Consider the following 224,157-nt stretch of genomic DNA (forward strand, 5'->3'; position numbering starts at 1 on the left):
TCGGCACGCGCCGAGCCGCTGCGAATCCATGGCACGACGCGCTACGCCAGTGAATACGAGCTCAGTGGCAGCGTTTCCGAGGGGGACTTGAACGGTCCATTGACCGTGAGGCACGTTGGCCTCTGTACGCGCGAGCGACCTTTTTGGAAAGGATATTTAACCACACAGGACGGCGTCGCAAGCAAGTTCCAGGTGTCATGTTGTCGACGTCCGATCCCTTCGAGCCAGCTTGCAGCCCGAAATGATGACGGTGCAAGCGAGAGCCGATTTGGGATTTGCACGCCATTGGTGAGCCAAAATGCCCCGCGCCGCTAGCCTTTACGACTGACGACGGCGGGGCAGTCTAGGAGAAAACGGCGAGATCGCCGAATGATGCGAAACATCGCTGTCGGGCATCATGTATAGCTACAATCGATCGATCTCGCCGCGTCTGCATTGATGTGGATCAAATGGGTTGGCGCCGGAACCGCGGGTTCAGGAGATCGGAAAAAAGTAGCGGGTCGGCGAGGCTACGCCGCAAAACCTCGAGGCCTCGTCGAGAACCGCGGCAGCGATTTCCACTAAAGAAGAACGCAACGATTCCGCCCGAGGTTTGATCCAGCGCAAAACCTATCTCTCGGGACCGTGGCGATGTGTCCTCCGACGCTTCTCGGGGGATTCACTATGGACGCCGCAGATCTACCCACCGTGCATCAGGGCCGGGCCCTCTGGCTTTCAACCATCGCCTTCACGATATGCTTCGCGGTCTGGACGATCTTCTCGATCATCGGCATCCGCATCAAGCAGGAACTGGGGCTGAACGACACCCAGTTCGGCCTGCTGGTCGGCACCCCTATCCTCAGCGGCTCTCTCATTCGCCTCCTGCTCGGCATCTGGACCGATCAGTATGGCGGGCGGCGGGTCTACACCGTGGTCATGCTCGCCGCGGCGCTCGCGACCTATCTCCTGACATGGGCGAGCAGCTATCCCGAATTCCTTGTGGCGGCGTTCTTCGTCGGTATCGCCGGCGGTTCCTTCGCGGTGGGTGTTGCCTACGTCTCGCGATTTTACCCGGCCGGCAAGCAAGGTACCGCGCTCGGCATCTTCGGCGCCGGCAATGTCGGTGCCGCCGTCACCAAGTTCATCGCGCCCTTTGTGCTGGTGGCCTATGGCTGGCAAACCGTCGCTCAGGTCTGGGCGCTGGCAATCGGCCTGATGGCCATCGCGTTCTGGTTCTTCTCGGAAGAGGACCCTGTCGTCCGTGCACGGCGAGAGAAGAACGAGAAACCGAAGAGCGCATGGCTGGAGCTCGAGTCGCTCAGGAATATTCAGGTCTGGCGTTTCGCTCTGTATTACTTCTTCGTGTTCGGCGCCTTCGTCGCGCTGGCGCTGTGGCTGCCGCAATATCTGATCAAGGTCTACGGCGTCGACATCAAGACCGCCGGCATGGTGGCTGCGATGTTCTCGCTGCCGGCCAGCGTATTCCGCGCCTATGGCGGCCACCTTTCTGATCGCTACGGCGCGCGACAGGTGATGTACTGGACGTTCCTGGTCGGCGTCGCCACGACCTTCGTGCTGTCCTATCCGCCGACCGATTATCTGGTGAAGACGGTCAATGGCACCGTCGGCTTCCATCTCGAAATGGGACTGGTGCCGTTCACGGTGATCGTGTTCGTGCTCGGCTTCTTCATGGCGCTCGGCAAGGCCGCCGTCTACAAGCACATCCCGGTCTATTATCCCAACAATGTCGGTGCCGTTGGCGGACTGGTGGGAATGATCGGCGGTCTCGGCGGCTTCGTGCTCCCGATCACGTTCGGTGCGCTCGTCGACCTGACCGGTCTGTGGACCAGCTGCTTCATGCTGCTATTCCTCCTGGTCACGGGCTCGCTTGCCTGGATGCACGTCGCGATCCGGCAGATGGAACGCGGTGTCGTTGGAGAGGCGCTGAAGAAGCTTCCCGAACTTCCCGAAATGGAAGAGATCCACAAGCCCGAGCATGTCGGCGCGCTGTCCGGGGCCGTTTTGACCGACTGGCGTCCGGAGGACAGGACCTTCTGGGAAACCACCGGACGCGCGATCGCACGGCGCAATCTCTGGATCTCGATCCCGGCGCTGTTGCTGTCGTTCGCGGTCTGGCAGGTCTGGTCAGTGGTGGTCGCGAAGCTGCCCTCGGTTGGCTTCCAATTCACCACCGCCGAGCTGTTCTGGCTGGCGGCACTGCCCGGCATCTCCGGCGCCGTGCTGCGAATCTTCTATTCCTTCATGGTGCCGATCTTCGGCGGAAGGCTGTGGACCACGCTGGCGACCTGGTCGCTGCTGATCCCGGCCCTCGGCATTGGTTATGCCGTGCAGAATCCGTCGACGCCTTACCCGGTGTTCCTGGCGCTGGCGCTGCTGTGCGGCTTCGGCGGCGGCAATTTCGCCTCGTCGATGGCCAACATCTCCTTTTTCTTTCCGCGGTCGGAGAAGGGCAATGCGCTCGCGCTCAATGCCGGTCTCGGTAATCTCGGTGTCTCCACCGTGCAGTTCGTGGTGCCGATCATCATCACGGCCGGCGTGTTCGGCTGGTTCGGCGGGGATCCAGCGATGGTCACCAGCGGAACGCAGACGTCACGGCTGTGGCTGCAGAACGCCGGCTTCATCTGGGTGCCGTTCATCGTCGCCAGCGCGTTCGCAGCGTGGTTCGGCATGAACGACATCGCCTCCGCCAAGGCCTCGTTCGCCGATCAGGCGGTGATCTTCCAGCGCAAGCACAATTGGATCATGTGCTGGCTCTATACGGGGACCTTCGGCTCCTTCATCGGTTACTCCGCTGGCTTCCCGCTGCTCGCCAAGACCCAATTTCCGGCGGTCGACGCGCTACCGTTCGTCTTCCTCGGGCCCTTGGTCGGCGCGCTGTCACGCTCGGCGACGGGGTGGATATCAGACAAGTGGGGCGGGGCGCGCGTTACCTTCTGGGTGTTCATCCTGATGATGTTCGGCGTGCTCGGCATCCTCTATTTCATCGGCATCAAGGACCAGCCGGGCGCATTCTGGGGCTTCTTTGCGATGTTCCTCGTCCTGTTCTTCGCAACGGGGGTGGGCAATGCATCGACGTTCCAGATGATCCCGAACATCATGCGCAAGGAAATGGACCGGCTGATGCCGACCGCTGACGCCTTGGCCCGCCAGCGCCAGGCCGAAAAGGAATCGGCCGCCATCACCGGCTTCACCTCGGCGATCGCGGCCTTCGGCGCCTTCTTCATCCCGAAGTCCTACGGGACCTCGATCGATCTCACCGGCGGCGTCCAGGGCGCGCTGTGGGGGTTCTTCATCTTCTACGTGATCTGCGTCGTGGTCACTTGGGCCGTTTATTCCCGCAAGGGCGGCCTGCTCCATGACGTCGAGCGCACGCCCCGCATTTCACCCGTCACACAACCCGCCGAATAAGGAAGCGAACGATGAGTCATTTTCTCGACCGGTTGTCGTTCTTCACGCGCGCCAAGGCTGAATTCGCCGGTGGACATGGCGTGATGACCACCGAAGACCGTTCCTGGGAGGACGGCTACCGGAAACGCTGGCAGCACGACAAGATCGTGCGTTCGACGCACGGCGTGAATTGCACAGGCTCGTGCTCGTGGAAAGTCTACGTCAAGGGCGGCATCGTCACCTGGGAGACGCAACAGACCGACTATCCGCGTACGCGGCCCGATCTGCCCAATCACGAGCCGCGTGGCTGTGCGCGAGGCGCGAGCTATAGCTGGTATCTCTACTCGGGTAATCGGGTGAAATACCCGCTGGTGCGCTCGCGATTGCTCAAACTGTGGCGCGAGGCACGGGTGCTGATGACGCCGGTGGCGGCATGGAAGTCGATTGTCGAGGATCCCAAGAAGCGTGCTGCCTACGTGCAGAAACGCGGGCTTGGCGGCTTCGTCCGTGCCAGTTGGGCCGAGGTCAACGAAATCGTGGCCGCGGCGAACGCCTATACCGCCAAGACTTACGGGCCGGACCGCGTGTTCGGGTTCTCGCCGATTCCGGCGATGTCGATGGTTAGCTACGCGGCAGGCGCCCGCTATCTGTCGCTGCTCGGTGGTGTCTGCATGTCGTTCTACGACTGGTACTGCGACCTGCCGCCGGCCTCGCCGCAGACATGGGGCGAGCAGACCGACGTTCCCGAGAGCGCCGATTGGTACAATTCCGGCTTCCTGATCCTGTGGGGATCGAACGTCCCGCAGACCCGCACGCCGGATGCGCACTTCTATACCGAGGTCCGCTACAAAGGCGCCAAGAGCGTCGTGATCAGCCCGGACTATTCGGAAGCCTCGAAATTCGCCGATCTCTGGGTCTCGCCGAAGCAGGGTACCGACGCGGCCCTGGCGATGGCGATGGGCCACGTCATCCTGAAGGAATTCCATATCGACCGTCAGGCCAAATATTTCAACGGCTACGTACGCCAGTACACGGACATGCCGATGCTGGTGCGGCTGGTGAAGCAGGGCGATCATTATGTTCCCGAGCGCTTCCTGCGCGCGTCCGACTTCGTCAAGAGAATGGGGGAGGCTAATAATCCGGAATGGAAGACGGTCGCTTATGACGAGACCTCCGGCGAGATCGTCGTGCCCAAGGGTTCGGTCGGTTTCCGCTGGGGCGAGAAGGGGAAATGGAGCCTGGAGGAGAAGGCTTCCGGCAACCAGGATACCAGGCTCCGCCTGTCGCTGAGCGACATCAAGGACGGCAGCTCGCCGGTCGGCTTCCCTTACTTCGGAAACCGCGAGCACGACCAGTTCGCAGGCACTGATCATCCTGATGTGCTCAAGCGCAACGTGCCGACCAGGACGCTGCAACTGGCCGACGGCGAAACGGTCGTGGCCTCGGTGTTCGATCTGTTCCTCGCCAATTACGGCGTCGATCGCGGATTCGGCGGCGAGAACATCGGCAAGACCTACGACGATCTCGAGCCGTATACGCCGGCCTGGGCGGAAAGGATCAGCGGCGTGCCGCGCGACCAGATCATCACGGTGGCGCGCGAATTTGCGCTCAATGCCGAGAAGACCGGCGGGCGTTCCATGATCATCCTCGGCGCCGGGCTGAACCATTGGTACCACATGGACATGAACTACCGCGGCATCATCAACATGCTGGTGATGTGCGGCTGCATCGGGCAGTCCGGCGGCGGCTGGTCGCATTATGTCGGCCAGGAGAAGCTACGGCCGCAGTCCGGCTGGACACCGCTGGCGTTCGGCCTCGACTGGGGCCGTCCGCCCCGGCAGATGAACTCGACTTCAGCGTTCTACGCGCACACCGACCAGTGGCGTTACGAGACGCTCGACGTCAGCGAGATCCTGTCGCCGATGGCGCCTGCTGGTCCCTGGGACGGCGCGTTGATCGACTACAACGTGCGCGCCGAGCGAATGGGATGGTTGCCGTCGGCGCCGCAACTGCAGACCAATCCGCTGGAAGTCTCCAAGCGAGCCGTGGCGGCGGGGCTAGAGGATAAGGACTATGTCGCCAAGTCGCTGAAGTCGGGCGATCTGCAACTGTCTTGCGAAGATCCTGATAACCCGAAGAACTGGCCGCGTAACCTTTTCGTCTGGCGCTCGAACCTGCTGGGTGCATCGGGCAAGGGCCACGAATATTTCCTCAAGCATCTGCTCGGTACCAAGCATGGTGTGATGGGCAAGGACCTTGGCGAGCACGGCCTGAAGAAACCGATGGACGTGAAGTGGCACGAAGAGGCGCCGGAAGGAAAGTTGGACCTGCTGGTCACGCTCGATTTTCGGATGTCCACCACCTGCATGTATTCGGACATCGTGCTGCCGACGGCGACCTGGTACGAAAAGAACGATCTCAACACGTCGGATATGCATCCGTTCATCCACCCGTTGTCGGCGGCGGTCGATCCGGTTTGGGAGTCGCGCAGCGACTGGGACATCTACAAGGGCATCGCGGAAGCCTTTTCGCGGGTGGCGCCAGAAGTTCTCAGCGTCGAAAAGGACGTCGTGCTGACGCCGATCATGCACGACACGGCCGGCGAGATCGCGCAGCCGTTCGACGTCAAGGACTGGAAGAAGGGCCAGATCGATCCGATCCCCGGCAAGACCATGCCGGCGGTCACGGTGGTCGAGCGCGACTATCCGAACCTCTACAAGCGCTTCACCTCGCTCGGGCCGTTGATGAACAAACTCGGCAATGGCGGCAAGGGCATGAGCTGGAATACCGACCATGAGGTCGACCTGCTCAAGAAGCTCAACGGCGTCGTGACCGAGGAGGGTGCAAGCAAGGGCCTTGCCCGTATCGACAGCGCGATCGACGCCTGCGAGGTCATCCTGAGCCTTGCGCCGGAGACCAATGGCGAGGTTGCGGTCAAGGCCTGGGCTTCGCTCGAGACCTTCACCGGGCGGGAACACACCCATCTGGCGATTCCGAAGGAGGACGAGAAGATCCGCTACCGCGACGTGGTCGCGCAGCCGCGCAAGATCATTTCCTCGCCGATCTGGTCCGGCCTTGAATCGGAGAAGGTCTGCTACAATGCCGGTTATACCAACGTCCACGAACTGATCCCGTGGCGGACGCTGACTGGCCGGCAGCAGCTCTACCAGGATCATCTGTGGATGCGCGCCTTTGGCGAAGGGTTCTGCGTCTACCGGCCGCCGATCGATACAAAGACGGTAAAGCCGGTGATCGACCGCAAGCCGAACGGCAACGCGTCGGTGGTGCTGAACTTCATCACGCCGCACCAGAAGTGGGGCATCCACTCCACCTATACCGACAATCTCCTGATGCTCACGCTGTCGCGCGGCGGGCCGATCGTCTGGATCAGCGAGGTCGACGCCAAGGGCGCCGGGATCGCCGACAACGACTGGATCGAGGCGTTCAACACCAACGGCGCGCTGGTGGCGCGCGCGGTGGTCTCGCAGCGCGTCAAGCAGGGGATGTGCATGATGTACCATGCGCAGGAGAAGATCGTGAACGTGCCCGGCTCCGAGCAGACCGGCCAGCGTGGCGGCATCCACAACTCAGTGACGCGTGTCGTTACCAAGCCGACGCACATGATCGGCGGCTACGCCCAGCAATCCTACGGCTTCAACTATTACGGCACGGTTGGCGCCAACCGTGACGAGTTCGTCATTGTCCGCAAGATGTCGAAGGTCGACTGGCTCGACACGCCGACCGCGGATCAGCCAGGTACCCCCCGTTTGGAGGCCGCAGAATGAAGATCCGCGCTCAAATCGCCATGGTGTTGAACCTCGATAAATGCATCGGGTGTCACACTTGCAGCGTTACCTGCAAGAACGTGTGGACCAGCCGCGAAGGCATGGAATACGCGTGGTTCAACAACGTCGAAACCAAACCAGGCATCGGTTACCCCAAGGACTGGGAAAACCAGGCGCGCTGGAAGGGCGGCTGGAAACGCAAGCGCAACGGCAAAATCGAGCCGCGCATCGGCGGCAAGTGGCGCGTGCTGGCGAACATCTTCGCCAATCCCGATCTGCCTGAAATCGACGACTATTACGAGCCGTTTACGTTCGACTACCAGCATTTGCAGCAGGCCAAGGAAATGCCAGCGATGCCGACCGCGCGGCCGCGCTCGCTGGTGTCGGGCGAACGGATCGAGAAGATCGAATGGGGCCCGAACTGGGAAGAAATCCTCGGCGGCGAGTTCGCCAAGCGCTCGATGGATTCGAACTTCGAAGGCGTTCAGAAGGATATCTACGGCCAGTTCGAAAACACATTCATGATGTACCTGCCGCGGCTGTGCGAGCACTGCCTTAACCCGGCCTGCGTCGCGGCTTGCCCGTCGGGCGCGATCTATAAGCGCGAGGAAGACGGCATCGTCCTGATCGACCAGGACAAGTGCCGCGGCTGGCGCATGTGCGTGTCCGGCTGCCCCTACAAGAAGATCTATTACAACTGGTCTTCGGGAAAATCCGAGAAGTGCATCTTCTGCTATCCGCGGATCGAGGCAGGCCAGCCGACGGTATGTTCGGAGACGTGCGTCGGCCGCATCCGCTATCTCGGCGTGGTGCTCTATGACGCCGACCGCATTGCGGAAGCGGCGAGCAAGCCCGACGAGCGCGATCTCTATCAGGCGCAGCTCGACGTATTCCTCGATCCCAACGATCCTAAGATCATTGCGGAAGCGGAGCGGCAGGGCATTCCGCACGCCTGGCTGGAATCCGCCAAGGCCTCGCCGATCTGGAAGATGGCGATGGAATGGAAAGTGGCGTTCCCGCTGCATCCCGAATACCGCACGCTGCCGATGGTCTGGTACGTGCCGCCGCTGTCGCCCATCACCTCGGCCGCTTCGGCCGGCAAGATCGGGCTCGACGGCGAAATGCCTGACGTCAAGTCGCTGCGCATCCCCATGAAGTATCTCGCCAACCTGCTCACTGCGGGCGACGAGAGACCGGTGACGCTGGCGCTGGAGCGCATGCTGGCGATGCGTGCCTACATGCGCACCAAGACGATCGACGGCGTGGTGGATGAAGTGGTCGCCCGGCGGGTCGGGCTCACGCCCGCGCAGATCGATGAGATGTATCAAATCATGGCGATCGCCAATTACGAGGACCGGTTCGTGATCCCGACCGCGCACCGCGAGCTTGGCGCCGACGCCTACGACCTGCGCGGTTCCTGCGGCTTCACCTTCGGCAATGGCTGCTCCACCGGCGAGAGCGAAACCAATTTGTTCGGTTCGCCGCGCAAGGCCAAGAATCCGATGGAGATGGCGTGATGAAGACGTTCAAGGTGCTGTCGGCGCTGTTGAGCTATCCAACGCAGGGATTGATCGACGCCGCGCCGGAGTTTCCGGCCATTCTTGACGCCGAGAAGGTGGTCCCGGCGGCCTTTCGCGGTGCGCTCGATTTGCTGATCGAGGAAATTGCCATCGGCGAACTGTATGACCTGCAGGAACGCTACGGCCTGCTGTTCGATCGCAGCAAGACGCTGGCGCTGCATCTGTTCGAGCACGTCCATGGCGAAAGCCGCGACCGTGGCCAGGCGATGGTCGATCTCAAGGCGATGTACGAGAAGGCCGGCATGTTCATTGCGGCGAACGAATTGCCTGACTACGTGCCGCTGTTTCTCGAATTCCTGTCGACCCAGCCGATCGCCGCGGCGCGCGAGTTGCTGGGCCAGACCGCTCACATTCTAGCTGCGCTCGCCGAGCGGCTCGAACGCAGGCAATCGAAGTACAAGGCGGTATTCGATGCGCTGGTTGCTCTCTCCGCGGCGGTTCCGTCGCGGGAGATTGTCGACGAGCTGCTGAAGGGCGCCGATCCCGATCCGATGGATCTCGCGGCGCTCGATGCCGCCTGGGAAGAGGAGGAGGTGCGATTCGGTCCCGGCAGCCAGGGGCAGGGCGCCTGCGGCCACGAGAGCCTGATTGCAAAACTTCGCCATGCCAGACGCGCGGTCGATCCCGCGCCACGCCTGCAGTGAGGAGGCAGCATCATGCAAACACTCAATTCAATCGTCTTCGGCTGGTACCCCTATCTGTGCCTAACCGTCTTTCTGTTCGGCAGCCTGTTCCGGTTCGACCGCGAACAGTATACGTGGCGGACCGGATCCAGCCAGTTGTTGCGGCGGCGGCAACTGGTGTGGGGCTCTAACCTGTTTCACGTCGGCATTCTCTTCATCTTCCTCGGCCATTTCGTCGGCCTGCTGACGCCGATCTGGGTGTTCGACATGCTCGGCGTGTCGCATGGATTCAAGCAGATGCTGGCGATCGTCGCCGGCGGGATTGCGGGCCTGATGTGCCTGGTCGGCATTGCGCTGTTGACGCATCGCCGCCTGTTCGATCCGCGCATCCGCGCCAACTCCTCGTACGGCGATACCGCGATCCTGCTGTTGCTGTTCGCGCAACTGTTGCTGGGGCTTGCGAGCATTCCGGTGTCGATGGGCCATCTCGACGGCCATGAAATGGTGAAGTTCATGAACTGGGCGCAGGGCATTCTGACGCTGCAGCCCGGCGTCGCCGCCAACATTCTGGACGTGCATCCGATCTTCAAGGCCCACCTCGTGCTCGGCATGACGCTGTTCCTCGTCTTCCCGTTCACGCGGCTGGTCCACATCTGGAGCGCGCCGGTCTGGTATCTCGGGCGGCGCGGCTATCAGGTGGTCCGCAGCCGCAATGGTTCGCTGCGGCCCATTCAACCGGCGGAGTAGGTCATGGATTGCTCGCTGACGAATACACTGCCGAAGCCCAAGACCATCAGCGTCAACGGCAAGGTCATTCCGCGCGAGGTGATTGCTCGCGAGGTGCAGAACCATCCGGCCGAAAGGCCGATCCTGGCGTGGCAGGCGGCGGCCCGGGCGCTGGTCGTGCGTGAACTGCTGCTGCAGGAATCGGCGCGGCTGGGGATCGAGGCGGAGCCGCTTCGCGATGCCGAGGGGCGTTCCGAGACCGACGAGGAAGCGGCCATGCGCTCCTTGATCGAGCGCGAGGTCGTGATTCCGGAGCCGGACGAAGCCGCTTGTCTCCGGTTCTACGAGCAGAACCGCCAACGTTTCCGGTCGGGAGACCTGTATGAGGCGGCGCATATCCTGATCGCCTCGCGTCCCGGCGACGTGGCTGCGCGGACCGAGGCCCGCCTGACAGCGGAGAACATTCTGGCGGCGGTCCGGTCCGATCCGGCGCTGTTTGCTGAATTCGCCCGCAGCGATTCGGCCTGCAAGACTTCGGCGCAGGAAGGCGGTCGGCTCGGTCAGTTGACGCGCGGACAGACGGTCGCTGAGTTCGAGGCGACACTGGAGCGAATGCGGCCGGGCGAATTCGCCATCGCCGAAACCCGCTACGGCTTCCACGTTATGCGTCTGGACCAGCATGCGCCCGGGCAGGTGCTTCCGTTTGAATTGGCACGCGACCGCATTGCCGATTACCTCACGATCAGTGTCCAGCATCGCGCCTTGGCGCAATATGTTTCGGTGCTGGCGGGCAGGGCCCAGATATCGGGTGTTAAGCTCGCCGCGGCTGCGTCGCCGCTTCTGCAGTAGGAGCGGGCCGATGCAACTCGGTGACATCATCCGCAGTTTCAGCGAGGACGCTGCCGCCAGCGAGGCACTGCTCGCGTGCAACGATATCGTGCTGTTCGCCCGCGTCGGCGAGGCGGCTACCCGCTATGAGGAGACCGTCGGAGAATATGCCTCCGGCGCCGTTCGGCGCTTCGCAAATCTCGCGGGAAGCGAGGATTGGCTCGGCCTGATGAATGTCGTCGAGCGTACCGACGATCCCGGGACCGGGTGCCTCGTCTACATGGTCAACTGGTCGCTGAAGAAGGATGAGGCACCAGAGCCGCTTGGCCATGCCGGCTGCACCTGCGGCGGTGAAGGAGGCTGCTCGTGAGCCCATATGTCATCTTTGGCATCACCGGCTCCGGATCGTGACATCAGATGATCGACGAGCTGTTCGACCGTAATGTGGCCTGGGCGACGGGAAAGACCCGCAGCGATCCCGATTACTTCCGGCGTCTCGCCGAGCAGCAGGCACCGCGCTATCTCTGGCTCGGCTGTTCGGACAGCCGCGTTCCCGCTAACGACATCGTCGGTCTCGATCCCGGCGAGGTGTTCGTGCACCGCAACGTCGGCAATGTCGTTCACACCGGCGACATGAACTTGCTGTCCGTGCTGGAATTTGCGGTCGAAACTCTGCAAGTGAAGCACGTCATCGTGTGCGGCCATTATGGCTGCGGCGGCATCCGCCGGGCGTTCGAGCCGCCGGACGGCGGCGGTCTGGTCGATCACTGGCTGGCGCCGGTGCGAGAAATGTGCCGGCGATGCGCACCCGATCTGGCGCGCCTTCCGAATCAAGCCGCCAGAATGGACCGCGCCTGCGAGTTGAATGTCGGACTGCAGTTGAGGCGGGTCGCCGCGACGCCGATTCTTCGCGGCGCATGGCAGCGCCAGCAGTCCATCACGGTTCACGGCTGGATCTACGGCCTGGGTGACGGGCTGTTGCGGGACCTCGGACTGAAACTGTCGTCGCTCGACGATGCCGAACGTCTCGACCGCGAAGGCGACTATGCAGGACTGGCCGAACCGACCACCATGGTTCGTCGCCATGCCGAGGAAGCGTTCGCAGGGCTGTCGATGCTGGAGCCGCAGGTCCTGGAGGAGGGCTGAATGCCTGACAATCTGCTGGCACGAATTGGCGTGCTGACAATATCCGACCGCGTCAGCCGTGGCGAATATGAGGATATCAGCGGCAAGGCAATCAACGATTTTCTTGACCGCGCGGTGAGTTCGAACTGGGTTGCCGTTGTCAGGATCGTTCCTGACGGCATCGAAAGTGTAGAGCAGGCGCTGACCGAGATGTCGGATTGCGAGGATTGCGACCTGATTCTGACCACCGGCGGCACCGGGTCGGCGCCGCGGGATCTGACGCCGGAAGCGACGCGGTTGGTCATTACGCGTGAACTGGAAGGTTTCGGCGAACTGATGCGCCGGGTCAGCCTTGAACAGGTACCCACCGCCATTCTTTCCCGGCAGACCGCCGGAACGCGCGGAAAATGCCTGATAGTCAACTTGCCGGGACGTCCCTCGGCAATCGATGTCTGCCTGAACGCGGTGTTTCCCGCTGTACCTTACTGCCTCGATCTGATCGGGGCGCGACGAATAGAGGTCAATCCAGATGTATGCGCTGCATTCCGTCCCGCCGCATAGCGCAAGCGCGCGGCCGCAACCGGCCTTGGTGGCAATCGTCTACGCCAATGAAGCCTACCCGCAATCGACCTTCGAACAGATCGTAGAGGATTGCCGCGCTCGCGGGGTTCGCGTCGTTGGTGTGCTGCAGCACCCGATCTGCTCCGATACGGCGGGTCACTGCGACGTGGTGCTGGAAGAGCTGACAACCGGCCTGCGCACGGATTTGTTTGAAGACCGTGGCCCCGGTGCCACGGGATGCCGCCTCGATGTCGCGGCACTGGCGGAAGTGAACGCGCAGGTGGCGCGGTCGCTCGATCATGATCCCGAGCTCCTGATCCTGAACAAGTTCGGAAAAGTGGAGGCGGAAGGTCGCGGGCTTCTCGATCTGGTCGCGATCGCGGTCGATCGTGGCATTCCCGTCGTCATCGGGGTTCCGATCCGAAACCTGGAAGCATGGCGCACGTTCGCCGGTGACGTATCGGTCGAGTTTTCGAGCGAACCGTCCGAGGTGAAGGAATGGCTCAACAGAACCTTTCCTGCTGCTGTGGCGCAAAGTCCGGAGCCGGCGGCCTGCTAGAGAGGCAGTCCAGCGCTTGAGAGATAGGCGGAGGCAAGATGGCCGCATTACTGCGAACACCAACCGACGCGTGCCTGGCCTCACCAAACGCCGGTCTCCTTTCGGTAGCTCAGGCGCTCGCCATCGGCTTGGCGAAGGCGCGCCCCGTCGCGGAGACCGAGCTGGTTGATCTCTCCGGCGTCACCGGCCGCATCCTCGCCCAGTCCATCAAGGCGGATGCGCCTTTGCCGCGTTTCGATTACAGCGCGATGGATGGATATGCCATCGATACATCGAGTCTGTCCGCTGGCGGGCCCACCCGCCTGAAAGTAATCGGTAGCATCGCAGCCAGACGCACGGTCGGTAAGCCGGTGCTGCAGGATGGCAGCGCCTTTCGCATTCTGACAGGGGCGCCGATCCCTCACTGCGCCGATGCCGTCGTCGCTCAGGAAGACACTCGGTGCGAGGGCGACCGTATCATTCTCTCCCGCGCGCCGAAGCCGGGCGACAACATCAGAAGACGGGGCGAGGACGTCAGGCTGGGCGATAGCCTGGTTGAAGCCGGCACAGTGATGGGACCGCTGCAGGCGGGTGTCGCTGCGGCGTGCGGCTATCCCGGCGTGCGCGTGTTTCGAAAGCTGCGCGTGGCAATGTTCACGACGGGGTCGGAGCTTCGGCAGCCCGGCCAAAGCATCCGGCCAGGCGAGATCTACGATGCCAACCGCTTCATCCTTCGAAGCCTGCTTGCGAAACCCTGGATCGAGATCGTCGACCTCGGAAGCTGCGTCGACAAACTCTCCAGGCTGCGGACTATCTTCCAGACGGCGGCGGCGCGCGCCGACGTGATCGTCAGCGCCGGGGGCATATCGGTCGGCGACGAGGACCACGTGGTCGATGCGTTCCAGCACTGCGGCGGCCGGCTGTCGGTTCGCAAGGTCGCCATGAAGCCTGGAAAGCCGCTCGTCCTCGGCAAGATGGCCGATGCCACCTATGTCGGGCTTCCCGGAAATCCGGGCGCGCTATTCACGACGTTCAAGGTCATCGTTGACGAGATGCTGGCAGCCCGCGCGGGAATCAGACCTGCGGGCGATAACGAGCGTGCAGCAGTCGCAAACTTCAACTGGAAGGGACGGCCGGGCCGCACGACCTATCTGCCCGGCATACTTGCTGGTGACGCGCCGGGGCTGCCGTTGATCGAACTCTTGCCGGACGGCAATTCCGGCAAGCTGCATCAGCTCAGCTTGGCCAGCGGATTCGTTGTTGTCGCGCCGGAAATGAAATCCATCGAACGCGGCTCGCAGATACGCTGGCGGCCGTTTGCGAGACTGGAGTTGTGACGACTGCTACGCCGCCTGCCATCTATAGGCGAAGCCATGCATCGAAATCGCCAGAGGACGTCATAGCCACTTGTCAATGTGAGAATAAAATCGGAACGGAGGGCCTCGACAGCTCTTGGTTGCGCCCCGAACCACGAATTCTCAAGCACGTCAATTCCGCGTGAAAGCACGTATGCGGATCAGCGTCGGCCTGCCTAGGATGCACTTGGTGCTTGATCTGCATCAAGTAGCGGGCGCACGTCGTTGAATAGCCTTTTACAAGTCTCGGAGGCTTGAGAAATGCGCGCGCATCATGTCATGACCCGCAAGGTGACCACCGTCAGGACCGATACATCCGTCCGGGACGCAGCCAACCTGATGCTGCAACAGCGCATCAGCGGACTTCCTGTGGTTGATGAGGTCGGCCGGCTCATTGGAATCGTAACGGAAGGAGACTTTATCCGCCGCAGCGAGATCGGCACGCAAAGCCCCCATATCGGATGGCTCGACTACCTCATCGGGCCGGGCAAGGCTGCCGTGGACTTCGTGCGGGAAAATGGTCGCAAAGTCGGCGAGATAATGACGAAGGATGATCTTGTCACCGCAACGGAGGATCTGCCGCTTGAGCAGCTCGTGCGATTAATGGAGCGCAATAATGTCAAGCGGTTACCAATTGTGCTTGGAGAGACGCTGATCGGAATCGTAACCCGCACGGATTTGCTTCGTGCTGTCGCAAGTCTCGCTCGAGACGTCCCGGATCCAACCGCAGACGATAACCACATCCGCGACCGCGTGATCGCATCCATCGAAAAGCACGAATGGCGACCAGTGCAGCTCAGCGTTACGGTTCGGGACGGAATTGTGCATCTCAGCGGTATGATTATGGACGAGCGTTATCGAGATGCGGCGATCGTGGCTGCCGAAAATGTCTCGGGCGTCAAGTTGGTACATGACCACCTCTGCCTGTTCGGATTGTCTTTCCGGTCGCCGGAAGATGAGGAATGGGAGAAGGTCGGTTAGTAGGCCAGTACGCCTTTCGCGATCGATCGGCATCCATACTGCGGAAATCTTGATGCTTGTCAGACGTAGGCTGTGAACAATGAAGGTCGAGCTTGCACTTCCACCGTCGAAGCGGGATTTGCGGCTAGACTTGTTTCGGGGCCTCGCGAACTGGCTGATGTTCCTTGGTCATGTCTCCACCGGCGTGCTGGCTTGGTTTTCTTTCCGAAATTACGGCTTCAGCGACGGCGCTGATCTGTTCGTGTTCATTTCCGGCTATACCTCGGCTCTCGTCTTTGGGAGAAGAATGCTCGAAGGTGGCTTTGTGTTCGGGGCAACGAGGCTGTTGCGGCGCGTGTGGCAAATCTACGTCGCCCACATTTTGCTGTTCGTGATCTATCTGGCTTCGGTCCATTTCTTGTCAAACAAGTTCAACGCTCCCGATTTCATCGACCGCTTTAATGTCGCTCCCCTGTTGAACGCGCCGGTCGAAACTGTCACGCAAGGGCTGTTACTCCGATACAAGCCGCCGAATCTCGACGTGCTGCCGCTTTACGTTGTCTTGATGGGTGCCTTTCCGCCGGTGCTCTGGCTGATGCTCAGGCACCGCAACTGGGTGATGCTGGTATCGATGCTCGTCTATTTCGCCGCCCGGCAATTTGACTGGAACCTCTTCTCCTATCCTTCGGGGGCCTGGTATTTCAACCCGTTCGCATGGCAGCTACTTTTCGTGCTGGGAGCGTGGCTGGCATTGGGTGGAGCCAATACGCTGCATTTCCTGGTTCGCTCCCGGGCAGTCCTGGTCTTCGGATTGACCTATTTGCTCTTTGCTGCCGTCATGACGTTGGCCGCGCAGATACCCGAGCTTCAGAACCTGTTTTCGCGCGCTCTGTTCGAAGCCTTTAACCCGAACGACAAGACCAATCTGGCGCCCTATCGCTTCCTGCACTTGGCGGTCCTGATCATCCTGGGTGCGCGGTTCATACCGATCGATGCGGCGGGATTGCAGGCCGCCATTTGGAAGCCGCTGGTCAGATGCGGCCAGCAGTCACTCGAAGTGTTTGCCGTCGGCATCTTTCTCTCATTCATCGGGTATTTTGTGCTGCAAGTGACTTCCAGCGGCGTTATCGCCCAATTGCTGGTTGGAACCGGCGGCATCTCGATTATGACGGCGGTCGCCTACTATCGGTCGTGGTCGAAGCGCGTTGAAAAACCTGCTCACTGCCATGCCAATCAGCCTGCTGCCCAAAACCCTCACGCGCCCACCGGCGAACTAGTCCTGCAAGGTAATAAGACAGTCGTCGGCGCTGCCTGAACCGCAAGCGGTACGGCTTCGCAGCGCCATCGCCATCGCATCTCTCCTTGAATCCTTCTGAAGTGCGATCAGGAAGAATCCAACTTACGTCCCGCACCGTAGCTTCCTTTGCTGAACCTTCTCCTGCAGACACTAGGGCGCTGGTCTTTGCGCTGGGACAAAGAAGCCGCGGCTTGCGCGGCTAAAAAGGAGTCTAAACAGCCAGAAAGCGCTCCAAGCAGGTCAACGTCATGTCCATATCGCGGTTGAGAGATTATCAAGGCCCCGCCTTGTTTTCGTACGGCTTCCGGCCGTTCTTCTTCTTCGGATCAGTCTATGCCGGTGCCATCATGCTGGTGTGGTTGCCGGCGTTTTACGGGCAACTGCAGCTCAGCACGGCGTTTGCGCCCCGGGACTGGCACGTCCACGAGATGCTGTTTGGATATACCGCCGCGGTCGTCGCGGGCTTCCTGCTGACGGCAGTGCCGAACTGGACCGGCAGGCTGCCGCTGCAGGGCAGGCCGCTCGTCGTGCTGTTCTCGACCTGGGTTGCAGGACGCATCGCCGTCAGCATTTCGGCCTGGATCGGCTGGGGCCCGGCCGCGGCCATTGAATCCCTTTTCCTCATCCTGCTTGCGGCGGCAGCCGGGCGCGAGATCATTGCGGGCAGGAAGTGGGGTAATCTCAAGATTGTCGTCATCATCAGCTTGCTCGCCGCCGGAAACCTCGCGTTTCACTTCGAGGCGCATCTCTCCGGGCTCGCGGAAAACGCCACCCGTGTTGGCGTCGCCATGGTGATTATCCTGATCGCGCTGATCGGCGGTCGCGTCATCCCGAGCTTTACCCGCAACTGGCTGGCAAGGCAGGTTCCAGGTCACATGCCATCGCCGTTCGGCCGCTTCGATGTCCTGACGATGGTCCTTACCGTGTTCGTGCTTGCGCTCTGGGCAGCGCGACCGCTGGACCGAACGACCGGCTGGCTGCTGGTGGCATGCGGCTTCATGCACATCGTTCGCCTCCTGCGCTGGGCCGGTTACCGGACGTGGGCCGACCGGCTGGTGCTAATCATGCATGTCGCCTATGCGTTCGTCCCCGCTGGCTTCATCCTCTCCGCGCTCAGTGCGCTCGACCTCATTGCACCGAGCGCCGGGATCCACGCCTGGACGGGCGGGGCGATCGGCGCCATGACGCTCGCCGTGATGAGCCGGGCCACGCTCGGTCATACCGGGCGGCGGCTGGAAGCCTCGCCGGCTACGCATATGATCTACGCATCCGTCATCGTCGCTGCCCTGGCGCGGGTCGGCGCTGTGCTGGAAGTCGATCACACGGAGGTGCTGCTGGCGGTTGCCGGCATCGCCTGGGCAACAGCATTTCTGGGATTTGCTGCCGCCTATTCGGTGGCGTTCTGGTCGCCGCGCCGGTTCTAACCACTACCGGCAGTTCAGGCTTGTTGCTGACGGATTCATGTGTCGAATTCACTCAAAGGTCAATGAGCGGCGTCGGATGAATGGATGAGCAGTGAATGGAACGGCGCTCAAGCGGCGCCAGCTCCAGGCTCATCCACGTCGCGGTAAGTTCATTACGCGACGCGACCCCGTCTGTGCTTGCACGACGGATGTATGGTCCAATGAATGTTCCAATTCATGATGGCCGCCCGTCAGTTGCATCACTTCGACGCAGTCGGCATTCAGACGCTCATTGTCGACCAACTGCTCCGCCAACACCAGCGCCTCGGATGGTCCGTCGGATTGGACGTCGATCTGGCGCTGGAGGCACTTGAAACTATGGCCGTCCGAATTGCAAAGATCCTTGTAGAAGGAAACGCGATAATTATTCATCGTGCACTCCCATCCTTCACGCTGTTGACGCTCACCCTCAGGCGTCCATGTCCGCCAGACGTCGGCGATTGCGCAGCACGATTTGGCGCGCGCTCGAAAACGCGAGGATGCCTTGGTCGCTGAGCTGGGAAAGCGCCCGCGATACGGTTTCGAGCGTCAGGCCGAGATAGTCGCCGATATCGCGGCGGCACATCGGCAGCGCCATCATTCCGGCCTGGGCAAGCCGACGGTCCATTTCCAGGAGGAAGGTGGCAACTTTTTCCATCGCAGTCTTGCGACCGAGAAGCAGCATATGATCCTCGGCGTGCCGGAGATCGCTTGCGGTCATGGTCCAAAGATTGTGAGCAACCTGGACGTTCGATCCGGCGGCCGCCTCGAGACTGCGGCGCTTCACCAAACGGACGGTGGTATCGGCAATGGCTTCGGCGGTAAGGCGATGCGCCGAACCGGCATCGAGGCCGAACACGTCGCCGGGGAGATGGAAGGCGCCGATCTGGCGCCGGCCGTCGCTGAGGAGCTTGTAGGTGCGCACCGCGCCGCGGATAACCTGATACACGTATTCGGAAGGTTCGCCTTCGCCGTAGATTTCTTCGTCCTTGCGGTATGAAAACTCGCTCGCAATCACGCCTGAACAACTGGCGATCACGCTAAACTGGTCGGTGGCGAGGGCAATCTGGCCGCGGGCGGCGGGGAAAGCCTTGGCTGCCGGAAGTGCCGTGGCGGTGATCGTTTGCGTGAGCATTTTGCCATCTCCTCGATGTGGGATGGCTCGGTGTACGTGCGTTTTTTGTTGCCGGATATTTCGGTCGATATCCTAAGGGCATTCCCGTACGGGGTTTTACGGAGGCAGCCCTGTGGCTTCAGGGCTTGCTTGCCGCGGGGCGCATACCAATTGCGTTTCGGACAGATTCGACAAGGTTACCGTCCAGGTTGGGCTTAAACAGCACCTGGCGCACCCCGGCCGAGATCGCCTTGGCCGAAATGTTCGCGTCCGGATATCCTGTAATCAGAACGATTGGCGTCGGGACGTCGAGGTCACGCAGTCGATGAACCAGCTCCAGGCCGTCGATGTCAGCCATTTTGTAGTCCACGACAAGGCAATCTGCGCGATTCCGGGTTGCAGACCCAAGCAAGGCCGTGCCGCTGCGGAAGGTCCGGACGTCGAAACCTTCCGTTTCCAGTAGAAATCGCAGCGATGTGCGGACGTCGTAATCGTCGTCGACGACGTAAACCATCGATTTCCGGCGCGAGGAACCGATCCGGGCTTTATCGCTGGAGCCGTTTTGGGTGTTGGTCATTCTAGCAAGATAGCCGGTTTCCCCGTTCCCGAATTGACTTGGCTCAATCCTCGACGATCCCGGCCCGGATCGCAAACCGCACCAGTTCGGAAAGGTTAGCGGCCTGCATCTTGGTCATGACGTTCGCCCGATAAACTTCCACGGTGCGCGGGCTGATGTCGTATTCCCTGGCGATCGCCTTGTTCGATAGTCCCTTCACGAGCCCTTGCATCACCTGGCGTTCGCGCTGGGTGAGGCTGGCGACCCGGGCAGCCATGTCGGCCGACATCGCCTCGCTTTTCGAGCTGCTTTCCCTCGTCGAAAGGGCGGTCTCGACCATGCCGATCAGCCGGTCATCCTCGAACGGCTTTTCGAGAAAATCGAGCGCGCCTAGCTTCATCGCTTCCACCGCCAGTGGAACGTCTCCATGACCGGTCATGACGATGACCGGAAGCTTTCGCGAGCCCGAATTCAATTGACGCAGCAGCTCCATGCCATCGATGCCCGGCATGCGCACGTCCGTGACCACGCAGCCGGCGTCCAGGTTCGCAAGCTCGTTCAGGAAAACTTGCGCGGAATCGAAAAGGCGTACGCTGAAGCCGGCCGAACCCAACAGGAAATCCAGCGAGTCGCGCATCGCCGGATCGTCGTCGATGACATAAACTTTAGCGCTCTGCGGCATCGGTCATATCCTTGGGGTGCGCAGCGGGCAGGGTGAATCGGAACGTCGCGCCACCCGACCTGTTCGTTTCGGCCCACATCCGGCCGCCATGGGTTTCGATGATGGTGCGGCTGATCGAAAGGCCGACGCCCATGCCGGCTTCCTTCGTGGTGAAAAATGGCTGAAACAGGTTCGCAAGGACATCGTCGGCGAATCCCGGACCGGTATCCGAAACCGCTATTTCAATCATATCATCTGCAGCCTTGGTGTTTGAGGCAATCAGCTCGCGGTGCGTCGAACCGGCCATCGCCTCAAGCGCGTTGCGGAAAAGGTTAACCAGCACCTGCTGAATCTGGACCCTGTCAGCAAGCACGAGGTCGCATGTCGGGTCGAGATTGAAGCGCAGCAGTACCCCCTGTTCGCGGGCACCGGTGAGACCGAGCGCGCCGGCCTCCTCAATCAGTTTCGAAAGACTCTCGACCCGCTTTTCGGACGCTTCGCGCGCGACGAAGTTGCGCAGTCGCCTAATGATATCGCCGGCTCGGATTGCCTGCTCGGCGGCGCGGTCGAGAGCTGCCTCGATCTTTGGCGCATTGGCGTCCGTGCTGCCGGACAGTAGACGGCGCGACCCCTTCATATAGTTGCTGATGGCCGACAGCGGCTGATTGAGCTCGTGCGCGAGCGCGGAGGCCATCTCGCCCATCGCGCTGAGGCGGGACATGTGAACGAGTTCGGATTGCAGTTCCTGGAGTCGCGTCTGCGTACGTTGCTGCTCGGTGAGGTCGCGCACGAAACCCGTAAAGTAGCGCCGCCCGCCCGATCGCATTTCGCCGACGGCGAGGTGCATCGGAAAAGTGGTGCCGTCCTTGCGCATGCCGGTCACAATGCGGCCGATGCCGATGATGCGCTGTTCGCTTGTCTTCAGGTAGCGGGCGATGTAGCCGTCATGACGGCTGCGATCCGGCTCCGGCATCAGCTCGCTGATGTTCTTTCCGATCGCCTCGGATTCGCTGTAGCCGAACTGACGCTCGGCGGCACTCGAGAAGAACTGCATGATTCCATGCTCGTCGATCACGATCATCGCATCGGGGATCGTATCCAGAATCGAGCGAAAGTGTCTTTCGCGGGTCCTGACCGCCTCCTCAAGGCGCTTCTCGCGATTGATGTCGATCATGACGCCGCTGAGCCGGGCCGGAGCGCCATCGGGACCATCGATGGTAGTGCCGAGCGCGCGCACCCAATGAGCATCATCCGAGTGCCGGATCACTCTGTACTGAATGTCGAAACTGCACCCCGTGTCGATCGAGTGTTGCACGGCCTTTGCCGTGCGATCGCGATCCTGCACATCAAGCAGGGAAAGGAAGAGATCGTAGTCTACAGGCGTGTCCGCCTCGACTCCGAAGAGCTTCCGCGTGGCGTTGGACCAGTTCAACTTCCGCGTTGATAGTTCAAGATCCCAGGCGCCGACGCCGGATCCCTCCGCACCGCTGCGCGCGTTCTGATCGAGCGGATCCTGACTTTGGAACGGTCGGTCGGCGTCAGTCATACTTCGCCTTTTAGGCCCCTTTGCCTATCAGATATCGCATTAAGTCGAGCATGTGAAATGACCCGCGACGTTAGTGGTCATCCGCCTGTATCTGATTGATTTCGAACGTAATTTCAACAAGCCCGCGAGGTCGTGCCCCGCAAATGAACGGCTTGCAATTCTCTGCGAGAGCCGAGGCGTCGCTTGATCTAGGTCAGGTTCGAACTGGGGCGGGCCTCTAGGATGCAATCGACGGCAGGAGGCCCATACGGCATTTCATCACAGGCCATGGAGCAGATTATGAACTACAAGACCGTCATGGTTGGTCTGGCGCTGGACCGCCCCAACGATGCTTGCCTTGCCGTGGCCGGAGATATCGCCGAACGATTCGGGGCGCGGGCCATCGGCGTCGCCGCCTCGGACCTCAGGCCGCCAATGTATTTCGCCGAAGGCGACTTTGCGCAAGAGCTGCTCGATCAGGAAGTCCGTGGCATCCACAAACGGCTGTCGGAGCTTGAGGCGGAGTTTCGCCAATCGGTCGAGAAGCGCGCGACGTCCGTCGAGTGGCGTTGCGGCCGGGCGTGGCCGGCGCCCTACATGCTGCAGCAGGTAAGGGCCGCCGACATTCTCGTGGTTGGCGCGCGCGCCGAGACCCTGGTCGATCCGAGCGCTGCCGTGGACCCGGGCGACCTGCTGATGCAGGCCGGCCGACCGCTCGTCGTCGTGCCACCCACCGTGCAATGGCTCGATTTGAGAAGTCTCCTGATTGCCTGGAAGGATGTGCGGGAAGCGCGCCGGGCCGTGTTCGACGCACTGCCGATCCTGGCTGTAGCAAAAGAAGTCACGATTACCGAGATCTGCGAGCAGGACGTCGCCCACGCCGATGCGATGTCGCATGTTGCCGATGTGGCAGAGTGGCTGCGCGGGCACGGCATCGTGGCGCATTCCGTTGTTCCAGAAAGGGCTGGCAACGTTACCGAACGACTCGACAAAATCGCCCTCAATGTAGGTGCCGGTGCCGTGGTTGCCGGCGCTTATGGTCACTCGCGCTTGCGCGAATGGGTACTCGGTGGTGTCACGCGCCATCTTGCAACTGAATCGCGCCGTTGCGCGGTCCTGTCCCGCTAAGGGTTTGCATATCGCGAGGAACGGCCATGCATAGATTTCTCGAAGCGACTGCAGGGCAGTACATGACGCCTAACGTGAAGACGGTGGAGCGTGAGACCACCATGCGCGAGCTGCAGAGAATGTTCGACGAGGACGATTTCAACTGCTATCCGGTCCGCGACGGCGAGGACATTGTCGGCGTCGTCAGCCAATTCGACTTTCTGAAGTGCTTCGCCTTCAACCCCGGCCGAATGGTGCCGGCCTATGACGATCTCTTGTCTCGGATGGTCAGTGATGTCATGACGCCGGAATTTATCTATGTCGATCCGGCGACCAAGTTAACAAGAGTATTGCAGCTGATCGTAGACCACCGGATGAAGAGTCTTCCCGTGCTGGATGCCGCGCAGCGGTTGGTGGGAATCATTGCGCGCAAGGATATCATGCGCGCGTTGACCCGCAGCCAGCTCTTGATGTCTTCGCGCGATTCCAGATAGATCCCCGACGTCGCATCGTATCGAACCCAGCACGAACCTTTGATGCCTTTGAAATCGGCGGCATGGATATGGCACGCGAGTACAATTATCTTGTTTTGGTCAAGCAATGCCTTGCGATCATGATCTCTTCATCCGTTGGGATAACGCGGACGTCTATTCGGCTTTCCTTGGCGCTGATCCGGCTCTTGGAAAGATTATTGGCTTCACTGTCGAGTTCGACGCCCAGCCACCGCAGCCGGGCACATATGGCGGCTCGAACCGCGCTGGCGTGTTCACCTATCCCGCCGGTGAACACAAGGCAGTCCAGCCCACCAAGACTGTTGGCCATCGCCGATACTTGCCTGGTGACGCTGAACGCGAAGAGGTCGAGCGCCTCGGCGGCGCGGGGATCGTCGCTGGCAAGCAGTGTTCTTACATCATGGGAGATGCCGGAAACCCCAAGGAGACCGGATTCCCGATAAAGTAGACGCTCCACGTCAGCTGCCGACATCTGCATCGCCTGCTGCAGATACAGCAACACGCCGGGATCGATCGCCCCGCAACGGGTTCCCATGACGACGCCATCCAGAGCGGTCAGGCCCATCGTGGTATCGACGCTCCGTCCGTTCTGCATTGCGCACAGGCTCGCGCCGTTACCAAGATGCGCGACGACCGTACGGGCTGCGGCAAGGGCAGGTGAGAGACCGGCGAGTCGGCTCGCTATGTATTCGTAGGATAGTCCATGGAAGCCATAGCGGCGGATACCGATCTCCTCAAAGCGTCGAGGAAGGGCGAAGCGGCTGACCGGAGGCTCGATTCCGTAATGGAAGGCAGTGTCAAAGCATGCGAATTGCGGCAAGTGCGGCCGCAATGAATTGATCTTGCGCATGGGGCTCAGGCATCGGGGCTGATGCAACGGTGCGAGCGGCGTCAGTCCGTCCAGTTCTTCAATGACTTCCTGCGAGACTCGGACTGCAGTCGTGAATTTCCTGCCGCCATGGACGACTCTATGGCCGATGGCGGCAAGCGCCTTGTGTCGGCTTTCCACCCAATCGATGACGTCGCTGAACAATCCACCTTCGGCCGCGTCCGATTGAGTGAGTTGTCTTTCCAGCAGGATATGCCCGCCGGCGTCCTTCACGACGAGCCGAGGATCCTCTTGATCTTCGTCGAGAAGACCCTTGCAGGACAATCGCGGATCGCCCCCCTCGGAGGTTTCGAACAGCGCAAACTTGATACTGGAGGAGCCTGCATTGAAGACGAGAATGGCATCGGACATCGGTGCCTCCTGGTTGAGCAGACCAGTCAGTCGCCGGCTTCGGCGGCGGTCTTGTAGGGCCAGCTCCACTGCTGGATCTCGGGCATGTCCTCACCATGCTCCCGGACGTAGCGCGTGTGCTCGATCAGTTTGTCGCGAAACTGCTGACGTATATGTGCGGCCGTTATACTCAGTCCCGGCACGCGATCGATGACGTTGATGGCGAGATGGAAGCGGTCCAGGCGGTTGAGTACGGCCATGTCGAATGGCGTGGTCGTTGTGCCTTCTTCCTCGAAACCGTGAACATGCATGTGATCGTGATTCGACCGTTTGTAGGTCAGTCGGTGGATCAGGTAGGGATAGCCATGGTAGGCGAAGATCACTGGCCTATCGCGGGGAAATATGACGTCATACTCCCGATCATCGAGGCCATGCGGATGTTGGTTTTTTGGCTGCAGGGTCATCAGGTCGACGACGTTGACAACGCGGATCTTCAGTTCGGGCAGGGCCGTCCGCAACAGATCGACGGCAGCCAGCGTCTCCAATGTTGGAACGTCGCCTGCGCAGGCCATGACGACGTCGGGCTCACCTTCCTCGGTCTTGTTGCCCGCCCACGTCCAAATACCGATGCCGGCCGTGCAATGCGTAGCAGCTTGCTCGATCGTCAACCATTGCGGTGCCGGCTGCTTGCCAGCCACGATGACGTTGATTCGGTTATAGGTTCGCAAGCAGTGATCGACCACCCATAGAAGCGTGTTTGCATCCGGCGCGAGATAGATTCGAACTATATCCGCCTTTTTGTTCGCGACAAGGTCGACGAAACCGGGATCTTGATGACTAAACCCGTTATGGTCCTGCCGCCAGACATGCGAGGTCAGGAGATAATTGAGCGAGGCGACCGGCCGCCGCCACGGTAGCTCACGCGCCACCTTCAGCCATTTGGCGTGCTGATTGAACATCGAATCGACGATGTGGATGAAAGCTTCGTAGCAGGAAAACAGGCCGTGGCGGCCGGTGAGCAGATATCCCTCCAGCCAGCCCTGGCAGAGATGTTCGCTCAGGACTTCCATCACGCGACCATCATGCGCGAGATGAATATCATATGGTTCGATGCGTTCCATCCAGATGCGGCCCGTTGCTTCGAAGACCGCATCGAGGCGATTCGAAGCCGTTTCGTCTGGTCCCATGATGCGGAAATTGCGGGCGTCACTGTTTAGCCGAACGACGTCTCTCAAGAACTCGCCGGCTTGTCGCGTAGCTTCCGCGCGCGAGCCGCCAGGACACGAAACCTCAACGGCATAGTCGCGGTAGTCAGGCAGCTGAAGTTCGCGCTTCAGCAGCCCGCCATTTGCGTGTGGATTGGCACCCATGCGCCGATCGCCGCTGGGTGCGAGCGCCTGCAGTTCGGGTTGCAGGCGGCCGTCGGCGTCGAAGAGCGCTTCGGGCTGGTAGCTGCGCAGCCATTGCTCGAGTAGCTCCAGGTGCTTCGGGTTACCGCGCGGGTTTGCGATCGGTACCTGATGCGATCGCCAAAAGCCCTCAATCTTCAAGCCATCGATCTCCTTGGGGCCTGTCCAACCTTTTGGGCTTCGCAGCACGATGATGGGCCATTGTGGACGCCGATCAGTCGCGCGGCCTTCACGCGCCGCCCGTTGGATGTGCCTGATGCGGTCGAACGCGGTCTCCAGCGTCTCACTCATCATCCGATGCATAGCAGCCGGTTCATCACCTTCGACGAAGAACGGCTCGTATCCGTAGCCAATGAAGAGAGATTTTACTTCCTCGTTGTTCATCCGGCCAAGTACTGTTGGACTAGCGATCTTGTAGCCATTGAGATGCAGGATCGGTAGCACCGCTCCATCATGGGAGGGATTCAAGAACTTGTTGGAGTGCCAGGCAGCCGCGAGAGGTCCAGTCTCGGCTTCGCCGTCACCAACGACGCAAGCCACTATGAGGTCTGGATTGTCCAGTGCCGCGCCGTACGCGTGCGCCAGTGCATAGCCGAGTTCGCCACCCTCGTGGATCGAGCCGGGCGTCTCTGGCGCGGCGTGGCTCGGAATGCCGCCCGGAAAGGAAAACTGCCGGAACAGTTTTACGATCCCGTCGGCATCACGGGTGATATCGGGATAGATTTCGCTATAGCTGCCTTCCAGATAAGTATTTGCCACCATGCCGGGCCCGCCGTGTCCTGGGCCGCAAACGTAGATCACATTGAGATCGTGGGCGCTGATCAAGCGATTTAGATGGACGTAGATGAAGTTCAGTCCCGGCGTGGTTCCCCAATGTCCAAGGAGGCGCGGTTTTATGTGCTTGGCCTGAAGCGGCTCGCGAAGAAGGGCATTGCCAAGGAGATAGATTTGTCCGACCGAGAGATAGTTCGCCGCCTGCCAGTATCGGTCGATAAGGTCCAGTTCTCGGCTCGTCAGCGAAAACTCAGGTAACTTTTCTCGCATGACAAACTCCCGCAGCAACAAGAAGCTCAGATATTGGATGCATGCATGCTAAGATTGATTATCGCGCCCTTTGACAACAACGTTGCGCGGAAATTGTTGCATTGGCGAACGCGAATAGCCAACCCGCGGCGTACACGCGTCGCGGGTTGATAACGTGCGATGGTTATTTCGGTCCAATATGATGAGGGTCGCTTCTTGGGCCACCACTGTAATGATGGCTGCCTCTAGGCCCAGATTTTCCGGTAGTTGTGCCGGTCTCTTTCTTGCCAATGTGAGGGGGCACCACGGCCTTAGGGCCGCCAGTGTAATGGGGACCACCGTCCGTATTGGCCTTCTTGGTCTGCGCCATCGCCGGCATGGCGACGAGCGAAAGCGCCGTGGCGGCGATCAGAAGAGTGCGGGTGACCATGTCTGCTTCTCCGGTTAGAGGACAGACGCATAGCATCATAGCTGCGGCTTAGCACTTTGCGGTAGATCAAACTCTGGCAATGTTCAGAAGTGTTGCGGTCTTTCCGTTTTCGTACAGCTTCTTCCAGCGCGGGATTGACCCGCTTAATCAGTGTGGCTGATCCCCTTGAGGGATCTTGATCTGGCTCAATCTCGGTCTCGCTCAGATAGCGATAATACTTAGTTCGAAGCGGCACCGGAATGACAGTGGGCGCGGAGCCGGGGTTCAGCTTGCATCTGGGAGAACGTCATGAACGCGATAATAGCGGAGAGGCGGGCGGCTTCGTCTGATCATCAAGATGTGGCCCGCATGGAGCGAAAGCAGAGTATCGAGCTTCGTATCGGCGGATTGACCTGCGCCCATTGTCCGCCGGCTATCGAGAAGGCTGTTGCGGCGGTGCCAGGCGTGGTGTCTTCAACAGTAAACCCAAGCACCAGAACTGCGAGGATTGAATACGATCCTGCACGAACAAAGGTTTCCGACATACTCCATGCCATCCGTACCGTCGGCTATACGGCGGGGACCGCCACGATGCGCGTTCCAATCAAGAACATGCACTGCAGCTCATGCCTCATCCGCATTGAACTCGCGTTGCAAATGGTACCCGGGGTTGTTGCGGCCCGAGCCAGTCTCGGAACCAATGCGGCCGATATCGAATATCAACCGGAAAAGGCCGACTTTGCGACGATCCGCAACGCGATCGAGTCGGCAGGCTACCGGGTCGCCGAGCCGAAGATTGATCCGGAAGCCGACCTGCTCGATCCCGCCGAAGTCGCCAATGAGCAGGAATACCGTACATTGATGCGGAAATTCTGGTTTGCCGCGGCAGTTTCGATTCCAGTTATGGCGCTAAGCTATCCCGATCTGGTTCCGGGACTTCGCGATTGGATGCCAATGGGCAGCGAAACCCGCCGGATCGTTTGGGCGCTGCTCGGAGTGCTGAGCCTTCCCGTGCTCGTCTGGGCTGGCTCGCAATTCTTCATCGGCATGTGGGACGCCTTGAAACACCGCGCCGCCAACATGCACACCTTGATTGCGATTGGCATCAGCGCAGCTTTTGCCTATTCGGTCGTTACCATTGCGTGGCCGCAAATCTTCCCGAGCATGGCGCTCGCCGAGGTTTTCTGGGACGTCACCGACGTCGTCGTTGCACTGGTCGTCCTCGGGCTTGCGCTTGAAATCAAGGCCAAGGGCCGAACCTCGCAGGCGATCAAGAAGCTGATCGGATTGCAGGCGAAGACCGCGCGCGTGATCCGCGACAACAAAGAAATCGACATCGCCATCGAAGAGGTGGTCGTCGATGATACAGTCGTCGTGAGACCGGGCGACAAGATTCCGGTCGATGGTCGCCTGACCTCCGGCTCAAGCGCCGTGGACGAATCGATGATCACGGGCGAATCCATGCCTGTCGAGAAGCAGGTAGGCGACGAGGTGATCGGCGGTACGCTCAACAAGACCGGCAGTTTCCGCTTTACCGCAACCAAGGTTGGCAAGGACACCGCGCTTGCAACGATCATCAACATGGTCAAGGACGCGCAGAGTTCGAAGGCCCCGATCCAGCGCGTCGTCGATACGGTGTCCGGCTATTTCGTGCCTTCAGTGATCATCCTGGCGACCCTGGCCGCGATCGTTTGGTACGATTTTGGGCCGGAGCCGCGACTTGTGTTTTCAATCGTGGTCTTCGTGACGACCCTGATCATTGCTTGCCCATGCGCGCTCGGTCTTGCCACGCCAACGTCGCTGACCGTTGGCATCGGCAAGGGTGCAGAGAATGGCATACTGATCCGGTCGGGTGACGCGCTTCAGGCCGCTGAAAAGCTCGATGCGGTCATTCTCGACAAGACCGGAACCATCACCAGGGGCGAGCCGGCGCTTACGGATGTAGTCGTCACTAGTGCTTACAGCGAGGAGGAAGTGCTCCGCCTGACGGCGTCACTGGAGAGGGGGTCCGAACATCCCCTCGGCGAGGCAATCGTCAAGGGAGCCACAGCGCGCGACCTGAAGCTTTCCGACGCGACTGAATTTTCCGCTATTCCCGGGCACGGCGTCAGCGGCAAGATCGATGGCCGTGGCGTCTTGTTTGGCAACGCCAAGCTGATGCGCGGTCGCGGAATCGCAATCGACATGCTGGAAAGGGATTGGGGTCGTCTGGCCAACGAAGGCAAGACGCCGATGTATGTCAGCGTCGACGGCAAGTCCGCCGGACTGGTAGCGGTTGCCGATACGGTCAAGCCGGATTCGAAAGCCGCGATCGACATTTTGAAGGCGCTCGGCATCGAAGTCGTCATGCTCACCGGCGACAATGAACGGACCGGACGCGCTATCGCGAGGCAGGTAGGCATCGAGCGGGTGCTGGCTGAGGTTCTGCCAGACGACAAAGCTCACGAAGTACAGAAGTTGCAGCTCGAAGGAAAGTCGGTCGGGATGGTCGGCGACGGCGTCAACGATGCTCCAGCGCTGGCTCAGGCAGATGTCGGTTTTGCGATAGGGACCGGCACCGACGTTGCCATTGAAGCCAGCGATGTCACCCTGATCAGAGGGAGCCTGCTAGGCGTCGTGACCGCGATCGAGATCAGCCGCGCAACCATGAGGAACGTGCGCCAGAACCTGGTTGGAGCATTCGGCTACAATGCCCTCGGCATTCCCGTAGCGATGGGCGTGCTTTATCCCTTCATTGGTCTTCTGCTCTCGCCGCTGATTGCCGCAGCCGCCATGGCATTCAGCTCGGTTACTGTCGTAACCAATGCCAACCGGCTTCGCCTGTTCAATCCCCGGAGGACCGCATCATGAGTCCTGATCGTTGGATCGCTACGGCGGCCGGCTTGGCGCTGATCGCCTTTATCGTCTGGTTTTTCTGGCTTAAGCGCTCGACGGGATTTCGCGCCAGCGAAACCACGGGCGGCTATCAGGAAGCGATGATCCTCGTAAAGGGCGGCTATACACCCGATACCATCATCGTTCGAAGCGGCCGGCCGGTTCGGCTGAACTTTCGGCGGGAAGAGACGGCGTCCTGTTCGGACAAGGTCATCTTTTCCGATTTCCAGAAGAGTGCTGACCTGCCTACCGGGCAGACTGTCGCTGTCGAGTTGCTGCCGAAATCGTCCGGCGAATTCGGCTTCGGCTGCCCAATGGGGATGTTCCGCGGGAAGCTGGTCGTCGAATAGCCCTTTCGTCCAGAACATGGCTCTTCGATCGGGCGCGGAAATCGCACTGGGAAGTGCCCTTGATCTGGGTCAAAACGGCATCGCGCCAGCCGGCTAGATTGGAGATCGGTTTAGCAGGAGTGCTGCCGATGTCAGTGCAGGATCATTCTGGCCATCAGGAGCCCGCCCGCGAGGGAATTTCCCTGAAGTCCCGTATCGGGCTGGTCCTGGCCGGGTTCCTCATCATCGCCGGCGCGTTGCTGTTCACCGAACATCAGGCCCACGTGTTGGGGTTGCTGGTCTGGCTGCCGCTGCTCGCCTGTCCCTTGATGCATCTGTTCATGCACGGTGGCCTCGGTCACGGAGACCGTCAACACGATAGCGATAGGAGACCGTCATGAACGGTGAAGCGCCCGGTTATGGTCTGTGGGGCCTCGTCATTATCAATTCCGCAGTCTTTGTCCTGTTTGCCTACAGCTTCTTCAAGCCGCAGACGCCGCGAGACTGGCGTTCATTCAGCGCCTTCAGCGCGTTCCTGGTCGCATTGTTCGCGGAAATGTATGGATTTCCGCTGACAATCTATTTCCTGTCCGGCTGGCTGCAGTCGCGCTTTCCGGGCATCGATTGGTTCTCCCATGACGCGGGTCACTTGCTGGAAATGCTCTTCGGCTGGAAGACCAATCCGCACGCTGGTCCCTTCCATATCCTGAGCTTTCTGTTCATCGGCGGCGGATTCGTCCTGATCGCCGCCGCCTGGAAAGTCCTTTACGACGCCCAGCAGAAGCGCTCGCTCGCCACCACAGGGCCTTACACCTACGTGCGGCATCCGCAATATGTCGGCTTCATCCTTGTGATGTTCGGCTTCCTGCTGCAATGGCCGACCATTCTGACGCTCGCGATGTTCCCGGTGCTGACGGTGATGTATGTCAAGCTGGCGCGAGGCGAAGAGCGTGACGCAAAGTCCGAGTTCGGCGAGGCGTATGCCAGGTATGCGGCCGAGGTGCCAGCGTTCATCCCACGAATCGGGCGGCTTTTCGGTCAGCAAGCAATTGACCCTTATCGCCGGTAGGCTCCGTAGCGGTATCTGGTCGCGGGCAATGGGCGTTGGACTTGAATAATCATCATTCGATCGACGCATTGCTGCCGCGCCCGACGTTCCATAGATCTCGGTCCGCCCCCAGCCTCCTTCCTATTCGCGAACCTTTGCTGATATAGATCAATTTCTTCGGTTAAGGCGTGGCTCAAGCTCACCCAATGACTGAAGCGATCTTCACAGCCACCGCCCTGACCAAGACCTACGTCTCCGGCGAGGTGCAGGTTCATGCGCTGAACAATGTCGATCTGGAGATCTCCGAGAAGGAAGTGGTCGTGTTGCTTGGCCCGTCCGGCAGCGGCAAGACCACGCTGCTCAACATCATGGGCGGGCTCGATCATCCGACCAGCGGTAAGCTGTTCTTCAAGGACCTCGAACTGACTGGCCGGAGCGACCGGGAGCTGACCGATTATCGGCGCCGGCACGTCGGATTCGTGTTCCAGTTCTACAACATCGTTCCCAGCTTAACCGCTTATGAGAACGTTGCACTGGTAACCGAGATTTCGGAGCGCCCAATGCGTCCCGACGAAGCGCTTGCGCTGGTCGGGCTCGAAGGGCGCATGCATCACTTTCCGGCTCAGCTTTCGGGTGGAGAGCAGCAGCGCGTTGCGATTGCCCGCGCCATCGCGAAGCGTCCCGCTGTTTTGTTGTGCGACGAGCCGACCGGCGCGCTGGACTCGAAAACCGGCATCAAGGTGATCGAGGCGCTGCTTGGCGTCAATCGCCAGCTCGGCACCACGACGCTGATCATCACCCACAATGCCAGCATCCAGCAGGTCGCGGACCGGGTCCTGTTCTTCGCCGATGGCCGGATCTCCAGGATCCAGCGAAACGAGACGCGCCGTGAAGCGGCGCAGTTGGTCTGGTGACATCATGTCGGCGCTCGACATTAAGCTATTTCGTGACGCGAGGCGCTTGTGGACACAGGTGCTGGCGATTGCGCTGGTGATCGGCGGCGGGGTGGCCACGCTGATCCTGGCGGTCGGCTCACACCGCTCGCTCGATGAAAGCCGTCTTGCCTATTATGAGCGATACGCATTCGCCGATGTCTTTGCGCTGGCCAAGCGCGCGCCGAAGGCGCTGGTGGACCAGATCGCGCAAATTCCGGGCGTGACTGCAGTCGATGCGCGGATTGCCAGGCTCGCATTGGTCGACGTGCCCGGATTTTCCGAACCCGCCAGCGCACAATTCGTTTCGCTGCCGGACGTCGGCGAACCCGTGCTCAACCGGCTCTATCTGCGGGCCGGGCGTCTGCCCGAACCCGGACGAGCGGAAGAGGTGGTGGTCAACGAAAGTTTCGCGCTGGCCCACCGCTTTGGACTCGGCGCCGGCTTTTCCGCGATCCTGAATGGCAGGAAGCGCCAGCTCATCATCGTCGGCACGGCGTTGTCGCCGGAATTCATCTATACGGTGGGGCCAGGCGACTTGATGCCGGACGACCGTCGCTATGGCATCGTCTGGATGTCGGAAAAGGCGCTTGCGAGCGTCTACGACCTGGACGGTGCATTCTCTTCTGTGTCCGTCAAACTGCAACGCGGCGCGTCGGAGTCCGAGGTCGTTGCCCGGCTCGATTCGCTGCTCGATCGTTACGGTGGACAGGCGGCCCACGGGCGGAAGGATCAAACCTCCCATGCCTGGCTCGACCACGAGCTCGACATGCTCAACAATATGAGCCGAACGCTGCCACCGATCTTCCTGTTGGTTTCGGCATTCCTCGTCAACCTGACGCTCAGCCGGCTGGTGGCGCTGGAGCGCGAGCAGATCGGGCTTCTAAAAGCCTTGGGATATCGCGACAGCAGCCTTGTATTGCACTATCTCAAATTCGTTGCCCTCGTCGTTCTGATCGGGATTGCGATCGGCAGCGTCGTCGGGACCTTGCTGGGACTGCGCATCACCGCGCTGTTCGGCGATTTCTTCCATTTTCCGTTCCTGCTGTTTGCGAGGTCCCCCGATCTCTACGCGATCGCGGGCGCACTAAGCGCAGCCGCCGCCGGCATTGGCGCAATCCGCGCGCTCCGGGAGGTGGTAAACCTGCCGCCGGCTGTCGCGATGCAGCCGCCCGCGCTGCCGAGTTTTCACCGGCTGGTGCCCACGGCCCTTTCCCTGGACAGAATTGTTTCGCAGCCGACGCTGATGATGTTGCGCAACATCTCGCGCCATCCGGTCAGAGCCGCCCTCACGGCGCTCGGGATGGCACTCGCCACCGCGATTCTCGTCGTATCGCTCTTCACCCGCGACACCATGGAGCAACTGATCGAGGTGACCTACTTTCTGGCTGATCGGCAGGATGCAACGATCGGTTTCGTCGAGAAACGGGCGGAGAATGTCGTCACCCAGGTGGCGCGGCTTCCCGGCGTGCTTGCCGCCGAACCGTTTCGAGAGGTCCCGGTTCGGATCCGAAACGGCAATGTTGAACGGCGAATCACGATCAGCGGGCGCCGTCCAGAATCCCATCTCAGGCGCATCATCGATGTCGATCTGCAGCCGGTGGTGCTTCCTGCGACGGGGCTCGCGATCTCCGGCATGCTTGGGAAAATTCTCGGCGTCGGGGTGGGAGATTCGGTCGAGGTCGACGTCCTGGAAGGCGCGCGGCGAACGGTATCCCTGCCGATTGTCGCGTTGGTGGAGGACTATTTCGGCATCAAGGGCATGATGGACATGGAGGTCTTGACGCGCCTGATGCGCGAGGGCCCTGTCGTGAACAGCGTCAACCTCAGCCTGGACGACAACCGCAGAGATCAGTTCTACGCAGCGGTCAAGGCCATGCCGACCGTGAGCGGCATGGCGCTGCAGCGGACTTCGTTGGCAAACTTTCGCAAGACGGTCGCGCTCCTCATCACGACGATGGCCAGCATCTACACTGGCCTGGCGGCCGTTATTGCGTTCGGCGTTGTCTACAATAACGCGAGGATCTCGCTTTCGGAACGGGCGCGGGAGCTAGCGAGCCTACGGGTGCTCGGCTTCACGCGTGGCGAGGTGCTGCGCATCCTGCTGCTCGAACTCGCGATCCTGACCTTGATCGCCCAGCCGGCGGGGTGGGTGATAGGCTATGGCCTTGCCTGGATCATGAAAACCAATCTGGCCGGAGAATTGATGCGCGTGCGCCTCGTCGTCGAGCATTCGACCTATGTGACCGCCAGTGCGGTCGTCCTGCTGGCGGCCATCGCCTCGGCGTTCATCGTTCGCGAGCGCATCAATCAACTAGACCTTGTGGCCGTTCTCAAAACGCGGGATTGAACCATGCCGGTAAACTGGACAAAGCGGATCATAGGTATTGTCGTCATCGGCGCGATCGCGGCGTTGCTGGTCTGGTTTGCCTGGCCGCGGCCGGTCGCCGTAGACTGGGCGACGATTGCGAAAGGCCCGCTGGAGGTAACCGCAGACGACGATGGAAAGACCAACGTACGGCATGTCTATACCGTATCGGCGCCAGTCGGTGGCAAAGTGCTGAGAATTTCTCATCCCATGGGCATGCAGGGGGCTTCGCTGCACGTCGGCGACCAAGTGACTGCTGACGAAACCGTTGTGGCGCTCATGCAACCGACGCCGCCAAGCTTTCTTGACGTACGTTCACACGATCAGCTCGAAGCCGAAGTGATCGCGGCGGATGCTTCGATCCGGCAGCAGGAGGCCGATGTGCGCCGGCTCGAAGCCACCCTCGAATTCGCTCGCACCGAATTCCAGAGGGCGCAGGCGCTGGCGCGGACGCAAACAATCTCAACGCAGGCCTTTGACAAGGCAAAATTCGAAGTAGCCAGCAATGAAGCCGCGCTGGCGAGCGCGCGAGCTCAGCTGGATTTCCGCCGCAACATGCGGGCAAGCTTGGCCGCGCGATTGATCGACCCGTCGAACGCGGCTTCGCCGAAGGATCCAGCGTGCTGCGTCCGAGTGGTGGCGCCGGCAAGCGGGCGGGTGCTGAAGATCATCCAGGACAGCGAAGCAGTGGTTTTGCCGGGAGCGCCGCTGGTCGATATCGGAGATCCCGGGGATCTCGAGGTGGTCGCCGATCTGCTGTCGACCGATGCGGTGCAGATCAAGGTTGGCGCGCCGGTCCGGATCGACGGCTGGGGTGGTCCGGCGGTTCGCGGCAAGGTGGTTCGGATTGATCCGGCAGGCTTTCTCAAGGTATCGGCCCTCGGCATCGAGGAGCAGCGGGTTCGCGTAACTATCGACTTCACCGATCCGCCGGAGCTTTGGTCGCGGCTCGGCCACGATTACCGGGTTGTCGTGCATGCCACGATCTGGAGCGCGGATGACGTTCTGATAGTGCCCGTGAGCGCGCTGTTTCGAAAGGGAGAGGACTGGGCGCTGTTTGCTGTCGAAGATGGCCGCGCGCGCCTGACGCCGGTCAAGATCGGCCATCGCAACAACCGCATGGCGGAAGTGCTGGAGGGCCTGGCCGAAGGACGCCGGGTAGTTCTCCACCCGAGCGATAGAATCGCTGATGGCGTTCGGGTGGAGCGACGATAGATGCGGTCTGTCCGCCCATGGTAGCGAGAGCGCAAAAACGGCCACCCGAGGGTTCGATTTGCCATGGTGCGGCGCCGACTGGCTCCGCGACTTGGGCGCTTGATTGGAGGAATGCTTCGAGCATGACCCGGCTATTGGGATATGCTGCACTGGAAATCCCGGCGCTTGCTGACCCGCGCCTTTCCGGCCCGATCGGCAGCGTTCCCTAAGTTTGATGTGCATCAACCTGGACGGCCCTTCCGTCAGTTACTGTTCCGGAACGCGAGGCGCGGACCGCGTTCTCGACACGGTTGGGAGAGTGCGATGTTCAGGAACATTCTGGTTCATATTCCGTCCGAGCGTCCAGTCAGGGCGGTCATTGACGTCGCCATCGGGCTGACCATCGAGCGCCGCTCGCATCTCGATGCCGTTGCCATCGGTTATGAATCGATGAGCTCCGCCGGAATGATGGTTGATGGCAGCGGTGCTGCCGTTGCCCTCGTGATGGGGGCGGAGCAGGAGCGCGCCCAGGAAAGGGCAAATGCCGCGATTTCCGTATTCGAGATCGAGGCCAAGCTCGCCAAGGTCGCCTACGGCACCAGAGCCATCACGGCGATACCCGCCGAGGCCGGACCAGCCATCGGAGCGCTTGCACGGCTTTACGACATGACGATCGTGCTGCAGCCGGACTCCGCGAATTTCAGTTTCGACAATCACATTCCTCAGGAGATCTTGTTTAATTCCGGCGGGCCGATGCTGATGGTCCCGTACATTCATAAAGGACCGCTCGATGTCCACCATATCGGAATCGCCTGGGACGGCAGCCGTCTCGCTGCGCGCGCGCTGCGCGATGCGATGCCGTTTCTGATGGGCGCGAAGGCCGTCACCGTCATTGCGGTCAACGAGGAAGCCGGCGAAGCATCCTCGGACCAGCTAGTCAGCCATTTGGCGCGTCGTGGCATTACGGCGAGGGTCCAGCGGGTGACCGTGGAACGCGGCGATGTTCAAGGAGCCATTCTGTCGATCGCGGCCGAAAGCAATATGGGCCTGTTGGTGATGGGCGGATACGGCCATTCGCGCTTGCACGAAAGTATTCTCGGCGGCGTCACGCGGGGCATGTTCGATTCGATGACCGTGCCGGTGCTGATGTCGCACTGATCCGAGGTGAGCGCGGGATGTGGCCTTTCTGGCAAGTTGCTGTTGGCCTACGGTCGAAATGCGGCCAGTTTGATGCATCTCAATGATCGGTCCGATGCCAATCGATATCGTTTCGATGGAATTCAAAAATCGGAGATAGTCATGGCAGAGCTGTCTGAACGAAGCGCTTCGAGTCCCTTCCAACCGGCCGAAAACGCGGAGGCGCAAGCCGCCAGGCTGAACCAAAGCGCACTGGAGTTCTTGCTCGGTGCGCAGAAGATTATGTTTGAGGAGCTTGTATTCCTCGGCGATGAGATGCTGGAGAGAACGCGGACCGAAATGCATCTTTTTACGGAATTCGTCGCGAAAATGGCGGGTGCGCATTCAGTCAAGGACGTAAGGACGATGTGCCGGGAATGCAGCCAGCATCAGCTCGATTTCATCCGTCGCGACTACGAGCGGCTGTTCAAGCACGGTGAGCGGATGATCGCTACCACGTCGAACCTGATCAGCAACCGTTCGCTGAACTGATCGGCCAAACAGCATGCACCAGAAAACGAACCTGCCGGGGGCGGAACTTACCGTCTTGCCGCTCCGTGCCCGTGCCGCGGACCAGGGCGACGACCGGCAGCCAACCGTGCCGATCGCGCCGCAAGCGGCACCGGCCACACAGGGGGCGGGGGTAGACACATATCAGGCCGATCGCGCCCTTCATGCGATGCTGGCGCGCCTGAGCGGCGGCATTTCGCCGGTAGCCCTGTTGCTGGCCTATACCGACTGGCTTTCGCATCTCACCTCGTCGCCGCAACGGCAGATCGAGATTTCGCAGGAAGCCTTGCTGGACGCACAACGATTTGTCGAGGCTGCACGGCAGTTCTTCTCGCCCGGGCAGGGACCGTGGTCGCTGATCAAGCCGCAGGCGCAGGACAGGCGCTTCGCTCGGCCGGAGTGGGAACAGCCGCTGTTCAACCTGATGGCTCAGGCATTTCTGCTGGGCCAGCAATGGTGGCATAAAGCTACCACCGGCGTGCGCGGCGTGGCGAAGCAAAACGAGGCGATCGTCGAGTTCTCGGTCCGGCAGATGCTGGACGTGCTGTCGCCCTCCAACTTTGCCGCGACCAATCCGGAAGTGCTCCGGAAATCGTTCGAGAGCGGCGGGGCGAATTTCGTGCGCGGCTGGCAGAATTTCTGCAGCGACTGGATACGCCTGGCCTCGGCGGAACTTGGGCCGGTCAAGACCGACGATTTCGTCCTCGGCGAAACCGTCGCGACGTCGCGCGGCAAGGTCGTGTACCGTAACGAACTGATCGAGCTGATCCAGTACTATCCGACCACGGACAAGGTACATCCCGAGCCGATCCTGATCGTGCCGGCCTGGATCATGAAGTATTACATCCTCGATCTATCGCCGCAGAATTCGCTGGTGAAGTATCTCACCGGTGAAGGCTTCACCGTCTTCATGATCTCTTGGCGTAATCCGGATGCCGCGGACCGTGAGGTGGCCTTCGACGATTATCGCAAGCTTGGTGTCAAGGCAGCGCTCGACAAGATTGGCACGATCGTGGCCGATCGCCAGGTTCATGCGCTGGGCTATTGCCTTGGCGGAACGCTGTTGTCGGTATCAGCCGCGACCATGGCGCGTGACGGCGACAACCGCCTGAAGTCGATCAGCCTGGTTGCCGCGCAAACGGATTTCACCGAGGCCGGCGAACTGACGCTGTTCATCAACGAAAGCCAGGTCGCGTTCCTCGAGGACATGATGTGGGAGCGCGGCGTTCTCGACACCACGCAAATGGCCGGCGCATTCCAGTTGCTGCGCTCCAACGATCTGATCTGGTCGCGGCTCACCCACGATTATCTGATGGGAGAGCGGGCAGTGCCCAGCGATCTGATGGCCTGGAATGCCGATGCCACCCGTTTGCCGTACCGGATGCATTCGGAATATCTGCGCAAGCTGTTCCTCAACAACGACCTTGCCGGAGGTCGTTACCTCGTCGAGGGCAAGCCGATCTCGCTGTCGGATATCCACACGCCGATGTTTGTGGTCGGCACCCTTCGCGACCACGTTGCGCCGTGGAAGTCCGTCTACAAGATTCACTACCAGGTCGACGCCGACGTGACCTTCCTTCTCGCCAGCGGCGGCCATAATGCGGGTATCGTGGCGCCTCCCGGCGAACAGGGACACACCTACCGGATCCAGACAAAGGGGGCGGACGCGACCTATACCGGCCCCGACGAATGGTTGAAGACGGTGCCATCAGTCGAAGGATCGTGGTGGCAGGAATGGACCACGTGGCTGGCCGCGCAATCCGGTGAGCTATCCCGACCGCCGCGCATGGGCATCGAGGCCGTCGAGGAGGACAATCTGCCTGATGCCCCCGGCGACTACGTCCGCCACTGATATCGGCAAAGCAGGGTAGACAAGGCGAGGCGGCATTTGTCATCCGGTCGGACTATCGTGTCGCGCCAGGAACACACGTAGGATACCTGTTCACTACGGCCACGGCCTGCCGGATACCACAGTCTGATGTCGACCTATCGCCTGAAAAGTCTGCTTGCGCCGCGTTCCGTCGCGCTGATCGGAGCCAATCCGCGCCAGGGCTCGGTCGGCCGCACCATTCTCAACAATATGGCCCGAGGACGAGCCGCTGATCCATGAGATGTTGAAGCATGTCACCATGGAGGATCTCCGGCTGCGGTTCTTCGCGCCGACGAAGGAATTTTCCCACGAGTTCATCGCCCGCCTGACCCAACTCGACTATGCTCGGGCGATGGCCTTTGTCGCGTTCGACGAGGCGACTAGCGAACTGGTCGGCGTTGTCAGGATTCACTCGGACTCGGTCTACGAGAGCGGTGAGTACGCCATTCTCTTGAGATCCGATCTGAAGGGCAGCGGGCTCGGCTGGACCCTGATGCAGATGATCATCGAATATGCGAAATCCGAAGGACTGAAGGCCATCTCCGGCGACGTGTTGGCCGACAACACCATCATGCTGGCGATGTGCCGCAGCCTCGGCTTCGAAGTGAAGTCGGATCCGGTCGAACGCGACATCTGTAACGTCAGGCTGGCGCTTTAACATAGCCCTGACGCCGCGATGTCTTCGGTACTGTCAATGCGAAAACAGGATCGGCAGCGGCGGCTTCGAAAGCAGGTCCTTGGTCGCCCCGCCGAGAATGAATTCGCGCCATCGCGCGTTCCCGTAGGCACCCATCACGAGGACGTCGACCTTGTGCGCAACCGTATAGCCTTCGAGCACCTGGCCGATCCGCCGGCCGTTGGCGTCGACCTTGTCCAGCACCACGTCGATGCCGTGGCGCGCCAGGTTCTTGGCCAGTTCTTCGGCGGAATGCCTGGTGTGCAGCTTCTTTTCGTTGATAACGGTAACAATGCGCACCTTCCTGGCCTTCTCGAGCAGCGGAAGCGCATCTGAAACCGCTCGGGCCGCCGCGCGGCTGAAGTCCCAGGCAACCGCAACCATTCCGAGCTCGAACGGACGCGGGCGGGGGCTTTCGGGTACAACGAGGGTCGGCCTGCCGGAGCCGAATATCACCGTCTCGGCATACCACTGGTCATAGCTCTCCGGCACCGGCACGATGGTGAGGTCGCGAAGCCTTGCGTAATCAACCAGCACGTCCGGCACGCGGTAAGTCGGGCACTTTTCAAGATAGGTTTCGTGGAGAATGCCGGCCTTGTTCGCCGCGTTATCGAAAGCGGCGAGCATGTCCTTGGCACTCTTCCGGCTCTTCTCGGCTTCGCCTGCGATGATGCCGGGGATGTTGGCAATCGATCCGGAAAGGAAATGCCCGGGGATCTGGACGTGCACCTCACAGGCAACGGCCGCAAGGTGGGCGCCGAGGTTTGCTGCGATCGAAACCGCCTCCTCGGTAACTGAGACGGGCGTCGGATCGGGGTAACTCGTCAGCGTCAGCAAAATGTCCTTGAATGCCATGAGGCTCTCCTTTTTCGAGATTTAATCTAGCGCTCCCCCGGCGTACCCCTTTGATCCATCGCAAGGAGCTGGATTGTCAGTTTGAAGACCGCAGTCGTGGGCGCAGCACCGACTTCAGCATTTCAAGGACCACCAGCGCGATCGCGCCTGCCCCGAGCGTGAGGGCGAGATCGTCGGCGTGCAGCGGTCCGAAGGTGAAGAGCCTGCTTGCGACCGGCCAGAGCAAGGTGAGAGTCAGGATCGCGGCAACCGCGGCCAGCACCGCGGCCAAGGTCCGATTTGGCCTCCGCAGCGCGGTCAGCAGTGATGCGCTGAACGAGCGATTGACCAGGATCAGGCTGACGATCACCACCACGAGCGAGCAGAACGCCAGCGCCCGCACTTCCGGCACTGGCATGCCGGATTGGAGCGCCATGATGTAAATGGCGGCGACGATCACAAACGCCAGCGTCCCCTGCAAGGCGCTCCAGCCAATCATCGCCCAGGAGAACAACGGTTCGTCGGGCGCGCGCGGGGGACGGCGCATGACGTCGTCTTCCTCGGTCTCGGCCTCGAATACGAGCGAGCAAACGGGGTCGATGACCATTTCGAGGAAGGCGATATGGATCGGCCCAAACAAGAGAGGCATGCCGAACAACAGTGGCAGTAGCGCCAGGCCTGCGATGGGCACGTGAACGGCAAGAATGAAGCTCATGGCCTTGCGCAAATTGTCGTAGATGCGGCGACCCAAGCGGATCGCTTTGACAATCGAGCCAAAATCGTCGTCGAGCAGCACGATCGCCGAAGCCTCGCGCGCGACATCTGTCCCGCGCCCGCCCATGGCAATGCCGATATGGGCCGCCTTTAGCGAAGGCGCGTCGTTGACGCCATCGCCGGTCATCGCCACAATCTCGCCATTGCTCTTGTAAGCGTTGACGATGCGAAGCTTCTGCTCCGGCATGATCCGCGCGAAAACACTTGTCCTCTCCACCCCTCTTGCCAATTCCGCGTCACTCATTTTATCGAGCTGCTCGCCGGTGACGACTTCGTCACGCTCAAGACCGGCGTGGTGCGCGATCGCCTTCGCGGTCGCCGGATAGTCGCCGGTGATCATCACTGCTTTGATGCCTGCCGACAGGCATTCGCGCACCGCCTCGACGACGCTGGCGCGGAGCGGATCGGCAAGGCCGACCAGCCCGAGGAATTCGAATTTCAACTCGCGCGGCGAAGCCGGCCAGTTCTGGCCGGAGTGCGCGGCGCGCGCGACGCCCAGCACGCGCAGGCCAGCCGAGGCCATCGCGTCGATCGATTGCGTCAGCGCCGCGCGGTCGGCGGCGCTCAGCTGGCAAAGGCCGGCGATCGCTTCCGGGGCGCCCTTGGCAGCGACGACATACTCCTGCCGGGAGCTATCCGGCTGCCAGAAATGGGTCACAGCGAGCAGGTCGGGGCGGAGACCAAAGGCGTGAACCAGCTTCCAGTTTGGGTGCTGATGCGACGCCCCCAACAGCCGCTCGCGTGCGAGCGTATGGAATGCCCGCTCCATCGGATCGAACGGCTCTGGCGCGCTTGCGAGCAGGCCGAACTCGCTTAGCTTACGGAACGGCGCCGGCATCTCGCTGCCGTCGTCGGGACGAAAGAGGTATCCGCCCCGCAGCCGCAACTCGACGATCGTCATCCGATTCTCGGTCAGGGTGCCGGTCTTGTCGGTGCACAGCACGGTCGCCGAACCCAGCGTCTCGATCGCCGCTGCTCGCCGCGTCAGTACGCGCGCCAGTGAAATTCGCCACGCGCCCATAGCCATGAAAACGGTCAGGACGACCGGAAATTCTTCCGGTAGCATGGACATGCCGAGCGCAATTCCGGCCAGCACGGCGTCAAGCCATCCGCCGCGCATGAATCCGTAGAGCAGGACTGCGAGCACGCTAACGGAGCCGCCGAGCACCGCAAACAGGCTGACAAGGCGCCTGGTTTGCGCCTGCAGGCGCGGCGGCTCGATATCAAGGGCCGCCAATGACTGGCCGACCTTACCGATTTCGCTTCGCGGACCGATGGCGGTCACTTCCGCGAGGCCCGAGCCGCGCACCACGAGCGAGCCGGAGAATACCTGCGGAAGGTCGTCGCCTCCGGGCCGTTGAAGTCCGGACTCGGAACGATCGTCCCACGCGACCTTGCGCACCGGCACGGATTCGCCGGTAAGGGTCGATTCATCGGCCTGCAGATCCTGACAACGCAGGAGCACGGCATCGGCAGGCACGCGGTCGCCCTCGGAAAGGACGATGAGGTCGCCCCGCACCACATCGCGGCCGGCAATGCGTTTGCGCTCGCCGTCGCGAATGACGAGCGCCCGGGGGCTGGTGAGGTCGCGCAACGCCTCCAGGACGCGCTCGGTGCGGGTCTCCTGTACCACGGTGATTACGATCGACATTGTAGCGAAGGCGACCAGGATTACCGCTTCCTTCAGATCGCCGAGCGCCAGGTAGACGATGCCGCCGACCACGAGCATCGCCAGCATCGGTTCGCGCAGCACCTCGATCGCTATTCGAAACGGCGTGCGGCGGTCGGGTTGCGGGAGTTCGTTATGCCCCTCTGCTCGGAGCCGTGCCTCGGCATCCGCTTCGCTGAGGCCGCGGAACCGTCCTTGCGATTTCAGAAAATGAAACACTATGCCTCGTGATCTGCTTGGATCGATGTGAAGATGGAGGGCGTCTCGACCTCGATGGCGTACGGCCTGAGCTCGACACTTGCTACCGAGAGACGGTTAAACAGATCGCGACGTCGCGCGAGCGGCCACCAATCGTAGAGAAAGATTTCGAGAGGTCGCCAGTTGGCGACCCAGCCAAGAATCAAGAAGCTCTCTTCAGCCAATCTCTTGATCGCGGCTTCCGCCAGATAGCCAGCAGCTAAATGAGCCAGTAAAAGACAGGCAGCAAGAATTGAAGCGCCAATTGCAAGCGAGCGGCGGCCTACTCGAAACAGTTCATTTAGATCACGCTGAACGACGACGACACGGCCAGCAAAATAGCGATTGAATGCATCGGCAAGCTCCTTCGACGTCATTACCTGTGATTGGAGCGCTGGAGTATGCACCACAATTCTGAGGGGTCGCCTAGTCGGCATCTCTTGCGCCCACCCCACGATGTAATCCTCGGCCTCATCAGCGAGATCTTTTTCCCGGAACGGAAAGGGGTCGAGCGTATGAAATAGCTGCGCGATGTCGTTTACACGAATTTCGATGAGGTCTTCCGCGATCTCCGGCGCCGGCTTGTTGTTGGTCGCCATAGACTGTTGCCTTGCTTCGAGTTCCCAAAAGGCCGAGGACATGCCTCTGGTGATCAAAGATAGGACACGGTCGCTACCCGATAGGTGTGCATCTTGCCGCCTTCGTTGATCGAAACGTATTCGCCGACGACGAAGCGCTCATCCGCAAAGTGAAAGCCGACCTCATCGGTCAGATCGGTCTCGCCGTCATAGTGGAAGGCCCAACCGCCGCCCGGCTGGTGCACGAGATGGCCATGCTTGTCCTGCGCGTCCGGGCGCTGACGCACGATCCGGCAGGCATCGCGATACTCCCGCCAGAGTTCTGCATCGATGCGGTCCTCGGAATCGAGCGGAGCGACAATGATGTAGGCTATATCAGCATCGCCCTCGGGATGACCGGGTTCGCGGGCGAGTGCGACACGAACTTGCCGGAATTGCGGCGGCAGGGAAGCGTTGAGAATCGGCTTCGGCTGGGTCTTGGCTCTGGTCTTGGACACCTCGTTTGGCTCCTTGGGTTTATGGCATAAGGGTGCTGCCTCCGCCGGGCTCAGCTTGGCTCGGCCGTGGCCGCAGGGGCGGGTGCTCTGGATTTCTTCAGGCTCTTGAGGATGATTGTGACCAGCGGCACCAGCACCAGCGGCAGCGCGCTGTTCAGGGGACGCTGCACCATGCCGGTGAATTGCGATTGCAGCGCGCGGGCCTCGCTCTGCAAGGCGTCGACCGCGGAGCCGTGAATTTCGGTCGCCAGTTCGAGTTCGCGGCCTGCGGGCGGCCTTCCTCCAACGACGAACAAGACGGCCGCGATCACGAAATTGGCGGTGCCGAGAATTGCCGCCGCAGAAATCGCGCTCCAGATCTGCACCAGTGCGAAATAGGTCGATAGCTCCAGCATCAACAACCCAAAGGCCGCAATCAGCGCGGCGAACGCCCGCAGGCCGAGCCCGACCAGCATGTGCCGCATACGGATCTCCGCGATGATGCGGTCGGTTCGCCACAGCGCGCGCAGCTGCTTGACGACGTTCTCGCTGTTCACGTCAGTGCCTCCTCAGCATGAAACCGATGGCGACGCCGAGCGCGAAGGCGGATGCCAGCGCCGCAATCGGCCGCTCCGCGATCATTTTCTCGACGTGCTGTTCTTCGTCGCTCACGGTCTCAGCGAGTTCGTCCAAGGTGTCCTTGATCTGCCCGGCCAGTGCCTCGGTGCGGCTCTTCGTGGCGTCGAACATATCGTCGGCGGACGTAGTCAACAGGCGCGACATTTCGCTTTTGAGCGCCTGCAACTCGTCACCCAGCCCGCTTGATTTGAACATCACGTTCGTTTTCGTGGTTGGCGTCTGTGGAACTCTAGGCGAGCCCGCAGCAACATCGTTTGATTTGGGTCAACTTCGGTGTTCCAGAGCGGCACTCGGCGCTTTGAGGCAGGTCAACATCGGGGCGGCGCGAGCGGCCTAGAAAAGGTGCGCGCTGTAATTGAGGGAATATCATCTTGGCGAGCGTACCCCTGTTAACGGCCACGCCATCGGGCGATGCGCTCGAACTGCGCCCAGGCGGGTCCTGGACGGCGGCGAATGCGGCCACGCTTGAACAGCTTTCCGACGGCGTTGCACCGGAATTCGATCGGGCTGGCGTCGTCAAGATCGATATGGCCGGGGTGCGCGAACTCGACACGCTCGGTGCCTGGCTACTGGAAAAAATGTCGCGGCGGGCGACCACCGCCGGTCACCGCGCCGAAGTCGTTGGCATCGCCGATAATTACACCGGCCTGATCGAGGAGGTCCGTCAGGTCAATCGGCGAACGCCGGCGCCGGTCCCGGCGCGCAACCCCGTCTTGGCGAAACTCGGGGATATCGGCCGGGGCACCATCGGCGCGAGCGAAGACGTAATGGCGTTCCTGCAGATGCTGGGTTCGCTGTGCATCGCCATCCTGGGCGTCGCGCGCCGGCCGCGATCGCTGCGGCTGACGTCGCTGACCTACCAGTTCTACCGCGTCGGCTGGCAGGCGATACCCATCATCGTGCTGATCACCTTCCTGATCGGCGCCATCATTGCGCAGCAGGGCATTTTCCATTTCCGCAAGTTCGGCGCGGACTCCTATGTCGTCGACATGGTCGGCATTCTCGTGCTGCGCGAACTCGGCGTTCTGATCGTCGCCATCATGGTCGCGGGACGTTCGGGTAGCGCCTACACCGCCGAACTCGGCTCGATGAAGATGCGCGAGGAAATCGACGCGCTGTCGACCATGGGACTGGATCCGATCGAGGTCCTGATGCTGCCGCGGATCGTCGCGCTGGTTTGCGCGCTGCCGATCCTGAGCTTCATCGGCTCGATGGCGGCGCTCTACGGCGGCGGCCTCGTCGCCTGGTTCTATGGCGGCATGGATCCGGCAATTTTCATCGCGCGGTTGCATGACGCCGTCTCCGTCACCCATTTCGAGGTCGGCATCATCAAGGCGCCGTTCATGGCGCTGGTGATCGGAATCGTCGCCTGCAGCGAGGGCCTGCGCGTGAAGGGCAGCGCGGCGTCGCTCGGCAAGCAGACCACGACGTCGGTGGTGAAGTCGATCTTCCTCGTGATCGTGCTCGATGGGTTGTTTGCGGTGTTCTTTGCGTCGATCGGAATGTAGCGATGCAGGAAACCGCAGAACCGTTTGCCATTCGCATACGCGATCTCGTGGTTGGATTTCGTCGCCATGTCGTGATCGACCACCTCGCCCTGGCTGTGCGCCGCGGCGAAATCCTCGGCCTGGTCGGCGCTTCCGGCGGCGGCAAGTCGGTGCTGATGCGGACCATCATCGGCCTAATACAGCGGCGGAGCGGCGAGATCGAGGTGATGGGTTCCCCGATCAATCATGATCGCACCACGCCGAGCGCCGCCGGGCGGTGGGGCATCTTGTTTCAGCAGGGCGCGCTGTTCTCGTCGCTCACGGTGCGGCAAAACATCCAGTTTCCGCTGCGTGAAAATCACGTGCTGTCGGACGCCTTGATGGATGAGATCGCGACCGCCAAGCTCGAAATGGTTGGTCTAACGCCGGAGGACGGCGACAAGTTTCCTGCCGAACTGTCCGGCGGCATGACCAAGCGCGTGGCGCTGGCGCGAGCGCTCGCGCTCGATCCCGCGATTGTGTTTCTCGACGAGCCGACCTCAGGGCTCGATCCGATTGCCGCCGGCGATTTCGACGCCCTGATCAAGACATTGCAAAAAACACTGGGGCTGACGGTATTCATGGTCACCCATGACCTCGCAAGCCTCAATACCGTCTGCGACCGCGTCGCGGCGCTGGCTGATGGCAAGATTGTCGCCATTGGGCCGATGCGCGAACTGCTTCAATCCGAGCATCCCTGGGTGCGGGCCTATTTTCACGGCAAGCGTTCCCAGATGCTGCAACCAAAGCGAGCTGACTAATGGAAACCCGCGCTCCCTTCGTGCTCGTAGGCGCCTTCGTGCTGGCGGCCATCCTGGCTGTGTTCGGCTTCGTCTACTGGCTGCAGAATACCGGCGGGCTCGGTCCGCGCACGAGCTACCACGTGCAGTTCGAGGGTTCGGTGCCCGGGCTGCTGGTCGGCGCTGCCGTTCTGTTCAACGGCGTACGGGTTGGCGAGGTGATCGAGCTCGGCCTTACACCCGACAGCCCGCGCGGCGTCAACGCGACGATCTCGGTAGCATCGACCACGCCGGTGCGCGCAGACACCAAGGTCGGTCTGGAGTTTCAGGGCCTGACCGGCGTGCCAGTGGTCGCGCTCGAAGGCGGCACGCAGGTCACAAAGCGCGGCGAGATGCCGACGCTTGTTGCCGAGCGCGGCGCGGGACAGGGCATGACGCAGGCAGCGCGCGATGCACTGCGCAAGGTGGATTCGGTGCTGACGGAGAATTCGGGAGCGTTGAAGGACACCATCGCCAATTTCAAGGTGTTTTCGGAAGGCTTGGCCCGCAACACCGGCAAGCTCGATGGCATTGTCGCCGGCCTCGAACGCATGACCGGCGCGACCGCTCCGCCGCCAAAAATCACTTATGATCTTCGCGCGCTGCAAAATCCAGGACCGGCAGGCAAGATCATCAATGTGCAATGGGCGATCCCGGAGCCGACCGCCGTGGCGATGCTGGAGACGCAGCGCTTCCTCTTTTCGCCGGCGCAGGAATATCCGGGCTTTGCGGAAGCCATGTGGGCCGACGCGTTGCCGAAACTGATCCAGGCGCGGCTGATCGAAAGCTTTGAGAATTACGACATTGCGCATGCGCCGCTTCGGATGGCCGATATCGGGCAGACCGAATTCCAGCTGCTTATCGATGTCAGGCGGTTCCGCATCGCCGTCGAGTCGGGACCTGTCGCCGAAATTGGATTGTCAGCCAGGATCATCGACAAGAACGGCAAGGTCGTCGCCTCGCGGCTGTTCGAGGACAGCGAGAAGCTCGGCAAGCTCGACCCTCAGGCAGCCGTTGCCGCCTTCAATGCTGCATTTGGCCGAATGGCAAGAGATATGATCGCCTGGACGGTGCAGGCTTTGTAGGGCAAGGCGTGACCAGTCCGCGTGAGCGTGGACTAACGCGCGTTTGCGCCCAGTTTGCGCATATTCTTAAGCCAGCTGGATTTCCTGGCAGCGGAAGCGCTCTCGATCATGCCGAACATCGTCACCCGGACCGGCGAGAAGCCGACGAACTCAAATATGTTTCGGCGCAGTCCGCGGATGCCATGACTGCAAAAGAAGATCCGGTAGAGCCAGGCCGGCATCCCCATGGTGACGACGAGATGCGCCGAGCGGCCAGCTAATAGCTTCTTGACTCCTTTTTTCTCGTAACTGAAGGCCACGCCGGGGCGAATGATCTGTTCCAGAAACGCCTTGACCAGCGCAGGCGCCGTGCCGAGCCACAATGGAAAGATCAACACAATATGGTCTGACGCGGCGATAGCATCGGCTGCAGGCTTCAGCGGAGGCGGTACCACGCCCGAATTGAATTCTTCCACAGTTCTAAGCCACGGAAAGTCGAGGCCCGCGATCTCGACCGAGGTGATGACGTGGCCGGCCTGCGTGGCTGCATCGGCATAGGCGTCGGCCAGCGCATGACAAAGATGACGGCGCGAGGAATCCGGATGCCCCTGAATGACGGTAATCTTGCTCGGCATGGCGTTATGTCACCGCTTGCGGTGTCAGAATTCGGTTGGCTCTGCGATCCCGTTATTCGAGCGTCTTCAGATAAGACAGCAGATCGCCGATCTGGTCAGGCTCGAGCTGGAAAGCGGGCATGGTGGGGTGACCGGTATAGATGCCTTCGGCCAGAGCCTCTCCAAGGGTCTCGATCGGGTAACGCTTGTGCAGCGTCCGGAACGGCGGTGCGACTTTGAGTGGACTCGGGGTAACCTTGTCGATCGAATGGCACTTCGCGCAGTTGTTCAGCGCAAACATCTTCCCGCGCTGCTCTTGCGGCGAAGCTGCCGCTGCCGTCGTCAATGTAATCAGTGTAGCCGCTAGCGGCATCAACATTCTTGCGATCATTGCAGCTTCAACTCCGTGGAAAGATGCGGCTTTCCAGCCTGAGTTGCACTGTGAAGGCTTAATCGGCGGCCGGTTTGATCTGGATCAATCAGGCGGCGCCGGATCCGCTAGAATGAATCATATTTCCGAGCCCTCGAGCCAAGGCTGAGCAAACTGGCTGGGAGATACGGCTGCCGCGAGAAATGGCGGTCGATCGGCGCTCGAACGGGCAGGGCAATGATACGAACCATCTCTCCGAATCCAAACCGGGCCAATTTCGGCCGCTGCTCGGCCTGCACCGTCAGGTCGCTCAGCGTCTGCGGCGCGCTCGATCAGGCCGATCTGAGCGAGTTCGAACGGATCGCCCGTCACGTTCATCTGGCTGCCAACGAGGCGCTTTTCACTGCAGGCCAGCTCGCGCATTCCGTGCATAATCTGACCGCGGGTGTCGCGCGTCTGTACAAGCTGCTGCCGGACGGACGGCGGCAGGTGATCGGTTTTGCGCTGCCCGGGGATTTTCTCGGCGTGGCGCCGTCCGATCGCTACGGTTTCTCGGCGGATGCCGTCGATTCCGTTTCGGCGTGTCGGCTCTCCAAGGAGGCGTTCAGGCATTTCATTGAGCAGAGGCCGCATTTCCTGGTCCGGATCAACGAGTTTGCCGCACGGGAACTCTCGCTGGCGCAGGAGCAAATGCTCTTGTTGGGCCGGCGCACTGCGGAAGAAAAGGTCGCGTCCTTCCTGGTCGGCTGGCGGCGGCGCCTGGCCCATATCGGGGACGAGCGCCAGATCATCGTGCTGCCCATGAGCCGACAGGATATTGCCGACTATCTCGGCCTGACCATCGAAACCGTGAGCCGTACGCTGACCCGGTTCGAGCGTGAAAAAATGCTCATCATCGTCAACGGCGGTGTTCGTCTGCTGGACGCGGCACGGGCCGCAGCCATGGCCGCGGCATGATGTATCTTGCTCTGGAGCGCACATCCGTTTGATCCAGGTCAAAGCTCGAATAAGGCCGCATAGGCATCATTCCTCCACACAGGAGATCAGCCTATGCCAATCGATTCGTTAATTGTTGCCATCTGCGTCCTCGCGATGTTCGTGGTGTTTGGTGCGGTGCTGTTCTGGGGTGACATGCAGACCCGTCCCAAACAATTGGCCCAGCAATCTGCCATCAAACGTCGGGCCTTCTGATATCGGGCAGTAGCCCGGCATGATGACCTGCAGGAAGAGGGCACCGCTGTGAACGATATCGTCCGCCGTTATGCCCGACTGCAGGTACCGCGATATACGTCCTATCCGACGGCCGCCGAGTTCGCGACGGATGTAGGCACCACCGACCAGCGGCGGTGGTTGCAGAATATCGACACGGCTGAGGCCGTTTCGATCTACCTGCACGTGCCGTACTGCCGCGAGCTCTGCCTCTATTGCGGCTGCAACACCAAGAAGGCGCTGCGTGATGACGTCATCTCGGTCTATCGGGAGGCGCTTGAGCGCGAGATCGCCCTCGTCAGCGATGCCGTATCGGCACCTCTGCGCATTGCCCGCCTGCATTGGGGTGGCGGAACGCCGAGCATCCTCGGCGCGGACGGCCTCGCCTCGGTGATGCAGGTTCTGCGTGACCGCTTCGTCTTCGAACCCGGTTTCGGGCACGCTATCGAACTGGATCCGCGATATGTGACACCATTGCTGGCGGCCAGCTTGAAGGAGCTTGGCATCAACCGCGCCAGTCTGGGCGTACAGGACGTCAATCCGCTTGTGCAGGCGGCGATCGGGCGACGGCAGCCGATGCAGGATGTCGCAGTCGCCGTGTTGCGGTTGCGGGCCAACGGCATTGGCAATCTGAATTTTGACCTGATCTACGGATTGCCGCTGCAGACCGTCGCCTCGCTTCGAAAGACCTGCGAGATCGTCGCCATGCTCTCGCCGGATCGCATTGCCTGCTACGGCTACGCCCACATGCCGCGTCTGAAGGCCAACCAGCGGCGCATCGACGAGAGAGCGCTTCCTGATGTGGAGGAGCGTATCGATCAGGCCGGAATCATTGCCCAGGAGTTTCTGCGCCAAGGCTACCAGAAGATCGGTATCGATCACTTTGCAAAGCCCGGCGACTCGCTGGCCCGAGCGGCGAGCTCGGGGCGGCTTCATCGCAACTTCCAGGGCTATACCGACGATGGCAGAGAAACCTTGGTCGGTCTTGGCGCGTCTTCGATTTCCAGATTCCCGGATGGATACGTCCAGAACATTTCCGATGTCCCGAGCTATGTTCGCGCGATCTCGTCCGGCCGCCTAGCCGCGTCGCGCGGCTGTCGCCTGGATGCGGCCGAGAGGCAGCGTGCCCGCACCATCGAAAGCCTGATGTGCCAGTTTGAGGCCGATCTCGATGTGACCGCACCGGATATGGCGTTCGACGAAGAATTTGCCTTGCTGCAGCCGCTGGTCCGCGACGGCTTGGTTCAGATCAAGGATCGTATCGTGATGGCCACCGAGGCAGGCCGTTCGGTCGTTCGCGTCATTGCGGCGGTGTTCGATCCCCACACCCGCGTCGACACTGCACGATTCAGCAAGGCCGTGTGACAAACGTTCCCTGCTTGATCCAGGTCAAGGCCGAGATGATCGGCATTCGCTCTGATGGGATGCCCAGAATCTGCGAGGTATTCCAATGATTGTTTTCAAAGATGTGGAGAGAGCACCGCGGACCAGCGCCCTGATCGGGTGGGTGAAAGCCATCACGTCCAAATTCGTCGGCACGAGCGAACTTGGTCTTGATGACAAGGAGTTCGAGCAGATCGCAAGGGATCTAAATCTTTCGGTACCCGAACTTCACGCGCTGTCGAGAAAGGACGATCGCTCGGGCGATCTCTTGAATAAACGTCTCGCGGAGTATGGCCTCTCGGCGAGCGAGTTGAGAGACCGCCATCCCGAAGTGCTTCGGGATCTGCAGCGGGTTTGCGGAAACTGCACGTCGTTAAAAAGGTGCGCCAACGAATTCAAGCAGGGCGGCTCGCGGGCAGCTCGGACCGACTACTGCCCCAATACGCAAACCCTGGAAGCGCTCAAAACCGAGAGCTTGGAGAAGAGCGCGCAAGTGCCGATTACGCCGTGTTGTTGTTGTTGACTACACCGCACGTGTGCTCCTGGACTTGATCTCGATCAAGCCGACAAACGCGAAGGTGTGGTGATCCACCGGAGTGGCACCTCCAGAGAAGAAGCCGAGCATGAGCGAATCAAGCACCTCGAAATCAATGACACACGGCGAGGCCGGTCTTACGCTGGTCTTTTCAATATCGGCACTACTGTGCCTGTTCGCCGCGGCCAAGGCGCTGGACATGGCGTTCGCCTTTCACGCGGCACTGGCGTCCGCTGCCAGCCTTTGGGCCGTGTTTGCGATCGTGAACAGGTATTTCGACCGGCCGGCATCGCTGACGCCGCAGGAAATCAACGGTCGGCCCAACTACAATTTGGGCCCGATCAAGTTCTCCGCCGCGATGTCGGTGATCTGGGGTATCGCCGGATTTGCGGTCGGGTTGTTGATCGCCGCCCAACTTGCGTGGCCCGCGCTCAATTTCGATCTGCCATGGACCAGCTTCGGCCGCCTGCGGCCGCTGCATACCTCGGCGGTGATCTTCGCCTTCGGCGGCAACGTGCTGATCGCGACCTCGTTCTACGTGGTCCAGAAGACCTGCCGCACGCGTCTGGCTGGCGATCTCGCGCCCTGGTTCGTCGTCATTGGCTACAACTTCTTCATCCTGATCGCCGGCACCGGCTACTTGCTCGGCGTGACGCAATCCAAAGAATATGCCGAGCCGGAGTGGTATGCAGATCTGTGGCTGACCATCGTCTGGGTGGTCTATCTACTGGTGTTCCTCGTGACCATCATCAAACGCAAAGAGCCGCACATCTTTGTCGCCAACTGGTTCTATCTGGCGTTCATTGTCACCATCGCGGTTCTGCACCTCGGCAACAATCCCGCGCTCCCCGTGTCGGTGTTCGGCTCCAAGTCCTACATCGCCTGGGGCGGCGTCCAGGACGCCATGTTCCAGTGGTGGTACGGACATAACGCGGTCGGCTTCTTCCTGACCGCTGGCTTCCTCGCGATCATGTACTACTTCATTCCGAAGCGCGCCGAGCGGCCGGTCTATTCCTACCGGCTGTCGATCATCCATTTCTGGGCGATCATCTTTCTCTACATCTGGGCCGGCCCGCATCATCTCCACTACACCGCGCTGCCGGATTGGGCGCAGACGCTCGGCATGACGTTCTCGATCATGCTCTGGATGCCGTCATGGGGCGGCATGATCAACGGCCTGATGACGCTGTCGGGTGCCTGGGACAAGCTCCGCACCGATCCCGTGCTGCGCATGCTCGTTGTATCGGTCGCCTTCTACGGCATGGCCACATTCGAAGGCCCGCTGATGTCGATCAAGGTGGTGAACTCGCTGAGCCACTATACCGACTGGACCATCGGCCACGTTCATGCAGGCGCCTTGGGCTGGGTCGGATTCGTTTCGTTCGGCGCGCTATATTGCTTGGTTCCCTGGCTGTGGGATCGCAAAGGGCTCTACAGCCTGAAGCTGGTCAATTGGCACTTCTGGATCGCGACCATTGGCATCGTGCTCTACATCTCCGCGATGTGGGTGTCGGGGATCCTGCAGGGCCTGATGTGGCGCGCCTACACCTCGCTGGGCTTCCTCGAATATTCCTTCATCGAAACCGTGGAAGCGATGCATCCCTTCTACATCATCCGCGCCGCGGGCGGAGCATTGTTCCTGATTGGCTCGTTGATCATGGCCTACAATCTCTGGATGACGGCGCGTGTCGGCGAAGCGGAAGTGCAGTTGCGCTTGGCTCTGCAGCCGGCGGAATGAGGAGCGCCTAAATGTCTTTCTGGACGCGGCACCAAATCTTCGAAAAGAACTCGATCGTCCTGATCGCGGGCATCCTCGTGGTCATCGCAATCGGCGGGCTCGTCGAAATTGCCCCGCTGTTCTACCTCAAGAGCACGATCGAGAAGGTCGACGGCGTCAGACCATACACGCCGCTCGAGCTTGCCGGGCGCAACGTCTATGTCCGCGAGGGATGCTATCTCTGCCATTCGCAGATGATTCGTCCGTTGCGCGACGAAGTCGAGCGTTACGGCCATTACTCGCTCGCGGCCGAGAGCATGTACGACCATCCCTTCCAGTGGGGATCCAAGCGCACCGGCCCCGATCTCGCGCGGGTCGGCGGCAAATATTCCGATGAATGGCACGTTACGCATCTGGCCAATCCGCGGGCGATCGCGCCGCAATCGGTCATGCCGGGTTACAGTTTTCTCTCGCAGACAGAAGTCGACGAGGCTGGCGTCGCGGCCCATCTGCGCGCCAACCGCGCTGTCGGCGTGCCCTATTCGGAAGATCAGGTCGCCAACGCGGTCGCCGACCTCAAGGCACAGGCCGATCCTGACAATGCCGGCGTGGACGCGTTCACCAAACGCTATCCGAAGGCGTTCGCCCGCAATTTCGACAGCAAGCCGGGCGCGCCGACGGAGATGGATGCGCTGGTCGCGTATCTGCAGATGCTCGGCACGCTGGTCGACTTCAAGCTTTACAACGAAAAAGCAAATCTTCGCTGAGAAGGCAGGACGATGAAAGCAATTCTCACTGTCCACAACATCGCGTCGGACTTCGTCACCTCGTTCTGGACGCCGGTCTTCGTCGGAATCTTCATCGCCATCGTGACCTACGCCCTTTGGCCGCGTAACCAGGCTGCTTTCGACGAAGCGGCGAAAATGCCTTTGCGCGAGGAGTAGAGCGATCATGACCGAACACAGCGATATCGATCGCGTTTCCGGAAGGGCCACCACGGGTCACGAGTGGGACGGCATCAAGGAGCTCAACACGCCGCTGCCGCGCTGGTGGGTGATCACCTTCTACACGACCATTCTCTGGTCGATCGGCTACTGGATCGTGTATCCGGCGTGGCCGCTGCTGTGGAGCCATACGACAGGGATCTGGAACTACTCCACCCGCGCGGAAGTCGCCACCGAGCTCGCCAATCTGGGAAAGGTCCGCGGTGACAAGATGGTGGCGCTCGGTGCGGCGCCCCTGGCTGAGATCGCCAAGGATCCGGCCTTGCTTGCATTGGCTCGCGCCAGCGGCAAGACGGTGTTCGGTGACAATTGCGCGCCATGCCACGGCAGCGGCGGCGCCGGCGCCAAGGGCTATCCCAATCTGAACGACGACGAATGGCTGTGGGGCGGCAGCCTCGACCAGATCATGCAGACGATCCAGTTCGGCGCCCGTTCCGGACATGCGAAGGCTCATGAGAGCGCCATGCTGGCGTTCGGCAAGGAGGGCGTTCTCAAGAAGGACCAGATCGTGACCGTCGCCAACCACGTGCGGTCGCTGTCGGGCCTGCCGACCAGTTCCGGATATGACGCGGCTGGCGGCGCGAAGATCTTTGCGGATAACTGCACCTCGTGCCACGGCGACAACGGCAAGGGTAACCAGGAACTCGGCGCGCCCGATCTCACGGACACGATCTGGCTCTACGGTTCGGACGAGGCGACGCTGGTCGAGACCATCAGCAACGGCCGCGCCGGTGTTATGCCGGCCTGGGTTGGACGTCTCGACCCCTCCACGATCAAGGCGCTTACGGTCTACGTCCACTCGCTCGGCGGAGGTAAGTAACCGCGCGGCGCCGGGGCAAGTTCTCCGTCTGGTTGAGGTGGATCAAACGCGGCTCTGGGGCTGGGGCTACAGTGAATCCCTGACACGAGATCGACCCAGCCATGAACAAGACCGTAGACCCCACCGAACTGCAGGTCGTCGACGATGGGCCGCTTTATGCGGCCCGGAAGAAGGTCTATCCGCAGAGCGTTTCCGGCACCTTCCGCCGGATCAAATGGGGCCTGATGGCGTTCTGCCTCGGGGTCTATTACCTGCTGCCGTTCGTGCGCTGGAACCGCGGCCTGGGCGCGCCTAGCCAGGCGGTGCTGGTCGATCTGCCGAATAGCCGGTTCTATTTCTTCTTCATCGAGCTGTGGCCGCAGGAAGTCTATTACTTCACAGGCCTATTGATCGTCGCCGCGCTGACGCTGTTCCTGATGAACGCGGTCGGCGGCCGCATCTGGTGCGGCTATCTGTGTCCGCAGACCGTCTGGACCGATCTGTTCTACGCCGTCGAGCGCTGGGTCGAGGGCGACCGGCGCGAGCGAATGCGCAAGGACGCCGCCAAGGAAACCATCAAGCTTCGCCGTGTCGGAGAAATCGTGCTGAAGCATTCGATCTGGCTGATGATTGCCTGGTGGACTGGCGGCGCATGGGTGCTTTACTTCACCGACGCTCCGACGCTGGTGATGCAACTCCTCATCTTCCAGGCGCCGATGATCGCCTATATCTGGATCGGGATCCTGACGGCGACCACCTATGTCTTCGCCGGCTGGATGCGCGAGCAGGTCTGCGTCTATATGTGCCCGTGGCCGCGCATCCAGGCCGCGCTCACTGACGAATGGGCGCTCAACGTTACCTACAAATACGATCGCGGCGAACAGCGCACGTCGCTGAAGAAGGCGAACGAGTTGCGCGCGCTCGGCGAACCCGTCGGCGATTGCATCGATTGCTATCAATGCGTCGCCGTGTGCCCGACCGGTATCGATATCCGCAACGGCCCGCAGCTCGACTGCATCCAGTGCGGGCTGTGCATCGACGCCTGCGATGCCGTCATGACCAAGATCGGTCGCGAAACCCGCCTGATTGGATACGACAACGACATCAATATTCACCGGCGGCAGGAAGGCAAGCCGCCGATCTACCGCATCGTGCGGCCGCGCACCATCACCTACGCGGCGATGATTGCCGCCGTCGGCGCGATCATGCTCTATGCGCTGCTGACGCGGACGCTGCTCGACATCAACGTACTGCATGACCGCAATCCGGTTGCGGTGAAGCTCGCCGACGGATCGATCCGCAATGCCTACACCGTCCGCCTCCTGAACAAGCGCGGCTTCGACCGCGTCATCGCGATCGACATGGATGGCCCGGTCAACGCCACGCTTCATGTCGTTGGCGCCGATTCCGTCACAAAGGACCGGCCGATGATCATTCTGGCGCGCGACACGACCACTGAATTGCGGCTTCTGGTGACGGCGCCCGCGGAAAACAATCCCGCGAAGTCCATTCCGGTGCACTTCCACGTCACCGATATTGGGCTGGGCGAGGTCGCTTCCGCCACCGATCATTTCGTGTCGCCATGAGATCGGGAGTATTCACATGAGCCGAACGCAACCGAAGCCCCTGACCGGAGGCAAGGTACTCCTGATGATGGTGACGTTCTTCGCCGTCGTGATCGGGGTCAATGCCGTCATGATGCGCCTCGCGATCCAGACCTTGCCCGGCACCGAGGTCGATAGCGCCTATAGCGCCAGCCTCGCCTATGAAAAGGAGATCGCCACCGCTCGCGACCAGAGCGCGCGCAACTGGAGGGTCGATGCACATGTCGAGCGCAGCGGGGAGGGCGGCGCGACCCTGCTGGTCGAGGCGCGCGACAATTTTGGCCGGCCGATGTCCGGTCTGAAGTTTCAGGGCCGCTTTGAGCGGCCGACCGACCGGCGGGCCGATCTGCCCGTGGCTCTCGCCGAAGTGGGCATAGGCATTTACCGCGGCAGCGCGCCGGCCATTGCGCCGGGCCAATGGGATCTGGTGCTTGAGGGAGTTGGGGCAGGACAGCGCCTGTTCCTGTCCAAGAACCGCGTGTTGTTGAACTAGGAAGACGCACCATGCAGGCAACGCGAGACTTTTCACATTATGTCCGGCATCTCGGCTCGGGACTGTCGCACATCGATCTGGCGGTGGAGGGCGTCAATTGCGCCGGCTGCATGTCGAAGATCGAGCGCGGCCTTTCCGCGCTTCCGGACGTGACGCTGGCGCGTGTCAACCTGACCGACCGTCGCGTGGCGCTGGAATGGAAGGAGGGCACGCTCGACCCGGCCCGCTTCATCGATAGGTTGGCCGAGCTTGGCTACAAGGCCTATCCGTTCGAGCCGGTGCACGCCGAAGCCGTCGAGACGGAGCAGGCGAGCTTTCTGCTGCGCTGCCTCGGCGTCGCCGCCTTTGCCGCGATGAACATCATGATGCTGTCGATCCCCGTGTGGTCCGGCAATGTCAGCGACATGATCCCGGAGCAGCGCGATTTCTTCCACTGGCTATCAGCGCTGATTGCCTTGCCCGCGGCGGCCTATTCCGGGCAGCCCTTCTTCAGATCCGCTTGGGCCGCTTTACGTGCGCGCCGCACCAATATGGATGTACCGATCAGCATCGGCATCGTGCTGGCGCTCGCGATGTCGGTAATGGAGACGATCCACCACGCCGAACACGCTTATTTCGACGCGGCTCTGATGCTGCTCGCCTTCCTGCTGGCCGGCCGCTACCTCGATCAGAGCATGCGTCGCAAGACGCGGGCGGTCGCCGGAAATCTGGCCGCGCTGAAGGCGGAAACAGCGACGAAATTCGTCGGGGCTGATGAAATCAGCGTGGTGCCGATTGCCGCGGTGCGGGCCGGCGACGTCGTCCTGCTGCGTCCTGGCGAGCGATCCGCCGTCGACGGCTCCGTGATCGAAGGAAGATCCAAGATCGACCAGAGCCTGATTACCGGCGAAACCTTGCCCGTGAAGGCCGAGCCCGGCACCGCCGTCTATGCGGGCACGCTCAATCTGTCCAGCGCGTTGCGGGTGCAGGTGTCAGCGGCGTCCGAAGGCACGCTGCTGGCGGAGATCAGTAGGCTGCTCGACAATGCCGTGCAGGCGCGCTCCCGCTACGTTCAGCTCGCAGATCGCGCGTCGCGGCTCTACGCCCCTGTCGTGCACACTGCGGCGCTGCTGACCATGCTCGGGTGGGTCGCGTTTGGATCGACTTGGCACGACGCCATCGTCACCGCGATTTCGGTCCTCATTATCACCTGTCCGTGTGCACTCGGGCTGGCGATACCGGCGGTGCAGACCGTCGTATCGGGCGCCATGTTCCGGACCGGCGTGCTGCTCAATTCCGGCGACGCCATCGAACGGCTGGCCGAGGTCGAGCGCGTCGTGTTCGACAAGACGGGCACGCTGACCTTGCCGGAACTCGACGTTACGAATGCCGCGGATATTCCGCAGGCGGTTTTCGAACTGGCCGGCCGGCTTGCGCTTGCCAGCCATCATCCGGTTGCCGCGGCGGTGGCCCGGGCCGCCGGAGCAAGGACGCCGTTGCCGGGAATCGAGGAACTAACGGGCCAGGGCGTGCGCGGCTTCATCAATGGCCAGGAAGTTCGACTGGGCAGGCCATCGTTTTGCGGCGCTGACGAACTAGCTAACGAGATCCTGTGCCGGGATCCGGAAGCTTCGGTCGTTGCCTTTCGCCACGGCGAAACACGCCATGTCTTTGCGGTGCGGCAGCGTCTGCGTCCCGATGCGGCGGGCGCGATCGCCACGCTGCTCAAGGCCGGTATCCACGTCGAGATCGTGTCGGGGGATCGAGAGCCCGCCGTGCGGCACGCGGCGCAATCGCTTGGCGTTCACCAGTGGCGCGCGGGCGTCACGCCGGCTGACAAGATTGCTCGCATCGATGAATTGAAGCGGCAGGGCGTCAAGGTCTTGATGGTGGGCGACGGCATGAACGATGCGCCGGCGCTGGCCGCGGCCCACGTCTCGATGTCGCCGGTTAGCGCGACGCATCTGAGCCAGGCCACTGCCGATCTGGTGTTTCTTGGCGATCGGCTCGCGCCGGTGGTCGCGGCAATCGGCTTCTCGCGAAAGGCGTTGCGATTGATGCGGGAGAATCTGTGGTTGGCCGTAGTCTACAATCTAATTGCCGTCCCGCTCGCGATTGCTGGCCTTGCAACCCCGCTGGTTGCCGCCGCGGCCATGTCGGGTTCATCGGTGCTGGTAATTTTGAATTCGTTGCGCGCGCATCGCGGTGCGAGGGAGTTCGGCTGATGGAGGTCCTTGTGTTTCTCGTTCCGCTGGCGCTGACACTGGGCCTAATGGGTCTGATCGGATTTCTCTGGTCACTCAAGAACGGTCAATACAACGACCTCGATGGGGCAGGATGGCGGGCGATTGCTGATGATGAGCCGACTTCAGGGAGTGCCAGCTTGGGCGTCCGCCTTGAAGGGCACTTATAGGCAGGAAATGCACCTATTTTCTTTACCCATCTTGGCAAGCCATTGAAGTCGCAACAAAAGCGACCGCCCTCCGAGCGCACCAGGCACATAAGCTATTGATGCGAAAAACATTTTCGCTCTGGGTTCGTCTACCTTCATCGAACTGACGGCACGGAAGCAAAACCACCATTTGCTCATGCGAATGGCGGTGGTGTAGCCGAGCGTAGAAATCGGCGAGCGCTAAGCGAAGCTCCATAGCTGGCAGAATTTTGGCTCACGCCGGCGTCGGCCCCGACTTGCGTGATCACTGCTAGCTGCGCCAGGCGCGAGCCGTGGCAGCGACGACAGCCAGAGTCGCCTTTGCGCCGTCGGCCTCGCCCTTCTCGAAATCTCCCTCCGTTTGCGCCATGGCGTTGGTCACATGGGCGAAGCAGACCACCGAATGACCACTCGTCGTACTGAAGGCATACAGGGCTGCGGCTTCCATTTCGACGGCCAGCGCGCCCAACTGGCGCGCCCGCGCGATCGCCGACGCGGTTTCGCGATAGGGAGCATCCGTCGTCCATGTCGCGCCCCGATATAGCGCGATGCCTGGCAGGGCGCGTCCCGCCTGTTCCGCGCGAGCGAGAAGCGGCGCATCGGGCGCATCGGCGAACGTGGAGCCCGGCAGATAGTGATAGCTCGTCCCTTCGTCGCGGAGCGCACGATCGATGAGCACGAAGTACGGCGTGGGTCCGATCGGAGTAATCTGGCCAGCGGACGTCACGCTGATGAGCAGCCGGCAACCGGATGCGAAGAGCTGCTCGGCGACCAGCACGGCAAAGGGCGCGCCGACCGCGCAGCCGACGATGCCAACTTCGCCGATGCCGGCGATATCGAAGGCGAGAAGTTCGGTGTGATAGCAGGCCCATCCTTCATGGATGCGGCCCGTGCCCGTCCGTTTGAGGTGGCGGACGACATCGCCATCCGGATCGAGCACGCAGATTTCGGGGACGGCGACAAGTGGCAACTGCCTCTGCCTGCGCGCCTCCCTCAAGAGGGCTTCCGGTCGGAACACTGAGGACGCCGTGTGGTCCTTCCTGTCAATGATCGGCCAAGCGCTGTCCGCGCGATCAATTTTCTTGTCCATGATGCACCAGGATCAGCTTGGCTCAGGCGAGAGATTCGACCGGTAGACCAGCGGCCTTCCACTCGGGGTAGCCATCTTCGAGCCGGCGGACGCGGTAGCCGCGGGTTCTGAGCGCTGCCACGGCTTCAAACGAAAGGACACAATAGGGTCCCCGGCAGTAGGCAATCACCTCTCGGCTTTTGCGAAGTTCACCCAAGCGTCGTTCGAGTTCGGCGAGAGGAATATTGAGGGCCCCCGGAAGATGGCCCAGCGCGAACTCGTCTTCAGGTCTCACATCGAGCACTGTGACCAGATCGTCGCGCAATCTGGTGACCAGGTCATCACGGGATACTGGTTCGAGCGCATCTCGCGCCTGAAAATAATCAGTCACGACTCGGCCGATCTCGGCAACATTTCGCTCGCCGACACGCCCTAGAGCTTTGATCAGTGCGACCACTTCGGTATCACCAGCCAAGCGATAGAGAATGTATTTGCCGCGACGCTCCGTTTCGACGAGGCGTGCCCGCCTAAGAATCTGCAGGTGGCGCGAAGTATTTGCAAACGTCAGATGCGCCCGATCGGATAGCTCCTCGACGGTCCGCATGCCTTGGCCGAGGTGTTCCAAGAGTTCAAGCCGGTGAGAGTGACCCAGCGCCTGCGCCACTTCGGCGAGGTTCTCGTAGATCGCCTGTTTAGGTCCGGTGCTTGACACGGCGGCTCCTAGATATATCATTCAGCAGATCGATTGAATGTTAATTTAGCTGCTCTCAGAGGGGAGTGCAAGCCCATGATCCTGCGTCAATTCTTGCATCGTGATCCGGTCGGCATCTCCTACCTTTTCGGCTGCGGCGGCAAGGCAACGGCGGCGGTGGTTGATCCCGTTGGCGATACCCAACCTTACCTCCAAGCTGCAGAAAATGCCGGCATGAAAATCAACTTCGTGATCGACACGCATGTTCACGCGGACCATCTCTCCGCCGGGCGGGCGCTCGCGGAGGCGGCCGGCGCGCCCTATGTGCTCTCGGCCGAGGCAGGCGTCGCGTTTCCGTTCAAGGCCGTACGCGAAGGAGAGATCCTTCCGCTTGGCAACGTGACGGCCAAGGTTCTGCACACACCCGGCCACACGCCCGAGCACATCTGCATTCTCGTGACCGACCACACCCGCGGCGAGGAACCCTGGTTCGTCCTGAGCGGCCACACGCTGATGGTCGGCGATCTCGGCCGCACCGAGCTTGCCACGAGCGCCGAAGAAGGCGCGAAGCAATTGTTCCGCAGCGCAGGTCGGCTAAAGGAGCTTCCAGATGATGTCGAGGTGCTGGCTGGTGCCTATGCCGGCTCCGTCTGCGGCCGGCGGCTCAGCGGCAAGCCATGGTCGACCATCGGCTTCGAAAAACGGCACAATCAGGCGTTCATGATCGCGGATGAAGCCGAGTTCATTCGCTTCATGGTGTCGGAGATTCCGCCGGCTCCGCCAGAGGCCGCGAAGATCAGGGCCGTCAATTCAGGCCTCGCAGCCAAAGCTGCGTGATCCGATGAGCGAAGCTGTATCCAGTCCACAAGCTTCCCCATCAGTCAGGCTCGGCCTGAAGGAGAACTGGCCGCAATTCGCTTTGCTTGTCCTGATCAACGCCTTCGTCGGCGGGATGGTTGGAATCGAGCGAACCGTCGTGCCGCTGATCGGCGCCGAGGAGTTCAGAATCGGCTCGACGACGCTTGTCGTCTCTTTCATCGTCAGCTTCGGAGTAGTGAAGGCCTGCGCCAACCTGGTTTCCGGCCAGCTTGCCGACAGCTGGGGGCGCAAGCGCGTTCTCATTCTGGGCTGGCTCGTTGGGCTACCGGTGCCGTTCATGATCATCTGGGCACCAAGCTGGGAGTGGGTGATTGCCGCTAATGCCCTGCTCGGCATCAACCAGGGCTTTGCCTGGTCGATGACGGTCATCATGAAGATCGATCTTGTCGGACCGAAGTCGCGCGGACTGGCCGTAGGCCTGAACGAGTTCGCTGGCTACCTCGCCGTTGGCGTCACCGCGTTCCTCACCGGCTATATTGCGTCGGAATACGGGCTGCGTCCGGCGCCGATTTATCTCGGCGTTGTCTATGCGATCCTGGGCGCCGCGCTCTCGATCCTTCTGGTGCGCGACACCCGTGATCACGTTCGGCTCGAGACCGCGGGCCATGCGCGGCAGGCAGCTCCCATCAGCTTCAGGGAGGTTTTCCTCCTCACCTCTTTCAAAGATCGCAACCTGTTCGCCGCTTCGCAGGCCGGGCTCGTCAACAATCTTAACGACGGCATGAGCTGGGGAATCTTCCCGCTGTTCTTTGTGTCGTTTGGACTGACGGTCGAGCGTATCGGCATCTTGAAGGCGGTCTATCCGGCAACCTGGGGCATTCTGCAGATCGCAACCGGCCCGCTGTCAGACCGCTGGGGCCGCAAGGGCCTGATCGCGGGAGGCATGTGGATTCAGGCCGCGGCCCTGTTCCTGACTGCCGCCACCAGTCATTTCGAGTGGTGGCTCGTCGCGAGCCTCCTGCTCGGTCTCGGCACGGCCATGGTCTACCCGAGCCTGATCGCCGCGGTCTCCGACGCATCGCATCCGAGCTGGCGCGCCCGCTCGCTCAGCGTTTACCGATTCTGGCGCGATCTAGGCTACGCGATCGGCGCGCTGTCGGCCGGCATCATCGCCGACCAATTCGGGCTTGCAGCGGCGATCATCTCGATCGCGGCGCTGACGTTCGTTTCTGGCGTCGTTGTTGCGGTGTTCATGCGCGAAGGCGCGATCGGAGCTGGACCTGCCGCCACCACCGCGGCGGTCACAAAATGAACTGACGGACTCTGCGCTACCGTTGCGATCCTAGATCCAGAGCAGTGCAGCGTCCCTAATTTCAAAGTGAGTCTCACTGATATGCCCCCGATCTATCTCGACTACAACGCGAGCACACCCATCGATCCAGCGGTGGCGGCAGCTATGCGGCCGTTCCTGGACGAGGCGTTTGGGAATCCATCCAGCGGACATTGGGCCAGCGCGCCGGCAAAAGCCGCCCTGGAGCAGGCCCGTGGCCACGTCGCCGCGCTGCTCGGGGCCGCGCCCGACGAAATCGTTTTCACCAGCGGCGGCAGCGAAGCAAACAATTTGGCAATCAAGGGCACCTTCTTCGCGCTGAACCGCAAAGGTGCGCACATCATCACCTCGGCCGTCGAGCATCCCGCTGTTCTTGCTCCCTGCTGGTTTCTCGAACGGTTGGGCGCTGCGGTCACTTACCTTCCGGTCGATCGCACGGGCCGGGTCGATCCGGAGGACGTGCGTCGCGCCATTACCCCGCAGACGGTCCTGATCAGCATTATCCACGCTAACAACGAGGTGGGCACAATCCAGCCGATCGAGGAAATCGGCGCGCTCGCGCGGGAGCGGAGGATACGTTTTCACACTGACGCAGCGCAGTCGGTCGGAAAGATATCGACCAAAGTCGGCAACCTCGGCGTCGATCTGCTGTCGATCGCAGGTCACAAGCTCTACGCTCCCAAGGGCATCGGCGCACTCTATGTACGGAGCGGCGTCGAACTGGAGCCGTTGATCCACGGCGCAGGCCATGAGATGGGGCGTCGTGCCGGGACCGAGAGCGCACTGCTAGCGGTCGGGCTCGGGACGGCCTGCGTGCTGGCCACGAACGTTGCAGCGATGGAGCGCATCCAGTCATTACGTGACCGCTTCTGGCAGGCACTGCAGGATCGTTTTGGCGATCGTGTCGTGCTTAATGGCCATGCGATACATCGTCTGCCCAACACCCTCAACGTATCGTTCGTGGACAGGATCGGGGCGGACATACTGAGAGAGCTGCACGGTGTCGCAGCATCCACGGGTTCGGCGTGCCATTCGGGGCACATTGAGCTCTCGCCCGTTCTCGCCGCGATGGGCGTACCCGAAAGAATTGGAATGGGAGCGGTACGTTTCAGCTTGGGAAGGGCCACCACGTCAGACGAGATCGATGATGCGGTCGCACGTCTGGCCGAAATCGAGTCGGCCTGATCGCTTGCGTGCGGCTGATTACGTGCCGTTCAAAGCCCGCGTTTCTCCGCCGACAGGAGGACAGGCTCGTTCGTGCAATCGCTCCCGGCATGGACATCCAGACCCGCTTGTTCGAGAGCTGCCGTCACTTCGGCGAGCGCCGGAAAGCGGTAGACCTCGGGCGGAAACGATGCGACGGCTGCCAGGTCGGCCTTGGTCCGGAACAACAATCCCAATCGGCCGCCTGACTTTAAGACGCGCGCGATCTCGCGCAGAGGCACGTCGAGATCCTCGCAGAAATAGAGCACGTGGACGCACAGCACCCTGTCGAAGGAGCCATCAGTAAAGGGTAGCGATTCAACCGCCGCAAGAACCACTTCGACGCGACCGGCCTCGATGAGCGGTCGGTTGCGTTGCGCTGCGATCTCGACCATCAGCTCAGATGGGTCCGCGCCGACGACATGCCCCTTCGAGGCGCGGGCGGCCAGCTCGGCCAGGCTGCGCCCGTGCCCGGATCCGAGGTCGAGGATGTGGTCGCCTTGATCGATGCCGAGCACGTCCATCACGCGCAGATTTTGGCTCTAGGTTTCGCGAGCCATGATGAAGGCAATTACCCGACCCAAGAGGCCTCGAGCATTCCGGGCGTGTTCGGCGATAAAGCGTGCGCGGCGCATAGGTAACTATGACCATGGGGCGGGGCTATTGGCTTGCCGAAAATGGAACGGGGCTAGCCGAATCTTGCAATGACTGGTGTTTTCGAAAGTGTGCGGGCGGATCGGGCCCCGTCAAAAGCTCTTTCAAACCATCAATGGGGTTCATGTCGCGCGATAGAACAGCGCGCGTCCGGTTGGAATGAGTTGGAGTAGAATGTCATAGTCGCTGACATTCGCCGTCAGGACAACCAGGCCAAGCTTTTGCGCTTGAAGGAACAGCACGCAGTCCTGCAACGCGCGCAGCTTGCCGTCCTTTTCGTAGCCTTGGAGACGGCAGAGTATCCCCGACAGCAGCGCGGCACGTCCGAGAACCTCGGTGTCCGGCGCAAAGATGCGATGTGGTGGCATCGCTCTGATCTGCTTGCCAATGACGTCAATGACGGTGGCAGTTCGCGCGTCGGATGGACTCAAGGCGCCGACCGTGTGCATCAGTTCCTGGATCGCCACAGTCGAATGATTGACCTGTCGCAGCGCGATCAGATCGTCCAGGATCTGAGGCGAACGATCTTGCATCTGATCGATGTAAACGGAGGTATCCAGCAGAAGTCCTTGTCCGCCGATCAAGCTCGGATTGACGAACGGCAGCTCTTTGTCGCTTCGTCGTGTCAGCGTTCTTTGTGGATCGAAACGCGCCCACCGCCGGGCAGCGTCGAAATCAAACTCCGCCACCTCAAAAACCGAGCTTCAGCTTTGGGTCGACCTTGCCACGAGACTCCTTGAACACCTCTGCGAAGTTGTCCTCAAGCGCGACCGTCGCCAGGGCAAACTCGATCAGGTCCGTATCTGTCTCGATGCCTGTCTGCCGTTTGGCCTGCCTCACCAATGCCGGGCTCACCCTACCGCCAATGCGGCTGCCTTTTTCGTTCAGGAGACCGGACTTTTCCGCTGCCCGCATAACCGCTTCGAACCGCGCCTTGCTCACGACGAACCGGCCGGTCGTCCGCTCGCGATGAACGGTCTTTATCTGTCCCAAGCTATCTTTGGTCGCGCCTGCCGCCTGCTTGCCCCGGCGCGTTGGGGATTTGCTCGCTGACGCCTTTGTCATGGCAATTTGCCTATGTTAGACAGATTTCAATTTTGTCTAACATAGCGTTTCGGTTCCCGAACTTCAAGGCATGTCGCCGTCTTCACCTCTGTCGAGGTGCGGACGGCAAGCCCGTCACGGCTTGGCCGCGCTCGGCCGAGGTTTGAGCGGAATTTGGAAGGTCCTATATCTCGTTATCTCAGGAAAGCTGTCCGCGGCGCGGGTAGAGACCAACCCGACCACCGCGGCCGGAACTTCTTTGCCGACCAGCCGACTGATCGCCGTGGTTTGACCTTTGCTCAGTTGGACGTCGGGCGCACCCGCTGCCGCCATCGCGGTCCTGATACGGCTGATAGACGACTCGGAATATCTATCGTCGATCGCAATTGTCTTGCCGGCCAGGTCGGAAACCGACTTGACGTCGGTACCTGCCACGAGAACGGCCACGAGAGCGTCCAGCGACGCATCCAATGTCGGGACCGACATTCGCTCCGCGACTGCAGATGCGGCCGCCACCTGCTGCTCTGTCGTTCGGGTTGGCGGAACGTCAGTCGTTGGATGCGGATCGGTGGCGCTTGCTGGAGGCGCTTGGGAAGCAACGGCATTGCCCGTCGTCTGCTGGTTCGCCTGCGGAGAAGGAACCGGTATGGGAACGGCAGCTTTCGCCGCGATCTTGATTGGCTTGGGTGTTCGACGGACCGCGTGGTCCGCGTGAGATCGGGGCGGCCTGTCGCCGCGCAAGGCGACGGCGGACACCGGTTTCGTTGCGGCAGAATCGCTCTCATACGACTCAGGTTCGATCGGCACATGAACCGCGGTCAGACAGGCTAACGGGTTCAGGCCAACGCAGGATGGCTGTGTTGGTGGTTGGCTGCTGCAACCGACCAAGGCGACAGCCAGCGCGCAAATAAGGAGCGTCCTCAATCGATCCTCCTGAAGAGGTTGAGTGCTGCCCGCAATTCTTGCGGCTTGAAGGAGTTTGCGCTGATCCTCAATCCATGATGCAAAACTGTTAAATGCGCATTAAGCGTAGGCCACGCGCAGCCTGATGCGCCGGCATGGTTAATGGGTGAGCCAGTGCCGCTTCGGATGAACAGAAGCGACCCGGCACTATCCCACGGTGCTAACATTCACACGTCTGCCTTTTCGTTGCTTTCTTCCATGCGGGATTTCGCCACGAATCGGTCGCCATGCTCATGCGCTGGGGTTTTTCATCGAGTGATGGAGAATGACCGATGGCGAGTATCGAACGACTTCACAAAACTGCGCCGCTGGATTTAGCCAAGCTTGAGGAAGATGTCGTAGGGAGCCTTCCTGCGATCAGGGCGGCTCCATCGGGGCCGATGCCGGACTACGTCGAGCATGAAGAGGGCGTCACCCGCGTCGGCGCGCTCACGGCCGAGGCCGTGGTGCGTGACTATGAAGCCGCCGCCAAGGAAATCGAAGCCATGGGAGCAGAACTGATCAGTGCGGCGAAGAGATGCGAGGCAATGACCGCCGAAGTGCATAATGCCATTGCCTTTATGCGCGATACCGCGGCCTCGTATCGTGAGGAAGCCAAGAAGATCTTCAAGCGCATCGAGGAATGCTCGATCTTCACAGAACAGGTTCGGAAGACCTGCGAGACCGTCAAACTCAAGATGGTCGAAGGCAAACCATAGCCGCATTGAGCCATCCGGAACATCGATCAGCTTTGTCGTCCCGACGGGAAGACCTGTTTTTGAATAGCGTGTGTGAATTGCGGCACACGGCTGGTGCCACGAATCAGCTTATTTTGAAGCCTCCTCCCTAAACTTGTACCCGCCGCAAATGGCGGGTCTCCTTTGCGGCATCCGGCAGCAGCGATCGCACGGCGTCGGTGCAGCGATGGCCGCACGCCTGATCAGCAGGTCTGCGCTCAGACCAAAAGTTGCAGATTTTGCCCTGCACAATCGGTTCGGGTGAGGCAGGCGCGTGTCCGCAATGACACGCCGCAGCAATTCCTGTGGGACGGGGCGCGGGTTGATACCCCTGCCGTCGCACCGTTCGCGTAAACTGAATGAGCCGGCCGGCTGCTGATTCCCGCCGGCTTCGCCGCGGTTCGGCGCTTCCAAGACGTTCGAGACTACCAAGACCACCCGGAGCATCTTCATGCTGTTTCTGAGCTACGCCTATCGATTCCTCTCCAACTTCGTGTTCCTGGCGCTGGTCTATTTTGCTCTGAATTTCCTCGAAAAGTACCAGCATCGCGTGGTCGTCGCGGTTCTCGTGCTGGTCTATGCCGGCATGCATGCGGCGTCCGCGCTGCGGTCGTTTCATTTCTTCCAGCGCATCGAACGGCTGGAACTGGAGGCCCGCCGTTTGGTGGCAGCGCTGGGCGAGGGGCCGAATTCGACGTCTACGCGCAAGCAGGTGATCGCCGAAGTCAGCGGGCTCCGCCAAGCCGGCGAGATCAAGGCCTATATCGACCTGCTGTTTCTCGCCATCGTCATCCTGCTCTGCATCGCCAAGATCGTGGCCAGTTGAGCCTTTCGCGATGGCGGACGAGCGGTGCCCGACGTCAGGAAAACGGATCTGGCCGGACCGCGGCCGATCAGCGCTTTTTCAAGCCCGCAACGCGAACCGACCGCGCATTCCGCTTGGCTTGTGCCGCCGGCTTCGGTGCGGTCCCGCTGGCGCCCTCCGGCGCCTGCGCGGTCTGTCCGGCGGTTTCCGGCGGCTGAGTGGTCGCTGCGTGGTCGTGGCGACGGGATTTCCCGGCGAGCCTTGCCGAGGAGACCTCCGTTGACCGAACTTGCGCAATCGACGTCGTCCGCCGCGCGGACAAGGCCAGCATGGCTACGCGCGTCGATTCCGGGATATTGAAAATACTCTCCGCCGGAATCGGCAGCGCGGCCAGCGTGCCGACCGGCGGCAAACTCGTCTGGCGCGGCCACGGCGTTGCCGGTGACAGGGATACACCGCGCCCGCGTCGCCGGGCGTGCGCACCAAGATCGGCCGTGTGCCAGTCGAGATTGGACAGGGCCGGGACGGGCAGCGCGGCGGGGCCGGCCGCCGCGAATTTCGAGACCTTCGGCCAGCGCGAACTCGCCACCATTTCCGACGGCGGATGCAACTGCCATTGCTGCGGCTCGGTCGGCGTCGCCGGCCGCTCCGGCGTCGCCGGCACCACATGGACGATGCGATAGCCGCGCGCCTTCAGTTCGCTCAGAATCTTCGGTAGCGCCGTCACGGTGCGCGGCTGAATGTCGTGCAGCAGCAGGATGCCCTTGCCCTTTCGCTCAAGTCGCTGCATCGCGAGCTCATAGACGCGATTGGCGGAGACGTCGCGCCAGTCATCCGCCGGGAAATCGGCGCTCCAGAGCTGAAGTCCCTTGGAAGCGGCGAATTCCTCGATCTCGTCGGTGCGGCGCAGGCCGGGAATGCGCAGGAACGGCGCGGGTGCGGTGCCGTCGCCGAGCGCCGCGGTCACTGATGCGATGCCTTGTTCGATCTCCTGTTTGGAGCGGTCGAACGGCAGGCGATCCATGCCGGCCGGATGATTCTGGGTGTGGGTGGCAACCGTGTGGCCGGCATCGCGCACCTTGCGCACGCCTTCCGGACTGGCGTTGGCCTGGCTCCCGACCAGGAAGAAGGTCGCCTTCGCGCAGTGGGCGGCGAGAATATCGAGAATCTGGTCGCTGTATTTCGGCAGCGGTCCGTCGTCGAAAGTCAGCACCACCTCACGATCTTCGAGTGGCAGCGTCTTGCGGTATTGCATGGTGCCGATGATTGGATAGGCGCGCGGATCGACCACGATGGTGCGTGACGTGCCGATGGCGTCAGGATGACCTGGGCACTCGGCGGCGGAGGCTGTTTGTACGGTGAGGCAGGCCAGCGCTCCCATGCACAAGGCGGCCCATGGCCGCGCTCGCGGGCCTTCGAATACGCTAACAATCATTGAACACCGGCTTCATTCCAACCCTTGGCCCTGACGACCAGCACCAAGGTTCAATCTTTCTTCAGGCGGGCCATGCTTACACGAGACGCGATGAATCGTGCTTTAATCGACTGAACTTCATGCCGATTTTGGCCTTAATGTGCCTTGCCGGACACGGTTTTGGCATCCGCCGGGACGACGTGGACCGCGCGGTAGTGATTGTCGCGGAGGTAACGCAGAAAGGCCGGCAGCATCGAAGCGGTCTGCGCCTTCGGATCGTGCAGCAGGATGATGCCCTTGCGGGCAATTTGCAGCCGGTCGGTGAGCAGTTTCAACTGTTGCGCCGGCGTCATATGATTCCAATCGCTGGCCCATAGATCGGCGCCGAACACGGCGATGCCGCGCTTTTGCAAGGTCTCCAGCGTGGCGGGCATCATTTCAAAATAGGGGAAGCGAAAGAACGACGTGGTTGGGGTCGTGGTGGCCGTGCCGTGCAGCGCCGTTTCGACCGCCGCGATGCCCTTGTCGATCTCGCCGATGGCAGCCTCCGGCTTCATGTATTTGAGATTGTGGTGGGTCAAGGTGTGGTGCGCGACAGTATGGCCCTGGGCGGCCATTCTTCGCACCAGTTCGGGATGTTCGGCGGCGCGCCTTCCGAGCAGGAAGAAGGTGGCGCGTACGCATTCCTGCGCCAGTGCCGCCAGTATCTTCTGGTCCGCGGCCGCCACGGTCCGTCATCGAAGGTCAGCACCACCTCGTGGTCTTCCAGCGGAAGCGTCTGTGGAAAGCTCTTGAGGCCCACGCGCGGGTAGGTAGCTGCGTCCACTGCGAGAACGCGTGAGGTGCCGAGCGCGTCCTTGCGGGGACATTCGGCAGCCGTCGCCGCCGCAACGAAGGTCATCAATGCCGCGGCCGCCATGAACGGTGCCGCGCTGAAATGTCGGGTCATTTGCGGTTGGACATATTTGGCATTGCGCTCGGTGTCGCCGATTGGGTAAGCGTGCAGCGTAACTCAGGCAAGTTCCCTTTCATCTGTCAAACCGGCGAGGCGCGGCATGGCCGAGAAAATCGACGTTGCCCAAGCCGAAGCGCGGTCAGCGCAACGCTCCGTGCTCGACCATCTCCTGATGCGGGACGAGGAGGGGCAGCTCCGACGCGAGTTTGTCGAGGAGATTACGCGCGCGATCCATGCTGCCGACCGGCCGTTGTTGTGCGAGGTGGTGGCGGAACTACACGAGGCCGATCTCGGCGATTTGATCGCGGCCCTCGAGCCCGAGGACCGCGTCACCCTCGTCGAGATCACGGGCACCGATTTCGACTTCTCGGCGCTCAACGAGGTTGACGACGCCGTCCGCGAGGAGATCCTCGAGGAGCTCGAGCCGGAAACGGTTGCCGAGGGCGTTCGCGAACTGGAGTCCGACGACGCCGTCCAGTTGCTCCAGGGCCTCGATGAGGAGGACCAGGAAGAGATCCTCGAAAGGCTGCCGCCGCCCGAACGCGTCGCGATCGAGCGCGTGCTGCTCTATCCGGAAAATTCCGCCGGCCGCCGGATGCAGACCGCGTTTATCTCGGTGCCGCCGGATTGGACGGTCGGGCAGGCGATCGACTACATGCGCGACACGCCTGATCTGCCTGACCGCTTCTACGAGATCTACGCGGTCGATTCCGAACAGCACTGGCAGGGCGCGGTTTCGCTCGACACGCTGTTGCGGGCACGCCGCCCGGTGCCGCTTGTCGATCTGATTGAGGAAGACCGCCGCCGCGTCTCCGTGCTCGACGACCAGGAAGAGGTCGCGCGGATGTTCGGCAAGTACAATCTGGTTGCGGCCCCCGTCGTCGACACCACCAACCGGCTGGTCGGCGTCATCACCATCGACGACGTCGTCGACGTCATCGAGGAAGAGGCTGATGAAGACCTGAAGGCGCTCGGCGGCGTCACCAGCGACGAAGAATTGTCCGACAATGTCTGGACCATCGCGCGCGGCCGATTCAATTGGCTCCTGGTCAATCTGGCGACCGCGTTTCTGGCGTCCTCCGTGCTCGGCCTGTTCGAGGGCCAACTCGAGAAGATGGTGGCGCTCGCCGTGCTCGCGCCGATCGTGGCGAGCCAGGGCGGCAATGCCGCGACCCAGACTATGACCGTGGCGGTGCGGGCGCTGGCGACCCGCGAACTCGGTTCCTACAACGCCTTCCGTGTCGTCATGCGCGAGGCGATGGTCGGGCTCGTCAATGGTCTCGCTTTTGCCGTCATCACGGGCGTCGCTGCGGTGGCATGGTTCAAGATCCCCGGCCTGGGCGTCGTGATCGGCCTCGCCATCATCTGCAACCTGGTGGCCGGCGCGCTCGGTGGCATCCTGATCCCGATGGTGCTGGATCGGGTGCGCGCCGATCCGGCAGTGGCGTCGGGAACTTTCGTCACGACGATCACCGACGTGGTCGGCTTCTTCTCGTTTCTCGGCATCGCCACGCTGTGGTTCGGACTGAGGTAGCAAAACGAGGTCTCATTTATCGTTAATCGGACCTTAAGGCGCTTCGCCGATGATGTTGGCCCACGAGGTCAACATGCAGCGGTTGCGGCTGAAAGCGGACGGACGGATCGTCGAACTGCGTGACGGGCAGGAGTTCCCGCTCGTGCCGACGATGCCCGCCCTCGCGCCGGAGCAGCCTTCAACCGCAACCGTCATGCGTGACGCGACGCCGGGCGAAACCGCCGCGCTGCCCGCCGTGCGCGACCTTCGTCGTCGCGCCTGCCTGACCCAGATCGAATTCGCGGCACGGCTCGGCGTGCCCGTCGAAACCATCCGGAACTGGGAGCAGGGCAAGCGCGTGCCGCGCGGACCGGCGCGGGCGCTGCTCGCGGTGATCGCCCATTCACCGGAAACCGTTTTCGCCGCGCTGGCCACGGAACCGGAGCCCGCCTAGCGCTTATTTGGCGCGTTTCTCACGCGCACCGGAATTCGCTCCGCTCGAAGCGCTATCTGTTGGCACGGCTGTTTCCGCAGCCCATAATGGGAACGGTCCGCGGATACAACCCAATGCTGTTTGTCGAAGCCAATGGCGCAAAAATCCCGGCGATCGGGCTGGGTACCTGGGAATTACGCGGACGCACCTGCGCGCGGATCGTCGAGCAGGCATTGCGGCTCGGCTATCGCCACATCGACACCGCACAGATGTACGACAATGAACGCGAGGTCGGCGAGGGGCTGCGGGCTGCGGGCGTGAAGCGCGATCAGGTATTTCTCACCACCAAGGTCTGGCCCTCGCATTTCGCGCCCCACGATCTGGAACGCTCCGCCAAGGAAAGCCTGGTGCGGCTGCGCCTGACCGAGGTCGATCTGTTGCTGTTGCACTGGCCGAACCCGCAGGTGCCGCTGGTGGAGACGCTGGGCGCGCTGGCACGGGTCAGGCAGCAGGGCCTCGCCCGCCACATCGGCATATCCAATTTCACCGTGGCCTTGATCGAGGAGGCGGTGGCGGCAAGCCCGGAACCGCTGGCCTGCGACCAGGTCGAGTACCATCCCTATCTCGACCAGACCAAGGCGAGGGAGGCTTGCGCACGTCACGGCATGGCGCTGGTGGCCTATAGCCCGGTCGCCAAGGGGCGCATCAAAAGCGATCGCGCGATGCAGCGGATTGGAGACCGCTATCGCAAGACGGCGGCGCAAATCTGCCTGCGCTGGCTGGTGCAGCAGGGCGTGGCGGCGATTCCACGCACCTCGAAACTCGAACGGCTCTCGGAGAACATCGAGATCTTCGATTTCGAGCTGTCGGACGAGGACATGCAGGAGATTTCCGCCATGGGCAACGCCGGCGGCCGGCTCACGGATTTCAGCTTCGCGCCGAAATGGGATTGAGGAGCCGCACCGCCGAACGCTATCCTGGCGACCGTAAGAGACGAACCTCATTTCGGTACGATGGAGCCGCGGCGGATCATACCTACTGAGATCACGGCGTCGGCAGTCGCACATGTGTCACTGCTGACGTTGTTGCTGCTGTTTTCGGAGGTGCATCCGTTCGGCTCGGTGACCGCCGAGCAGGTCCAGGTCGAGATCGTTACGCCGCAGGAAATTCCCGAACAGCCAAAGCCGGCCGAACAACAAGCCGCTGAGACCAGGGCAGAACCGGCGCCAAAGTTGGAAACGCCTGCCGCCGCCAGTCCGCCTCCGCCGTCAGGGCAGCTACAGCCGCCCTCGCAGAGGCAGGCTGCGCTCGCCACGCCGCAGTCCGCACCACCGTCGCCATCGCAACCCGCGGCGCCGGCCTACAAGCCGGCCGAGCCGGATATCTCGATCAAGTATCAGGTGCTGCTAGGCTTACCGCCCGACCTTTCGCCGCAGCCGCAGGCACCGACGCAAGCCCGCAACAAGGACGACGACAATTTCGACGGGCCGGCGACCGAAGTCGCCGACATCTCGAGCACGCTTATCGCGGAATTCCGGCGGCACCTCAAAACGTGCTCGAAACTGCCGGCCTCGCTGTCGGGCACCGACGACGTCAGGGTCAAGCTGCGTGTCCTGATGACGCCGGACGGCAGGCTCGCTGCGGAACCGATCCTGATCGAGGCCAGCGCCTCCATGAAGGGACCATTGCTGATGCAGGGCGCCATCCGCGCGCTTTCGGCCTGCCAGCCCTATGCCATGCTGCCGGTGGAGCGCTACGGCGAATGGAAGGTGCTCGACCTCGGCTTTACGCCGCAGGATTTTACGAGCGGCTAGAGCACGATGAAATTAGGCTTGATTGCGACCACAAAGAAGGTGCGCTCCCTCTCCCGCTTGCGGGGGAGGGCCGGGGTGGGGGTGTCTCCGCGGGCGATACTGCCCGAGTGGAGAGAGCCCCCACCCGGCGCTGCGCGCCGACCTCCCCCGCAGGCGGGAGAGGTGAAGCGCGTATGCGGCCAAATCGATCTAACCAAAAATCATCATGTTCTAGCAACTTTCGCGAATGCCGCCCGGTTCGGGAGTCCCAACCCGGGCGGCATCGGTTCGCTTCTCAGTCCGGATGTTCCTGCAGCGCGCGCCGGATCGCCATTTCAACCGGCGAATATCCGCCGTCCTCCCGTTCAAGCCGGATGGGTTCGGCCGGATGCAGGGGCGGCTGCGCCATGAAGCGTGGCCTCGAACCGCGGTGCGGCTGCGCGGCGTGGATCAGGAAGGGATGACACAGATAGACCGTGCCGGCCTTTCCGACGGCCAGCGCTTCCGGGCGATCGGCCGCCACGTCGGCGAGCGTCAGGTGCGACATGCCGGCTTCGCCCGCAGGTTCGAGCAGTCGCGCCATATCGAGGTGCGAGCCCATCCGGATACGGGTCGGCGCATCCAGTTCGCCAATATCGGAAAACAAGAAGAGCATCAGCAGCGCGCGGCCACGCGACGTCACGTTGACTCGCCACGAGGCGAAATCGTTCCGCTCGTTTGGATCGTCCGACGGGCCGGGGAAGCTGAGGTCGACGTGCCAGCCGGTATCGCCGGGATCCTCGGCATGCGGGAAGCGCACCGGAAAACTGCCGAGGTCCGCGCGCGGCCACCAGCGGCCGCTTCCGACGAGCTGATCGAAGGCTGCGTGGAGCACCGGCGTGTTCACCGCCTTCCGAAACGGCTCCTGTCCGTAATAGCCGAGCCGGATCACCGGCCGCGTCCAGGTCTTCTTGTCGAAGGGATCGCATCCGGTGTCGCGCCAGAGAATGGCGCGGCCTTCCTCGGCAAGCTGCTCGGGGAAAGCGTTGTCCAGTCGGACAAAGCCGTTTTGAAGAAACTGATTCAGTTGTGCGTCGCTGAGCGCGCGCACGTTTCGAATTGTACTAGAAGGCATGAAATCCTCATATCGCTTGGCCAGCCGGCATCATCGCGCGCAGCGAGAATGGGTCGGCTCATTCGGTCCTTGAATCGCGCTGGCGCTGAAAACGGCACGGACGCGCTCTTTTCCGCCCGCTGGCGCGGGCAAGCCGTTAGCGGCTGAGGAAAAAGGCCGAAGCGATATTGAAGATGCGGATCATCATCATGGTGGCCGGAGAAATAGCACAGGTGGATTGAGGCATCAAATGAAGCCACCGGCCCGTCAGTTCCCCATCGCGCGCCAGGCGTTCGAGGCGAACTGCCGCCGCCAGGTCACGATCACGACGAGTGCGGTCGTAATCAGCAACAGCCAGGGGCTGACGAACCAGCCGAGATAGCCGAGCGCAAAGAAGAACGCGCGCTGGCCGCGGTTGAAATGCCGTCCCGCCGCCTCGAACAGGCGCGTTGTGCGCATGACATGGGCTTCTGCCTCCGCCGTGTCGCGCTGGGACGAGGGCGGCATCGCGCCGAGCAGGATCGCAACATAGTTGAACAGGCGATACGACCAGGCGAATTTGAAGAAGGCGTAGATGAAGATGAGGATCAGCCCGACGCATTTGATCTCCCACAGCGCCGGCGAGGGGGTGAGATCGACCGGCAGCTCGCGAAGCACGGCCAAGGCGTCGTGGGTCGCGCGCAGCAGCGCCAGCGCGCCGCCGATCGCGATCAGGCTGGTGGAGGCGAAGAAGGCGGTGCCGTTTTGCAGCGAGGCCATGATCTGCATGTCGACCATGCGTGCCTCGCGATCGAGCATGTTCCGGACCCAGACCTCGCGGTAGGCATTCATGCGCGCCGACAGGCTGTCGCGGCCGTAAGCCGTGTGTTCGAGCGTGAACCCATAGGCCAGCCACTCGACGACGAAGAAGGCGACGGCGGCGGTATCGACCCAATAGGTGCCCATGTGGCGGCATCCCCGATGATGGCTTGTGCGACCGTGATGTACAGGTTGGACGTGTGCGGCGCACTATGGCAAGATGCCGGTCCCAACAGGATTTCCCCGCAAATGTTGAAACTGGTCATCGGCAACAAGAACTATTCGTCATGGTCGATGCGGCCATGGCTGGCGCTGCGCGCCAATGACATCCCCTTTGAGGAGGTGTTCATCCCGCTCTACACCAACGACAAGGCGGACAAAGACCGGATCCTGAGCTTTTCGGATTCGGGCAAGGTGCCGACGCTGATCGATGGCGACGTCACGGTGTGGGATTCGCTCGCAATCATCGAGTATCTCGCCGAAAAATACCCGCAGGCGAAGCTGTGGCCGGAAGACCGCGCCCGCCGGGCGCATGCGCGTTCGATTTCGGCGGAAATGCATTCGGGCTTCATGCCGCTGCGCAACGAATGCGGCATGAACCTGCACCGCCCGATCGGTGCCGTCGAACTGTCGGACGAAGCACGCGCCAATGTGACACGCATTCAGGATATCTGGTCCGATTGTCATCGCCGTTACGGCAAGGACGGACCGTTCCTGTTCGGCGCGTTCGGCGGGGCAGACGCGATGTTTGCGCCGGTGGTGCATCGCTTTCGCACCTATGCGATCGAAGTGGAGGGCGAGGCGAGGCACTATTTCGATGCGATGATGTCGTTGCCGGCATTCCAGGAATGGACCCGCGCCGGCCTTGCCGAAACGCTTGTCATCGATCGGTTCGAGACGGTCTGACGACGGGCCGGGCCGGCGGGGTCTGCAACTCCGCCCACGGCTTGCGGCCCTCGATCAATCTGCTGCCGGGCTGTCCGATTTTGGGAAAGACGGTTTCGATGCCGGGTAGGCGGATAACCGGGAACTCCCTGGATTGGCGTTTATCGCCCTGAAAAACATGCAGAATTTGCGCATTTGCCATGCCTCGATGCCGCTGGCTTTTGGGCGATGGCCTGTGCTAGGTTGTCGCGGGGTTCTCAAGTCGGCCGAAAGCTTAGCGGGACCGTGAGCGCGGCCGGCGTTCTTGCGTAATGGAGAGGGCGTTGAAGCATAAGTACTCCGTTGGAGAGACTGTCTATTTTACTGCCAGCAACGTGGCCCGTCCGGCCGCCAGCGGCACCTATGAGGTGATCCGGCTGCTGCCGACTGATGGCGACGACTGTCAGTATCGCATCAAAAGCTCGACCGAAGCTTTCGAACGGGTCGCCAAGGAAAGCCAGCTCGCGATTTCCTGAAACAGTTGTGCGCAAGCAGCCGGCTGACGGAGTTCCATTCAAAGCGCCGTCAAAAGGCCCCGTTCGCAGAACCATTCTGCCGAAAAGCGAATGCGATAAAGACGCATTCGCCTTTCGATCGCGTTGGATGCTGCGTTGAGGGACACTGCGCATGAACTGGGCCTGGGCTGCTTCGCTGGATCAGATCTGGCGCTCGCCGAACCTTCCACTGTACCTGACGCTGGCCACGGCCGGCTTTGTCGGGCTTGTCGTTCTGATCACGCTGCTGCGCTCGGAGAGATCCGTGGCCAACGGCGTGCTGGCGCTCATCACGCTGCTTGCGATCGGCGTAGCGGGAGCCGTGACCTTCCGCGGGTTCGGCACGGCAAACGCCGTTCAGCCGGCGGAGGCTCGGCCGGTTCTGACGGCCACAGCGGCATTGCCGCAGCTTTCCTGTATCGACGAGCTTGCCGGTGATGCCGTCCTCGCCGCATGCGAGAAGGCGCTGTTCGGTTCGGCGGAGTCGGTGGCAGCGGCGGTCGCCTACGCCGCCTCGCAGATCACGCTGTTGACCTCGCTGGGCGATGTCGCCACCGCGAACAAGGGGGCCGGTTCCGATTTGCAGGCGCTGCGCCGCGCCGTCGAGCGCGACCGTTACGGGTTGATGGCCTATGTGCTGACGGTGCGTGACCGCTGTACGCCAGCGGCCTGCCGTGCGTTCCGCTCGCTGACCGACACGCGCCAAGTCGTGGCCAACATGGAAGACCGTGTCTACGAAAGCCTGGTCATGCGCCACGCGGCGTCGTGGAACGCGCCGCCGCAGACTGCGGCCGGCATGATGGCGGCGTTACCGCCGTCCCAGCCGACAGGGAAGCCGACCAATGCCGAATTCCCGACCTCGGCCTCTACTCCGCCGGTTAGCATCATGACGCCCGAGCCGCCGGCGAAGCCGTCGCCATCGGCCACTGCTGCGCCGGCATCGCCAGCCGCGCCGCGACCGGCCGCCGCGACACCGCCGTCGCCCGCACTCGCTGCCAAGAAGCCGCCGCCGGCGCCGAAGCGGCCGTCCACCGCGGCGCCGGTCCAACTCGCGCCGTCGGGTTCGGGGGCTGCCGACAACGAGCAGTGATCTTCACAAGGAGTGATCTTTTCAAAGCGCGCCTGGGCCGCTACATCGGCGGGATCATGCCGCTTCATCTCATCAAGCTTGCCGTTGGCTGCGAGTCGGTCAAAGAACTCAAGGGGTGGGTTGCCGAACGCATGGCAGCCGCCAAGAAAAAGGGCCTGCCGCTCCGTCACGTCCACATCACGCGGATGACGCCGAAGCGCGACAGCGAGATCCTCGCCGGCGGCTCGCTCTACTGGGTCATCAAGGGTGAAATTGCCGCCCGCGAAAAAATCATCGCGATCGAACCGTTCCGCGACAAGGACGGTATCGGGCGGTGCCGCCTGGTGATGCAGCCCAAGGTGTTTGCAGTCTCGCCGCGGCCGATGCGCCCGTTCCAGGGTTGGCGCTATTTGACCGAGGACGCAGCACCCCCGGACCTCACCAAATCCTCCGCCGCCAGCGTCGCCGCGATGCCCGAACCGATGCGGCGCGAATTGCGCGATCTGGGGCTGCTCTGACCCGGACTGCGGCTACGTCCTAAACTCCGATGTTATCGATCAAGCGGGTTGTGCCGAGCTTCGCGGCGACGAGGATCCGCACCGGTCCGTCCTTGATCGATGCGATCGGCGCCAGCGTCCCGGCGTGACGAGCCTCGAAATAGTCCAGCGCAAAGCCAGCGGCGGTGATCAGTTCGCGGCCGGCCGCCATCGCGGCCTCGAAATCCTCGCCGGCCTTCAGCCGTTTGGCGCTTTCCTTCATGGCGCGATGGAGCGTCGGTGCCGTCTGCCGTTCCTCGGCCGAGAGGTAGACGTTGCGCGAGGACATCGCCAGCCCGTCGCGTTCCCGCACGGTGCGCGAGCCGATCACCTTGACGCCGAGGTCGAGATCGGCGGCCATCTGCGTCACCACCCGCAGTTGCTGAAAGTCCTTCTCGCCGAAGATCGCGACGTCCGGCCGGACCTGCGTGAACAGCTTGCCAACCACGGTGGCGACGCCGCCGAAGAAATGCGGCCGGAAACGATCCTCGAGCCCGGCAGTAGCCGGACCTTCCGGCACGATCCTTGTGGCGAAGCCGTCCGGGTACATCGCCTTGACGTCCGGATTCCAGACCAGGTCGACCTTCTCGGCGGTGAGCTTGGCGAGGTCGGCCTTCCAGGTGCGCGGGTATGAGCCGAAATCCTCCGTCGGCGCGAACTGCGTCGGGTTTACGAAGATCGAGACGACGACTTTTTGTGCGCGACGTTTGGCGAGGCGGACCAGCGACATGTGCCCGTCATGAAGCGCACCCATGGTCGGCACCAGCGCGACGGCGGCCTTGCGGGCGCGCAAGGCCTCGACGGCGCGGCGCAATGCGGGAACGGTACGGACGACCATGGGACTTCGCGACATCTGGCCTCGATCTCTTGCAGCTTGTGACGACGGGGTGAGGGGGCCGGTGGCCCCGATACTTTCGGCGGGCACGCCGACCTTATAAGGCCAGAGCTTTGCCGCCAAGGTTACTCGGGAATGGCAAGCCTGCGCCAGCTCAACAAGCCTGCGGCAGCTCAACGCGAAAGCTAGACGTGCGCGCCTCGCTGGTCGAAACGGCTGCGAGCCGATCGCTGCAACGGAACGAAATCCGCACCATCGGATTCATGATTAAGACACACCGCGAGCGAATTGAATGCGTCGTCACGCATTTCACTTGACCGCAGCCGCGCTGTGATTTGAAGATATCGAGCGGGGGTTGAATCATGTTGCTTCAGGCGAGTCAGGGTCAATTTGGTTCGGCGCATGTCGTCGTGCTCGGCAACGAGAAGGGCGGTTCTGGAAAATCCACCACCGCCCTGCATATCGCTGTTGCCCTGCTGAAGGCCGGGCAGCGCGTCGCTACCATCGACCTCGACTGCCGCCAACAGAGTTTTACCCGCTACATCGCCAACCGGAGCGCGTGGGCCCGCCGCACCAGTCTCGATCTCGAAATCCCCGTGCACTACTGCATCAAGCTCGGCGAGACGATGCAGATCGCTGACAATGAAAACTCCGAGTTCCAGCAGTTCGCGGCGGCGGTCGGCACGGTCGAGCGCGCTTTCGACTTCATCGTCATCGATACGCCCGGTTCGGACTCCTACCTGATGCGGCTGGCGCATTCGATGGCCGACACGCTGGTGACCCCGATCAACGACAGCTTCCTCGATTTCGACGTTCTCGGCACCGTCGATCCTGCAACCTACACGGTTACCGGCGAGAGCCATTATGCGGAGATGGTGCGCGACACCAGGCGCAAGCGCCGCCAGCTCGACGGCGCCACTACCGACTGGATCGTGGTGCGCAACCGCCTGTCGATGATCGGATCGCGCAACAAGCAGCTCGTCGCCGACAGCCTGAAGGACCTTTCGCTGCGGCTCGGCTTCCGTTCCATCGATGGATTCGCCGAGCGGGTGGTCTACCGCGAATTCTTCCCGCGCGGACTGACGGCGCTGGACAACATCGACGAGGCTACCCTCGGCACCCGGCCCAGCATGGGCCATGTCACGGCGCGCGAGGAAGTGACCAGCCTGTTGCGCCAGCTCAAGCTGCCGCTCGACGAGCGCGGCCGCCGTCGCGCCGCCAACCGCGCCGAATGGTTCACCCAGGTCGACAAGCCGCTCGAAGTCCACGACATCATTGGCGACATCATCAGCGCCTGATCTCCATCGGCAGCCGGCTCAGCCTATCGCGGCAGGACGACCGTCATTTTGAACGGACCACTGTGTGCGGCCGCATGCGCGACCGCCTCGTTGGCGCGGTCGAGACTGAACGCGGTGACCTCAAAATGATCGAGATCGACCAGGCCGGCGCGGATCAGGCCGGTCATCAGCACGGCCGCATGCGGTGGGTACATCCATTGCCCCCGCAGGGTGATGCAGTTTCGCATCATCCAGGGGTAGGGCAGGTCGAGGCCGGCGCCGCCGAGCATGCCGACGCCGCCCATCAGCACCACCCGGCCGTAAGGCCGCACCGCCATGATGGCGGTTCGCACCTGCGCGGCGTTGGCCGCCGGCGGGAGGATGTCGAGCACGCAGTCGATCGGGCCGGACGCCGCCTGCAGGATGCGGGCGCGATCATCGGCCTCGTGGCCGCGCATCGGCACCGTCCGGACGCGCCCACCGAACCGCCGCGTTAGCTCAGCCAGCGCCTGCTCGTTCCGCCCGGTCGCGACCACGCATTGCGCGCCGATCCCCAATGCGACGGCGACGGCCGCACTGCCGAAGCTGCCGGTGGCGCCGTTGACTAGCGCGATCTCTCCGGCTTGCAGTTGTGCGGCAAGGAAGCCGCCGAAGGGTACGAGCAAGGTGCCGAGCGCACACCAGCGGCCTGGATCCTTATCGTCGATGTCGCCGATCGGAACCACGTTTTCGGTCGGCACGCGCATCTGCTCGGCCCAGGCGCCGTTGTGGAAATAGCGTTGCAGGTGCAGCCCGCCTTCGCTGCCGGCGGTGAGGCCCTGCAGGGCGATGTCGGGCGATAGTGCGTTGTCGCGCGAGCGCACGGTCGGATCGCAATAGACCCAATCGCCAGGGCGAAGGCGGGTCGCGTCGGGGCCGGTGGCTCGGATACGGCCGATCGCGCCGGGGCCGGGCACCATGGGTAGTTCCATCAGGTACTTCCGCTGCCCGCCGAGCACTTCGTTGGCATAGGCCAGCACGCGGCTCGCCATGACGTCGACGATAACCTCGCCGGTGCCGAGCAGCGGGTCGGGAAGGGTCTCGATCGCAAGCGGCGATCCGAACGCGTTCAGAACGGCAGCCTTCATGGGGCCCCCTCGTTTCGATGAAGCCGAATTCTCGCAGGCTTCGTTGCCCCAACAAGACCTGGTATTATCCTAGGACTGGAGAACCCTCCTCAGGGGTGCGGCGCGCATGACAGAACCAGCCACGAATTCAAGGCAAAGCGAACTCGGCGACTTCCTGCGCTCACGGCGGCAGAAGCTGACGCCGAAGGCGGTCGGTCTGCCCGGCGGCCGGCGGCGGCGCACGCCCGGCCTGCGGCGGGAGGAAGTGGCCGACCTCGCCGGCATCGGCGTCGACTGGTACATCCGTCTCGAGCAGGGACGATCCGTCAGCCCTTCGGCAGCAACGATCGATGCGCTGGCCCGCGCGCTGCGGCTGACCAGGGCCGAACACCGGCATCTGAGAGAGCTGACGCAAAATGCCGACCGGCGCGCCTTTGTCCGCGAGACCGTTCCGCCCGCCGTCCGCCGCACCGTCGAGCAACTCAACCTGCCGGCCTACGTCACCGGCCGGCGCTGGGACATTCTCGCCTGGAATGCAGCCGCCGACGAAATCTTTGCGTTCAGCCGGCTTGCGGAAGCCGACCGCAACAGCCTGCTCTCGGTACTGACCAATCCCGCGACGAGGCGGCTGTTCGGTGCGTCATGGACGGATGAGGCGCAGCGCATGGTTGCCCAGTTCAGGGCGACGCATGACCTGTGGGCCGGCGATCCAGCCTTTCGCGACCTGCTGGCGCGACTGCGCGAAGGCTGTCCGGAATTTATTGGCTGGTGGGAGGCCCATGACGTCAGCGGCGTCGCGGCAGGACGGAAATCCTTGACCCATCCCAAAAAGGGCCGGCTCAAACTGGAGTATGCGAGTTTCCAGTCCAATGACGACCCGGCCTTGAAGCTCGTCATCTACACGACGGTTTAAGATCCCTCTGGGACCCCGTTGCCGGTATTAACGCACCGTGATGCACCGTGACGCAGCGGGTTCCCGGGAACTTGGGCGGTACTACGCCGTTACTTGGGCGCCACTACGCCGTTTTCATTAGACTTTTATCAGATGCTCGAACCGAAGCTTGAAAGGAGGCGTCGTAAGGTGAGGTCGAATTTGTGGAACTGAGCGGCTGCCCAATGGATGGGTGCGTCGCACAATGATCAGGCGGTCAATACACAACATTTGGCCTTTATGTCACGCCATCGTGACATATATCATCAACAAGGGACCGAAAGAGTCTCAAACAGGGTTGAGCCCCTAGCGGGGCGCGAGGACGAAGACAAATATGAAACGTGGAATTCTCGTTCTGCTTTCACTCTCCGTGCTGGTCGCTGTCGCGTATTTCACCGCGAACAAGTGGGCGATCCGGCACGAGACAATCGCGTTTCATGATCCCGTCCGCGAAAATCGTCTGGTGGCGGTCAGCATCGCCGTTCGCCGCGACAAGGAAATGCAGGCCAATGCCGGCTTGATCAAGCTGCCGGTTGCGGTCCTCAATCACGGCAACACCGTCAAGAACACCGAGTACTCGTTCCTGTCGACCGTGTTCGCCTGGCGCGGCTATCTTGCGGTCAGCCCGCAGCACGATCTACCGACCGATCCGCCGATGGTGACCAAGATCGGTGAACCTTATGTCGGCCGTCTGCCGCAGATTCAGCGCGGCGTCGCCAACATCCATTTCGCTCTCCACGAAATGAAGAAGATCCAGCCCAATGCCGACTATGACAAGGTGACCATGGTCGGGCATTCAATGGGCGGCGACATCTCGATGTATTTCGCCAAACAGTATCCCGACGAGATCAAGAAAGTCGTGACACTGGACAATTTGCGCGTGCCGTTCCTGACCGACGGCAAGTTCAAGATCCTGTCGTTCCGCTCCACGGACACGCATTTCAAAGCGGACCCCGGCGTCGTGCCTGACGACGAGCAATGCGAGCAGGCCGGCATCACCGTCGTGAACACCGGCTTCCAGCACAACGATATGCGGGACACCGGGCCCGACGCAGCCAAATCCTCGATCCAGTCGATGCTCGACAAGTTCATCGACGAGTCCGACAAGAGTGGCGCGTTGAAGCCCGTGCCGACCAAGGTGCCGGACGTTCTGACCAGCAGCCCGGGACCGGTGCCGCTGTCCGTTCCGCTGGCCAGCAATCCCGTGCCGAAAAACAAGTCGGTTACGAACTAGGCGACTGACCGCCATCGTGCATTTGCGGCTGCGTCACGGGCTGCCGCATTGACCCGCTGTAGGCAACGTCCCACATAAAGCTCGCTGTTATCCGCGAGCGCTCATGGCCGGCGAACCCACCAAACCCAAATCGGCAGGCGATGTTGCTTCGGCAAGAGCCGAGGCGCGCAAAGGCGGCCCGTTGCCGGAGACCAAGCCGTCGGCGGCGGAGGACATCGCAGCCTTCGTGGCGAAAGCGCGCGCGATGTCGCCGCACCGCCCGGACGCCAGGGGAAGGCTGGTCTTTGCGCTCGACGCCACCATGAGCCGGCAGCCGACCTGGGACATGGCCTGCGCGCTGCAGGCCGACATGTTTCGCGAGGCGGCCTCGCTCGGCAGCCTCGATATCAGGCTGGTCTATTACCGCGGCTTCAACGAATGCCGCGCCACGGGCTGGATCTCCGATTCCGCGCGACTGGCACGGCTGATGAGCCAGATCGATTGCCGGGGTGGTAATACCCAGATCGGCAAGGTGCTGTCGGAAGCGCGCCGCGAGGCGGTGGCGTCCGGCGTGCGCGCCATGGTGTTTGTCGGCGATGCCATGGAGGAGTCCGTCGACGACCTCTGCGCCAAGGCCGGTGAACTCGGCCTGCTCAAGGTGCCCGTGTTCATGTTCCAGGAAGGCCACGACCCGACCGCCGAGCAGGCGTTCCGGGAGATTGCGCGGCTCACCGGCGGCGCATGGTGCAGGTTCGACCCCGGCGCTGCGGCGCAGTTGCGCGAGTTGCTGCGCGCCGCCGCAGCCTACGCCGCCGGCGGGCGCGAAGCGCTGCTGCGGCTGTCGAAGACCGCAAGCGGCGCGGCCGCACTGATCGGCCAGATGAAGTGATTACGACTTTGGTTGTGACCAAACCCAGCGCCATGCTTTTCGGCGCCAGTGCCGCTATATTAGAGCCATGGCAACCCTGATTGCCGGCGTCGTCGCCGTTGTCGTTCTGTACTTGCTGCTGCAGATGTTTCGTGCAGCCAACCCGGTCGTGCTCGCGCGCGCGATCAAGATCGTGGGCGGCGTGGTGGCGCTGGCGGTCGCGGCTTTCACCGGGCTGCGCGGCGAGCTTGCGGTGGCAATTCCGCTCGGCATCTTCGGCGCCGGCCTGCTCGGCTGGTCGCCATTCGGGCCGGGCGGTTTCAGCAATATCGGCGGGATCTTCGGTGGCGCGCAGCGTTCGTCGGGGCAGGCCTCGCGCGTCCGCTCACAGTTTCTCGACATGAGTCTCGATCACGACAGCGGCGAGCTGTCGGGGCGGATCGTGGCCGGGCCGAATGCCGGGCGTTCGCTCGGCGAGTTCGACCTGCCGCAATTGATCGCGATGATACCGGCCTTCGACGCCGAGAGCGTCGCCCTACTTGAAAGCTATCTTGACCGCCGGTTTCCCGCTTGGCGTCAGAACGCGCAAGGCGATGCGGCAGGGGGGCAGCGTCGCACGGCGGCGAGCGGAAAAATGACGGAAGAGGAAGCCTATCAGATCCTTGGCCTGCAGCCGGGGGCGGGGCGTGACGACATCAGCCGGGCTCACCGCGCCCTGATGAAGAAACTGCATCCCGACCAGGGGGGCTCGACGTACCTCGCTGCCCGCGTAAACGAGGCCAAGGATACTCTTCTTCGCACGCATTCTAGCTAACTCCGGCTCACGCCACCGACGCTACAAACCGCGAGTTGCTTCCATGCCGTTCTCTGACTGACGCCCCATATCGCCCGCCGTTGTCCGGCGTGGTCGATCGTTCATTGCAGGGAAACCTAACCGGAAATTCTTGACGAGAAGTTTTCGCGGACCGCCTTGGGTGTGATCTCGCGAGAGCCGCCGCGACTGTGTTTGGAAAACAACAAAGCCGGCGCTTGCAGCGCCGGCTTTGCCAAATTCAAAGAAACGTCCGGATCAGTTGCGAACGGTCATGCAGGAAATGTCGGCGCGCTTCAGCGTCTTGCAAACTGCTTCGGCCTGATCGCGATCGAGACCGGCGAAGCGGGCCCGGTAGAGCGTGCGGTTGTCCTTGGCGACCACCGGCTCGGTGAAGGGATCGGCCTTGCTGAGCAGGGCGCTGGCCTTGGTGCGGGCGAGATCGATCCGCTGCTTGGCCTCGCTTTCGCTTTCGAGCGCACCAACCTGAATGATCCAGCCGGTGCGGACCACCGCCAGCGCGGCCGGCTTGGCGGCGCTGTTCTGCTGCATGGCCGGCGGCTGGGCGTGGGGTGCCGGATCGGCATAGGCCAGCGCCTGCGAGTGCGCGGCTTGCGAGGGGGGCTGTGTCAGGCTGGAAGCGGGCAACACGCCGAGCACGCCTTGTCCGGTACCGTGATTAGCCGGCTGCGGCGGCATCGCGACCCTGGCGGCTTCGGCCTTGGTCTCCGCGACCTTTGCGACGACGGCGCTGGAGGTCTCGGCGATTTCAGGGCGAGCCGGAACGGTGTTGGTGATCGGCGGCGCCGCGGGCTGCGAGGGGCCGGCCGAAGCGAGCTTCATCGGCCCGGCCTTGACCTGAACCGTCTTCACCCTGACCGGCTTCATCGGCTCAGCCGAGCCGGGGATCGCTGATATCGGCTGGGTCTGGATAACGCCGTTGGTCAATGGTGCCGGTTCGGGCCTGACTTGCTGCTCGAACTTGTTCTGTTCGACCTTGGCGGGCGCCGGGGGCAGGGCAGCGGCGGCGGCCGCCATCAGCGACGGCTTGGCCGGCGCGATCGAGCGGGTTGCCGGCATGGCGGCGAGTCCCGGTTCGGCGGCGGCGAGGGCGCCACCGGACTGAGCCGCTTCGGCCGGACGCGCGACCGTCTCGGCTGCGGCGACATCGACGCTGCCGTCGGCGGGATTGCGCTCGGTGATCGCAACGACGGTACGCTTGGTCGCGCCCTTCTCGAGGTTTTCGGCCAGCAGGCTGCGCATGGTGGCGTCGCGCGAACCGCCGCTGCGGCCGCCCAGCACCACGCCGATCAGGTGGCGGTTGCCGCGGCGCATCGAGCTTACGAGGTTGAAGCCGGACGCGCGGGTGTAGCCGGTCTTGATGCCATCGACGCCTTCGACATTGCCGAGCAGGCGATTGTGATTGCGGATCGACTGCCCCCGATAATTGAACACCGTGGTCGCGAAGTAGCGGTAGTAGCGCGGGAAGCGGTCCTGGATCGCGCGGCCGAGGATCGCCTGATCGCGCGCGGTGGTCAGTTGCTCGTCGTTGGGCAGGCCGGAGGCGTTGCGATAGGTGGTTTTGCTCATGCCGAGCGCGCGCGCCTTGCGCGTCATCAGCCTGGCGAATTCGGCTTCATCGCCGGCAATCGCTTCGGCGACCACGACGGCGGCGTCATTGGCGGAACGCGTCACAAGGCCTTTGATGGCGTCCTCGACCTTCAGGGTCTGGCCCGGGCGCAGGCCGAGCTTGGTCGGCGCCTGCTCGGAGGCGTGCTCGGAGACTTCCATCTCGGTGTCGAGCTTCATCTTGCCTGATTCCAGGCGCTCGAACAGCAGATAGAGCGTCATGATCTTGGTCAGCGACGCCGGACGCCGGATGCCGTCGGGATTGTTGGAGGCGAGCACCGCGCCTGAATTGCCGTCGACGATGATGGAGGAGAATTGCGGGCTATAGCTTTCGCGCGCGACGTGATGGTGGCGACGGTGCTTGGAGCGGCGCGCCTCGGCGCTCTCGCTCGAGATCAGTAGTGCTGTCGTGAAGGTAACCAGTCCGAGGGCGCACATTCGCAATGCGCGCGAGGAAGCCAAGGTTGTACGAAGCATTTACTTCCCCGTCCCAATTTCTGTCTTGATCACCGGCTCGTGAGGCAAAATTGTGCCCACCAGCCGCTGATGGTTCCCCGTTCGAAGCGCCGGTCCGGCCATGATGTGAGGCTGGAGTGGCCGATCAGGTCGCTTTTCTAGCTAAGATGCTGTTCACAAACAGCTTTCGGGCTGTCTGTCGGAAGGCGAACAAGTCCAGGAATCAGGTTAGGCGGAGCGAGTTTCCAAAAGATTAATTAACCGTTGCGTAAGACCCCGGGGTTTTCGTTAATTGACCGAATTTGTGCGTCGCACAAGATTCCTTGACTTTATTGTGCGGTGCACATATAGGGGCGTTGTGGTCAGGGAGCCGGGACCTCCCGGCAATAGGAACGCTCAGTCTGGGAAAGGACTCCATGATGGTCAAAATTGAAGACATTCAGAACTACGGCAAAGAGCATCTCGAATCGGTTGCCGCTTCCGCAACCAACGTGCAGAGCGGCGTTCAGGCGATCGCCACCGCTTATGGCGACTACGCGAAGAAGTCGTTCGAAGACACCAAGTCGTTTGTCGAAAAGCTCTCCGGCGTGAAGTCGCTGGACAAGGCGCTCGAAGCCCAGACCGAATTTGCGCGTTCTTCCTACGAAACTTTCGTCGCGGAATCGCAGAAGATTGCCGGCCTCTACACCGACCTCGCCAAGCAGGCCTACAAGCCCTACGAAGGCCTGGTCGCGAAGTTCACCCCGGCCGCGCACTAACGGCTCGCGTTTATCGTTCATTCGAGCGAGCGCTTCCAAGACAAAACCCGGCCGCGACGGCCGGGTTTTTTCTTGCAGTATTTGCGTCGCCGATTTCACGGCGTCACCATCATTGCAAGCGTAGGCACGCCGCGCGGTCGGCGCTCGCTACCGACGGACAGGGACGGTTCATTCCTCTGGGGGGCCAAACTTCAGCCCGCCTGTGGCTAGAACTCGGCGTGCAGGCGGCTCGAGAAGATCGAGACCGGTCCGCGATCGGCGTTGTAGGCGGGGTTTGTAATGAACTGGTAGTCGAAGGTCAGCGCCGTCCAGGTGTTCAGCTTCCAGGAATAATAAGCCTCGAAGATCCGTTCGGGGCTGTAATTGAGTCGTCCGTCGCCGATCAGGAGACCGATGCCACCGGCGGCAAGGAAATCGCGGTGCGCGGCGGAAAGTCCGTTGACGGCGCCGCCGATACCGATCGTATCGCTCGGACGACCCCAGTAGCTGCCCTTGATCGACAGGCCGCCCGACAGGCTGCGGTCGATGTCCGTGAAGGACAGGATCTGGTTTTGTCCATCGTTCCAGCTCGCACGCGCGAACAGCCCGACATCGTTGACGAGCTGCTGCTCGAGATTGACGTAGAAGCCGTATTTACCTCGGCCACGCTGGTTCGCGCCGACGATATCGTTGATATCGAGCGCGGGATTTGCTGCAGCGAGCGCCAGGACCTCGCGATAGTTGGCCGTGTTGCCGTTGTTTGCGAATGCGCCGACGCGCAACTTGCCGGGTTGATCGAAGATGGTGTGGCGCTCTTCGAACTCGACCACCGTGCCGCCGGTCTTGAAGGTGAGAACATCGCTGTTAGGCGCCGACGGCACCTGGAACAGGCCGGCGCGCACCGCCCAGTCTTTCCGGTTGAACTCGACCACCGCGCCGCGCGTATAGCCGGGCAGGTCGGCGGGGAAATCGTAGGCCGCCGACGCCCACATCGCCCAGTTCATGAAGTCCAGGCGTGGGTCCTTTGCATAGGCGTTGCCGTCAAAGAAGTCGCCGACGGCGAAGCGGCCCACGACCACAGTGATGCGGTCGACATCGCGCTTGCCCGCAAGCTGGTTCGGCCCGTCGGCAACTTCTTCCTGCTCACCGCCGAGGCCGAAAGTCTGCTTGAAGTAATAGCGCTGCGGACGCAGCTTTGGAAACGGCGCGCCGGCCTTCTGCGCTTCGCCATTCGAGAAGCCGGCAAGGCCCAGCGTGCCGTTGAGACCGGAGCCCTGAGCAAGCTCAGGGTTGAAATAGAATTCGCCGCCCTCCCAGAGCCGGACGCCCAGGAAAGCCGTCGTGGTCCAGGTCGCCTGCAATTGCCCGCTGCCCGGCAGGCTGAGGGGACTGGCATAGGGCGAGCGGATGGGACCATAGCCTTGAGGCAGGAATGTCGTCTGTGCATGGACGTTCCAGTCGCTGGATTCCGGCAGCCGCGGCTTGCTGCTGACGGGCGCCATCCACGGCGTGTCGCCGAAATGGTAGTTCAGGCCGAACTTCAGCAGATGAATGCGCGGATCGACGTTGACATTGGGCAGCCCGAACTCGCTCAGGTCGTAAGCTTGGCGGGAAAGGCCGACATATTCGTACTCCGCCTTGGCGCTCCAGTTGCCGCTCAGCGCGAATTCGACGCCAAGTCCCGCGGTCCAGCCGGCATGATAGCGGCCGACCGGAAACAAGGCGTTGCCATCGATATCGTTGACGTTGATATGGGTATGGCCCCAGGCGAAGCCGCCGGTGACGTAGGGCATGATGCGGTCGAACGCGTATCCGACGCGGCCGCGGATCGTTCCGACATAGTCGATCGTGGTGTGAAAGGGCGTCGCCGTCAGGGCAGGGACATCCAACGGACTGGTGAAGGTCGCATCCGCTTCGATGCCGAGGACGACACGGTTTGCGAACTGTCTGTTGTAGCCGAGTTGATAACCGCCGATCAGGCCGGTGGCGCTATGCGGGAAGAACACGCCTTGTTCGGGCAGCGGATTGGTGCCGGGCCCGAAGCTCGCATCGCCATAGCCGACGTGACCGCCGACGTAGAATCCGGTCCAGTTATACAGCGTCCTTAGTGCCGGCGCTTTCAGTGGCAGGTCAGCCGCCTTGACAGGAGACCAGCTCAAGACAGCGACGGCGCTTCCGATCGCAAGAATTCGTTTCATCCCCAACCCCCACGGATGGTGTGTTCTAGAGCGCGTCCCGCCAGCGATCAATCGACGCTTTTCAAGCGGGCTGCACGATGGATATCTGCGCTCTCGAGCCGGGCCGAGACTTCGGGTCTTGACAATCGTCGGAGCGCTCGATCGTCGGTACGATGAACGTCCTCGCGTAAAGGTGTACCGCGAACAACGGCAACGCGAAGGTGAGCCCGAACCCGAATGCAGCAAGCAGCGTTCGAATGTAGTTCATGCTGGTCGTCTCGATCGCTCATGGGACATAGATGTTCAGTGACGGCCTCGGCGCTACTCGGCCCATCGGCATCAGGGATCATGGTACTGTCCGATTGTCTCCTCGCCATGACCCTTCAATGCCGCCGCCAGGCATCGGAGCATCGTCTTTCCATCGAACGGCTTGGTCAGGAAATCGACGGCTCCCGCGTCAAACGCCCGGGCGCGCTCGGCGTCTTCGGGGAAGGCGGTAATGAAGATGATGGGTGTCGTCAGTCCTCTGGCGCGCAATGTGGACTGCAGTTCGAGCCCGGTCATGTTCGGCATGCGAACGTCGACGATCAGGCATGAGGTATGGTTCAGGTGTTGGCGTGCGCCAGCTCCGTTTGCGCCTCATGAAGTGCAATCGCGGCCGATTGGTTCTTGAGCGCAAGGTAGGTCGACGCCAGGACGGCCGAGAGGCTGATAACGAGATTGATAAAGCCTGACGCCGGGGATGTTTCTTCGCGCGACAGGAAATAGCTCAGGATCGTCAGGGCGACGCAGGCCAGCGCGACGACGAGCACGCCTCGTCGCTCGAAGACGCGAATAGCGATCAGTATGACCGCGACGTAGAGCACGGCGATCGCGACTTCCAATCGCGTCAGCGTATCGGCGACGAAGATTGCAGAAGCTATGAGAACTGCGGCAACGAGATGAACCGGCGCTTCGGTCGCCTTTCGAGCCGGCCGTGGGCGCGCGATCGATTTCGGCTCGGTGCGGACAGTCAGATCCATTCGGTCATTGCATTGCGCATGGGCTCGGCAAGGCTGCCGGGTTCCTGTCGATGGCGTACGTCTTGTGCGCAGCCGTCCGGAACCTGTGTGGAGGCTAAACCCTACGATATCCTGCAATTTCCGCCTAGGATATGAGGTGTGCAGGCCGCCGCATCGCGGCCACTTTCTGCGTGGCATCATCCTCATGAAACGACTGGGAGGACCACCATGCGCTGGTATCTTTCGATCGGGGCGGTGCTTGTCGCGGGGCTGATGATGGGGGGCCACGTTGCTGGCATTGCCGCGCCGGCCCAGAAATCCCAGTTGGCCGACAACGAAGATAAGGTGCTGGTTGACGTCGAACTCGTCATTGCCGTCGACGTCTCCTATTCAATGGATTTGGACGAACTCGCCGTCCAGCGCGAGGGCTATGCACAGGCCATTGTCTCCAAGGAATTCCTGCAGGCCCTGAAAAACGGCCCCAACAGCAAGGTGGCCGTGACCTATTTCGAGTGGTCGGCATCGGGTGACCAGAAGATCATCATTCCTTGGCGGCTGGTCGACGGCCCGGAAACGGCGGACGCCGTCGCCAACGAGATCATGAAGACGCCGGTTCGGCGTGGCTCCCGCACCTCGATCTCCGGCGCGATCAATTTCGCGATGCCGCTGTTTGAGGAGAATCCCTACCGCGGATTGCGTCGCGTCATTGATATTTCCGGCGACGGCCCGAACAACAGCGGCGAACCCGTCACCGGCCCGCGCGAGGCGGCGCTTGCAAAGGGAATCATCATCAACGGCCTGCCGATCATGGTGAAGGAGCCGTCCTTTTCGTCGACGGATATCGATAATCTCGATGTTTATTACGAGGATTGCGTCATCGGTGGTCCCGGCTCTTTTGCGGTGTCGATCAAGGACCGCGACAAATTCAAGGAAGCGATCCGGACCAAGCTTGTCCTCGAAATCGCCGGCCGGACGCCGGAGCGGCCGACTGTCCCGGTAGCGCAGCAAGAACCGCGGGTACCTTGTACGATCGGCGAGAAGCTATGGCAGGAACGCTGGGGGCGGTGAGCCGCAGGGATCGCAATCAAGAAACCGTCACTTCGCTGCCGCGCCGCCGCGCCCGATCATGGCAGATATTGTCGAAAACTCGGCTTTGTGCCTGCTGATGCGCTGGTTGAGCCGGCCGACTATTTCGGATTTCACTAGTCTAGCCGTGCGCACCGAATGCCTTACATGACGTCTTGATGCTTCCATCATCACGCTGAGCTGCAGCGCTAGACGGAGGTTGACATGAATCTGCCTGCAATGGTGCTCGGAGCGGTCCTATTCATGTTGCCGCTCGTGGCTATGCACGTTTACGCGCGGGCTTACGTTGAGCCAACCATCGAGCGTTCTGAGGATTGCAAGGACCCCAACTCGAGGCCCGGCTCGCGTGCGGAAAGGTCCATTATGGTCTGACGTGGATGAAGGAACCCAGGAAGCACGTCCGTGTCCGAGCCGTTGACCGGGATCGTCGAGCCGTTGCCGGGGCCGGCCGTGCAGGTCGCCTTGATCAACCCGCAATGAGGGGTCCGCAGGTATTTCCGTCCCGGCGGCTCCGCTAAAAGCAGGTCAAGCCCGAGCCCGCCGGTCGGGCTTCCAAAAGCGCCCGCTACCCTCAATGGCCGCTAAACCGGCAGTCCGGATCCTTTGTCAAATCGGGCAGAAACGATTAACCTTGCTCCGGATAGCCGAGCCGGGAATCGGGCCGGCCGCGGGACGTGGCAGGGCGACATCAATGCGCTTGCGGCGATCCGGCGGCGGACCCATATTCCAGGTGCCGATCCGGCCAACGGGTCGGACCGGGAGCGGCGATCTGGAATAAGCGTTACTGGGTACCAGGCGGTGGCTCACCTCAGAGCCGATCGCGTGTGGGCCAGGATGCGCTCTCCGGTCATCCCTTTTGGAATTTCGAACGCCTGAGCCATGTTGCAGCCAACCTTCAAAGCTTGTCCGTCCGTGCCGGCAAAGTCATCTTCTGCTCCCCGAATGAGCAATGACGAGAACCGCAACGCCGGAACCGGCGGCCCATCAACATCGGTCATCACCAAGGTCAAGCCGAAGACCAAGCGTCCGAACCTCTATCGCGTCCTTATTTTGAACGACGACTACACGCCGATGGAGTTCGTCGTTCACGTACTGGAGAAGTTCTTCCAGAAGGACGCCGAAGCGGCCACCAAGATCATGCTCCACGTCCATCACCACGGGATCGGTGAGTGCGGCGTGTTCACCTACGAGATTGCCGAGACCAAGGTCACGCAGGTGATGGATTTTGCGCGCAAGCACCAGCACCCACTGCAATGTGTGATGGAAAAAAAATAGCCGCGCGTGGCTCGCGATCCGGCCAGAAATAAGGAACGGGATTGCATGGATCGGTGTTGATGGACGCCGACCGTTTTTCCGGCAGTTTTTTCGGGGGAGAGGTTGTGTGCCGCCGCCGTGGTGCCGCGAATTTAGAGGAAAACCACGCTTGCGGAACCGGTCTTTCGCCACGATCGTCTGTAACTATATGACAGGGGACGACGAAGGTTGTTGTTGCCTCACCGGGTAATGGCGATCATGATGACCTGGGGCCATAGAGGACGCGAATGCCAACTTTTTCCCAAAGCCTTGAACAATCCCTGCATCGTGCATTGGCGATTGCAAACGAGCGCCATCATCAATATGCGACGCTCGAACATCTTCTGCTGTCGCTGATCGATGACTCGGATGCGGCTGCGGTGATGCGCGCCTGCAGCGTCGATCTCGACAAGCTGCGCACCAGCCTCGTCAATTATCTTGAGACCGAATTCGAAAATTTGGTGACTGACGGAGCCGATGACGCCAAGCCGACGGCCGGTTTCCAGCGCGTGATCCAGCGCGCGGTGATACACGTCCAGTCCTCAGGGCGCGAGGAAGTCACCGGCGCCAACGTGCTGATCGCGATTTTCGCGGAGCGCGAAAGCCACGCCGCTTATTTCCTGCAGGAGCAGGACATGACGCGGTACGATGCAGTCAACTACATCAGCCATGGCATCGCCAAGCGGCCGGGCGTCTCCGAAGCGCGCCCCGTGCGCGGCGTCGACGAGGAGACCGAGACCAAGGGCAACGAGGACGCCAAGAAGAAGGGCGAAGCGCTCGAGACCTATTGCGTCAACCTGAACAAGAAAGCGCGGGACGGCAAGATCGATCCGGTGATCGGGCGCAATGCCGAGATCAACCGTGCCATCCAGGTGCTATGCCGCCGCCAGAAGAACAACCCGCTGTTCGTCGGCGATGCCGGCGTTGGCAAGACCGCGATCGCGGAAGGGCTCGCCAAGCGCATCGTCGACAGCGAGGTGCCGGAAGTGCTGGCTGCGGCCACCGTATTCTCGCTCGACATGGGCACGCTGCTCGCGGGCACGCGGTATCGCGGCGATTTCGAGGAGCGGTTGAAGCAGGTGTTGAAGGAGCTGGAGGCGCATCCGAACGCCATCCTGTTCATCGATGAGATCCACACCGTGATCGGAGCAGGGGCCACCTCCGGCGGCGCAATGGACGCGTCCAACCTGCTCAAGCCGGCGCTCGCCGCGGGCAACATCCGCTGCATGGGCTCAACCACCTACAAGGAATACCGCCAGCATTTCGAGAAGGACCGCGCGCTGGTGCGCCGTTTCCAGAAGATCGACATCAACGAGCCGACGGTGGAAGACGCGATCGCGATACTGAAAGGCCTCAAGCCTTATTTCGAGGATTACCATCGGCTGAAATACACCAATGAAGCGATCGAGGCGGCCGTGCAGCTCTCCTCGCGCTATATCCACGACCGCAAGCTGCCCGACAAGGCGATCGACGTGATCGACGAGTCCGGCGCGGCGCAGATGCTGGTCGCGGAGAACCGGCGCAAGAAGACGATCGGCATCAAGGAAATCGAGACCACGATCGCGACCATGGCGCGGATTCCGCCCAAGAGCGTGTCAAAGAACGATGCCGAGGTGCTGAAGCACCTTGAGCAGACCTTGAAGCGCGTGGTGTTCGGCCAGGACAAGGCGATCGAGTCGCTCTCGGCCTCGATCAAGCTGGCGCGCGCCGGCCTGCGCGAACCGGAAAAGCCGATCGGCTCCTACCTGTTCTCCGGCCCGACCGGCGTCGGCAAGACCGAAGTTGCAAAACAGCTTGCGGCCTCGCTCGGTGTCGAGCTGCTTCGCTTCGACATGTCCGAATATATGGAGCGGCACACGGTGTCGCGTCTGATCGGCGCACCTCCCGGCTATGTCGGCTTCGACCAGGGCGGCCTGTTGACCGATGGCGTGGACCAGCATCCGCACTGCGTGGTGCTGCTCGACGAAATCGAGAAGGCGCATCCGGATCTCTACAACGTGCTGCTGCAGATCATGGATCACGGCCGGTTGACCGATCACAACGGCAAGCAGGTCAACTTCCGCAACGTGATCCTGATCATGACCACGAATGCGGGCGCTGCCGACCTCGCGCGCCAAGCCTTCGGCTTCACGCGCAACAAGCGGGAAGGCGACGACCATGAGGCGATCAACCGCCAGTTCGCGCCGGAATTCCGCAACCGGCTGGACGCGATCGTTTCGTTCGCTCACCTCAACGCCGATGTCATCGGTATGGTGGTGGAGAAGTTCGTGCTGCAGCTCGAGGCGCAGCTCGCCGATCGCGACGTCACGATCGAGCTGTCGGAACCGGCCAAGGCCTGGCTGATCGAGCATGGCTACGATGAGCAGATGGGTGCGCGGCCGATGGCGCGCGTGATCCAGGAGTACATCAAGAAGCCGCTCGCGGACGAGGTGCTGTTCGGTCAGCTCAAAGGCGGCGGCCATGTCCGCGTCGTGCTGGTCAAGGACGCCGAGGGCAAGGACAAGATCGGCTTCGAGTTCGTCGAGGGGCCGGTCACGCCGAAGCCCGAGAAGCTGCCGGGGGCGCGCAAGCGCAAGCCCAAGCCGGGCGGTCCGAACGGAGGCGGCGGCTCCAAGGGGCCGGCGTCGAAGGGGCCGCTGGTCAAGGTATAACCGGGCTCAATCCGAAACGAAGAGCCGGCGCGTCGCAAGACCGCCGGCTTTTTGATGCCTAACTGCCCGGCCAAACCAACGCTTGGGCGGCCACGACATATTCACCGTTGAACGTCACGGAAGGCGAGCCATACAGCACATATCCGAGTTCAATTGCCTCGGAAACGCGCCGGCAGAAGGCAGCGTCATCCTTGCCGGTCAGCAGGCGATAGACGGGCAGGTCGTCTGGCGGTTTTGGAGACATGCTAACTCCAGCAATCCCGTGGTTTGGCCGCTGCACCGTAAGGCGTCTATGGTGTTGCGTACAAGGCCCCGTCGGCGCTCAGCGCTCGCTGAGCAACTCGTCGATCCGCCGTTCGAGTTGCCGCTTCTTGATCTCGCTTCTGCGCAGCCGCTCCTCGAGGTCGGAGACCGGCTCGGCCGGGCTTTGCCCATGGAATGCGACACCGACGAAATTGTCGCGCCACCAGATTACCCTGGCGAGGAACGAGCGGCCCTTGCGCGCGATGCGCAGCGAGAGCTGCTCTTTCGGCAACTGGATGCCATTGCTGAATTCGATGGTCGCGCCGTGATCGGAGATATTGCGGACGATGCATTCGCGCGTCGCGCCGTGTTCGCCGATCTCGGCGACGCCGCCATACATCACCTTGTCGCGCACGCTCTCGCGCCGGTCCTGCATTGAAAGTTCTCCCAAAAAAGTGAGGAGACTTTTACCCCGCTTTGTTGCCCGTAAAAGTCCGGCCGCCGCAAAATGCGGCGTTAACGTAAATTAACGCCGGTTCCGATGGCGGGGATTTAGGAGCAATTGCAACGCAAAAAGGGCGCGCGCAGCGGAGAGGCGGCGGATCCACCTGCAAGCCATGATCGTTTGACTAACGTTTTCCACCGCAATGCGCATTCCCGGATTGCGAACTGCCATGCAAAGAGATCGGTTTCTTCGCGCCCTATGGTGCACGCTATGGCTTTTGTCCTCGGTTGCGACCGCCTTCGGCGAGGACGCGGGTGAGGCTACCCGGTCAAGCGCGACAGCTAGCCAAAAGCCGGCCACCGCGCGCGAGAGCGAGGCACGCGAGGCGATGTGCCTGATGATCGAGTCGGCGGCGAGGGCGTCGGATCTGCCGCTGGAGTTCTTCGCACGCGTGATCTGGCAGGAGAGCCGCTTTCAGTCCGATGCGGTCGGGCCGGTGACGCGCAGCGGCGCGCGGGCGCAGGGCATTGCGCAGTTCATGCCGGGCACGGCGAACGAACGTGGCCTGCTCGATCCCTTCAATCCCGTGCACGCGCTGCCGAAATCGGCCGAGTTTCTCGACGAGCTGCGCAACCAGTTCGGCAATCTCGGGCTCGCCGCCGCGGCGTACAATGCCGGCCCGCGGCGGGTGCAGGAATGGCTGGCCGGCACTGGCGGGATGCCGCAGGAAACCCGCAGCTACGTGATCGCCATCACCGGCTCCACGGTTGAGGAGTGGGCCGCGGCGGGACGAGGCGGCAAGCAGCCCGAACGAATCCCGACATCGAGCTGCCGCGAATTGATGGCGCTTTTGAAACAGGCGCCCAATCCCTTTATCGCCGGGCTGGAGCAGCGCGTGAAGCTCGCTGCCGCGAAGGTGTGGGGCGTGCAGCTCGCCGCCGGCTTTTCACGCGACAAGGCGCTTGCGATGTATGGGCGCGCGGTATCGCGCCTTTCGAGCGCGATCGGCAATCGCGACCCCAGCATTCTCGCCTCGCGCCTGCGCAGCCGCGGCCCGGCGACGTTCTACCAGGTACGCTTCGGCGCCGACACACGCGGCGAGGCAGACGACCTCTGCAACCGCATCCGCAAGGCGGGCGGGGCGTGCTTTGTGCTGAGAAACAGGGGCGTGCCAGGGTGATGAGACCAGATTACGAGGCTTGATCCCGTCATTGCGAGGAGCGCTAGCGACGAAGCAATCCATCTATCAGGTATGCCGCGCTATGGATTGCTTCGCTTCGCTCGCAATGACGGGGAAACGGCTTACCGACGCATAACAGCTCTGTAGCTAGATTCCTTGACGCAAGGGGCTTTCGCCAGCCCTATGCCCCGCGACGACTCAAACCTCCATCCGGTCATCCGTGGCGCTGCCTCCACTCGACTCCCCCCAATGGAAAAGCCCCTTTCGCGCCTTCGCATGGGGCGTGAGTTCGGTCGCATCCACCGTGCTGACGCTGGTGCTGTTTGCGACCTATCTCGGCATCGGCGCGCTGGCCCATGATAGCCAGTTCAGCCTCGGCTGGGTGCTCGGCAGCACGCTGCTGGTCTGGGCGGGGCCGGCGCAGATCATCCTGATTTCGACGCTCGGCTCGGGCGCGACCGCGGTGCAGGCAGCGATTGCGGTGACGGTGAGCGCGATCCGGCTGTTTCCGATGGTGGTGTCGGTGTTGCCGCTGATGAAGACGCCCAAGACCAGGCGCCGTCATCTCGTGCTGGCGACGCATTTCATCGCCGTCACGCTTTGGGTCGAATGCTATCGGCTGCTGCCAAAGGTGCCGCGCGAGCGGCGGATTGCGTTCACGCATGGCCTCGGCTGCGGACTTGTCACGGTATGCATGATCGCGACTACGTTTGGCTATGCACTTGCCGCCAAGCTGCCGCCGCTGTTCGCGGCGGCGATCCTGCTGCTGACGCCGCTGGCGTTCCTGCTGTCGACGGCGCGCAACTGCAGGCAGATATCGGATGTGCTGGCGCTGGTGCTGGGGCTTTCGTTGTTTCCGCTGGTGTCGATGCTGCATACCGGCGTCGACATCCTGATCAGCGGCGTCACCGCCGGCAGCATGGCCTACGGCGTGCACTGGTGGCGGGAGAGGGCGCGCGCATGAGCGAATTTTTCGGCAGCCCGCACGCGCTGTTGGTCCTGGTGCTTGCAGGTTTCTTGCCCAACGAGATCTGGCGGATGGCCGGGCTGTGGTTCGGCGCCGGCGTCGACGAGGGCTCGGAAGTCCTGGTGTGGGTGAGGGCGGTGGCGACCGCGATTCTCGCCGGCGTCATCGCGCAAATCCTGGTGCAGCCGCCGGGCGCGCTGGCGGGCGTGCCGGACTGGCTGCGCTACGGCGCGGTAGCGGCCGGCTTTGCGATGTTCATGCTGACGCGGCGCTCGATCTTTGCCGGCGTGGTCTCTGGCGAGATCATCCTTCTGGCCGGCAAATGGTGGCTCGGTTGATTGCATGGGCCATAATCCGGTACTGTCCCGCCCGACAAGAAAAGTTGCACGCGATCGGTGCCCATCTCACTGGATTAGGCGATGGTTCAGGACACCAAACTCCGCGAGGGCGAAGTTACCGTCGACATGCCGCCGGCCCGCGATGCCGGGCTGGTCTTTATCGGCCGCATCCGCACGCCCTGGAAGTCGCGGCTTGAGACGCCGCGGCAGGGCCGCCACGACGGCCCGGTCTGCCGGCTGGAGATTTTCGAGCCGTGGGTGCCCGCCATCAAGGGCGTCGATTTCTATGAAAATCTCGAAGTGATCTATTGGCTGCATCACTCGCGCCGCGATCTCGTGCTGCAGAGCCCGAAGAACAACCGGAAAACCCGCGGCACCTTCTCGCTGCGCTCGCCGGTGCGGCCCAATCCGATCGGCACCTCGATCGTGAAGTTCGTCGGCATCGAAGGCAATGCGATCCTGGTGCGCGGCCTCGACTGCCTCGACGAAACGCCGCTGCTCGACGTCAAGCCGGACCGCTGCGAGTTCTCGCCGCTGGCGGAGGCGAAGAGCGGGGATGTGGAGGGGGAGTAGGCGCGGCGTCATTCCGGGATGGTGCGCCAGCACCAGACCCGGAATCTCGAGATTCTCAGGTGCGCAATTGCGCACCATAGTTCGATGCTTCGCATCGCCCCGGAATGACCATTAAGAGGTGGTCGATTTACCCCAGCGCCGCCATCAGCTTGGTCGCGTTGTCCTCCAGCACCTTCACATCTTCCTTGCGGCTTGCGGGCGGCAGTAGCGCCACGCCATCGTGGCGCGGCATCACGTGCATGTGCAGGTGGAACACGACTTGCCCGCCCGCGGGCTCGTTGAATTGCTGCAGGGTGATGCCGTCGGCCTTGAACGCCTTCATGGCGGCGGCGGCGATCTTGTGGGCGGCGCGCGCGACATGGGCGTAATCGTCGGGCGCGATGTCGAGGATGTTGCGGGCGGGGACTTTTGGGATCACCAGCGTGTGGCCCGGCGAACGCGGCATGATGTCGAGGAAGGCCAGCACATGGTCGTCCTCATAAACCTTGTGGCAGGGAAACTCGCCGCGCAAGATTTTTGCGAAGGGGTTGTTGGCGTCGTAGGCGGGCATGGGCTTCTTCCCTCAAGGTTTGATCTCAAATCTCACGTCGCCAGCTCAACCGGTCAAGTCTCGTCGGCGGCCTTACGGAACGGGCCGGCCTCGGTCAGTTCCCGTCCGACTTCGGCCACATAGGCGCGCTCGCGCTTCAGGTAGTCTGCGATCGCGCGGCGCAAATCGGGATCGGCGATGAAGTGCGCGGAATAGGTGGTTTGCGGCAGGTAACCGCGGGCCAGCTTGTGCTCGCCCTGCGCGCCGGCCTCCACGACCTTCAGGCCGCGCTCGATCGCAAAATCGATCGCCTGGTAGTAGCAGACCTCGAAATGCAAGAACGGGTGATGCTCGACGGCGCCCCAATTGCGGCCGAACAGCGTGTCCGATCCGATGAAATTGATGGCACCCGCAATCCAGCGGCCGTTTCGTTTGGCCATCACCAGGAGCACGTCGCGACTCATGCTCTCGCCGATCAGCGAGAAGAATTTCCGCGTGAGATAGGGGCGGCCCCATTTGCGCGAGCCGGTCTCCATATAGAACGCGAAGAACGCATCCCACGCGTCCTCGGTGATATCGGCTCCAGTCAAGCGGTGGATCGTGATGCCGGCGGCCACCGCCTCGCGCCGCTCGCGCTTGATCGCCTTGCGGTGGCGCGAATTCAGCGAGGTGAGAAAATCCTCGAAAGTCCCATAGCCCTCGTTGTGCCAGTGAAACTGCTGGTCGTTCCGTTGCAGGAAGCCATGCTGACCCAACAACTTCGCTTCCGCCTCGCGGGCGAAGGTCACATGCACGGAGGAGGCGTTGGTCGCGTTGCACAGCGCCATTAGCCCGCGCGCCAGCGCCGAGCCGATCTGCTTGCGGTCGACGCCGTCGCGGATCAGAAGTCGGGGGCCGGTGGCAGGCGTGAACGGCACCGAGACCTGTAGTTTCGGATAATAACGTCCGCCGGCGCGCTCATAAGCATCCGCCCAGCCGCGGTCGAAGACATATTCGCCTTGCGAATGGGCTTTCAGATAGCAGGGCACGACGCCAACGATCTCGCCGTCGAGCCGTGCCAGCAGATGCCTGGGACCCCAGCCGGTGCGGGCGCAGGCCGAGCCGGAAGCCTCGGCGGCAGCAAAAAATGCGTGGGAAACGAAGGGGTTATAGGCCGGCTTTGCAGCGGCGCAGGAGCCGTTCCGTGGAGCCAGCGTGTCCAGGCTTTCGAGGCCGTTCGGGTCGCCCGCCGGATTTGCGCAGGCGTCCCAATCCGCAGCTTTGATGTCGCTGACGGAGGGGACGGCTTCGAGGGTGATTTCGGATGATGCCATCTAGAAATTCAAACCGGTCCCATCATGCGATCAGCCAGCGCGCATGGCGACCAACGCCCTGCAAAGATCGTGCATCGGGCAGGCGAGTTCAAGGTGGCGCTGACCGCATCAGGTTCCCGGCAGGAACCCCTCGAAGATCATCTGGTCGGCGTAGCGCGCCGCCTGCGCACGCTGCTCCGGTGTGCGCACGGTCCAGGCCAACAACGGCAGGCCCAGGACGTTGCGGGCGATCCAGGGCGCGGCCGCGGGCAGCTCATTCACCCAGTAGGCGACGAAATGCGGCCGGGTGCGAAAAGCGTGACGCAGATGCGTCATGCCGCGGCGCTGTTCCGCTGACGCTTCCGGCCACTCCTCGGCGGTATAGTCGTGTTCGGCTACGATGCCGCGGGCGCGGCCAGGGATCAGTTCGCGCAACGCCATCACCTGATCCGGATCGAAGGACATCCCGACCGCCGGGCCGTCATAGGAGGCGAGCACCTCCGCCATCCGTTTCACCAGCCGGCGGTCGCCGTCGAAATGGCTTTTCACCTCGATCACCAGCGGCACGCGGCCGGCGACCAGCGAACAGAGATCGCCGAGCGTCATCATCCGTTCCGGCGTATCCTTGAAATTGACGGCCTTGAGTTCGGCCGCGGTCATACCGAGCAACGCGCCCGAACCGTCGGTGAGGCGGCCGAGCGCATTGTCGTGATGGACCATCGCCTCGCCGTCGGACGAAAGCTGGATGTCGCATTCGATGGCGAAATTGCCGTCGACGGCGGCCTGCGCGGCCGCCGGCATGTTTTCGACGATGCCACGCGAAATATCATGCAGGCCGCGATGAGCGACCGGCCTTGCCGTCAGCCAGTCCGGCGCGCGCACGAGAGCCGCTCCGCTTCAGGACACTTCGAAGATCGCGTCGACCTCGACGGCCGCATCCGAGGGGAGCGAGGCAACGCCGACGGTGGTGCGGGCGTGCCGGCCCTTGTCGCCAAATGCCGTGACCATCAGATCGGAGGCGCCGTTGAGCACCTTGGGCCCGTCGAGAAAATCAGGCGCGGAATTGATGAAGCCGCCGAGCCTGACCACGCGCACGACCTTGTCGAGATCGCCGAGCGCCGCCTTGACCTGGGCCAGCAGGTTGACGCCACAGCCCTGCGCTGCAGCGTATCCCTGTTCGATCGTGACGCCGGCCCCGAGCTTGCCCTTGGCGATCAGCTTGCCTTCGGCGTCGGCGCAGACCTGGCCGGAGACGAACAGCAGGTTTCCCGAGCGCACGAAGCCGACATAGTTCGCCATGGGGGTGCGCGGCTCGTTCACGACGATACCTTGTGCCGCCAGCTTCTGTTCGACCGTACCCGCCATGTTTGCATCCCCGCTTGATGTGACCGTTCCTGACCCGCGGTCAGGCGCGCATTGTTTCGCGCATCGCGCTTTGTCTTGCAAGCGACGGTGGAGCTTCCGCCGTCGAGCATGGCGATCGAGGCGGATCGTGCCCGGAAATGCCAAAAACGGCGCGCCTCGGCCTCGAATTCTTGCGTTTTCGTGGCGCCGCCCTAGTTGCGGCGCAATGGACCCGTCACTAATGTAATCGAATCTCCCTCGAGGAAAAAATAGAACATGGCTAGCTCGTTCCCGATTCCGGTTCGTGCTTTGGTATTTTCGGCTGCTGCCAGTTTGCTCTCAGGCTTGACAAGCGGTCCAGCGCTGGCGGGCGCCAGCGGGCCATTTCTCGCCCACCAGGCGCTGTATGAATTGAAGCTGGTCAAGTCGCGCGGATCCAATGCGATATCGGGTGCGCGCGGGCGCATTCTCTACAATTTTTCAGGCAGCGCTTGCGAGGGCTACACCTCCGAATTTCGCCAGGTGTCCGAACTCGACAGCGGCGAGGGCAGGCTGACGCTGAGCGATCTTCGCTCGCGTTCCTGGGAAGATGCCGGCGGCAAGAGCTATCGCTTCAAGATCGACACCCGCATGAACGATACCGACTCCGCGCCAATCGACGGCGTGGCGGAACGGGTCGGCGACCGCATCACGGTCAAGCTGAAACAGCCGGTTGCGAAGACGTTCGAGCTCGACGGCAAGGTCGTGTTCCCGACCGAGCAGATCCAGCAGATCATCGCCGCCGCGCGGGCGGGCAAGTCGGTGCTGGAGCTGATGGTCTATGACGGCTCGGATAATGGCGAGAAGGTCTACAACACGCTGTCGGTGATCGGGAAGCCGATCCCGGGCACCCAAAGCATTGCCACGCCCGATCCCTCGACCGCCAACGACCAGATGAAGGCGCTGACCCGCTGGCCCGTGACCGTGAGCTATTACGACCGCGACGCCAAGGCGAAAGACGGCGAGCAGACGCCGGTTTACGCGATGTCGTTCGAGCTGTTCGAGAACGGCGTCTCCCGCGCGCTGGTACTGGATTACAACGATTTCGTGATTGCGGGCGCGATGGGCCGGTTCGACGTCAGGGATTCCAAGCCGTGTAAGTGACGGCACCCTGGAACGCACCCGGAAATCGCGCGGGCGTCTCACACTTTTGCTTGATGTCACCCGCGCGTGAAATCGCCGGGCTTCAATCCGAGCGCTTTGACAGCCGGCGCCGGAAGCGGCCCCCAAGCCTCGACCCTTTCATTCGGGGCCATCATTGCTGCGATGATTGCCTCGGCCTTTTCCGGATCCTGTTCAGCCACATAGTAGACCGAGCGAACTGGTGCGCCGCCTCCCAACGGTTCAGTCGTTACGAGGACAACCTGACCATTTGCCATAGCTTGATATACCACTGACGCGGTGTCGTTTCCACGATGGTAAAGGTCGCCCCGCGAGCGCGGTGCAGCAATAGTCATGCGAGATGGGCGCACCCATCTTGTATTGTTCCGGCCCAGCACCAATTACGAATGGTGGGATGCAGAATCGCTCTGGGAGCGAGGACGTGGCCAGCAAAAAAATGGCAGACGGAGGACTTCCCGTCATCGCGCGCTTTGAGGTGCGCCACCGCAATTACCTCGCGCCAGACGGCTCGATTAACCGGCCGCTCCCTGCATTCGCCTCCGATGCCAACCTCGTCACCGCGCTCTATCGAGCGATGCTGCTGCTGCGCAACTTTGACCGGAAAGCTGTCGCATTGCAGCGCACCGGCCGGCTCGGGACCTACGCCGTTTCGCTCGGCCAGGAGGCGGTATCGGTTGGCGTAGCCAGTGCGATGCGCGAAGAGGACGTTCTGTTGCCCTCCTATCGCGACAATGGCGCGCTGATCTGGCGTGGCGTCAAGCTGGAGGAGATCCTGCTGTTCTGGGGAGGGGACGAGCGGGGCAATCAATTCTCCGGACCGGTTCAGGATTTTCCGTTTTGTGTTCCCGTGGGATCGCAGGCGCCGCATGCAGCCGGCGTTGCCTATGCCTTCAAGCTTCGCAAGCAGCCGCGTGTCGCCGTATGCATGTTCGGCGATGGCGCCACTTCGAAGGGTGACGTCTACGAGGCGATGAATTTTGCCGGCGTGCACAAATTGCCGGTCGTGTTCGTCGCCACCAACAATCAATGGGCCATTTCCGTCCCGTTACGACTACAGACCGGTTGCGAAACGTTGGCGCAGAAAGCCGTCGCCGCCGGCTTTATCGGCGAGCAGGTGGACGGCAGCGATGTTGTGGCGATGCGCGCCGCGGCCGAAGACGCCATTGCCGCCGCCCGTGAGGGCCGGGGCCCGCGCTTCATCGAGGCGGTCACCTACCGGCTCGGCGATCATACGACCTCCGATGACGCGTTACGCTATCGTTCGGCTGACGAAGTCCAGGCCCGTTGGAAAGAGGAGCCGATTGCGCGCCTCAGGAACTATCTCGTGAGCCAAAAAATGTGGAGCAAGGCTGAGGAGGAACGGCTTGCCGCAGAGTGCCACGAGCGCGTCGAGGCGGCGGTCGAGCGCTACCTGGCAACGGAACCGCGCCGACCCGAAACCATGTTCGATCATCTCTATGCCGAGCTGCCCGAGACCTACGCCGCGCAGCGCCGCCAACTCGCGGGAGAGGGCGATGCCTGAAATGACGTTGGTCGAGGCCGTCAATCTGGCGCTCGCCCGCGCGATGGAGGATGACTCTGATGTCGTCGTGCTTGGCGAAGATGTCGGCATCAACGGCGGCGTCTTCCGCGCAACCGTTGGCCTGCAAACGCGCTTCGGTCCGGAGCGTGTCCTCGACACGCCGCTTGCTGAACTCCTGATCAGCGGGCTCTGTGTCGGCATGGCGGCGCAGGGATTGAAGCCCGTCGGCGAGATCCAGTTCATGGGGTTTCTGTATCCCTGCATCGATCAACTGGTGAACCACGCCTCCCGATTCCGCAACCGCACCCAGGGGCGGCTCACCTGCCCAATGGTTCTGCGGACGCCGCATGGCGCCGGCATTCGCGCGCCGGAGCATCATTCCGAAAGCACCGAGGCGATGCTCGCCCATATCCCAGGCTTACGCGTCGTCATTCCCTCGTCGCCGGAGCGTGCCTACGGACTACTGCTCGCCGCGATCCGCGATCCCGATCCGGTGGTGTTTCTGGAGCCGACCCGCATCTACCGCGCGGCGAAAGGCGAGGTGGAAGATAACGGTGAAGCTTTGCCGCTGGATGTCGCCTTTGTCCTGCGGGAGGGCCGCGACGTCACCCTGATCAGTTGGGGGGCGATGCTGAAAGAAACCATGGCGGCGGCCGACGCGCTGGCTGCCGACGGCGTCGCCGCCGAGGTCATCGATCTCGCCACGCTCAAGCCTTACGATGAAGCCACGGTGCTCGGTTCGGTCGCAAAAACAGGGCGGTGTGTCATCGTGCACGAGGCGACACGCACCGGCGGATTCGGAGCCGAGATCGCTGCGCTGATTGCCGAGCGCGCTCTGACCTCTCTGCTCGCACCCGTGGCCCGCGTCACCGGCTACGACACGATCGTTCCGATGGCGCGGCTCGAGCAACACATGATGCCGTCGGTTGATCGTATCGTCACGGCCGCGCGCAAAGCATGCCAGTTCAGTTGATTGCCAGCGGGTTTATCCCATGCGCCAGTTCGTATTGCCGGATCTGGGAGAGGGCCTCGAAGAGGCCGAGATCGTGAACTGGTATGTCAACGAAGGCGATCACGTCGTTACCGATCAGCCACTGGTTTCGGTCGAAACCGACAAAGCCGTCGTCGAGGTGCCGTCACCCTCGAGCGGACGCGTCCTGCATCTGTTCGGCGCCAAGGGCGATGTAGTGAAGGTCGGCGCGCCGCTTGTCGAGTTTGCCGAAGGCCCCGAGCAAGACACCGGCACCATTGTCGGCGAACTTGGCGCAGGCGAGCCGCCGCCGGCGGCAGCGGCACCTTCCGGGCCAGCGGCTGGACAGAAAGCCCAGGTGAAAGCCCAAGTGTTTCCGGCGGTGCGCGCGCTCGCCCGCAAGCTCGATGTCGACATCGATCTGGTCGAAGCCACCGGGCCCGGCGGCACCATCACGCGTGCCGATGTGGAACGGGCTGCCAAGGGCTTGTCCCATACCGGACCTGCCGAACCGTTGCGCGGTTTGCGGCGCGCGATGGCTCAGCGCATGACGACGGCGCACGCCGAGATCGTCCCGGCTGGCGTCACCGACGAGGCCGATATCGACGATTGGCGAACCGGCGAGGACGTGACAATCCGACTGGTGCGCGCCATCGCTGTCGCCTGCAAGACGGAGCCTTCGCTCAATGCCTGGTACAATTCCGACGCCGGTGAACGGCGTGTGATCGACCGTATCGATCTCGGCATCGCCGTCGACACCGGGGGTGGTCTTATAGTTCCTGTGTTGCGCAATGTCGCCGAGCGGGACGTATCTGACCTGCGAACCGGGCTTGACCGGATGCGGGCGGACGCGGTCGCGCGCTCGATACCTCCGGGAGAACTGCGCGGAGCGACGATTACCCTGTCGAATTTCGGAATGATCGGAGGCCGCTTCGCCAGCCTGATCGTCGTACCGCCACAAGTGGCGATCATAGGCGCGGGGCGGATTACCCAAGGGGTGGTCGCCTATCGAGGCCAGCCGGCGGTGAGGCGCGTGCTGCCGTTGTCGCTCACCTTCGACCATCGCGTCGTGACAGGCGGCGAGGCCGCTCGCTTCCTGGTAGCGCTCAAAGCGGACCTTGAGCAGTTTTCGTGAGATAGCCGTGCAGGGCTCCACGAGCGCCGATCTATGGACGGCCGTGAACAGCCAGGAGGTTCGGTTAAACCCGACAACCAGGGAGAGCCAGCATGGTAACTTACGTCGTGCTTGCCAACTTCACCGATCAGGGAATCCGGAGCGCGAAGGACTCGCCGAAGCGGGCAGAGGCTTTCAAGAAAATGGCCGAGACCTTCGGAATTACGGTAAAGGAGCTGTTCTGGACGCAGGGACGCTACGACATTGTGACGATCATCGATGCGCCGGATGAATTTTCCGCCATGACGCTTAGCTTGAGCCTCGGCGCCTTGGGCAATGTTCGCACCGAGTCGTTGCGAGCCTTCTCGGTGGACGACATGGCCAAGGTCATCGGCAAGATGCTCTGACAACCGCTGCGCAAGTCGACCGTCTTCTGAAGCCGAGGGCTGGCTTTGCCGTCATGCCATCACGATCTGCGTCAGGGACTTGGCGACTTCTGCTCGACTTCCTGAGCAGGGGGCTGCTCCGAAAGTGCCGCTTGGCGGTCATACTCCTCAGGTTCGAACTGTTCCTTGAAGATCCCTCGCAGCAACCGCCAGAGTTCGCGGTGACCAGCGGTTTGACCGCCCTGCGTCAGATACTCCGCGATGTCCATTACGTCTGTTCGATAGTCCGCCGCGCCGCGGATACGCGAATCCAGGTAGCTCCACTCATGTTCGACGTACAAGCGCTTGGTGTCGGTGTCGAAGACCAGGTTCCAAAAATCCAACTCCGTGATTTCCGGGCCTTTGACCTGCCGATGTAACTCCCGTTTTAAAAAGGCCATGTTCCGCTCCTTCCGCGTAGGGTTTCGTGGACGCATCCCGACCTACGGGCCCTACAAGTTGGAGACTTGATAGAAATCTGATCATTCCTTGCCGGTTCAAGCCCGTTAGTTGGTATTTTCCTTGAGGGTGGGGCAATTCGGCGTCAGGGATTCCAAGCCCTTGCAATTAAGGGGCCTCGTCCTCGGGTCAGGCCTTGGGACGCGTGCTGCGCATCCTGCGACAACGAGTCTGGTCGAGAGCGCCGGACCCGGATACGCTTCGGCCGAACCATGCACGTCAGGGAGGCGCAAACATGAGCAAGCTCGAAAAACTTCGGCCAAGCGGCCTTCACCACAATCCGGCTTACTCCCACGTCGTCGCCGCCTCGGGCGCGCGCACGATCTACATCGCGGGACAGGTCTCCACCGACGAGGAGGGGCGGGTGGTCGGCGAGGGTGACATAGCCGCGCAGACGACGCAGGTGATGCAGAATATCGGCCTGGCGCTGAAAGCGGCCGATGCGAGTTACGCGGACATCGTGAAGATCACCACTTTCGTCGTTGGCTACAAGCCTGAGCTCCGTCCGATCATCGGCAAGGCGCGCTCGGTTTTCTTTGAAGGTATGGAGCCGCCGGCGAGCACGCTCGTCGGTGTAACGGCGCTCGCGGCCCCGGAATGGTTGATCGAGATTGAGGCCGTGGCCGTCGTCGATTGAGTCCGTCATTGCGAGCGCAGCGAAGCAATCCATGGCGCGGCATAACGGCTAGATGGATTGCTTCGTCGCTACGCTCCTCGCAACGACGGGGAGAGAGCGTTTACTCTTCCTCCTCATCCTCTTCCTTCGCCGGCCCCTGATACGCGATGCCGCGGATCACCGCGGCATCGCCGAACTTTTTCCGCAAGTCATCCATCGCGCGCTCGGCGTGGGCCGAGCGGCGGTCGAGCATGTCGATGTCATCGGCCCGCGATCCCTCGCGCAGCGCGCTGACGCCTGTACCCATCAGGCGGAAGGCGGTGCCGTCGATCTCCTTGGCCAGCATTTCGCGCGACACCGCAAAGATCTTCGCGGCGAGTTGGGTCGGCGTTTGAATTGATTGCGAGCGGGTGCGCTGCCTGAAATCGGCGGTCTTCAGTTTCAGCGTGATGGTGAGGCCTGCAAGATTGCCGTTCTTCAGCCGGGACGACACCTTTTCCGACAGCCGCCACAACAGCCGTTCCAGCGTGGCGAAATCGCGGATGTCGTTTTCGAACGTGGTTTCGCTCGAAATCGTCTTGGCGCCGCGATCCGGCACCACGCTGCGGTCGTCGATGCCGCGCGCCAGTCGCCACAGCCGGCGGCCTTCGCCGCCGAACTGCTTCATCAGCTCGACCTCGTTGGCGCGCTGCAGGTCCGCAATGATGCGAAACCCCCGCTGCAGCAGCCTTTCCTGGGTCGCGGGACCGACGCCGTAGATGAAGCCGACCGGCTTGTCGGCGAGCATCTCGCGGGCCTCAATCTGGTCGAGGGCGGCAAAGCCGCGCGGCTTGTCGAGATCGGAGGCGATCTTGGCCAAGAACTTGTTGCAGGACAGGCCGACGGAAACCGTGATGCCGATGTCGCGCTCGACCTCGCGGGCAAAACGCGCCAGCACTTTTGCGGGGATCATGCCGTGAACACGCTGCGTGCCGGAAAGATCGAGAAATGCCTCGTCGATCGAGAGCGGTTCTACCAGCGGCGTCAGCGTCTGCATGGCATGCCGCACCTCGCGGCCGACGCGGACATATTTGGCCATGTTTGGCGGGATCACGGCCGCCTGGGGGCAGAGCGCAAGGGCTTTAAACATCGGCATCGCCGAGCGCACGCCATAAGTCCGCGCGACATAGCAGGCAGCCGAAACCACGCCGCGCTTGCCGCCGCCGATGATCACGGGCTTGTCGGCAAGTTCCGGATTGTCGCGCTTCTCCACCGTGGCGTAGAACGCGTCGCAATCGATATGCGCCAGCGTCAGCGAGGGCAGGGCGCGGTGGCGGACCAAGCGCGGGGAACCGCATTCACTGCATCGCCTTGCCTTGATATCGAGGTCGCCGAGGCAATCCCGGCAAAACGCGCGTGGGCCTTCCAAGGCTGGCGGCGCCTGCGCGCTCACGGCACGTCGCGCTCCCAATGCGGATCGCCGAGCACCTGGCGGGCGGCGGCGATGTTGGTCGGGTGCAGTTGCGAGGCGCTCGCAAATGCCTTCACGGTGGCGTCGTCCCGCATCACAAAATCCAGCACCGAGGCCAGAAATTGCGGGTCGGCAGCGGCCGTGCGCAGCGTCTCCGGACCGATGCCGGTTTCAGCCAGGAACAAGCCGAGCCGCTCGGGATCGCCGGCGATGAAACTCAGCGCCTGAACCGCAACGATTTCAGCCACTTCGCGAGGGTTGTGAACAGGCTTTTTCAATAGATCGTTTGCCTTTCCGTTAACTTATGGTCTCTAATTTGGGAACCATCATGCCCGAGTCTGCGCAGTGTGTTCAACAATTGGACCGCTTCGTAAAAGTTGGCGCATCGATTTAACGGCTTAGAGCGAATCTGGCGCTAGTTTGAATTCAGTTTTCGACAGGGGGCGGCGTCGGTGCAAGACGTGCCGAAAGGCCGGACTTGTTTCCTGGGATGAGGGAGGGACGGGATGGCGAAAACCGTCCTGATCGTGGAGGACAACGAGCTCAATATGAAGCTCTTTCGCGATCTGTTGGAAGCGCATGGCTATCAAACCTCTGGCACCAGCAATGGTTTCGAAGCGCTCGATCTTGTCCGCAAGCTGCGCCCTGATCTGATCCTAATGGATATCCAGCTTCCGCAGGTGTCGGGCCTCGAAGTGACGCGCTGGATCAAGGACGATCCGGAGTTGCGCGCCATTCCGGTGGTTGCCGTCACCGCGTTTGCGATGAAGGGCGATGAAGAGCGCATCCGCGAAGGCGGCTGCGAGGCGTATCTGTCCAAACCAATTTCCGTCGGCAAGTTTATTGAAACCGTACGGCGTTTTATCGGGTAGGGGTGAGTTTCGATGTCTGCGCGTATTCTCGTCGTCGATGACGTTCCCGCCAACGTCAAGCTGCTGGAAGCCCGGCTGTCGGCCGAATATTTCGACGTGCTGACCGCTTCCAACGGCGCCGAGGCGCTCGACCTCTGCTCGCGCTCCGAATGCGACATCATCCTGCTCGACGTCATGATGCCGGACATGGACGGCTTCGAGGTCTGTCGCCGCCTCAAATCCAACCCGGCGACCCATTTCATTCCCGTCGTGATCGTCACCGCGCTCGACAGCCCGTCTGATCGCGTCCGCGGGCTGGAAGCCGGGGCCGACGATTTTCTCACCAAGCCGGTATCGGACATCGTTCTGATCGCGCGCGTTCGGTCACTGACGCGGCTGAAGATGATGACCGATGAGCTGCGCATGCGCGCTATCACCTCGCTCGAGATCGGCATGGAAGCGCCCGAGCGCAGCGCGATTGCCGACAAGGGCGTCGGCGGACGGATCCTGCTTGTCGACGACCGGCCGTCGTCCTACGAGCGGCTGGCGCCGATCCTTGCCGCCGAGCACACCGTCGACGTTGAAATCAATCCAGCGGAAGCTCTGTTTCACGCTGCTGACGGCAATTACGATTTGCTGATCGTCTCTCTCAGCCTGGAAAATTACGACGGCCTGCGGCTGTGCAGCCAGGCGCGCTCGCTGGAGCGCACCCGTCAGTTGCCCATTCTCGCCATCTCCGACGCTGACAACAATGCGCGGCTGCTGCGCGGGCTCGAAATCGGCGTCAACGACTATCTCCTGCGTCCCGTCGACAAGAACGAACTGCTGGCGCGGGCGCGCACCCAGATCCGCAAGCGGCGCTACACCGACCACCTGCGCGACAACGTGCAGAACTCGATCGAAATGGCGATCACCGACGCGCTGACCGGGCTGCACAACCGCCGCTACATGGAAAGCCATCTCTCGACGCTCGTCGAGCAGGCCTCGAGCCGCGGCAAGCCGCTCGCGCTGATGATCCTCGACATCGACTTCTTCAAATCCATCAACGACACCTACGGCCACGACGCCGGCGACGACGTGCTGCGCGAATTCGCCGTGCGCATCCGCAAGTCGATCCGCGGCATCGATCTCGCCTGCCGCTATGGCGGCGAGGAATTCGTCATCGTGATGCCGGAAACCGACCTGACCGTCGCCGGCATGGTCGCCGAGCGCCTGCGCCGCTCGATCGCCGGCGAAACCTTTGCCGTCAACAAGGGCACCAAGCGGATCGACGTCACGATCTCGATCGGCCTGGCGACGCTGGACCACAAGGGCGAGCCGGTCGCCGACGTGCTCAAGCGCGCCGACACCGCGCTCTATCGCGCCAAGCACGACGGACGAAATAGGGTGGTATCGGCGGCGGCGTAGGCGATGGCGCGCAGTTGCACCACCGGTCGTCATACCCCGCGCAGGCGGGGTATCCAGTACACCGCGGCTTCTCCGCTCAACAACTAGTGTCTCTGGGATACTGGATCACCCGCCGGAGCCTGTCATCGGGCGCGCATTCGCGCGACCCGTTGGCGGGTGACGACAGCCGTTGTGTGGATGCTTACGCGGATGCCCGCATTTCTTCGCGGCCCTGCTTCACCGCCTCATACGCCAGCCGCTTGAACTCGAACGAAAACGGATGGACGAACGCCATCTGGCGCTGCGCCATCATCACGCCGGCCATGTTGCGCTTCGGCGAGATCCACCATTGGGTGCCGGCGACGCCGCCCCAATAGAGTTCGCCTGCGGCATTGGGGTGATCGAACGCCGAAGGCGTCAGGATCAATCCGCCGGCCAGGCTAAAGGCCTTGCCGGGCTGCTCTCCCATCGTGGCAAAGCGGATCCACTGGCCCTCGGGCAATTGGTTGGTCAGCATCAGCGCAATCGTCTCGGGCTTGAGCAGGGTCGGCCCGCCGGGCAGCAGGCTCCGGATCAGCGCGACCATGTTGGGCAGGGTTGAAACCAGGCCGCCGCCGCCGCTCAGTCTTGCGATTGGGCGCAGATAAGCGCCGGGGAAAGGCGCGTTGTCGGTTCGGGTCAATCCCGGCTTCATCGGCTCCATCACGTCCGCACCGGCGTAATAGGCGACGAGCCGTCCCTGATCCTGTTCCGGCACGACGAAGCCGGTATCGACCATGCCGAGCGGGCCGAGAATGCGCGCCTGGATGAACTTGTCGAAACGCTGGCCACTGATGACTTCGACCAGCCGCCCGAGCACGTCGGTGGCCAGCGAATATTCCCACGACGTGCCCGGCTGATAGATCAGCGGCAGACCGGCCAGCACGTCCACCATGTCGGCCAGCGTCGTCATGGGATTGTGGACGCCGCGCTCGTTAAGCGCCTTGTACATGGCCGTACCAGGATCGAAGAAGCCGTAGCTCAGGCCGGAGCTGTGGCTGAGCAACTGACGGATGGTGATCGAGCTCTTTGCAGGCTCGGTATCGTCAAGCGAGCTGGCGCCGGGCCGTAGCACTTGGCGATTTCCGAGCTGCGGAATGAATTTTTCGATGGCGTCGTCGAGCTTGAGTTTTCCTTCCTCGAACAGCAAGAGCACGGCGCAGGAGGTGATCAGCTTGGTGTTGGAGAAGACGCGGAAGATGTGATCGGTGCGGAGTGGCGTCTGCGCTTCCTTGTCGGCCCAGCCGATGCAATTGACGTCGACGAGATCGCCCCCGACCATGACCGCCCAGGAAATGCCTGACAGCAGGTTGTTGTCGATATAGCGCTGCATGGCCGCGCGTGCCGGTTTGAAGTCGTAACCGTTTGCGGTCACTTTCAGGTCTTCCATTGTCGCTCCCTGATCTTTCCGCGGCGTCGTCCCTGCGAACGCAGGGACCCATAACCACTGATGTTGTTTGTTGCAGAAGGTGACTACCACATCGGCCCATTGAAAAGCCACGGCGTATGGGTCCCTGCGTTCGCAGGGACGACGGACGAAATGGCTTCAGATTGCCGACCTTGACGGCCGTTTCTTTGCCGCATGCTTCGGCGCAGGAGCACCAATCTTCACTCCCGCATTCCTGAGCAGCACCGTTGCGGCTTCCTTTGCCGCGCGTGCCATCGTGGGGTCGTTGCGGACGAGATCCTGGGCGATCGAGCCGTCGACGAGCAAAGCGAGCTGCGTCGCCAGCGCATCCGCCTGGCGGATGCCGAGTTGTACCAGCAGGTCGCGAAACCAGAGGCGGCGGCTTTCCTTGAACTCGACGGCAACCTTTCGGACCGACCGATCCTCGCCGAGTTCGGCCACCGCGTTGACGAAGGGACAGCCGCGAAAATCTTTTGCCGAGAAGCGCCGCTCCAGCGAATCGAAGGTGCCGAGAATTTGCTCGACCGGCGACTTGTCGGAAGGCCGCGGCGCCACGAAGCGCCGCGCCAGATAGGCCGAGATCAGCGCGTCCTTGGACGGAAAATGATTGTACAGCGTGCGCTTGCTGATACCGATTTCGGCCGCGATGGTGTCGACGCCAACCGCGCGAATTCCCTGCAGATAGAACAGCCTATCTGCGGTTTCCAGAATCCGTTCCTTCATCGCCGGTTTGGCGGGCAGGGTAGCCATGCGAATGCGTGGGTCGCCTCTTCCTTGACAGCAGTGCCAAGCTTATAGCCAAATTACACAGATCTGTGTACCTATTTTAGATGCCAATTGCAGGACGCGGCTTTCGACCCGCGGCCGATAGGGAGAATAAAAACAATGGCCCTACTGCAAATCCTGCGTCCGACGCTGCCCATCCTGATCGGCGCATCCATCATGCTGACGCTGAGCATGGGGCTGCGGCAGTCGCTCGGCATTTTCATGCAGCCGCTGACGCAGGATATCAAAATATCGATTTCCGACTTCACGCTGGCGATCGCGGTGCAAAACCTCGCTTGGGGATTTTTACAGCCGCTCGCCGGGGCGCTGACGGTGCGCTACGGCTTTCGCGCCATCATGGTGGTCGGTGCGCTGCTCTATATCGCCGGCCTTGCCTTGATGGCCGGGGCGAACGGCGTTCTCGCCGTCATGGTCGGCGGGGGCGTGTTGATCGGCACATCGCTGGCATGCACCGCGGCGGCGATTGCGATGTCGGTTGCGGCCCGCGCCGTTCCTGCGTCGGTGCGCTCCACCGTGCTCGGCCTGGTGTCGGGCGCCGGCTCCCTCGGCGCGCTATTGTCGGCGCCGATCGGGCAGATGCTCAATGAAGGTTATGGCTGGCGGATGGGGCTCGTAGGCTTCGTCGTCCTCTCACTCATCATGATTCCGGCCGCGTGGTATGCGGGCAGGGTAGACAAGATCCCGCTGCCTAAGCCGACAGAAGACGAGATCGACGATGCATCAGCCACCGTCGCAACGAAGATGGCGTTTTCCAATGCGTCTTTCGTGGTGATGACCGGCGCCTATTTCGTCTGCGGCATGCAGCTCGTCTTTCTCACCACGCACCTGCCGTCCTATCTGGCGACCTGCGGCATGGACCCGATGCTGAGCGCGCAGACGCTCGGCATGATCGGTGGCTTCAACGTGCTCGGCAGCATCTTCTTCGGCTGGGCCGGCCAGCGCTGGAACAAGCTGGCGTTGCTCGGCGGCATTTACATCTTCCGCTCGATCGCGCTCGCCTGGTATTTCACGCTGCCGCCGACGCCGGCAACCACGCTGCTGTTCGGCGCCATCATGGGTTTTCTGTGGATGGGCGTCGGCCCGCTGGTCGCCGGCGCAGTGGCGGAAATGTTCGGCCTGAAATGGCAGGCGATGATCCAGGGGCTCGCCTTCATGAGCCACCAAATCGGCAGCTTCCTCGGCGCGTTCGGCGGCGGGGTGCTGTACGACGCGCTCGGCTCCTACACCATGGCGTGGCGGATCGGCGTCGCGCTCGGCCTGGCCGGCGGCATTGTCCAGGTCGCGTTCGCGCTGATCCGGCCGAGCGGACCGCCGCAGATGCAAGCGGCGTAGTCTATCCGCCGTTCCCCAACGTGTGCGCCCTCTTGTCCCGAGGGATGATGGCGACTGTCGCTGCGATTGTCACAATGCGTTGATGTGCATCACGTATGAAACCAGCGCCTCGCAAGAGAAGCCAAGGAATAACCGAGTAGTCTAGCGAGGGCGGATGTACCCCTCGTGATACTGAAGGCCTCCAGCGATAATCGCGGAGGCCTTTTGCTTTTCAGTTGACGCAAGCTCAGTTCATTATGGGAAGGCGGGCCTTGCCGGGTCAGCCAAAAAAGGGGGCCCGAAAGGGCCCCGTTCAAACCGTCAGCGATGCGCTGCCGAATTACTTGATCTTCGCTTCGCGGAATTCGACGTGCTTTCGCGCGACCGGGTCGTACTTCTTCTTGACCAGCTTGTCGGTCATGGTGCGCGAATTCTTCTTGGCGACGTAATAGAAGCCGGTATCCGCCGAGGAAACGAGCTTGACCTTGATGGTGACCGCTTTGGCCATGTTCAGAACCTCAAAAATGGGAGTGTCAGGCGCCGGCCAAACCGGCCTGCATTTGCCGCGCAACCTAGCTTCTGATCGCCCAAAGTCAAGGTTTTCGGGGCAAAAACCGGCCTGATTCGAGGTAGAATCCATGTTTTGCGCGTACTCTGATCGCAAAACCGGTGCCCACTTTTGCGGAAGCCGTTCATTAACCCTCAAAGAACCGGTTTTTCGGCCTCGGCAGCCCCAAATTCTCGCGCAGCGTCCGGCCCACATACTCTTTCCGGAAAATCCCGCGCTTCTGCAGTTCCGGCACCACCTTGTCGACGAAGTCGTCGAGCCCCGCGGGCAGGAACGGAAACATGATGTTAAAACCGTCGCTGCCGCGGCTCATCAGCCACTTCTCCATCTGGTCGGCGATGGTTTGCGGCGTGCCGACGAATGATAGTCCGCCATAGCCGCCGACGCGCTGGGCGAGCTGGCGCACCGTCAGCTTGTCGCGCGCAGCGGTATCGACGAGGCGCTGGCGGCCGCTCTTGCTGGCGTTGGTTTCGGGGATTGGCGGCAACTGGCCGTCAGGATCGAAGCCGGAGGCGTCGGTGCCGAGCTGCACCGAGAGCGAAGCGATGGCGCTGTCGTAATGCACCATGCTGTCGAGCTTGGCCCTTTTCTCCTTGGCTTCCTCGACGCTGTCGCCGACCACGACGAAGGCGCCGGGCAGGATCTTCAGATGCTCGGGGTTGCGGCCGATCTTCTCCATGCGGCCCTTGATGTCGGCATAGAGCTTCTGCCCGTCGGCAAGGCTGCCGCCGCCGGTGAATACGGCTTCTGCGGTTTCCGCGGCGAGTTGCTTGCCGTCTTCGGACGCGCCGGCCTGCACGATCAGCGGCCAGCCCTGCACGGGGCGGGCGATGTTCAGCGGCCCGCGCACCGAGAGATATTTGCCCTTGTGATTGAGCACGTGCATTTTCGCTGGATCGAAATAGAGCCCGGCCTCGACGTCGCGCACGAAGGCGTCATCGGCAAAGGAATCCCACAGACCCGTCACCACGTCATAAAACTCGCGCGCCCGCTTGTAGCGCTCGGCGTGCTCCATGTGATCGTCGAGCCCGAAATTGAGCGCAGCATCCGGATTGGAGGTGGTGACGATATTCCAACCCGCGCGTCCACCTGAGATGTGATCGAGCGAGGCAAAGCGCCGGGCCACGTGATAGGGCTCGTCGAAGGTCGTCGATCCCGTCGCGATCAGGCCGATATGTTCCGTCACGGCTGATAGCGCCGACAACAGCGTGAACGGCTCGAACGAGGTGACCGTGTGACTGCGCTTGAGCGCATTGATCGGCATGTTCAGCACGGCCAGATGATCGGCCATGAAGAACGCGTCGAACTTGCCGGCCTCGAGCTTCTGGATCAGTTGCTTGATACGCGGGAAACTGAAATTGGCATCGGGCCAGGCGCCGGGATAGCGCCACGCGCCGGTGTGGATGGAGACCGGCCGCATGAACGCGCCGAGCTTGAGTTGCCGCTGTGCCATTCCCCGTTTCCGTCGCTGTTATTGTTGGGAAAGAGATAGGGAGGCGATTAGGGCAACGCCAATGGGCGGGATCGAGAAGAATTTTGCAATTTAAGGGATGGGGATAGGATATTCGGCGTGCAGCCAATACCGTCATTGCGAGCGAAGCGAAGCAATCCATAGCGCCGCAAGCGTCGAGATGGATTGCTTCGTCGCTTCGCTCCTCGCAATGACGGGGAGAGAGGAGGGCCTACGCCCCCAGCACGTCCTTCTGCATCTTACCGCCGTAGAAATGAAAGAACGGCACCGGCGCGTCGTGGCGCAGCGGACCGGTTGCGAGCCGACGATCGAGTTCGGCGAGCACGTTCTTGGTCATGGCGTGCGCGTCGGCGAGCGGCTGCGAGCCGATCTCGACCCACACCAGCTCCACCAGTTCGGCATCGGCGTGGATCACGCCTTCGACGCGATGGGCGATGGCTGACGCATCGGCCGTGAAGAAGCGCGTATCAAAACGGCGGACGCGGCCAGGCGGGGTGATCGCGCGTGCGATCAGGAACAGGCCGGATGGATCGGGTAAGAGGCCTGCTTCCGCAAACGGCTTCCAGGCGCCCTCGAGTTTCACGGGCTTGTCGACCTTGCATCCGAGGCAGAGGCCGGTTTCCTCGCAGGCCTCGCGGATCGCAGCAACCGCCAGCGCGCGCGCCCGCGAGGGTGCAATCTTCGGACTGCCCTTGAGCAGATTGGCCTCGAGCTCCGGGGAAATTGGTGCGGCCACAGGGATGCGGTTGTCCGACTTGTCGACGCGGCCTCCGGGAAAAACATATTTGCCCGGCATGAACACCACTTTGTCGTGGCGCTTGCCGACCAGAACTTTCGGTTTGTCGCCGGACCGGTCGATCAGGATCAGCGTCGCTGCATCCTTGGGCCGGAAATAGGGATGATGATCGGCTTCTTTTTCTTCTTTTACGGCGGTCGCGGCGTCGTTCATCCCATCCCCATTTTAGTGCTCTTGTTGCTCGTGCTTTAGCTAGACTAGCGCCCCGTTTCCGAAGTTCGCGATCTCTCGCGGCCCCAGTTTCGCGAACTTCGGAAATAAAGGGGGCGCTAGCAAATTTAGATTTTCAGTGCCGCTTTTCGATTTGAAGTTCCTAGCGTGAGCCCGCGGCAACTACCGTAGGAACTTCAAATCGGCGGCACTGACGGGATGTCGCTAGGGGCATTTTCGTCAAAGCCGTGCATGCGCAGCGCCCATTGAATGCCGACCACCGCGCCCTTGATTGGCTGCAACAGAACCAGCGATAAGAGGAACGTCACCGGCAAATAGATCGCCAACTGCAGCCATACGGCCGGCGAGAAATTGGTCTCGATCCAGAGCGCCGCCGGTACCACGATGTGGCCGACGACGACGATCACGAGATAGGCCGGCAGATCGTCGGCGCGGTGCGGGGTAAAATCGAGTCCGCACTTCGAGCAATTATCGGCAGTCTTCAGGAAAGCGCGAAACATTTTGCCTTCGCCGCAACGCGGGCATCGGCAACGGAAGCCGCGCTTCATCGCGGTCCAGAGGTCGCGCTTCTCGGCCTGCGCGGTGTCCCGGGTCCATGTCGTCGCGGCGTTCACCGTTTCCATGACTTGCCTTTCTTCGATTTGCCGGGCTTGGCTTTGCCCGACTTGCCCTTGTGAGGCTTGCGAACCTTGTCGCGCGGGCTGCGGCCCGGATGCGATTTCGACGGCTTTGCCGATGCCCTCGAGCCGTCACGTTTTCTGCCGCGCGGAATGAGTTGGCCTTCCGACAGCAGCTCGAACCGCAACGCGCCGGCTACTGGTGCAGCTTCTACCAGACGCACGTCGACGACGTCACCCAACCGGTGCATGGCACCGCTGCGTGAGCCGACGAGCGCATGACGCGTCTCGTCATAATTGTAATACTCGGTGCCGAGCGTGCGGATCGGGATCAGCCCGTCGGCGCCAGTATCCGACAACTTCACGAACAGACCGGCGCGGGTAACGCCCGAGAGACGGCCCTGAAACGTCGCGCCGATACGGTCGGCGAGGAAATGCGCGATCAGCCGGTCGGCGGTTTCGCGCTCCGCCTTCATCGCGCGGCGCTCGGTCAGCGAAATCTGCGCCGCGATCTCGCTCAGTGTCTCCAGCGTCTCGCTCTCCGGCAACGCGCCTTCGCCGAGACCGAGCGCGCGGATCAGCGCGCGATGCACGATCAGATCAGCGTATCGCCTGATCGGCGAAGTGAAATGCGCGTAGCGGCGCAGGTTGAGGCCGAAATGGCCGTAATTCTCCGCCGAGTATTCCGCCTGCGCCTGCGAGCGCAGCACCACCTCGTTGACCAGCGGCTCGTAGTCCTCGCCGCGGACCTGACCCAGCACCCGATTGAACAGCGAGGGGCGTAGCGCGCCGGTCTTCGCAAACGGCAGGTCGAGCGTTTTCAGGAATTCCTGGAGATTATGAACCTTCTCCAGGGTCGGTTCGTCATGCACCCGATAGATAAGCGGCAGAGCCTTCTTTTCAAGCATTTCGGCCGCGGCGACGTTGGCGAGGATCATGAATTCCTCGATCAGCCGGTGCGCATCGAGACGTTCGGGCACGATGACGCGATCGACGGTGCCGTCGGGCTTGAGCAGGATTTTTCGCTCGGGCAGATCGAGGTCGAGCGGATCGCGTTCGTCGCGCGCGAGCTTCACCAGCGCATAGGCCGCGTACAGCGGCGTCAGGATCGGCTCCAGCAGCGGGCCGGTGATATCGTCGGGCCGCCCGTCGATCGCGGCCTGCGCCTGCGCGTAGTGCAGCTTCGCGGCCGAGCGCATCAGCACGCGATGAAAGCTGTGCGAGCGCTTGCGGCCGTCCGGGCCGATGACGAGCCGCACCGCGAGCGCGCCGCGCGCTTCGCCCGGCACCAGCGAGCAGAGATCGTTGGAGATGCGCTCGGGCAGCATCGGCACCACGCGGTCCGGAAAATACACCGAGTTGCCGCGTGTCACCGCTTCGCGGTCCAGCGCCGAGCCAGGCCGCACATAGAAGGCGACGTCGGCAATCGCGACATGGACGACATAGCCGCCCTTGTTGTTCGGATCGGAATCGGGCGCGGCGTGCACCGCGTCGTCATGGTCCTTCGCATCAGGCGGATCGATGGTCACCAGCGGCAAATCGCGCCAGTCCTCGCGGCCTTTCAAGTCAGCGGGCTGCGCGGCCTCGGCCTCGCGCAAGGCGGATGGTGAAAACGCCTGCGGGATTTCGTGGGCGTGGATCGCGATCAGGCTGATCGCCTTTTCGCTCGACAACGAGCCGAGTCGCTCCTTCACCTTGCCGGAGGCGAGGCCATAGCCGCGCGAGCGCACCAGATCGACGCTAATGAGGTCGCCATCCTCGGCGTCCGCGGTGTCCGATGGAGCGATGTTCAATTCGCGCCCGGCCTGCTTCTTGTCGACGGGAACGAGCAGGCCGCCGCCGCCAGGCAGTTTGCGGAAGATGCCGAGCACGCGGGCGCGGGCCTGGTCGATGATCTTGATGATGCGCCCGCGATAGGGGGCGCCTTCGCTGTCATCGGCCTTCTCGATCCGCAACAGGGCCCGGTCGCCGACACCCGCCGCGGTGCCGGGTTGCAGACGGCGCGGGACATGGATGCGGATTTTCGGTGCGGGGCCGCTCTGTTCTGTGTCCCATTCGGTGGGAGCGGCGAGCAGTTCGCCGTCGGTGTCGCGCCCGGTGATGTCGGCGATCACGGTCGGGGGCAGGAGAGCCGTCTCGTGAATCTTCCGACCGCGTTTGGCGATGGCGCCTTCGTCGGCGAGCTCGCGCAGGATTCGCTTCAACTCGGCGCGGTCGGCATTCTTCAGGCCGAACTCGCGGGCGATTTCCCGCGTGCCGATCTTGCCTGGATGGGCACGAATAAAGGCGACGATGGCGTCCCGGGCCGGAAAACCATGGTCGTGTTTTCTCTTCACTTATCCTCGCGCCTTGCCCGCTCTTTTCTTCGCGGGCGTTTTGGATGGAACGGGCTTGGCCGCCGATGTCTTGGCCGCGGATGCGACCGGCGCGCGCGCCTTGCTGACGGCTCCTGATTTCGGCTTTGCTACAGCTTTCTTCGCTGCTGCTTTCTTGGCAGGTTTTGGCGCGTCGGCATCGGCAGCCTTGGTAGCAGTCTTGGCGGCGGCCTTCTTCGGCGCGGCCTTCTTGGCGCCGCGTTTCGGCTTGCCGCCGCCCTTGGCGGCGCGTTCGTCGATCAGCGCGATGGCCTCGGCCAGCGTGATCGTCTCCGGCGTCTTGTCGCTTGGGATGGTGGCATTGACACCGCCTGCGGTGACATAGGCGCCATAGCGGCCGTTCTTGACGGCGACGCCGCCAAGGCTCGGATGCTCGCCGAGCGGCTTGCCGGGATCGGCGCCGAAGCGGCGGCCGCTCGGACCCTTTGCGATCTTTTCCGCGATCAGCGTCACTGCGCGGTTGAGGCCGATATCGAACACCTCGTCGCCGGCCTCCAGGCTCGCATAGGTCTTCTCGTGACGCACAAACGGGCCGAACCGGCCGATGCCGGCAGTGATCGGCTCGCCGGTTTCCGGATGCTTGCCGATCTCACGCGGCAGCGATAGCAGCTTCAGCGCCAGATCGAGCTCCATGTCGCCGGGCGACATGTTCTTCGGGATGCCGGCGCGCTTGGGCTTTTCGCCCTCTTCGTAATCCTTCTGCTCGCCGAGCTGGATGTAGGGGCCGAAGCGTCCGGCCTTCACCGTGACGTCGAGATCGGTCTCGGGGTCCTTGCCGAGCACGCGGTCGGCGCTTGCTTCCGAGTCGGCGGCGAGCGGACGGGTGTAGCGGCATTCCGGATAATTCGAGCAGCCGACGAAGGCGCCGAACTTGCCGGCCTTCAGGTTGAGCCGGCCGGTGCCACAGCTCGGGCACTGCCTGATGTCGCCGCCATCGGCGCGGGGCGGATAGATGTGCGGTCCCAGCATGTCGTCGAGCGCATCCAGCACCTCGGCGACGCGGAGATCCTTGATGTCGTCGACCGCGCCGATGAAGTCCGTCCAGAAATCCTTCAGCACCTGCTGCCAGGAAATCTCGTTGTTGGAGATGCGGTCGAGCTGTTCTTCCAGCGCGGCGGTGAAGTCGTATTCCACGTAGCGCGCGAAGAAGTTTTCTAGGAACGCGATCACGACGCGGCCCTTGTCCTCACCATGCAGCCGCTTCTTCTCCAGCTTGACGTAACCGCGGTCTTTCAGGACCTGGAGGATCGAGGCGTAGGTCGAGGGACGGCCGATGCCGAGCTCTTCCATCCGCTTGACCAGCGAGGCTTCCGAGAAGCGCGGCGGCGGTTCGGTGAAATGCTGGGTGACGGCAAGCGCCTGCCGCTTCAAGGCTTCGCCTTCGCTCATGGCGGGAAGGCGGCGGGAATCTTCGTCTTCCTCGTCGTCGCGGCCTTCCTGATAGAGCGCGAGGAAACCGTCGAACTTGATGACCTGGCCCGAAGCGCGCAGCTCCAACACGCGGGAGCCGGCCTTCGCCGCGATGTCCACGGTGGTGCGTTCGAGTTCGGCCGATTCCATCTGGCTCGCAATGGTGCGGATCCAGATCAGTTCATAAAGCTTGGCCTGATCGGGATCGAGGCGGCGGCGCATCTCGGCGGGCCGGCGCGACAGATCAGTCGGGCGGATCGCTTCGTGCGCCTCCTGCGCGTTCTTGGCCTTGGTCTGGTACTGCCGCGGCGCATCCGGCACATAGGCGTTGCCGTAATCCTCGCCAATCACCTTGCGGGCTTGGGTGATCGCCGAGCCGTCGATCTGCACGCCGTCGGTTCGCATATAGGTGATGAGGCCGGTGGTCTCGCCGCCGATGTCGATGCCTTCATAGAGCCGCTGCGCGATCCGCATGGTATGCGCCGGCGCAAAGCCGAGCTTGCGGCTGGCTTCCTGCTGCAGCGTCGAGGTCGTGAAGGGCGCCTGCGGATTCCGGCGCGCGGGTTTTGCTTCGACGGTCGAAACCGTGAAGTTCGCCGCTTCAATGGCCTTCTTGAGGTCTTCGGCTTCGGCGCCGGAGCCGATGTCGAGCCGCTGGATCTTCTTGCCGTCGGCGCCGACGAGGCGCGCCTCGAAGCTGTCGCCGCGCGGCGTGGTCAGGGTTGCGACCAGCGACCAGTATTCGCGTGGGACGAATTTTTCGATTTCGAGTTCGCGGTCGCAGACCAGCCGCAGCGCGACCGACTGCACGCGGCCGGCCGAGCGCGCGCCCGGCAGCTTGCGCCAGAGCACGGGGGAGAGCGTGAAGCCGACCAGGTAGTCCAGCGCGCGACGCGCCATATAGGCGTCGACCAGCGCGCCATCGATCTGGCGCGGCGCCTTCATGGCATCGGTCACCGCTTGCTTGGTGATGGCGTTGAACACCACGCGCTCGATCTTCTGATCCTTCAGCGCGCGCTTCTGTTTCATCACCTCCAGCACGTGCCAGGAGATCGCTTCGCCCTCGCGATCAGGGTCGGTTGCGAGAATCAGTCGGCTGGCGCCCTTCAGGGCCTTGGCGATGTCGTTGAGCCGGCCGGCCGCCTTGGGATCGACCTCCCAGATCATCTGAAAATTGGCGTCCGGATCGACGGAACCGTTCTTGGCGGGGAGGTCGCGGACATGGCCGAACGAGGCCAGAACCTCGTAGGAGGCGCCCAAGTACTTATTGATCGTCTTGGCTTTCGCCGGCGACTCCACGATGACGATATTCATGTCATTCCAATGGCTTACGGGAAAAGATAAAGGCGGGTTCCGCGAGACTCGCGGCCCACCGATTGGACCCGAACATGGGTGGTGAGGCGGCCCCTGTCAAATCGGCAAATGCCGCCAGGGAACCTTTCGCTATCCACTTATATCTGAGGAGTTGCGAAATGCGCCCTAGAGTTGCGCCTCCAAAGGGGTTATTTCTGGGCAATATTTTGTGTCGTTAGGATGCAAATTTTTTGAGCAAGGCTGCGGGCGGCCGGAAGCGGAAGGCTTCAGGCAAGAAACCGGAATCGCCAACCGAAGAACCTGAACGAGGTGAGGAAGGCGGCCCCGACGAGGCCGTGGCCTTCATTGCGGAGACCGTTGCCGAACTGGTCAAGCTCGCGGAGCGCCATCGGCTCGAGGTGCTCAGCCATTTGCTCGGCATGGCGCAGCTCGAGGCCGAAGAGCGCCTGCGCACCCGCAGCAAACGCAAGCTGTCGTGACAGTTCGAACCGACGGCAGCCTCCCACGGGCCATTCTCCCTTTCCCCGTCAGAACGGGAGAGGAAGAAGAAGGTCGGCTACGCCGTAACCCGCCCGCCTTGCTTCACCACCGCCCGTGGCTTCAGCGCCGTATCCCCCGCACTCAATAGCCGCCCATCCTGCGAGTAGAGTTCGAGTTTGCGAACCGGCTTGCCCTTTTCCTTGTCGACCAGGATGGTGGCGATCCCTTCCGGGTGCTCATCGAATTGCTCGCTCCATTGCCGCAGGGCGACCAGGATGGGGAAGACACCGCGGCCTTTCGGCGTCAGCAGATACTCCTGATAGGCGCTTCCGTCGGAAGCGGGCGCGGTCTTCAGAATGCCCTGATCGACCAGCGTGCGCAGCCGCACCGTGAGGATGTTCTTGGCGAGCCCCAGTCTCTTCTGGAATTCGCTGAAGCGGGTGATGCCAAACAGCGCCTCGCGAATGATCAGCATCGACCACCAGTCGCCGATCGCATCCAGAGAGCGCGCGATCGGGCAATCGTCGTGCTCAAAGCTGGTTCGTTTCACCATTTCAGTCTCCGATCGGGTTTGAGACCGATCACGGCCTTGTGTGGTTGCAATATTAAACCAGATGCTCTAGCTAATCAATCCAGTTTAATAATGCAACCACCGGAGACGTGTCATGATGCTCGCGAACAAGACGGCGTTGATCACAGGGGGCAACAGCGGCATCGGGCTTGCGACCGCAAAACTGTTCGTGGCCGAAGGTGCCCGGGTCGTCATAACCGGACGAAATCAGGCGACGCTCGATGCCGCTGCGAAGGAATTGGGCCCAAACGCGCTGGCGCTCGCGGCTGACGCCACCGACATCGCGGCGACCGAAGCTGCGATCGGGAAGGGGGCCGAAAAGTTCGGCAAATATGACATCCTGTTCGCCAATGCTGGGATCGCCGGTGGCACGCCGCTTGGTGACTCAACCCTCGAGACGTTCGAGAAAGTCATCAGCACCAACCTGACTGGCGTGTTCTTCACCGTGCAATCGGCGCTGCCGCATCTCAACGACAACGCCTCGATCATTCTCAACGGGTCGGTGATCGCGGTGCTCGGAATCCCCGGCTATTCGGCCTACGGCGCGGCCAAGGCCGGCGTGCGCGCGATGGCGCGGATCATGGCGTCGGAATTGTCGCCGCGTGGCATCCGCGTCAACGTGGTGGCGCCCGGCGCGATTCGTACCCCGATCTGGGGGGCGGCAATCGCCACGCCGGAAGCCGAAAAGGCGTTTGAAAAGCGCATCGCGTTGTCGACGCCGCTCGGCCGGATCGGCGAACCCGAGCATATTTCCAAGGCGGTCCTGTTCCTCGCTTCCGACGATTCTGCCCATGTGCAGGGCCAGGAGTTGTTCGTCGACGGTGGGGCCACGGCCTCTCCAAGCGGTGCGCCAATCTATCGGGGGTAAGCAGGTGCCGGCACGATCCAAGCCGGTCAGCGGTCTGATCTCGGTCGCGCTGGCAGGCTCCGGCGCCCTGCGGCGGATTGGCGCTGGGCCAGAACGCGCATTGAACCCGGGGTGTAACTGCAGGACATTTTGAGGCAGGCGTTCTTGCCAATCAAAGAACCGGAGAGCCGTCATGCCGAAAACCGCTGGCATCTCCTCGTCGGCGTCGCAAAGTTCGGATACCGCTCAACTTGTTTCAGTCGCCCTGTTTTCCGGGGTCGGTCTGCTGATCTCGCTGGTCGTCGTTATCCTCCGCATCAACGGTGTCTTCTGATCGACGGCTGCCGTCGCGCCTGGCGGCGGCAACCGCTCTCGGTCCGACTATGCCGCGTGCAGGTCGCTCGCGGCCCTCAGCGCGCCGGCCACCGCTTTTTCGCGGTGCTCCGGGCCGACCTGAATACCATCGGCGGAAATGAATTCGGGATTCCTGATGCCGATGAAGCCGAATACCCAGCGCAAATAGGTTTCGAGATGTTCGCCGAGCGCGGCCGGCGTGCCCGGGCCGTAATAGCCACCGCGCGAGATCGCGACGATGACGCGCTTGTTGCCGGCCAGCCCCTGGACACCTTGGGCATCGTATTTGAAGGTCTTCCCCGCGACCAGAATACGGTCGATCCAGGCCTTGAGCTGGCTCGGGATGGTGAAATTGTACATGGGCGCGCCGATCACGACGATGTCGGCGGCGAGAAATTCGTCCAGCATGGCCTGGCCGGCGGCGACGTCCGCCTGCAGCGAAGCCTCGACGGCCGCTCCCTGGCCGGCAGCGAGGTGTGAGCCAGTGAGATGCGCCAGCGGCGTCAGCGTGAGGTCACGGTAGCTGACTTCAAGGCCGGGGGTGGATTGACGCAGGCGGTCGACAATGGCGGCGGAAACCTGGCGGCTGACTGAGTGGGGGCCGAGAACGCTGGAATCGAGATGCAGAAGCTTCATGAGGGGTCACCCTTGGTATACGTTTGTAACTGGCGCTATATGAGTGACTGTCGTAAGGTCCCGCAAGAACGCACATTTTTTACACCCGAGCACATCCATGAGACCCGAGCACAAGAAAGTGCCTGCCCTGCCGGCCGGTCCCCACCTCGACAGCGACTGCCGCGGCGCCGCATCCGTGCTGGCGCGAGTCGGCGATAAATGGAGCGTGTTCGTGATCATGATGCTTGGCGATGGCCCGAAGCGCTTCAACGAAATCAAGCGCATGATCGGCGGCATCTCGCAGCGCATGCTGACGCTGACGCTGCGCGGGCTTGAACGCGATGGCCTCGTGACACGAACGGTGTTTCCGACCATTCCGCCGCGCGTCGACTATGAATTGACTGATCTGGGGCGTGGCCTATCCGAGCCGGTGAAGGCTCTCGGCACGTGGGCGATCAAGCATCAGCCGGAGATCCAACGCGCGCGGATGAAGTTCGATGCACGCAACGACAATGCCTAATTAGGTCAGCGACACCAGCCCGCCGCCGTGACGCTCCAGCCGTCCGGCAAGTTCGAGTTCGAGCAGCACCGTGCGGACGATGCTGGGCGAGAGGCCCGACATCCGGATCAGATCGTCGAGGCTGACCGGGCTCGGTCCCAGCAGCGCGACAATGCGCTCGCGTTCGCCTGGATCGGTGTCGAAGTCGAGCGGCTCGTCGTCCTCGCGCGCCTCGAGCGCGATCGGCCGTTCGAGGATCGGCTGAATGGCGTTGATGACGTCGTTTGCTTCGGTGACCAGCGCCGCGCCCTGCTTGATCAGATCGTTGGTGCCGGCGGCGCGCGGGTCGAGCGGCGAGCCGGGCACTGCGAACACTTCGCGGCCCTGTTCGGCGGCCATCCGCGCCGTGATCAGCGATCCCGACCGGTGCGCGGCCTCGATCACGACGACGCCGAGTGAGGCGCCCGAGATCAGCCGGTTGCGGCGTGGAAAGTCGCGGGCGCGCGGCACGTGGCCGATCGGCATTTCGGAAATCGCTCCGCCTTGTTTCAGCAAGATCGCCAGCAAATCTTGATGCTCCGGTGGATAGATCCGGTCGTGGCCGCCAGCCAGCGCCGCGACCGTGCCGCTTTCGATCGTCGCGCGATGCGCGGCCTGATCGATGCCGCGCGCCAGCCCGGAGATGACAATGAAGCCGGCGTCGCCGAGATCGCGCGCCAATTGGCCGGCGAATTTCAATCCGGCGCCGGAAGCGTTGCGCGAGCCGACGATCGCGATCATCGGCCGCATCAGCGCGTCGGGCGCACCGCGCACGCCGAGTAGCGGCGGCGGATCGTCAAGCGTCGCCAGCCGCGGCGGGTAGGCGGCTTCGCCCGGCGCCACCAGCGAAACGCCGATCTTGCTCGCCGCCGCGATCTCGGTCTGCGCCTCCTCCTCGCTGCAGATGCGCCCTGAACGCGCAGCGCCGCCACGCCGCGCCAGATCGGGCAATCGCTCCAGCGCCGCGCGCGCATTGCCGAAATGACTGATGAGCGAGTTGAAGGTGCGCGGGCCGACATTGTCGCTACGGATCAGGCGCAGCCGGTCGATCCGCTCGGCGTCGGTGAGGTGAAGGGTGGGAAGGGTATGTGGCGTCCGGTCATGCATGCGGACGCAGCTTTGCCCAACCTGAGATTGCGATCAACCTGTTTGACGTAAAAACGTCCTGAGCTTGTTAGCGGGAGCAGGCACCTTTGCCGCTTTCCTGAACGGGAGGACACGGCACGGAGCCGTATGAGCAGAACACGCAGCAGTCGCCCGCCAGCGGTTTCAGCCTCTCGCCGCAGCCTTTACAGACATACAAGAACTGGCAGGCGTCCGTTGGCATTTGCTCATCGGCTTGATGGTTGCAGCGCGGACAGGTCAGGATGGATTCAAGCTGCATCAGGAGTCACGGATAACTTTGACAGCGGCGGATCAATCATATTCCATCCAGCCGCCACGATCAAAAGCCGCAGGGAACCACGCCCCATGATCTCGCTCGCCGGCCTCCAGCGCCGCATAGATGCCGGCGAGCTTTCACCCGATGCCGCCGTCGCGCAGTCGATGGAAGCGATCACCACACAGGACAGGACGATCGGCGCTTTCGTCTGCCGTGCCGAAAATCTGCGCGCGGCGAGCACCGGACCGCTGCGCGGCATCACGGTGGGCATTAAGGACATCATGGATACGGCGGAGTTTCCGACCGAGATGGGCTCGCCGATCTACCGGGGATATCGATCGCGCGGCGACGCTGCCGTCGTGATGATGCTGAAGCAGGCGGGCGCAAGCATCATCGGCAAGACCACAACGACGGCATTCGCCTCGCTGGATCCGACGCCGACACTCAATCCGCACAACAAGGGTCATACACCCGGCGGATCGTCATCGGGTTCGGCGGCAGCGGTTGCGGCCGGCATGATCCCGCTGGCGCTGGGGACGCAGACCGGCGGTTCGGTGATCCGGCCGGCCTCGTTCTGTGGCGTCGCCGCGATCAAGCCGTCCTACCACGTGCTGCCGACGGTCGGGGTGAAATGCTATTCGTGGACGCTTGATACGGTGGGGCTGTTCGCGGCCGGCATCGATGACGTCGCGCGCGGGTTATCGGCAATGACCGGCCGGCCGGAATTGCTTCTGCCGCCCACGATTTCAACACCACGCATCGGCGTCGTGATCCAGGATTTCGCGGGCGCGCCGGAAGCGTCAGGCGAGGCTGCGTTGCGGATTGCGAAGCGGGCGGTGGAGAAAGCCGGTGCCCCGGTGCGGGCATTGGATTTGCCCAAAATTGTTGCCGAGGCATGGTTGGCGCAACCGGTCGTGCAAGAGTTTGAGGCGCATCGGGCGCTCGCCTGGGAGTATCGTGAACATTACGCGGAAATGGCGCCGCTCTTGCGGGCCAAGCTGGATGGGAGCAGGGACACAACGCCCGCCGCCTATGACGCGGCGATTAGAATAGCGGACCGCGCCAGACAAGCGCTGGAAAAAGTGTTCGATGATGTCGATGTGCTGCTGACCTTCTCGGCACCAGGTGCTGCGCCGCGGGGTTTGGTTTCGACCGGCGACGCCCGCTATAACCGGCTCTGGACGCTGATGGGCGTGCCCTGTGTCAACGTTCCGGCTATTGTGGCGGGCGTCAATTTGCCAGTCGGCGTGCAGGTGATTGCGAGATACGGCGCTGATGCCCACGCACTGGCGGCGGCGCGGTTTGTGGAAGACGCGCTTAAATCGTAGATCCGGTCGTGGCCAGTGCCAGCACCGCGATCATGTCTCCGGGGGGATTGTCGGGTGATCGCGCTGTTGGGGGGAAGCAGGCCCTCAATGCCGCACGAATTGTTCAGGAAGGGCTTGAGCGAAGCGACGCGGAGCAAACTCTTCGATTTCAGTCAATCGAGTTTTTTTGTTGCCATGACGCAACCTAATCCGCCATCGCTCCGACCAAACGAAGTTCGTGCCCGCGATGGCAGGTCAACGCGAATAATCCGCCTACGACGCAAGACGACTGGTAGCGATGGTCAAGCCCGATTTCTTCTCCCCAGGTCAGCCCCTCGATGAGGTTGCCGAAGCCATTTGGGACGTGGATTTTGATAATGCGATCACGGCACGGGCACTTACCATTAAGGTTCTGCCGACGATATCGCCGATCCTTGTTGTTCATTACCGCGCGGCGATGACAAGGGAGCATCGGTCTGAGTATAGACGAGCTGCAAACGGCATGCAGACCAAGTCAATGACCCTTCGCCCGAGTGGTCCAGTCGGAGCTGTGCTTGTCCGCCTCAAGGCTGAAGAGGCCGGCCGTATCCTCGGCTGCGACTTGGCTGATATAACCAACGCCAGCATCGAGCTCTCAGACATTTTTGGAAATCGAGAAGCGTCGCTGCTGGCGGAAAGCCTCGCGGCAGCAAAGAGTGCAGGCGAACGTGTGGCGCGGATGCGGCGATTTCTGCTCAGCCGGATGGAAGCCCGCCGCATCGATCCCGTGGCGCGGGGGGCGATCCTCGCGCTCAAGCGGGATCCCGCCATTACAATGAACCAACTCGTTTCGCATTTGGGCGTGGGCGAGCGCAACCTGCAGCGCCGCTTCAAGAAGCAGATCGGCATCAGCCCAAAGCAATTTGCTCGTGTCGCACGGATACAAAGTGTCGTCGCTATGCGCCTGAAAGGTAGCGATTGGGCCAACGTTGCCTACGAGGTCGGCTATAACGACCAGGCCCACCTGATCAACGATTTCCGGTCACTGGTTGGCGCGCCGCCCGAGGCGTTCTTTCGCAGCACGACGGAGGCGGAATATCGCCACTGGAACGCACGCCTGGCGGCGTCGGATTTTTACAATACGTTTCTGATCTAGCTGATTAGGCAACGCATCTCGAAGCTGGCCGACGGCATGAAGCGAGGAGATGCATGATGCTAACCGAAATCAAACTCGGAACCAGGCTCCACAATGCCTTTGACAAAGAGACATTCGTTTTTTCAGGTCCCGTTGATGACCCTTCCGTCGCCCGTTTCGAGGTGATTCTCGATAAGGGCGGATCAGGTGGGGGCAATGCGGTGGTCCATATCCACCCCGGCGCGGACGAGCATTTCACAGTAAAGTCGGGCCGCATCCGAATTGTCATCGAAGGCAAGGAGCAAGTTGTTGAAAGCGGCGGAAGAGCGATTGTACCGCGCGGCAAGGCTCACTTCTTTGCCAACGCCGGAGAGGACGCGGCCGAGCTTGAGATCGAGTTCACTCCCGCCCAGCAGCATCTTCGCTTCTTCGCTAACTTCGCCATGCTAGCGGCCCGCAAGGTTGGAGCATCCAGCACAGGCCGTCCGAACTTCCTGATGATGGCGCTTGTGCTGCACACATATCGCGGTCATCTTTATCTCGCGGGCCCGCCGATCCTCCTGCAGAAAATCATCTTCGCAATGCTTGCGCCGCTGGCGAGGCTTCGCGGGTACCGACTGGCGATTGAGCCGCTGTGAAGCAGCAACTCGCGTCATGTCCGGCCCAGTAGGACCAGTTGCGCGGCTGATCTACCTCGCGCCGATCCGCCCCTCGGTCCCGGCCTGCAAGCGCTTGATGTTTTCGCGATGCGACCAGAACAAAAGCAAGGTCAGCACGACGAACAGCGACGCCAGCTCGGGGTGACCGAACCACCAAAAGAACAGCGGTGTGATGAACGCGGCAACGAGCGCCGACAGCGACGAATAGCGTGTCGTGAACGCCGTCGCGAGCCAGATCAGGCAGAACATCAAGGCTGCCAGCGGGAACAGGCCGATCAGGACGCCGATATAGGTGGCGACGCCTTTACCGCCGTTGAATTTGAGCCACACCGGGAAGAGGTGGCCAAGAAAGGCGCCTAGCGCCGCCAGCACCGCCGCGTTACCGCCGCCGTAACGGCTTGCAATGTAGACCGCGACCGTGCCTTTGAGCGCGTCGCCGATCAGCGTCGCCGCGGCGAGGCCCTTGCGGCCGGTGCGCAGCACGTTGGTGGCGCCGATATTGCCGGAGCCGATCGAGCGCAGATCCTGCGTGCCGGCAAGTTTGGTCAGCACCAGCCCAAACGGGATCGAGCCGAAGAGATAGCCGATCAGGAAGGCGACGACGAGGAATGCCTCAGACATTGCGGTAGCTCCCACCGCGGGCTGGTTCGGACGAATCAGACGTGTTCATAAACTGTCCGCCCGCCCACGATAGTACGCACGACGCGTCCCGAGAAGCGGGCTTCGTCGAACGGGGTGTTCTTGCACTGCGATTTGAGGTCGGCGGGATCGAGCACCCAGGGCGTATCGGGGTCGATGACGATCACGTCGGCCGGGGAACCCGCCCGCAGCGTGCCGCCGGGCAGGCCGAGAAGCTCCGCAGGGCGGGTCGACATCGCCCGGATCAGCGTCTTGAAATCCATTTCGCCGTTGTGGATCAACCGCAGCGCCGCCGGCAGCATGGTCTGCAGCCCGACCGCTCCGGAAGCCGCTTCCGCGAACGGCAGCCGCTTCACCTCGACGTCCTGCGGATTGTGGTCGGACATCACGACATCGACCAGGCCGGAGCCGACGGCCGCTACCAGCGCCAGCCTATCTTCCTCGGTGCGCAGCGGCGGCGACAACTTCAAGAAGGTGCGGTAGGGGCCGATGTCGTTTTCGTTGAGTGTGACGTGGTTGATCGATACGGAAGCGCTGACGTCGAGGCCGGCGTCGCGCGCACGCTTGAGGATTTCCAGCGACTCGATCGACGACAGCGAGGCCGCGTGATAGCGCCCGCCGGTCAGTGCAACCAGACGCATGTCGCGTTCGAGCATCACGGCTTCGGCGGCGTTGGGAATGCCGGCGAGCCCAAGCCGGGCGGCGAACTCGCCCTCGTTCATCACGCCTTCGCCGACGAGATCAGGGTCCTCGGTGTGGTGCACGATCAGCGCGTCGAAATCGCGCGCATAGGTCAGGGCCCGGCGCATCACCTGCGCATTGGTGACGCTCTTGTCGCCATCGGTGAAGGCGACCGCGCCGGCGGCCTTCAAGAGGCCGATCTCGGTCATTTCCTGGCCGCCCAGCCCCTTGGTCAGCGCCGCCATCGGGTGGATGTTGACAATCGCGGTGTCGCGGGCGCGGCGCAGCACGAAGTCGACGGTGGCCGAATTGTCGATGACGGGCGAAGTGTCCGGCTGGCAGATGATGGTGGTGATGCCGCCGGCGGCCGCCGCCTGGCTCGCGGAGGCAAAGGTTTCGCGATGGCTGGCGCCGGGTTCGCCGACAAAGGCGCGCATGTCGATCAGCCCGGGGGCGACGATCTTGCCAGCGCAATTGATGATGTCGGTACCTTCAGGCACGCCGGCGGCGCCGATGCCGCGCCTGGAGTCACGGATCGTTCCGTCGGCAATCAGGACGTCGCCGGGGCCGTCAAGGTCCCTGGAGGGATCGACGACGCGGGCATTGGCGAGCAGGATCGGACGGCGGTCAGTCAGCATGATTACGCGTTCGGCAGGTTGCGGGCGAGCGCTTCAAGCACCGCCATCCGCACTGCCACTCCCATTTCCACCTGTTCACGGATCAGCGATTGCGCGCCATCGGCCACGATCGAGTCGATCTCGACGCCGCGGTTCATCGGGCCCGGATGCATCACCAGCGCGTCCGGCTTGGCGTAAGCGAGCTTCTTCTGGTCGAGGCCGAAATAGTGGAAATATTCGCCCGACGACGGCACGAAGGAGCCGTTCATGCGCTCGCGCTGCAGCCGCAGCATCATCACGATATCGGCGCCGTTGAGGCCTTCGCGCATGTCGCGCGCGACCTCGACGCCCATCCGCTCGATGCCGCGCGGCAGCAGCGTGGAGGGAGCGACGACGCGGACACGCGCGCCCATGGTGTTGAGCAGGAGGATATTGGAGCGCGCTACGCGGGAATGCATGACGTCGCCGCAGATCGCGATCACGAGGCCTTCCAGCCGGCCTTTATTGCGGCGGATGGTCAGCGCGTCCAGCAGCGCCTGGGTCGGATGTTCGTGCGCGCCATCGCCGGCATTGATCACGGAACCGTCAACCTTGCGCGCCAGCAGTTCCACCGCGCCGGAGGCGTGGTGCCGCACCACCAGGATATCCGGGTGCATGGCGTTGAGCGTCACCGCGGTGTCCATCAGCGTCTCGCCCTTGCGGATCGAGGACGAGGACACCGACATGTTCATGACGTCGGCGCCAAGCCGTTTGCCCGCCAGTTCGAACGAGGACTGGGTGCGGGTGGACGCCTCGAAAAACAGGTTCACCTGGGTGCGACCGCGCAAGGAGGTGCGCTTTTTGTCCACCTGGCGGTTGAGCTCGACATATTCCTCGGAAAGGTCGAGCAGGCCGGTAATATCGGCAGCGGAAAGCCCCTCGATTCCCAGCAAGTGCCGGTGCCCGAGGACGAAGGTCGATTTCGATGCAGGGGTCATTAAAGCGAGAGCTATAGGCAGAGATGCCATGCAGGGCAAGCTTCAAATCCGGGGTGCCGACTTATCCACTAGCGCTTCCGCGACAGGGTAAATGGGGCCCCAGTGTTCCGGGCCTGGGGATTCCACTAGAATGGTCGGGATTGGCACCGCGACACATCGGGGAAAAGGTGCGGCATTTCACTCAATGCATTCGGATCATGTGGGCGCTGCCGTGACCGTCGGCAGGGGTGTGGGAAGGCGGATCACACTCGCGGCGATGTTCGCGGCGGGCTGCTTCGTAAGCGCCGCCGCGCAGGCGCCAAAACTGCCCGCCGATTTCGTATATTTGCGCGATATCGACCCGACCATCATCCAGGATATCCGCTACGCCGGCTCGAACAATTTTGTCGGCCGTCCACTGCGGGGCTATGCGGCCGCCGAATGCGTGGTGAAACGCGAGGTCGGCGTGCTCTTGAGGAGCGTTCAGGAAGAACTCGCGCTGCAGAACCTGTCGCTGAAGATGTTCGATTGCTACCGCCCGGCGCGCGCGGTGGCCGACATAGTGGCCTGGTCGCGCGATGGCCGCGAAACACCGGCGCAGAAGCGCTACAATCCATCGTTCAGCAAGGCCGACCTGTTTCGCCTGGGCTATATTGCCGAACGTTCCGGGCATTCGACCGGAGCTGCGCTCGATCTCACATTGGTTGATCTGAAGGCCGACAATTCGGCAACCTTCGATCCCGCCAAGGATTATGCCGATTGCATCGCCAACGTGAACCTGCGCGCGCCGGAAGGCAGCGTCGATATGGGCACCGGCTACGATTGTTCCGACGCCAAGTCGCACAGGGCGGCGAAATCCATCACCGCGGCGCAACGCCGCTGGCGCGAGAAGCTGGTTCAGGTGATGGCGCGGCGAGGATTTGTAAACTATTCGAAGGAGTGGTGGCACTTTTCGCTGCCGGGCGCGGGCGGGCGGGCCTATGATTTCCCGATCACGCCGCGGAAGTGATTTTACCGTTCCAGGATCAGCCATGAGCCAGGCAACATTTTCGACCCACGAGGTCTTCAACCAGTCGCCGCCATTTTGGGATGTCGATCTATACGTGGCCGACCGGCCGCTGCTCGATGCAGTTGCCGCCAATGGCGGCGCGGCGGCAGAGGGGGAGCTGTCTGACTTCGGCAAGCATTGGGGTTCTGCGGCAATGGCGGAGCGCGGCCGCATCGCCAACGAGAATACGCCCAAGCTGCGTGCCTTCGATCCACGCGGCAATCGCCGCGACGAGGTCGAGTTTCACCCCGCCTATCACGAACTGATGGCGCATAGTGCGCATGCCGGCGTGCACAATTCGACCTGGACCGCCGACGGTAAGCCGGCCGGCGGCGCCTCCGAAGTGGTGCGCGCCGCGAAATTCTACATGGCCGCGCAGGTCGAGACCGGGCATCTCTGCCCGATCACCATGACGCGCGCTTCGGTGGCGGCGCTTGCGGAACAGCCTGATCTGTTGGCGAAGGTGATGCCGGTGCTCGGCACACGGTCCTATGACCCGAGCTTTGCACCGTGGCCGACAAAACGCGGCATGACGCTTGGCATGGGCATGACCGAGAAGCAGGGTGGCACCGACGTCCGCTCCAACATGACGCGGGCGGAGCGTGATGGGGACGCCTACCGCATCACTGGCCACAAATGGTTCATGTCGGCGCCGATGTGCGACGCCTTTCTGGTGCTGGCGCAAGCCAAGGATGGCTTGACCTGCTTCTTCATGCCGCGCTTTGCCCCGGACGGTTCGGTCAACGCGATCCGGTTCCAGCGGCTGAAAGACAAGCTCGGCAACCGCTCGAACGCCTCCTCGGAAGTTGAGTTTCACAGCGCCTACGCCGAGCGCGTCGGCGCCGAGGGCAAGGGCATCCGCACCATCATCCAGATGGTGCAGTTGACGCGGCAGGATTGCGCGATTGCTTCCGCCGGGCTGATGCGATCGGGCCTGGCGCATGCGCTCCATCATGCACGGCACCGCAGCGTGTTCCAGAAACATCTCGCTGACCAGCCATTGATGCAGGCGGTGCTGTCGGACATGGCGCTGCATGTCGAGGCCACCGTCGCGCTGGTGATGCGGCTATGCCGTTCGTTCGATCGCGCTCCCCTTGACGCCAAGGAAGCCGCCTATATGCGGCTGCTGACGCCCGCCATCAAATACTGGGTCTGCAAGAGCGCTCCGGGCTTTCTCTATGAGGCGATGGAGTGCCTCGGCGGCAACGGCTACGTGGAGGAGGGCATTCTGGCGCGGCATTACCGGGAGTCGCCGGTCAATGCGATCTGGGAAGGCTCCGGCAATGTGATGTGCCTCGACGTGCTGCGCGCATTATCGCGCGAGCCCGAAGCGGCCTCCGGCATCGTGCATGAACTGACCGGCGAAACGCTCGGATTGCCGGGCGCGGGTGAAGCAACCGCATTTATCGGCAAGGCGTTCCACCGGCCGGACAGCGAGCGCGTGGCGCGGCTGGCGGTCGAAAAACTGGCGCTGCTGGCGGCTGCTGCCGCGCTCAATGCCGTGTCGCCACGGCATGCCGAGTTGTTCGCAGCCACGCGCCTTGCCGGCAACCACGCCGGCATGTATGGCGCGGTCGATCTGGATAGCGGCGACGTCCGCCGCCTTCTGGGGCGCGCGCTGCCGAGAGCATGAATGCGTCTCACCGTCGTGGCTGGCTTGCTGCCTTTGCTGAAGCTTCAGCGGCAAGCCCGGGCATGGCGAAGATAATCCTCCGGCTATGAAAGTCACTTGATGGAGTCTCTCAGCACCGCAAGTCCCACTGCAGTACCGCCCGCGATCCCTGATCAGCCGCCGCCACGCGCCTGGAAATTCTGGGGCACGACGCTGTGGGGCCTGTTCATCTTCACCGCGGTGTTCCTCGGCCAGTTCACGGTCATCCTCTATTTCGTGCTGCGGCAGGGTGGATCGTTCGACATCACTGAGGCGATCCGTGTCATCGGCGGCGGCCTGACCATCTCGCTCTCGGTCATCCTGGGATTGCCCGCTGTGCTGTTGGCGACGTGGATCGCAATCCGACCGACGCGCATACCGTTTGCCGATTATCTGGCGCTGCGCTGGCCCTCATGGCGCAATTTCTTCATCGGCCTCGCCGCGCTAGTCATTCTCGTCGGCGGCTGGGACCTGCTGTCGCGCGCGCTCGGGCGCCAAGTGACACCGGGCTTCATGGGCGAGGTTCTGAAAACAGCGCAGGCCGACGGCGCGCTATGGCTATTGGTGATCGCGTTTGCTGTCGCCGCGCCGATGTGGGAGGAGATCTTCGCGCGCGGGTTTCTCTACCGCGGCTGGTCGGAGTCGCGGCTCGGCGTCGCCGGGGCCATCTTCCTGTCGTCGCTGGCCTGGACTTCGCTGCATCTGCAATACGACTGGTTCTTTTTCGGCGAGGTATTTTCGATCGGCCTGTTGCTGGGCTATCTGCGCTACCGCGCCAATTCGACCTGGCTGACCGCCGTCCTGCACGGCATCAACAATCTGGCGGCGACCATCCAGACTTTCTGGCTGGCCGGCTCCCACTAGCACAAAGCCGCCAGCGCAATGGCAATCGGCATCGTCACCGCCGCCAAAATGGTCTGCAGCGTGATGATCTGGGCCAACAGCGGGGCGTCGCCGCCCATTTGTCGCGCCAGCACATAGGCTGAGGAAGAGGTGGGCACGGCCGAGCAGACAGCAACGATTACCAGGCTTGAGCCCGATATGCCGAACCACAGCGCCAGCGCGACGCCAAGAACCGGCATCAGGATCAGCTTGAGGAACACCGCGATCGAAGCGGCTAGGCTCGGACGGAACATACCTGCAAGCTGCAGGCCCGCGCCGGTGACGAGCAGTCCGATGCCGAGGGAGGAGCGGCCGAGCGCCTCGGCGACGTCGTGCCAGACCTGTGGCAGCGGCAGATGCGTGACATTCACCGCAAGTCCGATCGCGCAGGCCCAGATCAAAGGATTCGTCAGCACTGTCATCACGATCGCGCGGAGCGACTGCTTTTCCGGCGTAGCGTAGTGAGCCAGCACCGACACGCTGAACACATTCACAAGCGGAATGATCGCGACCATGGCGACGGAGGCCAGCGCCAGCCCGGTGTGGCCAAAGAGATTGCTAGAGATGGCGAGCGCGACAAAAGTCTGCCAGCGCGTTGCGCCCTGGAAGATCGAGGTGAAGGCCGGGCCATCGATGTTCCAGCGGGAGAAGAGAGGCCGCAGCGCCAGGCACAGGAGCGACATCACTAGCGCCGAGAGCATCAGCGCGCCGCCGACCCCGGCCACCGGAACGCTGGACAGATCGGCCTTCACCAGCGTCTGGATCAGTAGCGTCGGGAACAGGACGTAGTAGGTCAGCCTCTCCAGCCCGTGCCATTGCGTGTCCAGCCGCATCAGGCTCCGCTTGAGGATGAAGCCGAGCACGATCAGCAGAAACACCGGCAGCAGCGCCGAGATCACCACCGCCATCAGCGATCCCCGCGCAGCTTCTTGAGCCGGTCCAGCGCGCCCTGCAGAATGAAGATCGCGGCGTGCTCGTCGATCACCTCGGCGCGGCGGGCGCGAGAAACGTCCATTCCGATCAGCTCACGCTCGACGGCTGCGGTCGAGAGCCGCTCGTCCCATAAGGCAATGGCAAGCCCGGTGAGATTGGAGAAATTGCGGGCAAAGGCGCGGGTCGATTGCGCGCGCGGCCCCTCGCTGCCGTCCATGTTGATGGGCAGCCCGAGCACGAAGCCGACCGCGTTGCGCTCGCCCGATATCGCGAGCAGCCGCGCCGCGTCAGCCTTGAAGGCCTTGCGCTGGATGGTCTCGACACCGGTCGCCAGCCGGCGATCGGGATCGGATACGGCGACACCGATGGTCTTGGTGCCGAGATCGAGGCCGATCAGGGCGCCGCGCTCGGGCCAATGGGTGACGGCGTCGATCAAGGGGAGGATGGGGGCAGGCATCGCCCCGCTTAACACGCGTCGCGTTGCGCATGCAAAGCCGATCGCGGCGTGGCATCCATGCGAGAAGGCCACGCCGCGCTTGATCCTATCGGATCGCGACCGGATTTATCATGCTCTGCACGCCGCCCTTGAAGCGCGGATGGCCGAGCACGAACAGGAACTCATAGGCCTTGTCCTTGGCGAGTTCGGCCGTGTCCATGTTCTCCAGAATGTAGGTGCCGTTCATCGGCAACAGGACCTGGTGCACCTCGAACACGTTCTTGGTCTCGAACGGGACCGCCTCGAGGCCCCAAGTATCGGCGCCTACAGCGACGACGCCCTTGCCGGCGAGGTACTTGGCGCCTTCGACGCCGAGGCCGGGTTCGCCGGCGGAATAGCGCTTGTCGTCCTTGCCGATCAGGCTGAGCCAGCCGGTATGGAAGATCACGACATCGCCCTGGCGGATTTCGACGTTCTGCTTCTTGGCGACTTCCTCGATTTCCTTGGTGTTGAAGGCGGTGCCTTCCTTGACCACGTCGGTGCCGTAATGGGCCGCCATGTCGAGCAGCACGCCGCGCGTGACCATCGGCGGGATCTTTTCGACACCGAGCTTCTTCAGCCCGGTGGGGTCGGCGAAATCGGCGAGCTTGTTGCCGTTGTAATACACATGCTCGACGCCGATGTGGCCGAGGCCGTCGAGCTGGCTGCCGACACCGACCCAGCCCTCGATGATGTCGTCGTTATAGGTGGTCTTGCTCGGCCCTAGGCCGGGAATGCCAGCTTGGCCGGGCTGCACGATCGTGACCTTGAACGCCCGCGGTGGATAGGCGGGGGTCTTGGAATCGACGGGGATACCGAGCGCGTAGGTCTTGCCGGTCTTGACCAAACCCGCTGCCTTCACGACGAGTTCGGGCTTCATGTAGTTGGCGGCGCCGATCTCGTCGTTCGGTCCCCATTTCGATTTCGTCCAGTCTTGAGCGCTTGCCGTTCCGACCGTACCCAACAGGGCAACAGAACAGCACAACACGAATGCGTTGCGCATCGCAGTTCCTCCCAGATGTTGACGTTATGGTTTTTGGTAACTAGCGGCTCATAGTAACGTAGCAGGGCGCGGCGGCTAGGAATTTTTCGAGCCGATGCGTGTTGCGATGGAAGGCCGCGAGTGCTGCGCCGCAATTCGACTTGTTGCAGAGTTGAGGCGCGAATTTCGCGCAACGGAACGCGTGGGCAGTTCAGTGGATGCGCTAAGCCTTTTTGGGTTGTTCGCGGTAACCGCGATGCTCGTGGCCTACGCGCTGGAAGACCGCAGCCACTGGTTCATCTTTGCTTTTGCAGGCGCATGCGCGCTCGGCTCGGTGTACGGATTTCTGCAGGGCGCCTAGCCGTTCGGGCTGGTCGAAGCGATCTGGGCCGGCGTCGCGCTGCGGCGCTGGCATATCAGGCGAGGTGCGAGTTCTTCGTTTGGAGATTGACGTTGTAGTTGTTTTGGATAGAATATCGTATTTAGGTAGCATAGCTGCCGTAATTGTATTTTTTCGACGAGCGCCGAATGGCCGCTATCGCAAGCATCTCGCGCTAGAGAATTAAGCTTGTCCGGCAAAATTGCGACGCGCAGTTTTTGCGCCTCCTGCAGCTCATGAGATTTCCGTACTGCGTTTTTCACTTTTTGATTGGAGATAACGATGTTGATGAAACCCACAGTCGTTACCGCCTCGGAACGACGCTTCAAGCAAGCGAATTTCGCGCCAGCCGCCCTGAACAGGAAACTCGGCGACGGACCAATCCCGATGACGGTCGAGCAAAAGAGGGCCCGCATGCGCCAGTTGCTGGCGCAAACCGATGATACCGTATCCGCGCGGATCGGGCTTGAACGGATCATCAACGGCAATGAACTCGACAGCATCAACTACCTGGCCAAAGGTATCATCGCCTCGCGTTCGGTCTGTCGCATCCAACTCAAGGACGCGCGCTCGAACCTGGTGGGTTATGCGTCGGGTTTCTTGATCGGCCCCGGCCTGATGATGACCAACAACCACGTATTCGGCCGGCCGGCTGACGCCATCAATTCCGTCGCCGACTTTGACTATGAGTTGGACGTTGCCGGCATGGAGCGGGAGCCCGTCCGGTTCGGCTTCGAGCCGAACAAGCTCTTCTACACCAACGACCGGCTCGACTACTCGATCGTCGCCGTGGCGCCGGTTTCGCTAGCCGGCGGCCGAAGGTTGATCGATTGGGGCTGGCTGCCGTTGAGTGGGCAGCCGGGCAAGGGCGACCCGGGCGAATATCTGACGATCATCCAGCATCCCAGCGGGCAGCCGAAGCAAGTGTGCGTCCGTGACAACAAGCTTCTGAAGTATGTCGGGGATTTCGCCTGGTACATGACCGACACCAGTTCGGGCTCATCGGGCTCTCCGGCGTTCAATCGGTTCTGGCAAGTTATCGCCATCCACCATAGCGGCATCGCGAAAAAGGATGCGCAGGGCCGCACGCTCACCAAGGACGGCAAGGTATGGGATTCGTCGATGGACGAAACCTCGATCGACTGGATCGCCAACGAGGGCGTCCGTATTAGCGCCATCGTGGCCGATCTCAAGTTGACGGTCGACTCGCATCCGTTGGTGAAGCCGGTACTCGATGAGGTGCAGCCACCGCTACCGGAAAAGGCCGCGATGCCGGCCAATGCGCCGCCTAACGGAAATGGAAGCGATCATGATGTGTGGTTCGAACAGTCCGGCGACGTGACCTCGCTGGTGGTTCCTCTGCGCATTCCCGTGCCCTTCTTCAGGAAGAACGGCCATATCTTGCCGGAGGCTAGCCCAATCCCGCCGGTCACGGCACCAGTCGCCGATCCCGTGAACGGAGCGCGCATCGGCCTGCTCACGGGTCGACCGATGGAGGCCGTGCATATCGACCAATCCACCTTGGGATCGCGGTCCGGCTACAAGCCGAACTTCATCGGCGCGGGAAAATTCTCGGTGCCGTTGCCGAAGATCCCGGCCTCCCTGAAATCCAGGATCGCCACGCTGAAATCGACTCCTTCGAAATCCGAACTGAAGTACTTCAACTACAGCGTAGTCATGAACAAGGTGCGCAAGCTGGCCTTCTTCACCGCCGTTAACATCGACGGCGGCGCGCAGCAGGACGTCGGCAAGCGCGAGGGCGATTCCTGGCTGCGCGACCCGCGGATCGATAAAGACTTCCAGGTCGGCAATGAGTTCTACGGTAAGCAATCGACGTTCGAAGTCGACCGGAGCGTTAATCCCTTCGATCGCGGGCATCTTGTCCGCCGCCTCGACGCAACTTGGGGCAATAGCGTCGATCAGGCCAAGGAACACGGCGACGATTCCTTCCACTTCACCAATTGCTGCCCGCAGTTCTGGTCGTTCAACCAAGGCAAGCAGTTATGGGCAGGGCTTGAGGACTACACGCGCGACGAGCTGCTCAAACGCCGGGAAAAGGGCGTGGTCATCACCGGACCGATCTTCGATGGTCCCGATGCCGACGGTGCCGATCTGCCCGATCCGGCGGGCAAACCGCACCGGGACCCGATCTTCGGTGGCTTGGCAATCCCGAAATATTTCTGGAAGATACTGGTCAGCAAAGGTAACGACCGCCTCAAGGCGGCGGCGTTCATTGTCAGCCAACGTCATCTGATCATGGATATCGACCGCATCCACGACGCGGAGAAGCTTTCTGCTGAGGATGTCGAGGTCTTCCAGGTCTCGATCTCGGACATCGCAAAACTCACCAAGCTCGACTTCGGCAAGCTGGCGCAGGCCGATTCCCGCGAGGCGACCGGAGTGGGCCCGCGCCTGATCCAAACCTACGACGACATCAGAATTTAGCCGGCCGAGATATCAGGCGGCGATGACCTCGCCGTTATTTTCCAGGCAGGCGGCAAAGCCCTGCAGGGCGCTGAATTGATGGGCCGTGCGGCGGGTGATGAAAAGCGTCTCGACGCGTGCCTGCGCCGGGTTCAGCGTGTGGACGTTGACGGTGTCGTTCCGCCCGACCACGGCGCGCGGCAGCAGCGTCACGCCCATGTCGGCGGCGACGCAGCCGATCATGCCGTCGAGCGTGCCGAGCTCGAAGCGCGTGGCCGACGGCCAGCCGAATTCCGAAAGCACCTGTTCGAGCCGCTGCCGGTAGGTGCAGCCGATGCGGAATACAAGGGCGGTCGGACCCGAGCCGGGCGTTCCCGCGCGTAAACCACTGAGGGTCTGCCAGCGCCGTGCCGTGACCAGCACCAGTTCTTCGCGGAAGGCGAGCGTGGCGTCGAGCTCGGCATGCTCGATCGGACCGGCAACGAATGCGCCGTCAAATTTGCCGTTGAGCACGCCGGCCACGAGGTCAGCCGTTGTCGAGGTCCGCAGGCTCAATTGAACGGCGGGGAAGCGGCGATGGAATTCGGCGAGCAAAGCGGGCAGGCGTACCGCGGCCGTCGTTTCCATCGAGCCAATCGAAAGCGGCCCCTTCGGCTCGCCATCGTCGCGCGCGGCCAGCACCGCCTCGCGCGACAGCGCCGCCATCCGGTCGGCATAGGGAAGCAGGCGGCGGCCGGCGCCGGTCAGCGTCATGCCGCGGCTGTGCCGTTCGAACAACGCGGTGCCGATCTCGGCTTCCAGCGCCTTCACGCGCTGGGTGACGTTGGACTGCACGGTGTTGAGTTCATCGGCGGCGCGGGTGATGCCGCCGAGCCGGGCAACGGCGGAGAAGGTGACGAGATCGCTCAGCTCCATGGCGAGCTCCGTTTCTTTCTAGAGATGGTAGAGTTCTATAGTATTCATTTTTGGAGAATGATAGTTCGGCCTAGATTGCTTGTCCAGTTTGCAGGGAATGGACATGCCGATCTCCACGCCGTTGACCGCCCGTCTGGGCATCCAGCATCCGATCCTGTCGGCGCCGATGGATGTGATTGCGGGCGCGCGTCTGACATCCGCGGTCAGTGCTGCCGGAGGGTTCGGCATTCTCGGCGGCGGCTATGGCGACCGGGCGTGGCTCGAGCGGGAGACGGCCAAGCTTGCCGATCTATCCGATCCCTTCGGCATCGGCTTCATCACCTGGAGTCTCGCCAAGCAGTCGGCGCTACTGGATGTCGCGCTTGAAGCCGGTCCACGCGCCATCATGCTCTCGTTCGGCGATCCCACACCTTTCGCACCGCGCGTCAAATCATCGGGCGCGTTGTTGATCTGCCAGGTTCAGGACGAGGACATGGCGCGACAGGCGCTGGATGTAGGCGCCGACATTCTGATCGCGCAGGGAACGGAAGCCGGCGGCCACGGCGCCTCGCGCAGCACGATCGACATCGTGCCGGCGATTGTTGATCTGGCGGCCGGCCGGGTGCCAGTTGCAGCAGCAGGCGGGATAGGCGACGGCCGCGGGCTTGCGGCGATGATGATGCTGGGCGCTTCCGGCGTGCTGCTCGGCACCCGCTTTTATGCCAGCCAGGAATGCGACGGCGCGGATGAAGCCAAGCGGCGCATCTGTGCCGCAACCAGCGGCAACAGCGTCCGCGGCGTCATTTTCGATCTGTCGCGCAACAATGTCTGGCCGGCGCCGTTTACCGGCCGCTGCCTGATCAACGATCATGCGCGGCGCTGGATGGGACGCGAGGTTGAACTGATGCAGAACCTCAAGGCGGTTGCCGCCGAATATGCGGCGGCGAGAGCGGCAGGCAATTTCGATATCGCCGCCGTCATCGCGGGCGAAGCCGTCGGGTTGATTCATGATATCCCCCCGGCCGGCGAGATCGTTGACAGGATCGTTACCGAGGCAGAGCAGATACTGGGCGGGCGGCGGAATTCCGTCGCCGCCTGACCGCACCGACCTTCAATACATTCAAGCGAGCACAACCATGTGGCCAGATCGCCGGATTATCGACCTCTTCAAGACCGAATTTCCGATCGTGCAGGCGCCGATGGCGGGCGCCTTGGACGCCGAGTTGGTGATCGCGGCGGCGCAGGGCGGGGCGCTCGGCTCGCTGCCCTGCGCGATGATCACGCCGGACAAGGCGCGCGAGCAGGTCAACATCATCCGCCAGCGCGTCACCGCGCCGGTCAACATGAACTTCTTCTGTCACAAACCAGTCGATGCCGATCCCGCGCGCGAGGCCGGATGGAAGGCGCGGCTTGGCTCCTATTACAAGGAATTGGGTATCGATCCTGCCACGCCCATCAGCGCCGCCAACCGCGCGCCGTTCGACGAGGCGATGTGTGCAGTGGTGGAAGAACTGAAGCCGGAAATCGTCAGCTTCCACTTCGGCCTGCCGGACCCGGCGCTGGTCAAGCGCGTCAAGGCGGCGGGCTGCCTCGTGATGTCCTCGGCAACCATCGTGAAGGAAGCGATCTGGCTGGAGGAGAACGGCGCCGACGTCATCATCGCGCAAGGCGCCGAAGCCGGCGGCCATCGCGGCATGTTCCTGACCGACAATATCGCCCAGCAGCCCGGCACGTTTGCGCTGGTGCCGCAGGTGGTCGACGCAGTGAAAGTGCCTGTGATCGCAGCCGGCGGCATCGCCGACGGGCGCGGCATTGCGGCGGCGTTCGCGCTCGGCGCATCCGGCGTGCAGATCGGCAGCGCCTATCTGCGCTGCCCGGAATCCAAGGTGATCGGACCGGTTCGCACGGCGCTGGCCCAGTCGCATGATGATTCCACCGTCATCACCAATGTCATGACCGGCCGTCCTGCGCGTGGCGTTGCCAACCGTGTCATGCGCGAGGTCGGACCGATCTCGCCGGACGCGCCCGCATTCCCGCATGCCGCAACCGCGCTTGGGCCGCTCAGGGCGGCGGCCGAAAAGCTCGGCAAGGTCGATTTCACCAATCTGTGGGCCGGGCAGGCGGTGCGGATGGGCCGTGAGATGCCGGCGGCGGAATTGACCCGTTCGCTCGCAGGCGCGGCGCTGGCGCGGTTCAGCGCGCTAAGCGGATAAGTCCTATTCGCCGCTCAGTGCGCCGGTTCGTCGCGCCTGACGTCCAGATGCTCCGCGGCCAGCGAGCGGTAGTGCGCGGCCATCTCCTTGTAGTGCTGCTTGGAGATGGGGTCGGTCGCATTTTCGGCGCGGCGTTCGAACATTTCCGCCTTTTCCCGCAGGATTTTAGCCTGGGACATGGCTCTCCTCCCGTTTGGGTCAGGTTAAGCAGGCGAGGTAGACGATCGCGACGCCGAGAACGGTCCCGATGGACCAGAGGGCCGGATCCCAGCTTTCCGATCCGGCGCGGTCATTTTCGATGGTCGACATCACACGGCCTCCCGATGTTCCGGCCGCGACTTTCATCCCCCGACTGTTTCAGGACGACTACGTCAATCGATAAAAATGGTTGCGTCGGGGCGCTTTTGCGCAAGAAATCTGCGCTTCGCACACAAAATCTTGTCCATCAGGGCGAGGGCGACCGAATGCGCCTGCGGCCGCCTGTTCCCGCGGTTGCGGCGCAAAAGCAGCCTCTGCTATACGGCGAGTGCGAATTCCCCGTTTGAGGCCTATATTTATGTCCGTTGATGCCGCCACCGTCCGCCGCATCGCGCATCTGGCGCGGATTGCGGTCACCGAGGCCGAGGTTCCCCATCTCCAGGGCGAGCTGAACACCATGCTGGCTTTCGTGGAGCAGCTTTCGGAAGTGAACATCGACGGCGTCGAGCCGATGACCTCGGTGACCCCAATGGAAATGAAGAAGCGGCAGGATGTGGTCATTGACGGCGAGATTCCCGACGACATCGTCAGGAATGCACCGGAGACGCAAAACCATTTCTTCCTGGTGCCAAAGGTGGTGGAATAACATCTACTCTGTTTTGAGATCGGAAGTCCGATGTGTCTGCTCTGCGACGATGAAAAGGCCTATCAGGCCTACATGAACTATCTCGACGCGATGGAGCGGCAGGGCAAGGCCGCCGATCCCGACAAGGCGATGGATGCCGTGCTCGATCAGCTCGAGGCAGCCGACAAGGCGCGCGCCGACCAATCGAATAGCCCTGCCAACGACAAGACACTTTCTCCGTTCTTCTGTAGCCCGATCAATAAATGACCGACCTGACATCTCTGACGATCGCGGAGGCCCGCGAGGGCCTCGCGAGCAAGTCTTTCACCTCGCTTGAACTGACGAACGCGCATCTCGCCGCGATTGAAGCGGCGCGTTCGCTCAATGCCTTCGTGCTGGAAACGCCCGACCAGGCGCGTGCGATGGCGCGTACGGTCGATGCGAAGATTGCCAAGGGCGAGGGCGGGCCGCTTGCCGGCATTCCGCTCGGCATCAAGGATCTGTTCGCAACGAAAGATGTGCGCACCACCGCGTGCTCGAAGATCCTCGGCAACTTCGTGCCGCCATATGAATCGACCGTGACCTCGCAGCTCTGGCGCGACGGCGCCGTGATGCTCGGCAAGCTCAACAACGACGAATTCGCGATGGGCTCGTCGAACGAGACCTCGTGCTTCGGCCCGGTGGTCAATCCGTGGCGGCGCGAGGGCTCCAACACCACGCTGGTGCCGGGTGGCTCGTCCGGTGGATCGGCATCCGCGGTGGCAGCGCTGCTCTGCATGGGCGCGACGGCGACCGACACCGGCGGTTCGATCCGCCAGCCAGCCGCCTTCACCGCAACCGTCGGCGTCAAGCCGACCTACGGCCGCTGCTCGCGTTGGGGCATCGTGGCGTTCGCGTCCTCGCTTGACCAGGCCGGTCCGATCGCGCGCACGGTGCGCGATTCCGCGATCCTGATGCGCTCGATGGCGGGCCACGACCCAAAGGACACGACCTCGGTCGACATCGGCGTGCCCGATTACGAAGCCGCCATCGGCAAGTCCGTGAAGGGCATGAAGATCGGTATCCCCAGGGAGTATCGCCTCGACGGCATGCCGGCGGAGATCGAAAAGCTCTGGGCCGAAGGCGCGGCATGGCTGAAAGCGGCCGGCGCCGAACTGGTCGAGGTGTCGCTACCGCACACCAAATACGCGCTGCCGGCCTATTACATTGTGGCGCCGGCGGAAGCCTCGTCCAACCTCGCGCGCTACGACGGCGTACGCTACGGCCTGCGCGTGCCGGGCCGCAGCATAGGCGAGTTGTACGAGAACACCCGCGCGGAAGGGTTTGGCGATGAAGTGCGCCGCCGCGTCATGATCGGCACTTATGTGCTCTCGGCCGGCTATTACGATGCCTATTATCTGCGCGCGCAAAAAGTCCGCACCCTGATCAAGAGGGATTTTGAAGATTGCTTCGCCAAGGGCATCAGCGCAATCCTGACGCCCGCGACGCCCTCGGCCGCCTTCGGCGTCGGCGAAAAAGGCGGCGCCGATCCAGTCGAAATGTATCTCAACGACATCTTCACGGTGACGGTGAACATGGCGGGGCTGCCGGGCATCGCCGTGCCGGCCGGCAAGGATGCGCAGGGACTGCCGCTTGGACTGCAGTTGATCGGCCGTCCGTTCGATGAGGAGACGCTGTTCTCGCTCGGCGAAGTCGTGGAGCAGGCGGCCGGCCGTTTCACGCCGCCGCGCTGGTGGTGACATGCCGAATTTCCGCGCCAGCCTGACGGATGCAGCCCCAGCGCCAGGCCTCGAGCCACCGCTGGCCGCGTTGTGGTGGGCGGCCAAGGGCGATTGGGATCGAGCGCACAAGATCGTTCAGGACGAGAGCGATGCGAACGCCGCCTGGGTGCATGCCTATTTGCACCGGGTCGAAGGCGATCTCGGCAACGCCGGCTACTGGTATCGCCAGGCCGGCCAGCCGGTGGCAAAGGATACTCTGGAAGCCGAATGGGAGCGGATCGTGTCCGCGCTGCTCGGAGGTGGAAAAGCATGACCGTGTCAGTCAAACCGGGAAAATTGATCAAGGGCCAGACCGGCGACTGGGAAGTCGTGATCGGGATGGAGGTGCACGCCCAGGTCACCTCGAAGTCAAAGCTGTTCTCCGGCGCTTCGACCGAATTCGGCGGCGAGCCGAACAGCCATGTGTCGCTGGTCGATGCCGCGATGCCGGGCATGCTGCCGGTCATCAACGAGGAATGCGTCAAGCAGGCTGTCCGAACCGGGCTCGGCCTTAACGCCAAGATCAACCTGCGCTCGGTGTTCGACCGAAAAAACTATTTCTATCCGGACTCGCCGCAGGGCTACCAGATCAGCCAGTACAAGTCGCCCGTGGTGGGCGAGGGCGAGATCGTGGTCGAACTCGACGGCGGCAGAACCGCCACCATCGGCATCGAGCGGCTGCACCTGGAGCAGGATGCCGCAAAGTTGCTGCACGACCAGTCGCCGACCATGTCCTGTGTCGACCTCAACCGCTGCGGCGTGGCGCTGATGGAGATCGTGTCGAAACCCGACATCCGCGACGCCGAGCAGGCCAAGGCCTATGTGACCAAGCTGCGCTCGATCCTGCGCTATCTCGGCACCTGCGACGGCGACATGGAGAAGGGCTCGTTGCGCGCCGATGTGAACGTTTCCGTACGTAAGCCCGGCGGGCCGCTCGGCACCCGCTGCGAAATCAAGAACATGAACTCGATCAACTTCATCGGCCAGGCGATCGAGTACGAGGCCCGGCGTCAGATCGAGATCATCGAGGATGGCGGCACGATCGACCAGGAGACGCGCCTGTTCGATCCCAACAAGGGCGAGACGCGATCGATGCGCTCCAAGGAAGAGGCGCACGACTATCGCTATTTCCCCGATCCCGACCTGCTGCCGCTCGAGTTCACGCAAAGCTATGTCGATGAGCTCAAGGCGAAGCTGCCGGAATTGCCGGACCAGAAGAAGGCGCGCTTCATCGAGAGCCTCGGCCTGTCGCCCTACGATGCCGGCGTGCTGGTGGCCGAGCGCGAGAGCGCAGTCTTCTATGAGACAGTGCTGGATGGACTTGCGGACAAGGCGCGCGACGGCAAGCTCGCCGCCAATTGGGTGATCAACGAGCTGTTCGGACGCCTCAACAAGGAAGGCCATGGCATTACGGCGTCGCCGGTGTCGGCGGCGCAGTTGGCCGCGATCGTCAGCCTGATCGGCGAGGGCACGATCTCCGGCAAGATCGCAAAGGACCTGTTCGAGATCGTCTGGACCGAAGGCGGCGATCCGCGCGAGCTGGTCGAGGCGCGCGGCATGAAGCAGGTCACTGACTTGGGCGCGATCGAGAAGGTCGTCGACGACATCATCGCCGCCAATCCGGACAAGGTCGCGCAGGCGAAGGCCAAGCCGCAGCTCGCCGGCTGGTTCGTCGGCCAGGTGATGAAGCAGTCCGGCGGCAAGGCCAATCCGCAAGCAGTCAACGATCTCCTGAAGACGAAGCTCGGCATCTGAGGCGTCCCGTAACGGGACGACTCCGTCGTTGATTGATGCGCGCGAGCGTGTTTCGATCGTCCATCGCGATCTGAACTTCACCCGCGCGCCCGATAGCGCAGTTGCGAATCGGTGTTCGCGATTCGCAAAAAAGTTCGGTTTTGGCGAGCGGCGATGAGACGCCAACCCTCTGCCCACGAAAATTTTTTTATTGCCAAAATTTGCGACTCAGAGTCCGCGCACGTGAGGTTTCGGCGGCATCAGTGAGTCGCGACGACATCGAGTGTGCATCGAACGTGGTTTGCGCGAATTCAAGAAAGTGCTGCGGCACAGGCGCTTCTTGCAATCTTGACAAACGCCGATGTAGGTCGTTGCGGCACTTTTTGCATCGACGTGCGCATCGATCGTTGTGCCATCGAACGAAGTGCTTCGCGCGTGCTCCGATCGCCGCGTCAACACTTCCTTAAGTGGGACGCTGTTTTTTTGAATGTGTTGGTGTATTCGGGATGTAGTGCATCTCGATTCCCGAGTGCACGCAGCGACTAACGAGCCATCTCACTACATTAGGAGGGCAACATGGCTAAGAAGGCTAAGAAGGCGAAGAAAGCGAAGAGCGCAGTGAAGAAGACTGCGAAGAAGACCCGCAAGGTCGCCAAGAAGAAGAAGTAAGTTCGCTTCTTTGAAAATTGCCGGCGGTTCGATGCCGGCGCGTCACCCGAGCCCCAAGACGAAACGCTGAAGGCTCTGGTCGACGAAAGAGGGTGTCGGCGAGACATCAGGTCAAACGGCTGGATCGTATTTCGGAAGAGCTTGCTCTTTCAAACCGGTCCGGCAGAAGAAACAGGTTTTCTTCGTTCGGTGCGGGTATCCTTAACTGCCCGCAATTTCATCGGGGCCAAAAGCCCGGCTTGAAATCTGGTCCTGACGTGTTCGCCGACGCCCTCGTTCCCCTGGGGCGTACTCGCCCCCCGGAACGCCCGCTTTCGCTGCAGCGCTCCGACAAGCCCGCGCATCAGGCGCCCGGCACTGAGTTTGCCAAACTCCCTTCATTGTTCGTAGGCCCCGGCGGTTCGGTGCCGATTCAGGCGCGTTTCGGTGGCAGGCACGCCTTGAACTCCTGCATGACCGCAGCGCTGCGCGACGCCGGGTCACCTGCTGGAACCGTCAACGCCCGATCGGGTGACGGGTGATGATGGCACCGACATTGGCCGCAATGGTTATCGTTCCGCGAAACCGCAGGGTAAACCGACTTTCACGATTGGCCACTTCTCCCTGTGCCGCAGATACTTCTGCGATTCCGTGTTCAACGGCGCAAAGTGCGCGTTTACACCCCGTTCATCGCGAACCTTAAACTGCCCTTCAAATTTGTTCGGCCATGATCATCCCAACAACAGACCGGACAACGGCACGCGCATGATCCGCCAAAGTGTGGGCGGTTCGGCGCCGGGGATGTCAACAGTGGACAGGGGCCGCGCTCGGGGGAGGGCGGCAACGATAAGAAGGGGAGCTACAGATGTTTCAGGGGCAGATCGATCTCGACAACGCAATTCCGGTGGAAGCGACCGCTATTCCGGACGTGCTGTTCGAGCGCGGCCTTTACTGGGCGAGCGGCCGGTCCGGCGTGGTCAATCTCGTCGCGGCCCACAAATGGTTCAATCTCGCCGCGCTGAAGGGACGTGCGGATGCAATCTCGATGCGCCGCGAGGTCGCCGCCATGATGTCGGATGCCGAAATCGCCACCGCACAGCGCGAGGCGCGTGCGTGGATGACCGCGCATTAAAAAGTCGCCGGCGTCACGCCGGCGGCTCTCCGTTGGCAAGGCAGCATTTCTTGGCTTTCTTGCCGCTCCCGCAGGGATACGGATCGTTACGTCCGACGTGGCGCCAGGGATTTCTGACCGGCTCGTTCGGATGCACGAAATCGGCCCAAGGCGATTTCTCATCGCCCCCTTCGAACACGTCGTCTTCGGACCCGCGCGTCCAATCCAGCGATTCGAGCACATCCTTGATGTAACCCAGGTTGACCTGTGTGAACCGGTCGATGTCGTTGGGCGCGCTTTCGGCGTCGGCAAGATCCTCATCGAACTGAGAGCGATCGATCCACTCGGGGATACGGTCTTCGCGAAAGGCCTTGTCAACCAGCGGCACCAGATCGCACACGCCGAGCAGGGCGATCGCCCGCAGCCAGCCGACCCAGGCCTGATCGCCTTCTTCTGCCGGCCGTTCCTCACGGAACCGGACAAGAAATCCCTTTAGCCGATCGCGCTCGATGCGGTGCTCCCATGCGAGGAAGGTCGCTGCGCCAAACAACGCTTCACGGATGAATCCGTCGATCGAGCTGTCAGCGACCAAGGTCAACAAGCCGACGGTATCGCCATCGAATACGCCAGCGACGATTTTGGCCAGGCTCTCGGTGACGGTGTCGCCCAGCAGGAGGTCGACATCTTCATAGGGTCGGCGCAGCAGACGCAGCAGCGGCTGGCACGCTTCACGATTATGAGCTCCGCCCAGGATATGAAGCCCGCGGAACAGCAGCAGGCTTTCATCGCCTGACAACGCCTCCCCATCCGCAGCCCTCTCGAGGACGGCGCGCAATCGGCGCGGCTTCTTCGATTCTCGCCGTACAAACTGCGATGGCGTAATCAGGAAGGTCCGGTTCAGTCGCGATGGCGTGAAGGTGGTCTTCTATCGGACCAAGTTCGGGCGTGTTCTCGCCGTCACCAAGGAGCGCTTCGAATTCTTCTTTCTTCTTGCTGTCCTCCATGGCGAATTGCATGGGACGACGCTATCGCTTCGCGATCGAGAGCCGCTACTTGGACGGAGCTAAGAAGGAAGTGGCCTAGCCAGGGCGAGCGGCCCGCCGTCGCTGCTTCGCAGCTATGGCACCCGCCTTCGCGTGCGCTCCGTCGCGGGGCATGCCACGCCGAAGCGCACGCGAAGGCGGGTGGCGGAGCCGGAGGGATTCGAACCCTCGATAGGGCTTTACAACCCTATAACGGTTTAGCAAACCGCCGCCTTCAGCCACTCGGCCACAGCTCCATGAGGGCGGATATGCCCGACGCGAGGGCGAGCCGCAAGCGGCAGATTCAGGTTACGCCGGGGCTATTTAAAGGCGCTGCCGTTTCGCGTGCATTCCCACGACGGTCCGCATCCCACGGCGCGCGTTTAGGGCGCATCTTCCGGGCTTTGTGGTCTTGAGGTCGCATATGGCCGGTATATGGCCGGCACCGACCGGCTGGAATGCACCTCTGTCGGCGGTGAGGCGCCCGCTTCAGCGTTCGTAATTGGTGCGAATTGACCCGCCTTGCGGTTCCCCGGCAGCCTCCGACGTCCGATGGGCTGCAACCGTTGTCTTTATAATGTGCGTGATTCCGCGGTCGGGGATTCGGCGATCGCATCTCGATTCGACGCGAGAAAGAGGGCTCGTGACACGCGCAACCGCTTGCTGCGCTGCGCACGGCCCAATCGGGGTGTCAACTGAAGCTATTGAAAAATCTTCAATATAAACAATAGCTTGCAGAAAAACTTCGATCACAAATACGTGTTATTTGTGCAACACCCTTCGGAAAAGGGGCGAAGCCGGGCCGTTCGAAGCGGTTCCTTTATTGCGTGTGCAGAAGTCCTCGGTAATTGTGATCGGGCGACGGAGGGGGGCATCCCGAGGTCGTCCCGTTTTAGGTGGTTCGCTTAAGTCCCTCGCGTTCATGCGGGAGTGTCCGAAGGCGCGAAGCGACTAAGCGGGTTTCAGGGGACAAGGGAACCAACCTTAGGGTGTTTCACCCAGCGGATCCGGAACCTTCCCTACAGAGCAACTTGGAGGTTTAATATGAAGATGGTTAAGAGCCTAATTCTCGGCTCAGCGGCGGGTCTGCTCGCCATGAGCGGGGCGCAGGCGGCCGATCTTCCCGTAAAGGCCAAAGCGGTCGAATACGTGAGGATCTGCTCCCTGTATGGTGCTGGTTTCTGGTATATCCCGGGCACCGACACCTGCATGAAGATCGGTGGTTATCTGCGCATTGACACCACGTTCAACGGCGGCATCTATGGCGGCCCGGCGTGGAGCGGTGACATCGGTCAGGGCAACCGCTACGCCAATTACTTCGCGGCCCGTTCCCGTTTGGCGCTGACGGTTGATACCCGCACCGCCACTGAATACGGCGTTGTCCGCACCTTCGGTCAGGCCAACATCCAGTTCAGCACGCTCGGCAACACCACGTTCAATCCGAACTCGCTTGCGACCAACCTCGGCAACAACACGAACTTGCTTGACGCCGCCGGCGCGGGCTATGTCGCGGTTGACCAGATCTTCCTGCAGTTCGCGGGCTTCACCTTCGGTAAGTCGGTTTCGGCCTTTGCGTCGCCCTGGAACGGCTATCCGGGCAACAACAACTCGTTCCTGATGGGCGGTCCGGACTACGTGACCGGCGTCAACAACATCCAGTACCAGGCTCAGTTCGGCAACGGCGTGTCGGCCACCATCGGTTTGGATGAACCGACCGTGTACAACCGCACCGTTGTCGGTAACATTTCGGTTGGCCTCCCGGCTACCGGAAGCGGCGTGCCGGCGCAAGCCTACGGCGGCGTGCGTTCTCCGGACATCGTCGGCAACATCCGCGTCGACCAGGCCTGGGGTCTGTTCCAGATCGGTGGTTTGGCGCACCTCGTGAACGCTTCCTACAACGTGCTGAACCCTGGGACCGCTACTCCGAACGCCTTGTCTGAGATCAGCGGTCACCCCGAAAGCAAGTGGGGCGGTGCGGTGATGGCCGCGTTGCAGATCAAGAATCTGCCGACCGGTGCTGGCGACGACTTCAAGATCGACGCCACTTTCGCCAAGGGTTCCACCAAGTCGGTGATCTCGACCTCCGGCGCTTCGCCGCAGTTTCTGATGTTCGGTGACACCGGTCTTGCGGGTGGCTATCAGAGCATCGGATTCGGTGCCGTAACTGACGCCGTCTACTCGGGTGGCTTCGGTGGCGGTGCCACGCAGGGCCTGATCCTGACGAACGCTTGGGGTGTCCGTGGTGCCTTCAACCACAACTGGGATCCCTACTGGTCGACCAGCCTTTGGGGCAGCTACGCTCAGGTCCGGTATGACGGCGACGTTGGTGATCTGACCTCCGCCAAGGGGGCTCTGTGCTCCGCTTATGTCGCTGCAACGGGTGGCCTGGGTACCAAGACTGCGGACTTTAGCTGTAACCCGGACTTCAACGTCGCTCAGGTCGGCGTGACCACGCGCTGGACTCCCGTCAGGAACCTGACGTTCTCGGCTGAAGTCGGTGCATTCTTCCTCGACCAGAAGTTCACGGGTGGAAGCATTTTGGCACCTGCGGCTCCCAAGCCGGTCGCGCTCTACGAGTACAAGGACCAGAGCACTGTGTTCCTGAACGTTCGCGCTCAGCGTAACTTCTGATCCCGAAAGACTTGAAACACTAGGAGAACCCCCGGCAGGCAACTGCCGGGGGTTTTCTTTGTACCGTGCGCCGGAAGCTTGCTTGTACGAATCTGCCTTCTACTTCACGGCACCACCGCAAGAAACACAAACACATGGTGATCGTTGTTCCGGCGGGGGTGAAGGTGCACCTGGCGCTCGGTCGCGCCGCACGCGGATTTCTCTCTACGGCTCATTTTGCCGGAGCCGCGATCGTCGTAGCCTCGGCCGGCGGAAGGCACGCGGCGAGCATTGATTTTGCAACACCATCGTCCGGAAAGGCTCTCAGAATGTCTTCGTAGCGGCGGGCGGCGTGATCCAATTCGCCGCGCTCGAAGTACAACGAGGCTTCCCGCGTCATATCGCACATTCTCGCTGCATCGTCCGATACCTTCAGCTCGGGATCATCGCTGGCTCTGATGCCAAGAAGCTCGTAAATCATGAACTCGCGCTTGCGACCTTTGACCCGAACCTTCCTGATCGGCCTTGCTACGATGTTCGCCTTGACGGTTTCGACGACGCTGTCACTGATGCAGATCGTGGTACCGAATGTCTTGTTGATCCCTTCCAGTCGCGCCGCGACGTTCACCCCGTCTCCCATCGCCGTATAGCTCAGCCGCTCGCTTGAGCCGACATTGCCGACCAGCACATCCGCGCAATGCAGGCCGATGCGAAGATGCAAGGACGGTCGCCCCTGCCTGCTCCAGTCCGCGTTAATCTGTTGCATCCGCCGCGTGGCCCGCATCGCGCCGCAGCAGGCACGCAGCGCGTGATCATCGCGATACGCGGGCGCGCCCCAGAACGCCATGATGCCGTCACCAATGAACTTGTCGACAGTTCCGGACTCCTCCGCGATCGCCTGCGAGACGGCTTCGAAATGAACCGAGAGTTGCGCGAGCAGATCATTGGGCGCCATTTGCTCCGACAGGCTGGAAAAATCCTGCAGATCAGTGAAAAGCACTGTCAGGAAGCGCTGTTCGACGCCGAGCGTCAGCGGGGTTCCAGTCTTGATCAGCTTGCGGACCACATCCAGTGGCACGAACGAAGAGAACGAGCGCAGCGATGTCTCGAACAGCGAAACCGCGGTTTGCAGCTCCTTGATCTCCTTGATGTTGGATGATGGCGGGGTCGCGTGCGAGAACGTGAGATCCTCGACCAAACGCAATTCCCGCGACACGCCTTCGATCGGGCGCGACAGTCGCCGCGAGAACACATAGATCAGCAGCAGCTCGATGCCGGTCAGCGCCGTGATCAGAATGATCATCTGCTGATTCGTTCGTTTGAGGGTTCCGACAAAGTCGTCGGTCGGCGTCAGGGTGATGACTTCCCACGGCTTGCCGAAACTGCCGGGAAACGGCGCAAACGACGCGCTGATTTCTTCGCCGCTCTGCAGCGAGCGGAACAGGAAGTCGTCGCGGTTTGTCTCACTGTGCAGCCGATAGGCTTCGCGCACGTTCTCGTCGGCAATGGTGTCCAGTTTAGCAATTTCCACTCTGTTGTCCTGCTTTCGGACGATCTTGTGCAGGTCTGGCGCCGCGATGATCGTCCGGTTGGCCGGATTGGCTATCAGCGTCGTGCTACGGGCACTGGCGCGGTGACTGGTGAGAAACCGCGACAGCACATTGAGCGTGATATTCGCCGAGGCACAGCCGATGAACGCGCCGTCTTTGACGATCGGAAATCTGACGGAGATGATGGGATAGCCGGTGTCCGGATTGATCGAGGGCTCCTCGACGATCAGCGCCCGGACTTCCTTCGCGGCTTGGTACCCGGGCAACGTCCTGATGTCGAGTATGGTATCGACGTCGTAGTTGCCCACGATGTGAGGCCAGGCGTCGAAGAAGGTGCGGTGCCGCACGCGCCGCGGAGATCCGGAAAAGCTGTCGATATAGCTGGAATGCCAGTTCGCCGACGCTGGAATCTTGGGGTCGGCGCGCCTGCGATCGTCATCGATCCGGGTCACGACCCGATGATAGCCGTCCTCCAAGCTGACATAAACTGCATCGATCTGCGGTGCCGACGTGAGCGCCCGATAGAGTAGCTCACGGCTTTCTTCCTGCTTAAAAGTCGTGGGATCCTCCGCGGCGACCGTCGCGAGCAACTCGAGCGTCGCCGCAACCGGATTGATGAGGTTTGCTGCGTCCTCGATGCTGGCCTGCTTGGTTTTGGTCACGACATCGTTCAGCGTCGCATTGATCGCTGCGGAGTTCTGCTGGTAGTTGTAGACCAGGATGAAGATCAGCACGGGAATGCTGAGAAGGACGAACAATCCCGACATCACCCCGCTAAGCCGCAGTTCGCCGAACACGCGAGCATTCCGACGACAAACGATCAAACCCAGCACGGAGACAATTGCTAGCGCGAGCAGACCCCAGAGCTTCGGCTCATCTAGCCGTGCTCGCCACCCTCCATCGTCGGACATATAGATCAGCCCGTCCGGAAGCTTCGCCTCGCTCAACATTCCAATGTCGACATAGGCCTGGGCGATGGCTTTCCACCGCTCGCTGCTCTGATGACCAATCGGCGTGAGATGCGGCCGAATCAGCAGTTCCGTCCGCGCTGCTTCGAACAGCAGCGCCTTCCGATCTTTTTGTGTGGAGTATTTGCGTCGTATCAGATCGACAATCTCCTCCTTGTGGGCGAGCGCGTAGGCCCAGCCCTTCAGGCTTGCAGCGCGAAACGCCCGTGCCCGCTCGGGATGCTCCGCTACCTGCTGCTTCGAGGTGCAGAGGTTGTCGCCGTAAAAGTCGAAGCCATAGGCGCGCGGCGAGAAGAACAGATACGGCGTGCCATACTCCTCGAACAGGTAAGGCTCGTTGGTGCTGTATGCGACCATGGCGTCCGCTTTGCCGCTGAGCAGATCACGCGGGTCGCCGGCATGGGTCACGCGGGGCAGGTCCGCGTAATCGACCCCCTCGCGCTTCAGCATCGCCGCAATATCGTCGCTACCGGGGGCATCCATCAGGCGGTGCCCCTTCAACTCAGAGATCACATGGATGCCGGCGCGGTGCGGCACCAGGATGATCGCCGCAGAGTGCTGAAAGATCACGCCGAGGACGACGTTGTTCGCACGCATGGCGCTATTGACGAGTACGCTGGTCGTACACACGCCGAAGTCGGCAGCCCCTTTGGCCACCTCGGCGCCCGCGTCGACGCCGGGGCCGCCCTCGCGAATGTCGACCTCCAAGCCGCTATCGCGATAGAATCCCTTCTCGACCGCGGCGTAATAGCCCGCGAACTGAAACTGATGTTTCCACTTGAGTTGCAGCGAGACATGATCGAGTGCGAAAGCCGGCGCAAGCGAAAAAAGGACAAGCCCTGCTATCAGGCAAAACGCGAACACAACGCCGCGCCCCTGACACAGTCTTCGCGCTGCGGACAAGTCGAGCTCTATGCTCATAAGTCAGCCGTTCGCAGGCAAGGCCTGTCGATTCAGTCGCGAATTTGAAGCAATTCAAGATAGTGACTGCAGTTGGTAGCCTATATCAAGCTTCGGTTGTCCTTCAAGTCATCCTTGGCTTTTCAATTGGGCATTAGTCCTTACCAAGCCGGGCTCGCGCGGAACGTAGCCCTGCAGCAAAAGGGTAACTCTGAGTGCTTAGTACCCAAGTCAGTGTTTCCGGCCCCAAACCTTCTGATCGAGTGCAGTCACTTGGCGGACTATCGTGAGGCGCAGTGATGAGAGTGCCAGCCATTCCGGTCGCGACAGCCGACACAAGCCAAATCTTCTCGAGGCGGCCCCGCTCCACCGCTTCACGAGCTTCAGTCGAAGAACTCCACTGCGCCCGTCTCGAGATTGTACATGGCGCCGGTGATCTTGATCGTACCCTTGGCCTCCAGTTCAGCCAGAACGGGGCTGTCCTTCCGGACATTGGCCACAGTCATCTCAACGTTCTTGCGCGCAACGGCATCCACAAAGGCATAGTTCTTCGCCGACCGCTCGCCCGTGTAGGCTGTCGCCTGAACTGCGGGTTTGATCTTGGCCAGCAATCCTGTGAGATTGCCCAACTCGGCGTTATCGATGGCGCCTTTGATTGCACCACAGGCGGTGTGCCCCATGACAAGCACGACTTTGGCACCCGCCAGTTTGCAGGCGAACTCCAGACTGCCAAGAATATCCGGGTTTTCAACGTTGCCCGCGACCCGACAGTTGAAAATATCCCCGATGCCGAGGTCCATGATGACTTCAGCCGGAGCTCGCGAGTCGATGCAACTGAGCAGGGCCGCCGCAGGGTATTGCCCCGAGGCGCTTGCCTTCTGCTCACGAAGATAGTTGCGCTCCTTCCTTTCGCCCTTCCGAAACCGCGCATTGCCATTTTTCATAGCCTGAATGATTTGATCGGGTGCCAACTTGTCGCGCAGCTCCTTCGTAAGAGCGTCCGCGCGTGCGTCATGCGCGAAAAGCAGGCTCCCACCACCGAGTCCGGCTGCGGTCGCTCCGCTCGCTACTTTGAGAAAATTGCGGCGGTTGAAACAATTGCAGTCCTGAGGATGTCCTGAGTTCTGATGCACGGTGCCCCTCCATAGTTGCAGTCCCGCCAGCGCGGCGGCGCGAAACACTAACCTAGGCCCGTGCCACAATCAAAGCTCCGTATACGGCAGCGAGACAGGCCGCGGACTGCAAGACCGAGGCGCATGCGTGTGGCCCAAATCCCACAATCAGAAGTTTTGTCGTAATCTCGTCACTTGTCCCGCGCCACAAAAGGTTGCATGATGATTGGTGGTTGATCGGTCTCCTTGGGGAGATAACCGATGAAAAGTGTTCAGCAATCTTTTTTCTACCCGGCGTTTTTCCGTCCTCGAGCATTTTCGCCGCGAGCCGCGGCCATGATCGTCGTCATGGCCGTTCTGGGGACGATCGATCCTGCGAGCGCGGACGAGGACGGGATCAGCTTCTGGCTTCCAGGAACGTTTGGAAGCCTGGCCGCGGTGCCGACGGCACCCGGTGTCTCCTTCGTGTCTTCCTACTACCACACGTCCGTGACTGCCGGCGCCAACGTCGCGGCCGCGCGTGAGATCACGATTGGCCGGTTCACTCCGACCGTCACGGCGAACCTCGCAGCAAACCTCAGGGCGACGGGAGATCTGGTTTTCCTTACACCAACCTACACATTTGCGACACCTGTTCTGGGAGGTCAGGCGGCCGTGAGCATGACCGGCGTTTTCGGGCGCACAAGCACCGCAATTGACGGGACGCTGACGACGATGGTCGGCCCCTTCACCTTCGTGCGATCCGCTAGCGTTAGCGACGCGCTGACGAGCGTTGGCGATCTTTACCCGATGGCGACGCTGAAATGGAATCAGGGCGTCAACAATTTCATGGTCTATACGAGAGGAGACATTCCGGTCGGTGCCTACGATGCGAAACGCCTGTCCAATATCGGCATCGGCCATGGCGCCATCGACGCCGGCGCGGGCTATACATACTTCGACCCGACGAAGGGCCATGAGCTCTCGGCGGTCGCGGGGTTCACCTACAACTTCAAAAATCCGACCACCGACTACCAGAGCGGCGTCGACTTTCATCTCGACTGGGGCGCGTCTCAGTTCCTGTCCAAACAGGTTCACGTCGGGCTCGTCGGATATCTGTACAACCAGATCGGATGCGACAGCGGTCGAGGCGACAGGCTCGGCTGCTTCCGATCGCGCGTAGCCGCCGCGGGGCCTCAGATTGGATACATCTTTCCGGTTGGCGAGATGCAGGGATATCTCAACCTGAAGGGATATTACGAATTCGCCGCCGACAACCGGCCGCAAGGCTGGAACGTGTGGCTCTCCTTCGTGATCTCGCCGCCGACACCCGGTGCACCGCCGTCGCGATCCCCGCTGGTGTACAAGTAGCGTTCGTAGCTGGAGCGCATCAAGTGCGCATCGCCATTTTCGTCGATAGACCCTTTTCCGATTGCCGATTGGAGGCGACCACTCATTGAAGGGCGCGGAGAGACCCGCGCCGATCGAGCCGTTGCGGAGGCTCTACTTTGATACTTTGATCACTGCGGTTCATCCTAACCCTGCGACGAGCGGCCAATCCGATTTGGGCGTCACAAACAATGGTGTGCGACAGGAGGACACTATGGGCGTTGACAAAGTTGCCGGCAATTCGAGCCTCGAGACGGACGATGTGGTCCACCTCTTGAATCGGCGCAGTCTTCTTTTGGCAGGCACCGCGGCGGCCGCTGCATCCACATTTGGCGTCATCCCAACAAGTGCCCAACAGTCGTCGGCTCAAGCGGTTGCCTCCGCACCAGATCACTATCACCCCAAGGGCAAGCCGCCCTCAACTCACACCATCAACATTCAGAATGCTCTGCGAAATTCAATGCCATTCGACGACAAGCTCGATTTCGAGGAGGCAAAAAAGGGCTTCATCGCGGCACCGCCGTACCGGCAGATCAAAGCGGAAGCCGGCCACGTTGCCTGGGACATTGGGAAATACGATTTCCTGCTTCAGGGAAAGGACTTTGACAGCATTCATCCCTCACTGCAGCGCATGGCAATCTTGAACATGGGCTACGGGCTCTATGAGGTTGTGCCTGATGCTATCTTTCAAGTGCGTGGCTTCGATCTCGCCAACATTTCTTTCATCAAATCGAACACCGGTTGGATCATTTTCGATCCACTCACCGCCAAGGAGACCGCGAAGGCAGCCCTCGACTTTATAAACCAGAGGCTTGGCAGCCGCCCAGTTGTTGCGGTGGTCTACTCGCACGCCCATGGCGACCATTTCGGAGGGGTTCGGGGCGTAGTGGATGAAGCTGATGTGAGGAGCGGGAAGGTCAAGATCATCGCTCCCGAGCATTTTCTCGAACACGCAGTCTCGGAAAACGTCATGGCGGGGAACGCCATGAGTCGCCGCTTGGCGTATCAGTATGGTGCCGTACTGCCCGCAAGCCCTTATGGTCACGTCGATCAATCGATCGGAAAGACGACCGCGGCGGGTAACACCGGCCTCATTGCGCCGAATGTAGAAATCAAGCAGGCATTCGAAGAGCTAACGATAGACGGCGTTGCGATGGTTTTTCAAAATACGCCAGGCACCGAATCGCCAGCGGAGATGAATACCTATTTTCCGCAATGGCGCGCATTCTGGTCGGCAGAGAATGTGACAGCGACAATCCATAACATCTACACGTTACGCGGCGCGATGGTGCGCGATGCCCTTGCGTGGTCAAAACACATCAATGAGGCGCTTTGGCGCTTCGGCCAGGAAGCCGAGGTCATGTTCGCCTCCCATTCGTGGCCGCGCTTCGGCAACGCCCGCGTTCAAGAGGTCCTGCGCGGGCAACGCGATACATATGCTCACCTGAACAACTACGTGCTCTTCCTTGCCAATCAGGGCGTGACGGTCAACGAGGTACACAACGTCTACCAGCCGCCGAAGAGCCTGCAGAACAAATGGTACGCGCGTTCGTATCACGGTTCTGAGTTTCACAACTCGCGTGCGGTTATCAACCGCTATATCGGTTACTGGGACTGCAACCCGGCTACGCTGACGCCGCTGTCACCATCGGATTCAGCCGCGCTCTATGTCGAGATGATGGGCGGCGCGAGCAGGATCATGGCCAAGGGTCGCGAGCTCTTCGATCGTGGCATGTACCGCCACGGCATGGAAATCCTCAACAAGCTCGTCTATGCCGAACCGAATAATCAGGAGGCCAAGGATTTGCTGGCCGATAGTTTCGAACAGCTCGGCTATCAGTACGAATCCCCCAGTCTACGCAACAGCTTTCTGGCCGCGGCGAAAGAGTTGCGCGACGGGTATCAGCCTGGTGCGAAACTGAAATCTGCGGGTCCGGATGTCGTTCGCGCGATGACCACTGGACTTTTCTTGGACTTCCTTGGCGTGCGCGTGGACAGCAAGAAGGCCGAAGGCATGAAGTTCATCATCAACGTCGATATGCCTGATATCAACGAGCAATACCTTGTCGAGATGAGCAATGCCACCCTTACTAATATCAAAGGCCGGCAGGCCAAGAACCCTGACCTCGTCATGACTCTGAACCGCTCCGATCTCGAAACAGTCATGGCGGGAGAATCAAGCTTCGACGCTCTGGTTTCTTCAGGAAAGGTGAAGCTTAGCGGAGATCTCAAGGTGCTAGCTGACTTGCGCTCGGTCGTAGTGCAGTTCAATCCCGCCTTCCAGCTTATGCCCGGTACAGTGACGGGAACGACGCCGCTCCAGAGCGCACAGGTTGATCCCTTCGAGCAGCCCGAGCCAGAACTCTTGGCAGAATAGATCCGGTCGGCCGAGGCTTGTTTCGCGCAACAGCCGATGGGAGCGAGGTATGGCCTCGGCGGCGCGAAGCGGCCGCAAGCGCAGCGTGGATCTATGATCCCGCTATTCGACGCTGGCGCCGCGGTGCAGGTCGGCTTCAATCTGAAGCTTGGTCCCACCGCCGAACCGCGCGCGATAGACCTGCAGATTCTCCATGATCCGCTGCACGTAGTTCCGCGTCTCGGAGAACGGGATCTGCTCAACCCAATCGACCGCGTCGACCTTGGGATCGCGGGGGTCACCGTAGCGCTCGATCCATTTCTTCACGCTGCCGCGACCGGCATTGTAGCCCGCGAAGGTCAGAATGTAGGAGCCGCGATAGTCCTGGAGCAGCCCGCCGAGCTCGGCCGCGCCAAGCATGGCGTTGTAGACGGAGTCCGTCTTCATCCGCTGAAGGTCGAAGCTGACGCCGGCCCGCTTGCAGACGTAGCGACCGGCGTCCGGCGTCACCTGCATCAGCCCGTAGGCCTGGGCCGGTGAGACGACGGCCGGATTGAAGGCGCTTTCCTGCCGCGCGATCGAATAGATGACGCTGGGCTCGACCTCGGGTCCGATTTGCTTGAACGACGGGATGCCGGTGATGGGATAGGCGTAGACGTCGAACGGCAGGCCGCGATTGAGCGCGGCCTTGCCGAGCAGCAGCATGCCGCGGGCGTCGCGGTAGCGCGAGGTGAGCTCGCCGAGACCCGCCAGGGCGTCGGGATCGCCGTTCTCGCCCATGTCGGCGAAAATCGGGATCGCGAGTTCGCGCTCGTCGAGGTCATACAGCAACTGCACCGCGCGAACGATCTCGAATCGCTCGACGCTGCGGCCGCGCCCGCTCGGGACGCCGTTCAACTGAAGCTGCGGCAGGCCGAGCTTGGCGCGGGCGAGCTGACCATAATAGCTGGTTGATTGCTCGGCCGCGCGGCCGTACGCCGCGCGGGCCTCTTGCGCGCGACCGGCCGCTTCCGCCGCGCGGCCTTGCCAATAGCCGGCGCGCGCCAAAGCAGTCGGGTTCGCGCTGCCGACGCCGATGCGCGCGAAGTGCTGGGCTGCGACCGCAGGATCTTTCAGGAACCGCAGCGCAATCCAGCCAGCGGTGAATTCCTGCTCGGTCTTGTAGATGTCACGCGTCGGCAGCGCCGCATCCCGCGCGATCAGATACGCGGTGCGATGCTCGCCGACATCAAGCATCTTGCGCGCGAGCAAGCGCCGCTCGATCCACCATTCGTTGAGATTGTGCAGGCGGTTCGGGTCTTTCGGCGCGCTCAACATGAGCTGCGCGGCCTCGTTGAACTTCTCTTCGCGGCGAAGGAGCTGGATTTTCGCGAAGATGTAACCGGTTTCGCCGTGCAATTCGCGCGGCACCGCCTCAAGCAGCGTCCTCAGGTTGGAAGACTTTTTGTTGGCCGCGATCCGCGCTTTCGCGAGCGCCACATGGCCTGAGCCGAGCCGTTTCGCGGCGCGCATGCCGCCGGTTTCCTGCTCAGTGCCGTAAAGCAGCGTCTCCATCCGCGCCTTGTGGTCGCCTACCGTCAACAGTGCGCCGAACATGTCGAGCGCGGCGTTCTCGGTGTCTTCCGACATGCCGTCGTGACGCCAGGCCTCGCGAACCAGCCGTTCGGCATTGGCGCGATCGCCGCGCGCGAGCATCGCCTTCGCCAGCGCGAACTTGCCCTTGCCCGAGAGCGGCGATTCATTCTCGAACCACGACCAGACAGTCGAATCGTCGCGGCGATCGTCCCATAGCGCGGCCTCGATGCGCCGGCGCAGGAAAGTCTGCGACGGCCAGCTCGGATTGGCTGAAACAAACGCGCGGTAGCGCTCGACCGAGGCGTTGTTGTTATCGCTGCGTAGGATCAGCCATTCCGCGAGTTTGCGGGCGACCGGATCCGAGATCGTGGCTTGCACCTGCGTTGCATCGCCGGCCTTCTGCTTGCGCACCAATTCGATGACCTTCTCCAGCGCGTCCTTGTCGGCCTGAGACGTCGAGGAGGTCGCGGCCACTGCGGCTGGGGCGTATCTGCGCGGGGGCGGCGCGACAGCATGCTGGCGGGTCGCAGGCGCCAGAACAGGCGGCGGCGGGGCCGGCGCTGCATGCGCCGGCGCAGTCGGTGCAGCCGGGGTGTCGGTATTCGCTGTCGGCGCGGACTTGGGAACGACGTTGCGGGCAATCGGCCGCGGCTTCGGCACGGGAACCTTTGACTTGGCCCAGCTTTCCAGGGGGAAGGAAGTCAGTCCGATCGCCAGCGCCAGACTTGTGGCCAGTGCGGTCGATCGCAATGCGGCGGCGCGGGCGGAAGGGATCACGGCTTTCCTCTGCGGCGGCGAATCATTCAATCGCTCCAGCCTTGGTCTATTTTGATTGAATATGTGGACAAAATGCTAAAAGGGTCGCGCTGGACCTGTTTGCGCCATCACCGCGGCAAAATCGCGGCTATCGGCCTTCGAGGAAGGCAAATGTTGGCCCGCGCAGGAAAGGGTGTTGGAACAAGGCGCTAAGCGCCTGATGCACGGCCCTTTCGTCTGGTCGCCAGACCCGATATGAATTGAAATCCAGGTTCGGTCGTGCCGTTTCTTAAGCGTTTGGAGGAAGTCCATGGCAGCCAAGACAAAATTTCGGGGGTCGTTTACCGCCTTGGTCACGCCATTCAAGAACGGCTCGGTCGACGAGGCCGCTTTCCGCGGCTTGGTGAACTGGCAGATCGCCGAAGGCACCCACGGCCTGGTCCCGGTCGGCACGACCGGTGAAAGCCCGACGCTGAGCCATGACGAGCACAAGCGCGTGGTGGAATGGTGCATCAACGAGGCCAAGGGCAAGGTGCCGGTGATTGCCGGCGCGGGCTCCAACTCGACCAAGGAAGCGGTCGAGCTTGCCGAGCATGCGGAAAAGGCGGGAGCGGATGCGGTGCTGGTGGTGACGCCGTACTACAACAAGCCCACCCAGGAAGGCATGTACCAGCACTTCAAGGCGATCAACGATGCCATCGGCATTCCGATCATCATCTACAACATTCCCGGCCGTTCCGTGATCGACATGTCGGTCGAGACCATGACGCGGCTGTTCGCGCTGAAGAACATCGCCGGCGTCAAGGATGCGACCGCCAGCATGGTGCGGGTATCGCAGCAGCGCGCGGCGATGGGCGAGGACTTCAACCAATTGTCGGGCGAGGACGCCACCATCCTCGGCTACATGGCGCATGGCGGCCATGGCTGCATCTCGGTCACGTCCAACGTCGCGCCGCGGCTGTGCTCGGAATTCCACGCGGCATGGCAGAAGGGCGATCACGCCACCGCGCTCAAGCTGCACGACAAGCTGATGCCGCTGCACAACAACCTCTTCATTGAAAGCAATCCGGCGCCGGTGAAATATGCGCTCTCGCTGCTCGGCAAGATCGACGAGAAGCTGCGGCTGCCGATGGTGCCGGTTACCGAGCCGACGCGCCTCGCCGTGCGCAGCGCCATGGTCCATGCCGGCCTGATCAACTAGGACGGTTCCGCTTCGCCTGAAGAACGAAGAGGGGAAGCCAACATGCTGAAGGAATTCCGCGAATTCGCGATGAAGGGTAATGTCGTCGACCTCGCGGTTGGCGTGATCATCGGTGCGGCTTTCGGCGCCATCGTGACCTCGCTGGTCGGCGACGTCATCATGCCAGTGATCGGCGCGATCACCGGCGGTCTCGATTTCTCCAACTATTTCACGCCATTGTCCAAAGCAGTAACTGCCAACAATCTGGCGGATGCCAAAAAGCAGGGAGCCGTGTTAGCTTGGGGCAATTTCTTCACGCTGACGCTGAACTTCCTCATCATTGCCTTTGTGTTGTTCATCGTTATTCGCGCGATGAACAAGCTGAAGCGCAAGGACGAAGCTGCGCCCACGCCGCCGAAGCTGACGAGACAGGAAGAACTGCTGATCGAGATCCGCGATCTCCTCAAGAAGGGCTAGTGCCGCCGATTTGAGGTCCCCACAGTGTTTGCCGCGAATCCGCGTGGGGACCTCAAATCGAAGAGCGGCACTAGCAATCATAAATTTGCTAGTGCCCTTAGTCTTCCGAAGTTCGTATAACGGGCTCAGCAATTACTGTACGAACTTCGGAAGAGGGCACTAGTTGTGGCTGATAAGAACGAGCGCCCGATCAAGGTAGTCGCCGAAAACCGCAAGGCCCGATTCAATTATGCAATCGAGGACACGGTCGAGGCCGGCATCGCGCTGACCGGCACCGAAGTGAAGTCGATCCGCAATGGCAAGACCACCATTGCGGAGTCCTATGCGGATTCCAAGAACGGCGAGATCTGGCTGATCAACGCCAATATTCCGGAATATCTGCAGGCCAACCGCTTCAACCACGAGCCGAAACGGCCGCGCAAATTGCTGTTACACCGAAAGCAGATCAACAAGCTGATGGGCGCGGTCGATCGCGAAGGCATGACGTTGATTCCGCTAAAGCTCTATTTCAACGAGCGCGGCCGCGCCAAGCTGTTGCTAGCAATTGCCAAGGGTAAGAAGCTGCACGACAAGCGAGAGAGCGAAAAAAAGCGCGACTGGGGCCGGGAAAAAGGCCGCCTGATGCGGGCGAGAGGATAGGGGGCGAATAGCGAATAGGGAGTGGCGAATAGCGAATAGGGAAATTCTCTGAAGGCGACCCTTCCATTCGCTACTCGCCATTCGCTATTCGCGAACGATAGGAAGACGAGATGGCTCAATCCAACCTCGATTGGAGCAAGATCCCCGCACCGGTCGACGATGGCGCGGCGGCGCATCTCGTCGGCATGGCGATTCCGCCGGTCACGCTGCTGGCCACCGACGATAATTCGGTGACGCTCTCGACGCTTCCCGGCCGCACCGTGGTGTTTGCCTATCCCCGCACTGGGTCGCCGGGCAAGATCAGCCTGGTCGACGACTGGGACATGATCCCCGGTGCGCGCGGCTGCACGCCGCAAACCTGCTCGTTCCGCGATCTGTTTGCGGAGTTGAAGGCGGCCGGCACCAGGCAGGTGTTCGGCCTATCGACCCAGGACAACGTCTACCAGACCGAGATGGCGTCACGTCTGCATTTGCCGTTTCCGGTTCTGTCGGATGAAAAGCTCAAGCTCACCCGCGCTTTGAATTTGCCGACCATGGAAGTGGCGGGATTGACGTTGATCAAGCGGCTGGCGCTGATCGTCGACGATGGGCGCATTGCCCACGTGTTCTATCCGGTTTTCCCGCCCGACCGGAACGCCGCCGACGTACTGGCATGGCTGAAGGGAAATCCCGCCTGAATTGTAGGGTGGGCAAAGGCGCCCTTGCGCCGTGCCCACCATCTATCATTGAGCACGCTTTCCGATGGTGGGCACGCTTCCGCCTTCGCTCATTGAGCTACGGCGGACAAGTCGCTTTGCCCACCCTACGATTCTACGACTCCAGATCCTTCCGCACTTTCGCAAATACGTCGCGAAACATTTTCGGCGTCAGCACCCCCGTGTTGGTGTTGTAGCGGGAGCAGTGATAGCTGTCGTAGAGCCTGACCGCGCCGGCTTTATGCACGGCGCCGTGCGCAAAGGGGGCGGCGCCATTGCGCAGGCCGAGCGCCTTCAGGGTCGAGTCATGTGCAATGCGGCCGAGCAGCACGATCGCGCGCAGTTTGGGCATGGTCGCAATTGTCGTCGCCAGAAATTGCCGGCAGGTGCTGATCTCGACCGGCAGCGGCTTGTTCTGCGGCGGCACGCAGCGCACCGCGTTGCTGATCCGGCAGTCGACGAGCTTCAGTCCGTCGTCCGGTCGCGCCTGGTAGACGCCCTTGGCAAAGCCATATTCGAGCAGGGTCGCATACAGCAGATCGCCGGCGTAGTCGCCGGTGAAGGGGCGTCCGGTCCGGTTGGCGCCCTGCAGGCCCGGCGCCAGCCCGACAATCAACAGTTGCGCGGAGGCATCGCCGAACGAAGCGACCGGCGAGTTGTGCCAGCCCGGTTCGCGGGCACGTGCCTGCGCGCGGAATTCGGCGAGCCTCGGGCAAAGCGGGCAGTCGCGGTCGGGTTCGGCAGCCGCAGGGGCGGGGAGATTAGCCATCAGTACAAAGCATTTTCGAGCGAAATCCAGTCACGGACCTGATTCGGCGTCGATACCGGTTCGCCTCAGATGCGCGCGCCAAAACAAAAAGCCCCGGTTCTGTTTTCAATCAGAACCGAGGCTCTAGCAGTGTACTGGCTCATGCTCAATCGTCGAAATCGTCGTCGCCGGCCCGTGGCGCCACGGTGGTCGCGCGCTGCAGGAATTGCGGCGAGTGGTGACGCGGCTCGCGCGGGGCAGGACGCTCGGAAGGATCGCGGCCCAGCTTTGATTGCAGCTCGACAAGATCGGTGAAGACGTCGGCCTGACGGCGCAGTTCGTCGGCGATCATCGGCGGCTGACTCGAAATGGTCGAAACGACCGTGACGCGAACGCCGCGACGCTGCACCGCTTCCACCAGCGAGCGGAAATCGCCATCGCCCGAAAACAACACGATCTGATCGACATGCTCGGCGAGTTCCATGGCATCGACGGCGAGTTCGATGTCCATGTTGCCCTTCACCTTGCGGCGGCCGGATGCGTCAATAAATTCCTTTGTTGCCTTGGTGACGACGGTGTAACCGTTGTAGTCGAGCCAGTCGATCAATGGACGGATCGAGGAGTATTCCTGATCCTCGATGATTGCCGTGTAGTAAAACGCACGCAACAGCGTTCCTCGGCTCTGAAATTCCTTGAGAAGGCGCTTGTAATCGATGTCGAAGCCGAGCGTCTTGGCCGTTGCGTAGAGGTTGGCGCCATCGATGAAGAGCGCAATCTTGTTGGAAGCTGGTGACATCAAATGGTTCTCACGTTGTTGTTAGCTTTTCTAGCGCAGCGGCTAACGACCGCGCGCACTTTCCAGTTCTGTTGCCTAAAGTTCGGTGAATCGTGCCCCACGACAGTCACCACTGCAATTATGGTGAGGCGAGGGCGAAAAACCTATACTTTTGACATGCAATGAAGAGATTTACTTGTCCTGTACGGCAACCCTGCCGCGTCTGGACGCTCCAGCCCTTCTCGCCCCAAGAGTTGGCGTATCAGAGCCCATTGGGAAGGCAAATCACAATTTAGTCTTGCGAAACGGCCCCGGCCGCTATAACTAGCGCCCATAACCGACATATTGGCCCCATTTAACGGAGCGACAGTCTATGGCGCGCGTCACCGTGGAAGATTGCATTGACAAGGTCGACAACCGGTTCGACCTGGTCCTGCTAGCGGCGCATCGCGCCCGTATGATCTCGTCTGGATCACAACTGACGGTTGATCGCGATAACGACAAAAACCCGGTCGTTTCGCTGCGGGAAATCGCCGATTCCACTATTTCCCCGGAAGACCTCCGCGAGGAACTGGTTCATTCCCTGCAGAAGTTCGTTGAGGTCGACGAGCCTGAGCCCGATACCGTGCCTTTGATCGGCTCGGCCGGTGCCAGCGTGGATGCCGACGACACCGAGGTTGCGGTCGAGCGCATGACCGAGGAAGAGCTCCTCAAGGGCCTTGAAGGCCTGGCGCCGCCGGAAGAGCAGCCCGAAGAGGACGAGTAATCCGGAACCTTCCGGTCCGTCCCGAACTCCCGATCTGCCAAAGGCCCGGACGTCAGTCCGGGCCTTTGCTTTTGTTGACATTTTTGCGGTTACAATGCGTCCTTGGCCGGCGCGGCCGAAAACGGCTGACTTGCCGGGCCGACAGGCCATCGGGTTGGACGTTGGATGGCCGCGGGCCCAAGCGAAATTGAACCGTATCGCGGCCCGCGCGGCGTGTATCGCCGTTCGAAAACGCATTAGATACGTAAACGAGATACGTAACGGCGGGACCCGTCCGGGTCTGGTGGAAGAAGGTAGTGATGTGATGGCGTATTGGCGCCGCAGCTCCCGGCAAATGCAGGCCGCGACCGGCCAGGTCGCGGCTGCGCCGGGGTCGGCTGTGGCGGAGAAGCCGAAATCGCCGCGCTCGCGGATGATGCGGCAATACGATCTGGTCGAGCGCGTCCGCACGTACAATCCGGATACCAACGAAGACCTGCTCAATCGCGCCTATGTCTACGCCATGAAGGCGCATGGCACGCAGACGCGCGCGTCCGGTGATCCCTATTTCTCGCATCCGCTCGAGGTCGCGGCGATCCTGACCAACCTCAAGCTCGACGACGCCACCATCGTCGCGGCGCTGCTGCACGACACCATCGAGGATACCGAGGCGACGCGCGCCGAGATCGACAATATCTTCGGTCACGAGATCGGCGCGCTGGTCGAAGGGCTCACCAAGCTGAAGCGGCTGGAGCTGGTCTCGCGCGAAGCCAAGCAGGCCGAGAATCTGCGCAAGCTCTTGCTGGCGATCGCCGACGACGTCCGCGTTCTCCTGATCAAGCTGGCCGATCGCCTGCATAACATGCGCACGCTGGAATTCGTGCCGCACGCCTCGCGCCGCCGCATTGCCGAGGAGACGCTCGACATCTATGCGCCGCTCGCTGGTCGCATGGGTATGCATGAGATGCGAGAGGAACTGGAGGATCTATCCTTCCACGTGCTCGATCCTGAAGCCTATGCGGTGGTGAAGCAGCGGCTCGACGCGCTTGCCGACCGCAACCGCAACCTCATCGGCGAGATTGAAAGCCAGCTCTCCAAGAACCTGCAGAAGAACGGCATCACTGCGCGCGTCTATGGCCGCCGCAAGCAGCCGTTCTCGATCTGGACCAAAATGGAGCGCAAGTCGGTCGGCTTCGAGCAACTGTCCGACATCTACGGCTTCCGCATTATCCTGAGCGACGCCGAGTCTTGCTACCGCGCGCTCGGCGTGGTGCATACCACCTGGCCGGTGGTGCCGGGGCGTTTCAAGGACTACATCTCGACACCGAAGCAGAACGACTATCGCTCGCTGCACACCACCGTGATCGGCCCCGGCAACCAGCGCGTCGAGCTGCAGATCCGTACCGAGGAAATGAACCGGGTCGCCGAGTTCGGCATCGCCGCGCATGCCTTCTACAAGGACGGCATGGGCTCGCCGACCGAGCGGCTCAAGCACGAATCCAACGCCTTTGCCTGGCTGCGCCATACTATCGGAATTCTCTCCGACAGCGCCAATCCGGAAGAGTTTCTGGAGCACACCAAGCTCGAATTGTTCCACGACCAGGTGTTCTGCTTCACCCCGAAGGGCAAACTGATCGCGCTGCCGCGGCAAGCCAATGTGATCGACTTCGCCTATGCCGTGCATACCGATGTCGGCAACTCGGCAGTCGGCTGCAAGATCAACGGCAAATTCGCGCCGCTGTCGTCCGAATTGCAGAACGGCGACGAGGTCGAGGTGTTGACCTCGCAGGCGCAGTCGGCGCCGCCCTCGGCCTGGGAATCGCTCGCGATCACGGGCAAGGCGCGCGCGGCGATCCGGCGCGCGACCCGCACCGCGGTGCGCGATCAATATGCGGGACTTGGCCGCCGCATCGTCGACCGCCTGTTTGCCCGCGCCAAGATCGAATACGCCGACGACAAGCTGAAGGGTGCATTGCCGCGCCTGGCGCGCGCTTCGATCGAGGACGTGATGGCCTCCGTCGGACGTGGTGAACTGAAGGCCTCCGACGTCGCCCGCGCGATGTACCCGGACTACAAGGAAGAGCGGTTGGTGAAGTACGGGGCGGCCAAGAAGAGCCTCGCGGTGAAATTGAAGCTGAAATCGCCGCCGCATCCGGCGCGCAGCACCTCTGTGATCCCGGTGCGCGGCATCAATTCGGATTTGCCGGTGAAGTTTGCGCCGAACGGCGGTGCGGTTCCGGGCGACCGCATCGTCGGCATCGTCACGCCGGGCGAGGGGATCACGATCTATCCGATCCAGTCGCCGGCGTTGAAGGATTTCGAGGAGGAGCCGGAGCGCTGGCTCGACGTGCGCTGGGATATCGATGAAGCCATGCCGCAGCGTTTCCCGGCGCGGATCCTGGTGCACAACGTCAACGAGCCCGGCAGCCTCGCCCAGGTCGCCACCGTGATCGCCGAGCACGACGGCAATATCGACAATATCAGCATGTCGCGCCGCTCGCCCGATTTCACCGAGCTGACCATCGATCTCGAGGTCTATGACCTCAAGCATCTCAGTGCAATTATCGCTCAGTTGCGTGCCAAGGCCGTCGTTGCCAAGGTCGAGCGCGTCAATGGGTAGCGCTTACGTCCCCAACCCTCATGGTGAGGAGGCGCTCTTGCGCCGTCTCGAACCATGAGGCCCGGCTGGTGGCTCTCATCCTTCGAGACGCGCTTCGCGCTCCTCAGGATGAGGAACTCGCAGTATAGTCGCAACTTGTTCTGAATATCTGCGAGTCCCGAAATGCCGCTTCCCCCAATCCGTCTCGGCGTCAATGTCGACCACGTCGCCACCTTGCGCAACGCGCGGCGCGGCGAGCGGCCGGATCCGGTGCGCGCCGCGCTGCTCGCGATCGAGGCCGGCGCCGACGGCATCACCGCGCATCTGCGTGAAGATCGCCGCCACATCCGCGACACCGACATGGCCCGCCTGAAGGCCGAAATATCAAAACCGCTGAATTTCGAGATGGCGGCAACGGAAGACATGCTGCGGATCTCGCTAGCGACAAAACCCCACGCCGTATGCCTGGTGCCAGAGCGCCGCGAAGAACTTACCACCGAGGGCGGATTGGACGTCGTCGGACAGCACAACGTGCTGGCCCCGTTCATCGCGCGGCTCAACGATGCCGGCATCCGGGTGTCGCTGTTCATCGCCGCCGACCCGCCGCAGATCGAGATGGCGGCCAAGTTGCGCGCGCCCGTGATCGAGATCCACACCGGCGGCTGGTGCGACGCCGTGGTCGACGGCGATGCTGACAAGGCCGAGGCGGAATGGCGGCGAATCGTCGAGGGTGCCGCGTTAGCGCGCGCGGCGGGGCTGGAGGTCCATGCCGGCCACGGCCTCGACTACCAGACCGCGGAGACGATTTCAGCGCTACCCGAGATCGCCGAGCTCAACATCGGCTATTTCATGATGGGGGAGGCCCTGTTCGTCGGCCTTGGCGAGACTGTGCGGCAGATGCGCTCCGCAATGGACCGCGGCCGGCAGAAAGTCGCGGGCCGGCCATGATCATCGGCATCGGTTCCGACCTGGTCGACATTACACGGGTTGCCAAGGTGATCGAGCGCCATGGCGACCGCTTCCTCGACCGCATCTTTACCGACACCGAGCGCGCCAAGGCGGCGCGCCGCGCCAACAGCGAAAAAATGGTGGTCGCGACCTATGCCAAGCGGTTCGCGGCCAAGGAGGCCTGTTCCAAGGCGCTCGGCACCGGCATCCGGCGCGGCGTCTGGTGGCGGGACATGGGGGTGGTGAACATGCCAGGGGGACGGCCGACCATGAAACTCACCGGCGGCGCGCTGGCCCGGCTCGAAGCGCTGACGCCGGAGGGATTCGAGGCGCGAATCGATCTGTCGATCACCGACGACTGGCCGCTGGCGCAGGCGTTCGTCATAATTTCGGCGGTCGCACCCGGCAAATCATGAACCGCGCAGGCGTTTGCGCCGGGGAAGTGGAAAAACTAAAAATCATTGATATATCAATGGATTATGAAGTTTTGACAAGGCGCTTGATTGCGCCCCCACGAACAACCGTCTAAAAACGCCGCCAACGACCTGTTCGAGCCAGGGCCGATTCCGGTTACCGTCGGAATTGGCTCTCAACATCAGTTATCTAGACCATTTTCCTGACGCGAACGTATCTGGCGATTCGCGTGCGGAAAACGTTCTGCCACCGTGCGGGCTGGGGCCCGCGGGAATTGGGAAAGCGATGAGCGTGACATCCGGCACAAAATCTGAAAGCGGCTTGGGTGAAACCATCCGCGTCGTCATCCATGCTCTCCTGATCGCGCTCGTGATCCGCACTTTCCTGTTCCAGCCGTTCAACATCCCCTCGGGATCGATGAAGGCGACGCTGCTGGTCGGCGATTACCTGTTCGTCTCGAAATATTCCTACGGCTACAGCCACTATTCCATTCCATTGTCGCCGCCACTGTTCACGGGCCGCATCTTCGGCTCGGAGCCGAACCGTGGCGACATCGTCGTGTTCCGCCTGCCGAAGGACGACTCCACAGATTACATCAAGCGCGTGATCGGCTTGCCGGGCGACCGCATCCAGATGCGGGAAGGGCTGCTCCACATCAACGACAAGCCGGTCAAGCGCGAGCGGCTTTCGGACTTCATCGGCGAGGACCCCTGCGGCTCCGACGCCACCGCGCGCGTCAAGCGCTGGAAGGAAACGCTGCCGAACGGCGTCAGCTATGAATCGCTCGATTGCGTCGACAACGGTTTCTACGACAACACCAACGTCTACACCGTGCCCCCCGGCCACTTCTTCATGATGGGCGACAACCGCGACAACTCCACCGATAGCCGCGTGCTGTCGGCGGTGGGCTACGTGCCGTTCGAAAACATCGTCGGCCGGGCGCAGATGATCTTCTTCTCCATTGCTGAGGGCGAACACGCCTGGATGTTCTGGCGCTGGCCGACTGCGGTGCGCTGGAATCGCCTATTCACAATTGTGCGATGAACGACGAAACAGCGATCATTCCTGACACATCGGCCTCCGGCGAGCCGGGCCAGCAGGCGGGTGCGCCCCGCGAAGCTGCGCCGAAGAAGAAACGCGGCAAGGCTGGCGCGAAGGCTGCGGTTGCCGCGATCGAGGGGCGCATCGGCTACAAATTTTCCGATCCGGCGCTGCTGACGACCGCCTTTACCCATGTCTCGGCCCTGAAGCCCGCGACCCGACATCGCGCCGACAGTTATCAGCGGCTGGAATTCCTCGGCGACCATGTGCTCGGGTTGATTATCTCCGACATGCTGTATCGCGCCTATCCGAGGGCGGACGAAGGCGAATTGTCCAAACGCCTCGCCGACCTCGTGCGCAAGGAGAGCTGCGCCGACGTCGCCAAGTCGCTGGGGTTGCTCGACGACATCAAGCTCGGCGCGGTGGGCGCAGGGGCGGGCGCGCGCCTGCGCAAGTCCGTTCTCGGCGATATCTGCGAGGCGGTGATCGGGGCGATCTATCTCGACGGCGGCTATGCGGCGGCGTCGCAATTCGTCGAACGCAACTGGCTGGAGCGGATGCGCAAACCGCGCCGGCCGCTGCGCGATCCCAAGACGGTGCTGCAGGAATGGGCCCAGAGCAAGGGCTTGCCGACGCCGGTCTATCGTGAGATCGAGCGCACCGGGCCGCACCACGACCCGCAGTTCCGCGTCGCTGTCGACTTGCCGGGACTGGCGCCCGCCGAAGGCGTCGGCGGCTCCAAGCGTGCAGCCGAGAAGGTCGCAGCCTCCGTGATGATCGAACGCGAAGGCGTCGGCAGCAATGACAGTTGAACCCGCACCCGGCGCGTCCGGCGAGACCCGCTGCGGTTTCGTCGCGCTGATCGGCGCCCCCAACGTCGGCAAGTCTACTCTTGTCAATGCGCTGGTCGGTTCCAAGGTCACCATCGTCTCGCGCAAGGTGCAGACGACGCGTGCGCTGATCCGCGGCATCGTGATCGAGGACAATGCGCAGATCATTCTGGTCGACACGCCCGGCATCTTCTTGCCGAAGCGGCGGCTGGACCGGGCGATGGTGTCGACCGCCTGGAGCGGGGCCCATGATGCCGACCTTGTCTGCGTGCTGCTCGACGCCAAGGCCGGAATCGATGAGGAGGCCGACGCTATCCTGAACAAGCTCGCGACGGTTGCGCACCCGAAAATCCTGGTGCTGAACAAGATCGACCTGATCCCGCGCGAAAAACTGCTGGCGCTGGCGCTGGCCGCCAATGAGCGGATGAAATTCGAGCACACCTTCATGATCTCGGCACTGTCGGGCGATGGCGTTGCCGACCTGCGCAAAACGCTCGCGAAGAGCGTGCCGCCGGGACCGTTTCATTATCCCGAGGACCAGATGTCGGATGCGCCGCTGCGGCATCTGGCGGCGGAAATCACCCGGGAAAAGATCTACCGCCAGCTCCACCAGGAACTGCCGTATCAATCGACCGTTGAGACCGATAGCTGGACCGAGCGCAAGGACAAGTCGGTCCGGATCGAACAGACGATCTTTGTCGAGCGCGAGAGCCAGCGCAAGATCGTGCTCGGCAAGGGCGGCGCCACCATCAAGTCGATCGGCGCGGAGTCGCGGAAGGAGATCGCCGAAATTGTCGGCGTGCCCGTGCACCTGTTCCTGTTCGTCAAGGTGCGCGAGAACTGGGGCGACGACCCCGACCGCTACAGGGAAATGGGGCTGGAATTCCCCAAGGAATAGTGAGGGCTCGTTGAGCTTCGGCGGACAAGTCGTCGCTTTGCTCCCTTGCGCAAACGCTCTGCGTTTGTCGCAGGCAATGACGGGGCTAGAACATGACCCACCAATTACCAAGAACGAGCCCGATGACCCTACCGAGAAACGTGCTGTGGTTTGAGGTTTTGCTGTATCTGTCGCTGACGCTGGATGCGGTGTCGGTGGCGTTCCAGGACCGCACGCCGACCCCGAAGATGACGGAGCAGATGATCAGCGCCGGAACGCTGATGGCGGCCGGCTTTATCCTGCTATTGGTCTATCTCGTCCGGCTCGCCGCCGAGCACCGCAAGAACTGGGCGCGTTGGGTGCTGGCGGCGGTACTGGTGCTATCGGTGATTTCGCTCGTGCAAATGATCGGCGAGAAGGGCATTCAGTTCGACAGCGGCATCGAAGTGATCTCCTGTGCGCTGACTGCGGCGGGGCTGTATTTCTCGTTCACCGGCGATGCGGTCGGCTGGTTCAACGCGTGAGCGCAGGGCCGCGTAGGGTGGGCAAAGGCGCTCGGCGCCGTGCCCACCATCCATCCACTGGCTCCTCGTGAATGGTGGGCACGCTACGCTTTGCCCACCCTACAAGCTGTAAAATCCTCTAAACTCCCGCCCATGGAATGGACCGACGAAGGCATCGTGCTGGGCGTACGGCGGCATGGCGAATCCTCCGCCATCGTCGAGCTCTTGACGCGCGGGCATGGCCGTCATCTCGGCCTGGTGCGCGGCGGTGCCTCCTCGCGGATGCGGCCGCTGCTGCAGCCCGGCAACGGCGTCACCGCCGTGTGGCGGGCGCGGCTCGACGAACATCTCGGCACCTACGCCATCGAGGGCACGCGGCTGCGCGCAGCAACGCTGCTGGCGTCCTCGCATGCGGTCTATGGCGTCACCCATCTGGCCGCGCTGGCGCGGCTGTTGCCGGAACGTGACCCGCATGAGGACATCTACGAGATGCTCGACCGCACGCTGGACGACTTCGACGATGCCGGCGGCGCGGCGGCGCATCTGATCCGGTTCGAGCTCGCGATGCTCGCCGAGCTCGGCTTCGGCCTCGATCTGGAAAACTGCGCCGCGACCGGCGCGACCTCCGATCTGATCTACGTCTCGCCGAAATCCGGCGGCGCCGTCTCGCGGGAGGCCGGCGAGCCCTATCGGGATCGCCTGCTGCGGCTGCCGGCCTTCCTGCGCGAAGGCGAGGGCGGGACGAACAGTTGGTCGGACCAGGACCTGCAGGACGGTTTTCGCCTGACCGGCCTGTTCCTGCTCCGCCACGTGCTGGAGCCGAGCGGGCAGGGCCATTCCGACGCGAGGGACGGGTTCATCAACGCGGTGATGCGGCATCAGGCGCGAATCAGTTCGTCGGCCTGAACCCGCTACCGTAACCCGTCGTCCCTGCGAACGCAGGGACCCATACGCCGCGGCCCATCGATTGAAGCTGTGGCGCCAACCATTTTTCGCCAGAAACACCAGTGGTTATGGGCCATTGCGTGCGCAGGGGCGACGGATGGCGCGTTTCACGTCTTGCCGGATTTATCGGCAGAGTCTAACCCCTCCCCATGGGAAAACGACAGCTACCGCCGGAAGAACCGGCTGAAATCCACGAGGTCATGCTGCGCGATGCGCTGGAAGAGCGCTATCTCGCCTACGCGCTCTCGACCATCATGCATCGCGCCTTGCCGGACGCCCGCGACGGGCTGAAGCCGGTGCACCGGCGCATCCTCTACGGCATGCGCCTGCTCAGGCTCGACCCCGGCACCCCGTTCAAGAAATCGGCAAAAATCGTCGGCGACGTGATGGGCTCGTTCCATCCGCATGGCGACCAGGCGATCTACGACGCCATGGTGCGTCTCGCCCAGGATTTCGCCTCGCGCTACCCGCTGGTCGACGGTCAGGGCAATTTCGGCAATATCGACGGCGATAACCCGGCCGCCTACCGCTACACCGAAGCGCGCATGACCGAGGTCGCGCGGCTGCTCTTGGACGGCATCGACGAGGACGGCGTCGAGTTCCGCGCCAATTACGACGGCCAGAGCAAGGAACCGGTGGTTCTGCCCGGTGGCTTCCCGAACCTGCTCGCCAACGGCGCGCAGGGCATTGCGGTCGGCATGGCCACCTCGATCCCGCCGCACAATGTCGCCGAGCTCTGCGACGCGGCGCTGCACCTGATCGACAAGCCCGAGGCGAAGTCGAAGTCGCTGATGAAATGGGTCAAAGGCCCGGACTTCCCGACCGGCGGCATCATCGTCGATTCCAAGGAAAGCACTACCGAAGCCTACATGACGGGGCGCGGCTCGTTCCGCACCCGCGCCAAATGGACCCAGGAAGAGGGCGCGCGCGGCACCTGGGTGGTCGTCATCACCGAGATCCCGTGGCTGGTGCAGAAATCCCGGTTGGTCGAGAAGATCGCCGAACTGCTCAACGAGAAGAAGCTGCCGCTGGTCGGCGACGTCAGGGATGAATCGGCCGAGGACATTCGCCTCGTGATCGAGCCGAAATCCCGCGCGGTCGATCCGGCGCTGATGATGGAATCGCTGTTCCGGCTCACCGAGCTCGAGAGCAAGATCTCGCTGAACCTCAATGTGCTGATCAAGGGCAAGATCCCCAAGGTGGTGGGGCTTGCCGAGTGCCTGCGCGAATGGCTCGACCATCTGCGCGACGTGCTGGTGCGCCGCTCCAACTATCGCAAGACCCAGATCGAGAACCGCCTCGAAATACTCGGCGGCTACTTGATCGCCTATTTGAACATCGACAAGGTGATCAAGATCATCCGCACCGAGGACGAGCCGAAGCCGGCGCTGATCAAGGCGTTCAAGCTGACGGAGATCCAGGCCGATGCGATCCTCAACATGCGGCTGCGCTCCTTGCGCAAGCTCGAGGAATTCGAGATCCGCACCGAGGACAAGAACCTTCGCAACGAATTGAAGGGCATCAAGTCGCTGCTCGGGTCCGAAGCCGAGCAATGGTCCAAGGTCGGCGAACAGGTTCGGAAGGTGCGCGACATCTTTGGGCCGAAGACGCCGCTCGGCAAGCGCCGCACGCAATTCGCCGACGCGCCCGAGCATGATCTCGCCGCGATCGAGGAAGCCTTTGTCGAGCGCGAGCCGGTGACGGTCGTGATTTCGGAAAAAGGCTGGGTGCGCACGCTGAAGGGCCACGTCGAGGATATCTCGGGCCTTGCCTTCAAGACCGACGACAAGCTCGACCACGCCTTCTTCGCCGAAACCACGTCGAAGCTCCTGCTGTTCGCGACCAACGGCAAGTTCTACTCGCTCGACGTCGCCAAGCTGCCCGGCGGACGCGGCCATGGCGAGCCGATCCGCATGTTCATCGACCTCGAGCAGGACGCTGCGATCGTCTCGCTGTTCGTCAACAAGGGCGAGCGAAAATTCCTGATCGCGAGCAGCGAGGGGCAGGGTTTTGTCGTCAAGGAAGAGGATTGCGTCAGCAATACCCGCAAGGGCAAGCAGGTGCTCAACGTCACCATGCCGAACGAGGCCTGCGCGATTGCGACCGTGCAAGGCGATACCGTGGCCGCGATCGGCACCAACCACAAGATGGTGCTGTTCCCGCTCGACCAGGTGCCGGAGATGGCGCGCGGCCGCGGCGTGCGCCTGCAGAAATATTCCAGCGCCAAGCTGTCAGACGTCGCGGTGTTCGAGTTCAAGGCCGGGCTGACCTGGAAAGATTCTGCCGGCCGCGAGCAGAGCATGAGCGCCAAGGAACTGTCCGACTGGCGCGGCAACCGCGCCGACGCCGGCCGCCTCGCGCACGGCCTGCCGAAGTCGAACAAGTTTTTGCGCGGCGTGGAGTAGGCTCAAAGTAGGGTGGGCAAAGGCGCGCTAAACGCCGTGCCCACCATCTATCAGCACCTCCCTCGCGAATGGTGGGCACGCTTCGCTTTGCCCACCCTACGATCCCGTCTGTAATAGTATTCCCAATTCCGCGCGCTATATAAGTCGCCATCGAAATTCATCGAGGCGGAATGGCGCACGATCACCACCATCACACTCACTCCCACGCGCATGATCATTCCCACGGTCACGCCGGCCACAGCCATGCGCCCGACAATTTCGGCTGGGCGTTCGCCATCGGCGCCACGCTCAACACCGCCTTCGTTATTGCGGAGCTGATCTTCGGCTACGCCGCCAATTCGCTGGCGCTGATCTCTGACGCTGTTCACAATTTGTCCGACGTGATCGCGCTGCTGCTGGCATGGGCCGCCGCGTGGCTGGCGCAGAAGCAGCCCACCCAGCGGCATACTTACGGTTATCGCCGCGCCTCCATCCTGGCGGCGCTGTTCAATGCCGGCCTGCTGCTGGTCGCTGTCGGCGGCATCGTCGTCGAAGCGGTCAACCGGCTGTTTGCGCCCGCCCCGGTTGCAGGCTGGACCGTCGTGCTGGTCGCCGCGCTCGGCGTCGCCATCAATGGTGGCACCGCGCTTCTGTTCATGCGCGGCCGCCACGGCGATCTCAACATTCGCGGCGCCTATCTGCACATGGCGGCCGATGCGGGCGTTTCGCTCGGCGTGGTGGTTGCCGCCGGCATCATCATGCTGACCGGTTGGCTGTGGCTTGATCCCGCGATCAGCCTTGTCATTGCGGTTGTTGTATTCTGGAGCGGATGGGGTCTGGCCCGCGACAGCGTCAATCTCGCGCTCGACGGCGTGCCGCGCGGCATCGAGCTTTCCGATGTGAAGGATTACCTCGGCAGGCTGGACGGCGTCGTTGAGGTACACGACCTCCACGTCTGGGCCATGAGCACCAACGAGACCGCGTTGACGGCGCATCTGGTGCGCCCCGGCGGCAGCGACGATGCTTTCCTGCATCAGGTGTGCGAGGAGCTGTCGCAGCGCTTCAACATCCATCACAGCACGTTGCAGATCGAGGTCGATGCCGCCGTCTGCAAGCTGGCGCCGGCGGAGCGGGTGTAGCGCGTGTAGGATGGGTGGAGCGAAGCGATAGGATGGATAGAACGAAGCGAAACCCATCAATCCCTCCGCGGAGCGATGATGGGTATCGCTTCGCTCCACCCATCCTACGACATGACGGCTGCGCTCACGCCAGCCCCGCAAACCGCAACGCCACGCCCGCCGCGCAGGATCCCGCCAGCACCCAGAGCATGCCGACGTTGAGCCGGAAGATCGCGGTCGCCGCCGCCGCCGCCAGCGCGAACGCTGCGACATCGAGACTTCCCCATACGGGCATGTCGAACGAAAGCCCCAGCGAACGAACCGGGGTGGTCTGCCGGAACAGCGTGTGCAATCCGAACCAGATCGAGAGGTTGAGGATCACGCCGACTACGGCGGCGGTGATCGCGGTCAGCGCACCCGCGAGGCCCTTGTTGCCACGCAGCGTCTCGATATAGGGCGCGCCAAGGAAGATCCAGAGGAAGCAGGGGATGAAGGTGACCCAGGTCGCCAGCAATCCGCCGAGCGTGGCGGCCCACATCGGCGACAGCGTGCCGGGGTCGCGATAGGCGGCCATGAAGCCGACGAACTGCAACACCATGATCAGCGGCCCCGGCGTGGTTTCGGCCATGCCGAGGCCATCAAGCATCTCGCGCGGCTGCAGCCAATGATAATGCTCGACCGCCTGCTGGGCGACATAGGCAAGCACCGCATAGGCGCCGCCGAACGTTACCAGCGCCATCTTGGAAAAGAACAGCGCGATCTGGCTGAACACATTGGCTTGTCCAAGCCCGATCAGCAGCGCGGCCACCGGCGCTACCCACAGCAACAACCATATCGAGCTTACGCGCAGCGCGCGCGCCACGCTGGGGCGGACATGGTCGGGCAGTTCCTCGCCGAGCAGGCTGTCAACCGCCGCGGACTGCTTGCCGTCGCCACCATGTTCGATGGCGGCAAACTCTGGCCGGCCGCTGCGCGCGCCGAAATAGCCGATCACGCCGGCCGCGATGATGATGACCGGGAAGGGAACGTTGAAAAAGAAGATCGCGACAAATGCGATCGCCGCGAGCGCGATCATCACGCGGTTACGTAGGGACCGCTTGCCGACCCGGACGACTGCATGGACCACGATCGCCAGCACTGCAGCCTTCAGCCCGAAGAACAGCGCCTCGATGAAGCCGACATTGCCGTAGGCCGCATAGATGTAGCTCAAGCCCATGATGGCGATGATGCCAGGCAGGATGAACAGCCCGCCCGCCATGATGCCGCCGGCCGTCCGGTGCAGCAGCCAGCCGATATAGGTCGCAAGCTGCTGCGCTTCTGGGCCCGGCAACAGCATGCAGTAGTTCAGCGCATGCAAAAACCGGCCTTCGGAGATCCAGTTCTTTTCCTCGACCAGGATGCGGTGCATCACCGCGATCTGGCCGGCCGGGCCGCCAAAACTCAGTATGGCGACCCGCAGCCAGACCCGGAAAGCCTCGCCGAAGCTGATGCCGTGGCCGGCTTCCCGGCTGGCATCGGCTTCGGCCGCCTTGTTTATCGTCGCTTCCATTACGATTTCGCCTTATTGGTCGGCCAGTTGTGCGTCTCGCCGGTCGCATCGCGGCACCAACGATAGAACGCGTCGTACAGCGTCATGCCCGCTTCAAGCTGTTCGAGATCATCGTCGAACATGCGCGATAGGCCGAGCGAGGCTGCGAGCAGGCCGGGCGCTTCCGGCGACAGATCGAGCCGCCCGGTGTCGGCGCCACGCACCATTGCCGCCAGCCGCAGCAGCGGTGGCGTCGCGAGGCCAAATTCCTCGACCATCACGTCGAACGTGCAGAGCTCGCCGCGATGGCTCCAGAACACGTTCTCGACATCGAACGGCGCGGCGTTGAAGCGCTCGCCGACCGCCAGCACTTCCGGCGGCGTGACGAACAGAAATACCGCGTTGGGATCGACAAACCTGCGGATCAGCCAGGGGCAGGCGATGCGATCGATCTTGGGCCGCGCGCGGGTGACCCAGACGGTGCGGTCCTGCGCATCGCGCGCCGGGAGTTTTGCCGCCGGCACCAGCGGTAGTTTGGCGGCCTTCCAGCCTTCGAAACCGCCTTCCAGCGCTTCGGCCGAGACGTGGAGATGGCGCAGCCAGGCGGCGGTGCCTTGCGCCAGTTTCTGGCCGCGCAGGCAGATGACGATCGCCGAGCGGCCGGAGAATTCCTCGCCCCAATCGGCGGCTTCCTCGTGGTTGCGCCTGACGGCGCCGGGAACCAGCCGCGGATCGGCGGCGAAGTCTTCGTCGGTGCGAACGTCGATCAGGGCCGGCGTGTTCGCCGTGCCGATCAATTTTGAAAGCTTGTCGGGAGATATCGTGGTGTAGGATGACATGGCTGCGCCCTCGTCAAAAGAAACGGGACGCGATACTTGGGCATGTCGCCTCGTGGGGAGATCGCAATATCCCCATGTGGCGAATTAACTGCTTGCCGCTGCCGCTGTCAACCGGATCTCGCCGCTCGTGCTTGCGCCCATCCACAAACGGGCCTAGTCTACGTTCATCGGGGACAAAGCAGGCTCCCCGTCAGACGGCCCATCGTCCAAGCTCTGCGCACACCCGACGTGTCGGGAGGAGCGCACATGGATGGTTCAGGGCCGATATTTTTTTGTTCCATCAGGTCAACATTGCGCGTCGCGCTCGGTGCGGCCGCGCTGGCATGCGCTGGGCTTCCGGCATCCGCGGCAGGAGAAGCCATCATGATTGCGATCGACCGTATGACTTTAGGTTCCCCGCCGGCCGGATTCTCATTTGCGCGAACCGGCCAGGGCGCGCAGGGCGAATGGAGCGTCGTCGCCGATCCCACTGCCAAAGCGGGCCGCGCCGTCGAGCAGCAGAGCAAGGACCGCACCGACTATCGCTTTCCGCTCGCCATACATGAGAGCTTTTCGGCGAAGAATCTCGTCATGCAAGTCCGCTTTAAAGCCGTCGCGGGCAGGATCGACCGGGCCGGCGGCATTGTCGTGCGGCTTATGGACCCCGACAATTACTACGTCGCCCGCGCCAACGCGCTTGAGCACAATGTCCGCTTTTATCGGGTCGTCGCCGGTCGGCGGCAGCAGCTCGGTACATCAAACATTCGCGTGACATCGAATGAATGGCACACCCTCACGCTGCGGGCCGAAGGCGACCGGTTCACGGTGAGCTATGACGGAGCGGTGCTGTTCGAGGTGAAGGACGATACGTTCAGGGATGCAGGCGGTGTTGCGCTATGGACCAAGGCCGACAGTGTGACGCGCTTCGATCAGGTAACGATCACCTCTTTGCCGTGAGGACGCGGAATGACAAGCATTGCGACCGAACCGAACGCTTCGATCGGAAACGCGCTGATCCGGCTGCTTTATGTCGCTCGCGGCCTGCGCGGCTTCGGCGATGGCTTTGCCGTCATCATATTGCCGGCCTACATGACCGCGCTGGGCTACGATGCTATCGCCGTCGGTATCGTCGCGACAGCGTCGCTGCTGGGAACGGCGCTGCTGACACTGATCACGGGCTGGATCGCGCCGCGCCATGACCTACGGCCGCTGCTGATCGCGGGCGCCAGCCTGATGGCCGCCACCGGCGTCGCCTTTCCCGCCGTCGAGCATTTTGTGCTGATCGCGCTGGTCGCATTCATCGGTACGATCAACGCTTCCGGCGGCGATCTCGGCGTGCTGGTGCCGCTCGAGCATGCGGTGCTGGCGCACAGTGTCACCGATGAGCGCCGCACGCAGGTGTTTGCGCGCTACAGCCTGATCGGCGCGCTCTGCACCGCTGCGGGTTCGCTTGCGGCCTCGCTGCCGGACGTCCTCGTCACCGGCGGCAGCACGCAACTCGCCGCATTCCGCCTGATGTTCTACGTCTATGCCGCGCTCGGCATCGCCTGTGCGGCGCTCTATCGCTACGTGCCGCATCAGCGCGGCGAGGAGCGGGCGCCGCAGGCGCCGCTCGGGCCGTCGAGGGGCACCGTCTACAAGCTCGCGGCGCTGTTCAGCATCGATTCCTTTGCCGGCGGCTTCGTCGCGCAATCCTTGCTGGTGCTGTGGCTATTCGAGCGTTTCGATCTGTCATTGTCCGCGGCCGGATTGTTTTTCTTCTGGTCGAGCACGCTGAGCGCCTTTTCCTATCCGGTGGCCGCCTGGATCGCCAAGCGGATCGGGCTCGTCAACACCATGGTGTTCACGCATATTCCCTCCAGCATCTTCCTGATCCTGGCGGCGTTTGCGCCGAATCTTTACGTCGCGCTAGGCTTGCTGCTGTTGCGCTCCGCGCTGTCGCAGATGGACGTGCCGACCCGCACCTCCTACGTCATGGCCGTGGTGATGCCGGCCGAGCGGCCCGCCGCCGCTAGCATCACCGCCGTGCCGCGCAGCCTCGCATCTGCCGTCAGCCCGGCGATCTCAGGCGCGCTCTTGATGACGTCGTTTACGGGGTTGCCGCTGGTGGTTTGCGGCACGCTCAAGATCGCCTACGACCTGGCGCTCTTATTCTCGTTCCGCCATATCAAGCCGCCGGAGGAACAGGGGCATTAGCGCGCTCTCACGTAACGCGGAGACCGGCACGTCAACGCGGTGCGCGGGACTACCAGGGCGATCGCCGCCCGTCGGGCAGGGGGTCCATCACGCGTCGCTCATCCCGGACATGCGACCATTGCGCCAGCTTGATCTCCGGCGTTTCGGGCGTGTTGCCCCCTTCCGAGTCAAAGGCAAGTTTCTGGCTTGCCTGCACCTGGTATTTGGCGGCTTGCGCCAGCCAATACCATTTCTTGTCGGGTTCATTCAGCGCGCGTTGACGGCACTCGGCTTCCAATTCGCGTAAGCGGATCGCTTCCTTCATAATCACTTCCAGAGCCTGGAGGCTCCAACCTGCCGGAGCCTCGAAACCACCGGAAACCCGGGGGTTCCGGTTAGCCTCTCATGACAAAAACTTCTTGACGGTAAGCTATGCCGGTTCGACGCAATTGATTGAAATTTAGGAACGGATTGAAGCGATAATTCGCGGATCTGGTCGGGGTGCACTTCCAATTCGTGGCCAGATTGGCACGAATGCCGCCTGCCGGCGCCGGCCACGGCGCCGCCCTTGTTCTCGTTCCGCCGCATCAAGCCGCCAAAGGAAGCTTGATGTCCGCGCTCAGTGCTGCGCGACCGCCGTCTTGTCGAGCGCGGCACGGACGTTGCGTGCCAGCTTCAGGGCGTCGTCGTTGGCCCAGAAATGAACGAAGAACATCCGCGGCTCTTCTGCGAGCATGTGGCTGTGGATCGCGGTGACCTCGATATCGCCGGCGCGAAGCGTCCGAATCAAGGGATTGACCTCGTTGCCGGTTACGAGGAAGTCGCCGGTGATGGCGGCCTTGCCGCCGCCGGTCGGCTGAAAGTTGATGGCGTTGGCGCCGCCGAGCGGCGTGTTGACCTGCATTCCGCCTTCCTTGGCCGGATCACGCCTCGGAATGCCGTACTGGTAGACACCGCCAGTCGCCGTGCCCTTGGCGCCCATCGCCTCGTCGAGCTTTGCGGTGTCGAGATCAATCGCAGGCGCAGCGGCGGCAGTGGTGGCCGGCGGATCGAACGGCGTCTTGCTTGCCGAAGAAAGCGCGGTGCGGATCGCGGTCGCCATTTTCTCAGGGTCGCCGTGCCCGGCCACATGCATGTAGAAGGTCGCGGGAGAGGCGCGGAGAATATGATTGTGGATGGCGGTAATATCCAATCCGCTGTCCAGCAGCTTCGTCATGACGGGGGTAATCTCGGTCTCGAGCAACACCAGATCGCCCATCAGCATGGCCTCTCCGTGCATGGGGGCGAAGGCGACCCAGCCTCCGAGCGCCAATGCTGGCTTGATCGCGACGCCGTCCAGCGTGACGTGCAGATCTGATCGCGGCAGCCCGTAACGATGCACTTCACCGCTTACCGTGGCGGTCTTGCCGAGAGCGGCATCCACCTTCTTCCAGTCGATAGCATCGGCGCGGGTGGCATCCGACAGCAGCAATGCAGCACCGAGCGCGAGTAATATGAGCCGATGTTTCATGGCGTTCTCCTTCTTGCGCGAGCCCCAAAGATCGACCGGATAGCGCGCAGCATCCCGCAAGGCGTGATGCAGCGCGGCCGAGTGTCGGGGTATGGATGAGAGAATTTTGGGCATGCGTATGCGCCTCCGGAGAACCGGGACGCGATACTTGGGCATGTCGCCTCGTGGGGGGATCGCAAAACCCCCATGGCCGCATTCAGCCACACTGACGCGGAGTGTCAACGCGGTCACGCGCTGACATCAGCAGACTCACGCTCAATTGACCAGACGCGATCGAGCCGCTTTTCGCTCCCCGCTGCTATCAGATGATCAGCACCGCACCCGAGACCAGCAGCAATACCAGCACCACGTTCCGGAACGCCGCCTCATCCAGCCGGCCGTACAGCTTGAGCCCGGCCCAGGTGCCGGCGAACAAGGCTGGCAGTCCGATCAGAAACAGTTTGATCGTGTCAGGCGTGATCGCGCCCCTGGCTCCGATCCACAGGGCGCTCATGGCGAAGATCGCAACGGCCACCGGCTGAAACACCGTGCGCTGCACGTCCTTGGGCCAGCCGCGCAGGCCGCACCAGATCGTCACCAAAATTCCGGCAAGCCCGGTGATGCCGCCGAGCACGCCGTTGAGGAAACCGACGGCGGCGTCGGCCGCGGCGCCGCCCGCTTTCACCGCAGGGAGGGCCGGTCGCAGCAGCGCGTAGAGGCTGTAGAGCACGAGGAACGCGCCGACGCCCGCGCGCACATGGGCAGGGTTCGCCCAGGTCAGGACGCCGACGCCGACGGGAACGCCGAGTGCGGCGCCGGCCACGAACGGCCAGAGCCTTCGCCAATCAAGCGCGCCGCGCAGCTTCCAGACCGAATAGCCCTGCACGAGCAGCCCGAACGCAATGATCAGCGTCGCCGTTTGCAGCGGCGTGAGGATGTAGAGCCAGATCGCGGAGACGACGAGGCCGAAGGCGAAGCCGGAGAGACCCGCGACCAGCGCGCCGACGAAGGTCGCTAGAAAAAACAGCGACAGTTCGAGCGTCGTTCCATCCATGTGCCCGCTCCATACCAAAGCGAGCAGCGCTTGAATGGCTTCGCCATTTAACGGGGAGGCTGCGATTTCCCCGCAAGCAAGCTAAGCCCGTCGTGGCATCGCGCGCAAGACGAGAGATCGACATGGGCTGCTGACAGTTGCCGCCATTTGCGTGCCGTTCGCGCGGCGCAAGACAAAAAGGTTCATCTCAGCGTAGTCGAGCCTCGCGTGCGCGATTTCCCGCACCATATGATCCGCGCGAGAGACGCGGGCGACAGGGGGCGGCGTTGGGTGAATGGATCGGGGTCGCAATCGCGCTGATCTCGAGCAGCCTCGGCGGCAGCGCCGCGGCGATCACGCGCTATCTCGCCGGCAACACCGATCCGATCACGCTTGCGATCCTGCGATGGGGCATCGGCTTCTGCTGCGTGCTGCCGGCGGCGCTGCTCATGAAGGCGCGATGGCCGAAGCGCGCGGACTGGCCCGCCGTCGCCGCCCTCGGCTTCTGCTTCTTCGGCGTGTTTTTCGTTCTCTACAATATTGCTATGACGTTCACGACCGCGGCGCGCGCCTCGCTCGCGCTGGCGACGCTGCCGCTGCACACCATGGTGGTCGGTGCTCTGCTCGGCATCGAGCCGCTGACGAAGCGGAAGTCGATCGGGGTCTGCATCGCGGTGCTGGGTGTCGTCGCCGCACTCGCAACGGGATTGTCGGCCGCGCCGGAAGGCGCGTGGCGCGGCGAACTGATCATGACCGGCGCCGTTCTGTGCATGGCGTTCTACAATGTCTGGTCCCGGCCGTTCATCCAGCGATCCAGCGCGCTCGGTTTCCTCACCGTGGGCATGGGCACCGGCGCGGCGGCACTGATCCTGGTCGGATCGTTGACCGGCAGCGTCGCATCGCTCGGCCAGTTCGGAGCGCCGCAATGGATCGCGGGACTCTATCTCGGCGTCGCTGGTGGCGCGCTCGCCTTCATTCTGTGGGTGTTGGCGCTGGAGCGGGCGTCGCCGACGCGCGTGGCCAACACCATGACGGTCAACCCGGTTGCCGCCGGCCTGCTTGCCACCCAGCTCGTCGGCGAGCCGATCACGCTTAACCTGATTGTCGGGCTGATCGCCGTGTTTGCGGGCATATGGATCGCGACGTCGGAGATCAGGAAGCCGTAGACTCACGTCTCAACTGGCAGCCTCGGCGATCCTTGCGCAGCAGGAACAGCGCCAGCAGCGCCGAGATGCTGAGTGCCGAGGATACGAGCAGCACTCGCGCGCCCATGACCTCGATCAATAGGCCGAACAGCAGGGGGGCTGCGGCCTGCGCCATCCGCGCCGGTGCGCCGATGATGCCGAGGCGATAGCCGTAATTCTCCGGGCCGAAAACCGCGAGCGGCAGCGTGCCGCGTGCAATGGTCAGGATGCCATTGCCGGAGCCGTGGAACAGCGCGAACACGCTGGCCGCGCCGCCGCCGGCCAGGCCGAGGATGGCGGCGCCGATCGGGTGGGTGATGCAGGCAAGCCTGGTCGAGACCAGCGGATGATAGCGGCTGAGAAACCCCGCCTCGAAGATCCTCGCGGCCACCTGCGCCGGGCCGATCAGTGCGCCGGCGAACACCGCCTGCGCGGTGGTCGCGCCGGCTGCTTCCATGATGCGCGGCAGATGCGCCGCCATCGCGCCGGTGACGGTCCAGGCGGCTGCGAACACGAAGGCGAGCACGATCATGGTGCGGTCGATCGGGATATGCGGCTTGACGGCTGCCGCCACCGCCGCCTTCGCGCCTTTCACGGCCGGCAGCATCAGGAGGTTGAGCGGCAGGCCGATCAGAATGTGCGCCGCCGCCCAGGCAAAGCAGGTGTTGCGCCAGCCGATGGTCTCCAGCCCCCATGCGGAGAGCGGCCATCCCACGGTCGAGGCAAAGCCGGCGAGCAGCGTGATGCCGGTGATTGAGCGCCGTGCGGCGTCGCCGTAGATGCGGCCGAGCGCGGCGAAGGCGGCGTCATAAAGGCCGGCGCCCATGCCGACGCCGAGCAGCAGCCAGGCGATGACGAGCATGGGGATGGATGATGTGAAGCCGAGCAGCGCCAGCCCGGCCGCCAGCACCAGATTGGATAACGACAGCACGGAGCGGCCGCCGACCAGGTCGATCTGCCGTCCGACACGCGGGCCGATCAGGGCCGAAATCACCAGCGAGGCGGAGAAAGCGGTAAATATCCAGGTCGAGGATATGCCGAGATCGCGCGCGATGGGGTCAGCGAGGATCGCCGGCAGATAGTAGCTCGAAGCCCAGGCAAGGGTCTGGGTCGTGCCGAGGGCGAGAATGATGGGAAGCTGGTTCACGACTGGACCGTTCCCCTTCTAGACCACAGCAGCGCCAGCGGCCCGAGCGGGATGCCCGCTGCCAGCACCGCGAACGCCACCATCGATGCCGAGCCATCTTGCGGCCCGCCGGTCGCATCCAGCGCGACGCCGAACTGGCCCACGCACATCGCAACGATGACGGATCGGCCTTCCAGCGAAATTCTATTCACTCCTCATGCCGAGGACGCGCAACCACATCCCGACTTGCCTTGTTGCTTTGCTTTTTCATCCGCGACGCAACATGCGTCAACATCCGATATTGCGGGGCCGCCACAGCAATTGCTGGCATCTGGCAGCGAGCGGCTGCAGACGCCGGTCTCGGGCAGCACCAGTTCGACCCGCTCTGCGGCAGCTCGGTCGCCGGCGATGTCGGCCGCGATCGAGCGCACCTGTTCGTACCCGGTGACCATCAGGAAGGTCGGTGCGCGGCCGTAAGCTTTCATGCCGGCGAAATAGAAGCCCGGCTCGTCCTGCGCCAGCTCGCGGGCGCCGTGCGGCCGCACCGTGCCGCAGCTATGCTCGTTCGGATCGATCAGCGGCGCCAGCGCAATCGGACATTCGATCGCAGGATCAAGCCGGATGCGCAACTCGCGCACGAAATCGAGATCGGGGCGGAAACCCGTCGCGACGATCAGTTGATCGACCACGGCCTGCCGGGCGTTGCAGCCGGACAGGGCGCCGACGACGAGGCCAGGGCCGTCGGCTACGAGATGCGAAACGCGAAATTCGCTTTCGACCTTGATGCTGCCTGCCGTCACCAATGCGGCAAAGGCCGCGCCCAATTGACCGCGAGCCACCAGTTTGTCGTTCACCCCGCCGCCGAAAGCCTTGGCCAGATCGCTGCCGCGCAGCAGCCAGATCGGCCGGGTGCCCGGCGCCTGGTCCGCAAGCTTCGCCAGATCGATCAGCGTGCCGATCGCCGAATGCCCCGCGCCCAGCACCGCGACGGTCTTGCCGGCATAGCGCGTGCGTTCCTTACCCAGGACGTCGGGCATCCCATAGGCGATCTTGTCGGAGGTATCAGCCTCGCCGATGGCGGAAAGGCCGTTGGCGCCTGCCGGGTTCGGCGAATGCCAGGTGCCGGAAGCGTCGATGACCGCATCGGCCTTGACGACTTTCGGACCTTGTCCGTTCTGGTAGCGAATTTCGAACGGCGCCTTTTCCCTGCCTTTCGACTTCATCTTGTCGAAGCCGGCCCGGCTGATCGCGGTGACGCGGCTCGACGTCTGGATATGAGGCCTGAGCGCCGAGTGGACCGCAAGCGGTTCGAGATAGCGCTCCACCATCTCCATACCAGTCGGATACTGATCCGGTTCGGGAGAATTCCATCCCGTTGCCGCCAGCAGCCGCGTCGCCGCCTTGTCGACATTGTATTCCCAGGGCGAGAACAGTTGGACGTGGCCCCATTGCCGCATGGCGTGGCCGACCTTGTCGCCGGCTTCCAGCACGATCGGCTGCAACCCGCGCTCCAGCACATGGGCGGCGGCGGCAAGGCCGACCGGCCCGGCGCCGATGATCGCAACAGTTCTGGTTTCACCCATAGCGTTCTCCCATAAAGCTAGAAATATCGAAATAGCGTCGAAAGAAACGCAGCGCGCTAAGCCGCGGTCTTGGCATTGGTCTTGGCATTGATTTTGGCGTCGGCGGTTTCGGCGCTTTCCGTGCAGCATTCGGCGACCAAGAAACCCACCAGCTCCCGCATCACTTCGTAGTTGGCGTGGCAGATCAGCGTGGTCGCATCGCGCACTTGGGTGACGAGGCCGACCACCACCAGCGCCTTGATATGGTGGGAGAGGGTCGAGGGAGCGATTTTCAGTTTCTCTTGCAGGCGGCCGACGGCAAGTCCGGCGCCGCCGGCACGGATCAGCGCACGATATATCTTGAGCCGGGTCGGATTGCCCAGCGCTTCCAGATGGGCGGCGGCGTCATCGAGTTTCATGACTGCACGATGACACGGCTATCACGGCTCGTCAACGGTATTTCCAGAAATATCGAAACAGCGGGCGCCTGCAGCGGCGACAGTAAAAGTTGACATGCCGTGATATATCGATAAGTCTGGATATATGGAATCCGAACAAGCCATTTTGGCGCTGGCGGCGCTGGCGCAATCGACCAGGCTCGACGTGTTTCGGCTGTTGGCGAAACACGAGCCGGAGGGATTGCCTGCAGGTGACATCGCCAAGGCGCTCGCCGTGCCGCAGAACACCATGTCGTCGCATCTGGCGATCTTGTCGCGTGCGGGGCTGGTGACAGCGCGCCGCTTCAGCCGCTCGATTGTCTACCGCGCCGATCTGAAGGCCTTTCAGTCCGTGGTGCTGTTCATGCTCAGGGATTGTTGCCACGGGCGGCCCGAAATCTGCGGTCCATTGATTGAAGACCTCACGCCTTGCTGCACCCCGAAGCCGAGGAGGAAAGCGCATGTCTGAACGCATCTACAATGTACTCTTCCTGTGCACCGGAAACACCGCCCGTTCGATCCTGGCGGAATCGATCCTGCGCAAGGACGGCCGCCGCAATTTTCGCGCCTTCTCCGCCGGCAGCCAGCCGAAGGGGACGGTCAATCCGTTCGCGATCAAGGTTCTCAACCGCCTTGACTACCCCACGGACGATTTGCGCTCCAAGAGCTGGGAAGAGTTCGCGCGGTCCGATGCTCCCGTGATGGATTTCGTCTTTACGGTCTGCGACAACGCAGCCGGCGAATCCTGCCCGGTCTGGCCGGGACAGCCGATGACGGCACATTGGGGCATCGAGGATCCCGCCGCCGTCGAGGGCACCGATATCGAGAAGGAAGCCGCGTTCGTCGAGGCTTTCCGCTATCTCAAGAATCGAATTGGCGCCTTTGCGAGCTTGCCGCTCGCAAGCATTGACAAGTTGTCGCTCGGGACCAAGCTGCGCGACATCGGCCGCAGCGACGGCGCGACCTCAGGCCATGAGAAGGCGAGCTGATGTCTGACTTCGATCTGCCACGCCGGCTCGCTGCCGAAGCGCTCGGGACCGCATTGTTGGTCGCTACCGTGGTCGGCTCCGGGATCATGGCCGAGACCTTGACCAAGGACGTGGCACTGGCGCTGCTCGGCAATACGTTGCCGACCGGTGCCATCCTGGTCGTCCTCATCACCATTCTCGGTCCCATTTCCGGGGCCCATTTCAATCCGGCGGTATCGCTGGTCTTTGCGATCAGGCGCGAGCTGACGCCGCGCGAGGCGCTGCTCTACATCGCTGCGCAAATCGCCGGCGGGATTGCCGGAACCATGCTGGCGCATGCGATGTTCGCGCTGCCGCTGCTCGATGCTTCGCTGAAAATGCGAACCGGCGGTGCGCAATGGCTCGCCGAAGCCGTCGCCGCGTTCGGCCTGGTTGCGACCATTCTGGCCGGTATCCGGTTCAACCGCGCCGCGGTGCCGTGGCTGGTCGGCCTCTACATCACGGCGGCTTACTGGTTCACGGCGTCGACGTCGTTCGCCAATCCCGCCGTTGCCATTGCGCGCTCGCTGACCAACACGTTTTCGGGCATTCGCCCCACAGATCTTCCGGGCTTCATCGCGGCGGAAACCTGCGGCGCCATCATCGCGTTGATCTTCATGGGCTGGCTGCTTCGTGAAGGCGACAAGACGCCCGCAGTGTTGAAGGAGGCGCAACCATGAGCGTCACGATCTACCACAACCCCGCCTGCGGCACCTCGCGCAACACGCTGGCGATGATCCGGCAGAGCGGCGAGGAGCCCGAGGTGATCGAGTATCTGAAGACGCCGCCGAGCCGCGCCCGGTTGGTCGAATTGATTGCCGCGCTCGGAATTTCGCCGCGCGAGCTGTTGCGCGAAAAAGGCACGCCCTATGCCGAGCTTGGCCTGGCCGATCCGAAATGGAGCGATGACGAGCTGATCGACTTCATGTTGGCGCATCCGATCCTGATCAATCGACCAATTGTTGTGACGCCAAAGGGCGTCCGGCTGTGCCGGCCCTCGGAGCTGGTGCTCGATTTGCTCGATAATCCGGTCGAATCCTTCGTCAAGGAAGACGGCGAGGCAGTCACGCGCGCGAAGTCGTAAGACCCGTGTCCCGGACGCGGTGCAGCGTGCAACGCTGCTCCGCAGAGCCGGGACCCATGAAGCCGGAAGCGTGGACCCCGGATCAGCAGCGCACCGCCATAGCGCGTCGAAGACGCGCGTGAACGCGCTTATGGCGCTGCGCGGCGTCCGGGAACGCAAGTGGCGGCTAGCCTTCTGCGGACGTCTAGCCTTTCACTCGCCCCGATTGCACGGCATAATGGCTGCATGGAGCTCACCCCCCGTCTGCGCCTGATGAACTGGCTGGTCGGCCAGGGCCTCACCGGCCTGCCTCAAAACGACCTGATCCGCGGTTTCTGCGAACGCTGCTGTGCCGAGGGGCTTGGCCTGTCGCGCGGCATGGTCTTCATCGACACGCTGCACCCGATTTTCGAAGGCCGCGGCTTTCGCTGGAACGACGCCGAGACCAACGAAAGCGACGCGTTCGAATATGGCTCGACCAACGAGGGCGAAGCCGCGGAGGCCTGGCGGAGTTCGATCTTCTACTACATGCTCCAGAACGGCCATGAAGAGCTGCCGCTCGACCTCGCCAAGCGCGCCTCCTACAACTTCAAATTCATGGGCGAGCTCGCCGAGAAAGGCCACAAGCATCTGGTGGCCTATGTGCACCAGTTCGGCGAGGCCGGCACCATGGGGCAGATGGACTGCGTCTATTCCTATTGGGTGACACGGCGCGACGAGGGGTTTGGCGCGCACGGACTCGCTGCGCTCCGCGACCTCGTGCCGGTGCTGGGGCTGGCGATCAAATCCGCAGCGCAGGCCGACATCACCAAGACGCTGGGCCGGGTCTATCTCGGTCGCGACACCGCCGAGCAGGTGCTGCGCGGCCGCATCACGCGCGGCGTCACCGAGCGGATCAACACGGTGCTGTGGTTCTCCGACCTGCGCGGCTCGACGGCGATCAGCGAGAGCATCGATCCCGGCGAGATCATCCCGTTCCTCAACGATTATGCGCAGGCCTCGATCGACGCCATTCATGATGCCGGCGGCGAGGTGATGAAGCTGATCGGCGACGGCGTGCTGGCGATGTTCACCCATGAGAACATGGCGAAGGCAAACCGCGCAGCGCTGCGCGCTGAACATCGCTTCCGCCGCAACATGAGGACGCTGAATGCCCGCCGCACGGCCGAGAACCGGCCGGTCACGTCAGCACATGTCGGCCTGCATGTCGGCGAGGTCTTTTACGGCAATATCGGCAGCGACGACCGGCTCGACTTCACGGTGGTGGGACCTGCCGTCAACGAAGTCAGCCGCATCGCCTCGATGTGCCGCTCGGTCGACCGCGAATTGCTGATGTCGTCGGCGTTCCGCGGAGGTCTCGATGCCGCGGGGCGAAACTATCTGGTGTCGACCGGCCGCTACGCGCTGCGCGGCATCGGCCGCGCGCAGGATCTTTACACGCTCGATCCGGATATTGCCGCGGATGAGGTGGTGGGTGGGAAATACGAGCGGTATCTGGCGTCCTAACTTGGTCTCGCTCGCCGTGTGTAAAGCGCGACGGCAAGCAGCGAGAATACCACCAGCACGACGCCAAGCGCGAACAGCGCGTTGGGAGAAATCGTCGCCGCGAGCCAGACGCCGATCGCGGCCGTCATCATCTGCGAGAAGCCGATGAGCGCCGATGCCGCGCCCGCTTTGTCGCCGAACGGGGACAGCGCCTGCGCCGTGCCTAACGGGCTGACGATGCCCATGCCGAGCAGGAACACGCTCATGGCCGCAAGAAACGGCAGGAAGGAAGGCGTGTATAGCGAGACCAGCAGCATCGCGAGGCTGCCGGCGGCGGCGGCGAACAGTCCGCCCCGGATCGAACGATCGAGCCCATAGCGTGGCGCCAGCCGGGTCGCGAGCATGCCGGCGGCGAACACGATCAGCACCGTGCCCGCAAAGAACAGGCCGAGTTGAATCGGCGTAAAATGCATCGCTTCGATCAGCACGCGGGGCGCGGCGGAGAAAATCGAGAACAGCGCGCCCAGAATCAGGCTGACGGTTGCCGCCGGTACCACGAAGCGGCGGTCGCGGAGCAGGGCGAGGTAGGTTTTTGCAATCGCCTGCGGATCGAGCGGGGTGCGTGTTGCGAGGTGGGTCTCGCCAAACACCATGCCGTAGGCGAGGGCGCCGAGACCGGCGAAAGCCGCAAGGAATGCGAATTCGGAGCGCCAGCCGAAAGCGTGGTCGAGCGCGCCGCCGAGCAGCGGCGAGAAGCCCGGCGCTGCCGACATTGCGATCATGATCAGCGCCATCGCGCGGGCGAGGGCCGCGCCGGAAAACAGGTCGCGGGCAATGGCGCGGGACAACACCGAAGTTGCGCAGGCGCCCGCCGCCTGGATGACACGGCCAATGAGCAGGCTCGGCAAATCATTGGCGAGGCCGCACCAGACGCTGCCGGCGAAGAAGATTGCAAATCCGGCCAAGACCGGCCAACGGCGGCCATAGCGGTCCGAGATCGGCCCGACCACGAGCTGGCCGACCGCGAACGCCGCAAGGAAGACCGTGATCGCTGCGGTGACCGCCGCGCTCGTGACGTTGAGCGACGCCGCCATCTGCGGCAGCGATGGTAGCAGGATGTTGGTGGCGAGCGTTCCCGTGGCGGCGAGGCCCGCCAGAACAGCGATCTGTAGGACAGTGGAAGAGGCTTCCGAACGAGGGCGGGTGTCGATTGCTGCAGTCTGGTCGGCCATGAGGGTTCCTGCTTTGATATGAGATGATGTATATCATATAAAGTAGGATAAGGAAGCGGCAATGAGCCTCAGATGGAATTGGAAGAAAGTGCTCGAAAAGACCGTCATTGCGACCCAACGGGTCGCGCGCATGCGCGCCCGATGACAGGCTCCGCGAAGCAATCGATCGTGCCGCGGAGAGAATGAATTGCTTGCGTCGTCGTTGCTCGCAACGACAGTTTTGATTGGTGCCTGCAGCCGAAGTCTCGGTGAATATGATCGGCGTTCAGCAGGCCGCCGGCGATATCAAGGCGGCTTAACGGTCCCGTGCCCGGACGCTGCGCAGCACGAAGTGATGCGCTGCAGGGCCGGGGCCTACCTTTCTGCGGCGTGGGTCCCGGCTCTGCGGTGCACCGCTGAAGAAGCGCTGCACCGCGTCCGGGACACGAGCACTACTTGCTCGGCTAACATGCCGGCTCGCCCACCATGTCCGGCTGTCGCGCCAGCGAGACTGCGGGCGAGAGCAGGATCACCAGCGCCTGCGCGGCGAAGATGGCGGCTGCCAGATAGAGGCAGGCTTCTGCGCCATAGAGGCCGCCGACGATGGCGCCCAGCGCCGAGCCGAGCGGGCGGGCGCCGTAGCTCATGATGTTGATGGCGGAGACGCGCCCGAGCAGCGACGGCGGGGTCACCGATTGACGCAGCGTCGTGGTCGAGATCACCCACAGGATCGGGCCGGCACCGAGCAGGAAGAAGCTCAGCCCCGCGAGCCACGGCGCCGGCACGATCGTCGTCAGCGCCATCACGGCGGCGGCGACGAAACCGGTGACGGGGCCAAGCCCGATCACGGTGCCGAAGGCGAGGCGTTTCATCACTCGCGTGGCAGACAGTGCGCCTGCCACCATGCCGACGCCGTACATCGCGAGCGTCACGCCGACGCCGGTGGCTGATAGTCCGAGATGGCGAACAGCGTAGGGCACGAACACGGCCAGCAGCAGGAACGACGCCGTGTTGAAGATGAACTGCGTGATGAACACGGGCCGCAGCAGCGCGTGATGCAACACGAACGCGGCGCCTTCCCTGATCTCCTGCAGGGGATGGCGGCGCGGCGCAGGCGCGCGCGCCGGTTCGTAAATGCCCGACAGCAGCACGACGGCCATCACCGACAATGCGGCGGCAAAGCCGAAGGCAGGCGCAGCGCCGACCCATCCGACCAGCACGCCGCCGAGCGCGGGGCCGCTGGCAAACGCCACCGTGCGCGCCAGTTCGATCCGCGCGTTCGCCGCGGGCAATTGCTCCGAATTGACCAGCGATGGCACCAAAGCGGGCGCGGCGACGCTGTAGGCCACGGTGCCGCATACGGCGACGAAGCCGAGTAGCGAGAGCAGCGGCAGCGTGATTGCGCCGAGCCAGATCAGCAGCAGCGTCGCCGCAAGCGCGGCCGCCCGCAGCGCTTCGGAGGCCGCCATCACCCAGCGCCGCGAGATGCGGTCGGCAAGGAGACCGGCGGGAATCGCAAACAGGATGAAGGGCAGCGTCAGCGCGGTCTGCAACAGGCCCGTCTGGCCTTCGCCTGTGCCAAGCAGCAGCACCGCAACGATCGGCGCTGCGGCCAGCGCGATCTGCTCGGCCGATTGCGCAGCGAGGTTCGACCAGGCCAGACGGTTGAACGTCGCGGGCAGGCGAGGGGTCGGGTCGGGTGACATGGCAGTATTCCCTTAGATTCGATCTGACCCATTGTCTGGTCCAAGGACGATCCAACCCACCCGTTTCCCGACAAGCTTTTGCTAATAAAAACGCGTCGGAAGCACACAGTCCCCCGCGACAGAAATCGCCGCGCGTGGGCACCGCAAGGCGTTGCGCTGGTGTCGTCCGGCATCGCAAGCGGCGCGGACGAATTGACAATTTGGGCCATTTTATGCGCAGTGGCAGGTGGCGCGACTTCCTTGCGAGCTACCTGTTGATTCGGTGAGCACGTCCGTGAGGTGGGTGGGATCGTTCATTGGAATTAACAGGAGTAAATTGAAAATGCAGGGTTTCCCCTCACGGGCAGCGGCGGCTGTCGCAATTGCCTTTGCTTTGCTCGCTGCATTGAGTGTGGCCAAATTCGACAAGGTCGCGTTGGCATTGACCTCTCGCGAGGCGGCCACCGTCGTTGACCTTATCGAGAAGCTGAAGACCGAGTTTGGCGATTTCGCGTACGACGATGACGAAGCCGACGAATGGTTCGAGAAGGATGCTGCCAGCCAAAAATTAATTACCAAGACGGGATTCGATCAGAAGAGCTGGAAAGCCGCAGTAGACGAAACGATGAAGGGGTTCTTTGCGACGATCCCCGAGGCGGAGATCAAGACGATTCTCGATGGCACGCGCCAGCGCACCGAGAGCGCGACGGGTCTAAACGCCGAGCAGAAAAAGGCCTTGCTTGAGCTGATTGAGGAGCAACGCAAGGAGATCTTGGCGCTGCGGGAAGGCGGGAAACCTTTCGTGGGTGTCGTTGGCCCATTTGCGCAGCGGATTCGCAAGCTGACGATGGACAAACGCTGAGCGCCGATACCAAATAAACATGCGCGGTGGCCGGACCTGTTCCGGCCACCCACGTGGTTACGCGATGCAAGGGAGTGGATGCCCGCGACAACCGCGGGCACTACAGCCCAAAGATAGCGGCAGGCTGCGTGGTTACAGCGTGCCGCGGAACGCGCCGCTGTCGAGCAGCAGCCTTCGCCGACGCCGTGGGGGTGGCGGCCAGCGCAATCTGCTCGGCCGATTGCGCGGCCAGATTTGACCACGCCAGGCGGTTGAAGGTCGCGGGCAGGCGAGGCGTCGCTCCGGGTAAGAAGGATCGCGCCAAACCGCAGAAGTTGCTTGGTGAATTCGCATTAAACGTCGAACAGGAAATCGTGTTTTGTAAGTTCATGGGGCCGCACGTCGGTGAGTTCGATCCGGTCGTCACCGATCTGAACCACCGTATTCCCATGGTCGCCCCAGATCTTCGCATCGCGAAAGTCCAGACGGCCGGCATTCTCAAACACCAGCATGTCGACGCCTGGATCGAAGTCGGTGATCTCAGCTTTGGTGGATCCGAAATCAAACACGAAGCGATCCGCGCCGTCATTTCCCGTCATCGTCTGCTTGCCGGTTCCGGCGAACAGATAATCTCCCTGCGGACCGCCGATCAGGGTGTCGTTGCCATCGGAGCCGATGACGATCTGGCGGGCTTCGGGATCTTCGGACTCCACTCCGCCGGCAAGGCCGGTGTGCCGCGTATAGGTGACGAAGACGTCGTCCTGGATATGCTCGGTGTCGGTATTGCGCAAAATGATATCAGCCAGCGTCGTGCCTTTGATCTCGGATAATGTCTTGGCATCAAATCCTTGATTTTCGAACCAGAACCGGTCGCCATCGCGCAACGCCTCGAACTGCATCGTGATGATGGCCTGGAAGGTTTCGCCGACCAGCGCGCCGGGGACATGATTCTCCGACAAGCCGCCGGTCCACAGGCCGACGTTATTGACGTGGCCGTAAGCTGCTTTCAGTCCGGCCAACGTCTCCGGGTCGCTCGTGATCTGGCTGAAATCCGTGTAGGGGTCGAGGCCGAGTGCTTCACGGGTCTGGTTGAGCGTGCCGAGGCCGAGGTCGCGTGCGCGCTGTATGTTGATCGCCGCGAGATCCATCGACACCGGTGGATCGAAAAGAAAATTGCGCAGATCGTCGACGATGCGCGCATCGAGTGCCTGTGACGGATCGGCGGCCAGGTGGCGCAATTGTCCGTCGGTGCCGCCATTGTCATTGAAATTTGCCGCCGGCTGGAAGAACACATCCTTCAGGTCTTCCTCGGAGCCGGCGATGACTTCGCCGTTTTCCTCAAGGCCCTCAGTTTCGCCTGACACGATCGAATGCCCGAAGCGGAACGCCGCGGCGACGAATTCCAGCGTCAGATGAGGATCGACGTTGGGATCATAGCCGTCGTAGGGCGTCAGCGCATTCTTGCCGACGAGGTTGGGCAGGAATTCCGAACAGGTGATGTTGGCGATTTCCGCCGTCACGATAGCGCGCGCGTGATTGTAGAGTTGGTCGCCGCTCCATTTCGGGTGCTCAAGGTGCAGTTTGTCGACCCAATAGTTGTGTTCGCGCACGAACAGCGTGTGCAGCGCGGTGAGCGCTGGATTTTCTGCGGCGCGGGCGTCACCCGCTACGACCATGCCGCTGATGATAGGCAGATTGTTGCCCGCCGAAGTCAACATGTGGCCGTCGGCGGTGCGCAGGCTGGCGGCCGTCGCGGCGTTGGATCCGTAGACCATCGAGGCGTCTAGCCAGGCGGTATTGGAATTGAGCGCCATCGCAGGATTGGACGTGCCCGCACCGGTCGTGGGATCGGTGACGGCGCGGGTGATCGGAATGATGGTGCCGGCAGAAAATACGGGATCGCCGGCGGGCACCACGACGCTGATATCGCTGACGCCATCGGTCTTGGTCAACGTCATGTCGTGATCGATGAACTGGCCCCATGCGTACATGAAGGCGGACACGCCTTCCGGGTTCGCCACATCAGGATCGCCCGCGCCGACCACAAGATTGCTGATGGTGCGGGGATTGTTGCCGCCGAGCGGAACGGAGATGCCGTCGGCAAAATGCGCTTCACCGATGCGCGCGAATTCAGTTCCGGCAGCGTTGAGGGTGGAATCGGATTGATTGTTCTGCGAACCGTCGAAGCTGCGGTATTCGATTTTTGCCGGCTTCGGATCCGGTGGGCACGGCCGAGGGCCATGGTGCTCACCCGGGCCATGCGAGCCGTGCGGTCGGTGCGGCACATGAAAATGGCCGAGAAAATCGCCGAAGTGAAAATCGTCGTTTCTGTCTTGGTGTGCCTCCCAAGTCCGCTTGAACTGACGCATCCGGATGCTCCCTCAGTTGCAATTGCGAATTAGTTGCAATTGGTGTCACGAATGAGAGGCATTTGCAATAAGGAAGTGCAGACCGCCAGCAGCCCGTGCTTCCCGACAACTGACAGATGAGGAGGACTCCAAGAAAAAGGCCCGCCGCGCGAATGGCGGCAGGCCTCGATTTGAACGGCGTTTCGGCGGCTTCTGCTTGGCTACGACTTGGGCCCCAGTGTCGCTTTGCCCGTTCCCGAGATGGTCGCGGGCGGTGTCGCCACCTCATCATCATCTATTGCGGCGGGCAGTTCGGCCGGACTGGCGAGCTGCGGCGCGGCCAGCGCGTTGGTCAGGCTGGTCAGCGCGTCCGGACCGGCGGCGAAGCCGCCCTCGGCGAGAATCTTGTCGATGATCGGCTTGAACGCCGAGACCGACAGCAACTGCGCGGCAAGGCCGTCGCCCAAACCAAGCCCGTTGCTATGGCCGTTCATCGCGCCATTGCCGCCGCCGCGGCCGAGCAGGCCGCCGGTGTCGAAGATCCGGATGTCGGAAATCTTCTCGATCGGCTTGACCGCTTCGGCCAGCGCATTCGGGATGATGTTGATGCGCGCCATGGTGAGATCGTAGTCGACCATCGCCTGAGAGAGCTTGTTGCGCGCTTCCGCCTTCAACGCCGCCACCTCGGCCTCGGCCTGGCCGAGCGATTTGACGCCGGCCGCGCGGGTGGTCGCCGCCTCGGCGTCGGCCTTGGCCAGCATGGTAATGGCTTCCGCCTTGTTGTTTGCGGCCTGGTTCTCGGCTTCCGCCATCACGGTGATCGGCATCGCCTCGGTCTCGGCGGCCTTGCGCGCTGCGATCACGTTGATGATCTTGTCGCGCTCGGCGATTTCGACGGCCTTGGCGGTGGTGACCTTTTCTTCAGCGGCGATCGCCAGCGCACGCGCCGTTTCGGCAATCGTTTGCGCCTCGGATTGCTCCTTGCTCTTGGCGGCGATCGCGATCGCACTTTCCTGAGCCACGATCTGCAGGTCGCGCTCCATTTCGGTATTGCGTCGTTTCACCGCGAGATCGGCCTCGATCTTTCTGGTGTCGCGCAACTGGTTGGCTTCGGTCTGCTTGTTGGCGACCGCCAGCTCCTGCTGAATGCGATACTCGGCCTCGTTCTGCAGCGCGGTCTGCTCGACCTGCGCGGTCTGCGCACGCATCGCGGCGGTCTTGTTGGCGATGTCGCGTTGCTGCGCCAGTTCCGCCTCGCGCTTGGTGGCCTCGATCGTCAGCGTGGTCTGGCGGGCGACGAGGTCCTGCTGCGCGATGTTGACCTCGGTGGTGCGGACGATCTGGTTGCGCTCCTGTTCGCGCTCGCGCGTGATCTTGGTCAGCGTCGTCAGACCGTGGGCGTCGAAGAAGTTGCTCGGGTTGAAATGCTTGATATCGCTCTGGTCGAGACGGGTCAGCGACACCGATTCAAGCTCTAGGCCGTTGTTCTGGATGTCGGCGCCGACGGCGTCCTGCACCGATTTCACGAACGTCGCGCGCTGCTCCTGCAGCTCCTCGAGGTTCATGGTGGCGGCTACCGAACGCAGGCCGTCGACGAATTTGGCCTCGATCAGTTCGCGCAGCTCGCCTGCATTTTGGGTGCGGCTGCCGAGCGTCTGCGCGGCAAGCGCGATCGAGGAAGTATCGGGTTTGACGCGCAGATAGAACTCGGCGCCGATATCGACACGCATGCGGTCCTTGGTGATCAGCGAGTCCGGACCGCCGCGGGCGACCTCCAGCCGCAGCGTCTTCAGATTGACCGCGGCGACGGAGTGGAACACCGGAAGGACGATCGAGCCGCCGTCGAGCACGACCTTCTGGCCGCCGAGTCCGGTGCGGACATAGGCTTCATCACGGGTCGAGCGGCGGTACAGTTTGGCAAGCAGCAAACCAATAACAAGAACGGCGATAACGCCAATCGTGACGGGTATTGCAAGTTCCCACATGTTCAATCCCTGTCTGAACGTTGTTGCGCAATGAGGTCGGCTGGTGCGGAAATGGCGATAAAGCTCTTGGCATCACGGTCGACCAGCAGCACGCTGGCGCCGACCGGGAGCGGCGTGGATTCGGGACTGGCGCGCGCCACCAGAGAATGCCAGTTACCGAAGACATCCTTGAGACGGACGCGGCCGGGCAGTCCCTGGTCGAGCGGCCCGATCGAAACCTCGGCGACATGGCCGATGAAATCGGCCTCGTCCACCGCGTAGGTTTCGTCGCGCGGGATGATCTTGGCGATGCCGCGGCTGGTGACGCGGATGGCCGGAATGCTGCAGGCCGCCGCGGCGAGCGCCGCGATCGAGACGGGGAGCGAGATCCCCACGCCGTGCGCCAACCCCTGCAGGAAGAATCCGGCGATCGAGAACGTGCCGAGCGCGAGAATGATCAGGATCAAAAGCGGTAGACGCCCTGCATTGATCCAGAGGAATAGGCCGCCGAGGCCGTTGGCGTGGTCGGCCTCGACGGTGACTTCCTTGCCGAGCAGTTCGCTGATCGAGAAGCCGACCAGCGTCGCCAGCAGTTCGATGCCGCCGAGCGCCAGCATGATTGCGGCGGCAATTGCGAAGGGACGTACGTCGGGCGCCAGCAGGAGGTCGGACACGCCACTCATTGCTGCGATTTGATCCTTTCAAGCCGCGCCGCGATTTCCTTTTCGCGATGCAACCGGTCGAGTTCATCGAGCTCCTTGTCGCCGGGCACGCTTGCAGCGGGTACGCCGGTGACGCGTGCGATCGCTGCCATCGCCCGATCGGGACTCACGGTTTTGGTCGCGCCAGCCGCGCGTCCGGTTTCGTGCGGCGCGTGTTTTTCGAGACTCGCCTCGAGATCGGCGAGGCGGGTCTCGGCTTCACGCCGCGCGCCAAGCATCGCCTGTAAGGCCTTGGTCTGCTCGTCGATTTCGAGTTCGATGAAATCCATCGCGCGCTCCAGCGCGGTACCCTGCGATTCCAGATCAATTTGCCGTGCTACGCCGGCGCGCGCGAGGTCTTCGCGGCTTTCTGCAACCGCAAGACGAATCTTGTCCGTCAGCGCGGCAATTTCGGCGTCGAGCTCTTCGCGCCGGCGCTTGAGGCGGAACTCCTCGGCGCGCGACTTGCCGAGCGCGTGGCGTGCTTCGTCAGCGCCGGCGTCGATTTCGCGGATCGCCTGCTTGACCATCGCGACCTTGTTGCTGTTCTCGGCATTGTCGATCGTCTCGCTGGCAATGGCGGCAAGAAGTCTGCCCATACGTGCAAGGATACCCTCGTGAACCATGGTCTTCTCCTCCGGCTGTGGTGATTTCGATTTGACGGCGATGTGGATTTCGTACGCACGACCGTCCGAAACCAGGTGAGCCGGGAAAGGGCTATCCCAGCCGGCAAGATAGCCGGGGATTTCAAACGGCACCAAGACACGTCCGTGGACAGTGCTAATGGTCAGTGAAGTTGGTCCCTTGATCGCAAACAACTTGTCGTCGAGCGGGATTTTGCGCGTTGGGGAGCCGGCGACGTAACTGGCGCGGTCGCGCAGGCCGAGTGTCACGAGACGCGCGGGCAGTCCGGTCTCGGTGCGGATCCGCTCATAGGCCTGGGCGTGGAGGGTGACGAGGTTGGCACCAACCGGGGCAACCTCCGCCAGTATCGCCATCATCCGGTCATAGGCGCCAAAGGTCGCTTCGATGGCGGCGATGCCGGCCTCGTCAGGGGCGAGGGCGTATCGCAGCGTGGCCGTCGGGGTTTCAACCGGAACCTTTATCATGCGACCAACATAAAGTACTTCCTCAGTGCTTTACAAGGCGCTCTGCGGTATCATTTTCGTGATTACCAAATGCAAATTGTACATGATTGCCAGATGCAGTTGCAAATGAGTTGCAATAAGAACGAAGATCGGCCATCTTGCTGAAATGGATGCGCGCACGCCCGAGTTGGGCCCGGAAGCCAAGGGTTTACTGATGGCCGATACGACCGCCTCCGGTTGGCGCGCTGACGCCGCCGCCGACGCCCGGCTGAGCCTGCCCGAGGTCAATTCCACGATCCTGGTGCCCTTTGGGGGGCATTGGTCGCGCCGGCTGCTGGCCTTCCTCGGCCCCGGCTATCTGGTTTCGGTCGGTTACATGGACCCCGGCAATTGGGCCACCGACCTCGCGGGCGGTTCGAAGTTCGGCTACACGCTGCTCGCGGTCATCCTGATGTCGAACCTGATGGCGATCCTGTTGCAGGCGCTCGCCGCGCGGCTTGGCATCGTCACCGATCGCGATCTGGCGCAGGCCTGCCGCGCCAGCTTCTCGCGGTCCGTGAACTTCCTGCTCTGGGTGGTCTGCGAAGCGGCAATCATCGCCTGCGATCTTGCCGAGGTGATCGGCACCGCGATCGCGCTCAACCTGTTGTTCGGCATTCCCCTGATCTGGGGCGCGCTGATAACTGCGCTCGATGCCTTCCTGCTGCTGCTCCTGATGAACAGGGGTTTTCGCTTCCTCGAAGCCTTCGTCATCTCGCTGCTAATTGTGATCGCGGTCTGCTTTTCGATTCAGATCGTGGCTGCGGCGCCGCCGGTAGCTGCCGTTCTGAAGGGGTTTGTGCCGTCGCCCGAGATCGTCACCAATCCGGAGATGCTCTACATCGCAATCGGCATCATCGGCGCCACCGTGATGCCGCATAATCTTTATCTGCATTCCTCGATCGTGCAGACCCGTGCCTATGAGCGCAACGACAAGGGCCGCCGCGAGGCGATCAGATGGGCGACGACGGATTCGACCATCGCCTTGATGCTGGCGCTGTTCATCAACGCCGCGATCCTGATCGTCGCCGCCTCCACCTTCTATTCGAGCGGACGCACCGAGGTCGCCGAGATCGGTCAGGCATATGAACTGCTGTCGCCGCTACTCGGGCTCGGCATTGCCTCGACGCTGTTCGCGGTGGCGCTGCTCGCCTCCGGCCTGAACTCGACCGTCACCGCGACGCTGGCCGGCCAGATCGTGATGGAAGGCTTTTTGAACCTGCGGCTGCCGAGCTGGGCGCGGCGGCTATTGACCCGCGGCGTCGCCATCGTTCCGGTCGTGATCGTCACCGCACTCTATGGCGAGCGCGGCACCGGCCAATTGTTAGTGTTCAGCCAAGTCGTGCTGTCCATGCAATTGCCGTTCGCGGTGATCCCGCTGGTGAAGTTTGTTTCCGACCGCCGCAAGATGGGCAAGTTCGTCATCCCGCGCGCAGTAGCTGCCGTGGCGTGGATCGTCGCCGGAATCATCGTGGCGCTGAACGTGAAGCTGTTGTTCGAGGCGTTTTTCGGGTGAAGAGGCGAATAGCGAGTGGCGAATAGCGAGTAGGGAAGGCAATAACCCATTCGCTATTCGCTACTCGCCATTCGCCCTTTCAATCCTGCGGCTCGGACAGCATTTCGCCGGTCGCATCTACCCGCAGCCAGCCTGACGGAGCCAGCCGCTGCTGCGGCAGGAAGCGGCCCTTGTAATCCATCTTCTTGGAGCCCTCGATCCAATAGCCGAGATAGACGTAAGGCAGCCCGAGCCGCCGCGCGCGGGTGATGTGATCGAGGATCATGAAGGTGCCGAGCGAGCGGCTGTGCTGCGACGGCTCGAAAAACGAGTACACCATCGATAGCCCGTCGCTGAGCACATCCGTCAGCGCCACCGCGACCAGCTCCTCGCCGCGGCCGGTGATACCGGTGTCGACGCCGCGCTTGCGGTATTCGATGATGCGGGTCTCGACATGGCTGTCTTCCACCATCATCGCGTAGTCGAGCACGGTCATGTCGGCCATGCCGCCATGGCGGTGGCGCCTGTCGAGGTAGGCGCGGAACACGGAGTATTGCTCCGACGTCGGCACCGCGCTGCGCTGCTCGCCGACGATGTCGGCGTTGCGCGCCAAAACCTTCTTGAAGTTGCGCGAGGGGCGGAATTCGTTGGCGATGACGCGCACGGAGACGCAGGCCCGGCACTGGTCGCAGGCCGGGCGGTAAGCGATCGACTGGCTGCGGCGGAAGCCACCATGGGTCAGGAGGTCGTTGAGGTCGCCGGCCTTGTCGCCGACCAGATGCGTGAACACCTTGCGCTCGTGCCGGCCCGGCAGATAGGGGCAGGGCGAGGGCGCCGTCAGGTAGAATTGCGGGGTATCACGCGAGTGCTGGGTCACGTCGGGTCGTCACGCCTCCGAAACAAATCAACCATAGCGCTTTCCAACGCAGTAGACACCGGTTCGCGTTAAGAAAACGCATCGGAACGAAAAAAGCGCCGGCCCGGCCCCGATTTCATCTTGGGGGCCCGACCGACTCTAGCATCGCGCCCCGAAGGCGGACGGTCAAATAGTTTGCTGCTCGCTCAATAGCTGCTGCGCGGCAAAGGAACTACCTGGGTACGAACCGAGCTGTTGATGACCACGGTTCCCAGGATGATGTCGTGCAGCAGCCGGCGGCGGCTGTTGAACAGGCCGACCAGCAGCACCAGCGGCGTCAGGAATGAGATCGAGACCCAGTACAGCACGGCATGGCAGGCACCGAGTACGAAATAGCCCGGCTCGCCGTACCAGGTGCGCAGCTCCAGATCCATCGCGCGCATGCCGAGCGTCGCCGAATGCGGGCCGCCGATCGAGGTACCGTAATAGACGATCGCCCACACGATGGTGGCGGGCCACGCCAGCCAGAACAGCAACCAGCCGAGCCCGAGCGTGATGATGCCGAACAGGCCGATGAAGATGTAGCCGAGGATGACGGGCACCGACAGCACGACGAGGTCGATCAGGAACGCAAATACCCGCCGCGTGAGCACGCCGCGAAACAGTTCCGGCTGCGAATAGGGATCGAACGCATGCGGCGGCACTCCACCGTCGTTCCGCCAGCCGCCGCCAGCACTTTGAGGGCCGCCGCCAGTATTGCCAGAGCCGCTATAAGACATGGTCCGTCCTCCAGGCCGATATTTCCTGACGACACATGGGAACCGGCCGCGCCCGCGCCAAGGGCCTGTGACCATTAACAGCGAGCAATATTGAGCGGCGAATGGCGAATAGTGAGTGGCGAGTAGCGACCAGGAACACCCATTCGCTACTCGCTATTCGCTACTCGCCCTTTCTCAACCTCTCTGCGGCCTTCGGCGCAAAATACGTCAAGATCCCGTCCGCGCCGGCGCGCTTGAAGCCGAGCAGGCTTTCCATCATCGCGCGGTCGCCGTCGATCCAGCCATTGGCCGCCGCTCCGGCGATCATCGCGTATTCCCCGGATACCTGGTAGACGAAGGTCGGCATCGCAAACGTGTCTTTCACGCGCCGCACGACGTCGAGATAGGGCATTCCGGGCTTCACCATCACCATGTCGGCGCCTTCGGCGATGTCGAGTTCGACCTCGCGCAGCGCTTCGTCGGAATTGGCGCTGTCCATCTGGTAGGTGCGCTTGTCGCCGGTCAGCGTTTTGGCGGAGCCGATGGCGTCGCGGAACGGGCCGTAGAAGGCGCTAGCGTATTTCGCCGCATAGGCCATGATCTGCACGTCGAGAAAATCTGCCTCGTCCAGCGCCTGGCGGATCGCGCCGACGCGGCCGTCCATCATGTCGGATGGCGCGATGACGTCGCAGCCGGCTTCTGCCTGCACCAGCGCCTGTTTCACCAGTACCGCCACCGTCTCGTCGTTGAGAATTTTGCCGTCCTCGATCAGCCCGTCATGGCCGTGGCTGGTGAAGGGATCGAGCGCGACGTCGCACAGCACGCCGATCTCGGGGAATTCCTTCTTGATCGCGCGCACCGACTGGCAGACCAGATTGTTCGGGTTCAGCGCCTCGGAGCCGTGCTCGTCGCGGAGCGACGGCTCGGTATAGGGAAACAGTGCGATGCAGGGGATGCTCAGTTTTGCCGCGCGCTCGGCGTCGCGCACCGCCTGATCGACGGTGAGGCGGTCGACGCCGGGCATCGAGGCTACCGGCGTGCGCGTGTTGTGGCCGTCGACCACGAACATCGGCCAGATCAAATCATCCGTGGTCAGCACGTTTTCGCGCACCAGCCGCCGCGCCCATTCCGCCTTGCGGTTGCGGCGGGGGCGGATGGTCAGGTCGAGCGGGGTGGAGGCAAGCGCCGTCTGCCGCCGCGGCGCGTCGCGCATTTCGATCGGACGCCCGAACTTGATCGCCATGTCAACGGTACTCCTTGAGGCGGCGGGAAGGTTTTGATTTGTTCCAATTCTAGCACCTTGCCGCTGCCGCGTCACCGAGCCTTGATCCATCTCATCAGCAATTGATTTTAGCGTCCCGCCGGGCCAAGACATCAGGCCATGAGCCGATTCCAGAACGCATTGCGCCCCACTTGCGAGGCCAGCCCCCCGATCAGCTTCCGGGTCGGCTTCCATGTCTGACCTTTCGGCGCGCGATCAGGGGCGGGACCATGCCAGGGACAATGCGATGTCCATGGCGGCGATGTCGTCGGAGCGGATCGAGCCCGACGACAATGTGTGGACGCGTCGGCTGGTGCTGTTCCTGCGCATCATGGCGGTCGTGTCTATCATGAAGGGCCTGTACCACTGGGCGCAGGTCACGGGTTTCATCGGCGGCGAGGAAGAGGCGTTCGAAAACCAGTCGATGGCCTGGCAGACCGCGACCGTCTATTTCGCCGTCATCGAACTTGTCGGCGCCGTTGGCCTGTGGCTCGCGACGCCTTGGGGCGCGGTGGTGTGGCTCACCACGGTGGTGTCGACGGCGGTGATCGAGCTGATGTTTCCAGGCATCTACGGCGGCAGCCTGACGGTGGTGGCGCTGGAGGCTGTGATGCTCGGCGCCTATCTCGCCCTCGCCTGGATGGCTGCGCGCGAGCGCCCGCCGTAGGATCCTGCGGCGCGTCCGGTGGCCTCATGGCTCGAGACGCGCGGCCTTGCCGCGCTCCTCACCATGAGGACGAGCTAGACCTCGTCCTGAAGCTAGACCTCATCCTGAGGAGCGGCCAATTGGCCGCGTCTCGAAGGATGAAGCCACCGTTGCTTCAACGCGTCAGTTTTCCGCCATAATCCATCCGCGTGCAGAATCCGCGACGCGATCCCGTACAATTTTCGAAAAGCTTTTCCGTAACGATTTGATCACCGTTAAAGGCCGTAAAGGGTTCCACCACACATCTTACGCGAGCGTTTCGATTTCAGACGTACCTGTTTCCGAATGCGACAAGGCTTGCAGACGAAGCGTGAACAGGGTGCTTCCAGCGTCAATGAAATGTTGCAAAAAGCCTTGATCCATGGGGCTTAATCCACAATTCACTCTGTTAAATTCATGATCTCTTTATTGTCTTATTTAAGCGGATCTTCAATCCGCCCCCTTAAGTTGAAGCTATCAGGCGGGACAGAAGTTTCGTCGAAATAAGTCGAAAAACGACGACAGGGGAAGTGTCATGATCAAAGCCGTTGCAACGGCGGTGGAAACCGCTGAACGCTCTGCCGGTCAAACTCCGGTGCAGCCGCTCTATCTGGAAGCGTTGACTTTGGTGGAACGGCTGCATCGCCGGCTGCTCGACGTCATCAAGGACGAATTCGATCGCCGCGGCCGTGCCGACATCAATTCGGTGCAGGCGCTGCTGCTCTATAACATCGGCGACAAGGAGTTGACCGCGGGCGAACTGCGCACGCGCGGTTACTACCTCGGCTCCAACGTCTCCTATAACCTCAAGAAGCTCGTCGAGCTCGGCTTCCTCGATCATCAGCGCTCGCGCGTCGATCGTCGCTCGGTCCGCATTCGCCTCACCGCGCAGGGCCAGGAAATCCGCAAGATCGTCGATGCGCTCTACCAGAAGCACGTCAAGACGGTGGAGCAGGTCGGCGGCATCTCGAATGAGGAGTTCGCGACGCTGAACAAGTCGCTGCACCGCCTCGAGCGGTTCTGGACCGACCAGATCCTGTATCGCCTCTGAGAATTCGTAAGCCGGCCGCCTAGAAGACCGGTAGCCAACAAGCTGACAAACTGGCAAGGCAGTGAGCCCTGCTCAACGCGCATCGGCGCCGGTCTTCCGGCTCCGGTGCGCTTTGCTTTTGAGGGAAAATCCTCCGCATTTCCGGGCAGCTATCACTGTTTCCTAAAGAGAAATTGCGATTTCTCGCATTGGAACCACCTTCTTCTCGTGATGGAACCATCTTCGCACCTGCGAATTATCGGCTCGGCCACCAAACAGGTGAGGGCATGCTGGTCGAGCGCGGAATTCAGGTCATGAATTTTGAGGTGGTGGGCGATGCCTACGCGATCGCCTCAAACTACCTTCGCAAGAGCGGCGCCATTGCCGATACCCTCGCCACCGACGATCGATTGCTCGCAATCATCGTGAAGCTGTTCCGGCGCGGCGAATTTAACAGGCTCAGGCTCGCCAATAAGGCGATCGCCACGTTCGAAGCACGCGCATTGGCCTGACGATCACCCGCTCACGCAACTCAGGAGAATCCATGGAAGCCGCGATCGAACGGATCATGCAGACCTATGACCTGCTTCTAAACTGCAGCGCCGCTGCCAGCGAGGAGGCGCGCGCCAAGGTCACTGCCTATCTCACCACGCTGGTCGAGGCGGGCGAGACGGATCCGCACCGGCTGACGGTGTGCGGGCTCACCTATTTACGCCAGCTCGATGGCAGCAACGATCCGGTGAAGGCGGGGTATACGGGATTGTAACGTAAAGACGCCTTGCTTCCGCGGCTTGACGCGAGCGCAGACCTGGTGCCTCCGAAGCAAGTCTTGCTGCCCCGCGCGCGCCGCCATAGATTGTGTCTCTGATCGACGGAGGCTCGCCATGACCTCACTCAACCGTCGTTTGTTTCTGTCGTTGGCTGCTGGTCTTGTGCCGGCTTCCGCCATCGCCCATCACGGCTGGGGCGGCTACGACACGTCGAAATCGTTCACCGTCACCGGCAAGATCCTGAAATCCAGCTTCGAGAATCCGCATTGCCAGATCGAGATGGAGGTCGATGGCAAGCACTGGCACTTCATCCTGGCGCCCCCGTCGCGCATGCAGGCGCGTGGCGCGACGCGTGAGCTGATCGCTCCCGGCAGGACCTGCACCGTGTTCGGCTATCCGCACACCAGCAAGCCGGACGAGGCGCGGATCGAATATATCGTGCTCGACGGCAAGCGTATCGAGTTGCGGTAGGGCAGTGGAACACCAGCCGGCCGCATCGATATTCCTGGCCCTGCAGGAAAGCGCGCTCGGTCATGCGATGCGCTCTTCGCCGGCGCTTTATCCCGCGGTCGAGATTCTGCACATTATCGGCTTCGTGATCCTGGTCGGGTCGATCCTGGCGCTCGACTTGAGGCTGCTGGGACTCGGGCGCACGCTTGCCATTCAACCGATGGCGCAATTGCTGCTGCCCTTGTCGCGTGCGGGCTTTCTGCTCGCGATCAGCATGGGCTTTTTGCTGTTCAGCGCCGATGCTTCGCATATCGTGAAAAATCCCGCGTTCCAGATCAAGCTGCTTCTGATCGGTGCGGCGCTGATCAACATCGTGATCGCGCATGCCGTTCCATGGCGTTATGTTGAACACTGGGGTGACAAGGCGTCCGGCGCAGCCAAGGTGACTGCACTGCTATCGATCCTGCTGTGGCTCGGCGTTATCTGCGCGGGACGCCTGATTGCGTATTTTTAGCAAGGCCGCTTTGCCATGTCCTGCATTCGCTTTGCCGTCTTCGCGCTCCTCACCGGTTTGTTCGGTTCGGCGCAGATCGCCACCGCCGACGAAGCCGCCAATGCCTGGAAGGCGTTGCGCGCCGGCGGGCATGTCGCGCTGATGCGGCATACCGATGCGCCGGGAGGCTTCGGCGATCCGCCCGGGTTTCGCGTTGAAGACTGTGCCACCCAGCGCAACCTGAGCGCCAGGGGGAGGGCGGACGCCGAGAAAATCGGTGCGCGGCTCAAGCGGGAAGGGATTGCGTTTGAATCGATCTTGAGCTCGCCGTGGTGCCGATGCATCGACACCGCCAAATTGCTGGACCTTGGGCCGGTCGAGACCGTTGCGACATTCGGTAATGTCGTGGTGCTGCGCGATCAACGAGAGACACTAACGGCGGGAGGGCGTGCGCGCATCGCCAAATGGACGTCGCGCGGAAACCTCCTCATTGTGACGCACGGCGCGAACATTTCGGCGCTCACCGGCGTCTCGCCGGCCAGCGGCGAAATCGTCGTGGTCAAAGGCGGAAGCGATCGCACTGAGCCTGCCGGCCGCCTGGTTCTCGATTGAGCCAATTCGAATTACCGTGCGTCCGCGCGCGCGTCCTTCGTGCGATAGCGGTTCCAGTTGGCGATCACGCCTTCGTATCGCACCGGTTTCGTTGCCGTTGCAGTGCGTGCGTTTTCGGTCTCTGTTTCGTTGGCGGCATTCGGGAAAATCACGAAAAATCCCAGAAGACCGACGATCATCGTGCCGTAGATCAGGAAGCCTGCTATCAGCCAGCGTCGCGAATTGGCCTGACGCTCTTTCGCTGGGAGCAAGCTTTCCATGTCCGGAAATCCATCTGTCAGCCCCGGACGGTTATAAGCTCAGTCGAAACGGCGGCATGTGATCTGGTTCACGCCGCGGCCGGCAAAGCTCTCGCGCTGCCCGACAGGCAAATCAGCTAGATGTTGTGTCCAGCCGATCCCGCAAAATTATCCGCTTTCGTCGTAGACCAAATCAGTCACATATACTGGGCGTCTCACCCAATTGAGGGGCGGGTCGCGATCGTCACGAACGTGCGGTGAGATGCGATGGACGCTGATGGCGCGCTAGACGTACGCGCCGGAAGCGTACGGCGAAGTCGTGTGGTTCGGGCGTCGCGGTGCTGGCGCTAAGCTGCGTGAAACTATTTGCGCAGCGACGGAGGCAAAAGAGCCGTTCTCCGGGAAGAGCACGAAGTAAGCCGTAAAGCCATTGCGCAGGGAAGGCCGGGATGCTCCCGCTGTACCTGTATGCTCGTGTGCGCTTTTGCTATGCGCAATTGCACACGAGACCGCGGGTGCAGCAAGCACCCGGTCTTCCCTGCGCCCTCTGATTGGAGAGGGCGGGAAGTTGATGGCAAAGCTCGGGCGCAATGCGTCGCGAGATCGCGAAGGCGTATCTGCGTAGGATGGGTAGAGCGAAGCGAAACCCATCATCACGTGCACCGGCATTGATGGGTATTGCTTCGCTCCACCCATCCTACGGGACCTCAAGAACCGCCACACTCTAACAAGACCAGAGGAAGCCCCATGCTCACCGTCCATCATCTCAACGACTCCCGCTCGCAGCGAATTTTGTGGCTGCTGGAGGAGCTCGGCACGCCCTATGAGCTGAAGCGTTATCAGCGCAACGCCGAGACGCGGCTGGCGCCGCCGGAGTTGAAAGAGGTTCATCCGCTCGGCAAATCGCCCGTCATCACTGACGGCGACATGACCATCGCCGAATCCGGCGCCATCGTCGATTACATCATCCGCCGTTACGGCCAGGGAAAAGACAAGCCCGCGATGATGCCGGCGCCCGGCAGCGCGGACTACGAGGCCTACAACGAGTGGCTGCACTATTCCGAAGGCTCGGCGATGTTGCCGTTGATGCTGAACCTCTATGTCGGCCGGCTGAAGGAGGCAGGTGCGCCGCTGCATCCGCGCATCGACAGCGAACTGGCGAACCACCTCGGCTATGTCGACCGCGCGCTGAACGGGCGGGAGTTCTTCGTCGGAACGTCGCTGACCGGCGCCGACATCCAGATGAGCTTTGTCGGCGAGCTGGCAAAAGTATTCGACAAGCTCGGGCCATATCGGAACTTGGCGGCCTGGCTGGAACGCATGCACGCCCGCCCGGCGTTCCAGCGCTCGGTCGCCAAGGGCGGGCCATACCGGTTTGCGTGAGGGGAGGCAGTCATTCCGGGGCGCGAAGCGAACCCGGAATCTCGAGATTCCGGGTCTGGTCCTTCGGACCATCCCGGAATGACGGTGAACTGGAACGCCCGGCTCAAGGCCGGGGCGACGACGAATAGGGCTTCATTCCCACCATATCTTGCATAAATACCAGCCCTGTACCGCAAATGCTTGGCCAATTCCGGCCGATGTGGTATCTCGCAGGCGCTTCTTTCGACCGCCACACCAGACCCGCCCGCTTCGCCCCTAAGGGCCTGCGGCGGTGGAGATATTTCGCCCAATGACCTCCTCGCCCACCAGCGCCAAGACCGGCTCCGCGCCCGACTCGTTCTTCACGGCCACGCTCGCCGAGGCCGACCCGGAAATCGCTGCCGCGATCAAGGGCGAACTCGGCCGTCAGCGGCACGAGATCGAGCTGATCGCCTCGGAAAACATCGTCAGCCGGGCCGTGCTGGAAGCGCAGGGCTCGGTGATGACCAACAAATACGCGGAAGGCTATCCGGGCGCGCGTTACTATGGCGGCTGCGAAT

219 protein-coding genes, 1 tRNA gene and 3 pseudogenes (1 of these 223 only partly in view) are annotated in these 224,157 nt (G+C 62.3%); 135 read left to right on the forward strand and 88 right to left on the reverse strand.

From position 1 onward, the window contains the following. The first annotated feature begins 663 nt into the window (after positions 1 to 663). From YUO_RS0100310 to YUO_RS0100375, 14 genes are all read left to right on the forward strand, one after another. Complete coding sequence (locus tag YUO_RS0100310; RefSeq protein WP_028345501.1) at positions 664 to 3,408, forward strand: nitrate/nitrite transporter; 2,745 nt, start codon at positions 664 to 666, stop codon at positions 3,406 to 3,408. A gap of 11 nt (positions 3,409 to 3,419) precedes the next feature. Next, a complete protein-coding gene (locus YUO_RS0100315) occupies positions 3,420 to 7,172 on the forward strand; it encodes a nitrate reductase subunit alpha (protein WP_028345502.1) in 3,753 nt (1,250 codons plus the stop codon). Next, positions 7,169 to 8,689, forward strand: a complete 1,521-nt coding sequence (gene narH, locus YUO_RS0100320) for a nitrate reductase subunit beta (protein WP_028345503.1) — start codon at positions 7,169 to 7,171, stop codon at positions 8,687 to 8,689. Before YUO_RS0100315 ends, narH begins: the two co-directional genes overlap by 4 nt. After that, a complete protein-coding gene (gene narJ, locus YUO_RS0100325) occupies positions 8,689 to 9,396 on the forward strand; it encodes a nitrate reductase molybdenum cofactor assembly chaperone (protein ID WP_028345504.1) in 708 nt (235 codons plus the stop codon). The genes narH and narJ overlap by 1 nt, the downstream gene beginning before the upstream one ends. Positions 9,397 to 9,408: 12 nt before the next feature. Continuing rightward, entirely contained in the window at positions 9,409 to 10,122 is a 714-nt protein-coding gene (narI, locus tag YUO_RS0100330) for a respiratory nitrate reductase subunit gamma (RefSeq protein WP_028345505.1), read from the forward strand. 3 nt (positions 10,123 to 10,125) lie between these two features. After that, on the forward strand, positions 10,126 to 10,950 hold the full coding sequence (locus YUO_RS0100335; RefSeq protein WP_028345506.1) for a peptidylprolyl isomerase: 825 nt from the start codon (positions 10,126 to 10,128) through the stop codon (positions 10,948 to 10,950). 10 nt (positions 10,951 to 10,960) lie between these two features. Next, the gene (locus tag YUO_RS0100340) at positions 10,961 to 11,299 is read left to right on the forward strand and encodes a hypothetical protein (RefSeq protein ID WP_028345507.1); all 339 of its coding nucleotides are present in this window, start codon (positions 10,961 to 10,963) and stop codon (positions 11,297 to 11,299) included. A 47-nt stretch (positions 11,300 to 11,346) separates the two neighbouring features. Beyond that, positions 11,347 to 12,075 (forward strand): carbonic anhydrase, encoded by a 729-nt coding sequence (locus YUO_RS39395; RefSeq protein ID WP_063830262.1) that lies wholly within the window; start codon positions 11,347 to 11,349, stop codon positions 12,073 to 12,075. Continuing rightward, a complete protein-coding gene (gene mog, locus YUO_RS0100350; protein WP_028345508.1) occupies positions 12,076 to 12,615 on the forward strand; it encodes a molybdopterin adenylyltransferase in 540 nt (179 codons plus the stop codon). It abuts the gene before it with no gap. Next, positions 12,584 to 13,174, forward strand: coding sequence for a DUF2478 domain-containing protein (locus YUO_RS39400; protein WP_051379152.1), 591 nt, complete (start codon positions 12,584 to 12,586; stop codon positions 13,172 to 13,174). The genes mog and YUO_RS39400 overlap by 32 nt, the downstream gene beginning before the upstream one ends. Before the next feature lie 38 nt (positions 13,175 to 13,212). Further along, positions 13,213 to 14,490 carry a molybdopterin molybdotransferase MoeA gene (locus YUO_RS0100360; RefSeq protein ID WP_028345509.1) on the forward strand — a complete coding sequence of 426 codons (1,278 nt, stop codon included), beginning with the start codon at positions 13,213 to 13,215 and terminating at the stop codon, positions 14,488 to 14,490. 279 nt (positions 14,491 to 14,769) lie between these two features. Beyond that, entirely contained in the window at positions 14,770 to 15,489 is a 720-nt protein-coding gene (locus YUO_RS0100365) for a CBS domain-containing protein (RefSeq protein WP_028345510.1), read from the forward strand. A 79-nt stretch (positions 15,490 to 15,568) separates the two neighbouring features. Continuing rightward, the gene (locus YUO_RS39405) at positions 15,569 to 16,783 is read left to right on the forward strand and encodes an OpgC domain-containing protein (RefSeq protein ID WP_051379154.1); all 1,215 of its coding nucleotides are present in this window, start codon (positions 15,569 to 15,571) and stop codon (positions 16,781 to 16,783) included. A 230-nt stretch (positions 16,784 to 17,013) separates the two neighbouring features. Next, positions 17,014 to 18,189, forward strand: coding sequence for an NnrS family protein (locus YUO_RS0100375; RefSeq protein ID WP_035725707.1), 1,176 nt, complete (start codon positions 17,014 to 17,016; stop codon positions 18,187 to 18,189). A 129-nt stretch (positions 18,190 to 18,318) separates the two neighbouring features. Here YUO_RS0100375 and YUO_RS0100380 read toward each other — a convergent pair whose 3' ends face one another. From YUO_RS0100380 to fixL, 5 genes are all read right to left on the reverse strand, one after another. Next, complete coding sequence (locus YUO_RS0100380) at positions 18,319 to 18,600, reverse strand: hypothetical protein (RefSeq protein WP_028345512.1); 282 nt, start codon at positions 18,598 to 18,600, stop codon at positions 18,319 to 18,321. A gap of 37 nt (positions 18,601 to 18,637) precedes the next feature. Beyond that, entirely contained in the window at positions 18,638 to 19,342 is a 705-nt protein-coding gene (locus YUO_RS0100385; RefSeq protein WP_028345513.1) for a helix-turn-helix domain-containing protein, read from the reverse strand. A gap of 118 nt (positions 19,343 to 19,460) precedes the next feature. Further along, on the reverse strand, positions 19,461 to 19,898 hold the full coding sequence (locus tag YUO_RS0100390; protein ID WP_083754418.1) for a response regulator: 438 nt from the start codon (positions 19,896 to 19,898) through the stop codon (positions 19,461 to 19,463). A 43-nt stretch (positions 19,899 to 19,941) separates the two neighbouring features. After that, entirely contained in the window at positions 19,942 to 20,559 is a 618-nt protein-coding gene (gene fixJ / locus YUO_RS0100395; RefSeq protein ID WP_028345515.1) for a response regulator FixJ, read from the reverse strand. Then, positions 20,543 to 22,084 carry a sensor protein FixL gene (gene fixL / locus YUO_RS0100400; protein ID WP_028345516.1) on the reverse strand — a complete coding sequence of 514 codons (1,542 nt, stop codon included), beginning with the start codon at positions 22,082 to 22,084 and terminating at the stop codon, positions 20,543 to 20,545. The genes fixJ and fixL overlap by 17 nt, the downstream gene beginning before the upstream one ends. 279 nt (positions 22,085 to 22,363) lie before the next feature. On the opposite strand from fixL, the gene YUO_RS0100405 reads away from it, so the two are divergent. Beyond that, a complete protein-coding gene (locus YUO_RS0100405; protein WP_028345517.1) occupies positions 22,364 to 23,191 on the forward strand; it encodes a universal stress protein UspA in 828 nt (275 codons plus the stop codon). Positions 23,192 to 23,217: 26 nt separating this feature from the next. Beyond that, positions 23,218 to 23,664, forward strand: a complete 447-nt coding sequence (locus YUO_RS0100410; protein WP_028345518.1) for a CBS domain-containing protein — start codon at positions 23,218 to 23,220, stop codon at positions 23,662 to 23,664. Between the two features lie 85 nt (positions 23,665 to 23,749). On the opposite strand, the gene YUO_RS0100415 is transcribed toward YUO_RS0100410, so the two are convergent. Both YUO_RS0100415 and YUO_RS0100420 read right to left on the reverse strand, forming a co-directional pair. Next, positions 23,750 to 24,922 carry an acetate/propionate family kinase gene (locus YUO_RS0100415; protein ID WP_028345519.1) on the reverse strand — a complete coding sequence of 391 codons (1,173 nt, stop codon included), beginning with the start codon at positions 24,920 to 24,922 and terminating at the stop codon, positions 23,750 to 23,752. Positions 24,923 to 24,948: 26 nt separating this feature from the next. Then, the gene (locus tag YUO_RS0100420; protein WP_028345520.1) at positions 24,949 to 27,354 is read right to left on the reverse strand and encodes a phosphoketolase family protein; all 2,406 of its coding nucleotides are present in this window, start codon (positions 27,352 to 27,354) and stop codon (positions 24,949 to 24,951) included. Positions 27,355 to 28,111: 757 nt separating this feature from the next. On the opposite strand from YUO_RS0100420, the gene YUO_RS0100425 reads away from it, so the two are divergent. From YUO_RS0100425 to YUO_RS0100480, 12 genes and pseudogenes are all read left to right on the forward strand, one after another. Continuing rightward, the gene (locus YUO_RS0100425) at positions 28,112 to 30,592 is read left to right on the forward strand and encodes a heavy metal translocating P-type ATPase (protein WP_051379155.1); all 2,481 of its coding nucleotides are present in this window, start codon (positions 28,112 to 28,114) and stop codon (positions 30,590 to 30,592) included. Further along, positions 30,589 to 30,966, forward strand: a complete 378-nt coding sequence (locus YUO_RS0100430; protein WP_028345522.1) for a cupredoxin domain-containing protein — start codon at positions 30,589 to 30,591, stop codon at positions 30,964 to 30,966. Before YUO_RS0100425 ends, YUO_RS0100430 begins: the two co-directional genes overlap by 4 nt. 128 nt (positions 30,967 to 31,094) lie before the next feature. Then, the gene (locus YUO_RS0100435) at positions 31,095 to 31,346 is read left to right on the forward strand and encodes a DUF2933 domain-containing protein (protein ID WP_035725710.1); all 252 of its coding nucleotides are present in this window, start codon (positions 31,095 to 31,097) and stop codon (positions 31,344 to 31,346) included. After that, positions 31,343 to 32,014 (forward strand): methyltransferase family protein, encoded by a 672-nt coding sequence (locus YUO_RS0100440; RefSeq protein WP_028345524.1) that lies wholly within the window; start codon positions 31,343 to 31,345, stop codon positions 32,012 to 32,014. Before YUO_RS0100435 ends, YUO_RS0100440 begins: the two co-directional genes overlap by 4 nt. A 185-nt stretch (positions 32,015 to 32,199) precedes the next feature. Next, on the forward strand, positions 32,200 to 32,907 hold the full coding sequence (locus YUO_RS0100445) for an ABC transporter ATP-binding protein (RefSeq protein ID WP_028345525.1): 708 nt from the start codon (positions 32,200 to 32,202) through the stop codon (positions 32,905 to 32,907). A gap of 4 nt (positions 32,908 to 32,911) precedes the next feature. Further along, positions 32,912 to 35,275, forward strand: coding sequence for an ABC transporter permease (locus YUO_RS0100450; RefSeq protein ID WP_028345526.1), 2,364 nt, complete (start codon positions 32,912 to 32,914; stop codon positions 35,273 to 35,275). Between the two features lie 3 nt (positions 35,276 to 35,278). Next, positions 35,279 to 36,508, forward strand: coding sequence for an efflux RND transporter periplasmic adaptor subunit (locus YUO_RS0100455; protein WP_028345527.1), 1,230 nt, complete (start codon positions 35,279 to 35,281; stop codon positions 36,506 to 36,508). A 141-nt stretch (positions 36,509 to 36,649) separates the two neighbouring features. Continuing rightward, positions 36,650 to 37,645 (forward strand): universal stress protein, encoded by a 996-nt coding sequence (locus YUO_RS0100460; protein ID WP_235782595.1) that lies wholly within the window; start codon positions 36,650 to 36,652, stop codon positions 37,643 to 37,645. 141 nt (positions 37,646 to 37,786) lie between these two features. Continuing rightward, positions 37,787 to 38,155, forward strand: a complete 369-nt coding sequence (locus YUO_RS0100465; protein ID WP_028345529.1) for a hypothetical protein — start codon at positions 37,787 to 37,789, stop codon at positions 38,153 to 38,155. A gap of 13 nt (positions 38,156 to 38,168) precedes the next feature. Then, positions 38,169 to 40,025 carry a PHA/PHB synthase family protein gene (locus tag YUO_RS0100470; RefSeq protein WP_028345530.1) on the forward strand — a complete coding sequence of 619 codons (1,857 nt, stop codon included), beginning with the start codon at positions 38,169 to 38,171 and terminating at the stop codon, positions 40,023 to 40,025. 126 nt (positions 40,026 to 40,151) lie between these two features. Further along, positions 40,152 to 40,283 carry a hypothetical protein gene (locus YUO_RS48425; protein WP_283806393.1) on the forward strand — a complete coding sequence of 44 codons (132 nt, stop codon included), beginning with the start codon at positions 40,152 to 40,154 and terminating at the stop codon, positions 40,281 to 40,283. Then, positions 40,258 to 40,701, forward strand: a pseudogene (locus tag YUO_RS0100480) (GNAT family N-acetyltransferase); the annotation flags it as partial. The gene YUO_RS48425 and the pseudogene YUO_RS0100480, both read left to right, overlap by 26 nt. 33 nt (positions 40,702 to 40,734) lie before the next feature. Here the strand turns inward: YUO_RS0100480 and YUO_RS0100485 are convergent. The 6 genes from YUO_RS0100485 to YUO_RS0100510 all read right to left on the reverse strand — a co-directional run bounded on the left by YUO_RS0100485 (position 40,735) and on the right by YUO_RS0100510 (position 46,121). Then, positions 40,735 to 41,574, reverse strand: a complete 840-nt coding sequence (locus YUO_RS0100485) for a universal stress protein (RefSeq protein ID WP_028345532.1) — start codon at positions 41,572 to 41,574, stop codon at positions 40,735 to 40,737. A gap of 76 nt (positions 41,575 to 41,650) precedes the next feature. Further along, complete coding sequence (locus tag YUO_RS0100490; RefSeq protein ID WP_198027950.1) at positions 41,651 to 44,215, reverse strand: cation-translocating P-type ATPase; 2,565 nt, start codon at positions 44,213 to 44,215, stop codon at positions 41,651 to 41,653. Continuing rightward, complete coding sequence (locus YUO_RS39410) at positions 44,215 to 44,832, reverse strand: hypothetical protein (protein ID WP_051379273.1); 618 nt, start codon at positions 44,830 to 44,832, stop codon at positions 44,215 to 44,217. The genes YUO_RS0100490 and YUO_RS39410 overlap by 1 nt, the downstream gene beginning before the upstream one ends. A gap of 53 nt (positions 44,833 to 44,885) precedes the next feature. After that, the gene (locus tag YUO_RS0100500) at positions 44,886 to 45,308 is read right to left on the reverse strand and encodes a hypothetical protein (protein WP_198027951.1); all 423 of its coding nucleotides are present in this window, start codon (positions 45,306 to 45,308) and stop codon (positions 44,886 to 44,888) included. 50 nt (positions 45,309 to 45,358) lie between these two features. Then, positions 45,359 to 45,844: a phage holin family protein gene (locus YUO_RS0100505; RefSeq protein ID WP_028345535.1), complete on the reverse strand. Its 486-nt coding sequence runs from the start codon at positions 45,842 to 45,844 to the stop codon at positions 45,359 to 45,361. A gap of 1 nt (position 45,845) precedes the next feature. Then, positions 45,846 to 46,121, reverse strand: coding sequence for a hypothetical protein (locus YUO_RS0100510; protein ID WP_028345536.1), 276 nt, complete (start codon positions 46,119 to 46,121; stop codon positions 45,846 to 45,848). Between the two features lie 176 nt (positions 46,122 to 46,297). Between YUO_RS0100510 and YUO_RS0100515 the strand changes: the two genes are divergently transcribed. From YUO_RS0100515 to YUO_RS0100525, 3 genes are read left to right on the forward strand one after another with little or no spacing between them, the layout of a single operon-like run. Beyond that, the gene (locus YUO_RS0100515; protein WP_028345537.1) at positions 46,298 to 47,434 is read left to right on the forward strand and encodes an ABC transporter permease; all 1,137 of its coding nucleotides are present in this window, start codon (positions 46,298 to 46,300) and stop codon (positions 47,432 to 47,434) included. 2 nt (positions 47,435 to 47,436) lie between these two features. Next, positions 47,437 to 48,213, forward strand: coding sequence for an ABC transporter ATP-binding protein (locus YUO_RS0100520; RefSeq protein ID WP_028345538.1), 777 nt, complete (start codon positions 47,437 to 47,439; stop codon positions 48,211 to 48,213). Further along, positions 48,213 to 49,316 (forward strand): ABC-type transport auxiliary lipoprotein family protein, encoded by a 1,104-nt coding sequence (locus YUO_RS0100525; RefSeq protein ID WP_028345539.1) that lies wholly within the window; start codon positions 48,213 to 48,215, stop codon positions 49,314 to 49,316. Before YUO_RS0100520 ends, YUO_RS0100525 begins: the two co-directional genes overlap by 1 nt. Before the next feature lie 32 nt (positions 49,317 to 49,348). Here YUO_RS0100525 and YUO_RS0100530 read toward each other — a convergent pair whose 3' ends face one another. Then, the gene (locus YUO_RS0100530) at positions 49,349 to 49,930 is read right to left on the reverse strand and encodes an NAD(P)H-dependent oxidoreductase (RefSeq protein WP_028345540.1); all 582 of its coding nucleotides are present in this window, start codon (positions 49,928 to 49,930) and stop codon (positions 49,349 to 49,351) included. A 52-nt stretch (positions 49,931 to 49,982) separates the two neighbouring features. Further along, positions 49,983 to 50,300 (reverse strand): c-type cytochrome, encoded by a 318-nt coding sequence (locus YUO_RS0100535; protein WP_035725712.1) that lies wholly within the window; start codon positions 50,298 to 50,300, stop codon positions 49,983 to 49,985. Between the two features lie 216 nt (positions 50,301 to 50,516). On the opposite strand from YUO_RS0100535, the gene YUO_RS0100540 reads away from it, so the two are divergent. The 12 genes from YUO_RS0100540 (at position 50,517) to ccoS (ending at position 61,415) form a co-directional block, all read left to right on the forward strand. After that, entirely contained in the window at positions 50,517 to 51,236 is a 720-nt protein-coding gene (locus tag YUO_RS0100540) for a Crp/Fnr family transcriptional regulator (RefSeq protein WP_051379157.1), read from the forward strand. Positions 51,237 to 51,329: 93 nt separating this feature from the next. Next, positions 51,330 to 51,470, forward strand: a complete 141-nt coding sequence (locus YUO_RS46950) for a hypothetical protein (RefSeq protein WP_198027952.1) — start codon at positions 51,330 to 51,332, stop codon at positions 51,468 to 51,470. A gap of 48 nt (positions 51,471 to 51,518) precedes the next feature. Beyond that, positions 51,519 to 52,853, forward strand: coding sequence for an oxygen-independent coproporphyrinogen III oxidase (hemN, locus tag YUO_RS0100550; RefSeq protein WP_035725715.1), 1,335 nt, complete (start codon positions 51,519 to 51,521; stop codon positions 52,851 to 52,853). Between the two features lie 85 nt (positions 52,854 to 52,938). Further along, a complete protein-coding gene (locus tag YUO_RS43545) occupies positions 52,939 to 53,394 on the forward strand; it encodes a DUF6455 family protein (RefSeq protein ID WP_051379158.1) in 456 nt (151 codons plus the stop codon). A gap of 100 nt (positions 53,395 to 53,494) precedes the next feature. After that, on the forward strand, positions 53,495 to 55,144 hold the full coding sequence (gene ccoN / locus YUO_RS0100565; protein WP_035725718.1) for a cytochrome-c oxidase, cbb3-type subunit I: 1,650 nt from the start codon (positions 53,495 to 53,497) through the stop codon (positions 55,142 to 55,144). A gap of 11 nt (positions 55,145 to 55,155) precedes the next feature. After that, positions 55,156 to 55,890 (forward strand): cytochrome-c oxidase, cbb3-type subunit II, encoded by a 735-nt coding sequence (gene ccoO / locus YUO_RS0100570; RefSeq protein ID WP_028345545.1) that lies wholly within the window; start codon positions 55,156 to 55,158, stop codon positions 55,888 to 55,890. Positions 55,891 to 55,902: 12 nt separating this feature from the next. Continuing rightward, positions 55,903 to 56,067: a cbb3-type cytochrome c oxidase subunit 3 gene (locus tag YUO_RS0100575; protein ID WP_028345546.1), complete on the forward strand. Its 165-nt coding sequence runs from the start codon at positions 55,903 to 55,905 to the stop codon at positions 56,065 to 56,067. Between the two features lie 7 nt (positions 56,068 to 56,074). Next, the gene (gene ccoP, locus YUO_RS0100580; protein ID WP_028345547.1) at positions 56,075 to 56,947 is read left to right on the forward strand and encodes a cytochrome-c oxidase, cbb3-type subunit III; all 873 of its coding nucleotides are present in this window, start codon (positions 56,075 to 56,077) and stop codon (positions 56,945 to 56,947) included. A gap of 101 nt (positions 56,948 to 57,048) precedes the next feature. Next, positions 57,049 to 58,512 (forward strand): cytochrome c oxidase accessory protein CcoG, encoded by a 1,464-nt coding sequence (ccoG, locus tag YUO_RS0100585; RefSeq protein ID WP_028345548.1) that lies wholly within the window; start codon positions 57,049 to 57,051, stop codon positions 58,510 to 58,512. 16 nt (positions 58,513 to 58,528) lie between these two features. After that, on the forward strand, positions 58,529 to 59,023 hold the full coding sequence (locus YUO_RS0100590; protein ID WP_083754419.1) for a FixH family protein: 495 nt from the start codon (positions 58,529 to 58,531) through the stop codon (positions 59,021 to 59,023). Between the two features lie 11 nt (positions 59,024 to 59,034). Next, entirely contained in the window at positions 59,035 to 61,227 is a 2,193-nt protein-coding gene (locus YUO_RS0100595) for a heavy metal translocating P-type ATPase (RefSeq protein ID WP_028345550.1), read from the forward strand. Next, positions 61,227 to 61,415, forward strand: coding sequence for a cbb3-type cytochrome oxidase assembly protein CcoS (gene ccoS, locus YUO_RS0100600; protein WP_028345551.1), 189 nt, complete (start codon positions 61,227 to 61,229; stop codon positions 61,413 to 61,415). The genes YUO_RS0100595 and ccoS overlap by 1 nt, the downstream gene beginning before the upstream one ends. 289 nt (positions 61,416 to 61,704) lie before the next feature. Here ccoS and YUO_RS0100605 read toward each other — a convergent pair whose 3' ends face one another. Both YUO_RS0100605 and YUO_RS0100610 read right to left on the reverse strand, forming a co-directional pair. Beyond that, complete coding sequence (locus tag YUO_RS0100605; RefSeq protein WP_051379159.1) at positions 61,705 to 62,523, reverse strand: nucleoside phosphorylase; 819 nt, start codon at positions 62,521 to 62,523, stop codon at positions 61,705 to 61,707. 22 nt (positions 62,524 to 62,545) lie between these two features. Next, positions 62,546 to 63,214 (reverse strand): ArsR/SmtB family transcription factor, encoded by a 669-nt coding sequence (locus tag YUO_RS0100610; protein ID WP_028345553.1) that lies wholly within the window; start codon positions 63,212 to 63,214, stop codon positions 62,546 to 62,548. 75 nt (positions 63,215 to 63,289) lie between these two features. Between YUO_RS0100610 and YUO_RS0100615 the strand changes: the two genes are divergently transcribed. The 3 genes from YUO_RS0100615 (at position 63,290) to YUO_RS0100625 (ending at position 66,527) form a co-directional block, all read left to right on the forward strand. After that, the gene (locus YUO_RS0100615) at positions 63,290 to 64,030 is read left to right on the forward strand and encodes an MBL fold metallo-hydrolase (protein ID WP_028345554.1); all 741 of its coding nucleotides are present in this window, start codon (positions 63,290 to 63,292) and stop codon (positions 64,028 to 64,030) included. Positions 64,031 to 64,034: 4 nt separating this feature from the next. After that, entirely contained in the window at positions 64,035 to 65,324 is a 1,290-nt protein-coding gene (locus YUO_RS0100620; protein ID WP_028345555.1) for an MFS transporter, read from the forward strand. Between the two features lie 81 nt (positions 65,325 to 65,405). Next, complete coding sequence (locus YUO_RS0100625; RefSeq protein WP_028345556.1) at positions 65,406 to 66,527, forward strand: cysteine desulfurase family protein; 1,122 nt, start codon at positions 65,406 to 65,408, stop codon at positions 66,525 to 66,527. Positions 66,528 to 66,556: 29 nt separating this feature from the next. Here YUO_RS0100625 and YUO_RS43550 read toward each other — a convergent pair whose 3' ends face one another. The 4 genes from YUO_RS43550 to YUO_RS47510 form a co-directional block, all read right to left on the reverse strand. After that, positions 66,557 to 67,069, reverse strand: coding sequence for a class I SAM-dependent methyltransferase (locus YUO_RS43550; protein ID WP_051379160.1), 513 nt, complete (start codon positions 67,067 to 67,069; stop codon positions 66,557 to 66,559). Between the two features lie 252 nt (positions 67,070 to 67,321). After that, entirely contained in the window at positions 67,322 to 67,888 is a 567-nt protein-coding gene (locus YUO_RS0100640) for a type II toxin-antitoxin system VapC family toxin (RefSeq protein WP_028345559.1), read from the reverse strand. Position 67,889: 1 nt separating this feature from the next. Continuing rightward, on the reverse strand, positions 67,890 to 68,264 hold the full coding sequence (locus YUO_RS47505; RefSeq protein WP_235782596.1) for a hypothetical protein: 375 nt from the start codon (positions 68,262 to 68,264) through the stop codon (positions 67,890 to 67,892). 114 nt (positions 68,265 to 68,378) lie between these two features. Further along, positions 68,379 to 69,167, reverse strand: coding sequence for a hypothetical protein (locus YUO_RS47510; RefSeq protein ID WP_235782597.1), 789 nt, complete (start codon positions 69,165 to 69,167; stop codon positions 68,379 to 68,381). Between the two features lie 311 nt (positions 69,168 to 69,478). On the opposite strand from YUO_RS47510, the gene YUO_RS39430 reads away from it, so the two are divergent. Then, the gene (locus YUO_RS39430) at positions 69,479 to 69,904 is read left to right on the forward strand and encodes a hypothetical protein (RefSeq protein ID WP_156908435.1); all 426 of its coding nucleotides are present in this window, start codon (positions 69,479 to 69,481) and stop codon (positions 69,902 to 69,904) included. A gap of 469 nt (positions 69,905 to 70,373) precedes the next feature. After that, the gene (locus YUO_RS0100660; protein ID WP_028345561.1) at positions 70,374 to 70,748 is read left to right on the forward strand and encodes a hypothetical protein; all 375 of its coding nucleotides are present in this window, start codon (positions 70,374 to 70,376) and stop codon (positions 70,746 to 70,748) included. Between the two features lie 67 nt (positions 70,749 to 70,815). Here the strand turns inward: YUO_RS0100660 and YUO_RS39435 are convergent, their stop codons facing one another. Together YUO_RS39435 and YUO_RS39440 are read right to left on the reverse strand one after the other, a co-directional pair. Further along, entirely contained in the window at positions 70,816 to 72,108 is a 1,293-nt protein-coding gene (locus tag YUO_RS39435) for a polysaccharide deacetylase family protein (RefSeq protein ID WP_235782598.1), read from the reverse strand. 188 nt (positions 72,109 to 72,296) lie between these two features. After that, positions 72,297 to 73,060, reverse strand: a pseudogene (locus YUO_RS39440) (polysaccharide deacetylase family protein). A gap of 136 nt (positions 73,061 to 73,196) precedes the next feature. Here YUO_RS39440 and mgtE point away from each other — a divergent pair. The 4 genes from mgtE (at position 73,197) to YUO_RS0100690 (ending at position 76,856) form a co-directional block, all read left to right on the forward strand. Then, complete coding sequence (mgtE, locus tag YUO_RS0100675) at positions 73,197 to 74,630, forward strand: magnesium transporter (protein ID WP_028345562.1); 1,434 nt, start codon at positions 73,197 to 73,199, stop codon at positions 74,628 to 74,630. A gap of 73 nt (positions 74,631 to 74,703) precedes the next feature. Next, positions 74,704 to 75,063 carry a helix-turn-helix domain-containing protein gene (locus YUO_RS0100680; RefSeq protein ID WP_028345563.1) on the forward strand — a complete coding sequence of 120 codons (360 nt, stop codon included), beginning with the start codon at positions 74,704 to 74,706 and terminating at the stop codon, positions 75,061 to 75,063. A gap of 113 nt (positions 75,064 to 75,176) precedes the next feature. Further along, on the forward strand, positions 75,177 to 75,995 hold the full coding sequence (locus YUO_RS0100685; protein WP_028345564.1) for an aldo/keto reductase: 819 nt from the start codon (positions 75,177 to 75,179) through the stop codon (positions 75,993 to 75,995). 114 nt (positions 75,996 to 76,109) lie between these two features. Beyond that, the gene (locus YUO_RS0100690) at positions 76,110 to 76,856 is read left to right on the forward strand and encodes a hypothetical protein (RefSeq protein ID WP_235782599.1); all 747 of its coding nucleotides are present in this window, start codon (positions 76,110 to 76,112) and stop codon (positions 76,854 to 76,856) included. A 274-nt stretch (positions 76,857 to 77,130) separates the two neighbouring features. On the opposite strand, the gene YUO_RS0100695 is transcribed toward YUO_RS0100690, so the two are convergent. Beyond that, positions 77,131 to 77,949 carry a phytanoyl-CoA dioxygenase family protein gene (locus YUO_RS0100695; protein ID WP_028345566.1) on the reverse strand — a complete coding sequence of 273 codons (819 nt, stop codon included), beginning with the start codon at positions 77,947 to 77,949 and terminating at the stop codon, positions 77,131 to 77,133. Between the two features lie 246 nt (positions 77,950 to 78,195). After that, entirely contained in the window at positions 78,196 to 78,873 is a 678-nt protein-coding gene (locus YUO_RS0100700; protein ID WP_028345567.1) for a DUF599 domain-containing protein, read from the reverse strand. Positions 78,874 to 78,975: 102 nt separating this feature from the next. Between YUO_RS0100700 and YUO_RS0100705 the strand changes: the two genes are divergently transcribed. The 4 genes from YUO_RS0100705 to YUO_RS0100720 all read left to right on the forward strand — a co-directional run bounded on the left by YUO_RS0100705 (position 78,976) and on the right by YUO_RS0100720 (position 81,731). Continuing rightward, a complete protein-coding gene (locus YUO_RS0100705; RefSeq protein ID WP_028345568.1) occupies positions 78,976 to 79,632 on the forward strand; it encodes a glutathione S-transferase family protein in 657 nt (218 codons plus the stop codon). 290 nt (positions 79,633 to 79,922) lie between these two features. After that, the gene (locus tag YUO_RS0100710; protein ID WP_108517906.1) at positions 79,923 to 80,126 is read left to right on the forward strand and encodes a hypothetical protein; all 204 of its coding nucleotides are present in this window, start codon (positions 79,923 to 79,925) and stop codon (positions 80,124 to 80,126) included. 151 nt (positions 80,127 to 80,277) lie between these two features. Continuing rightward, complete coding sequence (locus tag YUO_RS0100715) at positions 80,278 to 81,234, forward strand: hypothetical protein (RefSeq protein ID WP_028345570.1); 957 nt, start codon at positions 80,278 to 80,280, stop codon at positions 81,232 to 81,234. A 56-nt stretch (positions 81,235 to 81,290) separates the two neighbouring features. Then, positions 81,291 to 81,731, forward strand: a complete 441-nt coding sequence (locus YUO_RS0100720) for a DUF1489 family protein (protein WP_028345571.1) — start codon at positions 81,291 to 81,293, stop codon at positions 81,729 to 81,731. Between the two features lie 19 nt (positions 81,732 to 81,750). Here the strand turns inward: YUO_RS0100720 and panC are convergent, their stop codons facing one another. Continuing rightward, entirely contained in the window at positions 81,751 to 82,602 is an 852-nt protein-coding gene (panC, locus tag YUO_RS0100725; protein WP_028345572.1) for a pantoate--beta-alanine ligase, read from the reverse strand. Positions 82,603 to 82,946: 344 nt separating this feature from the next. Between panC and YUO_RS0100735 the strand changes: the two genes are divergently transcribed. Beyond that, on the forward strand, positions 82,947 to 83,882 hold the full coding sequence (locus tag YUO_RS0100735; RefSeq protein ID WP_028345573.1) for a division plane positioning ATPase MipZ: 936 nt from the start codon (positions 82,947 to 82,949) through the stop codon (positions 83,880 to 83,882). A 23-nt stretch (positions 83,883 to 83,905) separates the two neighbouring features. On the opposite strand, the gene YUO_RS0100740 is transcribed toward YUO_RS0100735, so the two are convergent. After that, positions 83,906 to 84,988, reverse strand: coding sequence for an alcohol dehydrogenase catalytic domain-containing protein (locus tag YUO_RS0100740; protein ID WP_028345574.1), 1,083 nt, complete (start codon positions 84,986 to 84,988; stop codon positions 83,906 to 83,908). A gap of 106 nt (positions 84,989 to 85,094) precedes the next feature. Here YUO_RS0100740 and YUO_RS0100745 point away from each other — a divergent pair, with 106 nt between their 5' ends. The 4 genes from YUO_RS0100745 (at position 85,095) to YUO_RS0100760 (ending at position 88,793) form a co-directional block, all read left to right on the forward strand. After that, entirely contained in the window at positions 85,095 to 85,880 is a 786-nt protein-coding gene (locus YUO_RS0100745) for a helix-turn-helix transcriptional regulator (RefSeq protein WP_028345575.1), read from the forward strand. A 352-nt stretch (positions 85,881 to 86,232) separates the two neighbouring features. Next, on the forward strand, positions 86,233 to 87,132 hold the full coding sequence (locus YUO_RS0100750) for an alpha/beta fold hydrolase (RefSeq protein WP_028345576.1): 900 nt from the start codon (positions 86,233 to 86,235) through the stop codon (positions 87,130 to 87,132). Positions 87,133 to 87,235: 103 nt separating this feature from the next. Further along, positions 87,236 to 88,000 (forward strand): vWA domain-containing protein, encoded by a 765-nt coding sequence (locus YUO_RS0100755; protein WP_028345577.1) that lies wholly within the window; start codon positions 87,236 to 87,238, stop codon positions 87,998 to 88,000. A 67-nt stretch (positions 88,001 to 88,067) separates the two neighbouring features. Beyond that, positions 88,068 to 88,793 carry a DnaJ domain-containing protein gene (locus tag YUO_RS0100760; RefSeq protein ID WP_028345578.1) on the forward strand — a complete coding sequence of 242 codons (726 nt, stop codon included), beginning with the start codon at positions 88,068 to 88,070 and terminating at the stop codon, positions 88,791 to 88,793. 255 nt (positions 88,794 to 89,048) lie between these two features. Here the strand turns inward: YUO_RS0100760 and YUO_RS0100765 are convergent, their stop codons facing one another. Continuing rightward, positions 89,049 to 90,896, reverse strand: a complete 1,848-nt coding sequence (locus tag YUO_RS0100765) for a serine hydrolase (RefSeq protein ID WP_028345579.1) — start codon at positions 90,894 to 90,896, stop codon at positions 89,049 to 89,051. A 398-nt stretch (positions 90,897 to 91,294) separates the two neighbouring features. Between YUO_RS0100765 and YUO_RS0100770 the strand changes: the two genes are divergently transcribed. Continuing rightward, complete coding sequence (locus tag YUO_RS0100770) at positions 91,295 to 91,633, forward strand: phasin family protein (RefSeq protein WP_028345580.1); 339 nt, start codon at positions 91,295 to 91,297, stop codon at positions 91,631 to 91,633. A 206-nt stretch (positions 91,634 to 91,839) separates the two neighbouring features. On the opposite strand, the gene YUO_RS0100775 is transcribed toward YUO_RS0100770, so the two are convergent. From YUO_RS0100775 to YUO_RS44415, 3 genes are all read right to left on the reverse strand, one after another. Beyond that, entirely contained in the window at positions 91,840 to 93,810 is a 1,971-nt protein-coding gene (locus YUO_RS0100775; protein ID WP_051379163.1) for a carbohydrate porin, read from the reverse strand. Positions 93,811 to 94,128: 318 nt separating this feature from the next. Further along, the gene (locus YUO_RS44410; protein ID WP_283806400.1) at positions 94,129 to 94,398 is read right to left on the reverse strand and encodes a response regulator transcription factor; all 270 of its coding nucleotides are present in this window, start codon (positions 94,396 to 94,398) and stop codon (positions 94,129 to 94,131) included. Beyond that, positions 94,395 to 94,811 carry a hypothetical protein gene (locus tag YUO_RS44415; RefSeq protein ID WP_028345583.1) on the reverse strand — a complete coding sequence of 139 codons (417 nt, stop codon included), beginning with the start codon at positions 94,809 to 94,811 and terminating at the stop codon, positions 94,395 to 94,397. Before YUO_RS44415 ends, YUO_RS44410 begins: the two co-directional genes overlap by 4 nt. A 207-nt stretch (positions 94,812 to 95,018) precedes the next feature. Here YUO_RS44415 and YUO_RS0100795 point away from each other — a divergent pair, with 207 nt between their 5' ends. The 3 genes from YUO_RS0100795 (at position 95,019) to clpA (ending at position 99,820) form a co-directional block, all read left to right on the forward strand. Continuing rightward, on the forward strand, positions 95,019 to 95,858 hold the full coding sequence (locus YUO_RS0100795; protein ID WP_028345584.1) for a DUF1194 domain-containing protein: 840 nt from the start codon (positions 95,019 to 95,021) through the stop codon (positions 95,856 to 95,858). Positions 95,859 to 96,818: 960 nt separating this feature from the next. Further along, a complete protein-coding gene (gene clpS / locus YUO_RS0100810) occupies positions 96,819 to 97,151 on the forward strand; it encodes an ATP-dependent Clp protease adapter ClpS (RefSeq protein WP_028345585.1) in 333 nt (110 codons plus the stop codon). Positions 97,152 to 97,417: 266 nt separating this feature from the next. Beyond that, entirely contained in the window at positions 97,418 to 99,820 is a 2,403-nt protein-coding gene (gene clpA / locus YUO_RS0100815) for an ATP-dependent Clp protease ATP-binding subunit ClpA (RefSeq protein ID WP_028345586.1), read from the forward strand. 58 nt (positions 99,821 to 99,878) lie between these two features. Here the strand turns inward: clpA and YUO_RS0100820 are convergent, their stop codons facing one another. After that, positions 99,879 to 100,064 carry a DUF1737 domain-containing protein gene (locus tag YUO_RS0100820; protein WP_028345587.1) on the reverse strand — a complete coding sequence of 62 codons (186 nt, stop codon included), beginning with the start codon at positions 100,062 to 100,064 and terminating at the stop codon, positions 99,879 to 99,881. 78 nt (positions 100,065 to 100,142) lie between these two features. Continuing rightward, entirely contained in the window at positions 100,143 to 100,499 is a 357-nt protein-coding gene (locus YUO_RS0100825) for a PilZ domain-containing protein (protein ID WP_028345588.1), read from the reverse strand. A 238-nt stretch (positions 100,500 to 100,737) separates the two neighbouring features. Between YUO_RS0100825 and YUO_RS39450 the strand changes: the two genes are divergently transcribed. The 4 genes from YUO_RS39450 to tsaA all read left to right on the forward strand — a co-directional run bounded on the left by YUO_RS39450 (position 100,738) and on the right by tsaA (position 103,566). Further along, positions 100,738 to 101,688: a lytic transglycosylase domain-containing protein gene (locus YUO_RS39450; RefSeq protein WP_083754421.1), complete on the forward strand. Its 951-nt coding sequence runs from the start codon at positions 100,738 to 100,740 to the stop codon at positions 101,686 to 101,688. Between the two features lie 220 nt (positions 101,689 to 101,908). After that, positions 101,909 to 102,652 carry an AzlC family ABC transporter permease gene (locus YUO_RS0100835; protein ID WP_028345589.1) on the forward strand — a complete coding sequence of 248 codons (744 nt, stop codon included), beginning with the start codon at positions 101,909 to 101,911 and terminating at the stop codon, positions 102,650 to 102,652. Next, positions 102,649 to 102,993: an AzlD domain-containing protein gene (locus YUO_RS0100840; RefSeq protein WP_028345590.1), complete on the forward strand. Its 345-nt coding sequence runs from the start codon at positions 102,649 to 102,651 to the stop codon at positions 102,991 to 102,993. The genes YUO_RS0100835 and YUO_RS0100840 overlap by 4 nt, the downstream gene beginning before the upstream one ends. Before the next feature lie 81 nt (positions 102,994 to 103,074). Further along, complete coding sequence (tsaA, locus tag YUO_RS0100845) at positions 103,075 to 103,566, forward strand: tRNA (N6-threonylcarbamoyladenosine(37)-N6)-methyltransferase TrmO (protein WP_028345591.1); 492 nt, start codon at positions 103,075 to 103,077, stop codon at positions 103,564 to 103,566. A gap of 127 nt (positions 103,567 to 103,693) precedes the next feature. Here tsaA and YUO_RS0100850 read toward each other — a convergent pair whose 3' ends face one another. From YUO_RS0100850 to YUO_RS0100865, 4 genes are all read right to left on the reverse strand, one after another. Beyond that, positions 103,694 to 104,116: an HIT domain-containing protein gene (locus YUO_RS0100850; RefSeq protein ID WP_028345592.1), complete on the reverse strand. Its 423-nt coding sequence runs from the start codon at positions 104,114 to 104,116 to the stop codon at positions 103,694 to 103,696. Positions 104,117 to 104,169: 53 nt separating this feature from the next. Continuing rightward, complete coding sequence (locus YUO_RS0100855) at positions 104,170 to 105,408, reverse strand: GNAT family N-acetyltransferase (RefSeq protein ID WP_028345593.1); 1,239 nt, start codon at positions 105,406 to 105,408, stop codon at positions 104,170 to 104,172. A 108-nt stretch (positions 105,409 to 105,516) separates the two neighbouring features. Then, entirely contained in the window at positions 105,517 to 106,269 is a 753-nt protein-coding gene (locus tag YUO_RS0100860; protein ID WP_028345594.1) for a glycerophosphodiester phosphodiesterase, read from the reverse strand. A gap of 15 nt (positions 106,270 to 106,284) precedes the next feature. Next, on the reverse strand, positions 106,285 to 106,752 hold the full coding sequence (locus YUO_RS0100865; RefSeq protein WP_028345595.1) for a RidA family protein: 468 nt from the start codon (positions 106,750 to 106,752) through the stop codon (positions 106,285 to 106,287). Positions 106,753 to 107,007: 255 nt separating this feature from the next. On the opposite strand from YUO_RS0100865, the gene YUO_RS0100870 reads away from it, so the two are divergent. The 5 genes from YUO_RS0100870 to YUO_RS0100895 all read left to right on the forward strand — a co-directional run bounded on the left by YUO_RS0100870 (position 107,008) and on the right by YUO_RS0100895 (position 111,905). Further along, positions 107,008 to 107,874 (forward strand): cell envelope integrity EipB family protein, encoded by an 867-nt coding sequence (locus YUO_RS0100870; protein ID WP_028345596.1) that lies wholly within the window; start codon positions 107,008 to 107,010, stop codon positions 107,872 to 107,874. A 454-nt stretch (positions 107,875 to 108,328) separates the two neighbouring features. Further along, a complete protein-coding gene (gene pdhA / locus YUO_RS0100880; protein WP_028345598.1) occupies positions 108,329 to 109,414 on the forward strand; it encodes a pyruvate dehydrogenase (acetyl-transferring) E1 component subunit alpha in 1,086 nt (361 codons plus the stop codon). Beyond that, complete coding sequence (locus YUO_RS0100885; RefSeq protein ID WP_028345599.1) at positions 109,407 to 110,387, forward strand: alpha-ketoacid dehydrogenase subunit beta; 981 nt, start codon at positions 109,407 to 109,409, stop codon at positions 110,385 to 110,387. Before pdhA ends, YUO_RS0100885 begins: the two co-directional genes overlap by 8 nt. Positions 110,388 to 110,406: 19 nt before the next feature. Further along, positions 110,407 to 111,519, forward strand: a complete 1,113-nt coding sequence (locus YUO_RS0100890) for a dihydrolipoamide acetyltransferase family protein (protein WP_028345600.1) — start codon at positions 110,407 to 110,409, stop codon at positions 111,517 to 111,519. Positions 111,520 to 111,611: 92 nt separating this feature from the next. Continuing rightward, complete coding sequence (locus YUO_RS0100895) at positions 111,612 to 111,905, forward strand: GYD domain-containing protein (RefSeq protein WP_028345601.1); 294 nt, start codon at positions 111,612 to 111,614, stop codon at positions 111,903 to 111,905. A 71-nt stretch (positions 111,906 to 111,976) separates the two neighbouring features. Here the strand turns inward: YUO_RS0100895 and YUO_RS0100900 are convergent, their stop codons facing one another. Then, on the reverse strand, positions 111,977 to 112,324 hold the full coding sequence (locus YUO_RS0100900) for a hypothetical protein (protein WP_028345602.1): 348 nt from the start codon (positions 112,322 to 112,324) through the stop codon (positions 111,977 to 111,979). Positions 112,325 to 112,617: 293 nt separating this feature from the next. Here YUO_RS0100900 and YUO_RS0100905 point away from each other — a divergent pair, with 293 nt between their 5' ends. Further along, entirely contained in the window at positions 112,618 to 113,019 is a 402-nt protein-coding gene (locus YUO_RS0100905) for a RidA family protein (protein ID WP_028345603.1), read from the forward strand. 100 nt (positions 113,020 to 113,119) lie between these two features. Here the strand turns inward: YUO_RS0100905 and YUO_RS0100910 are convergent, their stop codons facing one another. Both YUO_RS0100910 and YUO_RS0100915 read right to left on the reverse strand, forming a co-directional pair. Further along, complete coding sequence (locus tag YUO_RS0100910) at positions 113,120 to 114,448, reverse strand: DNA polymerase IV (protein WP_083754422.1); 1,329 nt, start codon at positions 114,446 to 114,448, stop codon at positions 113,120 to 113,122. Continuing rightward, the gene (locus tag YUO_RS0100915; RefSeq protein WP_028345605.1) at positions 114,427 to 114,726 is read right to left on the reverse strand and encodes a DUF3572 domain-containing protein; all 300 of its coding nucleotides are present in this window, start codon (positions 114,724 to 114,726) and stop codon (positions 114,427 to 114,429) included. Before YUO_RS0100915 ends, YUO_RS0100910 begins: the two co-directional genes overlap by 22 nt. A gap of 228 nt (positions 114,727 to 114,954) precedes the next feature. Between YUO_RS0100915 and YUO_RS0100920 the strand changes: the two genes are divergently transcribed. Both YUO_RS0100920 and YUO_RS0100925 read left to right on the forward strand, forming a co-directional pair. Beyond that, on the forward strand, positions 114,955 to 115,320 hold the full coding sequence (locus YUO_RS0100920) for a response regulator (RefSeq protein WP_027538546.1): 366 nt from the start codon (positions 114,955 to 114,957) through the stop codon (positions 115,318 to 115,320). A gap of 12 nt (positions 115,321 to 115,332) precedes the next feature. Further along, a complete protein-coding gene (locus tag YUO_RS0100925; RefSeq protein ID WP_028345606.1) occupies positions 115,333 to 116,706 on the forward strand; it encodes a PleD family two-component system response regulator in 1,374 nt (457 codons plus the stop codon). A 181-nt stretch (positions 116,707 to 116,887) separates the two neighbouring features. Here the strand turns inward: YUO_RS0100925 and YUO_RS39455 are convergent, their stop codons facing one another. Further along, positions 116,888 to 118,114: a serine hydrolase domain-containing protein gene (locus YUO_RS39455; protein WP_235782601.1), complete on the reverse strand. Its 1,227-nt coding sequence runs from the start codon at positions 118,112 to 118,114 to the stop codon at positions 116,888 to 116,890. Positions 118,115 to 118,270: 156 nt separating this feature from the next. Continuing rightward, a complete protein-coding gene (locus tag YUO_RS0100935; protein ID WP_028345607.1) occupies positions 118,271 to 118,882 on the reverse strand; it encodes a TetR/AcrR family transcriptional regulator in 612 nt (203 codons plus the stop codon). Positions 118,883 to 119,017: 135 nt separating this feature from the next. On the opposite strand from YUO_RS0100935, the gene YUO_RS0100940 reads away from it, so the two are divergent. Next, positions 119,018 to 120,250, forward strand: a complete 1,233-nt coding sequence (locus tag YUO_RS0100940) for an MFS transporter (RefSeq protein WP_028345608.1) — start codon at positions 119,018 to 119,020, stop codon at positions 120,248 to 120,250. 319 nt (positions 120,251 to 120,569) lie between these two features. On the opposite strand, the gene rpmG is transcribed toward YUO_RS0100940, so the two are convergent. The 6 genes from rpmG to topA all read right to left on the reverse strand — a co-directional run bounded on the left by rpmG (position 120,570) and on the right by topA (position 128,951). After that, complete coding sequence (gene rpmG / locus YUO_RS0100945) at positions 120,570 to 120,737, reverse strand: 50S ribosomal protein L33 (protein WP_007603295.1); 168 nt, start codon at positions 120,735 to 120,737, stop codon at positions 120,570 to 120,572. A gap of 187 nt (positions 120,738 to 120,924) precedes the next feature. After that, positions 120,925 to 122,250, reverse strand: coding sequence for an LLM class flavin-dependent oxidoreductase (locus YUO_RS0100950; RefSeq protein ID WP_028345609.1), 1,326 nt, complete (start codon positions 122,248 to 122,250; stop codon positions 120,925 to 120,927). 229 nt (positions 122,251 to 122,479) lie between these two features. After that, complete coding sequence (locus YUO_RS0100955; protein WP_028345610.1) at positions 122,480 to 123,217, reverse strand: NUDIX hydrolase; 738 nt, start codon at positions 123,215 to 123,217, stop codon at positions 122,480 to 122,482. 194 nt (positions 123,218 to 123,411) lie between these two features. Further along, entirely contained in the window at positions 123,412 to 123,858 is a 447-nt protein-coding gene (locus tag YUO_RS0100960; protein ID WP_028345611.1) for a DUF983 domain-containing protein, read from the reverse strand. Next, positions 123,846 to 126,188 carry a ribonuclease R gene (gene rnr / locus YUO_RS0100965; RefSeq protein WP_028345612.1) on the reverse strand — a complete coding sequence of 781 codons (2,343 nt, stop codon included), beginning with the start codon at positions 126,186 to 126,188 and terminating at the stop codon, positions 123,846 to 123,848. The genes YUO_RS0100960 and rnr overlap by 13 nt, the downstream gene beginning before the upstream one ends. After that, positions 126,189 to 128,951 carry a type I DNA topoisomerase gene (topA, locus tag YUO_RS0100970; protein WP_028345613.1) on the reverse strand — a complete coding sequence of 921 codons (2,763 nt, stop codon included), beginning with the start codon at positions 128,949 to 128,951 and terminating at the stop codon, positions 126,189 to 126,191. A gap of 230 nt (positions 128,952 to 129,181) precedes the next feature. On the opposite strand from topA, the gene YUO_RS0100975 reads away from it, so the two are divergent. Beyond that, the gene (locus tag YUO_RS0100975) at positions 129,182 to 129,430 is read left to right on the forward strand and encodes a hypothetical protein (RefSeq protein ID WP_028345614.1); all 249 of its coding nucleotides are present in this window, start codon (positions 129,182 to 129,184) and stop codon (positions 129,428 to 129,430) included. Positions 129,431 to 129,507: 77 nt separating this feature from the next. On the opposite strand, the gene YUO_RS0100980 is transcribed toward YUO_RS0100975, so the two are convergent. After that, positions 129,508 to 129,984: a winged helix-turn-helix transcriptional regulator gene (locus tag YUO_RS0100980; RefSeq protein WP_028345615.1), complete on the reverse strand. Its 477-nt coding sequence runs from the start codon at positions 129,982 to 129,984 to the stop codon at positions 129,508 to 129,510. 112 nt (positions 129,985 to 130,096) lie between these two features. Between YUO_RS0100980 and YUO_RS0100985 the strand changes: the two genes are divergently transcribed. Both YUO_RS0100985 and YUO_RS46955 read left to right on the forward strand, forming a co-directional pair. Next, a complete protein-coding gene (locus tag YUO_RS0100985) occupies positions 130,097 to 130,870 on the forward strand; it encodes a glucose 1-dehydrogenase (RefSeq protein WP_028345616.1) in 774 nt (257 codons plus the stop codon). Between the two features lie 172 nt (positions 130,871 to 131,042). Next, positions 131,043 to 131,183 (forward strand): hypothetical protein, encoded by a 141-nt coding sequence (locus tag YUO_RS46955; protein WP_176721964.1) that lies wholly within the window; start codon positions 131,043 to 131,045, stop codon positions 131,181 to 131,183. A gap of 47 nt (positions 131,184 to 131,230) precedes the next feature. Here YUO_RS46955 and YUO_RS0100995 read toward each other — a convergent pair whose 3' ends face one another. Then, a complete protein-coding gene (locus YUO_RS0100995; protein ID WP_028345617.1) occupies positions 131,231 to 131,839 on the reverse strand; it encodes an FMN-dependent NADH-azoreductase in 609 nt (202 codons plus the stop codon). A gap of 97 nt (positions 131,840 to 131,936) precedes the next feature. Between YUO_RS0100995 and YUO_RS0101000 the strand changes: the two genes are divergently transcribed. Next, entirely contained in the window at positions 131,937 to 132,338 is a 402-nt protein-coding gene (locus YUO_RS0101000; protein ID WP_028345618.1) for a winged helix-turn-helix transcriptional regulator, read from the forward strand. Here YUO_RS0101000 and dprA read toward each other — a convergent pair whose 3' ends face one another. Together dprA and YUO_RS47515 are read right to left on the reverse strand one after the other, a co-directional pair. Then, positions 132,339 to 133,463 carry a DNA-processing protein DprA gene (gene dprA, locus YUO_RS0101005; RefSeq protein ID WP_028345619.1) on the reverse strand — a complete coding sequence of 375 codons (1,125 nt, stop codon included), beginning with the start codon at positions 133,461 to 133,463 and terminating at the stop codon, positions 132,339 to 132,341. A 67-nt stretch (positions 133,464 to 133,530) separates the two neighbouring features. Continuing rightward, positions 133,531 to 133,740, reverse strand: a complete 210-nt coding sequence (locus tag YUO_RS47515; protein ID WP_083754423.1) for a GDCCVxC domain-containing (seleno)protein — start codon at positions 133,738 to 133,740, stop codon at positions 133,531 to 133,533. A gap of 86 nt (positions 133,741 to 133,826) precedes the next feature. Between YUO_RS47515 and YUO_RS0101010 the strand changes: the two genes are divergently transcribed. The 3 genes from YUO_RS0101010 to YUO_RS0101020 all read left to right on the forward strand — a co-directional run bounded on the left by YUO_RS0101010 (position 133,827) and on the right by YUO_RS0101020 (position 136,796). Beyond that, a complete protein-coding gene (locus YUO_RS0101010) occupies positions 133,827 to 135,065 on the forward strand; it encodes an amidase (protein WP_028345620.1) in 1,239 nt (412 codons plus the stop codon). 277 nt (positions 135,066 to 135,342) lie between these two features. Further along, on the forward strand, positions 135,343 to 136,179 hold the full coding sequence (locus YUO_RS43555) for a helix-turn-helix domain-containing protein (RefSeq protein ID WP_083754424.1): 837 nt from the start codon (positions 135,343 to 135,345) through the stop codon (positions 136,177 to 136,179). Positions 136,180 to 136,232: 53 nt separating this feature from the next. Further along, positions 136,233 to 136,796 (forward strand): cupin domain-containing protein, encoded by a 564-nt coding sequence (locus tag YUO_RS0101020; protein ID WP_028345621.1) that lies wholly within the window; start codon positions 136,233 to 136,235, stop codon positions 136,794 to 136,796. 51 nt (positions 136,797 to 136,847) lie between these two features. Here YUO_RS0101020 and plsY read toward each other — a convergent pair whose 3' ends face one another. The 3 genes from plsY to YUO_RS0101035 are packed head-to-tail and all read right to left on the reverse strand — an operon-like array spanning position 136,848 to position 139,731. After that, positions 136,848 to 137,438: a glycerol-3-phosphate 1-O-acyltransferase PlsY gene (gene plsY, locus YUO_RS0101025; protein WP_028345622.1), complete on the reverse strand. Its 591-nt coding sequence runs from the start codon at positions 137,436 to 137,438 to the stop codon at positions 136,848 to 136,850. Positions 137,439 to 137,473: 35 nt separating this feature from the next. Continuing rightward, positions 137,474 to 138,775: a dihydroorotase gene (locus YUO_RS0101030; RefSeq protein WP_028345623.1), complete on the reverse strand. Its 1,302-nt coding sequence runs from the start codon at positions 138,773 to 138,775 to the stop codon at positions 137,474 to 137,476. A gap of 2 nt (positions 138,776 to 138,777) precedes the next feature. After that, the gene (locus tag YUO_RS0101035) at positions 138,778 to 139,731 is read right to left on the reverse strand and encodes an aspartate carbamoyltransferase catalytic subunit (RefSeq protein ID WP_028345624.1); all 954 of its coding nucleotides are present in this window, start codon (positions 139,729 to 139,731) and stop codon (positions 138,778 to 138,780) included. A gap of 256 nt (positions 139,732 to 139,987) precedes the next feature. On the opposite strand from YUO_RS0101035, the gene YUO_RS0101040 reads away from it, so the two are divergent. The 3 genes from YUO_RS0101040 to YUO_RS0101050 all read left to right on the forward strand — a co-directional run bounded on the left by YUO_RS0101040 (position 139,988) and on the right by YUO_RS0101050 (position 143,273). After that, positions 139,988 to 140,719: a M15 family metallopeptidase gene (locus YUO_RS0101040; protein ID WP_028345625.1), complete on the forward strand. Its 732-nt coding sequence runs from the start codon at positions 139,988 to 139,990 to the stop codon at positions 140,717 to 140,719. 22 nt (positions 140,720 to 140,741) lie between these two features. Further along, positions 140,742 to 142,391 (forward strand): acyl-CoA dehydrogenase family protein, encoded by a 1,650-nt coding sequence (locus YUO_RS0101045; protein WP_028345626.1) that lies wholly within the window; start codon positions 140,742 to 140,744, stop codon positions 142,389 to 142,391. 99 nt (positions 142,392 to 142,490) lie between these two features. Further along, on the forward strand, positions 142,491 to 143,273 hold the full coding sequence (locus YUO_RS0101050) for a CPBP family intramembrane glutamic endopeptidase (protein ID WP_028345627.1): 783 nt from the start codon (positions 142,491 to 142,493) through the stop codon (positions 143,271 to 143,273). Here YUO_RS0101050 and YUO_RS0101055 read toward each other — a convergent pair. From YUO_RS0101055 to YUO_RS0101065, 3 genes are all read right to left on the reverse strand, one after another. Continuing rightward, on the reverse strand, positions 143,270 to 144,199 hold the full coding sequence (locus YUO_RS0101055; RefSeq protein WP_028345628.1) for an AEC family transporter: 930 nt from the start codon (positions 144,197 to 144,199) through the stop codon (positions 143,270 to 143,272). The genes YUO_RS0101050 and YUO_RS0101055 overlap by 4 nt on opposite strands. Next, complete coding sequence (gene ruvX, locus YUO_RS0101060; RefSeq protein WP_028345629.1) at positions 144,199 to 144,681, reverse strand: Holliday junction resolvase RuvX; 483 nt, start codon at positions 144,679 to 144,681, stop codon at positions 144,199 to 144,201. The genes YUO_RS0101055 and ruvX overlap by 1 nt, the downstream gene beginning before the upstream one ends. Before the next feature lie 85 nt (positions 144,682 to 144,766). Beyond that, complete coding sequence (locus tag YUO_RS0101065) at positions 144,767 to 145,702, reverse strand: cyclase family protein (protein WP_028345630.1); 936 nt, start codon at positions 145,700 to 145,702, stop codon at positions 144,767 to 144,769. A 193-nt stretch (positions 145,703 to 145,895) separates the two neighbouring features. Between YUO_RS0101065 and YUO_RS39465 the strand changes: the two are divergent. Then, a pseudogene (locus YUO_RS39465) lies at positions 145,896 to 146,132 on the forward strand (hypothetical protein). On the opposite strand, the gene YUO_RS46960 reads toward YUO_RS39465, so the two are convergent. Next, positions 146,039 to 146,359, reverse strand: a complete 321-nt coding sequence (locus YUO_RS46960) for a hypothetical protein (protein ID WP_198027997.1) — start codon at positions 146,357 to 146,359, stop codon at positions 146,039 to 146,041. The pseudogene YUO_RS39465 and the gene YUO_RS46960 overlap by 94 nt on opposite strands. On the opposite strand from YUO_RS46960, the gene YUO_RS0101075 reads away from it, so the two are divergent. Continuing rightward, a complete protein-coding gene (locus tag YUO_RS0101075) occupies positions 146,343 to 148,505 on the forward strand; it encodes a DNA/RNA non-specific endonuclease (protein WP_028345631.1) in 2,163 nt (720 codons plus the stop codon). The two genes, YUO_RS46960 and YUO_RS0101075, sit on opposite strands and share 17 nt — an antisense overlap. 12 nt (positions 148,506 to 148,517) lie before the next feature. On the opposite strand, the gene YUO_RS0101080 is transcribed toward YUO_RS0101075, so the two are convergent. After that, positions 148,518 to 149,399, reverse strand: a complete 882-nt coding sequence (locus tag YUO_RS0101080) for a LysR family transcriptional regulator (protein WP_028345632.1) — start codon at positions 149,397 to 149,399, stop codon at positions 148,518 to 148,520. Between the two features lie 103 nt (positions 149,400 to 149,502). On the opposite strand from YUO_RS0101080, the gene YUO_RS0101085 reads away from it, so the two are divergent. Both YUO_RS0101085 and YUO_RS0101090 read left to right on the forward strand, forming a co-directional pair. Continuing rightward, on the forward strand, positions 149,503 to 150,477 hold the full coding sequence (locus YUO_RS0101085; protein ID WP_028345633.1) for an NAD(P)H-dependent flavin oxidoreductase: 975 nt from the start codon (positions 149,503 to 149,505) through the stop codon (positions 150,475 to 150,477). A 37-nt stretch (positions 150,478 to 150,514) separates the two neighbouring features. Beyond that, complete coding sequence (locus YUO_RS0101090) at positions 150,515 to 151,591, forward strand: NAD(P)H-dependent flavin oxidoreductase (RefSeq protein WP_028345634.1); 1,077 nt, start codon at positions 150,515 to 150,517, stop codon at positions 151,589 to 151,591. A 14-nt stretch (positions 151,592 to 151,605) separates the two neighbouring features. Here YUO_RS0101090 and YUO_RS45865 read toward each other — a convergent pair whose 3' ends face one another. Then, positions 151,606 to 151,770, reverse strand: coding sequence for a hypothetical protein (locus YUO_RS45865; RefSeq protein WP_156433911.1), 165 nt, complete (start codon positions 151,768 to 151,770; stop codon positions 151,606 to 151,608). A 377-nt stretch (positions 151,771 to 152,147) separates the two neighbouring features. On the opposite strand from YUO_RS45865, the gene gatC reads away from it, so the two are divergent. From gatC to YUO_RS0101140, 6 genes are all read left to right on the forward strand, one after another. Next, positions 152,148 to 152,435, forward strand: coding sequence for an Asp-tRNA(Asn)/Glu-tRNA(Gln) amidotransferase subunit GatC (gatC, locus tag YUO_RS0101110; protein WP_028345635.1), 288 nt, complete (start codon positions 152,148 to 152,150; stop codon positions 152,433 to 152,435). Positions 152,436 to 152,465: 30 nt separating this feature from the next. After that, positions 152,466 to 152,681 carry a hypothetical protein gene (locus YUO_RS0101115; RefSeq protein ID WP_028345636.1) on the forward strand — a complete coding sequence of 72 codons (216 nt, stop codon included), beginning with the start codon at positions 152,466 to 152,468 and terminating at the stop codon, positions 152,679 to 152,681. After that, on the forward strand, positions 152,678 to 154,153 hold the full coding sequence (gene gatA / locus YUO_RS0101120) for an Asp-tRNA(Asn)/Glu-tRNA(Gln) amidotransferase subunit GatA (RefSeq protein WP_028345637.1): 1,476 nt from the start codon (positions 152,678 to 152,680) through the stop codon (positions 154,151 to 154,153). Before YUO_RS0101115 ends, gatA begins: the two co-directional genes overlap by 4 nt. 1 nt (position 154,154) lies before the next feature. Beyond that, on the forward strand, positions 154,155 to 154,448 hold the full coding sequence (locus YUO_RS0101125) for a hypothetical protein (protein WP_028345638.1): 294 nt from the start codon (positions 154,155 to 154,157) through the stop codon (positions 154,446 to 154,448). Further along, positions 154,445 to 155,929 carry an Asp-tRNA(Asn)/Glu-tRNA(Gln) amidotransferase subunit GatB gene (gatB, locus tag YUO_RS0101130; protein WP_028345639.1) on the forward strand — a complete coding sequence of 495 codons (1,485 nt, stop codon included), beginning with the start codon at positions 154,445 to 154,447 and terminating at the stop codon, positions 155,927 to 155,929. Before YUO_RS0101125 ends, gatB begins: the two co-directional genes overlap by 4 nt. A gap of 1,492 nt (positions 155,930 to 157,421) precedes the next feature. Next, positions 157,422 to 157,688 carry a hypothetical protein gene (locus YUO_RS0101140; RefSeq protein ID WP_028345640.1) on the forward strand — a complete coding sequence of 89 codons (267 nt, stop codon included), beginning with the start codon at positions 157,422 to 157,424 and terminating at the stop codon, positions 157,686 to 157,688. A 13-nt stretch (positions 157,689 to 157,701) separates the two neighbouring features. Here YUO_RS0101140 and YUO_RS46965 read toward each other — a convergent pair whose 3' ends face one another. The 3 genes from YUO_RS46965 to YUO_RS0101155 all read right to left on the reverse strand — a co-directional run bounded on the left by YUO_RS46965 (position 157,702) and on the right by YUO_RS0101155 (position 158,946). Next, the gene (locus tag YUO_RS46965; protein WP_198027953.1) at positions 157,702 to 158,502 is read right to left on the reverse strand and encodes a DUF1186 domain-containing protein; all 801 of its coding nucleotides are present in this window, start codon (positions 158,500 to 158,502) and stop codon (positions 157,702 to 157,704) included. Next, positions 158,450 to 158,683, reverse strand: coding sequence for a hypothetical protein (locus YUO_RS46970; RefSeq protein WP_051379168.1), 234 nt, complete (start codon positions 158,681 to 158,683; stop codon positions 158,450 to 158,452). The genes YUO_RS46965 and YUO_RS46970 overlap by 53 nt, the downstream gene beginning before the upstream one ends. 169 nt (positions 158,684 to 158,852) lie before the next feature. Continuing rightward, positions 158,853 to 158,946, reverse strand: a tRNA-Ser gene (locus YUO_RS0101155). A gap of 787 nt (positions 158,947 to 159,733) precedes the next feature. Between YUO_RS0101155 and YUO_RS0101160 the strand changes: the two genes are divergently transcribed. Beyond that, positions 159,734 to 161,320: a porin gene (locus tag YUO_RS0101160; RefSeq protein ID WP_028345642.1), complete on the forward strand. Its 1,587-nt coding sequence runs from the start codon at positions 159,734 to 159,736 to the stop codon at positions 161,318 to 161,320. A 211-nt stretch (positions 161,321 to 161,531) separates the two neighbouring features. Here YUO_RS0101160 and YUO_RS43565 read toward each other — a convergent pair whose 3' ends face one another. Further along, positions 161,532 to 164,720, reverse strand: coding sequence for an ABC transporter substrate-binding protein (locus tag YUO_RS43565; RefSeq protein ID WP_198027954.1), 3,189 nt, complete (start codon positions 164,718 to 164,720; stop codon positions 161,532 to 161,534). 380 nt (positions 164,721 to 165,100) lie between these two features. Further along, positions 165,101 to 165,850, reverse strand: coding sequence for a carbonic anhydrase family protein (locus tag YUO_RS0101175; RefSeq protein ID WP_028345644.1), 750 nt, complete (start codon positions 165,848 to 165,850; stop codon positions 165,101 to 165,103). A gap of 315 nt (positions 165,851 to 166,165) precedes the next feature. Here YUO_RS0101175 and YUO_RS0101180 point away from each other — a divergent pair, with 315 nt between their 5' ends. Together YUO_RS0101180 and YUO_RS0101185 are read left to right on the forward strand one after the other, a co-directional pair. Next, positions 166,166 to 167,179, forward strand: a complete 1,014-nt coding sequence (locus YUO_RS0101180; protein WP_051379170.1) for a SphA family protein — start codon at positions 166,166 to 166,168, stop codon at positions 167,177 to 167,179. A gap of 232 nt (positions 167,180 to 167,411) precedes the next feature. Further along, positions 167,412 to 169,574, forward strand: a complete 2,163-nt coding sequence (locus tag YUO_RS0101185; protein ID WP_083754425.1) for an alkyl/aryl-sulfatase — start codon at positions 167,412 to 167,414, stop codon at positions 169,572 to 169,574. A 102-nt stretch (positions 169,575 to 169,676) separates the two neighbouring features. Here YUO_RS0101185 and YUO_RS0101190 read toward each other — a convergent pair whose 3' ends face one another. Then, complete coding sequence (locus YUO_RS0101190; protein WP_430649523.1) at positions 169,677 to 171,905, reverse strand: lytic transglycosylase domain-containing protein; 2,229 nt, start codon at positions 171,903 to 171,905, stop codon at positions 169,677 to 169,679. Positions 171,906 to 172,194: 289 nt separating this feature from the next. On the opposite strand from YUO_RS0101190, the gene dapA reads away from it, so the two are divergent. The 4 genes from dapA (at position 172,195) to YUO_RS0101210 (ending at position 174,857) form a co-directional block, all read left to right on the forward strand. Beyond that, complete coding sequence (gene dapA / locus YUO_RS0101195) at positions 172,195 to 173,085, forward strand: 4-hydroxy-tetrahydrodipicolinate synthase (protein WP_028345648.1); 891 nt, start codon at positions 172,195 to 172,197, stop codon at positions 173,083 to 173,085. Positions 173,086 to 173,127: 42 nt separating this feature from the next. After that, positions 173,128 to 173,541 (forward strand): large conductance mechanosensitive channel protein MscL, encoded by a 414-nt coding sequence (gene mscL / locus YUO_RS0101200; protein WP_028345649.1) that lies wholly within the window; start codon positions 173,128 to 173,130, stop codon positions 173,539 to 173,541. 165 nt (positions 173,542 to 173,706) lie between these two features. Further along, positions 173,707 to 174,180, forward strand: coding sequence for an SsrA-binding protein SmpB (smpB, locus tag YUO_RS0101205; protein ID WP_028345650.1), 474 nt, complete (start codon positions 173,707 to 173,709; stop codon positions 174,178 to 174,180). Positions 174,181 to 174,290: 110 nt separating this feature from the next. Next, positions 174,291 to 174,857, forward strand: coding sequence for a peroxiredoxin (locus YUO_RS0101210; protein ID WP_028345651.1), 567 nt, complete (start codon positions 174,291 to 174,293; stop codon positions 174,855 to 174,857). Between the two features lie 133 nt (positions 174,858 to 174,990). On the opposite strand, the gene YUO_RS0101215 is transcribed toward YUO_RS0101210, so the two are convergent. Together YUO_RS0101215 and YUO_RS0101220 are read right to left on the reverse strand one after the other, a co-directional pair. Further along, positions 174,991 to 175,644: a uracil-DNA glycosylase gene (locus YUO_RS0101215; RefSeq protein WP_028345652.1), complete on the reverse strand. Its 654-nt coding sequence runs from the start codon at positions 175,642 to 175,644 to the stop codon at positions 174,991 to 174,993. Between the two features lie 145 nt (positions 175,645 to 175,789). Then, a complete protein-coding gene (locus YUO_RS0101220; RefSeq protein WP_028345653.1) occupies positions 175,790 to 176,419 on the reverse strand; it encodes a LabA-like NYN domain-containing protein in 630 nt (209 codons plus the stop codon). Between the two features lie 352 nt (positions 176,420 to 176,771). On the opposite strand from YUO_RS0101220, the gene rpoZ reads away from it, so the two are divergent. The 11 genes from rpoZ to YUO_RS0101275 all read left to right on the forward strand — a co-directional run bounded on the left by rpoZ (position 176,772) and on the right by YUO_RS0101275 (position 188,823). Further along, positions 176,772 to 177,164 (forward strand): DNA-directed RNA polymerase subunit omega, encoded by a 393-nt coding sequence (gene rpoZ, locus YUO_RS0101225; RefSeq protein ID WP_024512695.1) that lies wholly within the window; start codon positions 176,772 to 176,774, stop codon positions 177,162 to 177,164. A 304-nt stretch (positions 177,165 to 177,468) separates the two neighbouring features. Continuing rightward, positions 177,469 to 179,763: a RelA/SpoT family protein gene (locus tag YUO_RS0101230; RefSeq protein ID WP_028345654.1), complete on the forward strand. Its 2,295-nt coding sequence runs from the start codon at positions 177,469 to 177,471 to the stop codon at positions 179,761 to 179,763. Positions 179,764 to 179,925: 162 nt separating this feature from the next. After that, positions 179,926 to 180,690 carry a pyridoxine 5'-phosphate synthase gene (locus tag YUO_RS0101235; protein ID WP_028345655.1) on the forward strand — a complete coding sequence of 255 codons (765 nt, stop codon included), beginning with the start codon at positions 179,926 to 179,928 and terminating at the stop codon, positions 180,688 to 180,690. Next, positions 180,687 to 181,106 carry a holo-ACP synthase gene (gene acpS / locus YUO_RS0101240; protein ID WP_028345656.1) on the forward strand — a complete coding sequence of 140 codons (420 nt, stop codon included), beginning with the start codon at positions 180,687 to 180,689 and terminating at the stop codon, positions 181,104 to 181,106. The genes YUO_RS0101235 and acpS overlap by 4 nt, the downstream gene beginning before the upstream one ends. A 283-nt stretch (positions 181,107 to 181,389) precedes the next feature. Continuing rightward, complete coding sequence (gene lepB, locus YUO_RS0101245) at positions 181,390 to 182,148, forward strand: signal peptidase I (protein WP_028345657.1); 759 nt, start codon at positions 181,390 to 181,392, stop codon at positions 182,146 to 182,148. Further along, entirely contained in the window at positions 182,145 to 182,957 is an 813-nt protein-coding gene (gene rnc / locus YUO_RS0101250) for a ribonuclease III (protein ID WP_028345658.1), read from the forward strand. The genes lepB and rnc overlap by 4 nt, the downstream gene beginning before the upstream one ends. Further along, complete coding sequence (gene era / locus YUO_RS0101255) at positions 182,947 to 183,873, forward strand: GTPase Era (RefSeq protein ID WP_028345659.1); 927 nt, start codon at positions 182,947 to 182,949, stop codon at positions 183,871 to 183,873. The genes rnc and era overlap by 11 nt, the downstream gene beginning before the upstream one ends. 122 nt (positions 183,874 to 183,995) lie before the next feature. Continuing rightward, entirely contained in the window at positions 183,996 to 184,376 is a 381-nt protein-coding gene (locus YUO_RS0101260; protein ID WP_028345660.1) for a hypothetical protein, read from the forward strand. 132 nt (positions 184,377 to 184,508) lie between these two features. Next, positions 184,509 to 185,261, forward strand: coding sequence for a DNA repair protein RecO (recO, locus tag YUO_RS0101265; protein ID WP_028345661.1), 753 nt, complete (start codon positions 184,509 to 184,511; stop codon positions 185,259 to 185,261). A 188-nt stretch (positions 185,262 to 185,449) separates the two neighbouring features. Then, on the forward strand, positions 185,450 to 187,705 hold the full coding sequence (gene parC, locus YUO_RS0101270; RefSeq protein WP_028345662.1) for a DNA topoisomerase IV subunit A: 2,256 nt from the start codon (positions 185,450 to 185,452) through the stop codon (positions 187,703 to 187,705). Positions 187,706 to 187,875: 170 nt separating this feature from the next. Further along, entirely contained in the window at positions 187,876 to 188,823 is a 948-nt protein-coding gene (locus YUO_RS0101275; RefSeq protein ID WP_028345663.1) for a cation diffusion facilitator family transporter, read from the forward strand. Positions 188,824 to 188,947: 124 nt separating this feature from the next. Here the strand turns inward: YUO_RS0101275 and chrA are convergent, their stop codons facing one another. Together chrA and YUO_RS39475 are read right to left on the reverse strand one after the other, a co-directional pair. After that, complete coding sequence (chrA, locus tag YUO_RS0101280; protein ID WP_028345664.1) at positions 188,948 to 190,351, reverse strand: chromate efflux transporter; 1,404 nt, start codon at positions 190,349 to 190,351, stop codon at positions 188,948 to 188,950. Further along, a complete protein-coding gene (locus YUO_RS39475) occupies positions 190,351 to 191,169 on the reverse strand; it encodes a chromate resistance protein ChrB domain-containing protein (protein WP_035725727.1) in 819 nt (272 codons plus the stop codon). Before YUO_RS39475 ends, chrA begins: the two co-directional genes overlap by 1 nt. Before the next feature lie 363 nt (positions 191,170 to 191,532). On the opposite strand from YUO_RS39475, the gene YUO_RS0101300 reads away from it, so the two are divergent. Continuing rightward, complete coding sequence (locus tag YUO_RS0101300; RefSeq protein ID WP_035726025.1) at positions 191,533 to 192,105, forward strand: hypothetical protein; 573 nt, start codon at positions 191,533 to 191,535, stop codon at positions 192,103 to 192,105. Between the two features lie 9 nt (positions 192,106 to 192,114). Next, complete coding sequence (locus YUO_RS0101305; RefSeq protein WP_051379172.1) at positions 192,115 to 193,344, forward strand: MFS transporter; 1,230 nt, start codon at positions 192,115 to 192,117, stop codon at positions 193,342 to 193,344. Between the two features lie 49 nt (positions 193,345 to 193,393). On the opposite strand, the gene YUO_RS0101310 is transcribed toward YUO_RS0101305, so the two are convergent. From YUO_RS0101310 to YUO_RS0101320, 3 genes are all read right to left on the reverse strand, one after another. Then, entirely contained in the window at positions 193,394 to 193,648 is a 255-nt protein-coding gene (locus YUO_RS0101310; RefSeq protein WP_028345669.1) for a hypothetical protein, read from the reverse strand. Between the two features lie 294 nt (positions 193,649 to 193,942). Beyond that, the gene (locus tag YUO_RS0101315) at positions 193,943 to 194,833 is read right to left on the reverse strand and encodes a DUF1259 domain-containing protein (RefSeq protein ID WP_028345670.1); all 891 of its coding nucleotides are present in this window, start codon (positions 194,831 to 194,833) and stop codon (positions 193,943 to 193,945) included. A 301-nt stretch (positions 194,834 to 195,134) separates the two neighbouring features. Continuing rightward, complete coding sequence (locus YUO_RS0101320; protein ID WP_028345671.1) at positions 195,135 to 195,866, reverse strand: sulfite exporter TauE/SafE family protein; 732 nt, start codon at positions 195,864 to 195,866, stop codon at positions 195,135 to 195,137. Between the two features lie 266 nt (positions 195,867 to 196,132). On the opposite strand from YUO_RS0101320, the gene YUO_RS0101325 reads away from it, so the two are divergent. Further along, the gene (locus YUO_RS0101325) at positions 196,133 to 197,011 is read left to right on the forward strand and encodes a DMT family transporter (protein WP_028345672.1); all 879 of its coding nucleotides are present in this window, start codon (positions 196,133 to 196,135) and stop codon (positions 197,009 to 197,011) included. Here YUO_RS0101325 and YUO_RS39480 read toward each other — a convergent pair. From YUO_RS39480 to YUO_RS0101345, 4 genes are read right to left on the reverse strand one after another with little or no spacing between them, the layout of a single operon-like run. Then, a complete protein-coding gene (locus YUO_RS39480) occupies positions 196,998 to 198,176 on the reverse strand; it encodes an MFS transporter (RefSeq protein ID WP_035725730.1) in 1,179 nt (392 codons plus the stop codon). The two genes, YUO_RS0101325 and YUO_RS39480, sit on opposite strands and share 14 nt — an antisense overlap. After that, positions 198,173 to 198,367 (reverse strand): hypothetical protein, encoded by a 195-nt coding sequence (locus YUO_RS45875; protein ID WP_198027955.1) that lies wholly within the window; start codon positions 198,365 to 198,367, stop codon positions 198,173 to 198,175. Before YUO_RS45875 ends, YUO_RS39480 begins: the two co-directional genes overlap by 4 nt. A 3-nt stretch (positions 198,368 to 198,370) precedes the next feature. Continuing rightward, on the reverse strand, positions 198,371 to 199,738 hold the full coding sequence (locus tag YUO_RS0101340) for an NAD(P)-binding domain-containing protein (protein ID WP_028345673.1): 1,368 nt from the start codon (positions 199,736 to 199,738) through the stop codon (positions 198,371 to 198,373). Between the two features lie 56 nt (positions 199,739 to 199,794). Continuing rightward, positions 199,795 to 200,136 (reverse strand): ArsR/SmtB family transcription factor, encoded by a 342-nt coding sequence (locus YUO_RS0101345; RefSeq protein ID WP_028345674.1) that lies wholly within the window; start codon positions 200,134 to 200,136, stop codon positions 199,795 to 199,797. 124 nt (positions 200,137 to 200,260) lie between these two features. Here YUO_RS0101345 and YUO_RS0101350 point away from each other — a divergent pair, with 124 nt between their 5' ends. The 5 genes from YUO_RS0101350 to YUO_RS0101370 all read left to right on the forward strand — a co-directional run bounded on the left by YUO_RS0101350 (position 200,261) and on the right by YUO_RS0101370 (position 203,730). After that, a complete protein-coding gene (locus tag YUO_RS0101350) occupies positions 200,261 to 200,623 on the forward strand; it encodes an ArsR/SmtB family transcription factor (RefSeq protein ID WP_028345675.1) in 363 nt (120 codons plus the stop codon). Next, positions 200,616 to 201,143 (forward strand): arsenate reductase ArsC, encoded by a 528-nt coding sequence (locus YUO_RS0101355; RefSeq protein ID WP_028345676.1) that lies wholly within the window; start codon positions 200,616 to 200,618, stop codon positions 201,141 to 201,143. Before YUO_RS0101350 ends, YUO_RS0101355 begins: the two co-directional genes overlap by 8 nt. Beyond that, positions 201,143 to 201,841: an aquaporin gene (locus tag YUO_RS0101360; RefSeq protein WP_035725733.1), complete on the forward strand. Its 699-nt coding sequence runs from the start codon at positions 201,143 to 201,145 to the stop codon at positions 201,839 to 201,841. Before YUO_RS0101355 ends, YUO_RS0101360 begins: the two co-directional genes overlap by 1 nt. Next, positions 201,838 to 202,245 carry an arsenate reductase (glutaredoxin) gene (gene arsC / locus YUO_RS0101365; RefSeq protein WP_028345678.1) on the forward strand — a complete coding sequence of 136 codons (408 nt, stop codon included), beginning with the start codon at positions 201,838 to 201,840 and terminating at the stop codon, positions 202,243 to 202,245. The genes YUO_RS0101360 and arsC overlap by 4 nt, the downstream gene beginning before the upstream one ends. Positions 202,246 to 202,470: 225 nt before the next feature. Continuing rightward, the gene (locus tag YUO_RS0101370) at positions 202,471 to 203,730 is read left to right on the forward strand and encodes an adenylate/guanylate cyclase domain-containing protein (RefSeq protein WP_028345679.1); all 1,260 of its coding nucleotides are present in this window, start codon (positions 202,471 to 202,473) and stop codon (positions 203,728 to 203,730) included. On the opposite strand, the gene YUO_RS39485 is transcribed toward YUO_RS0101370, so the two are convergent. Further along, complete coding sequence (locus YUO_RS39485; RefSeq protein ID WP_051379173.1) at positions 203,727 to 204,941, reverse strand: multidrug effflux MFS transporter; 1,215 nt, start codon at positions 204,939 to 204,941, stop codon at positions 203,727 to 203,729. The two genes, YUO_RS0101370 and YUO_RS39485, sit on opposite strands and share 4 nt — an antisense overlap. 443 nt (positions 204,942 to 205,384) lie before the next feature. Continuing rightward, positions 205,385 to 206,626 (reverse strand): MFS transporter, encoded by a 1,242-nt coding sequence (locus tag YUO_RS0101380; RefSeq protein ID WP_028345680.1) that lies wholly within the window; start codon positions 206,624 to 206,626, stop codon positions 205,385 to 205,387. A gap of 322 nt (positions 206,627 to 206,948) precedes the next feature. Between YUO_RS0101380 and YUO_RS39490 the strand changes: the two genes are divergently transcribed. Continuing rightward, positions 206,949 to 207,467 (forward strand): hypothetical protein, encoded by a 519-nt coding sequence (locus tag YUO_RS39490; RefSeq protein ID WP_156908436.1) that lies wholly within the window; start codon positions 206,949 to 206,951, stop codon positions 207,465 to 207,467. A gap of 332 nt (positions 207,468 to 207,799) precedes the next feature. Here the strand turns inward: YUO_RS39490 and YUO_RS39495 are convergent, their stop codons facing one another. The 4 genes from YUO_RS39495 to YUO_RS0101405 all read right to left on the reverse strand — a co-directional run bounded on the left by YUO_RS39495 (position 207,800) and on the right by YUO_RS0101405 (position 213,568). After that, positions 207,800 to 209,815, reverse strand: a complete 2,016-nt coding sequence (locus YUO_RS39495) for a peroxidase family protein (RefSeq protein ID WP_051379175.1) — start codon at positions 209,813 to 209,815, stop codon at positions 207,800 to 207,802. A 200-nt stretch (positions 209,816 to 210,015) separates the two neighbouring features. Next, positions 210,016 to 211,779, reverse strand: coding sequence for a flotillin family protein (locus tag YUO_RS39500; protein WP_035725736.1), 1,764 nt, complete (start codon positions 211,777 to 211,779; stop codon positions 210,016 to 210,018). 2 nt (positions 211,780 to 211,781) lie between these two features. Beyond that, on the reverse strand, positions 211,782 to 212,441 hold the full coding sequence (locus YUO_RS0101400; RefSeq protein ID WP_028345681.1) for an OB-fold-containig protein: 660 nt from the start codon (positions 212,439 to 212,441) through the stop codon (positions 211,782 to 211,784). Beyond that, complete coding sequence (locus tag YUO_RS0101405) at positions 212,438 to 213,568, reverse strand: PspA/IM30 family protein (protein WP_028345682.1); 1,131 nt, start codon at positions 213,566 to 213,568, stop codon at positions 212,438 to 212,440. Before YUO_RS0101405 ends, YUO_RS0101400 begins: the two co-directional genes overlap by 4 nt. 145 nt (positions 213,569 to 213,713) lie before the next feature. Between YUO_RS0101405 and YUO_RS0101410 the strand changes: the two genes are divergently transcribed. Then, positions 213,714 to 215,102: an Nramp family divalent metal transporter gene (locus tag YUO_RS0101410; protein WP_028345683.1), complete on the forward strand. Its 1,389-nt coding sequence runs from the start codon at positions 213,714 to 213,716 to the stop codon at positions 215,100 to 215,102. A gap of 79 nt (positions 215,103 to 215,181) precedes the next feature. Here YUO_RS0101410 and YUO_RS0101415 read toward each other — a convergent pair whose 3' ends face one another. The 3 genes from YUO_RS0101415 to hemB form a co-directional block, all read right to left on the reverse strand. Further along, positions 215,182 to 215,958: an arginyltransferase gene (locus tag YUO_RS0101415; RefSeq protein WP_028345684.1), complete on the reverse strand. Its 777-nt coding sequence runs from the start codon at positions 215,956 to 215,958 to the stop codon at positions 215,182 to 215,184. A gap of 185 nt (positions 215,959 to 216,143) precedes the next feature. Next, complete coding sequence (locus tag YUO_RS0101420) at positions 216,144 to 216,716, reverse strand: RDD family protein (protein WP_028345685.1); 573 nt, start codon at positions 216,714 to 216,716, stop codon at positions 216,144 to 216,146. A gap of 160 nt (positions 216,717 to 216,876) precedes the next feature. Further along, positions 216,877 to 217,938: a porphobilinogen synthase gene (gene hemB / locus YUO_RS0101425; protein ID WP_028345686.1), complete on the reverse strand. Its 1,062-nt coding sequence runs from the start codon at positions 217,936 to 217,938 to the stop codon at positions 216,877 to 216,879. A 211-nt stretch (positions 217,939 to 218,149) separates the two neighbouring features. Between hemB and YUO_RS0101430 the strand changes: the two genes are divergently transcribed. From YUO_RS0101430 to YUO_RS0101465, 7 genes are all read left to right on the forward strand, one after another. Then, positions 218,150 to 218,623, forward strand: coding sequence for a DUF6163 family protein (locus YUO_RS0101430; protein ID WP_028345687.1), 474 nt, complete (start codon positions 218,150 to 218,152; stop codon positions 218,621 to 218,623). A gap of 553 nt (positions 218,624 to 219,176) precedes the next feature. Then, on the forward strand, positions 219,177 to 219,692 hold the full coding sequence (ldtR, locus tag YUO_RS0101440) for a transcriptional regulator LdtR (protein ID WP_028345688.1): 516 nt from the start codon (positions 219,177 to 219,179) through the stop codon (positions 219,690 to 219,692). A gap of 266 nt (positions 219,693 to 219,958) precedes the next feature. Then, positions 219,959 to 220,183 (forward strand): hypothetical protein, encoded by a 225-nt coding sequence (locus YUO_RS0101445; RefSeq protein ID WP_028345689.1) that lies wholly within the window; start codon positions 219,959 to 219,961, stop codon positions 220,181 to 220,183. 32 nt (positions 220,184 to 220,215) lie between these two features. Beyond that, on the forward strand, positions 220,216 to 220,437 hold the full coding sequence (locus tag YUO_RS0101450; RefSeq protein ID WP_028345690.1) for a hypothetical protein: 222 nt from the start codon (positions 220,216 to 220,218) through the stop codon (positions 220,435 to 220,437). A gap of 118 nt (positions 220,438 to 220,555) precedes the next feature. Then, positions 220,556 to 220,912, forward strand: coding sequence for a DUF6152 family protein (locus YUO_RS0101455; protein WP_028345691.1), 357 nt, complete (start codon positions 220,556 to 220,558; stop codon positions 220,910 to 220,912). 4 nt (positions 220,913 to 220,916) lie between these two features. Further along, positions 220,917 to 221,405: a hypothetical protein gene (locus YUO_RS0101460; RefSeq protein WP_051379176.1), complete on the forward strand. Its 489-nt coding sequence runs from the start codon at positions 220,917 to 220,919 to the stop codon at positions 221,403 to 221,405. Positions 221,406 to 221,420: 15 nt separating this feature from the next. Next, complete coding sequence (locus YUO_RS0101465; protein ID WP_028345693.1) at positions 221,421 to 221,996, forward strand: histidine phosphatase family protein; 576 nt, start codon at positions 221,421 to 221,423, stop codon at positions 221,994 to 221,996. 11 nt (positions 221,997 to 222,007) lie between these two features. Here YUO_RS0101465 and YUO_RS0101470 read toward each other — a convergent pair whose 3' ends face one another. Continuing rightward, the gene (locus YUO_RS0101470; protein WP_028345694.1) at positions 222,008 to 222,256 is read right to left on the reverse strand and encodes a hypothetical protein; all 249 of its coding nucleotides are present in this window, start codon (positions 222,254 to 222,256) and stop codon (positions 222,008 to 222,010) included. A gap of 726 nt (positions 222,257 to 222,982) precedes the next feature. Here YUO_RS0101470 and YUO_RS0101475 point away from each other — a divergent pair. Together YUO_RS0101475 and glyA are read left to right on the forward strand one after the other, a co-directional pair. Next, positions 222,983 to 223,618 carry a glutathione S-transferase family protein gene (locus tag YUO_RS0101475; protein WP_028345695.1) on the forward strand — a complete coding sequence of 212 codons (636 nt, stop codon included), beginning with the start codon at positions 222,983 to 222,985 and terminating at the stop codon, positions 223,616 to 223,618. Positions 223,619 to 223,907: 289 nt separating this feature from the next. Continuing rightward, positions 223,908 to 224,157 carry the start of a serine hydroxymethyltransferase gene (glyA, locus tag YUO_RS0101480; RefSeq protein ID WP_028345696.1) on the forward strand. 1,061 nt of this gene lie beyond the right edge of the window, so the window shows 250 of its 1,311 coding nt (coding positions 1–250); its start codon is at positions 223,908 to 223,910; its stop codon lies off the right edge, out of view.

The sequence above is a fragment of the Bradyrhizobium murdochi genome, assembly GCF_000472965.1.
Taxonomy (GTDB): Bacteria; Pseudomonadota; Alphaproteobacteria; order Rhizobiales; family Xanthobacteraceae; genus Bradyrhizobium; species Bradyrhizobium murdochi.

Bases quoted from the DNA above. Each gene is read 5' to 3' on its own strand.
- YUO_RS0101360 (WP_035725733.1), top strand. From the start codon at position 201,143: ATGTCTGACTTCGATCTGCCACGCCGGCTCGCTGCCGAAGCGCTCGGG.
- YUO_RS39485 (WP_051379173.1), bottom strand. From the start codon at position 204,941: ATGGCCGACCAGACTGCAGCAATCGACACCCGCCCTCGTTCGGAAGCC.
- YUO_RS0100720 (WP_028345571.1), top strand. From the start codon at position 81,291: ATGCCGCTTCATCTCATCAAGCTTGCCGTTGGCTGCGAGTCGGTCAAA.
- YUO_RS0100625 (WP_028345556.1), top strand. From the start codon at position 65,406: ATGCCCCCGATCTATCTCGACTACAACGCGAGCACACCCATCGATCCA.
- YUO_RS0100660 (WP_028345561.1), top strand. From the start codon at position 70,374: ATGCTGTTTCTGAGCTACGCCTATCGATTCCTCTCCAACTTCGTGTTC.
- YUO_RS0100605 (WP_051379159.1), bottom strand. From the start codon at position 62,523: ATGGACAAGAAAATTGATCGCGCGGACAGCGCTTGGCCGATCATTGAC.
- YUO_RS0100680 (WP_028345563.1), top strand. From the start codon at position 74,704: ATGCAGCGGTTGCGGCTGAAAGCGGACGGACGGATCGTCGAACTGCGT.
- YUO_RS0101450 (WP_028345690.1), top strand. From the start codon at position 220,216: ATGGAAGCCGCGATCGAACGGATCATGCAGACCTATGACCTGCTTCTA.
- YUO_RS0101230 (WP_028345654.1), top strand. From the start codon at position 177,469: ATGGCGTATTGGCGCCGCAGCTCCCGGCAAATGCAGGCCGCGACCGGC.
- YUO_RS0100315 (WP_028345502.1), top strand. From the start codon at position 3,420: ATGAGTCATTTTCTCGACCGGTTGTCGTTCTTCACGCGCGCCAAGGCT.
- YUO_RS0101445 (WP_028345689.1), top strand. From the start codon at position 219,959: ATGCTGGTCGAGCGCGGAATTCAGGTCATGAATTTTGAGGTGGTGGGC.
- YUO_RS0101370 (WP_028345679.1), top strand. From the start codon at position 202,471: ATGGAGCTCACCCCCCGTCTGCGCCTGATGAACTGGCTGGTCGGCCAG.
- YUO_RS0101305 (WP_051379172.1), top strand. From the start codon at position 192,115: ATGACAAGCATTGCGACCGAACCGAACGCTTCGATCGGAAACGCGCTG.
- YUO_RS39410 (WP_051379273.1), bottom strand. From the start codon at position 44,832: ATGGCGACCAACAACAAGCCGGCGCCGGAGATCGCGGAAGACCTCATC.
- arsC (WP_028345678.1), top strand. From the start codon at position 201,838: ATGAGCGTCACGATCTACCACAACCCCGCCTGCGGCACCTCGCGCAAC.
- YUO_RS0100685 (WP_028345564.1), top strand. From the start codon at position 75,177: ATGCTGTTTGTCGAAGCCAATGGCGCAAAAATCCCGGCGATCGGGCTG.
- YUO_RS0100510 (WP_028345536.1), bottom strand. From the start codon at position 46,121: ATGTTCAAATCAAGCGGGCTGGGTGACGAGTTGCAGGCGCTCAAAAGC.
- YUO_RS0100955 (WP_028345610.1), bottom strand. From the start codon at position 123,217: ATGAACGACGCCGCGACCGCCGTAAAAGAAGAAAAAGAAGCCGATCAT.
- gatC (WP_028345635.1), top strand. From the start codon at position 152,148: ATGTCCGTTGATGCCGCCACCGTCCGCCGCATCGCGCATCTGGCGCGG.
- YUO_RS0100435 (WP_035725710.1), top strand. From the start codon at position 31,095: ATGTCAGTGCAGGATCATTCTGGCCATCAGGAGCCCGCCCGCGAGGGA.
- clpA (WP_028345586.1), top strand. From the start codon at position 97,418: ATGCCAACTTTTTCCCAAAGCCTTGAACAATCCCTGCATCGTGCATTG.
- YUO_RS0101345 (WP_028345674.1), bottom strand. From the start codon at position 200,136: ATGAAACTCGATGACGCCGCCGCCCATCTGGAAGCGCTGGGCAATCCG.
- YUO_RS0100530 (WP_028345540.1), bottom strand. From the start codon at position 49,930: ATGCCGAGCAAGATTACCGTCATTCAGGGGCATCCGGATTCCTCGCGC.
- YUO_RS0100700 (WP_028345567.1), bottom strand. From the start codon at position 78,873: ATGGGCACCTATTGGGTCGATACCGCCGCCGTCGCCTTCTTCGTCGTC.
- recO (WP_028345661.1), top strand. From the start codon at position 184,509: ATGGAATGGACCGACGAAGGCATCGTGCTGGGCGTACGGCGGCATGGC.
- YUO_RS0100485 (WP_028345532.1), bottom strand. From the start codon at position 41,574: ATGGCATTCAAGGACATTTTGCTGACGCTGACGAGTTACCCCGATCCG.
- YUO_RS0101180 (WP_051379170.1), top strand. From the start codon at position 166,166: ATGATCGTCGTCATGGCCGTTCTGGGGACGATCGATCCTGCGAGCGCG.
- YUO_RS0100620 (WP_028345555.1), top strand. From the start codon at position 64,035: ATGAGCGAAGCTGTATCCAGTCCACAAGCTTCCCCATCAGTCAGGCTC.
- YUO_RS0101075 (WP_028345631.1), top strand. From the start codon at position 146,343: ATGTTGATGAAACCCACAGTCGTTACCGCCTCGGAACGACGCTTCAAG.
- YUO_RS0100895 (WP_028345601.1), top strand. From the start codon at position 111,612: ATGGTAACTTACGTCGTGCTTGCCAACTTCACCGATCAGGGAATCCGG.
- YUO_RS0101475 (WP_028345695.1), top strand. From the start codon at position 222,983: ATGCTCACCGTCCATCATCTCAACGACTCCCGCTCGCAGCGAATTTTG.
- YUO_RS0101315 (WP_028345670.1), bottom strand. From the start codon at position 194,833: ATGAAACATCGGCTCATATTACTCGCGCTCGGTGCTGCATTGCTGCTG.
- YUO_RS0101185 (WP_083754425.1), top strand. From the start codon at position 167,412: ATGGGCGTTGACAAAGTTGCCGGCAATTCGAGCCTCGAGACGGACGAT.
- YUO_RS0101455 (WP_028345691.1), top strand. From the start codon at position 220,556: ATGACCTCACTCAACCGTCGTTTGTTTCTGTCGTTGGCTGCTGGTCTT.
- rpoZ (WP_024512695.1), top strand. From the start codon at position 176,772: ATGGCGCGCGTCACCGTGGAAGATTGCATTGACAAGGTCGACAACCGG.
- YUO_RS0101340 (WP_028345673.1), bottom strand. From the start codon at position 199,738: ATGGGTGAAACCAGAACTGTTGCGATCATCGGCGCCGGGCCGGTCGGC.
- YUO_RS0101055 (WP_028345628.1), bottom strand. From the start codon at position 144,199: ATGGCGGTGGTGATCTCGGCGCTGCTGCCGGTGTTTCTGCTGATCGTG.
- YUO_RS0101310 (WP_028345669.1), bottom strand. From the start codon at position 193,648: ATGAAGGAAGCGATCCGCTTACGCGAATTGGAAGCCGAGTGCCGTCAA.
- ccoG (WP_028345548.1), top strand. From the start codon at position 57,049: ATGAACAAGACCGTAGACCCCACCGAACTGCAGGTCGTCGACGATGGG.
- YUO_RS0100455 (WP_028345527.1), top strand. From the start codon at position 35,279: ATGCCGGTAAACTGGACAAAGCGGATCATAGGTATTGTCGTCATCGGC.
- YUO_RS0101140 (WP_028345640.1), top strand. From the start codon at position 157,422: ATGTTTCAGGGGCAGATCGATCTCGACAACGCAATTCCGGTGGAAGCG.
- YUO_RS48425 (WP_283806393.1), top strand. From the start codon at position 40,152: ATGTCGACCTATCGCCTGAAAAGTCTGCTTGCGCCGCGTTCCGTCGCG.
- YUO_RS46955 (WP_176721964.1), top strand. From the start codon at position 131,043: ATGCCGAAAACCGCTGGCATCTCCTCGTCGGCGTCGCAAAGTTCGGAT.
- YUO_RS0100745 (WP_028345575.1), top strand. From the start codon at position 85,095: ATGACAGAACCAGCCACGAATTCAAGGCAAAGCGAACTCGGCGACTTC.
- YUO_RS0101355 (WP_028345676.1), top strand. From the start codon at position 200,616: ATGTCTGAACGCATCTACAATGTACTCTTCCTGTGCACCGGAAACACC.
- YUO_RS0101065 (WP_028345630.1), bottom strand. From the start codon at position 145,702: ATGCGCAACGCATTCGTGTTGTGCTGTTCTGTTGCCCTGTTGGGTACG.
- YUO_RS0100890 (WP_028345600.1), top strand. From the start codon at position 110,407: ATGCGCCAGTTCGTATTGCCGGATCTGGGAGAGGGCCTCGAAGAGGCC.
- ccoN (WP_035725718.1), top strand. From the start codon at position 53,495: ATGAGCGAATCAAGCACCTCGAAATCAATGACACACGGCGAGGCCGGT.
- YUO_RS0101035 (WP_028345624.1), bottom strand. From the start codon at position 139,731: ATGACCCCTGCATCGAAATCGACCTTCGTCCTCGGGCACCGGCACTTG.
- ccoP (WP_028345547.1), top strand. From the start codon at position 56,075: ATGACCGAACACAGCGATATCGATCGCGTTTCCGGAAGGGCCACCACG.
- YUO_RS46950 (WP_198027952.1), top strand. From the start codon at position 51,330: ATGCCAATCGATTCGTTAATTGTTGCCATCTGCGTCCTCGCGATGTTC.
- parC (WP_028345662.1), top strand. From the start codon at position 185,450: ATGGGAAAACGACAGCTACCGCCGGAAGAACCGGCTGAAATCCACGAG.
- YUO_RS0100420 (WP_028345520.1), bottom strand. From the start codon at position 27,354: ATGCGAGAAAAGTTACCTGAGTTTTCGCTGACGAGCCGAGAACTGGAC.
- ccoO (WP_028345545.1), top strand. From the start codon at position 55,156: ATGTCTTTCTGGACGCGGCACCAAATCTTCGAAAAGAACTCGATCGTC.
- YUO_RS0101380 (WP_028345680.1), bottom strand. From the start codon at position 206,626: ATGTCACCCGACCCGACCCCTCGCCTGCCCGCGACGTTCAACCGTCTG.
- narI (WP_028345505.1), top strand. From the start codon at position 9,409: ATGCAAACACTCAATTCAATCGTCTTCGGCTGGTACCCCTATCTGTGC.
- YUO_RS45865 (WP_156433911.1), bottom strand. From the start codon at position 151,770: ATGTCCCAGGCTAAAATCCTGCGGGAAAAGGCGGAAATGTTCGAACGC.
- YUO_RS0100710 (WP_108517906.1), top strand. From the start codon at position 79,923: ATGGAGAGGGCGTTGAAGCATAAGTACTCCGTTGGAGAGACTGTCTAT.
- YUO_RS39395 (WP_063830262.1), top strand. From the start codon at position 11,347: ATGATCGACGAGCTGTTCGACCGTAATGTGGCCTGGGCGACGGGAAAG.
- YUO_RS0100575 (WP_028345546.1), top strand. From the start codon at position 55,903: ATGAAAGCAATTCTCACTGTCCACAACATCGCGTCGGACTTCGTCACC.
- YUO_RS0100755 (WP_028345577.1), top strand. From the start codon at position 87,236: ATGGCCGGCGAACCCACCAAACCCAAATCGGCAGGCGATGTTGCTTCG.
- YUO_RS0101050 (WP_028345627.1), top strand. From the start codon at position 142,491: ATGGAGTCTCTCAGCACCGCAAGTCCCACTGCAGTACCGCCCGCGATC.
- ruvX (WP_028345629.1), bottom strand. From the start codon at position 144,681: ATGCCTGCCCCCATCCTCCCCTTGATCGACGCCGTCACCCATTGGCCC.
- lepB (WP_028345657.1), top strand. From the start codon at position 181,390: ATGAGCGTGACATCCGGCACAAAATCTGAAAGCGGCTTGGGTGAAACC.
- YUO_RS39450 (WP_083754421.1), top strand. From the start codon at position 100,738: ATGCAAAGAGATCGGTTTCTTCGCGCCCTATGGTGCACGCTATGGCTT.
- YUO_RS0101220 (WP_028345653.1), bottom strand. From the start codon at position 176,419: ATGTCACCAGCTTCCAACAAGATTGCGCTCTTCATCGATGGCGCCAAC.
- YUO_RS0100865 (WP_028345595.1), bottom strand. From the start codon at position 106,752: ATGGCGGGTACGGTCGAACAGAAGCTGGCGGCACAAGGTATCGTCGTG.
- YUO_RS0100380 (WP_028345512.1), bottom strand. From the start codon at position 18,600: ATGAATAATTATCGCGTTTCCTTCTACAAGGATCTTTGCAATTCGGAC.
- mog (WP_028345508.1), top strand. From the start codon at position 12,076: ATGCCTGACAATCTGCTGGCACGAATTGGCGTGCTGACAATATCCGAC.
- YUO_RS0100360 (WP_028345509.1), top strand. From the start codon at position 13,213: ATGGCCGCATTACTGCGAACACCAACCGACGCGTGCCTGGCCTCACCA.
- YUO_RS0100775 (WP_051379163.1), bottom strand. From the start codon at position 93,810: ATGAAACGAATTCTTGCGATCGGAAGCGCCGTCGCTGTCTTGAGCTGG.
- YUO_RS39490 (WP_156908436.1), top strand. From the start codon at position 206,949: ATGCAGGGTTTCCCCTCACGGGCAGCGGCGGCTGTCGCAATTGCCTTT.
- YUO_RS0101040 (WP_028345625.1), top strand. From the start codon at position 139,988: ATGTTCGCGGCGGGCTGCTTCGTAAGCGCCGCCGCGCAGGCGCCAAAA.
- YUO_RS0100885 (WP_028345599.1), top strand. From the start codon at position 109,407: ATGCCTGAAATGACGTTGGTCGAGGCCGTCAATCTGGCGCTCGCCCGC.
- YUO_RS0100770 (WP_028345580.1), top strand. From the start codon at position 91,295: ATGGTCAAAATTGAAGACATTCAGAACTACGGCAAAGAGCATCTCGAA.
- YUO_RS0100385 (WP_028345513.1), bottom strand. From the start codon at position 19,342: ATGCTCACGCAAACGATCACCGCCACGGCACTTCCGGCAGCCAAGGCT.
- YUO_RS0101275 (WP_028345663.1), top strand. From the start codon at position 187,876: ATGGCGCACGATCACCACCATCACACTCACTCCCACGCGCATGATCAT.
- YUO_RS0100595 (WP_028345550.1), top strand. From the start codon at position 59,035: ATGCAGGCAACGCGAGACTTTTCACATTATGTCCGGCATCTCGGCTCG.
- plsY (WP_028345622.1), bottom strand. From the start codon at position 137,438: ATGTCTGAGGCATTCCTCGTCGTCGCCTTCCTGATCGGCTATCTCTTC.
- YUO_RS0101300 (WP_035726025.1), top strand. From the start codon at position 191,533: ATGATTGCGATCGACCGTATGACTTTAGGTTCCCCGCCGGCCGGATTC.
- chrA (WP_028345664.1), bottom strand. From the start codon at position 190,351: ATGGAAGCGACGATAAACAAGGCGGCCGAAGCCGATGCCAGCCGGGAA.
- YUO_RS0100900 (WP_028345602.1), bottom strand. From the start codon at position 112,324: ATGGCCTTTTTAAAACGGGAGTTACATCGGCAGGTCAAAGGCCCGGAA.
- YUO_RS0101045 (WP_028345626.1), top strand. From the start codon at position 140,742: ATGAGCCAGGCAACATTTTCGACCCACGAGGTCTTCAACCAGTCGCCG.
- YUO_RS0100870 (WP_028345596.1), top strand. From the start codon at position 107,008: ATGGCTAGCTCGTTCCCGATTCCGGTTCGTGCTTTGGTATTTTCGGCT.
- YUO_RS0101210 (WP_028345651.1), top strand. From the start codon at position 174,291: ATGGCTCAATCCAACCTCGATTGGAGCAAGATCCCCGCACCGGTCGAC.
- tsaA (WP_028345591.1), top strand. From the start codon at position 103,075: ATGGTTCAGGACACCAAACTCCGCGAGGGCGAAGTTACCGTCGACATG.
- YUO_RS0100425 (WP_051379155.1), top strand. From the start codon at position 28,112: ATGGAGCGAAAGCAGAGTATCGAGCTTCGTATCGGCGGATTGACCTGC.
- YUO_RS0100445 (WP_028345525.1), top strand. From the start codon at position 32,200: ATGACTGAAGCGATCTTCACAGCCACCGCCCTGACCAAGACCTACGTC.
- acpS (WP_028345656.1), top strand. From the start codon at position 180,687: ATGATCATCGGCATCGGTTCCGACCTGGTCGACATTACACGGGTTGCC.
- pdhA (WP_028345598.1), top strand. From the start codon at position 108,329: ATGGCAGACGGAGGACTTCCCGTCATCGCGCGCTTTGAGGTGCGCCAC.
- YUO_RS0100335 (WP_028345506.1), top strand. From the start codon at position 10,126: ATGGATTGCTCGCTGACGAATACACTGCCGAAGCCCAAGACCATCAGC.
- YUO_RS43555 (WP_083754424.1), top strand. From the start codon at position 135,343: ATGGTCAAGCCCGATTTCTTCTCCCCAGGTCAGCCCCTCGATGAGGTT.
- YUO_RS0100905 (WP_028345603.1), top strand. From the start codon at position 112,618: ATGAGCAAGCTCGAAAAACTTCGGCCAAGCGGCCTTCACCACAATCCG.
- YUO_RS0101090 (WP_028345634.1), top strand. From the start codon at position 150,515: ATGTGGCCAGATCGCCGGATTATCGACCTCTTCAAGACCGAATTTCCG.
- YUO_RS0100340 (WP_028345507.1), top strand. From the start codon at position 10,961: ATGCAACTCGGTGACATCATCCGCAGTTTCAGCGAGGACGCTGCCGCC.
- YUO_RS0100415 (WP_028345519.1), bottom strand. From the start codon at position 24,922: ATGTCCGATGCCATTCTCGTCTTCAATGCAGGCTCCTCCAGTATCAAG.
- YUO_RS0101430 (WP_028345687.1), top strand. From the start codon at position 218,150: ATGTCTGACCTTTCGGCGCGCGATCAGGGGCGGGACCATGCCAGGGAC.
- YUO_RS0100765 (WP_028345579.1), bottom strand. From the start codon at position 90,896: ATGCTTCGTACAACCTTGGCTTCCTCGCGCGCATTGCGAATGTGCGCC.
- YUO_RS0100535 (WP_035725712.1), bottom strand. From the start codon at position 50,300: ATGATCGCAAGAATGTTGATGCCGCTAGCGGCTACACTGATTACATTG.
- YUO_RS0100985 (WP_028345616.1), top strand. From the start codon at position 130,097: ATGATGCTCGCGAACAAGACGGCGTTGATCACAGGGGGCAACAGCGGC.
- mscL (WP_028345649.1), top strand. From the start codon at position 173,128: ATGCTGAAGGAATTCCGCGAATTCGCGATGAAGGGTAATGTCGTCGAC.
- dapA (WP_028345648.1), top strand. From the start codon at position 172,195: ATGGCAGCCAAGACAAAATTTCGGGGGTCGTTTACCGCCTTGGTCACG.
- YUO_RS0101010 (WP_028345620.1), top strand. From the start codon at position 133,827: ATGATCTCGCTCGCCGGCCTCCAGCGCCGCATAGATGCCGGCGAGCTT.
- YUO_RS0101465 (WP_028345693.1), top strand. From the start codon at position 221,421: ATGTCCTGCATTCGCTTTGCCGTCTTCGCGCTCCTCACCGGTTTGTTC.
- YUO_RS0100390 (WP_083754418.1), bottom strand. From the start codon at position 19,898: ATGACCAACACCCAAAACGGCTCCAGCGATAAAGCCCGGATCGGTTCC.
- gatA (WP_028345637.1), top strand. From the start codon at position 152,678: ATGACCGACCTGACATCTCTGACGATCGCGGAGGCCCGCGAGGGCCTC.
- YUO_RS0100750 (WP_028345576.1), top strand. From the start codon at position 86,233: ATGAAACGTGGAATTCTCGTTCTGCTTTCACTCTCCGTGCTGGTCGCT.
- YUO_RS0101400 (WP_028345681.1), bottom strand. From the start codon at position 212,441: ATGAGTGGCGTGTCCGACCTCCTGCTGGCGCCCGACGTACGTCCCTTC.
- YUO_RS0101085 (WP_028345633.1), top strand. From the start codon at position 149,503: ATGCCGATCTCCACGCCGTTGACCGCCCGTCTGGGCATCCAGCATCCG.
- YUO_RS0100840 (WP_028345590.1), top strand. From the start codon at position 102,649: ATGAGCGAATTTTTCGGCAGCCCGCACGCGCTGTTGGTCCTGGTGCTT.
- YUO_RS0100450 (WP_028345526.1), top strand. From the start codon at position 32,912: ATGTCGGCGCTCGACATTAAGCTATTTCGTGACGCGAGGCGCTTGTGG.
- YUO_RS0101215 (WP_028345652.1), bottom strand. From the start codon at position 175,644: ATGGCTAATCTCCCCGCCCCTGCGGCTGCCGAACCCGACCGCGACTGC.
- YUO_RS0100430 (WP_028345522.1), top strand. From the start codon at position 30,589: ATGAGTCCTGATCGTTGGATCGCTACGGCGGCCGGCTTGGCGCTGATC.
- YUO_RS0100960 (WP_028345611.1), bottom strand. From the start codon at position 123,858: ATGGAAACGGTGAACGCCGCGACGACATGGACCCGGGACACCGCGCAG.
- mgtE (WP_028345562.1), top strand. From the start codon at position 73,197: ATGGCCGAGAAAATCGACGTTGCCCAAGCCGAAGCGCGGTCAGCGCAA.
- YUO_RS0100740 (WP_028345574.1), bottom strand. From the start codon at position 84,988: ATGAAGGCTGCCGTTCTGAACGCGTTCGGATCGCCGCTTGCGATCGAG.
- YUO_RS0100795 (WP_028345584.1), top strand. From the start codon at position 95,019: ATGCGCTGGTATCTTTCGATCGGGGCGGTGCTTGTCGCGGGGCTGATG.
- YUO_RS0100405 (WP_028345517.1), top strand. From the start codon at position 22,364: ATGAACTACAAGACCGTCATGGTTGGTCTGGCGCTGGACCGCCCCAAC.
- YUO_RS0100695 (WP_028345566.1), bottom strand. From the start codon at position 77,949: ATGCCTTCTAGTACAATTCGAAACGTGCGCGCGCTCAGCGACGCACAA.
- YUO_RS0101410 (WP_028345683.1), top strand. From the start codon at position 213,714: ATGGATGCGCGCACGCCCGAGTTGGGCCCGGAAGCCAAGGGTTTACTG.
- clpS (WP_028345585.1), top strand. From the start codon at position 96,819: ATGAGCAATGACGAGAACCGCAACGCCGGAACCGGCGGCCCATCAACA.
- YUO_RS0100410 (WP_028345518.1), top strand. From the start codon at position 23,218: ATGCATAGATTTCTCGAAGCGACTGCAGGGCAGTACATGACGCCTAAC.
- ccoS (WP_028345551.1), top strand. From the start codon at position 61,227: ATGGAGGTCCTTGTGTTTCTCGTTCCGCTGGCGCTGACACTGGGCCTA.
- YUO_RS43545 (WP_051379158.1), top strand. From the start codon at position 52,939: ATGATTGTTTTCAAAGATGTGGAGAGAGCACCGCGGACCAGCGCCCTG.
- YUO_RS0100735 (WP_028345573.1), top strand. From the start codon at position 82,947: ATGTTGCTTCAGGCGAGTCAGGGTCAATTTGGTTCGGCGCATGTCGTC.
- YUO_RS0101080 (WP_028345632.1), bottom strand. From the start codon at position 149,399: ATGGAGCTGAGCGATCTCGTCACCTTCTCCGCCGTTGCCCGGCTCGGC.
- YUO_RS47515 (WP_083754423.1), bottom strand. From the start codon at position 133,740: ATGCAGCTTGAATCCATCCTGACCTGTCCGCGCTGCAACCATCAAGCC.
- YUO_RS0101030 (WP_028345623.1), bottom strand. From the start codon at position 138,775: ATGCTGACTGACCGCCGTCCGATCCTGCTCGCCAATGCCCGCGTCGTC.
- YUO_RS39435 (WP_235782598.1), bottom strand. From the start codon at position 72,108: ATGGGAGCGCTGGCCTGCCTCACCGTACAAACAGCCTCCGCCGCCGAG.
- YUO_RS0100365 (WP_028345510.1), top strand. From the start codon at position 14,770: ATGCGCGCGCATCATGTCATGACCCGCAAGGTGACCACCGTCAGGACC.
- YUO_RS44415 (WP_028345583.1), bottom strand. From the start codon at position 94,811: ATGGATCTGACTGTCCGCACCGAGCCGAAATCGATCGCGCGCCCACGG.
- rpmG (WP_007603295.1), bottom strand. From the start codon at position 120,737: ATGGCCAAAGCGGTCACCATCAAGGTCAAGCTCGTTTCCTCGGCGGAT.
- YUO_RS39455 (WP_235782601.1), bottom strand. From the start codon at position 118,114: ATGGAAGACCTGAAAGTGACCGCAAACGGTTACGACTTCAAACCGGCA.
- panC (WP_028345572.1), bottom strand. From the start codon at position 82,602: ATGTCGCGAAGTCCCATGGTCGTCCGTACCGTTCCCGCATTGCGCCGC.
- YUO_RS39405 (WP_051379154.1), top strand. From the start codon at position 15,569: ATGAAGGTCGAGCTTGCACTTCCACCGTCGAAGCGGGATTTGCGGCTA.
- YUO_RS0100460 (WP_235782595.1), top strand. From the start codon at position 36,650: ATGCTGCACTGGAAATCCCGGCGCTTGCTGACCCGCGCCTTTCCGGCC.
- YUO_RS0100940 (WP_028345608.1), top strand. From the start codon at position 119,018: ATGGCCCTACTGCAAATCCTGCGTCCGACGCTGCCCATCCTGATCGGC.
- dprA (WP_028345619.1), bottom strand. From the start codon at position 133,463: ATGCATGACCGGACGCCACATACCCTTCCCACCCTTCACCTCACCGAC.
- YUO_RS0100980 (WP_028345615.1), bottom strand. From the start codon at position 129,984: ATGGTGAAACGAACCAGCTTTGAGCACGACGATTGCCCGATCGCGCGC.
- YUO_RS39495 (WP_051379175.1), bottom strand. From the start codon at position 209,815: ATGCGTCAGTTCAAGCGGACTTGGGAGGCACACCAAGACAGAAACGAC.
- gatB (WP_028345639.1), top strand. From the start codon at position 154,445: ATGACCGTGTCAGTCAAACCGGGAAAATTGATCAAGGGCCAGACCGGC.
- fixL (WP_028345516.1), bottom strand. From the start codon at position 22,084: ATGACTGACGCCGACCGACCGTTCCAAAGTCAGGATCCGCTCGATCAG.
- YUO_RS0100850 (WP_028345592.1), bottom strand. From the start codon at position 104,116: ATGCCCGCCTACGACGCCAACAACCCCTTCGCAAAAATCTTGCGCGGC.
- YUO_RS39400 (WP_051379152.1), top strand. From the start codon at position 12,584: ATGTATGCGCTGCATTCCGTCCCGCCGCATAGCGCAAGCGCGCGGCCG.
- ldtR (WP_028345688.1), top strand. From the start codon at position 219,177: ATGATCAAAGCCGTTGCAACGGCGGTGGAAACCGCTGAACGCTCTGCC.
- YUO_RS46970 (WP_051379168.1), bottom strand. From the start codon at position 158,683: ATGCAATTCGCCATGGAGGACAGCAAGAAGAAAGAAGAATTCGAAGCG.
- YUO_RS0101320 (WP_028345671.1), bottom strand. From the start codon at position 195,866: ATGGATGGAACGACGCTCGAACTGTCGCTGTTTTTTCTAGCGACCTTC.
- YUO_RS39430 (WP_156908435.1), top strand. From the start codon at position 69,479: ATGGCGAGTATCGAACGACTTCACAAAACTGCGCCGCTGGATTTAGCC.
- YUO_RS0101235 (WP_028345655.1), top strand. From the start codon at position 179,926: ATGCCGCTTCCCCCAATCCGTCTCGGCGTCAATGTCGACCACGTCGCC.
- YUO_RS39500 (WP_035725736.1), bottom strand. From the start codon at position 211,779: ATGTGGGAACTTGCAATACCCGTCACGATTGGCGTTATCGCCGTTCTT.
- YUO_RS0101350 (WP_028345675.1), top strand. From the start codon at position 200,261: ATGGAATCCGAACAAGCCATTTTGGCGCTGGCGGCGCTGGCGCAATCG.
- YUO_RS0100540 (WP_051379157.1), top strand. From the start codon at position 50,517: ATGATACGAACCATCTCTCCGAATCCAAACCGGGCCAATTTCGGCCGC.
- YUO_RS0101405 (WP_028345682.1), bottom strand. From the start codon at position 213,568: ATGATAAAGGTTCCGGTTGAAACCCCGACGGCCACGCTGCGATACGCC.
- YUO_RS0101420 (WP_028345685.1), bottom strand. From the start codon at position 216,716: ATGTCTTATAGCGGCTCTGGCAATACTGGCGGCGGCCCTCAAAGTGCT.
- YUO_RS0100520 (WP_028345538.1), top strand. From the start codon at position 47,437: ATGCAGGAAACCGCAGAACCGTTTGCCATTCGCATACGCGATCTCGTG.
- YUO_RS0101470 (WP_028345694.1), bottom strand. From the start codon at position 222,256: ATGGAAAGCTTGCTCCCAGCGAAAGAGCGTCAGGCCAATTCGCGACGC.
- YUO_RS0100950 (WP_028345609.1), bottom strand. From the start codon at position 122,250: ATGGCACAGCGGCAACTCAAGCTCGGCGCGTTCATGCGGCCGGTCTCC.
- YUO_RS43550 (WP_051379160.1), bottom strand. From the start codon at position 67,069: ATGGACGTGCTCGGCATCGATCAAGGCGACCACATCCTCGACCTCGGA.
- narH (WP_028345503.1), top strand. From the start codon at position 7,169: ATGAAGATCCGCGCTCAAATCGCCATGGTGTTGAACCTCGATAAATGC.
- YUO_RS0101160 (WP_028345642.1), top strand. From the start codon at position 159,734: ATGAAGATGGTTAAGAGCCTAATTCTCGGCTCAGCGGCGGGTCTGCTC.
- YUO_RS0101125 (WP_028345638.1), top strand. From the start codon at position 154,155: ATGCCGAATTTCCGCGCCAGCCTGACGGATGCAGCCCCAGCGCCAGGC.
- YUO_RS39475 (WP_035725727.1), bottom strand. From the start codon at position 191,169: ATGTCATCCTACACCACGATATCTCCCGACAAGCTTTCAAAATTGATC.
- YUO_RS0100715 (WP_028345570.1), top strand. From the start codon at position 80,278: ATGAACTGGGCCTGGGCTGCTTCGCTGGATCAGATCTGGCGCTCGCCG.
- YUO_RS0101260 (WP_028345660.1), top strand. From the start codon at position 183,996: ATGACCCTACCGAGAAACGTGCTGTGGTTTGAGGTTTTGCTGTATCTG.
- YUO_RS0100855 (WP_028345593.1), bottom strand. From the start codon at position 105,408: ATGGCATCATCCGAAATCACCCTCGAAGCCGTCCCCTCCGTCAGCGAC.
- YUO_RS0100310 (WP_028345501.1), top strand. From the start codon at position 664: ATGGACGCCGCAGATCTACCCACCGTGCATCAGGGCCGGGCCCTCTGG.
- era (WP_028345659.1), top strand. From the start codon at position 182,947: ATGACAGTTGAACCCGCACCCGGCGCGTCCGGCGAGACCCGCTGCGGT.
- narJ (WP_028345504.1), top strand. From the start codon at position 8,689: ATGAAGACGTTCAAGGTGCTGTCGGCGCTGTTGAGCTATCCAACGCAG.
- YUO_RS0100995 (WP_028345617.1), bottom strand. From the start codon at position 131,839: ATGAAGCTTCTGCATCTCGATTCCAGCGTTCTCGGCCCCCACTCAGTC.
- YUO_RS0100590 (WP_083754419.1), top strand. From the start codon at position 58,529: ATGAGCCGAACGCAACCGAAGCCCCTGACCGGAGGCAAGGTACTCCTG.
- YUO_RS0100465 (WP_028345529.1), top strand. From the start codon at position 37,787: ATGGCAGAGCTGTCTGAACGAAGCGCTTCGAGTCCCTTCCAACCGGCC.
- YUO_RS0101020 (WP_028345621.1), top strand. From the start codon at position 136,233: ATGATGCTAACCGAAATCAAACTCGGAACCAGGCTCCACAATGCCTTT.
- YUO_RS0100825 (WP_028345588.1), bottom strand. From the start codon at position 100,499: ATGCAGGACCGGCGCGAGAGCGTGCGCGACAAGGTGATGTATGGCGGC.
- YUO_RS0100375 (WP_035725707.1), top strand. From the start codon at position 17,014: ATGTCCATATCGCGGTTGAGAGATTATCAAGGCCCCGCCTTGTTTTCG.
- YUO_RS0100615 (WP_028345554.1), top strand. From the start codon at position 63,290: ATGATCCTGCGTCAATTCTTGCATCGTGATCCGGTCGGCATCTCCTAC.
- YUO_RS47505 (WP_235782596.1), bottom strand. From the start codon at position 68,264: ATGACAAAGGCGTCAGCGAGCAAATCCCCAACGCGCCGGGGCAAGCAG.
- YUO_RS0100705 (WP_028345568.1), top strand. From the start codon at position 78,976: ATGTTGAAACTGGTCATCGGCAACAAGAACTATTCGTCATGGTCGATG.
- fixJ (WP_028345515.1), bottom strand. From the start codon at position 20,559: ATGCCGCAGAGCGCTAAAGTTTATGTCATCGACGACGATCCGGCGATG.
- hemB (WP_028345686.1), bottom strand. From the start codon at position 217,938: ATGGCGATCAAGTTCGGGCGTCCGATCGAAATGCGCGACGCGCCGCGG.
- YUO_RS0101000 (WP_028345618.1), top strand. From the start codon at position 131,937: ATGAGACCCGAGCACAAGAAAGTGCCTGCCCTGCCGGCCGGTCCCCAC.
- YUO_RS0100935 (WP_028345607.1), bottom strand. From the start codon at position 118,882: ATGGCTACCCTGCCCGCCAAACCGGCGATGAAGGAACGGATTCTGGAA.
- YUO_RS0100920 (WP_027538546.1), top strand. From the start codon at position 114,955: ATGGCGAAAACCGTCCTGATCGTGGAGGACAACGAGCTCAATATGAAG.
- topA (WP_028345613.1), bottom strand. From the start codon at position 128,951: ATGAATATCGTCATCGTGGAGTCGCCGGCGAAAGCCAAGACGATCAAT.
- rnc (WP_028345658.1), top strand. From the start codon at position 182,145: ATGAACGACGAAACAGCGATCATTCCTGACACATCGGCCTCCGGCGAG.
- YUO_RS0100525 (WP_028345539.1), top strand. From the start codon at position 48,213: ATGGAAACCCGCGCTCCCTTCGTGCTCGTAGGCGCCTTCGTGCTGGCG.
- YUO_RS0100440 (WP_028345524.1), top strand. From the start codon at position 31,343: ATGAACGGTGAAGCGCCCGGTTATGGTCTGTGGGGCCTCGTCATTATC.
- YUO_RS0100820 (WP_028345587.1), bottom strand. From the start codon at position 100,064: ATGTCTCCAAAACCGCCAGACGACCTGCCCGTCTATCGCCTGCTGACC.
- YUO_RS0100925 (WP_028345606.1), top strand. From the start codon at position 115,333: ATGTCTGCGCGTATTCTCGTCGTCGATGACGTTCCCGCCAACGTCAAG.
- YUO_RS0100470 (WP_028345530.1), top strand. From the start codon at position 38,169: ATGCACCAGAAAACGAACCTGCCGGGGGCGGAACTTACCGTCTTGCCG.
- YUO_RS0100760 (WP_028345578.1), top strand. From the start codon at position 88,068: ATGGCAACCCTGATTGCCGGCGTCGTCGCCGTTGTCGTTCTGTACTTG.
- YUO_RS0101115 (WP_028345636.1), top strand. From the start codon at position 152,466: ATGTGTCTGCTCTGCGACGATGAAAAGGCCTATCAGGCCTACATGAAC.